The organism is Yersinia vastinensis (genome assembly GCF_044905075.1).
Classification (GTDB): domain Bacteria; phylum Pseudomonadota; class Gammaproteobacteria; order Enterobacterales; family Enterobacteriaceae; genus Yersinia; species Yersinia vastinensis.
Map to the genome: position 1 here is coordinate 1209087 of NZ_CP173260.1, position 230686 is coordinate 1439772.

Consider the following 230686-nt stretch of genomic DNA (forward strand, 5'->3'; position numbering starts at 1 on the left):
GTGCCAGTGAGGCATTAGTGCGCTCATTGAATCTCCCCGCAGTGCAATTGCTGGAAGCTTATGGCCCGAAGCGCTTTACAGCTAATTTGCGCAATGGTGGCCTGAACTTACGCTTTCCCGCACACAGTGAGCCAAGTTTGGCGGTGATCCTTGGCGGGACAGGTTCACGGTTGGATCAGCTGGTTGCGGCTTATAGTGCTTTTGCTCGCGGTGGTATGGCTGCCGCATTACGTTTTGAGCCGCAACAACAGGTACAGGAACGCCGGTTATTCTCACCAGGAGCGGCATGGATTACTCGGCGCATTATGGCGGGAGAGGCGCGACCGTTGCCGGATGATATTTTGCCTGCAACAGTGCCGTTGGCATGGAAAACCGGTACCAGCTATGGCTATCGTGATGCATGGGCGATAGGTATTAATGCTCGTTATACCATTGGAGTTTGGGTCGGGCGGCCTGATGGCACACCGGTTGCAGGTCAATTTGGCTACGCCACCGCGATACCCATTCTCAATCAAGTCAATAACGTATTGATGACGCGCTTACAGCAAAATGGCCGTCGGTTACCTGTCGATCCTCGTCCCGAGTCCGTCAGCCGAGATGAGATTTGTTGGCCGGGGGGGCAGCCCTTGGCCGCCGGAGACAGTAACTGCCGACAACGGCGGCAAAGCTGGGTGCTTGATGGCACGCTCCCGCCAACACTCACGGCTCTAGGGCAGGAAAATATGCAGGGTAGTCAGCTTAGTATTTGGCTAAATTCACAGGGGCAGCGAGTTGCCGCTGATTGCCAAGGCGCTACGGCGGTATTATTAACCCTGTGGCCACTGCCACTTGAGCCGTGGCTACCTCTAACTGAACGCCGCCGCCAGCGACTGCCTGCGGCTAGTCTTGAATGCCCACCACAAGGTGATATCAATGTGGCCCCGCTACTGATTTTGGGTATACGTGATGGTGCAGTAGTGAAACGGTTGCCGGGTCAGCATCGTCTTGACCTTCGATTGGAAGTACAAGGTGGCCGTGGGCAACATTGGTGGTTCCTTAATGGAGAGCAAGTTGCTACCACTGAAAATAACCAATCATGGGTTCAAACATTATCTCTACCCGGTAGCTATCAGCTCAATGTATTAGATGAAAGTGGGCAAGTCAGTAATTTGGTATTTCGGTTGGACTAACAGCGGATTTACATAAACTAATTACAAGTAACCTTTCATTCATTATATTTCTTCTTAATATAATATTTTCATAATAAAAAATATATTAATAATTAACCTGTATTTACGGTAAGGTGTATTTTATACATTTCTACATTATTAATTTTATTGAGAAATAACATAAAATATGGAGGGGGCATGATAAAGCATGAATATTTATTCTTGTTGATGTTGTTTTTTTCTATATTAAGCTCTGACGTATATGCCAATGAACCCAAAGTCTGTTTTTACCTTGATGAAGACTATCAAGGAGAGTCACTTTGTACCACAGAAGGTAATGCTATAGATGTTCTTCCCACGAAATGGAATGATAACATTTCATCTATTAAAATACCCAAGGGTATGGTTGTTTCAGTATTCAAAGATGATAATTTCTCAGGTCAAACAATTACTTTTAAAGATAATGTTGATTCATTATCCTTAGTGCGATGGGTAAACTTAGATGATGAAATTAGTTCTTTTAAAGTCAGAAGTGCAGCGTGTTTTTATGAACTAGACAAGTTTGCTGGTAATTCATTTTGTTTATCTGGTAATGAAACTATCGATCTGTATACCAATGATCAGGAGCGTCATGTTGTAAATCCATTTAATGACCGCGTTCATTCGATAAAATTACCACAGGATACTCAAGTCACTATCTATAAAGACGATGGTTACCGCGGGCAGTATTTTGTTTTAATGAAGGATGTTTTATTTGATGATTTAGACGAAATAAACATGAGTGCTGGTATCACCAGTATCAAGGTTTCTCAGCAGGAGTACTTTGTTTGCGATCAATACTGTGTTGTCAAGGGAGTAGTCTCTATTCCACTTGGGCGGGCTTTTGGAACCTATTGGTTAGATGATAGAATTAAATATAAAGATGCCTTGATTAGTTTTAGTTTTAGTGGCGAAGATGATTATTCTATTGAAATTTTTGAGGAAAGAATCATTAAAGTTGCCGGAAGATTAATATTATTTCTTCATAAATACCATCCAGAAAATAGTTTTGTTTTTGAATTAGATGAAAAAACAGATACATTATCATTCTTGTTACGATTTAACGGGGATTATTATGAAGTACAGTTCGTTGAATCCATAGGGACTAAAGTGGTATCTATTTCACCTCTGGTTGGGTCTTTATTTAGTCTTGGTTCTGTGGATTTTATTTTTAGAGTCAATAATATTAATAAAATAAAACCACTTATCATTAATAAAATTGTTCTTAATATAATGAAGAACTTCACTAGAACGGAGCGGAGTATTGCTGGAATAACGTCTTGCTGGCTAGTGCCTATTATAAGCATTTATAACTACATTGTTCAGGGGCGATGTAATCAGGTAGATAAATTTATCCAGAATGTACATGATTTCTTTGCGGGCAATGAGAATAAAATATTACAAATTGCTGGTACAGCAAAACCCTATCCCAAAATAAATGCTAACGATCCCAATGATTTTGAAGGGCCATCTGCAGAATTCTCTTCTAAAGTTGAAGCCACATTAACGCATATTAATACAGATATGATGGGGGCTGCTTTAATCGTGCCAGCAACAGCATTGTCCTGTAATATCTCTATGAAAGAGGAGTTACTGCCTAATTTACGCTATCGTCGTGATTTAAGCCCCGCCTGTGTTGAATGGACGCTAAATATTCTGAGTGATTTCACCTTGTTATTTGGTAGTAGTCTTGCCTCTTGGAATGCTGCAAATTTTGGTCGTGTTATTGAGCGTATTATGAAAGAGGGAGATATAGGCCATGCATTGCCAAATAACGAAGTGGAAAGACGCTTAATTGAAAATGTTCAGACGCATTTGGCTGCACATGATAGTGATTTGATTGGCATAAAAACGGCCTTTAATTTTTCGCAACTGAGTTATGCTGATTATTTACAGCACCATGATCCAGAAGTTGAAGTACATCCGCCAGTGACTGCTCAGGGCCTGCCCTTAGGACGTTATGAGTTGGCACTGCAAAATTTCCAATTTATTGAAACGGTACCGCGGATACGCCGTGCAGGGGAGTGGGTAGATGATCCTCTGTTGCATTTTGAAACAGAAGTCATTAGCGGGTTAGTCAATGATACGTTGGCAGCCAGACAAAATGTGATGCCAGTGATTAATGAATGGCGACAAATATACTATCAGACGAAAGTACGGCCATTAACAGCATCAGTGGCGTCTACATCGGGGCGACATAGTGATAATCAAGACGTTATCGCTGATGTTATCGCGATTGATGATGCTGCAATTGAGAATGCACACTCGGCTGGTGGTGATACTGTTCAACCTTGGTTGGCGACCAATGATACCGCGATTGAAGCTGCTCGTCTGGTGAGTGATGTTGCTCAAAGTTGGCTAAGAAGCTGTCACGATAACTATATATTTGTTGTTGTCCGTTTGGCGGGAAGAATAATCAGTATCACCATGGCCATGGATATCAGTGAATCAAATTCGGGCATTGCCGGCTCATTAACTCATCCTGATTACGTGCTACACCCAAATGCTGAGGGGACGATAAGAGGGGCGGGAACAGCAGCAATCAGGGCTTTGGCTGATTATCTGAGTAAAAAAGGCAAACGCTCTTTGGTATCAGATGTCATTAGCAAGCCATCGGCGATAGTGAAAAAGAAAGTGGGTTTCAGGTTTATTGGCGAGCTTTGAGCTGATATCTCTTTAATTTGTTGTTTTTTTCGGTGCAGCCATCTGATTTTTATGTGAAATGTGATTTGTGCATAAAAATAAGCAATTAAGATAAATGTTTTTTAATAAAATGTTGTAATTCCCGTATGCAAGCGCCAAACACACACATATAATCGGCGGCCACTGTACAGGTCGGCATGATTTTGTAATAAAGGAACCGTCCGCCAGCCAAACGTAAGTCCTCATTTATGATACTTATCGGGGTGGGTTCCAAGTCCGGTCAATATTAGAAATCCAATAGAGGTTATCATGGCTTTAGAACGTACTTTCTCCATTATCAAACCAAACGCCGTTGCCAATAATAAAATTGGTGCTATTTATGCGCGTTTTGAAAGTGCTGGCTTCAAAATTATTGCTGCCAAAATGCTGCACCTGAGCAAAGAACAAGCTGAAGGTTTTTACGCTGAACATAAAGGCCGCCCATTCTTCGATGGCCTGGTTGAGTTTATGACTTCTGGCCCCATTATGGTTCAAGTTCTGGAAGGTGAAAATGCGGTTCAACGCCATCGCGATATCATGGGGGCTACTAACCCAGATAATGCTCTGGCAGGGACTTTGCGTGCTGATTTTGCTGATAGCTTCACCGCTAATGCGGTACACGGTTCTGATGCTGTCGAATCCGCTCAGCGTGAAATTGCTTATTTCTTCGCCGCAGATGAAATTTTTCCACGCAGCTAATTAATTGATTCTAGATGGGAATGGCTGCGATTTAATCAACTGAAACAATAAAGTTGACTGGGCGCCTTTCCAATCATGGAATACATGCTTTAAAATTCGTACAATGCCGCGCCCCGGTGGAGACATCTCTCCCGGGGCGTTCTATTATTTATTCATCGCCGTTTCGAAAGCCGTACCCGGTTTAAAGCGCAGCGCCGTAAAGTGTAACAACGAGGCCACGACAACTCATGTCCGAACAATTATTAACTGCATCAATGCCGATTGATGCTGCCCCTCAGTCTGACAATGCGGTTAACACCGCCGCCCCCGTCACCAGCAAAATCAATCTGCTGGACTTAAATCGTCAGCAAATGCGCGAATTTTTTGCCGAGATGGGCGAAAAGCCTTTCCGTGCAGATCAGGTCATGAAGTGGATGTATCACTACTGCTTTGATGATTTCGAGCAAATGACCGATATCAATAAAGGGTTACGTGCCAAGTTACAGCGTGTTGCTGAAATCCGTGCACCCGAAGTCGCAGAAGAACAGCGCTCAACCGATGGCACCATTAAATGGGCCATTAAAGTTGGCGATCAGCAAGTCGAAACGGTGTATATCCCTGAAGGCGACCGTGCCACATTGTGTGTATCTTCTCAGGTAGGTTGTGCATTGGAATGTAAATTCTGTTCCACGGCCCAGCAAGGTTTCAACCGCAACCTGCGTGTTTCTGAAATTATCGGTCAAGTATGGCGCGCCGCGAAGATTATCGGTTCATTAAAATCAACCGGTACGCGCCCCATTACCAATGTGGTGATGATGGGCATGGGTGAGCCGTTGCTGAACCTGAATAACGTGGTCCCTGCGATGGATATCATGATGGACGACTTTGGTTTTGGTTTATCCAAACGCCGCGTGACATTGTCCACCTCAGGTGTGGTCCCGGCTCTGGATAAATTGGGCGATATGATTGATGTTGCTCTGGCCATTTCACTGCATGCACCTACGGATGATATCCGTGATGAAATTGTGCCAATTAACCGGAAATACAATATTGAAACCTTCCTCGCGGCGGTTCGTCGCTATTTAGCGAAATCTAATGCCAATGGTGGGCGGGTTACGGTTGAATACGTTATGCTGGATCACATCAATGACAGCACCGAGCAAGCTCATCAACTGGCTGAATGCCTGAAAGACACTCCATGCAAGATTAACTTGATTCCATGGAACCCGTTCCCAGGAGCACCGTATGGCCGTAGCTCAAATAGCCGAGTAGATCGTTTCTCTAAAGTATTGATGGAATATGGGTTTACGACCATCGTTCGTAAAACTCGCGGTGATGATATTGATGCGGCATGTGGACAATTGGCCGGTGAAGTTATTGACCGAACTAAACGGACGTTGAAAAAGAAAATGGCGGGTGAACCTATCGCTATTAAAACAGTCTGATTTTTGATGCCAGCTATCTGTGTATAACTATTTGTTATTAAACTTATAATTTGTTAGATAATCGATGCTAAAAAGGTTATTCAAAAGTCAGTAATGGGAATAACATGAGTACCTGATATCGGTACTTATCTTCACACATAAGGACAATTGAGAAAGCATGAAGCTGACAAAACTGTGGAGAGTTTGCCTAATCACAACGGTATTGGCTGGTTGTTCCGGTTCACCTCCGGAAAACGTGAGTCAACCTGCCGCAGGGCAAACACGGTTACAACTGGGTTTAGAATATCTGGCGCAAGGTGATTTGAATGCTGCGCGGCAGAATCTTGAGAAGGCTGTAGCGGCGGATCCACAGGATTATCGCGCTCAATTGGGCATGGCTTTTTATGAGCAACGCATTGGTGAAAATGATGCGGCAGAGCAGCGTTATCAACAAGCGATGAAACTGGCACCGGGAAATGGCACTGTACTGAATAATTACGGTGCGTTTCTGTGTAGTTTAGGGCAGTATGTACCGGCTCAACAACAGTTTAGCGCAGCGGTGCTGTCGCCTGATTACGGTCAGGTTGCAGATAGTCTGGAAAACGCGGGATATTGCTTTTTGCGGGCGAATCAAAATGATCAGGCTCGAGTTCTCTTGAGTCGGGCATTGAAGTATGATCCGGACAAAGGTGAGCCACTGCTTGCAGAAGCTCAACGGCATTTTGGAGAAGGGAATCGCGCTCAGGCGCAACTATTACTGGATGTTTATCAACATGTACTTCCAGCCAGTGCTGAAAGTTTATGGCTACAAATTCGTTTCGCCGCGCTAGCAGGCCGTCAAGATAGTGTACAACGCTATGGCAAGCAGCTTGCGCGAAGTTTTCCACAATCCAAACAGTACCAGCATTTTCTAGCTAATGAATACTGAAGCCTCCCAAGATCAAACTGTTCCAGAGACGACAGGTGTGCGCCTGCGTCAAGCCCGTGAAGCACTCGGGTTAACTCAGCAGATGGTTGCAGAACGTCTGTGTCTGAAAGTATCCACAATCCGTGATATTGAGGAGGATAAAGCACAAGCTAATCTCGCCTCAACATTCCACCGTGGTTACATTCGTTCTTACGCTAAACTAGTTCATCTTCCTGAAGATGAACTGTTGCCCATGCTGGCAAAGCAGGCTCCAATCAGAGCGGCTAAGGTCGCCCCAATGCAAAGTTTCTCATTGGGTAAAAAGCATAAAAAACGTGATGGCTGGTTGATGAGTTTCACCTGGCTTATTGTGTTGGTTGTGCTCGGTCTGACAGGGGCATGGTGGTGGCAAAATCATCAGGCGCAGCAAGCGGAGATAGCCACTATGGCTGATCAATCTTCTGCCCAACTGTCGCAAAATGGTGGCCAATCTGTGCCGCTAGCTGATGATAATAGTGACTCGGCGGCATCCTCGACGGATGTCCCGGTTGTGAATAACCCGCCTTCTACTCCAACAGCAAACGGTACTGCACCTGTGACGAACAGTGCGGCACCTGTGGATGCGGCGAATAACCCAACCGACACAACTGCCTCTCAAGGAACAACTCCAGCGGAGTCTGTGGTTGTTTCTCCAAGCCAGGCACCTTTGCCTGAGGTATCCACCGCGCAACCACCTTTACCAACGGCAGATGCGGGGGTGAACGGTGCTGCATCATCTGTGGGTTCATTAGTCATGAACTTTACAGCGGATTGTTGGTTACAGGTTGTTGATGCGAGCGGAAAGACATTATTTAGCGGTATTCAAAAAGGGGGCGCGACCCTCAATCTATCCGGTAAATCACCCTATAAGCTGACTATTGGTGCACCAAGTGCATTAACGATCACTTATCAAGGGAATCCCGTAGATCTGAGTAAGTTTATTAAGGCTAATCGCGTAGCCCGCCTGACTGTCGGTGTAGAGTAATATTGTGTTTTTGATAAACAACATTGTGGTGCTGACAAACTGCTATTGCAGCTTTGATAGACTGCGGGTTGCGAAAACTACACGACTGTAAAGGAGAGTGTGGAATGCATAACGAATCCCCAATTATCCGACGTAAATCTACCCGGATTTACGTCGGTAAAGTGCCTATTGGCGATGGTGCGCCGATTGCTGTGCAATCGATGACCAATACCAAAACCACTGATGTTGATGCGACTGTTGCCCAGATTAAGGCATTGGAACGTGTTGGCGCGGATATTGTGCGAGTCTCAGTACCGACCATGGATGCGGCTGAGGCATTTAAGTTGATCAAACAGCAGTCGAATGTTCCGCTGGTTGCCGATATTCACTTTGACTACCGTATTGCTCTGAAAGTAGCGGAATACGGTGTCGATTGTTTGCGAATTAACCCCGGCAATATTGGTAACGAATCTCGTATTCGTGAGGTCGTTGCCAGTGCTCGTGATCACAACATCCCCATCCGTATTGGTATCAATGGCGGGTCGCTAGAAAAAGATATTCAGGAAAAGTATGGCGAACCTACGCCGGAAGCCCTGCTTGAATCCGCGATGCGTCATGTCGACATCCTCGACCGCCTCAATTTTGATCAGTTTAAAGTCAGCGTAAAAGCTTCCGATGTTTTTCTGGCGGTAAATTCCTACCGTTTGTTAGCCAAGCAAATTAATAACCCATTGCATTTAGGGATAACTGAAGCGGGCGGCGCACGCAGTGGCTCAGTTAAATCTGCTATTGGTTTGGGGCTGTTATTATCCGAAGGGATTGGCGACACTTTGCGCATTTCGCTGGCGGCGGATCCGGTTGAAGAAGTTAAAGTCGGTTTTGATATTCTTAAATCGCTACGGATTCGTTCCCGTGGCATTAATTTTATCGCCTGCCCAACCTGTTCTCGCCAAGAATTTGATGTGATTGGCACCGTAAATGCGCTGGAACAGCGGCTAGAAGATCTGATTACTCCGATGGATGTCTCGATCATTGGTTGTGTAGTTAACGGGCCGGGTGAAGCACTGGTTTCAACCATTGGTGTGACTGGCGCACGTCATCAGAGTGGTTTCTACGAAGACGGTGTCCGTCAAAAAGAACGCTTTGATAACAAAGCGATGATTGATCAGTTAGAAGCTAAAATTCGTGCTAAAGCATCCATGCTTGATGCAAATAATCGGATTACTATCAATCAATTAGATGACAAGTAAGCATTGCTGATGCAGTGTTATCGGTAGGAATGAAAAAAGCGGGCGTGGCCCGCTTTATATTGCGCCAGTAAGAGGTTACAAATTGTCGCCATTGAATATGTAGACAGCAAGCCTCTATAATCGGCTTTATTTTTTGCACTATGCCCGACGTCATTGATATTGTTGCTTACAGTGCTGCAATATCCGGTCAATCGGGTATAAAACTACAGAGAACAGACGTGGCAAAGAACATTCAAGCCATTCGTGGTATGAACGATTACCTGCCAGCCGAAACGGCAGTATGGCAGCGTATAGAAAGCATTTTAAAGCAAGTGCTGGCAGGCTACGGTTACAGCGAAATCCGCATGCCGATTGTAGAGCAGACCCCGTTATTCAAGCGCGCCATCGGTGAAGTTACCGACGTGGTTGAGAAAGAGATGTATACCTTTGACGATCGCAATGGCGAAAGTCTAACACTGCGTCCAGAGGGGACCGCAGGGTGCGTACGCGCCGGTATTGAACATGGTCTGCTGTACAATCAGGAACAACGTCTGTGGTACGTTGGCCCGATGTTCCGCTATGAGCGTCCACAGAAAGGCCGCTATCGCCAGTTTCATCAGTTGGGTGCGGAAGTTTTCGGGCTGCAAGGGCCTGATATTGATGCCGAGTTGATTCTATTGAGTGCCCGTTGGTGGCGTGCTTTAGGGATCTCTGAGCATGTGCAACTTGAACTGAACTCTATTGGATCATTGGACGCGCGGGCAGATTACCGTGAGGCGTTGGTGACCTTTCTTGAGCAACATGTTGACGTGCTGGATGAAGATTGTAAGCGCCGCATGTACAGCAACCCATTGCGCGTGCTGGACTCCAAAAATCCTGATGTTCAGTTGCTGCTTAATGATGCGCCTAAGTTATCTGATTATCTGGATGAAGAGTCCAAACAGCATTTTGCAGGTTTGTGTGAACTTTTGGACAAGGCCGGTATCCCATATACCGTCAACGAACGTTTAGTTCGTGGACTAGATTATTACAATCGCACAGTATTTGAGTGGGTTACTAGCAGCTTAGGCGCACAAGGCACTGTCTGTGCGGGTGGGCGCTATGATGGTCTGGTTGAGCAACTGGGCGGTCGGGCAACACCAGCAGTAGGCTTCGCTATGGGGCTTGAACGACTGGTTCTGCTGGTGCAAGCGGTCAATCCTGACTTCCAAGTGCCTGCAACGGTTGATGTATATGTCATCTCGTCTGGTCAAAATACTCAAAGTGCGGCAATGTTACTGGCTGAACATTTGCGTGATGCCATGCCAACGCTGAAGTTGATGACTAATTACGGCGGCGGTAATGTCAAAAAGCAATTTACCCGCGCTGATAAGTGGGGTGCACGCGTCGCTTTAATGCTTGGCGAAAGTGAAGTGGCTGCACAGAAAGTGGTCGTAAAAGATTTGCGGAATGGTGAACAAGAAACGCTGGCGCAAGCTGATGTTGCTGCGCGTCTGGCTTTGATGTTGGGTTAAGGAGAGAGACACCGTGGAAGTCTATACCACTGAAAATGACCAGGTTGATGCAGTGCGCCGTTTCTTTAGTGAGAATGGTAAAGCGCTGGCCGTGGGTGTGGTGCTCGGGATTGGTGCATTAGTGGGTTGGCGTTACTGGCAAAGTCATCAAAATACTGCCATGACGGAAGCCTCCTCTGCCTATCAGCAAGCCAGCGATGCTTTGTCAGCCAATAGCGCTGATGGTGTTGCTCTCGCTGAAAAATTTGTTCAGGGCAATAAAAATAACTACGGCGTGCTTGCCGGGTTAGAGCTGGCACATCATTTTGTTGAACAAAATGAGTTCGATAAAGCCGCACAGCAACTGATTCAAGCATTAGGTCAGACACAAGATGAAAACTTACTGTCATTGATCAATCTCCGTCTTGCTCGTTTGCAACTGCAATTGAAAAAGCCAGACGAAGCATTGAAAACGCTGGATGCAGTGAAAGGTGATGGTTGGACAGCAATGGCTCAAGATGTTCGTGGCGATGCATTATTAAGCAAAGGTGACACCGCAGGTGCACGGGCAGCTTACAGTAAAGGCGTCGAATCAAATGCTTCTCAGGCGCTGCAAGCCTTGTTGCGCATGAAATTGAATAATTTGTCCAGCTAAGGGGTATTCCCATGCAATTGCGTAAAACACTCTTAGTAGGACTGGTATCTGTTGCCCTATTGAGCGGTTGTTCACTGTTCAACAGTGAAGAAGATGTGGTTACCATGTCGCCACTGCCAAAAGTTGAAAACCAATTCACACCAACCAAAGTGTGGAGCACTTCTGTTGGTGGTGGAGTGGGTGACTATTACTCTCATCTGCGCCCAGCTTGGCAGGGAACATCTGTCTTTGCCGCTGACCGTAAAGGTCTGGTAAAGGCCATGGAAGCCGATACGGGTAAGCAAATTTGGCAAACCGATCTGTCTGAGAAAACTAACTTCCTCTCCAGTAACCGCTCGGCAATGTTATCCGGTGGCGTAACAGCCTCAGGTGCGCATGTCTATGTAGGTAGTGAGAAAGCGGTTGTTTATGCATTGAACTCAGACGATGGTCAAGTGGCATGGCAAACCGTGGTTGCAGGCGAAGCATTATCACGCCCAGTGGTCAGCGATGGTGTGGTGCTGGTCCATACCTCAAATGGCATGCTGCAAGCGCTGAATGAATCTGACGGCGCCATCAAGTGGACGTTAAATCTGGATACTCCAGCATTATCCTTACGTGGTGAATCCGCACCTGCGGTTGCATTCGGTGCTGCGATTGTCGGTGGCGATAATGGCCGTGTCAGTGCTGTGATGATGGAGCAAGGTCAGTTAATCTGGCAGCAACGTATTTCTCAGGTGACCGGGACAACTGAAATTGACCGCCTAAATGACGTCGATACGACGCCTGTTGTGGTTGATGGTGTTGTTTATGCATTGGCATACAACGGTAACCTGACGGCATTGGATCTGCGCTCTGGTCAGATTCTGTGGAAACGCGAGATGGGGTCAGTTAATGACATCATCGTCGACGGTGGCCGCATTTATTTGGTCGATCAGAATGACCGCATTGTCGCCTTGAAAACTGATGGCGGTATAACCCTTTGGAGTCAAAGCGATTTATTACATCGCAACTTGACTGCGCCAGTGATGTATAATGGTTATTTGGTTGTCGGTGACGCCGAAGGTTATCTGCACTGGGTGAATACCGATGATGGCCGTTTTGTTGCTCAACAGAGCGTTGATAGCTCCGGCTTCCTGAGTGCACCAGTCGTTGCAAGCGATAAATTACTGGTTCAGGCGAGAGGCGGCACGGTATACGCGTTCACCCGTTAATCCTGACTTAGGGCCTCGTTAGGGCCAATAATACGTCAAAACGTAAAGTCACGGATGAAGGAATTTAAGCGGCTCCTGAGATTCAGGGGCCGTTTGTCTTCTAAAAACTGCGCTGTTGAAGTGTTGGTACAGCGCTGTAATGATTTGAAAATTAAGTAATGAGGCTTCAACAATGATACCTGTCATCGCGCTGGTCGGGCGCCCGAATGTGGGTAAATCCACACTATTTAACCGCTTAACGCATACCCGAGATGCGTTAGTCGCGGATTTTCCCGGGCTAACGCGTGACCGTAAATATGGTCGTGCCGAGGTCGAGGGTCATGAGTTTATCGTTATCGATACCGGTGGTATTGATGGCACAGAGGACGGTGTCGAAACCAAAATGGCGGGTCAATCGTTATTAGCGATTGAAGAAGCCGATATTGTTCTGTTTATGGTGGACGCACGTGCTGGATTGATGCCTGCGGATCAGGGTATTGCCCAACATCTGCGTAGTCGTGAGAAAGCGACTTTTCTGGTGGCCAACAAAACTGATGGGATTGACCCAGATACTGCCACAGCCGATTTTTATTCATTAGGTTTGGGTGAAGTTCATGCAATTGCGGCCTCCCATGGTCGTGGTGTGACTCAACTGATTGAAGATGTTATGGCGCCTTATATGGACGCCGAAGAGCCAGAAGCTGAGTTAACTGAAGAAGAAGCCAATGCCGCCTATTGGGCTGCACAGGAAGAGACAGAAGACACCATTCCTGAAGATGAAGAGGATGACTTTGATCCGCTGAGTCTGCCAATTAAGCTGGCAATCGTCGGGCGTCCTAACGTAGGTAAGTCCACACTAACTAACCGTATCCTCGGTGAAGATCGTGTGGTGGTTTATGATATGCCGGGCACCACGCGTGACAGCATTTATATTCCGATGACTCGCGATGAACGTGAATATATTCTGATTGATACAGCGGGTGTGCGTAAGCGCGGCAAGATTACTGAGGCGGTTGAAAAATTCTCGGTCATTAAAACCTTGCAGGCAATTGAAGATTCCAACGTGGTGCTGTTGGTAATTGATGCCCGTGATGGTATTTCAGACCAAGATTTGTCTCTGTTAGGCTTTATTCTCAATAGTGGGCGCTCACTTGTTATTGCGGTCAATAAATGGGATGGCATGACAGAAGAAGCCCGCACACAGGTTAAAGATATGCTTGACCTGCGCCTTGGCTTTGTTGATTTTGCCCGCATTCACTTCATTTCTGCCTTGCACGGTAGTGGTGTCGGCAACCTGTTTGAATCTATACAGGAAGCCTATGACTGTTCTACCCGGCGTGTGGGGACTTCCTTACTGACCCGCATTATGCAAATGGCAGAAGAAGATCATCAGCCTCCATTGGTGCGTGGCCGTCGTGTGAAATTGAAATATGCGCATGCCGGTGGTTATAACCCACCTATCGTGGTTATCCATGGCAATCAGGTGACTGATTTATCAGATTCTTATAAACGTTATCTGATGAATTACTTCCGCCGTTCACTGAAAGTGATGGGGACGCCAATCCGTATTCAGTTTAAAGAGGGTGAGAACCCGTTTGCAGGTAAGCGCAATACCTTGACGCCAAACCAGATGCGTAAGCGTAAACGTTTGATGTCGCATCTGAAAAAAGCGAAGTAATAACAGCAAAGCGCGGGTATTCCGCGCTTTTTGCATTTTTGGCTAATCTACATTCTGAACCACTTAGCGGTAAACAAAAGGAGTTGAACGTCAGCCATGTCTTGGGAAACCTGGAGTTTTGCGTTTAGTGTCACCGTCCCCAGCTTATTGATGATGTTGCTCGGTGTGCTATTACGGCGCTTTGGTCTGATGGATGACCGTTTCTGCGATGGTGCAACCAAGTTAGTTTTCAATTTGGCGCTTCCCTGTCTGCTGTTCTTCAGCGTTGCCACCAATCACGTCAATCTGATGGATAACTTGCCTTTGGCTATCTATGGCGCGGTTGGCACCTTAGTGACCTTTTTATTGCTTGAGGTTGCAGCTAAGTGGTTAGTCAAAGACCCGAGAGAACGCGGCGTGTTTGTGCAGGGCGGTTTTAGGGCCAATACAGCGATTATGGGGTTAGCGTTCGCTATGACCGCCTATGGTGATGAAGGCGTGGCGCTGGGGTCAATGTATCTGACAGTGACTGTACTATTATTCAATATGTTGTCAGTTATAACGCTGACCCGCAGCTTGCAAACTGGGCAGGGTGGGAAAATCAGTAAATTGGCACTGTTGCGCAGTATTGTCACTAACCCACTGATTATTGGTTTACTGTGTGGTGTGGTTTATGCTCGAACCTATTTACCTATTCCTCAAGTGATTGCACAAACTGGCAGTTATATCTCAGCCTTGGCACTTCCACTGGCATTGCTCTGTACCGGAGCAAGCCTTGATTGGCATGCCATGTTCCGCTCCTCCAATGTAGCGGCGTTATCCTCAACAGCAAAACTATTTGTGGTGCCTATCTTAATGACGCTGGGTGGTTTACTGATGGGGTTCCGTGGTGCAACCTTAGGGATTATTTTCCTCTTTTCTGCGACGCCAACCGCCGCAGGTAGCTATGTCATGACTCGGGCGATGGGAGGGAATGCGGTATTGGCTGCGAACATTATCGCTCTCACTACTGTGGGGTCATTTTTCACTACAGCACTGGGGATTTATTTCTTACGTTCATTGGGCGTGATGTAAATTTTGACAAACACCTAGGAGAGAAATTATGGAAGCGTTATGTCCAGTTTGCCAACAGGTTATGGTGCAAGTGAGTGATCACTTTCATTGTTCTAACTGTCATGGCAACTATCAGCAGCAGGCGGATTGCCCTGATTGTGGCAAACCGCTGCAAGTGTTGAAAGCTTGTGGTGCGGTTGATTATTTTTGTCAGCAGGGTCATGGGCTGATTTCGAAAAGCCGCGTCCACTTTAGCTATCTGCCGACGGTGTGATAGCCGGCAGGGCTTTTATTGAATGACAACGCCGGGCGGTTTGGCGTTATTTTGCTGCTTTACGCTGACGTGTTTTTTTTGCCACATTGATGTGAGTGATTTCACTTTCCACCCAACCATCTTGCAATCGGGTCGTTAACTTATCGCCAGCCTGCACTTGCTTGGTGGTTTTGAGTAATGAGCCCTCAGGGGTTTGCGTGACACTGTAGCCACGGGCCAGTGTCGCCAATGGGCTGACCGTCTCCAATTGCGAACAGGCGATGCCAAAGCGTTGGCGATAGCCATTGAGTTGGCGTTCTAATGCCTGACGTAAACGATATTCCTGCTGCTGTACACGTTGGTTATAACGGTGAATTTGGTTTTGCGGCTGAACCTGAACCAAACGTTGCCCAAGGCGTTCAGTGCGTCGACTTAACTGGCGAATCTGCGCTTGTGCACTCTCTTCCAACCGGCGTTGCAACTTCAACAAAAGCGTCTGTTGGCGAGCAAGGCGCAGGTGCGGGTGCTGCTGTTGGAGCCGGTGCTCAAGGCGAGTGAATTGTTGGCTGCGTTGCGCCAGATAGTAATCCATCGCCATTTCCATTCGCTGTTGCTGCCCCTGTATTTGCCTAACTAACTCGATTTGGTTGCGGCTGATTAGTTCTGCGGCAGCTGAAGGCGTTGGGGCGCGTAGGTCAGCGACAAAATCAGCAATAGTGACATCGGTTTCATGGCCGACGGCACTGACAATAGGAATGCGGCTGTTAAAGATGGCACGAGCCACTCGTTCGTCGTTAAAACTCCATAAGTCTTCCAGTGAACCGCCACCACGCCCGACGATTAACACATCGCATTCACCACGCAAGTTAGCTAATTGAATCGCACGGACAATTTGCACAGGAGCATCGACGCCTTGCACGGGGGTCGGGTAAATAATGACTGGCAGTGAAGGATCACGGCGTTGTAAAACCTGTAAAACATCGTGCAGTGCGGCACCGCTGGATGAAGTAATAACCCCGACTTGTTTAGCCGGATTAGGCAGTGATTGCTTGTGGCTCTGGTCAAAAAGCCCCTCAGCGGCGAGTTGCTGTTTAAGTTGCTCAAACTGTTGTTGCAGTAATCCGTCACCGGCGGGTTGCATGCTTTCTGCAATTAATTGGTAATCGCCGCGCGGTTCATACAGCGTAATTGAGGCCCTGACCAACACTTGCTGGCCATTTTGCGGACGAAAAGTTGTCCGGCGATTACTGTTGCGGAACATCGCGCAACGCACCTGCGCCCGGTCATCTTTCAAGGTGAAATACCAGTGACCAGACGAAGGCTGCGAGAAGTTGGAAATCTCGGCAGTGAGCCAAATCAGGCCCATTTCCATTTCCAGCAGTTGTCGCACCGTCTGATTCAGGCGGCTGACAGTAAAAATTGATGGCGCAGAAGATTGTGACATGTGACCTGGATCAAGTTTTTAAACAAGCACTTAATTGATCGATATTACCTGCCTCAAACTGCTTGGCAAGAAAAATAATGAGAAAGTGCTGGAGGCAACCGATTACGCTCTGTATAATGCCACGGCAATATTTTATCTTTTTACATTCACCTTGGTGAGATATTGCCCATGCTACGTATCGCGAAAGAAGCTCTAACATTTGACGACGTTCTCCTGGTTCCAGCCCACTCCACAGTCTTGCCTAATACGGCAGAACTTGGTACTCAACTGACTGCAACTATCCGCCTGAATATCCCTATGCTGTCCGCAGCAATGGATACCGTAACCGAGTCTCGTCTGGCCATTGCGCTGGCACAAGAGGGCGGTTTAGGGTTCATCCACAAAAATATGTCCATTGAGCGCCAGGCTGAAGAAGTCAGTCGGGTGAAAAAACATGAAAGTGGCGTTGTTACCGAGCCACAAACAGTGACACCAACCACCACTCTCCGCCAAGTTAAAGAACTGACCGCCCGTAATGGTTTTGCCGGTTATCCGGTCGTGACCGAAGATTACGAACTGGTTGGGATCATTACTGGCCGTGATGTTCGCTTTGTTACTGATCTGGACCAACCCGTGACGGCGGTTATGACACCGAAAGAGCGTTTGGTTACGGTTAAAGAAGGCGAAGCTCGCGAAGTTGTTCTGCAAAAAATGCATGAAAAACGTGTCGAAAAAGCGTTGGTTGTGGACGATAGCTTCCATCTGCGCGGCATGATCACTGTAAAAGACTTCCAAAAAGCAGAGCGCAAACCTAATGCTTGTAAAGACGAGCATGGCCGTCTGCGTGTCGGTGCTGCGGTTGGTGCCGGTGCGGGTAATGAAGAGCGTATCGATGCTCTGGTTGCTGCTGGCGTCGATGTTTTGTTGATTGACTCATCTCATGGTCACTCTGAAGGCGTTCTGCAACGTATCCGCGAAACTCGTGCTAAATATCCTAACCTGCAAATTGTTGGCGGTAATGTCGCGACTGGGGCTGGGGCTAAAGCCTTGGCTGATGCGGGTGTTAGCGCAGTTAAAGTGGGTATCGGCCCTGGTTCAATCTGTACGACTCGTATCGTGACCGGTGTTGGTGTTCCACAGATAACGGCTATTGCTGATGCGGTTGAAGCATTGGAAGGTACTGGGATCCCGGTGATTGCCGATGGCGGTATTCGTTTCTCTGGCGATATTGCTAAAGCCATTGCAGCAGGCGCGTCCTGTGTGATGGTCGGCTCCATGCTGGCAGGTACTGAAGAATCTCCAGGTGAAATCGAACTCTATCAGGGGCGTTCATTCAAATCTTATCGCGGTATGGGTTCTTTGGGTGCTATGTCCAAAGGATCTTCAGACCGCTATTTCCAGACCGATAATGCGGCCGACAAATTGGTGCCAGAGGGTATCGAAGGGCGCGTGGCATATAAAGGTTTGTTGAAAGAGATTGTGCATCAGCAAATGGGAGGCCTGCGTTCATGTATGGGTTTGACCGGCTGTGGCACCATCAATGAATTACGCACCAAAGCTGAGTTTGTTCGCATCAGTGGTGCAGGTATTCAAGAAAGCCATGTGCATGATGTGACGATTACTAAAGAGTCACCAAACTATCGCATGGGCTAATTTCAGGGGCGTAAACCGGCGAATATGGACATCGCCCGCAGCTCGTATTGCTTATTGACTGGGTGTCAATTGCGCATACTGTGCTGCGGGCGCTAACCAAGTTCTTGGTTATGCCACGGAAATGCTTTCAATTATTTTATTAAAAACTTGTGGAACATGCCGCACATGACAAAAAATATTCATAAACATCGCATCCTTATTCTTGATTTCGGTTCGCAATACACCCAGTTAATCGCGCGCCGTGTTCGTGAAATCGGTGTCTATTGTGAGCTATGGGCGTGGGACGTGACCGAAGCCCAGATCCGTGAGTTTAATCCAAGCGGTATCATTCTTTCTGGTGGCCCTGAAAGCACCACGGAGCATGATAGTCCGCGCGCGCCAGATTATGTTTTCACTGCGGGTGTGCCGGTATTAGGTGTGTGCTACGGCATGCAGACCATGGCAACCCAGTTAGGCGGCAAAGTTGAAGGCTCTAATCAGCGCGAGTTCGGTTATGCACAGGTTGAAATTAAAACTGAATGTGCACTGATTCGTGATATCAAAGATGCTATCAATCCAGCCGGCGAAGCGGTGCTGGATGTTTGGATGAGCCATGGTGACAAAGTCACGGCAATCCCATCTGATTTTGTGACGGTTGCCAGCACAGATACCTGCCCGTTTGCCATTATGGCCAACGAAGAAAAACATTTTTACGGTGTACAGTTCCATCCTGAAGTGACCCATACCAAGCAAGGCCAACGCTTGTTAGAACGTTTTGTTCTGGATATCTGCGCCTGTGAAGCATTGTGGACCCCGGCTACTATCATTGAAGATGCTGTTGTTCGCCTGCGTGAGCAAATCGGTGAAGACCATGTCATCCTAGGGCTATCAGGTGGTGTTGACTCATCCGTCACTGCAATGCTGCTGCATCGTGCTATTGGTAAACGCCTGACTTGCGTGTTTGTTGATAACGGCTTACTTCGCCTGAACGAAGCGGAACAAGTCTTGGAGATGTTTGGCGATAAATTCGGTCTGAACATTGTCCATGTTGCAGCAGAAGACCGTTTCCTCGCGGCACTGGCGGGTGTTGATGAGCCAGAAGCAAAACGTAAAATCATCGGTCGCGTATTTGTTGAATTGTTCGATGAAGAAGCCTGTAAACAAGAGCAAGTGAAGTGGCTGGCACAGGGTACTATCTATCCAGACGTGATTGAGTCTGCTGCATCTGCTACCGGTAAAGCTCATGTGATTAAATCTCACCACAATGTGGGTGGTTTACCAAAAGAGATGAAACTTGGGTTGGTAGAGCCGCTGAAAGAGTTGTTTAAAGACGAAGTCCGTAAAATTGGTCTGGAATTGGGCCTGCCATACGACATGCTGTACCGTCATCCATTCCCGGGGCCGGGCCTTGGTGTACGTGTGTTGGGCGAAGTGAAGAAAGAGTATTGCGATTTGCTGCGCCGCGCGGATGCCATCTTTATTGAAGAGCTACATAAAGCGGACTTGTACAATAAAGTTAGCCAAGCCTTTACGGTCTTCCTGCCGGTTCGTTCAGTTGGTGTGATGGGCGATGGTCGTAAATACGATTGGGTTGTGTCACTGCGCGCCGTTGAAACTATCGATTTCATGACCGCACATTGGGCGCATCTGCCATACGACTTCCTTGGTCGCGTTTCAAATCGCATCATTAATGAAGTGAATGGTATTTCCCGTGTAGTTTACGATATCAGTGGTAAGCCACCAGCAACGATCGAGTGGGAATAAATATCGTTTTTTCTCGATAGCATAGTTTTATGTAATTGAATGGAAGCCTCTGATATTTCAGAGGCTTTTTGTTTTATGTTTTTGTCAGTATAAAAACTATTTTTTGTTTTTATATTTTATTGTCAATAAAAAATGAGTTAATTCTCTGTGGATTATTCTATTCACTTAAGTCTCTCTATGAGAGGATGAAAAAGTAAGTCACTACACACTGGGTCATGCAAAAAAAAGCATGTTTATTTTTGCTTGTGTTTAAAGGTGAAATATGGATATTAATCAATCAGGTAAGATATTATATGTATTAGTTTTCATCTCACTCAATGCAATGTCCGATCATTTTAATGATGACAATGTCTGTTTTTATTCTGCTGATAATTATGTTGAAAGAAGTGATTCTAAAAGGTTTTGTGTGCCATATTATACGGAGGATGAATGGCTATTTAGTCAGTGGAATAATAATATATCCTCTATTAAAATTCCCTTAAATATTCAGGTCGATATATTCAGTGATTTTTCATTTACCGGAAATGCAAAATCACTCTATCAAGATACTAATGCTGATGATTTGAGAAAGTATGGATTAATGTCAGATATCAGCTCTTATCGTGTATTGCCAAAAACATTATATCCAGCCAGTAAACGAATCGTATTTAATTACCATTCAGATTTATTTCCAGAAAAATATTTTGGCTATAATTACTATATTAGCCATGGGCACAGCATTATCCTAACTCGAAAACATCATCCTACAGATGCTGACGGGCAAAGTTCATCTATATTTTACAGCCATGCTGGGCAAATTATGACAGCATTCACCGGGCAAGGGTTTGACCGTAATCTCTATTGCTTGCATACGACAGATCGACGAAAGAATAAGTTAAGTGCTGAGGTTACCTTTTCTTATTGTGACTTTTCTAATCTAGGTCAACGTTGGCTCCCCAAAAAAATAGAAGGGAAAAATGTATTAGTCAATCAGGGAACGGGTACTCCTCTGTTATTGGATGAAAAAGGATTTTATGTTGATTTAAATGCCAGGGAGAGTTTAGTCAATCATCTCTCAGGCCGAAGAGTGAGGAGTTACTATCCTGAAGATGAAATGGATATAGATACAATATGGTTTGATGATCAATACATTGAAAAATTAAAATCATCTGCAGTTAGGCCATTTCTACAATATAAAGAAACGTTTGAAATGCTAAATGACGTAGGGCATCGTGATGCTGTTTTCCATCATTTAGATGAGCTTGATGATATTAATATCTATTGGGGTTCAGATGAGAAAAAACGGTGGGATGTTTACTATAATGCTGAAACGCAATATTTGATTGCTTATAATAAATCAAATGAAGAAGGAATGTTAACCGAGGCATCCTGCCTTTCGTTAGTCAATAATAAGAGTGAAGGTGGCTCACCCGTTTCCTTCACCTATAATCGCAGTAGTTATAGTGATGACTCAATTTCATTTCGCTGTGATAATGGCACCGCTTATAATATGTATACGCACCGATGGTATTTTATGCCAGATCAAGGTTATCGTTACTTAGTTAATGGTCATGAAAATAAAGTTTTGCACTTTTATATTAATGATAAACCGCAAAGAGTGACTTTTCGTGGTGCTTTAACCGGCCCTAAATTAGGGGAGCGTATTGGTCTGGCTGTCGATTTTAATGAACGAAAACCTCAAGATGCAATATTTATTGGTAATGAATCACTGATGCATGTACTCGATGTGGAAAAGGGAGTCTGTGAAATGAGTGCCAGAGCACAAAATAATGGCACTCTTTGCGGTGGGCTAAATACATCTTGGTCCTCAACGGATTATAACGTACTGAAGGCGAGTCTTTGCCGTTTCTATATACCTTGGGTGTTATCACAAATAATGAATGCGTCACTTAATCATGGTGCTGTGGCTACTGCTCTGCGACAGCAAGCAACAACATTAGCGCGTCTTTTTGCACAAAATAGTGGCTCGTTGGCTGACAATGCCGCATTACAACAAGTTAAAACACTATTAGTCGCGTTTTTGCGTAATGAAGACTCAACTAAAAACCCCAAAATTTGGGATCAAGTTGCCTATGTCCTTAACCGTGTTGATGTATTAATCGAGTGGGGGAAAAATTAGTCGGTATAGTTACGAAATGTGACTCACATCACATTTAACTTTACCCTCTCATTGAGGGCGGTATAATCTTGACGAATCTTTACAACTAAACTAAATGTTTAACATCTTCATTTTATAATTCACATCGCCAACAAGGCGAGGAATCCATTCATTATTAGTCAAGATTGCCACTGCTGCTGCGTAAACCGCACGGTAGTTTAGCTCGCAGTAACCCGCATCTGTTAACGCCATGTCTCTTAACAGCATGTCCATAAATGTAACGGATGAATACTGCGCGCGTGCTCTTTTGTGGAGAAAAAACATGTCGGTCACTCTCTCTCCGATACCTCAGGTGCGCGGTATTTCACGCCGTCGTTTGCTGGGGTATGTCGGTGTCGGGCTGGTTAGTAGCCTGATGAATCCTCTCTCTCTGGATGCTTTCGCCGCATCTACCCAAAGTTCACCGCAGAATTTGGAACGATTCATGTTGGTGTCCCGGGCACTGACCGGAAAACGCCAGCTTAATGCACAGGTAGGCCAGCGTATTTATCAGGTCTTGCTGGGTAAAATCGGTGGTTTTGACCAGAAACTGGCTTTATTGCAACCCTTGCCTGCCGGTGAACCCGATCAGTGGTCGTCACTACAACAGCAAATTGCTCGTCAGATTTTACAAGGTTGGTATGTCGGCGTGATTGGTGAAGGGACTGACGCTGCTGTTATCAGCTATGAAAATGCGTTGATGTTCGATGCGGTATCCGATGTGTTGGTTATTCGCTCTTATTGCCCGAATAAACCTGGATACTGGGCTGCAAAGCCTGATGTCGCCTTATAATTTTGGAGAATACATTTATGGCTGACACACTTAAGGCGGACATCGTCGTTATTGGCTCGGGCGTTGCGGGTGGATTAGTGGCTCATCAATTAGCCATGGCCGGAAAATCTGTCTTGGTTTTGGAGGCGGGTCCACGTCTTTCACGTTGGGAAATAGTGGAGAATTTCCGCAATCAGCCTGATAAGTCAGACAATATGGCACCTTACCCTTCAACACCTTATGCTCCCCATCCGGAATCTAATCCTAATAATAACTATCTGATTCAAAAGGGTGAACATCCTTACGATGTACAGTATATCCGGGCTGTTGGCGGTACTACCTGGCATTGGGCTGCATCAGCTTGGCGTTTCCTACCGAATGATTTCAAGCTAAAAACAGTTTATGGCGTAGGGCGCGATTGGCCGATTGAGTATGCGGCATTGGAAAAGTGGTATTTCCGCGCAGAACAGGAATTAGGCGTGTGGGGGCCGAGCGATGAAGATTTAGGTTCACCCCGCAGTGAGCCTTATCCGATGGCCCCGCTGCCGCTATCTTGGAATGAACAGCGCATCAAAACAGTATTAAATAGCCACAATTTTAATGGTAGCCCTTTTCATGTGGTAACAGAGCCTGTTGCCCGAAATAGTCGCCCTTACGATGGCCGTCCTACCTGCTGCGGCAACAATAACTGCATGCCAATTTGCCCGATTGGTGCCATGTATAACGGCATCACCCATGTTGAAAAAGCAGAACGTGCTGGAGCTATCGTACGCCCACAAGCGGTGGTCTATAAGTTGGAAGTGAACGACCAGCAGCAGATTACCGCCGCACTGTTTAAAGATGCGCAAGGCAATGAACATCGTGCTGAAGGTAAGTATTTTGTGTTGGCGGCCAATGGTATCGAAATTCCAAAGCTGATGTTGATGTCAACCAGTGATAAAAATCCACTTGGTATCGGGAACAGTTCAGATATGGTTGGGCGCAACCTGATGGACCATCCGGGGACTGGCGTTACCTTTATGGCTAATGAACCCCTCTGGCCGGGGCGCGGGCCGCAAGAGATGACCTCGTTAATTGGATTCCGTGATGGGGCTTTCCGCGCTGAGTATGCAGCGAAAAAGATCCATTTATCTAACTTGTCACGCACGGACCAAGTCACTATTGAGCAGCTTAAACAAGGTGATTTGCAACTGGGGCCGCAGCTTGACGCCAAAATTCGTGATCGGGCAGCGCGCTTTGTGCAATTCGATAGTTTCCACGAAATTCTGCCTCACGTGGAAAATCGCATTATTCCCAGCACGACAGAAAAAGATGCCATCGGTATCCCAAAACCCGAGTTTTACTATGCGATGGATGATTATGTTCGCAAAAGTGCGGTGCACACCCAACAAGTCTATGCTGAGGCGGCGAAGTTAATGGGGGGCACTGAAGTTCAGTTCCATAATAATTTTGCCAATAACAACCATATTACCGGCACCACTATTATGGGCAATGATCCGAAAGACTCTGTGGTGGACAGTGATTGCCGTACCCATGACCATAAAAATTTGTTTATCGCCAGTAGCAGTGTGATGCCAACGGTGGGGTCAGTGAATTGTACTCTGACCATTGCCGCGCTCTCTCTGCGTATCGCTGAAACATTAAAGGCCGAGGTGTAAGATGACAAAACAAAACCTGGGTCACTCAGTGAAACCCCTGCTGGTTGCATTAGGATTCGCCATCAGCGGGTATGCCAGTGCTGACGCTAATTTAATTGCGCGCGGTGAATATCTCACCAAAGCCGCTGACTGCGTGGCCTGTCATACCACCAAAGACGGCAAACCTTTTGCCGGTGGCTTGGCGTTTAAAACCCCGATGGGCACGTTATATTCGCCGAACATTACGCCCGACAAAGAAACGGGAATTGGTGGTTGGACGGATGAGGAGTTTTTGCGTGCATTACATGAAGGGAAAGGCAAAAACGGCGAAAATCTCTACCCGGCATTCCCTTACACCTCCTATACTTTGCTGAAAGATGATGACGTCAAGGCCATTAAAGCCTATCTATTCAGCCTGCCTGCAGTGCATCAACCAAACCGTGAGAATGATATGCCGTTCCCCTTTAATCAGCGCTGGGGATTGTGGTTTTGGAATCTGGTGAACTTCGACGGACAGCGTTTTGAACCAGATAGCAGTAAAGATGCGCAGTGGAATCAAGGCGCTTATTTTGTCGAGGCGTTAGGGCACTGTGGTGAATGTCACACGCCACGCAATATCACGATGGGAATGAAAGACAGTAAAGCTTATGCAGGCACAGAGGTCGATGGCTGGACGGCATTCAATATTACCTCAGACCCCCATGCCGGGATTGGCGGCTGGAGTCAGGAGCAGATTGTGCAATACCTGCGTAACGGCCATGTTGATGGCAAAGCCCAGGCTGCCGGGCCAATGGCCGAAGTGATTGAAAACAGTACCCGACATCTGACTGACAGTGATCTGAATGCTATGGCGGTTTACTTGCGAACACTGAAACCACTCAACCCGGACGATGAAACCAAGAGTCGCTCGGATTGGGGGCAAGCAGCGACTAGCGTCAATACATTACGCGGCATGCCTTTCATGGCAGATAACACCACTGACGGTGCGCGCCTGTATCTGGGGAACTGTGCTTCTTGTCATGGGTTTACAGGGGGCGGAGTGAAAGATGGTTACTATCCATCTTTAATGAAGAATTCTGTGGTGGGGGCATCAGCGCCGAATAACCTGATTAATGTGATTCTCCACGGCGTGTCGCGTAAAACTAATGAGGGCGAGGTATTTATGCCGGGTTTTGCAAACACATTGACGGATGAACAGGTGGTGAGTTTGAGTAATTATTTGCTGCAACAGTTTGGGCAACCGGCACTGAATATCAAAGCTGATGATGTCAAAACATTGCGCGGAGAGTAATTTCGCTCATTATTTATAAAAATATAAGGGAGCTGAGGCTCCCTTTTGAGTTTTCGTTAATTGCTCTTTTCAAGTTCGTTCGCCAGTTTATGAGCATTTATCTGCAAGTTTGGTGTTACATTATTCATACTATCAAAAAAATTAGGGAATTCCTCGCTAATTTTCACTGCCTGTTCATTATTGCAATGTAAGCTGTTGGATACGCAGTTTCGTAATTGCATAATCAGGTTTGACTTGTTTTCTTCGTTTAATATTATGTCGTTTAGTGTATGTGCTTTTTTATTTATTCTGTCAGAGCTAAGTTTTTCTTCATTTAAATTAAAACGCACCCCTCCGCCACAGGATATATAATTTATTTCATTTTCAACTCGAGTGTCATAGGTGAAAAGTCTCTTAATTGATGGGATGGTGTCAAAGGAAATATCAGGGTCAAAAATAAATACCACCTTATTTACTTGACTATTATCTGTATCTAACTGACTGAATTTAAATGATGTTACATTTTTATTCATAAGGTCGGAAATTTGTGGGCTTCCCATGTTTGCCTTGACGTAATATTGTTCCTCGCCACTTTCTAATTTAACCGAGTTAAGCTGGATTACTTTTCTATCACCTAACTTCCCAACGGTGTCTTCTGGTTCGAATTGGGGAGTCGCGGCGTGACTGATTGAATTTATAATATGTTCTATTGCATGTTTTCTGCTTTCTAATATTTCACTGTGGTTGTTTTTTTCTGATGATACACTATTTTATTGATAGGTATGCGTTGTTGTAAGGTTCGGTGCATTTGACATAGGGCCCATAAATAGTCCTTTTAAAATTAACTGAATTGAAAATCTATTGTATTGAATAAATTCAAATTTACTATTCAGGTTTTTATCTGGTTTTCATCCTATACAGATATAAAGTTATTTAATCTTTTCATTATGCCAATGCATTAAAATGTAATCGCCGTCATTGCTTTTACCGGTCGCAATGGCGATCCAACCTTGTTTTTGATAAAATGCTAACGCATGCTGGTTTTTTGCCAAACATTTTAATGAACCATGGCTGTTAAATAGGTTTTGCGCTGCTTGTAATAACGCTTTGCCCACCCCGCGATGCTGTATTCTGGGATCAACAAACAAATTATGCAGAAAGCTTTCTTCCATGAAGATGGAAGCAAAACCGACGTGTTTATCACCCTCGATAGCCACCAGAACAGTTTCGCCCATCGTGGAGCGGTCAAAATCTTCTAGATGAAAACGCTCTTCGTCCAGCCAAGTGAATGCCGCGCGGCGTGATGCTAAATACAAGCTGCGCAGAAACGGGCGGTCACTCTTGTCATACTCACGAATGTTGATACTCATCCTGTGGTAATACCTCCAAGATAGGGCGTATTTATCGGATTTATCATTACGCTAGCCAATACATGATTGATCTTCTATCACCTGCTAGTGATAATAACAATTCTGACTCGGGGTGCCTGTCACAAACAGTGATAAGGCTGAGATATTACCCGTATTACCTGATCTGGATTATGCCAGCGTAGGGAAGTCTCGGTATCGCAGTGTACCGCCTTCTTGACCGCCGGTTAGGAGGAATATGTTCGTTCAACCTGCCGTTTTTTCTTCAGTTATCCCCTTTCGTACCTCATCCTTCGCTCGACACCCGAGTGTGAGGGCGTATTTATGAAACGCATTAATGCACTCACGATTGCAGGGACAGACCCAAGTGGTGGTGCTGGAATTCAAGCTGACCTGAAAACATTTTCTGCATTACAGGCCTATGGCACCAGCGTTATCACCGCATTGGTGGCGCAAAATACCCGTGGCGTGCAGTCGGTCTATTCTATCGAACCTGCTTTTGTGGCGGCTCAATTAGATTCCGTTTTAAGCGATGTACGCATTGATAGCGCCAAAATAGGTATGCTGGCAAATGCAGATATTGTCGATATTGTTGCCACTCAACTGCGCCGTTATCCCATCCCATTTGTGGTATTAGACACTGTGATGGTCGCCAAAAGTGGTGACCCACTACTGGCACCAGAGGCTGTCGATGCGGTACGCCGATTACTGTTGCCTCAGGTTGCCTTGATTACACCTAATTTGCCGGAAGCAGCAGCATTACTTGATTCTCAACCAGCGAGAGATGAGCAAGAAATGTGTGAACAAGGGCGGGCGCTGCTGGCATTAGGCTGCCAAGGTGTATTGATGAAAGGGGGCCACTTAAATGGTAAAGACAGCCCAGACTGGCTGTTTACCCCAGACAGCGAACAGCGCTTTGTCACTCGTCGGGTTGACACCCGACATACCCACGGGACGGGGTGTACGTTATCTGCAGCACTGGCAGCATTGCGCCCCCGGTACACCAATTGGGCAGATACGACGAATGCCGCCAAGCAATATTTACAAGGGGCTTTGGAGCAGGCCGATAGCCTTGAAGTGGGTGAGGGGATTGGGCCGGTGCACCATTTTCATCAATGGTGGTAATATCCTTCATCCTTGACATTGCCGCGGTGTTAGCGGCGTTCATGCGCCCGAATCACTTACTCAAGTAAGCTCATCGGGACTTATTCACTTGCTGCCTTGCCGCAATGCCAATGATTTTGGATATATCCTTCATCCTTGACATTGCCGCGGTGTTAGCGGCGTTCATGTGCCAATGATTTGATATTGTGTTGAACATAATTAAGTCAGGCTGCTGATTGATAAAGTCAATTTTTAGGGAGAGCACAGTGATTGGAGTCGTAGTGGCGTAAGCCACCGGAGTGCCCCACGCTGTGCTAGGCCCGAGTATCTCGGCCTTATTACAAACTTTATTATTAAACACATTAAATGCTGTATTTAATTGATATCCGCTATCTGTGCCAGCAAATAACGCTGTGTCATTGCAAACATCGCCATGGCGCGCTGTAGATGATGTGCATCAAAACGATTCAGAAGGTAGCTATCGGCCCCTTTACGCGGGCGAATACGCAGTGACAGTTTTGGCTCGCCAGCTTCGTCCTTTATGAGGTCAAACTGATAGCTGCCAATCTCTTTTTCATTTTCTCGCCAGGAAATTTGTACTGCAGGTAATGGATTTTCTGTTGTTGGCTGCCTAATGGCAAAGAAATATTCCCCAGCCCAGAAACCCGTATAATCGCCATCAGCTTGCAAATGTTTGGTCTTGAAAATAGGGGCCGCCGCCAGTTGGCTGATTGCATCTGCGGTGATGTCTTGATGTGCTTGCTGCCACAGCGGAGTATCATGTTCTAACTGCCAGCAAGCAGCACCCAGATAATCATTCAATTCGCGCCAGTCATCATCCAACTGTTGGCGTAATTCTTCATCAAGAATATTGCGGTACTGCTGCATCCCACTGGGTTGGTCACCCAGTGTTTCATAAGTGATTAACTCCATCGTGCGCGGCTTACGGCGAAAACTCATCCACAGCACCATTTTAGGAATACGAAATTCAATCGACTGGATACTGAGCCGATAGCTGTCCCCTTTATTCACCACAAAGCCATTTGCGGTGCCACGTTTGTTCTGATAATTCCGTACCACAACCACGCTGTTTAGCCCCATCCAACCAGTGACATAGTGTTCACTGTCTGAGTTGGCGACATCCAGATCTATCACCATTTGGATGATTTTATCGCTCTCAAGCTTATCCAGTGGATGGGCATCCCCGGCAGAGTAATACAGTTTCTCGGGAGCTTCGGGTAACTCAAGGGTCAACATGCTATGGCCTTCTTCGAAAGTTTATGGACGAGAGGGTGATCGACTCATCATTATCTGGTTTATAGCTTACATCAACCTGTCATACAGATTGTGGTATACCGAGAATTAGGATGAAAAATCGTGCTATGGATCAACTTTTTCTACAGTTAGTGGTCCTAGACATGCAAACTAACATCACGCCTGCAAATTCATTGCACAGAGGCTAGTTCAAGGCCCGGCGAGTAGATCAATCAAATAATAAGGATTTTCGATAATGAAAGGTCACAAAGCCCTCCATTGTCTTGTTGCAGCAGCAATACTCAGCGCAAGCTCCTGGGCTATTGCGCAGCCAGCGACCTCTGTGGCGTCAGCGCAAACTGCATCTGCCAAGCCGCTTCCGACCACCGCCGATCTTTTGCAACAGCCGGTTTATAAAAACAGTTGGCAAAAAATGGTGAAGAGCCAGAAAAACTTGCCAGCGTGGGCGCGCAAAGGGGTTGGGACATCCGCACCGTATGAGGTCATTACATGGGAAGGGAAGGTGTACAAAGTGGGGCGAATCTGCAAACCTCATGATTGCAGCAATCAATTTATGTGGGTTGCATTCAGTCAGGATAAGAAACAAGTTTGGCAGGCGTGGGGGATGCGGGTTTCGGTAGATGATAAGCCACAAGCACTCGATAACCCAAGCCAGTTTGCGACATACCAATGGTTGGGCCGCCCTGATGAGCGCGTGCAAGCCATGCTGAAAAATCAGTTACAACAAGATCCAAACTGGCACTAATTTATCGCGCGGAGCATGATAATTTTCCTCAATTACCATGCTCCAGTGATCTGGGCGTGTCAGAGTCAGCCCACTCCGGCCTGATGCAGATCATGCAGATTAATCGCGCCAACCAACTTCCCATCCAGATTGACTACCGGTGCAGCACTGATATGGTGCTGATGCAGCGCTTCCAGCGCTTCGCCGGCACGCCATTGTTCTGGTAATCGGTAGCCTGGGCGAGTCATTGCGCCCGCGAGAGGTTGCTGCAGTGTTCCGCCCTTAACCAGCCAGCGGCGTAAGTCACCATCGGTAAAGACACCGACCACTCGCTGTTGTGGATCACAAACGGCCACCAGACCCAACCCGGTACGGCTCAACTCCAGCATGGCTTCCATGACAGTGTCGGATTCATTGACTACTGGCAGGCGATCACCGGTTCTCATTAAATGATGAACGCGATTAAGCAGCCGCGCGCCCAAACTGCCACCGGGGTGCGAACGGGCAAAGTCTTCTGCATTGAAACCGCGATGGCGCATTAATGCCATTGCCAATGCATCACCCATCATCAGAGTGTTCACTGCGCTGGATGTTGGTGCTAACCCCATTGGGCAGGCTTCGTGCTCAACACTGATATCCAGCACACAGGCGGCGCCCTGCGCTAATGGCGACTCTTTCCCCCCAGTAATCGCAATGACCGGAATATGGCTATCGGCTAACAAAGGTAGGATCAAGTCTAACTCTTTGGCTCGACCTGAATAGGAGATAAAAATTAGCACGTCCTGTGGGCCAATCATGCCCAGATCCCCGTGTAATGCTTCCGCGGGATGAACAAAGAAGGCGGGGGTGCCGGTACTGGCCAGTGAAGCGGCGATTTTTTTACCGATATGACCGGATTTGCCAATACCGGAAACGACGGCCTTACCGGTACAAGCCAGCAATAATTCACAGGCGCGGACAAAATTATCATCTAACCGCGATAACAAACGTTGAGCTTCAGTCAGCTCAATCTCCAGTGTTTCACGGGCATAGGTAATCAGTGGATTAGTCATCTTTATCAACCAGAATGATGTTAATGCCCATTTTCAATAGTGCCTGAAAATATTCGTCGCTAATGCCTTTATCAGTAATTAGGGTATCGACGGCACTGAGTGGACAAACGACATTGGGGCTTTTACGGCCAAATTTGGAAGAGTCAACCAACAGGATAATGTGGCTGGCGGCGTGACACATTGCGGTGCTGACATGATAAACTTCGTTGAACGTGGTGACACCGGCATTAAGATCAACACCATCTGCACCAATAAATAGCTTATCAAAACTAAACTTATCAAAAGCGGACTCTGCCAGACTACCGTGAAAAGATGCGGAGCCTTTACGGTAAGTGCCGCCTGGCATCAAGATGGTTTGGTCGTTATCCAGTTCAACCAACTCATTGACGATGTGCAGACTATTGGTCATCACCGTAATGTTGTTGAATTTTGTCAGGTGCGGCACCATTTGCAGTACTGTACTGCCCGCATCAAAAACCAAACTATCACCGTCTTTAATCAATTTGCTGGCGGCTTTGGCAATCTGTTTTTTCTTTTCGGTATTAATATGTGTTTTACGATCAATAGGTTGTTCAACATCGTCGCGATTTAATACCACTCCTCCGTAGGTTCGAATAACCGCCCCTTCATTTTCAAGGCTAGTTAAATCTTTACGGATAGTGGTGCCCGTCGTTGAAAAGTTGGCGGCGAGTTGATCTACGGCCGTTTTACCGTGCTGCTGGAGGTATTCCAGGATAGCGACTTGTCGCTGCTTTGGTTTCATAACGATTCCTGCTCAAGTATTTCCATTGCCTCTTTTTCAGGCATAACTTTCACATGAAAAAGAATAACTTTCATTGTGAAAATATCATGATTTCGGTTTAATCGCTAATGATAGTGCAGTTTGACATGCGGTATCCGTAGGGAAGATCACATCCGGGATTAAATCCTGCTGATGGAGTCCATGAAGGTGCGGTAATGTGCGCGGGCGGGCAAAAACACTGATTCCGCGCATGATCATGCTGTCGCTGACGCGCATATTTTCATCAAAAGCCAGTGCCATCACCACTCTGGGTTTAAATCGACCACCAGAACGGCCCACACCGACTGATTTACTGTGCTGACATAATCGGTCAAAAGCGCGGTTAAACCGATTGATTTGCCACCAGCCGAGCAAGATTTGCAGTACCCAGGCAATAATAACAACGGTAATTAGTGCAGATGTTGGTGTCATATTTTGCCTCTTTACTCTGCGCTCTGGGTGCTACAGCGGTGTTCGCTGCTGCGCTGTAACACCAAGAACTTTGAGTCAATAACGTTATACGGGCTTTAAAACATAACCTGCCCGCCGGTGATATTGATTGATTGGCCGGTGCAGTAGGCCGCTTTATCACTGGCATAGAACAGCAGAGTGTTTAATACATCTTGGTAATCGCAGCCACGTTTTAGTGGCACTTTATCGGTATAGTATTTTTCAACTTCTTCCGGTTTGATGCCCAATTTCGCTGCATACTGCGGCAAAAGTGACTGGAACATCGGCGATTTTAACAGATTGCCTAACATCAGTGAATGCACGGTGATACCGTAATCTGCCAAATCCAGTGCCAATGACTGCGTCAGACCAACACCACCAAATTTTGCGGCACTGTAACCTGAGTTGTGCTTGCTGCCCACTTTACCTGATTTGGAGTTGATTTGGATGATGCGGCCGGGAATACCATCACGAATCATCAAACGGGAGAACTCACGGGCACATAAGAAATAGCCCACCAGATTCACTTGCAATGAACGGTCGAAATCATCCAGAGGGAAGTCAGTAATGGGAGCGGCTTTGGCAATACCGGCACTGTAAACCAGTAAATTTGTCTGGTGGAAACTCTGATCGACAGCTTCAGCCAGCATTTTCACACTGTTTTCGTTGGTTGCATCAACCTGAAAACCTTGCGCGCTGCCAGCACCATACTCGGCATTAATCTGATCGGCGACCAACCGTGCGTTATCTGAATTTAAATCAGCAACGGCCACTTTATAACCTGACTCGGCCAGACCATGGCACAAGAATGCGCCCAGAGTTTGTCCACCGCCGATAACAACTGCTACTTGTGCTTGTGACATATACACCTCCAATACCCTCTGTGCTTGATGTTGCCGCGGTGTTAGTGCCGAATCACCGGTGCGAGTCAGTGATTCGGCGCCATTTCGAGTGTTACGACTTCTTCAATGACATTGGGTATAAATGAATAAATAAATTAGCGAATAAATTTCAATGAGCTGCCGACAGGAATATCACTGGGTGTCGGGCCGATAACATGTATAGAGCCGGGGAATTCAGGTTGCTCATCGCCGTTAAAACGGATTGTCACGTGGCCTAGCTCGCGTAGATTCTGGGTAGCAACTTCACCTACCGCAGTGATGACATAGCGCTTTTGTGCCAGTTCCATGATGTTGCCCGCCTGTAACTCCCCATCGGTGGTGCTGTGCTGGTGGATAAAACAGAACTCTTCAATATCTTTAGGCGCTCCTTCACGGAAGGTGATGAGCATGTCATCCAACAGCGCCTCGCGGGCGCTGTCGCCGATATTGATAATGGTTGTCTGATAAATAGTATTCATACGTACATCCTTAACCGTTGAATGTATTACAGAAATTTTTGTTATGGTGTTCTACGTCTTACTGATAAATAAAGGCTGATGCGGCCCAGGCAATCAATACTGTCGGTGCACCCGTCAGGAACCGGCCAACCAGTACTGATGGAACCCCTACGCGGACGGTATCTTGCTTCGCTTCTGCCAGAGACAGACCGACTGGGATAAAGTCACATGCCGCTTGAGCATTAATCGCAAATAACGCTGGCAGGGCTAATTGTGGTGGAATATTCCCCAAACCAATTTGTACCCCAACCAATACGCCGATAACTTGTGCAATAACAGCTCCTGGGCCTAAGAATGGTGACAGCAGTGGGAAGGAGCAAATCAGTGCCAAGAGCACTAATCCTATTGGGCTGCTGGCCAGCGGTGTTAAGCCATGGGCAATAAAGTCGCCCAAGCCGGATGCCATGATGATGCCGATTAATGCTGAGACGAAAGCCATAAATGGCAGGATGGTTTTCAGTACGGTATCAATAGTGTCACGGCCTGACTGGAAGAAGACGGCAACGACAGAACCCATGCCCATCCCCACTTTTGCCAGCAAACCATCACTTTGTTCGGTGATTTTCTTGCTGGTATCGTAATCTCGGCCGCCCTTGGCGGTATGGGTTTCAGCGGCTTTGGGTTCAGTGGCTTTTTGTTCAACTTCAACAGGTTCTACTTTCGAAACGGTTGCTGTGGCACTGTCAGTTCCACTGATTTTTTGAATATTCTTTTCACGGACGCCAGAAACATAAATATCTTCCAGTATGTACTGTGCCATCGGACCGGACTGCCCGGTTGAATGGATATTCACTGTTGGAATGCGGCGCTTTGGATAAAGGCCGCAGCGCAAAGTGCCACCACAATCAATGATGGCGACTGCAATTTCTTCTGCTGGTGGTTCGCCTTCTTTAAATCCATCGACGGCTTCCCAGCCTGTCAGTTCACTAATACGGTCAATAATGGCCGGGCGAGTCCCCGCAGTGATGTAGACAATTTTTTTACCGGGGACGATGGGCAATACTAATGGGCCACCCCAACCGCCTTCGCCTTTTTCAATCCGGATAAATTCACTCATGATCTGCTCCACACAGTCTGCCGTTAACAGGCATTAAAAGTTAACTGACACATTAAAGTTGTACAGTACGATCCAGACGGATACCCATCTTGCGTTCGAAGATGGAAGTCGTCAGGTCAGTAATCCAGCCGCGGAAGAAGTTGGTGACCAACCCGACCAAGAAGTAGCTCACCGCCAGCGGGCCTAATGGCAGGCCCAGTGTGGTTAAGCCACTGGCTATACCGAGATAGACGAACAATTCGCCAGGGTTAATGTGTGGAAACAAACCATTCATTGAATGGCAGCTATAAGAGGCTGCCGCGTAATAACTTGGCTTGTATTTTTCTGGCATAAAACGCCCAAGACTTAATGTCATCGGGTTACAGAATACAAAAGTACCGATCAGTGGCAGTAACAGATAACGGGAAACTGGGTTGCCCGCGCAACGTTGTGCTAATCGTTCAATTCTGTCCTGGCCGACGAACTTGATCAGGGCATTCATGATGACTAACAAACTAATTAATAAAGGTAAAATCCCGGTGACCATTCCAACAAAAACTTCTCCCCCTTTTTGGAAGAGTCCGATAAACCATTCGGCTCCATGGGTTATAAGTTCAATCATTCTTCTTCTCCTGTAATCGAGGTTATGGCTGTTTTTATGAATCTTTTTTATAAACTTTTGTTATAAAAAGAATTTTAAGACACCGCATGATAATGCGGTTTCAAAATGCTGAAGTATCAGAATGAACTTCATCATCTTGTCTGTCGCCATGTGCACTACCATAATCATTTTTTAGATCTATTTATCGCATATAGATCACACTTTGAAAGATAAACCTTTCAAAGTGAATATTAAAAATGAAAGAAAATTGAATTGAAATGAAAGGTTTTCATGTAAAAAAGCATATAAGACTAAGCAAAAGCTAGGCTTGAGTTGAGGGGGTTATGTCCAAGGAATTAATAAAATTGAGTGTTATCATGGGTTAACCAAGGGTAACCCATCAAATAGTCACTAGCCCAGTAGTTCACAATTAGGGGGAAGGCGGCACTGAATAGCGTTGGGGATAATCGCAATACGGAAATGTTTGCCAGAGAGAGGTTCGCCATCGAGATTGAAGGTGATTTCATGTGGCGCGGTGATTTCGAGCCAAGGTAACGTGGTTTCAATGACATTTTTGTTTTTCTCACCGCTGAACACGCTGGCGAGAAATGCGGGTAATAGTTCTTCGGCGATCAATAAACGTAATTGCAGCAGCCCATCATTAATCAGCGCATCAGGGCAGAGAGGTTGCCCACCGCCAGCTTGCCTACCATTACCAATCCCTATCACTAATGCATCCCCAGACCACTCGAAGTCAGGGCCACGGATTTCACAGCTATCGGCTTTGATTGCATCCATACGCATTAACCCATGAATAAAGTAAGACGCGCCGCCGAGAACAGCTTTGAGTTTGTCCGGTGTTTCGGTGGTAATTCGGGTACCAAAGCCACCCGTAGCCATATTGATAAAGTAGTGTTCGTTATTCACTTGCGCTAAATCGATATCAACACTCCGCCCTTTGACGGCTAATTGCATTGCATTGTCTATTTGCAGTGGAATATTGCAGCTCGTGGCAAAATCATTGGCGGTGCCCAGTGGCACGATGCCCAAGCTGGGACGGTGAGCGTCGGGGATGGCCATCAGTGCGGTGGCGACCTCATTTATGGTGCCATCTCCACCACCGGCAATGACTGTATCAACATTGAGCTTGGCGGCCTCGTTAACATAACGCTTTGCGTCTCCCTGTTCCCAAGTAACACGAACATGCAGGGTAATACCTTCCTCACGCAAGTTTTTGACGGCATTGCGAACATCAATATTACCCGATTCTTTACCGTTGAGGATGAGAAGGGCATGTGGTACTGGCGTCATAACTTGCTCCAGATCATTTCTGCAATAAGGATAACAATACCTTATACCTGTTTAATTTACCTATCAGATTATTCAAAGAATAATGGCAAATATAACGAATAGTTAGGCTTAATAAAGATAGGCTTAATTTTTCATGGCGACGTTTATTTTGCGGGAATAATTATAATTCTGCGTGGGATAATTCAAATTTTCAGGTTTTTCTTATTATTAGTCACTGCCTTAATAAGAATCATTAATAATAAAGTTTTAATTTAAATCCATTACAATCAATGGGTTAAGATGATAAAAGAAAAGGCCAGCCCAAGGGAGATTGGGCTAGCCAAGGAGGTGGTTCCTAGTCTTGCTTTAAAACTTTTTTAGTTCTTGATTGTACTCGAACTATGCTACCCCAGTGTAATTATAATTGATGTGATCCATTTCTAATATTTGCTAAAAATGCCACCTTTGCGATGGCATTATTTTTTATTGCTTTCCGTTACGCTTTTTCATGGGGATTACGGCTATTTGTCCCGTTCAGATTACGTATCAGTAAGCCATATTCTACATTAATGTCCTCTGGGATCGGTAAATACATGATATGACCATTTCCCGGAGCAATATCGGCGGGTTGGCCTTTTTTATCCAGCATGCTTTCAAGTGTGAACTGAATATTACCGCCCGGTGTCATCAGCTCAACACTATCACCGACTGAGAATTTATTTTTGACTAACACTTCAGCCAAGCCATCACGGCGCACGCCAGTGAACTCGCCGACGAACTGCTGGCGCTCGGATACTGAATAGCCATATTCATAAGTTTGTTGTTCTTCATGTACATGACGGCGCAGGAAACCCTCGGTATAGCCACGGTGAGCCAGACCTTCCAGTGTGGTCAACAGGGTCGGGTCGAAAGGTTTACCGGCAACGGCATCATCGATGGCGCGGCGATACACTTGTGCTGTACGGGCGCAATAATAAAATGATTTAGTCCGCCCCTCAATTTTCAGTGAATGCACACCCAGCTGAGTTAGGCGTTCCACATGCTGAATAGCACGCAGATCTTTGGAGTTCATGATGTAAGTACCATGCTCATCCTCGGATGCCGTCATATATTCACCGGGGCGCTGGGCTTCTTCAATCATAAACACCTTGTCAGTAGGGGCGCCGATGCCTAATGTCGGCTCAACATTTTTTACTGCGATGGGCTGGTGGATATGTACGATATTGCCAATATCATCTTCTTTCCCTTCCTGGACATTGTATTCCCAGCGGCAGGCATTGGTGCACGTTCCCTGATTCGGGTCACGCTTATTGATATAGCCGGAGAGTAGGCAACGGCCAGAGTAGGCCATACACAGTGCGCCGTGGACAAAAATTTCCAATTCCATGTCGGGAACTTGTGCGCGGATTTCAGCAATCTCTTCCAGTGATAGCTCACGGGAAAGGATTACGCGCGTCAATCCCATCTGCTGCCAGAATTTGACGGTGGCCCAGTTAACAGCATTGGCTTGCACAGACAGGTGAATATCCATCTGTGGAAAAGCCTCGCGCACCATCATGATTAAGCCGGGATCAGACATAATTAGTGCATCCGGCCCCATATCAATCACCGGTTTTAAATCGCGCAGGAACGTTTTCAGTTTAGAGTTATGGGGGGCGATATTCACTACCACATAAAAGCGTTTGCCAAGTGCATGCGCTTCCTGAATACCTAATGCCAGGTTTTCGTGATTGAATTCATTATTTCGCACTCGCAGGCTATAACGTGGCTGACCGGCATAAACCGCATCCGCGCCATAAGCAAAGGCGTAACGCATATTTTTCAGCGTACCGGCAGGCGACAATAATTCTGGTGTAAAAGGCATATTTACTGGTGTAGATGAAGACATAAATAATAGCTCTCAGTCTGAGTTCAAGTCAGAACCACGCCTGAAGGCGTGGCTTAACCCAACGTTATTGGTGCTACCAGTAGGTTGTCAGTAAACGCATCCCGATAAGTAGGCTTTAGGCCAGTGATTCGGGGGCGGGAGTTTCAAACAACCGTGCAACTTCAAGAACGAAGGGGATAAAAGCTGGGGATTGTAACCTTGAGCTTCAGGAAAATCAGCCATCGCACAATCTTTGTAAGGTTTAAATGATCTGGATCAATTTAAGCTATTTTGGGTCGTTTTTTCCCAAAAAAATCACATATCAACCGAGCCAAATATGACTCATGGAATGACAATGGTTGTGTCGACGATACCCATTTTTAATCACGGTGCCTGACATGATGCCGCCGAGCTGACTTTTGCGACTTTACCAGATCACATTTCAATGGGTGAGTTACTGCGTCAATTGAGAAAAGAGATGCTGAATATGTTTTAGGATGAGTTCTCATCGATGGTTAAGATTAGCCGGAGAACACAATCTGATATTAAGGCGGACAAAGAGAGCTAGACATTCTCTGTTCTCAGGTGGGCCTTTCGGCCATTTGATTTGATAATTGGATTGTTACTACGAAACCAACAGATATTAAAAAATACTGGGGAAAGAGTTTTAAACATGCTGATGTGTCTGAGTCCGGAGTCAATGCGCGGTCACATGCCCCGCGCATCTACTCTTAGGTAAAAATAGCTCTATCAAATCATTAAAAATTACAGCGTCAGATCTTTAATTGTCGTGGTCGGGCCATTTTTCATTACAGAAGCTATGCCATTTTTGGCAGCGGTTTCGGAACTGTAAGATTCGCTAACACCAATAACCTGATGGTTTTTTGCTTTTAATACGAAATAAGGCTCATTTTTCGTATTGTGCTTCAGCTCATATTGGCTTTCTTGCGGAGAGTTACTTTGCACGGATGATATGCCATTTTCCGCCGAAGCTTTGCTGGCATACATCTCACTGGAGAGAATAATTTCACCATTGCTGGCTTTCAGATTGAAATGGTACTGCCCATTCTTTGCCTTTTTAATCTCATAGTGACCCATGGCCATAGTGATGCTCCTGTTGGTTGTGGTACCTCTAATGAGTGTAGTCAACGGCCCATACTCCACCAACATAATGCAAATTTAGCCGAGATGAAATTACAGTAAACGGCAGATCTCTGCTTCCCAACGATACCCCATGCCATAAACTGCGCGAATAAATGGCTTTTCACCATCAAGAGCTTCTAACTTTCGCCGCAAATTTTTGATATGGCTGTCAATGGTGCGGTCAGTGACCACACGATAGTCGTCATACAGATTATTTAATAATTGTTCACGGCTAAATACGTGACCCGGTTGAGTTGCCAATATTTTCAGTAACCGAAATTCCGCCGGGGTCAGCTCCAGTAGATGCCCCTGATAACTGGCTTGAAAGCGGGATTCGTCGATAATCAGTGCCGCGGCAGCACTGGGCTGCTCTCGCTGCTGTTGGCAGCGGCGCAAGATAGTTTTCACCCGAGCGACCACTTCTCGTGGACTATAGGGTTTACAAATATAGTCGTCGGCACCAATCTCCAGCCCTAGCAACCGATCAATTTCTTCCGTTTTGGCTGTGACCATCATGATGGGGACATCCGAGAATCGGCGAATTTCACGACAAATGCTGATGCCATCGCTACCGGGTAACATTAAATCCAGCAAAATGATGGAGGGCGGTGCTTGGCGTACTGCTCCGGCAACCTCGGCCCCATTGGTCAGCCACTGAGTGCGGTAACCCGCAGCTTGCAGATAGTCGACCAGCAACTGGCCAAGTTTGGGTTCATCTTCAACAATCAATACGTAACCAGACTGGCTGGTAGACTGAAGTGGCTCGTGCATTGCAATGAATTACCCTATGGACGTGAGTAGTGGAAATACTACCGTAATCCGCAAGCCACCCAAAGGTGAATGTTCAGCGCTAATCGTTCCGCCATGAGCCTCGACAATATTGTGACAAATAGCCAGACCTAGCCCAGAACCGCCGCTGGCACGGTTGCGTGAACTTTCGGTGCGATAAAAACGCTCAAAAATGCGCTGTAATTGTTCGTCGCTAAGGCCGGGTTTACTGTCCTGCCAAACCAGTGTGACGGTTTTTTCCTGCAATTGAGCGATTATCTCTAATTGCCCACCTTCGTTGGTATAGCGCAAACTGTTTTCTAGCAAATTGTGAAACAGTTGATTTAGCCGGTCGGGATCACCAAATATAACCGCATGTTCAGGCAGATGAGCGGTGATGACCATATTTTTACTTTGAAAACGGCCACGAAAACTGGCAATAGCAATTTGTAATAGCCGCACGGCATCTAATTGGGTTTTTCGGTAAGCCAAAGCACCGCGATCAGACAGTGATAACTGATGCAAATCATTGACCAGTTTGGTCAAAATACCGACCTCCGCTTGTAGCGACATTAACGATTCCGGTGTTGGCTGGCGCACACCATCCTGCAATGCCTCCAGTTCACCACGTAACACCGCCAGCGGGGTGCGTAATTCATGGGAAACATCCGCCATAAAATCACGCCGCATTTGTTCATTTTTCTCCAGTGAACGGGCAAGCTGGTTAAAATCTTGCGCTAAATGACCCAACTCATCACGGCTGCTGACAGCCACACGGGTACTAAAATCGCCGGCCGCCAGCCGATGGGTGCCCTCGACCAAGCGCTTGACCGGGGCCAACATTCCACGGGATAAAATCCAAGTTACGGCCGCGGCCAGTAGGGTCGACAACCCAACAATAATCCAACTGGTTCGACGCTGTTGTTGGTCAAAGTTAATATCGGCGTTGCGGGTCAGTTTGGCAGGTGGGGTCGACATCACCCAGCCCACAATCTGTTTATTGACCGTTATTGCTCGGCGACTGACTTCTTTAGGGAGTTGACCTGTGTGCCCGACCAGCAGATTTTTATGGTTATCAACGACCCAAAATTGGGAGCGCCAGCCGCGTGGCGGCATGTTGCGGCTGCTATCACCGCCTTGGTCAAAGGAACGCATAATCTGATATACAACCTGATCATTATTGCGCAAAAAATCCCAGTTTCCGTAGCGCTGGTATTGCACCTCAAGTGCATCTCCCAGCATATTTATCCGTTGCTCATTACTTTGCTTAATATAATCGATAAAACCGCGCTCGAAGCTGGCTCTAATGCCCCAATGCATGGTGATCAGTACCAACATACAAGTGGCAAATATAGCCATAAACAGTTTTCCGGTGATGCCGATTCTCATGCTTTCCACCTGTTTTATCGGTTGGCCGGCTGGCGGGACAGGTTGCGGTTCGTGCCAGTATCTGGTGGCACTCGGTTAAATATCAGTGCTGGCAAAGCAATAATGATTGCCATACACAAGTAGCTGTAGAGGAACGCACTGTGTGTTGCCGGGGTATTGGTGACGACCTGATTGTGTGCAAAGATCCCGAGTAATATCCCGGCGGTGCTAACCCCTAAACTCATAGACAACTGCATCACCATGGATAACAGGCTATTACCGCTACTGGCGAGGCGGTTTGGTAAATCTTTTAAGGTTAAAGTATTCATCGTGGAGAAGCGCAGCGCATTGAGCATTCCCTGGAAAAATAGCACCACCGGTAACAATAACGTCCACCCCATGAGTGCCACCATCGGTAAACTTAAGCTGACGACCGCGAGCAGCAATGTGGCACTGACCAGTACTTGCCGGTAACCAAAGCGGTTAACCACCCGTACAATAATCCGCTTCATGCCCATACTGCCAATAATCATCGGGATCATCATCAATCCGGCGTGAAAGGGGGTATATCCTAGCCCGATTTGCAGAAAAACGGGCGTCATGAACGGCAACATGCCACTGCCGATGCGGGCGGTCATACTGGCGGTCAAGCCCAGAGCATAAGATTTATTCTTGAATAATCGTAGAGAAAACAGGGCAGAATTATTGCCGCGCGCATGCCACCAGTAGCCCGCCAGGGCCACTATCCCACACAACACTAAACCCAGAATTGCCAGTGGTGGTAAGCCCAATCCTTTATGACCATCCAACGCCAGTGTTAGGGTTGCCATACCGATCGCCAGCATAATAAAGCCGCTAATATCGAAGCGTCGGGTACGCATGGTGTAATTGGGCATCAGCAGCAACGTGGCCAGAGCACCGATGATACCTACAGGTAGATTAATCAGGAAAATCCAATGCCAACTGGCGTATTGCACTAAGAATCCCCCCAGTGCCGGGCCGACTAATGGCCCAATTTGGCCGGGTAATGTGACGAAAGCCATTGCTGACATATATTGCTCACGCGGGACGATTTTCATGACCGTCAGGCGGCCAACGGGCACCATCATCGCCCCCCCTATCCCTTGAATTACGCGGGAGGAGATCAACTCATTCAGAGTTTCTGCTTGGGCACACATCAACGAACCGAGGGTAAACAGAATGATGGCCGAAAAGAAAACCCACTTCACGCCGACGCGATCAGCCAACCACCCACTGGCTGGCAGCATCACCGCCACCGTCAATACATAAGAGACAATCACTGATTGCATATGCAGCGGATTTTCACCCAGACTGGCAGCCATTGAGGGCAGGGCGGTGTTGACGATGGTGGTATCCAGCGTTTGCATGAAGAAACCGAAGGCAACTATCCACAATTGCCACCGTATATTCGTCATCTTTCAACCCGCCGATGCATTGGCTGCACTCTTTGGCCACCTTCCTGCACGTTGAAATCTATTGGGTATAGCCTATTCATTATTCCAACCTCATTAACGGCTTCTGACTAAAGCGGCTGCGGAGTCGGTCAAAATAGAGATAGACCACTGGCGTGGTGTACAAGGTCAGTAATTGGCTCATGACCAGCCCACCGACAATCGTTATCCCAAGCGGTTGGCGTAATTCCGCGCCATCGCCACTGCCTAATACCAATGGTAACGCGCCAAACAAGGCGGCTAACGTGGTCATCATAATCGGTCTGAAACGCAATAAACTGGCCTGGAAAATAGCCTCGCGGGCGCTGAGATTGCCATTGCGTTGCGCATCAAGGGCAAAGTCCACCATCATGATGGCGTTCTTTTTCACAATACCAATCAATAACATAATGCCGATAAGTGCGATTAAGCTAAACGGCGCATTGAACAGCTCCAGCGCCAGCAACGCCCCGACTCCTGCAGAGGGCAATGTTGAGAGAATCGTCAGCGGGTGAACGTAGCTCTCATACAAAATCCCCAGCACGATATACACCGTGGCGATCGCTGCCATAATCAGCCATAACTGAGATCTCAAGGTTTCTTGGAATACCTGCGCAGTCCCGCTAAAGGTGCCACGAACACTGGCTGGAACACCCAGTTCGGTCATCGCCCGCTCGACAGCCGCAGTCGCTTCAGACAGGCTGCCACCTTCAGGTAAGTTAAATGAGATGGTCGAAGAGGCGGATAAACCTTGATGGTTTACCGACAATGGGGCGTTGGCAGGCCGCCATTTGGCAAAATAGGACAGCGGAATTGATTGGCCGCTGTTATTAATTACAAACATTTTGTCCAGTGAACTGACATCCTGTGTGTATTGCGGAGCGACTTCCATCACCACCTTATATTGGTTTAACGGCTGATAAATGGTGGAGATTTGCCGCTGACCAAAGGCGTTATTGAGTAGGGCATTGGCATCGGAAACATCAATGCCCAGCCGTGCCATAGTTTCTCGATCATAAGTCAGTGCCACTTCCGAGCCTTTATCTTGCTGATCGGAGTTAACATCTGCCAGTTCGGGTAATTTGGCCAATGCCGCCCGAACTTTCGGCTCCCATTCCCGTAATGCGGCTAGATCGTCTGCCAGTAACGTAAATTGATAGCTGGCATTAGCTTGACGGCCACCGACCCGAATATCTTGTACCGGTGCCAGAAAGAGGCTTGCCCCCGGTTCTTTCGACAATTTGCCACGTAAGCGGGTGATAATCTGCTGTGCGCTTTCATGACGTTCACTCAATGGTTTAAGGGAAATAAACATCGAGCCGCTATTGGTGCGAGACCCTCCCGTAAAACCGGTGACATTGTCGACTGCCGGATCATCACTGACAATCTTCATAAAATCTTTCAGTTTTTGCTGCATTGCTTGGAAAGAGATACTTTGGTCAGCTTGGATAAAACCCATCATGCGGCCGGTATCTTGCTCGGGGAAAAAGGTTTTCGGAATACTGATGTACAGCCAGACATTCAGAGCAATAGTAGAGAGCAGCACAACCATTACCCAGCGTGTATGACCCAACACCCAATTGAGGGAGCGACCATAACCTTGCTGAATACTCAGCAGCACCTTACCAAAACCGCGAATACGCTGCTGCTGGCCCGCGGGCTGGGCGCGTAGCAAGTGGGCGCACATCATGGGGGTGAGCGTTAGGGAAATCACCAGTGAAATGCCAATGGCCACCGAGAGTGTGACGGCAAATTCGCGGAATAAGCGGCCCGGCAACCCTTCCATCAAGAGCAGCGGAATAAAGACCGCCACGAGTGAAATACTCATGGAGAGCACGGTAAAACCGACTTCACGTACCCCCTTTAGTGCGGCAACCATCGGTTTAACCCCCGCCTCCAGATGGCGAGAAATATTTTCCAGTACCACGATGGCATCGTCGACGACGAAACCCGTGGCAATGGTCAGCGCCATTAGCGATAGGTTATTGAGACTAAAACCGCACAGATACATGGCGGTGAACGTCCCAATGAGTGAAACCGGCACGGCGACAGCAGGGATCAGTGTGGCTCGGCCTGATCTTAGGAACAGGAACACGACCAGAATCACCAATGCTACGGCGATCACCAGTGATTGCTCTACTTCATCTAGCGATGCTCGAATTGTTGGGGATCGATCTTGGGCGATGCTCAATTGAATCGAGGCGGGGATCGAGGCTCGCAACGCAGGAAGTTCTGCCCGAATACGATCGACGGTCGCAATGATGTTCGCTCCCGGCTCACGACTGATCACTAACAGTACAGCGGGCTTTCCATCCGACATCCCGGCATTGCGCACATCTTGTACCGAGTCGACAACATTCGCGACATCCTGCAACCGAACCGCCGCGCCATTGTTGTAGTTAATCACCAGTGGGCGGTAGCCCTCGGCTGTTTTGATCTCATCATTGGCTTGAACTTGCCAATGCTGTTGGTTGTCGTCGATGGAGCCTTGCGGACGACGAACGTTGGCGGAACTGATTGCCTGACGGACGGCATCCAGAGATACCCCTTGATTGAACAGCGCACTGGGATTGAGTTCAACACGCACCGCAGGTAAAGAACTCCCGCCGACGCTAACATCACTGACCCCCTCGGTCTGGGCGATTTTTTGCGCCAGTTTGGTGGAGGCAAAGTCATACAATTGCCCTTGAGTGAAAGTATCTGAGGTCAGCGTCATTATCATGATTGGCGCATCAGAGGGGTTCATCTTGCGATAAGTCGGGCGGTTTGGCATCCCTGATGGCAGCAAACTTTGGGCAGCATTCAGTGCCGCCTGCACATCACGCGCAGCGCCGTTAATATCGCGATTAAGGTCAAATTGTAAAATGATCCGCGTGCTGCCCAGTGAACTGGTCGAGGTCATTTCATTGACCCCAGCAATTCTTCCCAATGCACGTTCCAGCGGCGTGGCAATGGAGGACGCCATGGTTTCTGGGTCTGCGCCGGGCATCGAGGCACTCACCATTATCACCGGATAATCCACCTGCGGCAGCGGCGATACCGGCAACAAACTAAAACCGATAATCCCGCTGAGGGTGATGGCCAGTGTGAGCAAAATGGTCGCTACCGGGCGCTGGATGAATAGGGCAAAGAATTTCACTGTGGATCCCGTCCATGAGGTAACTCAGATTGCGGGCAGGATAAATCAATGTCCTCATTATGTAGGCCACCTTTACCATGGGTGTTGCGCGCCATCCTATCGAACAGCAGATAAATGACCGGCGTGGTAAACAAAGTCAGTACCTGGCTGACTATCAACCCGCCGACCATACACACCCCCAGCGGTTGGCGGAGTTCAGCCCCAGCACCGGTACTGAGCATCAAGGGCAAGGCACCAAACAGGGCGGCTAATGTGGTCATCAGAATTGGGCGGAAACGCAGCAAACAGGCTTGATAAATAGCATCATAGGCAGACATGCCCTGATCTCGCTCGGCAGCCAGCGCAAAGTCGATCATCATGATGGCATTCTTCTTCACGATACCGATCAGCAAAATAATCCCAATGATGGCAATCACGTCCAGTTCATTGCCGGTGAGCATCAGCGCCAACAATGCCCCGACACCTGCCGTCGGCAGAGTCGACAAAATAGTGACCGGATGAATGAAGCTCTCATACAGCACGCCGAGCACGATATACATTGCCACAATAGCGGCGATAATTAGCCACAATGTTCCGCCCAACGCTGCCTGAAACGCCAGCGTGGAGCCTTGGAAGCGAGTCATAATATCTGCGGGTAACTGGATAGCTTTTTCAGCTTGCGTCACTGCTTCAACAGCCTCACCCAGAGAATATCCCTGCGCCACATTAAACGAGATAGTGGCTGACGGGAACTGATTCAAATGGTTGATAGATAGTGGCCCGAAGCGTTCTTCAATGGTCGCAATACTGCTCAGTGGCACCCCTTTGCCATCACTACCAGTGAGGCGGATATCATTGAATGCAGCCAGACCCGGCGTGGCTTGCACATCATGCTCCAGCACCACCCGATACTGATTGGCTTGGGTATAAATGGTAGAAATCAAGCGTTGACCAAACGCGTTATACAGCGCGCTGTCGATGGCGGCCATAGTGATCCCCAAACGGCTGGCACTGTCGCGATCGACATTCACAAACGCCACTAACCCTTGATCCTGCCAATCACTAGTGACTTCTTGGAAAGGTGCTTGCTGCTGTAACTCATTGACCAATTTAGGCACCCAGGTACTTAACTCTTCCAGGGATGTGGCCTGTAGCGTGAACTGATATTGCGTTCTGCTCAGCTGGGTATCAATGGTCAAATCTTGCACTGGTTGTAAATAAAGTTTAACGCCCGGTACGCCAGCGACACTCTCTTGTAAGCGGGTGATGACCTCTGGAATGCGGTCATCACGGCTTTTGAGGGGTTTAAGGTTAATTTGCAACCGACCATTGTTGAGTGTGGCGTTGGTCCCATCAACCCCGACAAATGAGGTCAGGCTTTCAACCGCCGGATCTTTTAGAATAATCGCGGCCACTTGCTGCTGACGCTCTGCCATATTGCTGAACGAAACAGACTGCGGCGCTTCCAGTACACCTTGAATTAATCCGTTGTCCTGTAATGGGAAAAAGCCTTTGGGGATCAGCAAGTAAAGGAGCACCGTCAGCACCAGCGTACTGAGTGCCACGCTCAAGGTGATCCATTGATGGTTAAGGACTTTTTTTAGCGCCACGGCATAGTGGGCGATGACCCAATCAAAGAATTTTTCACTAGCGCGGGACAGGCGATTTTGTTTACGCAATGACTCATAACTCAGCATTCGTGCGCACATCATCGGTGTTAACGTCAAAGAGACAACGGCTGAAATCAGAATGGCTATCGCCAGTGTGACGGCAAATTCGCGGAACAAACGACCCACGATATCGCCCATAAACAGCAGCGGAATCAATACTGCAATCAATGAGAAGGTCAGTGAAATAATGGTAAAACCAATCTCACCGGCCCCTTTTAGTGCTGCATCCAGTGGCTTTTCGCCTTTCTCGATATAGCGGGAGATATTTTCAATCACCACAATAGCATCGTCGACCACAAAACCGGTGGCGATGGTCAGAGCCATGAGCGTCAAGTTGTTGACCGAAAACCCCAGAAAATACATGGCAGCGAACGTGCCAATTAATGACAGCGGTACGGCAATACTGGGGATAATCGTAGCGGCGGCATTGCGCAGAAACAGATAGATAACCATGACCACCAGTGCTATCGCCAGCAACAACTCAAACTGTACATCACTGACAGACGCGCGGATGGTGGTTGTACGGTCAGTCAGAACTTTGACATCAACGGATTTGGGCAGACTTTTGATAAGATCTGGCAGCATCTCGCGGATACTGTCGGCAGTCTCAATGACGTTTACCCCAGGCTGACGCTGGATATTCAGCACGATGGCCTGCTGGGTGTTGGCCCACGCCGCCAGCTTATTATTCTCCGCACCTTGCTCAATGGTAGCGACATCCTGCAAACGGATTGGTGCGCCATTTTGATAGGCGATAATCAGGTCACGGTAATCCTCGGCGGATTTCATCTGATCATTAGCAGACAGTGTTACTGAACGAGTTGGTCCATCCAGACTCCCTTTCGCTGAATTGACGTTGGCATTGCTAATGGCGGTACGAATGGTTTCACTGTCCAGCCCCAATGCAGCCACTGCTGGCGCATTGAGTTTTACTCGAACAGCAGGGCGCTGACCGCCAGAAATCGTGACCAGACCGACCCCAGTGACTTGCGAGATCTTCTGCGCAATACGAGTTTCAACCATGTCTTCCACTTGTGTCATTGGGATAGCCGTGGAGGTGACCGCCAATGTCAGAATCGGTGGATCAGCAGGGTTTACTTTGCTGTAAATTGGTGGATAAGGCAGGTCATTGGGTAATAGATTTGTGGCGGAGTTAATCGCCGCCTGTACCTCTTGCTCCGCCACATCCAGTGGCAGAGTTAATTGAAATTGTAGGGTAATGACTGATGCACCGCCTGAGCTTTGCGATGCCATCTGTTTGAGGCCAGACATCTGGCCAAACTGGCGTTCCAATGGCGCAGTAATGGAGGATGTCACGACATCCGGGCTAGCTCCGGGGTAGAGTGTCACGACCTGAATCGTCGGGTAATCCACTTCGGGCAGGGCCGATACCGGCAACGCACGGTAACCGATAATTCCTGCCAGCAGAATGGCAACCATAAATAACGTTGTGGCAACCGGGCGTAAGATAAACAGCCGTGATGGCCCGCCACCGGGTGTTGGAAGCATCACTTGCATTAGGATTTCTCCGCAGCAGGTTGAGCGCTAGTCGCTGCATCCGTTGCCGGTTTTCTGCCGCCCCGTGTGTGTGCCGCTTTCTCTGTGGTGCTCGATTTTCCTGCCGCATCGGTTTGAGTGGCATCTGCGGAACGTGGAGTGACCACCTCAACTTGCAAACCTTCGGTCAGGCGATCAATCCCATCGGTAACCACACGCTGACCAGCATCCAGCCCGGCGCTTATCACCACTTGTTGACTGTCTTGGATCCCGGTAGTCACCAGATGCTTGCTGACTTTATTTTCGTCATTTAATACCCAGACAAAGCTTCCTTCGTTGCCCATTTGTACTGCAGCGGTAGGAACTACCACGGCATTTTGCAGTAAATCTACTTTGATTCGGGCATTAACAAACTGATTGGGGAACAGCACGTCATCTTCATTGGCAAAGCGAGCTTTCAGTTTAATGGTACCGGTAGCAGTATCTATTTGGTTATCAATACTGAGCAAGTGGCCTTGGGCTAGCATCTGCTTATTGGTGCGATCCCAAGCTTCAACCGGCACCGTCGTTTTGTTTTTTTCTGCATTTTTCTGTGCTTGCATGATTGCCGGGATGTCACTTTCGGGCAAGGTAAAGACCACATCAACCGGGTGTGTTTGAGTAATCACGACAATCGGCGTGGCAGTACCACTGGTAATATAATTACCCACATCCACTTGTTTTAGCCCGACTTTCCCGGAGATAGGTGCAGTAATGCGGCTATACGTCAATTGCAGCTTAGCGCTGTCAATCGCCCCCTGATCCGCTTTCACACTTCCTTCGCTCTGGCGCACCAATGAGGCTTGGGTATCCAGATCTTGTTGTGAAATAAGGCCTGTTTTGGCCAGTTTCTGATAGCGGGCCAAGTCACGTCGTGCATTGTCCAGCGTCGCTTGATCTTTGGCGAGCTGCCCTTGAGCTTGGGTTAATTGCACTTCATACGGGCGCGGGTCAATTTCCACCAGTAAGTCACCGGCATTGACTTGTTGCCCTTCGGTAAAGTGGATAGCCATCAACTGACCATCAACTCGGCTGGTCACTGTCACCGTATTAGCGGCAATCACAGTCCCTAAACCTGTGAGGTAGCGGGGTACGGCTTGCTCGGTTGCTGTTGCTGCTTGCACTGGAGACATTGGCATATTGCGGCGGCCACCGGCGCGTGCAGGGCTGCTGCTGCCAGCCGCTTGTCGTGCTCCCGGGGCTTGGGTTTCAGGTGTGGTACTGAAGTGACGCCAGACAAACACCGCAACAATAATCACCACCACTATTCCCAACAACGTCAGTAACCGGGAAGTGCGTTTGGATTGAGCTTTCATTATGTTGAAGTGTCCCTTTTGATGTTCTGATTATCTGCACATAGAGGTGCAATAAGTGAGTTTTTGGATATGTTACTAGTTTAGCGGTAATGCGCTGGAACAAAATGGAGGAAATATGAAAATATTGTCAGGGTTTGTGGGGGGAAAGTTTTTAATTTTAGGGGATTAGAGGGGGAAGGGCGCTGGTTTGGGTGTTGATCTTAAGCACAATCAGGAATATTGCCGACAAGGATGGAGGCGAAAAGCACGCTCGGGCAAGGATGCCCGTTGCGCTGGCTCGTGAAGCCCGAAAGACGCAGTAGGTTTACCCGTAGGGCAATATTTCGCACAAGACGCGGGAGTTGGGCCGCCGCCTTGCGGCCTAACTCAGTTGAGGCGACGGAGAACAGGAGATCATTGAATGAAGATCAACCGAAACCCGATCCGATACTCAACATCCGAACCGGATCACCTGAACCAATATCAACTTCTAGCGAAAAAGCGTCTGTGCCCAGCGCGCCAACCCTGCCGTCACGGAACCAAAATCATTTCCCCCCACTAATGGGATACCCGGCAGTTGTTGTTGCAAAGCTGCCCGCAGTAATGGGGAACGTGCGCTACCGCCGGTCAGATAAATCACATCGGGCTTGATATGGCTGGTTGCCAATGCCTGACTGACTTGCTCTTGAATGCGTTGCAAGGGCTGAGAGATAGCCTCGGCCAGTTGTTGTTGACTGACTGTCTGACCCAATTCTGGCTGGACGAAATCCAGTGCAGCGGCGACGTGCTCTTGTTCAGACAACGCAATTTTGCTCTCTTCTGCGGCACGAACCAAGCGATAACTCAGGCGTTGCTGATACACTTTTAGCAAGCGTTCAACTTGATGTGGATTTGCAGCATCACGAATCAAATCACGCAGGAAACGGCCATTGACGGTGCTGTAGAAGTCGCTTTGTGCCGGGACATCGTTAGTGGCAACAGCATTCCAGTAAGGCAGTGATGGCAGGGCAATCCCTTTTTCAGTCTCGCCGCCCATGCCAAACAGTGGCATCAGTTGTTTAAAAGCCAACATGATATCCAGATCGTTCCCGCCAACGCGACAACCGCTGTGGCCTAATAGACTTTGTTGACGGTCTGCCAGTCCCTGCCATTTAGGCCCCATCAAGAGCACTGAACAGTCTGTTGTCCCGCCGCCGATATCCACCACTAGCACGGTTTTCTCTTCAGTTAAGGTCGCCTCAAAATCCAACCCCGCCGCGACAGGCTCGAACTGAAAAGCAATATCACGAAAACCGGCACGTTGTGCGGCCCGTAATAAAATCCCTTCGGCTTGCTGGTTTGCTTCTTCACCACCGGAACCTTGAAAGTTAACCGGGCGACCAATAACAGTCTGGCTGATGTCTGATGCCAACACGGTTTCTGCCTGACGTTTAATATGAAACATCATGGCGCAGACCAAATCTTCAAATAGTGCCAATTGTTGAGGCTTCAAACCATTGGCACCCAAGAAAGATTTAGGCGACTTAACAAAGTAAACGTCTTCGGGGTCTTCGATATATTGGGCCAGCGCGGATAGACCGAACGTCAGGCTATCGGCAGCAACAGGAATATCTTCTTCGCGATTAAACGCCATGGCCCGGCGTAAGAGTTGCTGGTTTTCGTCACTGCCTGTTGGCACTTGCCAGTGACGATGCAGGCACTCACTTACTGCTTCTCGGGTAGGCGCGCACAACATGGATGGCAAATAGACGTCATTATTTTCCAGCGTCAGCAATTCGGGAGCACCTTCCCGCATCACGGCAACCGAGCAGTTGGCTGTGCCGTAGTCAAATCCGATGAACATAATTGCCCCCCAGGCCAAATAAAAGGGGCCGACTTTACCCTAGAGTGAGCAGCGGAGCAATCGTCTCGGATTACTTGATAGCGAAATAGCCATTATTCAGCACATCGGATAACGGTTGTGTGCGGCCAATGGTTTCGCCGTCAGCTAAATCGACCCCAATTGTGATCAATTTATTGAGAGTGGGGGCTAAATCTGCAGGGCCTGCTAGTGTGGCGATATTGGCCCGTTGTGCTGTACCGTTGATAATGGACACCAGAACTTCGTCCATTTGATTGATATGGATATGGGCAATTAATTCACTGTTAAATTTGAGATAATCAATATGGTGTTCCGCCAATAACTCAAAATCATTCAGATTATGACCAAACTCTTTAATGATTAGCTTGCAACCTAATTGCTGTAATTTGGCAAGAAAATTCCCAATTGCAAATGGATATTGCAGCAAGGTGGACTCATCAACCATCCAGTGCAAACTTTGTGCGGGTAGCACCGTGTTCTGTACTAAGGTCAGGAGTGATTGGCGGAAGTCTTCTTTGAGCAACGCCACCTCCGATAGCGGAATTGCCAGCGCCAACCCTTTGTGACTAATGGCCTCGGCGTGTTCCACTAACAATTTCTCGCACACCCAGCCGTCGACGTTCCCCTGCAAGTGATACAGCAGCGCAGCTTCTTCAAATGCCGATTGACTGACAATCATGCTTTGTGGTTGATAAACTTCGTAACTGACTTGATAAAAACACACTGAGAGTGGTGTTTTGGGGGGGGCGGCAGGAGTCACCTGTAGCCGCAGTTGGTCATGATTGAGAATACTTTCAACATCGTCTCTACTGAGCAGCTCGTGCTGGCGAGCCAGTAGCTGCTTTTGCCGTGGCTGATAGAGATAAACCTGCCCACGACCACTGTGCTTGGCGGTATAACAGGCAATATCAGCCTGCGCCATGATTTCACTGCGCTGGCTGTTGTTGCTGCTAATTTGAGTCACGCCAGCACTGGCACCAATGCGATACAGCTTCTCTTCCCAGTAAAAATGATAGCCGTTGATCAACGTGACCAGATTTTGGGTAATGGCTTTGGCGTGAGGCAGGGTGCAATTAAGCATCAGTAAGCCAAATTCATCGCCACCAAGGCGCGCAACGCAATCACTGTTGCGCAAATGCTGACGCATCAACTGGCTGAGTTCTTTGAGTAGCGCGTCACCTGCCGGGTGCCCTGCTGTATCATTGACGGCTTTAAAATAGTCCAAATCCAGGAAGGCCAATGCGTGTTGCTGGTTTTGGTCGATGCTTTGTTGGATTGCCATCTTCAATTTATTTTCAAAATTGGCACGATTGGGCAGGCCGGTCAGATTATCGTGTGACGCGCTATGGCTGAGTTTGCGCATCATGGCACGAGATTCCCCAACATCTTGGAAAACTAAAACGGCCCCTACGGCGGCTCCTTCCAGTGTTTTTAACGGCGCGACCGACTCTTGGATGTCATAGTACTGCCCATCACGGTGATGCAGTACCATTGACTCATTCAGTGAAGAGTAGGGGCGGTGGGTAAGGCAATGCTCTATCGGGTTATCAATTTCCGGGCCATCGACTCCATTAGTGAGCTTGACGATTTGGTTGATGGGCTGGCCTAGCGCGATGGTATTTGCCCAGCCGGTCATTTTCTCGGCCACCGGGTTCATAAAGGTAATTCTCATTTCCTGATCAGTACAGACCACGGCCTCGCCGATGGAATCGAGTGTAATATGTAGGCGCTCTTTCTCTTCGTGCAGGGCTTCTGTCAGATTCCTGATTTCGGTCATATCCAGCGTGGTGCCAATCAGGCGCAGAATATTGCCATTTTTATCGCACACCATATTGGCCTGATTGCGCAGGTGGACTATTTCACCGTTCGGCAGCAGTAATCTAAATTCCAAACGGTAGGGCTTGCGCTGTTTAAGTGCGGCACTGTATTCATTGATGACATAGTCGATATCTTCAGGGTGAATATATTGTTTCCAGACATCATCAGTAACTGGGGTATTTAGCGGGACATGGTAGAGTTCATACATCCGCTTATCCCAACTGATCACTTGTGTTCTGAGATCCAATTCCCAGATACCAATTCCACCCGCCTCATTGGCCAGAGTGATGCGCTCCATCAAGCGCCGATTAATAATTTCGGTCTTTTTCAGATCATTAATATCTTCGACTTGCGAGATGTAATAGAGCGGTTGTTGTTCATGATCCCGTACCACACTGACCACGAGCAATGTCCAAACAATCTCGCCATCGCTGCGGACGTAGCGTTTCTCCATCGAATAGCTGGGGATGCGACCATAATACAAATCATCAAGTAATTTCAGGTCGGCGGAAAGATCATCGGGGTGGGTAATTTGCTGGAAGGTCAGGGTGAGCAAGGTATCCTGATTGTAGCCGAGCAACTTACACAGAGCCTGATTAACCTGCATCCATTTACCTTCCGGTGAAACCAGCGCCATGCCAATGGCGGAGTACTCCATGGCATTACGAAAACGGTTTTCACTCTCAACAATATGCTCTTTTTCCATCCGAAATGAGTGCATCACCATTGCCATTGCGTGAGGCGGGATCAATACCATCAACAGTGGAATAAAGGAAAATGCCTGAACCGACATTTTGGGGTCGGGCGGGAGTGTAAATAGGTTGAAATTGATCATTAGCGCAATGAGCAATGTGGACAGAAAACAAAGGATAAATGTCTCAAATCGCGGTAATCGGATGGAAACCCATATCAACGCCATGATGACGAAAGTGAAAGGAAAAGGAAAATAAATCAATCCGATATAGCAAGCCGCTAGCGACAATATCATCATCCACATCATATCGAACAGGGCTTTGGTTTTAGTGGCAATATTGAAGTAACCACGGCGGTAAAGTAGCCCGACTGGCCCTAAAGCCAGCATGCCGATGGCCTCTGACATAAACCATACCGTCAAGACGTGCATAAAATACCCGTTTTGGGGCGACAAGTACCATGCTGCGGCCAATCCACTCAATAGAGGGACAATAACCACAGTACAAATTGAGAACTTGAGCCAACTAAACAGATTATTAAGCGGATCTTTGGGTTGCAGGAATTTGCGCAGCAACCAAGCCCCAGTTGCCGACTCTGCAAGATTGATGATGGTTAATGGCAACGGGAACCAACTGATACCATATAAAATAAAATTGGCAGCGACGATACATATCCCTGCCGTCAATAACTGCAACGACCAATAGCGTGTCGGATGGTGGAATAAAGCCACCATCAATACTGCGGTAGGGAACCACAGTGGAGCCAAATTTTCAGACTGCTCAGAGAGTTGGATACAAAAAAGTGCGAGCAAAAACACCACTATACTGATGATAGTAATGTGTATAAGAGTATTATTATCAGGTGCCGGTTTTTCAGCTGCGCTGAGATCCATATACCGCCTTATTTTGCCCGAGAATAGGAAAAACCCTCGTATAACAATACGTCATATTTAAAATACGGTCATATTCAGCAGTTTAGTATAGATGAATACGAACAAGTGATATTCACATCACTCAATGCTCAATTAATTATTTGATTATCATCACCACTAAACTAAGAATATGGTGGCGAGCCCCAGAAAGATGAAAAAGCCGCCAGTATCGGTGATAGCTGTGATCATGACACTGGAGCCGATGGCCGGATCACGACCTAAACGAGCCATGGTCATCGGGATAATCACACCCATCAAGGCGGCCATTAATAAGTTTAAGATCATCGCCAACGTCATTACGCCGCCCATAGCGGGATCGTTATAGAGGAAGTAGGTCACAACGCCCATAATCCCTCCCCAGACTAAACCATTAATCAGTGCGACACCCAATTCTCTCAGCATTAGGAAAGTGACGTTACCTTGCTGAATATGGTGTAGAGCCAAAGCACGAACAATCATGGTAATGGTTTGATTCCCCGTATTTCCGCCAATACCGGCGACAATGGGCATCAATGCTGCCAGTGCAACTAACTGTGAGATGGTATCTTCAAATAAGCCGATAACCCTTGAAGCAACAAAGGCGGTACAGAGATTGATAGCCAGCCATGACCAGCGAGTCCGAACCGCGCGGCCGACGGGGGAGAACACATCTTCCTCTGGGCTTAAGCCCCCCATTCGTCTTAACGTGGTATCACTCTCTTCATTGACCACGTCAACGATCTCTTCGATGGTCAAGCGGCCCATCAGTTTACCTTTGGCATCAATGACCGCGGCACTGATTAAGTCATAACGTTCAAAGGCACCCGCGGCGTCTTCCGCTTTCTGCTCTGGCTGGAACGTAGTCGGATTGCTCTCCATCACCTGAAAAACTTTGGTATCAGGTGCATTGAGGAGAATCGCTGTCAGGGGAAGTTCACCGAGCAGGGTATTTTTGCGATCAATGACGAAGAGTTTATCTGTGGCATCAGGAATATTCTTTCGATAGCGCAAATAGCGCTGCACTGTTGCCAACGTAACGTCAGCACGCACAGTCACCAGCTCGAAATCCATCATCTGACCGACGGTATCGCGAGCATATTGAATCACTTCACGTACGCGGGCGCGCTGGGCCGGATCCAATGACGTGAGCAACCGACCCATCAAGTTTCGCGGCAGATATTCAGCCAGATAAGCCTGTTCGTCGACATGCAAGGTACGCATTGCCTTTAACAGGTCTTTATCGCTCATCTCTTTGATCAGGGTATCCCACACAGTTTCAGAGACTTCAACCAGTGTGTGGCCGCGTTTCTCGTTTTTGACTAACCGCCATAATGCCAAACGTTCGTCATTGGGTAATGCTTCGAGTAAGTCAGCAAGGTCAGCTGCGTGCAGGTCATCAAGCAGGCTTTTTATTTCAGCTGTTTTTTCAATTAGTTGCTCATCACTGAGTGTGTTTTTGTCATCCTGACGGCCAAGAATACTGTCAACCAAGTCTTTATTATTCAATAACAGGGAAAGAATTCGATTGCGTACTTCAGCCAGTTTTTTAGCATTATTTTTAGCTTTATTTTTTACAACACCAGAAAGGGGCGTTGGGATGATAGGCACTGGCATAGTGTGTCCTTGATTCTAAATATATCCTTCAACTTTCAAGTTGTAGGAGCATTGGCTACTTTCGTTTATCGAGTCTTTCTCGAAGGCGAGCCTGTGTCTTGAAACCTATGGATATGAATCTATGGGCTAAGATCAGTCTCATGAGGCCCCGGCAGCTCGCCGTCCACAGTTTGCTCAAGTTCTTGTGATTGCCTACGTTCTTGATGGTGAGAAATAGAGGCGATCCCCGCATACAATAAGCGGCCAAATAAAATGAGAAAACTCACCAGCAAGATGATTTTTGTGAGTTGTGTTGAGGGTCTTCTTTTCATCTCTTGCCCTTCGCATTTGGCGATTCAGCTGTGTTAGCTGCTTTCATTCACCCGAATTACTGACTTGAGTCAGCTCATCGGGATTCATTCGTTTGCTGCCTTGCTGCATCACCAATGACTTTGGGCAAGCCCTTCGTATTTGACGATTCAGCTATGTTAGCTGCTTTCATTCACCCGAATCACTGACTTGAGTCAGTGATTCGGGATTGACTCTTATGATGCTTTCGGAGCTTCGGCTTCAGTCTCTTGCGGTGCTTCTTCAATAATCAGTTTCCAACCAACCACATCGTCCCAGTAAGCTTGCTCGCGTTCAAAATCTAGCTGTACCAGATTATTTTGCGCCAGATAACCGGCTGGGAAACGTAATGTCCAGTGACTGTCATCGGTAATCAGTTGCAGACTTTCCGGCGTGGTGGTCGACTGACGTTGATTATTCAGCAATGTACTCAAACGTAATAACTGAATTAACGGCAAATAGTGTTTTTTCTTGAATAAATTCAAGCGGGGTAGCTCATCGAGCTTAATACCTTTACGGTGCATACGTACCAAAGTTGCCAGCAATAATTGCTGTTCCTGATTGAAGCCAGGTAAGTTGGTGTTTTGCAGAATATAAGCCGAATGGCGGTGCATTCCGCTGTGATTAATGCTCAGACCAACTTCGTGCAACAGTGCCGCCCATCTCAGTAAAGCCTCGAGCTGTGGCAAGGCCAGCTTGGTATTCTGCGCCAACCACTGACCATAAAGTTGTTCGGTGGTTTCTAGCACTCGACGGGCTTGTTCCCTATCAATGTTGTAGTGCTCGGCCAGACTTTGTGCCGTGCGTTGACGGATATCCTGATGGCGGAAACGGCCTTCCATTTCATACAGCACCCCCTCACGCAGTGCACCATCGGATAAGCGTAGCTCTTTGACGGCTAAAGCATCGAACACACCACACAAGATAGCCAGCCCCGGCACGAATACCGACTGGCGATCTTCAGATAACCCCGGCAAACTCAGCGCGGAGAAATGCTTAAATTGCAATACTTGCTCAACTAGCATTTCGAGGCGTTCAGGCGTGATCAAACCGTCTTTCTCGCCCATCTCTACCAGTACTTCGTAAGTCGCTTTAATGGTGCCAGATGCTCCTAGCGCATATTGCCAGCCTTGAATCCGGTACTGCCAGGCCAAGTTTTCCAGCTTCTGTGCAGCGGCCAAACGCGCACGTTTGAAATTCGCCTTACTTATTTCGCCGTGTGGGAAAAACTGTTGAGCAAAACTGACGCACCCCATACGACGGCTTTCGACCAGCAGTGGCTCAAAATCTTCGCCAATAACCAATTCGGTGGAACCACCACCAATATCAATGACCAGTTTGCGACCTTTCTCTGGCTGGGTATGTTCAACGCCCATAAAAATCAGACGCGCTTCTTCATGACCAGAAATGATTTCAATCGGATAAGGGATGACCTCAGCTGCGCGCTTGAGGAAAGTCTCAGCATTCGCGGCTTGACGCAATGAGTGGGTACCGACAATGCAGACGTTGTCTGGTGAGAAACCCTGCAAACGCTCTGCAAATAGCGCCAAACAAGCCAGCCCTCGTTCGATGGCCTCTTCACTGAGCATATTATTGCTATCTAGACCATCAGCCAGATGCACCCGCTGCTTCAGGCGGCCTAAAACCTGCAAGGCACCGTTGACAACGCGGGCAATCACCATATGGAAGCTGTTAGATCCCAAATCGATAGCGGCAATTTCTTGCGGTTTTGTGGTAGTCGAATTATTGGTTAGCGGCATAGTTTTAGCCTTACTGCTCTGGTTGTTCCAGCGCTTTTAAATAATCATAGATGGCAATCTGTGCACGTACTTTGCGCCTGTTTCCACGCGGTACATAACGATTACTCAGTTCTTTATCAATATAACGGGCTTTTACCGTGTCGTTGAATAGCAGCTCTAAAATATCCAGTACCCGCTGTTTTAATCTCGGGTCCAGCAATGAAACTGCGACTTCGATACGATAATCAATGTTACGTGTCATCCAGTCAGCGGAAGAGAGATAGACCAGTTTGTCGCCTTTATTCTCAAAGACGTAAACCCGGTCATGCTCTAAGAAACGATCAACAATACTGGTGACCTGAATATTATCGCTGATCCCCGGCATATTTGGGATTAATGAACACATCCCACGGACTAAAAGGCGTATTTTCACCCCCGCACTGGAGGCGCTATATAACCTATCTACCAGGCCTTTATCCACTAAATTATTTATCTTCAGGGTAATCCCGGCACTTTCCCCCGCTTGAGCATGAATAATTTCCTGATCAATCAATTGATACAGCATTAAGCGCGAATTCTGCGGGGACACCATCAGATTATCGAACTTGACCGGGCGGTATGGATTTTCAATAAAGTTAAATACCCGACGCACTTCATTGGTAATACGGGCATCTGCTGTTAATAAAGAATAGTCGGTATAAATACGCGCCGTTTTTTCGTTAAAATTGCCGGTGCCGATATGGGCATAGCGCACGATCTCTTCGCCTTCAAGACGGGAGATAAGGAATAACTTGGCGTGAATCTTCAAACCCGGCGCGGAGAAAATAACGTGTACACCGGCAGCCGTTAGACTTTTGGCCCAATGAATATTGGCTTCTTCATCAAACCGCGCCTGTAATTCCACGACCACCGTCACTTTCTTACCATTATGGGCGGCATGGATCATCGATTCGATAATACGAGAATCTTTCGCGACGCGATAAATATTGATTTTAATCGCCAATACGCTTGGGTCGAATGATGCCTGGCGTAGCAATTCTAAAACGTGCTCGAAGGTGTGATAGGGGTAATACAGCAATACATCCTGTTCACGAATGGCATCAAAACCGTTGCGGAATTTATCAAACCAAATATGGCGCAGGCGCGGCATTGGCCGGTTAACCAAATTGCTTTTGCCTACATTGGGGAAGTTAATAAAATCTTTGAAATTATGATAACGACCACCGGCGATGACGGAATCATCGTTCGAGATCCCCAATTTATCGCGCAGTAACTCCACCATTTCATCGGGCATATCCCGCTGATAAACAAAGCGCACCGGCTCGGCAGTGAGACGTTGTTTCAGGCTCGATGACATCAATTCCAACAGGCTGGATTCCATTTCTGTGACCAAATCATATTCGGCATCACGGGTCATCTTCATGGAGTAGGCATTGAGCGCATCATAATCAAAGAAGCCTTTAAAAATCTCGTCAAGGCAATACCTTAAAATATTATCTAACAATATCATTGGCTTGCGTCGGCGAGGGGCTTCTGGTGGTAAATTAACAAAGCGCGGGACTTTATCTGACGGGATTTCCAACAGGGCATAAGCAATGTCCTGACCTCGGATAATCTCTACCGCCAAATAGGTGTAATCATCTTTGAGAAATTGCACCAAATTGGTGTCGTGGTTAATCAGGATCGGCGTGATGTGTTGGCGCAGATGCTGTTTAAAATATTGTTTTAGCCAGACTTGCTGATTTTCGGAAATTTGCCGCTCATTAATCAAGAATATTTGATTACGCGCCATCTCCAGCAATAAGTCGTTATATAGCCCGTCAAATTCTTGATCAGCTTTAACCACTTTGCTTTGAATTTTTTTCAGCAAATGGCGAGACGTTACAGCAGAGCCTTGCTCTTCACTAATCAGAATGCGCCGTTTCAGATCAGCGAAACGGACTTTATAAAACTCATCAAGATTATTGGAGTAAATACCAAGGAACCGCATCCGCTCAATGAGTGGATTGCTCTTATCCGCCGCTTCCTGCAATACCCGCTCATTAAAAGATAACCAACTGAGTTCTTTTTCGGTGTAGAGCTTTTCCTGACCCATTGCAACTCCAGTAAGATTATTGTGGGAGTATTTAGTGTCCATAATCATTATTGCGAAAGATTGACAAGAAAGTCCAACAGATATCATGAGTTAACTTGATTGACCGCCGTCATAAACATTGTCATGCAAACGCCACAAAACTGACATAAGATACTCGGTCATCTTAGGGTATAGATGATTGATTGGATTAATAACAAGATAGACGGGATATGGCGTAAGGGCATGGGGCAATCGAAGATTATGCAGCAAGCGGGCGTAGTAACACAATCAGGGAGAGATAAACGCCGGGCTGTCATTGAACGTCTTGTGCGTATGGTCGTCACGGGTAGTGGCCTGCTGGTTTTACTCACCCTAATGCTAATTTTCGTTTATTTATTGTACGCGGTGCTGCCCCTGTTTAAATCGGCCTCCATCGCGTGGCAAGAACCCTTTGCCGTGAATCGCAGTGCGCCCACGCTTGTGCTGGGGGTTGATGCTTCGGGGCAGATAGGATATCGCATTGATCAACAAGGCAAAGGTTATTTTATTCGACTCAAGGCCATGGGGGAATATCCCGCTGGGAGTTTAATTAGTGAACAGGTGCTATCACCACCGCCGGTCTCGATCAGCCGTGCTGCGGGTGGGCAACCGCTGTATGGTGTAGGGCTAAGTAATGGCCGTTTTCTGCTGCTACAACCCGATTTTTCTACCACACCGCCGCGCTGGCAATTTCCGCTTGGTGAATCACCGCGTTTTATGGATTTAACAGGCCAGCGCCTGAGTCAATTGGTTCTGGCAGAGCCGCAACCACAACAATTTTCTATTGCTGCCGTGACCGAGGATGGCCGAGTGATGGCCGGGAGGTTTAACGCGCAGGGGCAGCAGGTCACTGAACTGGCGAACGCGCCCAAGACCATCAACCAGTTATTGTTGACGCCAGATGGGCGTTTACTTTATCTCTTGTCCGAGCATCAGCTGTATATCTACCAATTCGGCACGGAGCCGACATTGCGCGAAATAGTGCCTTTGCTTGATGACCCATCGCCATTAAAAGGTGCATTAAACCTCTCTTTACTGGTGGGGGGGAAATCACTGTTGGTACAATCGCCTGATGGGGTATTAAGCCAATGGCAAGATGTGCCAAAAGCGCCAGATAATCAATACCATCTGACACGCATTGGTAGCTTTACTCCCTCAGGTAAGGGCTTACTCACGACTGAAAATACGCGTCGGGTATTTGCTTCACTGTCTCCACAAGGTGAGTTATCACTCTTCTCCAGTATTCAGTCAGCGCCGCTATTGCAACATCAACTGGCACAAGGCATCACCCATGCCGCGTTCTCGCCTTGGGGGGATAATCTGCTGGTTGAGAACGCCGCAGGTTGGTCAGCTTACTCTGTTGAGAATCGCTACCCTGACATTAGCTGGCGTAGCTTATGGCAACGGGTATGGTACGAAGATTATCCTGAACCCGCTTATGTTTGGCAGTCGAGTTCAGCACAAGAGAGTTATCAAGCCAAATTCAGCCTAATACCCATTATCTTCGGCACCTTAAAGGCGGCAGGTTACGCCATGTTATTCGCCGTTCCGCTGGCATTAGCAGGGGCGATTTATACCGCCTATTTTATGTCGGCAGGCCTACGCCGAGTCGTGAAACCGACTATTGAGATGATGGGCGCATTCCCCACGGTGGTTATCGGTCTGGTCGCTGGCATTTGGTTAGCACCGGTAATTGAACATTATCTGACCGGGGTTTTATTGCTACCGCCCTTATTGGCTCTGACTATTTTATTGTGTGGTTGGGGTAGCGCTTGGTTGTCAGCAAAAACACAGCGGCCATTACCTGCGGGTTGGGATGTGATGATATTGCTGCCCGTTATTGTGTTGACGGGTTGGCTGGCATTGTGGTTGGGACCAAAACTGGCCGTAGGGGTATTGGGCGTGCCGTTACATGAATGGTTGGGCGATAACTATTCTCAGCGCAACGCGCTAGTGGTTGGTATCGCCATGGGATTTGCCCTAATCCCCGTCATTTTCTCGCTGGCCGAAGATGCTTTATTCAGTGTGCCACCGTCATTGAGCCAAGGTTCGCTGGCGTTGGGAGCCACACCGTGGCAGACGTTAATTCATGTGGTATTGCCCTCGGCTTATGCGGGTATTTTTTCTGCATTAATGATTGGTTTTGCCCGTGCGGTAGGCGAGACCATGATTGTACTGATGGCGACTGGCAACACCCCTATTATTGATGGCAGCATTTTTCAGGGGTTACGAGCGATGGCGGCCAATATTGCCATTGAAATGCCGGAAGCTGTGGTCGGGAGTGGTCACTATCGGGTGCTATTCCTGACGGCCTTGGTTCTGTTTTGTTTCACGTTCTTAGTCAACACACTTGCCGAGTCAATTCGTCTGCGGTTGCGTGAACGCTATCAGACGGAGCAGGTTGCGTGATGACAAAGAGTGTAACGGCGGGGTTGACCAAAAAATGGTTTGCATCTGGGTCACCGTGGATTTGGCTAACGGCGGGGGCAGTCAGCATCAGTTTGTTGGCCCTGTTAGGTATCGTCTTATTGTTAGCCGGCCAAGGAATGCGCTATTTCTGGCCCAGCCCGGTTTATCTGTTTGAACTCAAGCAAACGGCAGCAGGCCCCGTCAACGTGATTGGTGAGATTTACCAACAACAATCACTGTCGCGCCAGCAATTAGCGCAATCGGGAGTTGTTTTACCGCCAGAGGCGGGAGATACCGTAACCCGTTATCTGATTAAAACGGGTAACCGTGAGGTGCAAGGGCAAGATTTCCATCGTCTTTTGGACAGCGATATTCAGCAGCGCAGCCAACCTAAAGATTTGCTGGTATTAGACCGCCAGCACAATGGCACTGCTTACGGTTTTCTGGCAGGAATGCTTGATAACGGCCAGCCGGTGGTGGGGAATGACTTGGCTCAGGAACTGCAAAAACGGATTCCGGTGGTCCAAGCCTTGGTTCAGCAGTCTAAAGATATTCAGTTTCGCCAAATGAATATGCTTAATCAGCAATTTGAGGCACTTCGGCTGGAGAAAAAACGCCTGCAAATGACCGGTGATTTTGACAGCAAATCACAAGACCGTTTTGAGGCGGAGTGGGGGGAGTTGCAGCGTAGTTATCAGGCGATGATGGAGAAATTGCGTGGTCTGCAAATGGACCAAGACCGCTATACCCTGCTGTTGCGAGATATGAATGGGCAAATTCATCCACTGTCACTGAGCCAGATCAATCGGGCTTGGTATCCCAATGATATGAGCTTTTCGCAGAAGTTGAGCCATTGGGCGGCACAAACACATAAGTTTCTGACTGACAACCCCCGTAATACCAACACGGAAGGGGGTGTATTCCCCGCTATTTTTGGCACCGTATTAATGGTGATATTGATGTCTATCGTGGTCATGCCATTGGGGGTGATCGCAGCGGTGTATTTACATGAGTATGCAGGTAAAAACTGGCTCACTCGGATGATCCGTATTTCTGTGGTGAATCTGGCTGGGGTACCTTCCATTGTTTATGGTGTATTTGGCCTCGGTTTCTTTGTCTATTTGATTGGCGGCTCGCTGGATAAACTGTTTTACCCCGAAGCGCTCCCCAACCCGACATTCGGCACGCCGGGCGTGCTATGGGCGGCATTAACGCTGGCCTTATTGACATTGCCGGTGGTGATTGTGGCCACGGAAGAGGGGCTATCACGTATTCCTGCCAGCTTGCGGCAAGGTTCGTTAGCTCTCGGTGCCAGTAAGGCCGAGACCTTGTGGCATATTGTATTACCAATGGCCGCTCCTGCGATGATTACCGGGCTAATTCTTGCGGTAGCGCGTGCCGCAGGGGAGACGGCTCCGTTGATGCTGGTTGGTGTTGTCAAATCTGCACCACTCCTGCCGGTTGATGGGGTTTTTCCGTTCCTCCATTTAGAACGCAAATTTATGCATTTAAGCTTCCAGATTTACGATATGGCTTTCCAAAGCCCCAATGTGGAAGCGGCACGGCCATTAGTTTTCGCCACTGCACTGTTGTTGGTTATTATTGTTGTTGGACTTAATTTGGCCGCTATCGGAATTCGTCATCATCTACGTGAAAAATACCGAGGTTTGATGCTGTGATTGAATTGTTTAACCCGCAGGATAACATATGGGACTTCTGATGCCTGATTCGCTGCCGTTATTTGATGTGCAGCAATTGACCCACGAGCAAACTGCACTGGCGGTAGAGAAGCTCAATTTATTTTATGGCGATAAACAGGTGCTGCACGATATTTCATTTAATGTGCCCAAACATCGTGTTACTGCGCTTATTGGCCCTTCCGGCTGTGGCAAGTCAACATTATTGCGCTGTTTCAATCGCATGAATGATTTGTTGGATAACTGTCATCTTGACGGTGAAATTCGCCTTGGCGACGAAATTATCACAGATAAAACTACCGATGTTGCCGCATTGCGCCGGCGGGTAGGGATGGTGTTTCAGCGACCTAACCCATTCCCCAAATCAATTTATGAAAACGTGGTATACGGCCTGCGCTTACAAGGAATGCGTGATAGGCGGGTGCTGGATGATGCTGTCGAGCGCTCTCTGCGCGCAGCGGCCTTGTGGCACGAGGTCAAAGACCGACTGCGCGAAAATGCGTTTCGTCTCTCTAGTGGGCAGCAGCAGCGTTTAGTGATAGCCAGAGCTATTGCGATTGAGCCAGAAGTATTGTTATTGGATGAGCCAACATCGGCGCTAGACCCTATCTCAACCCTAACTATTGAAGAGTTAATCACCACATTAAAGCAGCAATATACCGTGGTATTAGTCACTCATAATATGCAGCAGGCAGCCCGAGTTTCAGACTACACCGCCTTTATTCATCAAGGGACGCTGGTGGAATACAATGATACCGATGCTTTGTTTACTTCACCGCATCAGCGGCGGACGGAGGATTATATTACCGGGCGTTATGGCTAGCACCCTTCATCTTTCAAGCCGCAGGGGTGTTGGCTGCTTCTGGTCATTGGATAGCAATAAGCATTTCTCAGGTTTTCACTTTATTTATCTCGCGTGATTTAAGTTTACACTTTCATGTGTCGCTGCTTATCTAAGTGACTATTGAATGGAAGCGTTAAGTGAAAGAATTACTGATAACTCAGCCTGATTTTATGGAGACATTTCGCTGTGCGGGAACAGCATGTCGGGAGCACTGTTGTAAAAATCAGCATGTCATGCTTGATAGAAACCGTTATCAGAAATATATCAAAAGCCCTTATTCCGATATTAAACGTATTGCCGTTACCGAGATTTCTGTCACTCAAGCCAGCCTTGCGAGTTGGGCCAATATTATCCCTGATAACCAAGGGAATTGTCCCTTCCTTGATGAACAACAGTTATGTCAGATTTATAAACATGCAGGTATGAACGCATTAAGTCATCGTTGCGCCACTTACCCCCAAGTTGACCATATTTATAAAAATCAAAAAATTAAAAGTATGTTACTTTCCTGCCCGGAGGTTACCCGGCAGGTTTTATTTTCATCTAATGCATTAACATTACGTTTTTCTACTATCAACCAATATGACTATTACAAAGCACCTGAGATTGTGACTGAGGAGCGGTTGGTCAATCGTGCCTGTGCCACAATAACAGTGACCATTCCACGGGCCTCTATTGAAGAAAACCTGTGGGCGATAAACCAATTTTTGCACAGTTATCAAGTCAGCTATGATGTGAACAAAAATAAAATAGCCGAGATAGACAATCTGCGCATTGAATTAACGGCAAAAATAGAGGCAGGGGAGGCTGCTGATGCATTAATGGTTGTAGATGACGCACCGCTAATTCGTCGTGAACTCTTAGATTGCTTACGAGACTTTATGACTCAACTGCCTAATATTCGTGGAAGAAAAACACTGTCTATTTATACGGATACATTGCTGGAAAACTTCGCCGATAGACATCGTGATGTTGATAATAATGAACAGAAATTAAGTAACTTATGGCCGCAGCATGTATGGCCTTTTTTCATACAACACAATTTAGTCTTTCGTCATTATTTTCTCTATCGTATTCACCATGATCAATTAGCTATGGGGGAAAAGCCAGCAGCCACAGTATTTAATCTACAGATTATTGATTATTTTTATTTAAAATTATTAATCTGTGCTCACCTCGCTAAAAATGAACAAATTAGTGACGATGATGTGGTTGATATTATCTATTCGTATCATGCTTGTCGTGAGTCCACTGACAGCGTCAGTCAGCAGTTTATGCAACAACTGACCGATTTTGCGGTAAGAGATGATTTTTCCATATTATCTTTACTCGTGTGAAAGAACATTTTCTCATGCGATTTAAGTTGGCCTGTGATTGTGTCGCTAGTTATCTATAAATGAGCAGTGATAAACAGGACTCTATTTCGTGAAAGAATTACAAATTATTCAACCGGACTTTGTCAAAAACTTCAATTGTGTCGGTTCAGATTGCCGTGATCATTGTTGCAACGGCTGGGATATTGGTATCGATAAAAATACTTATCGTAAATATAAAAGTAGCCAAAACAAAACCATTCGGAATATTGCAATAAAGAATATTTTAGTCACTCGTACTAGCTCAGATAACTGGGCTAAAATTCGCCTTAAAGAAGATGGCAATTGTCCTTATCTTGATGAAGCTCGCTTGTGTGAAGTTCATAAGCGATTGGGGGGGGAGGCATTGAGCCATACATGTTCAACTTACCCACGAAGTCATCATCAATATCAATCCGAGAAATTTAATACGTTGACGTTGTCCTGCCCAGAGGTGACCCGATTAGTCCTGTTTAATCCTGATGCATTTCACTTTAACCATGAAGTGATAAACCAGAAAAATTATTTTAACGAGAGGAATATTAGCCCTGAAGGGCAGATGATTAATTTTTATTGCAATCAACTTATCCTTGTCCCTAATGAGAACTTTGAAGAGAATATTTATGGGGCGAATATTTTTATTCACTGTTGCCAAGATATTGATAAAAATTTAGAAGATAAAATACCGACAATCACAGGGCTATATGAGGCAATTTATACCAAGTTGGTATCGGGCGAGATAGGCAATGAAATGGTTAATATTCCATTCAATACAAATGCACGCTGGCATTTTTTGATGATGTTTCAACGGCGGACGGTGAGCGCTTTACAGGTTAGAGGTCAAAAAATGTTTTTTAATTATATGGCCTTCTTAATTCATCACTTAATGAATGATGTGGATATTAATCAGCTAGAAGCACGCATGGCGTTGCTGAGCTCCACATGGAATAACAAAGTGATGCCTTTACTTAATCAACATCCACATATTTTACGTAATTTATTTCAGTATAACTTCTACCATAATCAGTTTGCATTGAGTGAAACCGAAGCGTTAAATAAAGATTTTTACGCCTATACTATTGATTACTTCATTATTAAATCGGTTATTAGCGCTTTTGTGATACATAATGACTCTTTAAGTGAGGACGATATTATCAATATTGTTTATTCATATAATATCTTTAGATTACATAATAAAGGTGCCCAAAACTTTTTGTTATCAAACATAGATGCAGTTAATGAGAATGATAATATCACCTTGCTTAACTTATTGAATTGATTGTATTCATATGTATTGGGGCCATGTGGCCCCAATCGACTAAGCACTCTTTATCGATGGCGTTTTATATTTAGCCAAGTATTGGGGCTGGAAAATGCACATACGAATGGCTGTGCGGTATTCACCATTGATAAAGAACTCTTGTTTCAGCTCACCTTCCAGTTCAAAGCCTAATTTGCTATAGATATGGATGGCTTTTTTATTCTCTTTATCGACGATCAGATAAAGTTTATACAAGTTCAGTACAGAAAAACCGTATTCCATCGCAAGTCTGGCAGCCGAACCAGCATAACCTTTGCCTTGATGGGCTGGGTCGATAATAATTTGAAACTCAGCGCGCCGGTGAATATGGTTAATTTCGACCAATTCAACCAAACCGACTTTGACTCCCTGACCTTCAATAATAAAGCGGCGTTCACTCTGATCATGAATATGTTTGTCGTACAGATCAGACAGTTCGACAAAGGCTTCGTAAGGTTCTTCAAACCAGTAGCGCATAACACTGGCATTATTATCTAACTGATGAACAAACGGCAGATCATCCCGTTCCAGTGGACGTAACCGGACGCTGCTGGTGGTAGACATACTTATTCCTCATAGGGCGACAGCGATTGCTGCCTCTGAAAATTATACTCTTATACCCTTCGTACTTGAAGTTACAGGTGTGTTGGTTGCGGTCAGTTATCCGAATCACTTGGCTTCGTAAGCTCATTGGGATGCGTTCCCTTACCGACTTCCTGCAATTTTAATGACTTTGGGTATCATAAAAGAATAAGCAAAAAGGCGCAGACCTTATCACGGGTTGCGCCTTTATTATGTGCTTTATTGGTGACTATTCAGCCGCGTAACCTTGTATAGGTAAGCGCTCACCATCCAACCAGGCCGCATTATCACGCATCAACAGACGGCCATCGGTGAACCAACTAACTACCAGTGGATAAATATTGTGTTCTTGAGTTTGCACTCTCTCGACCACATCCTCTTCACTATCATCACTGAAAATCGGGACTTTGGCTTGCAGGATAACGGGGCCGCCATCCAGCTCTTCAGTAACAAAATGTACCGAAGTGCCATGTTCCTGATCACCATTTTCCAGAGCCTGCCGATGGGTGTGCAAACCGGGATACTTCGGCAATAAGGAAGGGTGGATATTCAACATCCGGCCAGCATAATGCTGCACAAATTCCGGGCTGAGAATACGCATGTAACCCGCCAACACCAGTAAATCAGGCTGATATTGATCAATAGCCTGCGCCAATGCTAAATCAAAACTAGCACGGTCAGAGAATGCTTGAGCATCCAGCGCGTGAGCCGGAATCTCAGCTTGTGCCGCACGTTCCAAACCATAAGCCTGCGGATTATTGCTGAACACTGCACTGATTGTGCCTGCAATACGCCCTTGCTGCTGGGCGTCTATCAGTGCTTGCAAGTTGCTGCCCTGGCCGGAGACCAAAACTACGATTTTTTTCATATACCCTTCGTACTTGAAGCTGCAGGGGTGTTAGCTGCGCTCACTCACCCGAATCACTTGCCTAAGTAAGCTCATCGGGATTCATTCACTTGCTGCCTACCTGCCACTTCAATAACTTTGGGTATACCCTTCGACTTGAAGCTGCAGGGTGTTAGCTGCGCTCACTCACCCGAATCACTTACCTAAGTAAGCTCATCGGGATTCATTTACTTGCTGCCTACCTGCCACTTCAATAACTTTGGGTATACCCTTCGACTTGAAGCTGCAGGGGCTAATGCCGTAAATAATATTATTGGTTAATAATAACCTGCTCTGCGCCTTCATTCGCAGTAGCAATTACGCCAATTTTCCAGGCTTTCTCACCCGATGCCGTCAGTAACTCAACTGCACGGTCAGCCAGTTCCGCCGGAAGGGCAACAACCATCCCGACACCGCAGTTAAATGTCCGATACATTTCGTGGCGGCTAACATTGCCGGCTTGCTGTAACCAGCTAAATACCGCAGGCCACTGCCAGCTTGTTTCGTCGATGACAGCTTGAGTCCCTTGTGGCAACACGCGCGGGATATTTTCCCAGAAACCGCCACCGGTCAGGTGAGCAATAGCGTGGATCTCCAGTTGCTCAATCAGACTAAGGATTGATTTGACGTAAATTTTGGTCGGCTCCAGCAGATGGTCAGCCAAAGATTTACCTTCTAATTGGGTCTGTTCCGGGTTGGTATGACTCACTTCCAGAATTTTACGTACCAGTGAATACCCATTGGAATGTGGGCCGCTGGCACCTAAAGCAACCAGAACATCACCGGGGGCAACTTTGCTGCCATCGATAATTTCAGATTTTTCGACCACGCCGACACAGAAGCCAGCGACGTCATAATCTTCACCGTGGTACATGCCCGGCATTTCGGCAGTTTCGCCACCAACCAGTGCACAACCTGATTGTTTACACCCTTCGGCAATCCCGGTAATGACACTGGCGGCAGTGTCTACATCCAGTTTGCCTGTAGCAAAATAGTCAAGGAAAAACAGCGGTTCTGCGCCTTGAACAACCAGGTCATTGACGCACATAGCGACTAAATCGATACCGATGGTATCGTGGCGTTTCAGGTCCATTGCTAGACGTAGCTTGGTGCCTACGCCATCGGTGCCTGAAACTAAAATAGGTTCACGGTATTTTTGCGGCAAAGCGCACAGGGCACCGAACCCGCCCAGTCCACCCATGACTTCAGGGCGACGGGTCTGTTTAACCACACCTTTTATGCGATCAACAAGGTCATTGCCGGCATCAATATCTACACCTGCGTCTTTATAGCTGAGAGAGGTTTTGTTGGTCACTGCGAGGTCCCCACGGCGGTTGGCTGTTTGAGCTTAGGAAGAAAACGCGACAATTCTAACAGCGCAGGCAAACGTTTGCGAGTAGCTTGTGATATCACTCTGATTTTTAGCTTTCTTGACTTAATAATGATTTTCTATTGATCTGAATCAGGCTATTCATTGTGGCGTTCAAAAAAAAAGGCGGTATAATCTCGCGATTTTTTTGGCCGTCAGCCGCCTAACCAGGAGAAAAATAATGAAGATCGTTGAGGTGAAACACCCGCTAGTAAAACATAAACTTGGTTTGATGCGTGAGAATGACATCAGTACGAAGCGCTTTCGCGAGTTAGCGTCTGAAGTGGGAAGTTTGCTGACTTACGTGGCAACCTCTGATCTGGAAACTGAAAAAGTGACCATCGAAGGTTGGAACGGGCCGGTTGAGGTAGATCAGATTAAAGGTAAGAAAATTACGGTGGTGCCTATCCTACGTGCCGGTTTGGGCATGATGGAAGGGGTATTGGAAAACGTACCGAGCGCCCGTATCAGTGTGGTGGGTGTTTATCGTGATGAAGTAACCCTAAAACCAGTGCCATATTTCCAAAAGCTGGTTTCCAATATCAATGAGCGCATGGCATTAGTTGTCGACCCGATGTTGGCAACCGGTGGTTCAATGATTGCAACCATTGATCTGCTGAAAAAAGCCGGCTGCCAGAGTATTAAAGTCTTGGTATTGGTTGCCGCGCCTGAAGGTATCAAAGCGTTGGAGGAAGCACATCCAGACGTTGAGCTATACACCGCTTCAATCGATCAGGGCTTGAACGAACACGGTTACATTATCCCAGGGTTGGGTGATGCCGGTGATAAGATTTTCGGAACAAAATAATAAGTGATGGCCGACTTGATAGTCGGCTTTTTTTTGGTCTGCCGTCCAGAATTAAATAACCTTGCCAGAGGATAAGAGAAAATGAGCCGTCGCACCATTGGGGTCAGTGAACGTCCGCCATTATTGCAAACGATTCCCTTGAGTTTTCAACACCTGTTCGCCATGTTTGGTGCCACCGTTTTAGTGCCGATTTTATTTAAGATTAACCCGGCAACGGTATTACTGTTTAACGGCATCGGTACATTGCTGTATTTGTTTATTTGTAAGGGAAAAATCCCGGCTTATCTGGGGTCTAGTTTTGCTTTTATTTCTCCGGTTTTGCTGTTACTCCCGCTGGGGTATGAAGTCGCATTGGGTGGTTTTATCATGTGCGGCGTGCTGTTTTGTCTGGTAGCGCTGATTGTAAAAAGAGCGGGCACTGGCTGGTTAAATGTTCTCTTCCCGCCCGCGGCGATGGGGGCGATTGTTGCTGTTATTGGCCTTGAGCTCGCCGGCGTTGCTGCCGGAATGGCGGGGTTACTGCCAGCTCAAGGAGTGACGGTCGATTCAACCACCATCATCATCTCAATGGTGACATTGGGTGTGACTATTCTTGGGTCGGTGCTGTTCCGTGGCTTCTTTGCCATTATCCCTATCCTAATTGGTGTGTTGGTTGGTTATGCCTTGTCATTCGTGATGGGCGTGGTGGATTTAACACCTATCCGTGATGCTCACTGGTTTGCCTTACCGACGTTCTATACACCTCGCTTTGAGTGGTTCGCAATTTTGACTATCTTGCCAGCGGCATTGGTTGTCATTGCCGAGCACATTGGGCATTTGGTAGTGACGGCGAATATTGTGAAGAAAGATTTGATTCGTGACCCAGGTCTGCATCGCTCTATGTTTGCTAATGGTATTTCGACAGTCATTTCCGGTTTCTTTGGCTCAACACCGAATACCACTTATGGCGAGAATATTGGCGTTATGGCGATTACCCGTGTTTACAGTACTTGGGTTATCGGCGGAGCTGCCGTTTTGGCCATTATGCTCTCTTGTGTCGGTAAACTTGCAGCGGCTATTCAGGCGGTCCCAGTACCTGTCATGGGCGGTGTCTCATTATTGCTGTACGGAGTGATTGCCGCTTCTGGGATCCGTGTATTGATCGAGTCAAAAGTTGATTATAACAAAGCACAAAACTTGATCTTAACCTCAGTTATCCTGATTATCGGTGTCAGTGGCGCGAAAGTGAACATCGGTGCAACTGAATTGAAAGGTATGGCACTGGCAACGGTTGTAGGTATTGGCCTGAGTTTGCTGTTCAAAGTGATCAGTATGGTTCGTACCGAAGAAGAGATTATTGACGCGCCGGAAGAAGAATCGGTGCTTAAGTAAAAGTGATATCTGGCCGAGCGGTTATTGTCGGTTCGGCCAGTTTTTCGCCTCAGTTCAGGTTTTTATGCTGTTGGAATTTTTTGTGGTAAGCTTGCCATGTTTTCCCGCCCGTTTTGTTGGTTGAGGTGCTTCTGAATACGCCGGCACAGCTTTCACTGCCACTCTATCTTCCCGATGATGAAACTTTTGCCAGTTTTTATCCGGGGGAGAACCCGTCTCTATTAGCGGCGATCCAGTCTGCTGTTCACCAGTCTCATGGTAGTTATATCTATTTCTGGTCACGCGAAGGCGGTGGCCGCAGCCATCTGTTACATGCCGCTTGCGCTGAGTTATCACAAAAAGGCGAGGCTGTCGGTTATGTTCCACTAGATAAACGGGCCTATTTTGTGCCGGAAGTCCTTGATGGCATGGAGCAGTTAGCTCTGGTTTGTATTGATAATATTGAGTGCATTGCGGGTGATGAACAGTGGGAAATGGCGATATTTAATCTCTATAACCGCATTGTGGAAACCGGCCGTACTCGCTTATTCATTACCGGTGATCGCCCGCCGCGCCAATTAAATCTTGGTTTGCCAGATTTGGCTTCTCGCCTTGATTGGGGCCAGATTTATAAATTGCAGCCGCTGTCAGATGATGAAAAATTGCAGGCTTTGCAACTGCGCGCCAAATTACGTGGTTTTGAATTACCAGAAGATGTGGGCCGTTTTCTGCTCAAACGCCTAGATCGAGAAATGCGCACCCTTTTTATGACGCTAGATCAACTTGATCGCGCTTCTATCACCGCCCAACGTAAGCTGACTATTCCTTTTGTGAAAGAGATTTTGGGGTTGTAACCCTCTGCATCCTTGGGGCGCTGCAATGTTAACTACATTCAGTTACTCAGCCCCTCCATGGGCTTCGCCTCTTCGAGGCCATCTAAATCACGATAAAATCTCAAGCACCTGTTCTGGTGGGCGGCCAATGCGTGCTTGGCCCTGATAGACCACAATGGGGCGTTCGATAAGCTTAGGATTATCACTCATCGCTTGTAGCAACTGCGCCTGCGTTAGCGCTTTATCGGCCAGATTTAATGTTTTGTAGAGTTCTTCTTTGGTGCGCATCAATTGACGAGCATCACTAAAATCTAGCTGTTGCAGTAATTCTTTCAGTGTAGCCACCGAGGGGGGAGTATCTAAATACAAAACCACCTGTGGCTTAATATCATGTTGTTCCAGGAGAGCGAGGGTCTCTCGGCTTTTGGAACAACGCGGATTGTGATAAATCGTGACGTCTTTCATTGTAACTTTCCTTAAGACTTCTGGTACTTGCGGAAGCGCTCATTCAATTGGCGCAGCTGGTCGATGCGGGCATCATAACGAGCCTGTTCCAAACTCCCTAATTTCACGCGTGCACTGGCATCACTGAGTAGCCCGATGGCTTGTGTCAGCTTGCCACTGAGCGCCAAACTTTCCGCTCGAGCGGCTAATTCTTGGTCGCGTAAACCTTGCGCCGCCGCCGCTTGTGCCAGTAAATCCCAACCATTAGGGTCATTTGGATTGGCAAAAGTATAGCGGTTCAATAATTTAACGGCGGCAGCGGGTTGCCCACCTTGGACATACGCATTAGCCAAGTTGAGCTGTAACACCGGTTGTTCAACTTTTTGAGCCGCAATGGCTTTTTGTAGCCGCTCAATAGCCGGTGCTGGTTTGTTCTGGCCTAAATCGATATCTGTCATCAAATCAAGGAACCAAATATTGCCAGGCTGTTGGGTTAATAGGGGCTGTAGTTGGTTACGGGCTTCATCATACTTTTTGGCTTGATACCACAATATGGCTTGGCCATATTTAGCGGCCAGTTGCTCACGTGTAGTGCCTTTACTCAAGGTGTCTAGCAGGTCTGGCGTCAGACTATTTTCAGTTGAACCATACATCCCCAGAATACGCACTTTGGCAAATAAATAGTCTTGCGATGAGGCAATCGGGTGCGGTTTCATCTGATTGGCACGGTTGCGAGCATCGGATAATCGGCTGTCAGGTAGGGGGTGAGTCAGCAACATTTCGGGTGGTTTTGACGCATATCGTGACTGATCGGCTAATTTTTGCAGGAAATTAGGCATGGCTTGTGGATCAAATCCTGATCGTTGCAGCACTTGGATACCAATGCGATCAGCTTCTTGCTCATTGCCTTGTGTAAAACTGATAATACCTTGCTGGGCGCCTGCCAGCGTGCCGCTTAAGCCCGCCATACCCGCTTGAGGGCTGGCCATCGTCAATAGAATAGACCCTAATACGCCAACCCATGTCAGCGGGGCCATACGTTGCTGTTCTTCCATGGCCCGCGCCAGATGGCGCTGTGTGACATGGGATATTTCATGGGCTAAGACAGAAGCAAGCTCACTTTCGTTGTCGGTATAACGGAACAAGGCTGAGTGGAGCACCACATTGCCGCCAAAGAAAGCAAAGGCGTTTATCTGATCGTTATTAACCAGGTAGAAATGAAAGGGGGTACGTACAGAGTAGGCATTGGCGACGAGGCGATTGCCTAACGTATTTACGTATTGAGTTAAGAGCGGGTCATAAATCAGCGGGGTGCTAGCGCGCATTTGGCGGACATAGAAATCCCCCATGGCTTTTTCCTGATCAATGCTCAAGGTCGCGCCTGCCGAGGTACCGATATCAGGTAGCAAGTCTTGACTCTCAGCTTTCACAGGCATGGAGCCTGTGAGCAGTAAACTACTCAGGAGTGTGGCGATCACTGTTTTGCTTAACCGACCCGTTTTACTTAACTGGCCTGTTTGACGTAACCGACTTGTTTTACGTAACCAATATGTCATAAACGAGGTTGCCCCTACTAATGTAATGACAATTAGACTCCGAGATGTGTAAGAGTTCTTCTTCCTTGGTCTGCTCTCCAGTACAATCATCACGAAAGCGAGTTAGATCACAAAAAAAGGCTCAAATAGGTCAAAGGTTAAGCTCTTCATCCGTTGCTGAGACTTGCAACTATCTTAGTCAGCCTATCGTTATAAAGGAACAGTTATATAAAGGAATGGTGGCTAAGGCAATGGCGATAAAAGAATGGCTGTCGCGCAAAAATGGCCTTCGGGTTCAGCCTCTGTTTATCGGGGCGATTAAAGGAATTCGCCAACTTGCGGGTTTCTCATGGTACTTAAGGAGCAATTTCGGATGCTAGAGCTGTTGTTACAATGGTATCGTCGGCGTTTTACTGACCCGCAGGTTATCGCCTTACTGGTTATTCTGTTGGCCGGATTCTGCATTATCTACTTCTTCAGCGGTATCTTGGCGCCTCTGCTGGCCGCGATTGTGCTGGCGTATTTATTGGAGTGGCCAACGGCTCGGTTACAACGTATCGGTTGTTCGCGCCCGTGGGCGGCCAGTATCGTCTTGGTTGTTTTCGGTGGCATTATGCTGCTGGCGGTATTTGTAGTGGCGCCGACTGTCTGGCAGCAGGGCAATCTTCTGATATCCGACATGCCAAAAATGCTGAATAAATTCAATGCCTTTGCTCAGACATTGCCTTCTCGATATCCCGCATTGGTGGATGCTGGCATTGTTGACATGATGGCAGAAAACCTGCGCAACAAGTTGTCTGGCATGGGCGAGTCGGTGGTTAAAATCTCTCTGGCTTCACTTATCGGCTTACTGACGTTGGCAATCTATTTGATTTTAGTGCCATTGATGCTGTTTTTTCTGCTTAAAGATAAAGAGCAGATGCTGAATGCCGTGCGGCGTATCTTGCCACGTAACCGTGGTTTAGCCGGGCAAGTGTGGTTGGAAATGAACCAGCAGATTACCAACTATATTCGCGGAAAAGTGCTGGAAATGGTGGTGGTCGGTATTGCCACATATTTAGTGTTCTTCGTGATGGGCATGAATTATGCGTTGTTGCTGGCGGTATTGGTCGGTTTTTCTGTTCTGATTCCCTACATTGGTGCAGTGATTGTGACGATCCCAGTCGTACTAGTCGCGTTATTTCAATGGGGTATTGGTGCTGATTTCTGGACTCTGTTTATCGCCTATTTGGTCGTTCAAGGGCTGGATGGCAACTTACTGGTGCCTGTTCTGTTCTCTGAAGCCGTAAACCTGCATCCGTTGGTCATTATTCTGTCAGTTATCATCTTTGGCGGCATGTGGGGTTTTTGGGGCGTATTCTTTGCTATCCCGTTGGCGACATTGATTAAAGCGGTTATTCATGCGTGGCCGGAGGAGTTTATCCCTGACGCAGATTGACTATCCCCTGCGCCCTTGATGCTGCAGCGGTGTTAGCTGCGCTCACTCCCCCGAATCACTGACCGGTGTCAGCTCATCGGGATGAGTTTGTTGGCTGCCTTGCTGCAACAGCAATGGCTTTGGGGATATATTGCCCTTGATGCTGCAGCGGTGTTAGCTGCGCTCACTCCCCCGAATCACTGACCGGTGTCAATAAAAAGAGCGCTTAAGCGCTCTTTTTTGCAATGAAGGATAATGACGCGTACATCATAACTTAGGCACTTTGGCGCAAGTAATCCATAACGATATCGTGGTGGTTAGTGGTTTTGAAGTTATCAAACACATGCTCCACCTTACCATCAGCATCAATTAAGAAACTGATACGATGGATGCCATCGTAGGTTTTCCCCATAAAACTTTTCTCACCCCAAACGCCAAATTGCTCGGAAACCTGATGGTCTTCATCAGACAACAGAGTGAAATTTAGCAGTTCTTTTTCGGCGAAACGCGACAGTTTTTCAGGCTTATCGGTGCTAATACCCAGCACCTCGACACCCGCTTTCTTCAATTCATCCATATTATCGCGCAGACCACAGGCTTGGACAGTACAGCCTGGTGTCATGGCTTTAGGATAAAAATAGACTAAGACACGTTGTCCCTGGAAGTCGGCCAAACTAATCTGCTCGCCATCTTGGTCGGGCAAACTAAACTTCGGCGCAATATCACCGGCTTTCAATGGGCTCATTACTAACTCTCCATTCGTGAGTCATGCTGTGGATAGTTCACAACGCTAATACTGCCTTGCGCGTTGAGTTCTGTACATAGCTGATAAAAGGCTTGTTCTATTAATGAACTGTTTTGGCTGGCGGGACTGTGTGCACTGATCTGGATATGCAACCGAGGAGGAATGTCACCTTCAGCCGGTTGAGTCTTAGAAACCAACTCCGCAATATTCATATTGTGACAATGGAACAGGTTGGTAAACCGTTCAATAATATGAGGGGAGTCATTCACTTCCACTTTGACCCATACTGTGGCAGGCATTGCTTTCTGATTTTGAGCATTGGTCCGCTTCATGACAATCAGTAAATCAAGCTCTGCCCCTTTTTGCGGCAAGGTTGATTCCAATAAGGTAATTGCGTTCCAACTGCCTGATAGCAGCATAATAAATGTGAACTCTTCACCAAACATGGCCAGCCGGCTATCTTCAATATTGCAACCGCAGCTACTGACATGGCGGGTGATGGTATTCACGATTCCAGGGCGGTCAGCACCGAGTGCGGTAATGACCAGATAATGTTCGTCAAGCTGCGGCAAAATCGCTCTTCCTGTCATGCTCTTTGGGGTTACCATGGTAAACATAAAAAAAACCTGCTGCCAAGCGCTTACAACACAGTTGTTTGCTTGCTTTTGGATAGAGGTCAAAAGTACCATGAGGGACTTGTTTAAGTAGGGGGTGGGCAATGTTTACGGGAAGTCCGATGTTTACAGGAAGCATAGTTGCACTGGTAACGCCGATGGACGACAAAGGTGCTGTCGATCGTGCGAGCCTGAAGAAACTTATTGATTATCATGTAGCCAGTGGAACTGCGGCGATTGTTTCCGTGGGAACGACGGGCGAATCAGCAACACTGAACCATGACGAGCACGTTGATGTGGTCATGCAGACGCTCGAACTGGCCGATGGCCGGATTCCTGTGATTGCCGGAACCGGGGCTAATGCTACCTCCGAAGCCATTTCGCTCACACAGCGCTTTAATAATACCGGTGTAGTGGGTTGCCTGACGGTGACGCCATATTATAACCGTCCTATGCAGGAAGGGTTATATCAGCATTTTAAAGCGATCGCAGAAAGTACCGATTTGCCACAAATTCTCTATAATGTGCCATCGCGTACAGGTTGCGATATGCTACCGCCAACGATTGCCCGCTTAGCCAAGATTAAAAATATTGTTGCCGTTAAAGAGGCAACAGGGAACTTAAGTCGTGTAAGTCAGATCCAAGTGCTGGTTGATGATGAAAATTTCATCCTGCTCAGTGGTGACGATGCGAGCGGGCTGGACTTTATGCAACTGGGCGGCAAAGGTGTTATTTCGGTGACAGCAAACATTGCTGCACGTGAAATGGTTGAACTTTGTGCACTGGCTGCGCAAGGTAACTTTGCCCAAGCACGCCGTTTGAATCAGCGCTTGATGCCGTTGCATCAGCATTTATTTGTAGAAGCAAACCCAATTCCGGTGAAATGGGCCGCGAAGAGACTGGGGCTCATGGCAAATGATACATTGCGTCTGCCAATGACTCCGTTGACCTCTCCGGCGGAACGGATTGTGGAAGACGCGCTGAAAAGCGCAGGTTTGCTGTAACTCTTAGGGAAATTTGATGGCAATATCATTGCAAAAGTCGACGGTGGTAACGGTTGTGGGTGTCTCGCTGGCAATGTTGCTGGCAGGTTGTACCACAGACCAACGCTACAAACGCCAGGTTGGCGGTGACGAGTCTTATCTTGAAGCTCCGGGGTTAAAACCTCTGAACTCACCGGCGGGGATGATTCTGCCTGTGCAAAATGGCGAGTATGATGTCCGTTCCGTCAACTCTCAAGGCGCTGTGGGCAAACAGTTGGATATTCGTCCTCCTGTACAGCCACTGGCATTGTTAAGCGGTTCTCGCGCTGAAAATGCCAACGATACCAGCAAGCTATTGTTAGAAAATAGCCCGCAGAATCGTAATCTGTGGACGCAGGTTACGCGCGTTCTTCAGGACAAAAACTGGGCGATCGCCAGCCGTCAGGATGCCAACCAAACGCTGACAACTGATTGGATCAAATGGAACCGTGCAGATGAAGACGTTCAGTTTGAAGGCCGTTATCAGATAAGCGTACAAGAACAAGGTTATCAGTTGGCATTGGTGGTGAAATCCCTTGGTTTACAGCAAGGCGGGCAACCTGTTACCGGCTATACCGAAATTCAACGCTACAATGGTGCAATGTTGAATGCCATCGTAGAGGGCTTGGATAAGGTTCGTTCTGATAGCGAAAGCAACCAAGCGGCTCGTCGAGTCGGCGCGTTAGATGTTCAAAGTGGCAGCGATGATACCGGTTTACCGCAACTGATTGTTCGCGCACCTTATGCTGTGCTGTGGGAACGTCTGCCAGCCGCACTTGAAAAAGTCGGTATGAAAGTGACAGATCGCAGCCGTCCACTGGGTACGATTAACGTTACCGTTAAATCGATGAGCAGCAGCAGTTGGGATGCGCTAGGTGCTAAAGATCCAGAATTGCCAGAGGGTGATTATAAGTTGCAAGTCGGTGACCTTGATAACCGCAGTAGCTTACAGTTCATCGGCCCTAAAGGGCAGACACTCACCCAGTCGCAGAATGATGCACTGGTAGCTGTGTTCCAGGCGGCACTTAGCCAGACAAGTGCAACAAGTACCAAATAAAACCAAAGGGGCTTCGGCCCCTTTAATCCCGTCGTACTTCAAGCTGCATGTGCGTTGGCTGCGTTCAATCACCCGAATCACTTGACTTTGTAAGCTCATCGGGGTTTTCTCTCTTGCTGCCTTCCTGCAACTCGAATTATTTAGGGCTTATTCATTTTATGGCAAGTTACACTTTCACATTACTGGAGTAATAAGATGCAAAAGCTAGCTGAGTTGTATCGTGGCAAGGCGAAGACCGTCTATACCACCGAAAATCCTGACCTATTGGTATTGGAGTTCCGTAACGATACGTCAGCACTGGATGGTCAGCGCATTGAGCAGTTTGATCGTAAAGGCATGGTGAATAACAAATTTAACCATTTCATTATGGCTAAATTGGAAGAAGCCGGGATTCCTACCCAAATGGAAGGTTTGCTGTCAGATACAGAAGTGCTGGTGAAAAAACTGGAAATGATCCCGGTTGAGTGTGTGATTCGCAACCGCGCTGCTGGCTCTTTGGTTAAACGCCTGGGTATTGAAGAAGGCTTGCCGCTGAATCCTCCGCTGTTTGATCTGTTTTTGAAAAACGATGCCATGCATGACCCGATGGTCAATGAGTCTTACTGCAAAACCTTCGGTTGGGCGACAGAAGCACAATTGGCACGGATGAAAGAACTGAGCTATTTGGCCAATGACGTACTGAGCAAAATCTTCGATGATGCGGATTTAATCTTGGTGGACTTTAAATTGGAATTTGGTTTGTTCAAGGGTGAAGTCGTTTTAGGTGATGAATTCTCACCAGATGGTAGCCGTTTGTGGGATAAGAATACCCTGAACAAGATGGACAAAGACCGTTATCGTCAAAGTTTGGGTGGTTTGATTGAAGCCTACGAGGAAGTTGCACACCGTATCGGCGTAAAATTAGACTAACCGCGCAATCGATTACGTTTTCATGTTTAAGGGAGGTAATCTCTATCTCCCTTCAAAAATGCCAAATCTCCCCCCTGAATACTGATCATTTTCTCTTTTAATGGTATTAGCTCCATAGATTTCCTACGATAATGTGTAAGGAATATCATTGGGAGTACAGCTATGCGTTGGCAAGGTCGTCGTGAAAGTGACAATGTGGAAGACAGACGGGGTAATTCATCAGGCGGCGGCGGGGGTTTTCGCCCCCCCATTGGTGGCAAAGGCGGTCTGGTTATTCTAATTGTGGTGCTGGTTGCGGGTTACTATGGCGTTGATCTGACACCGTTATTAAATGGCAGTGACCCAATGTCACAAAGCCAAACACAGCAAAGTCCACCACGTTCTGTCAGTGCGAAAGATGACCAATATGCCAAATTTACCTCGGTGGTGCTGGCGGATACTGAAGACACCTGGAAACCTATTTTCCAAAAGATGGGGCGCGCATATCAGGAGCCGAAATTGGTGATGTACCGTGGCGCCACTCGCACCGGTTGTGGTACAGGCCAGTCGGTTATGGGGCCATTTTATTGCCCGGCGGACAGCACGGTGTATATCGATCTCTCTTTTTATGAAGATATGAAAAATAAACTGGGAGCAGACGGTGACTTCGCTCAGGCTTATGTCATTGCGCATGAAGTTGGGCATCATGTGCAGCATTTGATGGGGATTGATACTAAAGTGCGCCAACAGCAGCAAGGTGCATCTCAGGCTGAAGCTAACCGCTTGTCGGTTAAAATGGAGTTGCAGGCGGACTGTTTTGCTGGTGTGTGGGGGAAAGCCATGGAAGCGCAAAATGTGCTGGAAGTGGGGGACTTACAAGAAGCCCTGAATGCTGCTCAGGCCATTGGTGATGATCGATTACAGCAACAAAGTACCGGGCGTGTTGTACCAGACAGCTTCACTCATGGTACTTCAGCACAGCGTTATGCTTGGTTTAAACGTGGTTTTGACAGTGGTGATCCTAACAGCTGCAACACCTTTGCCAGCCGTGAATAGCGCTAGAACCTCAACCCAGCAGAGACTATCATAAGACCACTTTTTGCCGGCGCATTCGCCGCCGGCATTTTATTGTAAGGCAGGGATAACCATGGCCGCTCTCGACCCAACTTTACTCATCCTGTTAGTGCTGGCAGCCCTTGGCATCATCAGCCATAACATGACTGTTACACTAGCCATTCTGGCACTCATTGCTGTTCGTATTACCCCGCTGAATCAGTTTTTCCCGTGGATAGAAAAGTATGGCTTAACCATCGGTATCTTGATATTGACCATTGGCGTGATGACGCCGATTGCCAGTGGAAAAATCAGTGCTAGCGAAGTATTGCACTCCTTTATTCAATGGAAGTCGATCTTAGCGATCGTCGTCGGTGTGGCAGTTTCTTGGCTTGGTGGGCGCGGTGTCTCGTTAATGACGCATCAGCCGTCAGTGGTAGCGGGCTTATTAGTCGGAACGGTTTTGGGGGTGGCGCTATTCCGCGGTGTGCCAGTCGGGCCGTTGATTGCCGCTGGGCTGCTGTCGTTGGTGATCGGAAAATCCTAGCGTGAACCATGAAAGTATTCCCTATCAGTCGATTGCCGCCCTCCAATCATTGATGGCGCAGCAGGGGATCCGGCGTTTATTGGTGCTCAGTGGCCATGCAGACTGGTCACGACAGCAGGCTCTGGTGCTGCGTGAGTTGTCAGGGGATTGGTTATGGATGGGGGAGGCCCTCCCTGACAGTGTTAATGGCATCCGCCCGACGGCGGCGAAAACATTGCTGGGTCAGGAGTGGTTGCATGCCGTATTTGATGCCACTGATGGCTTGAATACTGAAGCGCTGGCGGTGTTGGCTGGCACATTACAGGCGGGTAGTTGGCTGGTGCTGCTAGTACCCGAGTGGAGTCATTGGCCGCATCTGCCCGACAGTGACAGCTTGCGCTGGAGCGAGCAGGGCATACCTATTGCCACACCGAATTTTATCCATCATGTACAACACCAAATTTTGGCTGATCCTGATGTGATTTTATGGCAACAGGGGCAGCCATTATCCTTGCCTGCGGGACAATCTCATCCAGCCTGGCAACCGCCCGATGGCTCACCAACCGCGGAACAGCACGACATTCTTGAGCGCTTAATGCAGGCAAAAAGTGGCGTCTGGGTGCTGACGGCGGCCCGAGGCCGAGGGAAGTCGACACTCGCCGGAATGCTGGTGGCACAATGGCCGGGCACCTGCTGGGTCACCGGGCCGGGTAAAGCAGCGACTCAAGTATTAAGCCAGCGCGCGGGGAGCCGAACACACTTTTGGGCACCGGACGCGCTATTGGATCATTGCCAGAAAAATGATGTCAGTGAAGTTGATTGGTTATTGATTGATGAAGCCGCCGCTATCCCGACCGCCCTCTTATCGGCGCTTTTGGCTTACTTCCCACGGGCATTGTTAACCACCACAGTGCAAGGGTATGAGGGGACTGGGCGCGGCTTCTTGTTGAAATTTTGCGCCACGTTGAGTGATTGGCACCACTTAACACTGACGGATCCGATTCGTTGGGCGCGGCACGATCCGCTGGAGCACATAGTGGATGACATCATGCTATTTAATGATGAACTGCCTACGGCCAACTCTCTTGATGCACCGATTGACATCCTCCCCTGTGAGAAGCGCGTTTGGCAGGACAATCCTGAATTATTGCGCCACTTCTATGGCCTACTTTCCAGTGCACATTACCGCACCACCCCTCTTGATCTTCGACGTTTGATGGATGCGCCGGGAATGCATTTCTCAGCGGCGAAAGCGGCAGATTCCGTGATTGGTGCCTTGTGGCTGGTGGATGAGGGGGGATTGAAAAGTGAGCTAGCACAGGATGTGTGGGCTGGCAGGCGGCGACCTAAGGGCAGTTTGGTCGCCCAATCACTGGCCGCTCATAGTGGGCAATGGCAGGCCCCCATGTTGTTATCGCGACGTATTAGCCGGGTGGCGGTAGCGCCATTGTGGCGGCATCAAGGGATTGCCCGGCAGATGATCACTGCACAACTGGCGCGTGCGCAACAGGACACACTTGATTTTCTTTCGGTCAGCTTTGGCTATACCACAGAGTTAGAGGCATTCTGGCGCGCCTGCGGTTTTTATCTGGTGCGTATTGGTAGCCACCGAGAAGCCAGTAGTGGCTGTTATGCTGCGATGGCGATATTGCCATTGAGTCGCGCAGGGCAATCTCTCTGTGACTCAGCACGACAACAATTAGTGCGTGATTGGTATTGGTTACAGCCATGGATTGATCTGGAAACGCCATTATCACTGTCACTGCCAAAATCTGTTGATACTTCCCTAAACGATGACGACTGGCGAGAACTTGCCGGATTTGCTTTTGCTTTCCGTTCATTGGAAGCCACTCTACCTGCTTTGCAGCGATTGTTATTGCAGACAGAGTTACCTCTTGTGGCATTACGGCAATATTTGCAACAGAGGAGGCCGTCAGCAGAAATTGTTAAACATTTAGGGATTTCAGGTCGCAAGGCATTGATGGCTCAGTGGCGGCAAGAGGCCGCGCAGGGGATGGCGGCAGTTGATGTTATTAAGGTGGGGTTAATGAGGGAGTGGGTTAGCTCGTTATGTCGGTGATTTGGTTGAGGTATAGGAGGGCAGGTCGTTGCTCATCTTATGTCAACCTAACCGGATCATCTGAACCGATATCAACCGAAACCAATACCATGCTCATCAACACCATGCTCATCAAAACTGATCATCAATAATTCCCACCAACTTCATCAATAAAACCTAATATCCCTACCAAACCAACAGCGTATAGTCACTTTATTGACACTTAACCATAAAAGGCCCAGTAATGAGTCAGAAGAATATCGTGGTGCAGCAACCGACAAAACCAGAACAATTAATTTTATTGTTTCATGGGGTTGGCGATAGCGCGGCTGGAATGGCTCCGGTAGGGAGTCACTTTGCACAAGCTTTTCCTCAGGCGCTGGTGGTTAGTATTGATGGGCCTTTTGCCAGTGGCATGGGCAGTGGTCGGCAGTGGTTTTCAGTACAAGGAATCACTGAAGAAGGCCGTCAAGGGCGTGTTGATGAAGTGATGCCGCAATTCATTGCCACTGTGCATCATTGGCAGCAGCAAAGTGGCCTGAGTGCACAGCAAACGACGTTAGTGGGCTTCTCGCAAGGGACAATCATGTCCTTGGAGGGGGTGAAAGCACAGCCTCAATTAGCAGGGCAAGTTATCGGATTTAGCGGCCGTTTCGCCACTCTGCCGCAACGGCCAATCACGGATGTGGCGATTCATCTGATTCACGGAGAGCTGGATGGGGTCATCCGGGTTGAGCATGCCAAAGCCGCAGTCAGCAGTTTAATGGCATTAGGCAATCAGGCAACGCTGGATTTAGATGCCAATACTGGGCATGGCATTAATCAACCGATGTTGGAACGCGCTATTGCCCGACTGCATCAGGATATTGCAGAGAAGTAATGAGTGTTAGCGAAGGGTGGCCCCTTCGCTTTACGTCGCCTACTTACTTTTTCTTGTCTTTATCCGGCCAATCGTCGTCGTCGTCCCACTGTGCATTATTATCACGGTGTGGGGGTAACTCCGGCTTATTGCTTAAAAACTTCTTATGGTCAAGTCGGCGTAACTCTTTGATGCCGTTTAAAATAATGCCCACCAGAAGGATAAGGACTATCCACCAGTAATCTGCTAGCCAATGCATGGTTTATTTCCTATAAAGCGTGAAAATATCATAGGTAAATGGCGGGTAAGCCACTCACTGCCTGCCACATCCTGTGACTGCCAGGCTTCCAGCAGAATTGCTGGGGTCAATAAATGTTCTGCTGTTTTTGCCAGAGGGCGATAACTCAGATGCCAAGGTTCTGCCGCGACACCGCCGGTGTCTTCATTGAAGGGCCGGTAAAAACCAAACTCATCCATATGGGTATCAAGCCATTGGGTTAGCGGGTAAAAATAGCCACCTGACAAATATTCCCACGGCTCCAGTTGGAGTTTTGCCTCCGCAGGTAACAGTGATGGGTCATAAATATCCAAATCACTGCCCCAATGGTGGCGGCTGGCTCCCGGTAGTGCTGACCAGCGCAAAATGGCTTCACAACGCGCCGCAGCGTCAAGTTGAGAAACGTCTATTGGTTGGCTGTCTTTATCTAATACTGGTCGCTCGCCGCGAAATTTACCATTCCAGATAGCTAATTGGCGGTCAAAATCACGAAAAGTGCTGGCAGGTTGCAAATTAAAACCCGCCACTTTTGCTGCCTGTTGCATGGACAGAAAAGCGGCCACCGCTTCAGGCTGCATCCGGTGGTTACCCGTCAATACCACCAAATGGTCTGTTGAGCGCCCGGTTAGCATCTGCGGGGTTATCATGCGATAAGTTGCTCCATGATTCTCTGATACATCCTGCTGAGTAGCTGTAAATCAGCGGCGTGGACGCATTCATTCACTTTATGGATGGTGGCATTGACCGGGCCAAGTTCAACCACTTGTGCTCCCATTAAGGCGATAAAACGACCATCTGAAGTGCCACCGGTGGTTAATAACTGCGGTGTTATTTCAGCGTAATGCTCAACGGCGTTAACTACGGCATCCACCAATGCGCCGCGTGCAGTCAGGAACGGTTGGCCGGACAGCACCCACTCCAAAGTATAATTGAGTTGATGACGTTCCAATAATGCTTCAACCCGCTGCTTGATCATGCTGTCGGTCAACTCAGTGCTGAAGCGGAAGTTGAACTGAACATAGAACTCGCCGGGAATCACGTTATTGCTACCAGTACCGGCATGCAGGTTTGCGATTTGCATGCTGGTTGCAGGGAAGAACTCGTTGCCTTCATCCCATTGGGTTGCCACCAGCTCATTGAGGGCTGGCATCGCACGGTGAACCGGGTTATCTGCCAGATGAGGATAGGCCACATGTCCTTGAATACCGTGGATATGCAAGTTAGCGGTAATTGAACCACGACGGCCATTTTTGACGACATCACCGACACGCTCAGTACTTGATGGTTCGCCAACCAGACAATAATCCAGCCGCTCATTACGTGCCATCAGGGCGTTAACGACTTTCACGGTTCCGTTAATCGCTCTGGCTTCTTCGTCGGAGGTAATCATAAATGCCAATCGGCCTTTATGGTCGGGGTGTGCGGCAACAAAACGTTCAGCAGCAACGACCATAGCAGCCAGTGAACCTTTCATGTCGGCAGCCCCTCGACCGTAGAGCATACCGTCGCGAATGGTGGGTTCAAAAGGGGGAGTGGTCCACTGTTTTTCATCACCGGTAGGTACTACGTCAGTATGACCAGCAAACGCCAGTGTTTCCCCTTCGCCGCGCCATGCCCAGAAATTGAGGGTGTCGCCAAAATTCATGGGTTCGACGGTAAAGCCGATAGCTTCCAGGCGCTGAATCATGATCTCTTGGCAGCCCGCATCGTCAGGGCTAAGTGACGGGCGTTTAATCAGTTGTTGGGCCAGTTCGATTACCGGACAGAACATGTTATTGCACCTCAATAGCGGTTTGGTTATGTATAAAGTCTTGGTAACTTTCAATATTGAAGCCGAGTAGCATCTCGCCATTCGTGGCTTCTAACAGCGGGCGTTTGATTATCGCGGGCTGCTCTAACATCAGGACTTTGGCAGCTTGTGCATCGGTAATTGCATCACGCTGATCTTGCGGCAATTTCCGCCAAGTGGTGCCGCGAGTATTGAGCAGTGGTTCCCAACCCAGCTTATCGATAAAACGTTGTAGGTGCGCGTCACTCAATCCATCTGCACGGTAATCGTGAAACTGATAGGCGATACCTTGTTCTTCCAGCCAGCGGCGGGCCTTTTTTATGGTGTCACAATTTTTAATGCCATAAAGGCGCAATGATGGGGTTGCTGGATTATCTGACATGGAAAAATAGTCTCTCGGCTAGAATGGCAAATCAGGCCAGCCACTGATAAGGCTGGCCGAGCTATTTGCCCATAATGCGGGAAAATGGGGTTTGAATCCAGACAGCTATGAGCAGATGAGCCGCTAAACGTACATCTGCCGTCTGAAGGATTAGCTTATACGGTCAAGGTCAGCAGCGTATTGGCGAATCGCTTTTTGGTAGAGGCTGATTTCTTGATGATTTGAGGTGTCAGCCAGCAATATCAATAATGCAGCGACTGCCTCTTTGGTTTCACCTAGATTGTATAAGGTCATCGCCCGAAATAAGGTTATCTCTTTCGCCTGTGGGAAATGAGCTAATGCCGCGTCAAATGTGTCTAATGACGCCTGATATAACCCCAGAGATCGGTAAGTACTGCCCAGCCCTAGATAGGCTTCCTGTAGCTCAATACCCGCCAAATGGTGCTCAATAGCAGCACGATAGAAAGGGATAGCTTGCAGTTCCAACCCTTGCACATCATAAAGAGAGGCAATTTTATACAGCAGACTGGGGTTGTCAGGTGAGCTGCGCAGTAAATTTTGCGCCATGGCCACCGCATCATCATAACGGCCCAGTTCTTTTAGCGAATCAATGGAGTGTTTCATGGTTTTGCTCTGCATTTTGCCAACAACGGATTATGTCAGAAATGGCGTTTACCCTCGTATATCTCAGCACGCTACTCCGTAAGTCGGTCAATTTCAATATATCAGCGATAGATCTCATTTTCGCGATGGCATAAGCCTGCCTTCCGTTTTGACTGTTCAAAAAATAGGCGTATAATTGATCGCGATAATTAGAGAGGATGTTATGGTTGAATTTGAGTTAAGCACGTGGAAAGAGTTTATCGATGCTATGCTGCGTAAGGCATAAGCGAATAAACCAGCAGTAAGAATAATTATCTTTTTGTTGTTTTATCGATATACCAGGGGCGAGTTATCGCTCGCAGAAAGGCAGAGACCAATTAAGGTGTCTGCCTTTTTTATGCCCTTCATTCTTGGAGCCGCAAGGGATAAGTTACCGCTCCAATACCGTTGTAAGCTGCTTATTTTTGCTCTTTAGCGCGTGGTGGTCGGCCAGGGAAGCGGCGGCGCACCAAGACAAAGAACAAAGGCACAAAGAAAATGGCCAATACCGTCGCGGAAATCATGCCACCCATCACACCTGTACCGACGGCATGCTGGCTGCCAGAACCCGCTCCTTGGCTGATGGCCATTGGCAATACACCAAAGATAAATGCCAGTGACGTCATCAGAATGGGCCTTAAGCGCTGACGAGAGGCTTCCAGTGTCGCCTCCACCAGATCTTTGCCCCTATTATTTAACTCACTGGCAAACTCGACAATCAAGATGGCGTTTTTGGCCGATAGCCCGATGATAGTCAACAACCCCACTTGGAAATAAACGTCATTTTCCAGGCCGCGCATCCAGGTTGCGGCAACCGCCCCAATGACCCCAAGGGGGACAACCAGCATCACAGAGAAGGGGATTGACCAACTCTCATACAATGCTGCCAGACATAAGAACACCACCAACAGCGAAATTGCGTATAGGGCAGGAGCCTGTGAACCGGATAGCCGCTCTTGATAAGACATTCCTGTCCACTCCAGCCCGAAGCCATTTGGCAACTGTTTGACCAAATTTTCCATCACATTCATGGCAGTACCGGTACTGACTCCCGGAGCAGCCTCGCCAACGATTTCCAGCGCGGAATAGCCGTTATAGCGCTCCAGCCGTGGTGAGCCATATTCCCAACGCGTGGTCGAAAATGCAGAGAAAGGCACCATGCCGCCGCTTTTATTGCGCACAAACCATTTATTGACGTCTTCCGGCAACATGCGGGCGGTGGCTTCTGATTGAACATAAACTTTCTTCACTCGGCCACGATCTACAAAGTCATTGACGTAAGTTGAACCCCACGCGGTTTTGAGCGTGTTATTAATATCATCCAATGACACCCCTAGCGCCTGTGCTTTGCGTTGATCAATATCGATCTGCAATTGTGGGCTATCATCCAACCCATTATGTCGTACTCGGGTGAGCGCTGGGTCTTTGGATGCCATTTGCAATAATTGGTCGCGGGCTGCCATTAATTTATCGTGGCCTAAACCGCCGTGATCTTGTAATTCCATATCAAAACCGGATGAGCCACCCAAACCTGAAATGGCGGGCGGGCTACTGACGGACACTCGCGCCTCGGCTATTTTATTAAAGACCTTGGTGGCGCGTTCAATAATCGCAAAAGAGGAGTCGTCGCTGTCTGTGCGTTGATCCCAATCCGCCAGCCGAATGAACAAGCGCGCTACGTTTTGTCCATTACCACCGGGGCCGGAACCTACCGTTGAAAATACCGACAGAACATTATTTTTTTCTTCTGTCAGAAAGTAGTTCTCCACCTTCTCGACCACTTTCAGCGTCTGTTGCTGCGTTGATCCGACAGGAAGTTGCACTTGTGCCATAAAGACGCCTCGGTCTTCTAAGGGCAAGAAAGAGGTCGGCAGCTTGATGAACAGCAGCGCCAATCCACCCAAGAGCAATAAATACAGCAGCATATAGCGTAAACTGTGGTGTAAAACACGAGCAACCCCCCGCTCGTAGCGGTGGGCACTGCGGTCAAACATGCGGTTAAACCAGCCAAAGAAACCGCGCTTGGCGTGATGATGCCCCGGTTTGATGGGCTTTAGCATGGTAGCGCACAGTGCAGGGGTGAGAATCAGCGCGACTAATACGGAGAGCACCATGGCTGACACAATAGTGATAGAGAACTGGCGATAAATAGCCCCGGTCGTTCCTCCGAAGAAAGCCATGGGGATGAATACGGCTGACAGTACTAGTGCAATACCCACCAGAGCACCTTGAATTTGCCCCATAGATTTACGGGTAGCCTCGCGCGGATCAAGCCCTTCCTCACTCATCACGCGCTCAACGTTTTCCACCACCACGATAGCATCGTCAACTAATAGGCCGATGGCCAACACGATGGCGAACATGGTGAGTGTATTGATACTAAAACCGAATGCCGACAGTATTGCGAAAGTCCCTAATAGCACGACCGGGACGGCAATCGTCGGGATCAACGTGGCACGGAAGTTTTGTAAAAACAGATACATCACCAGGAAAACCAATAGGATGGCTTCCAGCAGTGTTTTGACCACGTCCTTGATGGAGGCTTTAACAAAAGGGGTGGTTTCATAAGCAATTTTGGCTTCAAGGCCATGCGGAAAGAAAGGGGTTAACTCGGCAATACGCGCTTTAACCAATTCATCAGTTTGTAGCTCATTGGCGCCTGATGCCAGTTTGATGCTCATACCGGATGCCGCTTGCCCATTAAAACGGCTCAGATAGTCATACTTCTCTGCCCCCATCTCAATTTTGGCGACATCTCCCAAAGTGACCAGCGACCCATCCTGATTGACACGCAGCGTGATTTCCCGGAATTGCTCTGGTGTTTGTAATTGTGCTTGAGCATTAATGGTGGCATTCAGTGCCTGGTTATCTACAGAGGGGGTTCCGCCTAATTGCCCCACCGCTATCTGGCTATTCTGTGATTGGATCGCGGTGACAACATCCTGCGTAGTCAGTTGGTAATTATTGAGTTTATTGGGGTCCAGCCAGATACGCATGGCATATTGCGAACCAAAAGCATCAATGCTACCCACCCCCTCAATACGGCTAAGAGGGTCTTGTAAATTACTGGCGACATAGTCGGCAATATCTTGTTTATCCATGCTGCCGTCGGTGGAAACAAATGCCACCATCATCAACGTGTTATCGCCCGATTTAGAGACTGAAACGCCTTGCTGCTGCACATCTTGGGGGAGCTTTTTAATAGCAGATTGCAATTGATTCTGAACCTGCTGCATCGCTTCATTAGGGTTAGTACCGGCCTGAAAAGTCAGGGTGATGGATGCACTGCCAGAGTTACTGCTTTGTGATGACATATACAGCAGATTATCCAAGCCCGTCATACTTTGTTCGATGACCTGTGTGACGGTGTTTTCCAGTGTTTGTGCTGAGGCTCCGGGGTATGAGGCACTGATGCGCACATTGGGTGGCGCCAGATTTGGATATTGCTCAACAGGCAAGGTTGAGATTGCTAATGCGCCAGTAAGACACAAAATTATCGCCAAGACCCAAGCAAAAATCGGGCGGTCGATGAAAAAGTTTGCCATGCAGTGCCAGCCTCTATAAAGAAAGATCAAAATTAGATACAGCAGAATCCACTGTGCACTTTACGCGGGAATGCGGCATAAAACGTGAAGAAAATAAGGAGAACCTGTAAAAAACATCGATATAACCGAGTTAATTCACATCAATAGAGAAAAGAGTGGTAAAGCGGTATTTTGGCAGGCATCAAATACCCTTTTCGGACTTGAGCTTGTTGGGGGCTAACTGCAACTTCAATGGCTTTAGGTATAGACTAATGAGTAGTGATTCAACTGAGGAAAGTGTTATGGAACTCAATCCGGTATTTGCCCGCCGTCTCTATCTTTGTTGGTTAATCAGCCGTGGTGATGATTCGCTCAATGTGCCGCGTTTGATGGAATTGACCGGCTGGCCGCGGCGAACAATTCAAGATGTGTTGAAAGCGCTACCGGGTTTGGGAGTCACACTGACATTTGTGCAGCAAGGGGCGCGCAATAATGCCGGTTTTTACCAGTTGGAGGGCTGGGGGCCATTAAATAAAAGATGGGTATACGATAACCATAATCTTATTTTAGCGGCTATTGAACAACCAAATAGTTCGCCAGCCATTAAATAACAGTACGGGTTTTAATATTTTTTATTTTCCAAAAACATGATAGTTGCTGCTACACGTGAACGCACATTCAGCTTACGTAATAAATTACGGATGTGCACTTTTACGGTTTCTTCCGAAATGTGTAACTCAAAGGCGACTTGTTTATTGGACATCCCACGCGCGACTTCTTGCAGTACATCTAATTCGCGTTCGGTTAATTCAGCAAATGGGTTTACCTGTTCGTGACGAGAAGATAAATACTGCGCGACCTCTTCACTGAATACTTTTTCACCTTTTGCAGCATGGCGGATATTTTCCAGCAATATTTCCGGTTCGCTGTCTTTGAGCAGATATCCGTCGGCGCCTGCGTCTATCATGGCGTACACATCACTGCGCGCATCAGAAACGGTTAGAACAATGATTCGCGCATCAATATCTTTGTCACGCAAAGCTTTCAAGGTGTCCAGCCCGGTCATGCCTTTCATATTCAAATCGAGCAGAATGACATCTGGCTGACATTCCGCCGCTTTGGTAATGGCATCGCTACCACAGTTGGCTTCAGCAACAACGTCAAAGTTGCTATCCAGCTCAAGTAACTGCCTAATACCACGGCGCATTAGGGGATGATCGTCAACGATCATGATAGTGTGACTTTTGGTCATGATAAGTAATGTCCCTGTAACCGATAGCATTAAATGTCTGGCTGTTGAACGTGGATTATTTAGGGCCGTTAATTTGGCAGACCATTTTATCCATCATAGTTAGTTAAACCACGATCAAAGTGTACCGTAGTCTCACTGATTTCTTGCTGTAATTCTCTTGCGTAGTATAAAAGGGTTCCCGACAGATCTCTATTTATACCCGCGAAAAGGAAGTGTGGTTGTGTTAAATTCAGGGCGAAGTCATTCCACCGCACCACTTTATCTGAGGAAATAATTATCAAATGACGGTTTTCTTTTGATAGCGATTCTCATTAAGCAAATCGTTATATAAAAAATGTAATAACGCAAATAGATTTAACAGTGAGAAAACTCGCTAATAACCACTAAATTAATTGATCTTGCTCAATATCTCCCCCCGATTAACCCTAAAGAGTAATTATTTTATTACTCATTATTCTGTATCTAATACACAAACACTGGGGAAATTCTCCTATTATATAAACAATAATCATTACCATTAGTCCGATATAAATATTTGGACTTAAGTGAACAGTCTTCATAGCTACTCGCGGGCGCGCCAGCAGATGTTAAGGATATCAGCATGACTGATTTATCACGGCGTAAATTGCTGACTGGTTTTTGGCAAGCGGGTAAACAGCAACCCACAGCGACCCGCCCCCCTTGGTCGGTCTTAGAAGCTGATTTTATAGCCGGTTGTACTCGTTGCCATGACTGTGTTGCTGCCTGTGAAACCGGCGTATTGGTGGCAGGTAGTGGTGGATTCCCCGAAATAGATTTCCAACGTGCTGAGTGCACTTTTTGCCAAGCCTGTGTGCAGGTCTGTAAAGCGGGTGTTTTTACCTCGACGGATCTGGCTGCTTGGTCACTTAAAATTAACATCTCGGACCGCTGTTTACCTTTTCACAATATTGAATGTCGCAGTTGTCAGGACAGTTGTGAAACTAGGGCGATTAGATTTCGTCCACGTCTGAATGGTATTGCTCAGCCCGAATTAGACCTTCCTGCCTGTACCGGCTGCGGTGCCTGTGTACCCAGTTGTCCCGTTCAGGCAGTAACCCTCACCCGGAGTGAAGATGGACGATAAAGAGTGGCATGTCTGTGGATTGGTAGTGCAGGCCAAACCTGCGCGCATTGCGCAGCTAACCGACAGCTTGCTAGCGATTCCGGGAACAGAAATACCGACCAGTGATGCCGCTTTGGGTAAGTTGGTGGTGGTTATGCAGGCGGCGCGCTCAGACGTGCTCCTGAATTATATTGAGTCAGCACGTAATCTGGATGGTGTGCTGGCTGTATCGCTGGTGTATCACCAGCAGGATCAGCAAGGTGAGGAAATGCCATGAAACTCAGTCGCCGGGATTTTATGAAGGCCAATGCCGCAGTTGCTGCGGCAGCCGCAGCCGGATTGACCATACCCACTGTCGCCAAGGCTGCCGTGGGCGAGACAACAAATGCAATAAAATGGGATAAAGCACCTTGCCGATTCTGTGGTACTGGCTGTGGTGTCCTCGTCGGGACGCAAAATGGCCGTATCGTGGCATCACAAGGTGACCCGGATTCACCGGTCAACCGTGGGTTGAACTGCGTAAAAGGCTATTTCCTGCCTAAAATCATGTACGGCAAAGACCGCCTGACACAACCTCTGCTGCGAATGAAAGACGGTCAATATGATAAAGAAGGTGATTTTACTCCAATAAGTTGGGAGAAAGCCTTTGATATCATGGAGCTGAAATTCAAAAATGCCCTGAAAGAAAAAGGCCCGACCGCCGTGGGGATGTTCGGCTCAGGTCAGTGGACGGTGTGGGAAGGGTATGCCGCATCAAAACTACTCAAAGCAGGCTTCCGTTCGAATAACCTCGATCCGAATGCACGTCATTGCATGGCGTCTTCGGTTGTGGGCTTTATGCGTACCTTTGGTATGGATGAACCAATGGGGTGTTACGATGATATTGAAGAAGCAGATGCCTTTGTGCTCTGGGGCTCCAATATGGCGGAGATGCACCCTATCTTGTGGTCACGTATGACGAGCCGTCGTCTGACCAATGACAATGTCAGAATTGCCGTGCTCTCCACGTTTGAACACCGCAGCTTTGAGTTGGCAGATAACCCGATTGTCTTTACCCCTCAGACTGATCTGGTCATCATGAATTACATTGCCAACTACATTATTCAAAATAATGCGGTTGATCAGGGCTTCCTTGACCGCCATGTGAATTTCCGCCGTGGCGCAACCGATATTGGCTATGGTCTACGGCCAACTCATCCACTGGAAAAAGCAGCCAAAAACCCCGGTAGTGATGCCTCTGAGCCAATGAGTTTTGATGATTTCAAAACTTTTGTTGCCGAGTACACGCTGGAAAAAACCGCCAAAATGAGCGGGGTGCCGGAAGACCAGCTGGAGTCATTGGCACAGCTGTACGCTGATCCAAACGTTAAATTGGTTTCCTACTGGACCATGGGCTTCAACCAGCATACCCGTGGAGTTTGGGCCAATAACATGTGCTACAACCTGCACCTGTTAACGGGCAAAATTTCTAAGCCCGGCTCTGGGCCTTTCTCTTTGACCGGTCAACCTTCCGCTTGTGGGACTGCACGTGAAGTGGGGACTTTCTCTCATCGTCTGCCAGCAGACATGGTGGTCACCAACGAAAAACATCGCCAGATAGCCGAAACCAAGTGGCAACTGCCCGCAGGTACAATCCCAGAGAAAGTCGGTTTACATGCTGTGGCACAAGACCGGGCGCTGAAAGATGGCACACTTAACGCTTATTGGGTGATGTGTAATAACAACATGCAGGCCGGGCCAAATATCAATGAAGAGCGTATGCCGGGCTGGCGTGACCCGCGTAACTTTATTGTGGTTTCCGATCCCTACCCAACAGTCAGCGCGCTGGCCGCTGACCTTATCTTGCCAACCGCAATGTGGGTCGAGAAAGAGGGGGCTTATGGTAATGCTGAACGTCGCACTCAATTCTGGCGTCAGCAAGTTCCTGCACCAGGTGAAGCTAAATCTGACTTATGGCAGATGGTGGAGTTCGCCAAACGCTTCAAAGTTGAAGAGGTATGGCCTGCCGAGTTGGTAGATAAAAAACCAGAGTACCGCGGTAAAACGCTGTATGACGTGCTGTTTGCCAATAACGTGGTGAACAAATATCCACTCAGTGAAATCCCAGCAGATCAATTGAACGATGAAGCTCGTGATTTTGGTTTCTACATTCAAAAAGGTCTGTTTGAAGAGTATGCCGATTTTGGCCGCGGTCATGGCCATGATCTGGCACCTTTCGATGTTTATCATCAAGAGCGCGGCCTACGCTGGCCAGTCGTCAATGGTAAAGAGACGCTCTGGCGCTACCGCGAAGGTTTTGATCCCTTCGTGCCGAAAGGTGAAGACGTGCGCTTTTATGGCAAACCGGATGGCAAAGCGGTGATTTTTGCGTTGCCATACGAACCTGCCGCTGAAAGCCCGGATGAGGAGTATGACCTGTGGCTCTCTACTGGGCGTGTGCTGGAGCATTGGCATACCGGCTCAATGACGCGCCGAGTTCCTGAGCTACATCGTGCTTTCCCGGAAGCGGTGTTATTCATTCATCCACTGGATGCCAAAGCCCGCGATTTACGACGTGGTGACAAAGTGAAGGTGATTTCACGCCGTGGTGAAGTTATCTCGCTGGTGGAAACTCGGGGCCGTAACCGTCCGCCGCAAGGTCTGGTGTATATGCCATTCTTCGATGCGGCCCAGTTGGTCAATAACCTGACGCTGGATGCCACCGATCCTTTATCCAAAGAAACTGACTTCAAGAAATGTGCAGTGAAATTGGCTCGGGTAGTCGCGTAATTCGGGAGCCTGCCCTACGGGGCGGGCTTTGCCAGTCTCTATAGAAATTATCCAGGGATGCTCAGGAAAAGACGGTGTCTTTCAGGAGAAAATAATGAATAACCAGATTTTTAAATCATTAAACCGCCGATTTTTATCCATCATATCGCTACTGGCGGTATTGGTGATGGCCGGTGTGGTTAATGCGGCCAGCAATGTCGAGATGGATTTAAGTCAATCACCAGAAGTCTCTGCTACAGCGGAAGGCAAGGTGAAAATGCCAAAACAGCAACAACGGATGGCTCTCAACTATGTTAACCAACCACCGCTTATTCCACACAGCGTAGATGGCTATCAGATCAGCAAAAATACCAATCGCTGCCTGCAATGCCATGGTGTTGAACATTACCGTACCACCGGTGCGCCGCGCGTCAGTCCGACTCACTTTATTGACCGCGACGGCAAAGTATCGAGTGAAGTGTCTCCGCGCCGCTATTTCTGCTTGCAATGCCATGTGCCACAAACCGACGCGGCACCCATTGTCGGGAACAGCTTCCAGCCAGCTCCTGGCTTTGGTCAATAAGCGAGATAGCTATTGTGAGAATAAAACATGAACGAGACTAAAAAACCCGGTGTTATTCGACGGATATGGCAGTGGTGGCGTCGGCCTAGTCGACTGGCGCTCGGGACTTTACTGCTCATTGGCTTTGTCAGTGGCATCATTTTCTGGGGCGGTTTTAATACCGGCATGGAGATGGCCAATACCGAAAAATTCTGTATTAGCTGCCATGAAATGAAAGACAATGTTTATCAGGAATATATGGGCACCATCCACTACAGCAACCGCAGTGGCGTGAAAGCAACTTGCCCTGATTGCCATGTTCCCCATGAGTGGGGGCCGAAAATGGTGCGTAAAATCAAAGCCAGTAAAGAGTTATATGCCAAAACCTTTGGGCTGATTGATACGCCGCAGAAATTTGAGGCCCATCGCCTAACAATGGCTGAAAATGAGTGGGCGCGGATGAAAGCCAACGGTTCGCAAGAATGCCGCAACTGCCATAATTTCGACAACATGGACTTCACCGCCCAAAAAACCGTCGCAGCCAAAATGCACAACACCGCCATTGCCGAAGGCAAAACCTGTATTGATTGCCATAAAGGTATTGCGCATAAGTTGCCGGATATGAAGGATGTTCCAACCGGTTTCTAAAATCCTTCGTCCTTGGCGCCGCAGCGGTGTTAGCTGCGCTCGCTCACCCGAATCACTGACTTGAGTCAGCTCATCGGGATGAGTTTGCTGGCTGCCTTGCTGCAACACCCATGACGTTGGATTTATCCTTAGTTCTTGGCGCCGCAGCGGTGTTAGCTGCGCTCGCTCACCCGAATCACTGACTTGAGTCAGCTCATTGGGATGAGCTTGCTTGCTGCCTTGCTGCAACACCCATGACGTTGGATTTATCCTTAGTTCTTGGTGCCGCAGCGGTGTTAGCTGCGCTCGCTCACCTGAATCAAACGCCCTGTCGACACGATGTTGGCAGGGCGTTTTTTATTGCAATATTGGATTGTTCTTCTCATAATTAGACCTGTTAACAGGTCTTTTTAGGTAATTTATGCCAAGCATAATTTTGACGGACATTAGCGCAAGTGTCAGTGAATTGAAAAAGAACCCAATGGCAACCGTCAATGCGGGGGCCGGATTTCCTGTTGCGATTCTCAACCGCAATCAGCCCGCCTTCTATTGCGTACCCGCAAAGCTTTATGAGCAAATAATGGATGCTCTTGATGATCATGAGCTAGCTAAACTGGCTAATAATCGCCGTCACCAAAAATTATTTGATGCCATTCGCTAATTATTATTAGCCAGATAAAGAAGGCCCTATGTCAGTCAAAATCGAAAATATTCACAGCCAATTGTTATCTAAAAACTGGTTTAAGTTATACAAATATACCTTTGATTTAAAATCGGATAATGGCACCTCGGTACAACAAATTCGCGAAGTATATGACCGAGGTAACGGTGCGACTATTCTGCTGTATAACCGCGACAAAGGTACGGTGGTGCTCACCCGGCAATTCCGCATGCCAACCTATGTGAATGGGAATCCTGACGGGATGTTACTGGAGGCTTGTGCCGGTTTGCTGGATAACGATTCGCCAGAAGAGTGTATTCGCCGTGAAGCTGTAGAAGAGACGGGATATCAGGTTGATAAGGTACAGAAGCTGTTCGAAGCTTATATGTCTCCGGGCGGAGTGACTGAAATTATCCATTTCTTTGCTGCGGAATATCATCCAGAGCAAAAAGTCACCGATGATGTTGGTGTGGAAGATGAAGTGATTGAGGTGGTTGAACTGCCTTTTGCTGACGCCATTGCGATGATTACGGATGGCCGAATTAAAGATGGCAAAACTATTATGCTTTTACAGTACGCTCAAATTCATCATTGGTTTAACTAGCTTTTTTCCGAAGTCTATTGCCGCTATTTGAGCGGCATTTCATTCCCTGTTGTTGTCCATTTTCCCTTTTTGATAATTAAATCCCCCTATTGCTGCAAAAATGTTATGCAGAGTATGCCCTGCTTCATAGATTGTGATAAATCACTCACTATACTGGTCGTTCCACCTCAAAGCATAAAATCAAAGGGAACCTACGATGGACGAACAATTAAAACAGAGCGCGCTTGATTTTCACCAATATCCAACCCCCGGAAAAATTCAGGTATCGCCAACTAAACCGCTAGCGACCCAACGGGATTTGGCGCTGGCATATTCTCCGGGTGTTGCTGCCCCTTGTCTGGAAATTGCTGCTGATCCTTTGGCAGCTTATAAATACACGGCGCGTGGTAATCTGGTGGCGGTTATTTCAAATGGCACCGCAGTGCTGGGGCTGGGGAATATTGGCGCGTTGGCAGGTAAACCGGTCATGGAGGGGAAGGGGGTTCTGTTTAAGAAATTCTCCGGCATTGATGTATTCGATATTGAAGTCGATGAGCACAACCCAGACAAACTGATTGATATTATCGCCTCGTTAGAACCGACATTTGGCGGCATTAATCTGGAAGATATTAAAGCGCCGGAATGTTTCTATATTGAACAGAAATTGCGTGAACGTATGAAGATCCCGGTATTCCACGACGATCAACATGGCACGGCGATTATCTGTACTGCTGCGGTGCTCAATGGCCTGCGAGTGGTGAAGAAAAATATCAGTGATGTGAAGCTGGTCGTTTCCGGGGCTGGCGCGGCATCTATTGCTTGTTTGAATCTGTTGGTTGCGCTGGGGTTAAAGCACGAAAATATTACTGTCTGTGATTCTAAAGGCGTGATTTATCAAGACCGTGAAGCCAATATGGAACAAACCAAGGCGGCTTACGCGATTAAAGATAATGGTCAGCGCACCTTGGGTGACGCTATTCCCGGTGCCGATATCTTCCTGGGGTGCTCCGGCCCGGGTGTATTAACGCCAGATATGGTGAAAACCATGGCAGCTAGCCCGCTGATTTTGGCGCTGGCAAACCCGGAACCTGAAATCCTGCCGCCATTGGCAAAGGCCGTCCGTCCAGATGCGATTATCTGCACTGGCCGCTCGGATTATCCGAATCAGGTCAACAACGTGCTGTGCTTCCCGTTTATTTTCCGTGGCGCATTAGACGTGGGGGCCACCACTATTAATGAAGAGATGAAACTGGCTTGCGTACATGCCATAGCTGACTTGGCTTTGGCAGAACAGAGCGATGTCGTGGCATCAGCTTATGGTGAGCAAGACCTGTCCTTCGGTCCAGAATATATTATTCCTAAGCCGTTCGACCCGCGCTTGATTGTAAAAATTGCTCCGGCAGTAGCAAAAGCGGCGATGGATTCAGGGGTGGCCACACGTCCGATTACCGACTTTAGTGCTTACATCGAGAAACTGACAGAGTTCGTCTATAAAACCAATCTGTTTATGAAACCCATTTTCTCTCAGGCGAAGAAAGAGATGAAACGGGTGGTATTGGCGGAAGGGGAGGAGGAGCGGGTATTACATGCGACTCAAGAGCTGGTCTCTCAGGGGCTGGCTTATCCTATTTTGATTGGTCGCCCTAGCGTGATTGAGACGCGGCTGAAGAAACTCGGCCTGCACATTACTGCCGGGAAAGACTTTGAAGTGGTGAATAATGAGTCTGACCCGCGCTTTAATGAGTATTGGCACGAATATTATCAAATCATGAAACGCCGAGGAGTTTCACAAGAACAGGCCCGCCGCGCGGTGATTGGCAACCCAACCCTGATAGGTTCTATCATGGTGCATCGCGGGGAAGCCGATGCGATGATTTGTGGGACTATCGGTAGCTATCATGAACATTATGATGTGGTTGAAAAAGTGTTCGGTTTCCGTGAAGGAGCGCATGTGGCGGGGGCGATGAATGCGCTGCTGCTACCAAGCGGCAATACCTTTATCGCAGACACCTATGTCAATGATGATCCAACGCCAGAGCAATTGGCTGAAATTACCTTAATGGCTGCTGAAACCGTACGCCGCTTCGGGATCGAGCCAAAAGTCGCATTATTATCACATTCAAGTTTTGGCTCCTCGGATTGTCCAGCCGCACGTAAAATGCGCCGAACATTGGAATTGGTCAATCAGATGGCACCGGAGCTAGAAATTGACGGTGAAATGCATGGTGATGCAGCACTTGTTCCCAGTATTCGCCATGACTTGATGCCAGACAGCCCACTGAAAGGAGCTGCGAATATCCTGATTATGCCGAATATGGAAGCGGCGAGAATCAGTTATAACCTGCTGCGCGTAACCTCTTCCGAGGGGGTAACTGTCGGGCCGGTACTGATGGGGGTGGCGAAACCAGTCCACATTCTGACGCAGATTGCTTCAGTGCGCCGCATCGTGAATATGGTGGCGTTAGCGGTGGTGGAGGCACAAACCCAACCTTTATAACGATTTGTTTTTAGGTGTTGCCAATCAAACCCGCCTTGTGCGGGTTTTTTACTTTTGAGAGAAAATTTAGCTGCGGGCTTTGCTGGCTTGCTGTAACCATTTATCCAATTCATTGGCAAATTGCTGGCGATCGCGCTGATTTAAGGTATTAGGGCCACCGGTTTGAATGCCGCTGGCGCGCATGGTATCCATAAAATCACGCATATTGAGGCGCTCACGAATTGTATCTGGGGTATAGCGCTCGCCACGGGGATTAAGAGCGATGCCACCTTTCTCAATCACTTCTGCCGCCAGTGGAATATCAGCGGTGATAACTAAATCATTTTTCTCTACCCGCTGGACAATTTCGTTATCGGCAACATCAAACCCGGAAGCTACCTGTAACGTACGGATAAATTTTGAAGGGGGCGTTTTTAATGGCTGGTTAGCCACTAATGTGACCATCATACCGGTACGATCTGCGGCACGAAATAGCACCTCTTTAATCACATTCGGACAGGCGTCCGCATCAACCCAAATTTGCATCAGTGTTGCTCTCCTGCGGTTAACCAATCTTTTACAGGCAGAAAATCACGGTACAGTGCCGCTTCTGCGCTATCGGGAGCTGGTTGATAATTATATTCCCAACGTACCAATGGCGGCAGTGACATCAAAATAGACTCAGTACGCCCGCCGGTTTGTAAGCCAAATAAGGTGCCACGGTCCCAAACCAGATTGAACTCCACATAACGACCACGGCGATAAAGTTGGAACTGGCGCTCGCGCTCACCCCAACTCAACATTTTGCGTCGCGCTACAATCGGCAAGTAGGCATCAAGGAACCCCTCACCCACGGCTCGCGCAAAATTAAAGCAGGTATCAAAATCGGGGCTATTTAAATCATCAAAGAACAGCCCACCAATGCCACGAGCTTCATGACGATGTTTGATATAAAAATAGTCATCACACCATTTTTTATAGCGCGGATAAATTTGTTCACCAAAGGGCTGGCACAATTGCCAGGCCGTTTGATGCCAGTGAATAGCATCTTCTTCAAACCCATAGAACGGGGTTAAATCAAAGCCGCCACCAAACCACCACACTGGATCTTCGCCGGGCTTTTCAGCAATGAAGAAACGCACATTGGCGTGACTGGTAGGCAGATAGGGGTTGAGTGGATGAATAACCAGCGATACACCAAGCGCCTGAAAACTACGACCGGCCAATTCGGGGCGATGTGCTGTGGCAGATGCCGGTAGCGTGGCGCCAGAAACATGTGAAAAATTGACGCCAGCTTGCTCGAATACGGCCCCATTGATCAATACCCGACTGCGGCCGCCCCCGCCCTCTTCACGGGTCCAGTTCTCTTCTGTGAACTCAGCGCTGCCATCAGCCTCGCTCAGTGCGGCACAGATTTTATCCTGCAGATCCAGCAGGTAGGTTTTGATTTGGGCGATATCGGGTAAATTCATCAGAAGGGTTCTAGTGGCCTGGAAATTTTCAGGGGCCAAGTATACCCCGATTTATCCTCATTGTTGTACTCTCCGTGTGGATTAACGCCGAACATGACAAGATTTATCTGGTTCTATTACGTGCTGTACCTGCAACAAATATCACTTTATTATTGCGTGATATAATATTGCGTAATAATCAAAATATCTATTTGACTCAAGGGTGCGTATATCCATGGAAATCCGCGTATTTCAACAAGGCGATTTTGAAGAAGTAATTCTGCTGTGGGAGCATTGCGACTTACTGCGGCCATGGAATGATCCGGAAATGGATATTGAGCGTAAGCTCAATCATGATCCCGAATTATTTTTAGTGGCGGAAGTCAGTGGCGCGATTGTCGGCTCTATTATGGGCGGTTATGACGGTCATCGTGGGTCTGCTTATTATCTTGGTGTCCACCCTGATTTCCGTGGTCGTGGCTTTGCCAATGCGCTGATCAGTCGGTTAGAAAAGAAACTTATCGCCCGTGGCTGCCCGAAGCTGAATATCATGGTGCGCGAAGATAATGACGCAGTGATTGGCATGTATGAAAAGCTCGATTACGAGACACAAGATACCATTATGCTGGGCAAACGGCTGATTGTGGATCAAGAGTATTGATTGTATTACAGAAAATAAACTTTCCCTCGTTCTTGGAGGGAAAGTGGGTATTTGATGTTACTGTACTGCTGGCATTGCTATATTCTGCATAGGCTGAAAGTCGAAATAGTTTGGTATACGTTGTATTCCTAACTCTTGGCCGAGGTCTTTGAATCCTGCCATATATTCTATCATTGTGTCTGGTGAATATTTTTCATTATTAATAAACGCAGTCATTCTTGCTTCTTCAATATCACTTTCTGCTTTTTCTATTTCCTCTAGAGTATAGTCGCTAACTTTATCTCTAAGTTTTTCGACTTTAGTTATATCAACAATGTCGGAAATATTCTGATCAGAATGGGTACGTGATTTTCCTAATGGTTGAGAAATTAAAAGATCCTTTGCATTATATGTAGTATCGCCAATTTTTATTTTTTCAATAACAGCACCATGATTGATGTCTAAATTAATTAACTGAGACGTATAGTGAGAGAATGCGTTTTTTTCCGCAGTAAACTCATTTACAGCTTGTTGATCATTATTTTCTTTAGCGACTCTAATCTTTTCGTTTAATGCACTGATAACGTCATTGGTTGATCTAGAAAGTAAACTTGCTGGTACTAACCCTCTCTGATAAAAGCCATGCATTTTATTAAAATCCCACGACTTATGCTCATAGTTAATATTTATATCTAGTGCATTCTCATAGTGACTATTCACTCTATTTCCACGAGTCGTTAAATTAAACTCAGCATAAGCTTTATCTATATTCTGCTTACGGCCGGCATAGCCTATATCATCAAAAGTGACGACATTTTTAGATGCTTTATCACGGATGAAGATACGACCATCTTTAGCTGAGTACTCTAAATCTTCTTTTTTTGCATCTATAAAGGTAAGCGTATCAGTACCACCGGGATCTCTAATAACATAGTGACTTTCTCTTAAGTTTACTTTGAAATTTGTATCTCCATAATTACCTTTTATGATTTTCGCCGCTGCCGGATTTTCCTTTTCGACCTGATGATTATTTTCCATTTTTATTTTTCCTTATTCATTATATATAATTTTTTTGTTTTATGTATTGTCGGGTGTAAATTCCAGACCAACTGGACTGTAATAAATTTTTACTGTGGTTGAAATAAACAATTCATAAACATAGTGTGGTAGTTGTATAATTTAATATATTTGTTTTTTATGGTGTTTTGTGTGAAATATTCAGCAGGATAGAGATGGAGAGGCAGTGGGAAATAGGAGTGCAAGAGTAAGATAAATAACGGGTGCTGAATGTCTACAGCACCCGGGAGTCACGGCTTAATTATTTAATCTTGATGATGTTTTTTACATCAACTTCAACAGAATTCCAGTCTTTATCGACTTTCCCTTCGATTTGTACTTTATCTTGTGGAGTGATGGTTTGACCTTTCCAGCGTTTGTTATCAATATCCACCGTGATAGTGCCGGTGCTGTCGCGGAAAGTATATGTATCGTGACCCAGGCGCTCAATGATATTCCCTTGCAGGGTGACGCGGGCGTCATCACGCATGGTTTTTACTTTATCTACCGTTGTATTGCTGGCACTCGGGCCAGAAAAACCACCTTGAGTGGCTGGTTGAGTTTGCGTTGTTGCTGGGCCATCAAAGCCACCTTGCGCGGTAGCTGTTGCACTTTGAGCGACAAATGGGGTGCTGCATAACATAACCAAGGCGGCAGCTAAGGTAAGTTTCTTCATTTTATTGCTCCTTCAATGAATGAATAGTGACATCTGAAATTAAAAGCCTTATTAACCTCGTGTTACCCAATACTAGACCAATATGGCGGTGGAACTTGCTTAATCACCAGATTATCGACAGCAAAGTATCCTGATTCGATGAATATAAATGGGGATAAAACCTATGTTATCAACCCTATCAACGGTTTTTTCTCTAGTTTTCCTGAGTTGATTTAGTTTGTTTATTGTGGCTCTAATGATCAAAGCCTGATGGGATATGGCACTTTTTCAGCTACGTGGACTCCAATCACTGGTTATCTTTTTTTCAACTGCCCCTCTTTTGCTTCTGCCCCTTATCTGCAGAAAGGCTTATTGGATGCAGTGGTTTTTTTAAGGAGCTTTAGATGAATCTTCGCCCACGATTTTCTGGGGTGCGGTTGTTATTACTGGGTGCCCCTTTGTTGTTAGCCGGGTGCTCGAGTATGTCCGGTTTCTCCTGGTCAAGTTTGTCGCCACTTAATTGGTTCAGCGGCAGTAGCAGCATGCAGGTTACTGATAAGGGTGTCGGTGGGATAACAGCCAGCACACCCTTGAGTGAAAATGAGATAAAAGAAGGTCTGAAAGGGGATTATCGGCTACGCAGTGGTATGGCAACTGACGATGGTAAATTGATTTCTTTCTATCAGGCTATGAAAGAAGACCAAATTAAGTTGGTTATCTCTGGCCAGCCGAAAGGTACGGTAGAGCGAATCGACGTGATGGATAAAAATATTCCGAGTCAATGGGGTGTGACGATAGGTACGCCATTTAGTAAATTATATAAAAAAGCTTTTGGCGTTTGTCGTCATGGCTCGGGTGATGATGCCGCACAAATCGAATGCGCTGCACCAGACAGTTCGCATGTGAGCTATTTATTTGATGGCGACTGGCATGGCCCGGAGGGGTTAATGCCTTCTGATGACTCGCTGCAAAGCTGGAAGGTGAGTAAAATTATTTGGCGCGCTAAAAGCGAATAAATATTATTCCCCTCCGATTAGCTACTCATTAAGGCGCGAGTTATTTTAAGCGCCTTAATAATATTATTATATTTCTCAATAGCCTATTCCCTCGCTCAATTTTATTTTGCGCTGACGCAAGGTTATTTTAATCGCTTCAGCTATGATACCCAGCATAACCAATACTCATTTTTAGTGGGGAAAAAATATGACCGAAGTTCAGAGTGGCATATTGCTGGAGCACTGCCGTTTTGCCATTTTCATGGAAGCCAAAGTGCAAGGTGAGTTTGATGCCATTCGTCAGGGATGCAAAAAATTCTGTCAGGCATTAGAAGAATTAAAAAATAAATTTCCTAATGAGCATTTAGGCGCAGTTATCGCTTTTGGTTCCGATGTGTGGCATGACCTGTCGAATGGGCAGGGCGCGAAAGAATTGAAACCTTTTGTTCCATTGGGCAAAGCTCCCATGATCGCTCCAGCGACGCAACGCGACTTATTAATTCATATTCAGTCACTGCGTCAGGATATTAACTTTACCCTTGCGCAAGCTGCTGTAGCGGCTTTCGGTGATGCTATTGCGGTTGAAGAAGAGACCCATGGCTTCCGTTGGGTTGAAGAGCGTGATTTTACCGGTTTTATTGATGGTACAGAAAATCCGCAAGGCGACAGTCGCCCGGAAGTGGCGGTGATCGCAGAGGGTGAAGAGGATGCCGGAGGGAGCTATATATTAGTTCAGCGCTATGAACATGACCTGAAAAAATGGAAACGCATCCCTGAGCACAAGCAAGAGCAAATTGTTGGGCGCACAAAATCTGATAGTGAGGAATTACCTTCGGACCAACGTCCGGATACCTCCCACGTGAGTCGGGTTGATCTTAAAGAAGATGGCAAAGGGTTGAAAATTCTGCGTCAAAGCTTGCCGTATGGGACTGCTAGCGGGAAACACGGTTTGTATTTCATTGCTTATTGCGCTCGCCTTCATAATATTGAACAGCAATTATTGAGCATGTTCGGTTCACTTGATGGCAAGCATGATTTGTTACTGGGCTTTAGTAAGCCTGTGACCGGTAGTTATTATTTTGCGCCGTCACTGACTAAGCTATTGTCCCTATAATAAAAGGCCGGATATCCGGCCTTTCTGTTTTTTGTGTCATCGCGTTAATTTATTTTAAGCCGGATAGATGGCATCACGCATTCTGTTTACCACCGTTTGCTTTTGTTCTTTGGTCAGCGCACGCAGTGGTAAACGCGGGTTACCGGCATCAATACCGTGTAATTGCATCGCTGCCTTACCGGCTGCCACCCCGCCAAACTCAACCAGTACACGGATAAGCGCGATAACCTGATCCATACTGCGCTGAACGGCGGCTTGATTACCTGCGTTGAAGTCCGCAATAATTTTTTGGAACAGTGGGGCAGCATAATTATATGTGCTACCGACTGCCCCAATGGCACCGACTGCCAACCCGCCCGGTAAATGTTCATCCACCCCGAATGGGATATCAAATTTACCACCACTGACCCGCAGGCAGCGTTGGAATTCATACAAATCCGCATTATTGAACTTAATTCCTGACAGATTTGGGATCTTCGATTCTGCTTTAATCAGGAATTGTTCCATATCCAAATTCACACCAGACATCCCGGAATGATAGTAATAGAAACCTTTCGATGGAGCCGCAGCCGCGATAGCCTGACAATAGGCAATTAAATCATCCAGATTACCCGGCTTAAAGAAGCAAGGGCCGATGGCTGAGGTGGCGAAAATATCCAGTGTTTCAGCATGACGCGACAGGTCAACGGCATCTTTGATGCTCAGTGCACCAGTATGTAAGGTAATGCTCAATTTACCTTGGGCTGCTTTTACCCAGCGTTCTGCAATTTTTTTGCGTTCTTCAACCGAGCAATGAATACCCTCGCCGGTGGTACCGCAAACATAGACGCCTTCTACGCCGTCATTGACCAGATGCTCTGCAATTTGGTCGATGACGGGATAATTAACTTCACCCAATTCATCAAAGGGAGTGTGCGGAGCAGCAATCAAACCAGTTAACTTTTTCATACGCGTCCTTAATCAATCAGAGAGATGACCCTGGTGGTCACAATAGTTTGAGTACGATAGCAATCAGTATTCGGTCAGTTTTGCGGTTTCCGGTTCTTCAGTCATCTGTTCTGACGTTGTTTGTTCTGCAATAGCATCACAGAACCAACCGCAAATGTGTTCAATTCGGGTAATGGCGGATCCGACAGTCACCGCATAAGCGCCCGCAGAGATAGCCGCTGCGGCCAATGCTGGTGAATTATAACGGCCCTCGGCAATCACTCGGCAGCCCGCTTGGGATAATTGTTTAACCAGCGCCAGATCCGGCTCAGTGGGCACTGTGATTTGGGTATAGCCCGACAGGGTCGTGCCAATAAAATCGATGCCAAGCCGATATGCGGCCAGACCATCTTCAATGTTGGAGGCATCAGCCATCGTCAGGCAGCCTGTGGCTCGAACCCGCTGATATAAGGCTTCAACTGAAACCGGACGAGGGCGGCAAGTGGCATCAAAAGCAATAATATTGGCACCGGCGGCACTGAGCGCGTCTACATCTTCTAGCCAAGGTGTAATTCTGACTTCAGAATCAGGCAGGTCGCGTTTAATGATGCCGATGATTGGCGCATCGGTCACCCGACGCACTGCTTCGATATTGCGAATCCCTTCAACACGCAGGCCAACCGCGCCGCCATCGAGTGCTGCCTTTGCCATTGCTGCCACGATTTCAGGTGTATCCATAGCACTGCCAGGGACGGGCTGACAAGAGGCGATAAGTCCATTCTGGAGCTTGTGGCGGAGATTACTTGTGTTACTCATCGTTTTATCACTCGCAGTCAGGTTGCTCACGGTTTTTAGCTCCGATCTTTAATTTTAAATGAAGTTTTACTCCATTATGTTAGATCTTTTATTTGTACGGCGCAATGCTAAGAACGCCAAAATGTGAGTTATCCCCTTCGGTTTGAGGCGGTAGGAGGGGGCCAGTTAAATTTATTTGGGAGTTTTACTCCAATACAAAAATAACAATGGAGTTTAAGGCGAAAAGTTGCCATAGTCATTTCGTCATCATCATTACATTTATTACAGGTGCAAGAGGGTCACGCCAGATGGGAAAAGTGTTGGCATTGGATATCGGTGGAACAAAAATTGCGGCCGCGGTGGTTACTGAAAGCGGCATGTTGATTGGCCGTCAGCAAATGGCAACACCGCGCGGTGGAGCTGAACAATTGGCAGTAGCACTGGAAACCTTGATAGCACCTTATCGACATCTGGTTGATTTTATTGCTGTTGCATCAACGGGCATTATCAATGATGGGCGGCTGACGGCCCTGAATCCGGCGAATTTAGGCGGGTTGGCTGATTTCCCATTACAAGACTGCATCCAGTCAATTGCACAATTGCCTTGTGTGTTGCTCAACGATGGGCAGGCCGCTGCTTGGGCTGAATATCAGGCGCTCAGCGATGATTACGACAATATGATGTTTGTGACCGTATCTACCGGCGTGGGCGGCGGCATTGTTTTGAATAAAAAGTTGCTGGTGGGTCACCATGGGTTGGCTGGGCACATTGGCCACACACTGTCTGACCCCCACGGTTTACTGTGTGGTTGTGGCCGTCGGGGGTGTGTCGAAAGTGTGTCTTCCGGCACGGCGATTGCCGCAGAAACCTTAGGTTGGAAGCAGCCCGTTGCCGCCGCCAGAGTGTTTGAAATGGCACAGCTTGGCAATATTCAGGCAGAAAATATTATTAATCGCTCCGCGACGGCGATTGCTCAGATGCTGGCAGACATGAAAATGGCGTTAGATCTGGAAGTGGTGATTCTGGGGGGCAGTGTTGGTTTGGCTGTGGGGTATCTAGAGCGAGTCATTGGCGCACAGAAAATTCTGCCAGAAATTTATCGCGTGCCAATGCAGTCAGCCCATCATCGTCAAGATAGCGGGTTATTAGGTGCGGCATTGTGGGCCAGACATACCTTGGGTCATTGACGTGGCAGCCAACGCTGCCGCCAATAACTGGGTGCTCTATCATTATAAGTAAAATAAGAGGATCGCTATGATCAACGGATCATTAACACAAACAGCATTTTTTAGTGCATTACCTGAACGTCTTCAATGGGTTTTAGCTTATTTGGCCGAGCAACCCCTGTCGGCGTTAAGTTGTGGGCGTCATGAAATCGACGGCGAGCTGCTATTCATGAATGTGATGGAGTTCGATACTCAGCCGGCTGAAAATAAGAAAGCAGAGATGCACCGCACCTATGCTGATGTTCAGTTATTGATAAGTGGCATTGAAGGGATTGAATATTCAACACTGACGCCGACCGAGCATGTTGAACCTTATCACGCCGATGATGACTACCAACTGATTGCTGATATTCCAGATAAAAGTCAGTTACGTATGCTGCCGGGAATGTTTGCGGTATTTTTACCGGGTGAACCGCATAAGCCAGGGTGCTTGATTACTGGCTCCGGTTCTATCAAGAAGGTGGTAGTAAAAGTCCACAAAAGTTTGCTATAGCGCCGGCTAGGTTTATGATTTTGATATAATAATAACGCACGTTATCTTTGACATCTTCCCCGGCCCCCCGGGGTTTTTTTATTGATCTCACCCCGCATCACACTGCCATTTTTCTTCACGAACTGGGCCAATTATGTAATGATGCGCCCCAGAACCACTGTCCTCAATCCATCCATTCTCTTTCACTTGAGGTGTCCGCGTGAAAACTGGTGCTCCCCGTTTTAAGCCAGGTAAAATCCTTGATGCCTTGGGTGCAATGCAAAATAGCCTGACCCGTTCAGCACAGCGCATTGCTGCTTATATTTTGGCGGAACCGGCCAATGTTACCCAGCTTTCTATTGCCGACCTTTCCTCGCTGACACAAGCCGGAGAAGCCACGATTATTCGTTTCTGCCGGACACTGGGCTATAAAGGCTTTCAGGACTTCAAGATGGATTTAGCCATTGAAGTTGCTACCCGGCATAACAGCGAAAACAGTCTGTTAGATGCGGATGTGCAAGAGGGCGATGATACGCTGGCAATTGGCAGTAAATTGCAATCGGCAATTAATAATGTGCTGTCAGAGACGCTCAATTTGCTTTCTATCGAGAGTGTCGAGCAGGTGGTCAAGTTACTGCGCCCAGCCGATCGTATCTGTATTTTTGGTGTCGGTTCATCAGGTATCACCGCAGAAGATGCTAAAGGCAAATTGATGCGTATTGGATTGCGAGTTGATGCCGCAACAAATAACCATTTTATGTATATGCAGGCTTCATTGATGCGTCCCGGTGATGTCGCAATTGGTATCAGTCATTCAGGTACTTCGGCTGAAACGGTACATGCATTAAAATTGGCCAAGCAGGCAGGGGCGACCACGGTCGCATTGACGCACAATATGGGTTCCACCATAACTGAACTGGCGGATTATGTGTTGATTAACGGCAACCGTCAGGGCCAGTTGCAGGGGGATTCCATTGGTACCAAGATCGCACAATTGTTTGTTTTGGATCTGATCTACGCCTTGTTGGTGAAAGCGGATCCGGCGCAGGCTGAGAGCATTAAGCGTAAAACAACGCAAGCGGTTAGCCAAAATGGATGACCGGTAATACATTTCCTGCTGCAATACCTAGCCACGGTGGCGGAGATATTCCGCCCGCAGTGGTAAATACCTCTTCATCCTGTTGTCAGTCTCATTCTCCTCAGCATTTCGCCATCTTTGTCACGTTTTAGACACATTGTGATTGAAATAGCGGGCTGATCTTATACACTCAAATGGAGTTTTACTCCTTTGTTATATTTAGTTTGGAGTAAAACCACATAAATATAAATGTGGCGAGAACCGTCTGGCAGTGACAGATTAAATGTTGTTAAACAATCAGTTGCTAGGGTTAACCCTGCCGCGAGGAAAACAGTTTCCGCCAGTGAACTTAGCTGGTGGTGGAGAGAGAGCGACGATATGAGCACTTCAGTACAATCTCGTGGAGACAAACCATTGCGTTGGTATAAGCAACTGACGCCTGCGCAATGGAAGGCATTTATTGCCGCCTGGATCGGTTATGCCCTGGACGGTTTTGATTTTGTTCTTATTACTCTGGTTCTGACAGATATTAAACAAGAGTTCGGTCTGACGCTGATTGAAGCGACCAGCCTGATTTCAGCGGCCTTCATTTCACGCTGGTTTGGTGGGTTGGTGCTTGGGGCCATGGGTGACCGTTATGGCCGTAAGTTGGCGATGATCACCAGTATTGTGCTGTTTTCCTTCGGTACGTTGGCCTGCGGTTTAGCTCCGGGTTACACCACTCTGTTCATCGCCCGTCTGATTATTGGTATCGGGATGGCCGGGGAGTATGGCTCCAGTTCCACCTACGTGATGGAAAGCTGGCCTAAAAATATGCGCAACAAAGCCAGCGGTTTTTTGATTTCTGGTTTTTCTATCGGCGCGGTATTAGCGGCTCAGGCTTATAGCTACGTGGTTCCAGCATTTGGCTGGCGTATGTTGTTCTACATTGGATTACTGCCAATTATCTTTGCATTGTGGTTACGTAAAAATCTGCCAGAAGCCGAGGATTGGGAAAAAGCCCAAAGTAAACAACAGCAATCGAAGCAGACGAAAGACCGCAATATGGTGGATATTCTGTATCGCAGCCATTTGAGCTACCTGAATATTGCCCTGACAATCTTTGCCGCCGCCGCACTCTATGCCTGTTTCACTGGCATGGTATCGACACCGCTGGTGGTGATTCTCGGCATTGTTTGTGCCGCGATATTTATCTACTTTATGATTCAAACCAGTGGTGAGCGCTGGCCAACCGGTGTGATGCTGATGGTGGTGGTATTTTGCGCCTTCCTCTATTCATGGCCGATTCAGGCATTATTGCCAACTTACCTGAAAATGGATTTGGGCTATGACCCACACACTGTGGGCAATGTGTTGTTCTTCAGTGGTTTTGGGGCGGCAGTAGGCTGCTGTGTGGGGGGCTTCCTAGGCGATTGGCTAGGCACTCGTAAGGCTTATGTGACCAGTTTGCTGATTTCACAATTGCTGATAATCCCACTGTTTGCGATTCAGGGCAGCAGCATCTTGTTCTTGGGGGGATTATTGTTCCTGCAACAGATGCTGGGGCAGGGGATTGCGGGGTTGTTGCCAAAACTGCTTGGGGGCTACTTTGATACTGAACAACGTGCTGCGGGCCTGGGCTTTACCTATAACGTCGGTGCATTGGGCGGAGCATTAGCACCGATTATGGGGGCATCGATTGCTCAACACCTCAGTCTCGGAACCGCACTGGGTTCACTCTCATTCAGTCTGACATTTGTGGTTATTCTGCTGATTGGTTTTGACATGCCATCCCGTGTGCAGCGCTGGATTCGTCCGTCGGGCTTACGGATGGTAGATGCTATCGACGGCAAGCCATTCAGTGGTGCTATTGGTCCAAATACCGCCGCGGTTGTCGTGCAGAAATAAAATAATTCATTTTTATGCCCAGTGCAGGTTGGCTGGGCTTTTTCATGGGCGAAGGCCAGCAAATTAGAGAGGCTGGCGACCAGCGTTGTGACTGGCTTAGAGCATTTGATACTTGAACATCACTAAACGGTATATAAAACCGTTATAGGTATGCGCCTAGTTATAAATACACTGAAGATATTAAAGCTCATCATTCGTAATCAATGATAAATGCTTGGTGAATGAACTCAGTGAATAAGGTGCAGAATGAAACAGAACTCAGTGAAGAAAAGTCCACGTAACGGATTAACTCGTGCCGCCTTATTAAGCGCGTTAATTTTCACCAGTGCAACCGCCTGCGCCACTGAGTTGCTTAACAGCTCTTATGATGTCTCCCGCGAATTATTCACCGCATTGAATCCGGGTTTCCAGCAGCAATGGGAACAACAAAATCCCGGTGACAAACTGACCATTAAACAGTCTCATGCTGGTTCTTCTAAGCAGGCGCTAGCTATCTTACAAGGTCTGAAAGCCGATGTAGTGACTTACAACCAAGTGACGGATGTGCAAATTCTGCATGATCGTGGCAATTTGATTCCGGCCGATTGGCAAGCCCGCCTGCCGAATAATAGCTCGCCATTCTATTCCACGATGGCTTTTCTGGTGCGTAAAGACAATCCCAAGAATATTCATAACTGGGATGATTTAGTGCGTGAAGACGTCAAATTGGTTTTCCCAAATCCTAAAACCTCAGGTAATGGCCGTTATACCTATCTGGCAGCTTGGGGGGCGACTCAGCAAGCCAATGGCAAGGATGAGGCCAAAACCCGCGATTGGATGCAACGTTTCCTGAAAAATGTAGTGGTCTTTGATACCGGCGGTCGTGGGGCAACGACCACGTTTGTTGAGCGTGGCTTAGGTGACGTGCTGATCAGTTTCGAGTCTGAAGTGAATAACATCCGTAAAGAATATGGTAGCGACAAATATGAAGTGATTGTCCCACCGGTCGATATTCTGGCGGAATTTCCTGTCGCGTGGGTAGATAAGAATGTAGAGAAGAATGGCACGGAAAAAGCAGCCAAAGCTTACCTAACTTACCTTTATAGCCCCGCGGCACAGCAGGTTATCACCAGTTTTAATTACCGCGTTTATGACAAAGCGGCAATGGAAGCGGCGAAATCCCAATTCCCAGAAACCAAATTATTCCGTGTTGAAGAGCAATTTGGTAGCTGGCCACAAGTGATGAGCACCCATTTCGTCACCGGCGGTGAGTTGGATAAGTTGTTAGCGAAAGGGCATCAGTAATGTTGTCGGCATCCAGTAAACGGGTTCTGCCCGGATTTACCCTCAGTCTCGGGAGCAGCCTGCTTTACACTTGCCTGATCTTGTTATTACCCCTCAGCGCATTAGTCATGCAGGTCGCCCAAATGAGTTGGGCGCAATACTGGGAAGTTATTACCAACCCTCAGGTTGTGGCGGCTTATAAAGTGACCTTGCTGGCGGCAGGTGTGGCGAGTGTCTTTAATGCGGTATTTGGCATGTTGATGGCTTGGATCCTGACTCGCTACCAATTCCCTGGTCGCAGTGTGTTGGATGGTTTGATGGATTTGCCGTTCGCTCTGCCTACTGCAGTGGCGGGGCTGACATTGGCAACCCTGTTTTCTACCACCGGCTGGTATGGGGCTTGGTTAAACGAGTTTGGTATCAAAGTTTCCTTTACCTGGCTTGGGATTGCCGTCGCCATGGCCTTTACCAGCTTGCCATTTGTGGTGCGCACGGTACAGCCAGTGTTAGAAGAATTGGGGCCGGAATATGAAGAAGCTGCAGAGACTTTGGGCGCTAGCCGCTGGCAGAGTTTCCGTCTGGTTGTGATGCCAGAACTGGCTCCGGCACTGTTAGCTGGAACCGCGTTATCTTTTACCCGCAGTCTGGGGGAGTTTGGCGCCGTTATCTTTATTGCTGGCAACATCGCGTGGAAGACGGAAGTCACCTCGCTGATGATTTTCATCCGTTTACAAGAATTTGATTACCCGGCAGCCAGTGCCATCGCTTCCGTCATTCTGGCGGTTTCACTGGTGCTGCTGTTTGGTATTAACACGTTACAAAGCCGTTTTGGTCGGCGGATAGGTGGGCACTGATGGCGGATATCACGGAGTTTAATGGTGTGGCCCGCCCGCCGATTAACTGGGGCAAATGGACACTCATTGCGATTGGTGCGTTGTTCTCGTTTTTGCTGTTAGTGATCCCGATGGTGTGGATCTTTATCACTGCATTCTCGAAAGGGTATGAGGTGGTGGTTCAGAATTTAACTGACCCCGATATGCTGCATGCCATCTGGTTGACGGTGTTGGTGGCGCTGATTACCGTGCCGGTCAATCTGGTGTTTGGGGTGGTACTGGCTTGGTTGGTGACCCGATTTGTCTTCCCCGGTCGCCAGTTATTAATGACGTTAATTGATATCCCGTTTGCGGTTTCACCCGTGGTGGCCGGTTTGATGTATCTGCTGTTTTACGGTTCAAACGGCATCGTCGGAGGTTGGCTGGATTCTCACGATATCCAATTAATGTTCTCGTGGCCCGGCATGGTGCTGGTCACTATTTTTGTGACCTGCCCATTTGTGGTACGTGAACTGGTGCCTGTGATGATGAGTCAGGGTAGCCAAGAGGATGAAGCGGCGGTATTGCTCGGAGCTTCAGGCTGGCAGATGTTTCGCCGCGTGACGTTACCCAATATTCGCTGGGCACTTCTATACGGTGTCGTGCTGACCAATGCCCGTGCTATCGGTGAGTTTGGTGCAGTATCGGTGGTTTCGGGTTCTATTCGTGGCGAGACATACACCTTGCCACTGCAAGTTGAGTTGTTGCATCAGGATTACAATACTGCCGGGGCATTCACTGCCGCGGCGTTATTGACGCTGATGGCAATCGTGACCCTTTTTCTGAAAAGTGGCCTGCAATGGCGTTTAGCGCGCCAAGTTGTTCGTCTTGAACAGGAGCAAAAGCATGAGCATTGAGATTGATAATATCAGCAAGTATTTTGGTCGCACCAAAGTGCTGAACGACATCTCTCTGGATATTCCTTCTGGTCAGATGGTGGCTTTGCTTGGTCCTTCCGGTTCGGGGAAAACCACGCTATTGCGCATTATTGCCGGGCTAGAGAATCAAAATGCCGGGCGTTTAAGCTTCCACGGCACTGACGTCAGCCGGCTGCATGCCCGTGATCGGCGCGTGGGTTTCGTTTTCCAGCATTATGCGCTGTTCCGCCATATGACCGTGTTCGATAACATCGCCTTTGGCTTAACCGTGTTACCGCGCCGCGAGCGTCCCAATGCTGCGGCTATTAAGCAGAAAGTGGAACAATTGTTGGAGATGGTGCAATTAGGTCATCTTGCAAATCGTTATCCTTCTCAACTTTCTGGTGGTCAGAAACAGCGCGTAGCTTTGGCACGCGCATTGGCCGTTGAACCGCAAATCTTGCTGCTGGATGAGCCTTTCGGTGCGCTGGATGCACAGGTGCGTAAAGAGCTGCGCCGCTGGTTACGCCAATTGCATGAAGAATTGAAATTCACCAGCGTTTTTGTGACCCACGATCAGGAAGAGGCGATGGAAGTGGCTGACCGTGTGGTGGTGATGAGTCAGGGCAATATCGAACAGGTCGGAACGCCAGATGAAGTGTGGCGTGACCCCGCGACCCGCTTTGTGCTGGAATTCCTCGGTGAGGTTAACCGCCTGAGCGGTGAAATTCGCGGTTCACAACTGTTTATTGGTGCCCACCATTGGCCGTTGGATCTTGCACCAATGCACCAAGGCAGTGTCGATTTATTCCTGCGTCCATGGGAGATGGAAGTCAGCACACAATCAAGTGATCGCTGCCCACTGCCGGTGCAGGTGCTTGAAGTTAGCCCGCGTGGTCACTTCTGGCAATTGACTGTACAACCAATTGGTTGGCATCAGGACCCTATCAGTGTCGTCCTGCCAGAGGGCAATATTGATGCTCCTGTACGCGGCAATCGCTATTACGTCGGTGGATTAAATGCTCGCTTATATTCAGGCGATCAATTATTACAACCCATTGCTTTAGCCCAAAGCGCCTGATAAGTTTTTCTTCTTTTTTGTAGACACAGAATCATACCCAAAGTCATTGGAGTGGCCGCCAGGCAGCTAATGAGCGAATCCTGAATCACTTATTTAAATAAGTGATTCAGGTTCGTGAGAGCAGCGAACACCGCTGCGACTTCAAGGAGGAGGGGTATTTAATAGGTAATCAACGTGACAACCCTTGAACAATGCATCGGCAATACCCCCCTCGTAAAACTGCAACGCTTGAACCAAGGGCTGAATGCCCAGATTTGGGTCAAATTGGAAGGTAACAATCCGGCAGGCTCGGTGAAAGACCGTGCTGCTTTTGCCATGATTCAACAGGCCGAACTGCGTGGCGAGATTGCACCGGGTGATGTGTTGATTGAGGCGACCAGTGGGAATACCGGTATTGCGCTGGCGATGATTGCCGCGATGAAAGGATATCGGCTGAAATTGCTGATGCCGGAAAATATGAGTCTGGAGCGTCAAACGGCCATGCGTGCCTACGGTGCGGAGTTAATTTTAGTCAGCCGCGAGCAAGGTATGGAAGGTGCGCGGGATCTGGCATTAATGATGCAAGCCGATGGGCAAGGCAAGGTGTTGGATCAGTTTAATAATACAGATAATCCGTATGCACATTTTACTGGCACTGGGCCGGAAATTTGGCAGCAAACTGCAGGAAAAGTAAGCCATTTTGTCTCCAGTATGGGCACCACCGGCACGATTACCGGCGTTAGCCAATATCTGAAAAGTCAAAATCCACAGGTCACTATTATTGGTCTGCAACCGGCTGAAGGTAGCAGTATTCCAGGGATTCGCCGCTGGTCACCAGAATATATGCCGGGAATTTTTCGCCCTGAGTGGGTGGATCAGGTGTTAGATATCAGCCAGAATGACGCCGAACAGACCATGCGCCGCCTAGCCACGGAGGAGGGGATCTTTTGTGGTGTCAGTTCTGGGGGGGCGGTGGCTGGAGCACTACGTATCGCCGCCGAAAACCCAGATGCGGTTATCGTAGCAATAATTTGTGATCGCGGAGATCGCTATTTATCGACTGGGGTTTTTGGATAGAAACACGGCCGCCAGTGGTGGGCCGCCGTCTAGCGGCCCGACTCTTTTGACGCCGTGTAGCGGCGAAGCGAGCAAATTGAATATTAGCTAATCGAATAACTGATTCTACTCCCGCTCTAATGCCCTGATCGGATCCATTTCTGCTGCCCGCTTGGCAGGGAAAAAACCAAAAATCACACCAATCAAACTGGAACAAACAAACGCGGTAATAATGGATGTCGCGGAGTAAATCATCGAGAAGTTAGTGCTGAATTGGCTAAATAACAGGCCGATCCCCAGAGATAACACCACACCAAGGCTACCGCCTAACAGACACACCAGCACGGCTTCAATTAAAAATTGCTGCATAATATCGCTGGCTCGCGCGCCGACCGCCATTCGAACACCAATCTCTTTGGTGCGCTCGGTGACGGAAACCAGCATGATATTCATCACTCCAATACCACCGACCACCAATGAGATAACCGCGATCATCGATACCAACAATGTCATGGTTGATGTCGTTTTCTCAATAGTTTGACGAATACTGTCGGTGTTCATAACGAAAAAATCCTGTGTTCCATGGCGCTGAGTCAGTAGCTTGGTCACACCCTGCTCGGCATTGGCCAGATCGATATCATCGTTCACTCGCACAGTGATACTTTTCAAATAAGATTGCCCAAGCATGCGCTTCATTGCGGTGGTGTATGGGATCCACACATTGAGATTTTCATCGCTGCCAAAGCCACTCTGTTTTTTGGCCGCGACACCAATCACCCGACAAGGCAGAGAGCCAAGTAAGATAACTTTGCCAATAGGGTTTTCACCATTGGGAAATAGCTTGTCGCGGGTGTTCTCATCGATAACGACCTCTTGCATCAAGTTATTGACGCTGGTGCGGTTAAAGGCCATGCCTTGGGCGATGTTATAACCCCGCACGACAAAATATTGTTCACCGACACCATTCACCGTGCCACTGACCGATTTATTGCCGTAACGCAAAGTGGTACTGGTAGACACCGTCGGCGTCACGCTGTGAATGTAACCCTGCTGTGCCAGCGCGTCAGCATCGGTGGCACGCAGAGTGTGAATTGCCGCAGAGCGCATATCACCAAAATCCTTACCGGGGAAAATCTCCAATGTACTGGTACCCATTGCGTTGATATTTGCCAGAACTTGTTGTTGCGACCCTTTACCCAGAGCCACGACAGAAACCACGGAGGCAATACCAATAATAATCCCCAACATGGTCAGCAGAGTCCGTAGACGCTGCGCTGACATTGCCAGCACCGCCATCTTGAACGCCTCTTGTAGCCGGTCGCGTTGGGCTTTCCATGGCGTGAGTGGTGTTTTACTCGTTGTATCAGGTGGTTGCTCAACATCACCGCTGTTCTGTGGTCGCTCTGAGGACTCGGCATGCAGCATTTGCCGGTCAGCGATAATCTCGCCATCTCTGAGTTCAATAATTCGCTGAGCATGTTCTGCAATTGACATATCATGCGTGACAATGACCACCGTATGCCCTTGCCGGTGTAACTCTTTGAGAATGTTTAAGACTTCAACCCCACTGTGCGTATCGAGTGCGCCGGTGGGTTCATCGGCCAGAATAACTTCCCCGCCATTCATCAGTGCTCTGGCAATACTGACCCGTTGCTGCTGACCGCCAGAAAGCTGACTTGGGCGATAATCCATTCGTTCAGCCAACCCAAGGCGCGACAGTAGGCTGGCTGCTCGGCGGCGGCGCTCTTCACGTTCGACACCGGCATATACTGCTGGAATTTCAACATTCTCCTGCGCATTTAAATCATTGAGCAAATGGTAGCGCTGAAAAATAAAACCAAAATGCTCGCGACGTAATTCAGCTAATGCATCTGGGTCCAAATGCAAAGGAATGCGCCCGGCCACCAGATATTCGCCTGAACTCGGCTTATCCAGACAACCAAGAATATTCATCAATGTGGATTTGCCGGAGCCTGATGCCCCGACAATCGCTACCATTTCACCGTGGTGAATGGTCAGATTGATATTTTTCAGTACCTGAACTCTGGTTTCACCCGTGGTTTTTTCCCCGGTAATAAACCAACGGCTGACGTTATCGAGTTGCAGTAAAATCTTGCCTTGATTGCGATTTGGCATCTGTTACATCCCCATCGGTGGCCCCATACGCTGGGCCTTACTGTTGGAGGTGTTGGCACTTGCCTGACTGACAATCACTTGTTCCCCAGCTTGCAGGCCGGAGAGTATCTGAGCATCAACATTGTTGTTTAGCCCAACCGTCACCTCACGGACACTGATCTTGCCCCCATCATCCACCACTTGTACCCGGTAGTGCCCATTGTCGTTTTCCAGCGCTGTTGCGGGGATAACAATGGCGTTCTCGGCTTTTTGTAGCACGATATATACCTGCGCGGTCATTGAAATACGTAATGCACCATTCGGATTGGCGACATCAAACAAACCGTTATAGTAAATAGCGGTGGTAGTCGAAGAACTGGAACTGCTACTTGATGATGAGGTGGTGGTGGTTTCATCATTAATTGAGTCCGGTGCCGGTTCGATGGCTCGCAATGTCGCGCTGAATCGCTCTTCCGGCTCCCCTAAAATGGTGAAGTAAACCGGCATGCCTGCTTTAACTTTGACCACGTCCGCTTCGGAAATTTGTGCCTCGACAGTCATGGTATCGAGTTGTGCCACTTTGATAATGGTTGGGGCGCTTTGCACCGCATTGACGGTTTGCCCCTCTTCGACAGGAATGGCGACCACAGTCCCGGCAATGGGGGCGCTGATTTTGGTATAGCCTAGATTGAGCTTGGCGGTACTGACGGCGATTTCGGCCTGCGCAATTTGTGCGTCCAGCGCATTAATTTCAGCTTGGGTGCTGTCTAATGTTGCTTTCGCGCTGTCAAAATCAGCACGAACACCGAGGCCTTTCGCCAGAATTTGCTGTTGCCGCTGGTAGGTCAGTTGATTATTTTTCTGTGCAGCCACTTTTGCTGCGCGTTGCGCCAGCACATTTTTCAGAGCCTCTTGTGCATCCTTCAGGGCATTTTGCTGAGTAAGGTCATCAATTTCAGCAACTAACTGGCCTTTTTCTACCTGTTGTCCTAGGGTGACATGAAGAGCTTTAATTTGCCCTGATACCTGAGCACCCACCGTGACTTGTTTTCTTGCCTTAATCGTTCCATCAGCCAGTACAGTTTGTTCCAGTGTGCGGATTTCTGCGGGTGCGGTAATAAACCGGGGTTTATCTGCGGGTGACATCATTATAAACAGCAGTACACCACCGGCAATCAGTAGCACGGTAGCCAGCCAGATAAGGCGTCGTTTCGACCCTGTAACCTGTTGCATAATCAATCAAAGATCCTTGAACCACGATGAAGAGAATGGTGAAGCTAAATGCAGGGGGATAATTTACCGCTAAGACCCAAAAAGTGTGAGTTAAGTGAAACTCAAGAATATGTAAGGATTGAGTAAAACCGGCTGCGCGCGAGTCAAATAGGCATGAAAATAGCCGAAATCAGGCAGGAGAGTTAAAACATGAAAATTTTGTTAGTCGATGATGATGTTGAACTGGGCACTATGTTGAGGGAATACCTAAGTGGCGAGGGGTTTAACGCCGAATTGGTATTAACCGGCAAAGCGGGCATTGAAGGCGCCTTGTCCGGGGAGTATACCGCCTTGATCCTCGACATTATGTTGCCTGATATGAGTGGTATTGATGTTTTGCGACAAGTGCGCAAAAAAAGCCGTTTGCCAATTATTATGCTGACGGCCAAAGGTGACAATATTGACCGGGTTATTGGCCTTGAAATGGGGGCGGATGACTATATGCCAAAGCCGTGCTACCCACGTGAATTAGTAGCACGCCTGCGCGCGGTATTACGCCGCTTTGATGAGCATCCAGATTTGTCATCAACCGATGACAGTGTCATTACTCAGGGTGACTTAACGCTCAATCCATCAACCCGAAGCAGTGAATGGCAGGGTAAGCCATTTGACCTAACTGCCTCAGAGTTTAATTTGCTGGAATTGCTGTTGCGCTCACCCGATCGTGTCGTCACCAAAGATGAGTTATCAGATAAAGGGCTAGGGCGACCACGTGAAGCCTATGATCGCAGTGTCGATGTGCACATTAGCAATATTAGACAGAAACTCGCGGCGTTACCGGGGAATACGTTAAACATTGAAACGGTACGTAGTATTGGCTATCGCATCAGATAATCGCGATTGGTGGAGCAGATAGGCTATGCGCGGAAGGTTATTTTGGAAAATCCTATTAGGATTTTGGCTTACCTTTATTTTAATGACTCAGATGCTCTGGGTGGTGTTCTCCTTTTACGGTAATCGCCACGAACCTCCTGAACGCGAGATGGTTCGTCAGATTGCTAAATTACAAGTCGCATCAGCGGCCTCGATACTTCAGTCTGGTGGCCTTCCTGCATTAAATACCATGATTGCAAACTGGCCTGAGGCCGATAAAAACCACTTTTCGGTGTTGCCGGCCACCGAGATACCACCTGTTGCAGAAAAACCCTTGAATAACGCGCGACCGCCTGAAGGTCGGGAGCCTGAATTTTACAGCAGAGAAGTCACGGAATGGGTCAAAGGCCCTGATGGTCAGAATTATCGTATCAGTTACGATATCGATGGTTTGCGTGAGGTCAATCGGCAGGAGGGGGAAAGTCGCCGCGAAATTCTGAACATTCCGATCCCCATGATCTGGATGGGGGTGCTGGGGGGGCTGTTCTTTAGCGCATTGTTGGCTTGGAATCTAACACGGCCAATGCGCCAGCTTCGGGCCGGTTTTGAGCGAGTGGCACAGGGCGATTTATCAGTGCGGCTGTTGCCTGTTATGCGACGCCGTCATGATGAGCTTACTGAAGTGGCGCGAGATTTTGACTCAATGGCTGAACGTCTGGAGGCATTAGTCAGTGCTCGTGAACAATTGCTGCATGATGTTTCCCATGAACTACGTTCGCCATTGGCGCGATTGCAATTAGCCATTGGATTGGCACGCCAAAATCCCGTTAATGTTGAGAACTCATTGCAGCGTATTGAGCATGAGTCGGAACGGCTGGATAAGATGATTGGTGAGTTATTAGCGCTTTCTCGTGCTGAAAACCATGATATTTCTGATGATGACGAGTATTTCGATTTGCACGAGTTAGTGAAAGTCGTGGTTAACGATGCTCGCTACGAAGCACAAGTGCCGGGAGTCGAAATCCTACTACAGGTCACACCACAAATAGGCTATACCGTTAAAGGGAATGCCGAGCTAATGCGGCGGGCGATTGATAATATTGTTCGCAATGCGCTGCGTTTTTCTGCCCATGGTCAACAAGTCATAGTGGCACTGACGCAAAGTGATAAGAGTTATCAGATTCAGGTTTCTGACCAAGGACCGGGTGTTGAAGAGAGCAAACTTTCCAGTATTTTTGACCCATTCGTGCGCGTCAAGTCGGCAATGTCTGGTAAAGGTTATGGGCTGGGGCTGGCAATTACACGGAAAGTGATTTTGGCACATGGTGGGCAGGTTGACGCAAGAAATGGCGAGCAGGGGGGGTTGGTGATTACACTGCGAGTGCCACGATGGATAACGACAGATTAACCTCCATATTCATCGTCAACAAAAACGGCGCCCTTAGGCGCCGTTTTTCATTCGCATAAAATTACTTTTTGATACGAATAATCGGTGTCTCACCCACGGTGACACTACCAGACAACTTAATCAGCTCTTTAATCTCGTCCATGTTAGAGATAACAACCGGAGTCAGTGTAGACTTGGCTTTCTCTTCCAGCAGGGCCAGATTGAACTCAATAACCACATCACCTTTCTTGACGCGCTGGCCTTCTTCAGCGATACGCTTAAAGCCTTCGCCTTTCAGTTCAACAGTATCAATACCGAAGTGGACGAACAGCTCAATGCCGCTGTCTGATTCGATAGAAAAAGCATGGTTAGTCTCGAAAATTTTACCAATGGTGCCGTCAACAGGAGCAACCATTTTGTTGCCTGAAGGCTTGATGGCAATCCCATCACCAACGATTTTCTCTGCAAATACAACATCAGGAACATCTTCGATGTTAACGATCTCGCCAGACAGCGGAGCAACAATTTCAATCGTGCCACTGTCTTTTTTATCATCTGAAACCAATGATTTCAGTTTATCGAACAAACCCATGATCTTCTCCTAAGTATTTATATTGGGCAGCGTTCCAGTATCGTGGAATTAGCAGAGCGTTTTTTCTTCGATGAATGTGGTAACCAAATCCATCAATTCCTTCGCTGTTGGTTGAGCTAATGCCTGCTCCGCCAACACCTTCACATCTTCGAAATTCGTATTACGGATAATTTTCTTGATGCGTGGGATCGAAATTGCACTCATGCTGAACTCATCCAGCCCCATGCCCAATAGCAACAGTGTAGCACGTTCATCGCCAGCAAGTTCACCGCACATACCGGTCCACTTACCTTCAGCGTGAGATGCATCAATAACCTGTTTGATCAGGCCCAATACCGATGGCGACATTGGATTATAGAGATGAGAAATCAGCTCATTGCCACGATCTACTGCCAGAGTATACTGAGTTAGATCGTTTGTCCCAATACTAAAGAAGTCAACTTCTTTAGCCAGATGGCGAGCGATGACCGCCGCCGCTGGTGTTTCCACCATAACACCGACCTCGATAGTTTCATCAAAGGCCTTGTTTTCTTCACGTAACTGGCTCTTCAGCAGTTCAAGTTCTGCTTTCAGTTCGCGCACTTCTTCAACCGAAATGATCATCGGGAACATGATACGCAATTTACCAAACGCAGATGCGCGTAAGATTGCGCGCAATTGTGCGTGCAGAATTTCTTTGCGATCCATAGCAATACGGATTGCGCGCCAACCCAAGAATGGGTTTTCTTCTTTCGGCAAGTTCATGTACGGCAGATCTTTATCGCCGCCGATATCCATAGTGCGGACGATAACTGCCTGAGAGCCCATGGCTTCCGCAACGGCTTTATAAGCCTGGAACTGCTCTTCTTCAGTCGGCAGTGAGTCGCGGTCCATGAACAGGAATTCTGTACGGTATAGACCCACGCCTTCAGCGCCATTACGCTCTGCACCGGCGATATCACGCACAGTACCGATGTTGGCAACGACTTCAACCTGATGGCCATCAAGGGTGATAGCGGGCAGGTCTTTCAGTTTGGCCAGATCATTTTTCTCAGTGATGTACTGAGTATTTACCGCTTTCAACTGCTCAATCACATCTGCAGTTGGATTTAAATAAACTTTGTTGTTTACCGCGTCCAGGATCAAATAGTCGCCATTCTTGACTTGTTTGGTCACATCAGTTGTTCCGACAATCGCCGGCAACTCCAAGGAACGCGCCATAATGGAGGTGTGGGAAGTTCGGCCACCCAAATCGGTGATGAACCCTAATACTTTATCCAGATTAAGCTGTGCGGTTTCTGACGGCGTCAGATCGGTGGCAACCAGAATCACTTCATCCTGAATTGCGCTTAAATCGACAATGGTCAGACCGAGAATATTCTTCAGCAAGCGTTTACCGATATCACGTACGTCAGCTGCACGTTCTTTCAGGTATTCGTCATCCAGCTCTTCCAAGGCTTTTGCTTGCCCTTCAATGACTGAATAAGCGGCTGCATCAGCAGTGGCATGCTCATCTTTGATGAGGGCTATGATTTCCTGCTCAAGCTCTTCGTCTTCCAACAGCATGATATGCCCTTCGAAGATGGCAGCTTTCTCTTCGCCTAGGCTTATGCCAGCTTTGGTCTTAATCGCTTCCAACTGTTCAGCCGCTTTGGCACGCCCAGTTTTGAAACGCTCGACTTCCTGCTCCACTTGGTCAGCAGAGATCTTTTTCCGGTTGATGACAATCTCATCTTCTTTCAGCAAAAGTGCTTTACCAAAAGCAATACCCGGTGATACTAAAATGCCTGAAATCATAACCCTACCTTACTCTTGACTGGTGTTAACTCAAAAAGCGCGCGTGATTACTCAAGCTCTGCCATCAGTTTTACCAGATGCTCAACAGCTTTCTTCTCATCTTCGCCTTCAGCAGAGATCGTAACAACAGTACCTTGGGTCAGGCCCAGAGTTTGTAGTTTGAACAGGCTCTTGGCGCTGGCGCTTTTACCGTTAGAGGTCACGGTAATTTCAGACGCAAAGCCTTTTGCTTCTTTTACGAACTGGGCAGCAGGGCGGGTATGCAGACCGTTTGGTGCAGTAATAGTAACTTCTTGCTGGAACATTGTATTTCCCCAACTTATTGGATTTATGTTGTGGAGCTAAAGTTTAGTGTAAAAACTAAACTTTAGCCTGTATTGGTGCGCGTATTACGACATCTTTCAACTCGCGCATGACTTTGCCTCAACGGCAGGTTAGTCACAAAGACAATTTCCGATATAACCTGAGTTCAGGCCAAAAATCGAAACTGCTACTTCTAAGAATAATGCTCTCTTTGCGTTATGTCTTCAATCAGCATTCGGTGATGACATTTTTTGTTGTGTTGCATAATTGATAAATCGATTCAGCCAGAGAGGCGCTCAATACGTGATTAATTTCGCGTATCAAAATAATTGACCGGTTAAATACTAAACCCAGAGGGTAAAATCAATCTTTATGTAGTGAAAACTTTGAAGTGTGCCACAAAAAAAGCACCCGAGTGGGTGCTTTTTTAGCATTTAGTGCGGCAGCAAGATTACTGTTGCAGCTCTTGCTCAGTGAACAAGTCTGCAAACAATGCCGTACTTAAGTAACGCTCACCCGAGGAGGGAAGAATAACCACAATTGTTTTGTCAGTAAAGCCTTCTTCTTCAGAAAGCTTAACCGCAGCAGCCACTGCTGCACCAGAAGAAATACCGGCCAAAATACCTTCTTCGTCCATCAAACGGCGAGCCATAGAGATGGCTTCGTCATTGGTCACTAAAGCAACACGGTCAATCAGGCTCAGGTCAAGGTTACCCGGAATGAAACCTGCCCCAATACCCTGAATTTTATGTGGGCCTGGTTTGATTTCCTGGCCCGCCAATGCCTGGGTGATTACAGGAGAATCTGTTGGCTCAACCGCAACGGCGGTAATGGCCTTGCCTTTGGTCTTTTTGAGGTAGCGGCTGACACCCGTTAGTGTACCGCCAGTCCCAACGCCTGCAACAAAGACATCCACTTCACCGTCTGTATCTTCCCAGATTTCCGGGCCAGTCGTTTTCTCGTGAATTTCTGGGTTTGCCGGGTTACTGAACTGCTGCAAAATGATATAGCGGTCTGGGTCAGTGGCCTGAATTTCTTCGGCTTTGGCAATCGCCCCTTTCATCCCTTTAGCGCCTTCAGTCAGCACCAGATTTGCTCCCAGCGCTTTCAGTAATTTACGCCGCTCAATGCTCATGGTTTCAGGCATGGTTAGGGTTAATTTATACCCACGTGCTGCGGCGACAAAAGCCAGTGCAACACCGGTATTGCCACTGGTCGGTTCCACCAGTTCTTTACCTTCGGTCAGGATGCCTTTGTTTTCGGCATCCCAAATCATATTGGCACCGATACGACATTTAACGCTGAAACTTGGATTGCGTGATTCAACCTTCGCCAAAATGCGTCCGTTGCCGATACGGTTCAGACGAACCAGCGGCGTATGGCCGATTGTTAAAGAGTTGTCTTCATATATCTTGCTCATAGCCCGTCCTTTAACTCTATGAAAATGTAGGAAACGTTCAAAGCATACGCTAACAGTATGGCTATGGAAGTAAGTAATTGGTATATCGATATGTTATTAAGAAATAAGTTTTAATCCCAATAACAAGGGCGTGACTCGCACGCCCATGGAACATTAACGTGATGGTTGAATAAACTGCTCACGATAGCGATCAACCCACATTGCCGTGGCACCGCAGACGGCAACCGGCATAATCACCAGATTCAGGAATGGGATCATAGTGAATAAGCTCACCAGTGCACCAAATTGCAAGTTATCGACTTTATCTTGGCGTAATGCACTGCGCATGTGCTGAAAACTCACTTTATGGTTATCGAAAGGATAATCACAATATTGAATTGATAACATCCAAGCGCTGAACAGGAACCACAGTACCGGGGCCAGTGTTTGCCCCACACCAGGGACGAGGTAAAGCAAGAGCAATACCACAGCACGTGGCAAGTAATAGGCTAATTTACGCCATTCACGCGCCATAATGCGCGGCAAATCTTTCACAATCCCCATGATACCCGTATCGGGTAGGGGCTTGCCGGTAAGGCTGGCTTCCAATTGTTCAGCTAATAAACCGTTAAAGGGGGCTGCGATAAAATTGGCGAGGGTGCTGAAGAGATAACTGAATACCAGTAGCACCGAAATAACCATCACTGGCCATAATAAATAGCTCAGCCACTGCAACCAATCCGGGACATAACTCATCAAATGAGGAACCCAGTCACCTATCCGGTTGAATAACCACCAAAAAGCGCCTCCCATCAGCAGAATATTCACCAATAAAGGTAAAATCACGAATCGCCGGATACCTGGGCGGGAAATTAACTGCCATCCTTGAGCAAAATAATGGATACCACTGACCTTTTTTACCGCTTTTTGCGTATACGCCATGCCGTTGAGTTCTCTGTTAGCTTATTGACCTACGTATCATATCGGTATGATTTCCCACTGCATAGTCACATATTGTTCAAAAAATAAGCGAAACATCTAGCATAATCATCTTTCTTCGAAGAAAATTGAGCACGGACTTGCACTTGTGTTCGTTGGGAAATAGAGTTAAAGGGTGAATGTTTGCCGCGGTGGCAATGTATTGGAACAACAGAGATAGTAATGATGCAGGATTTGCGTCTGATATTAATCGTTGTTGGCGCGATCGCCATAATAGCGTTGTTATTGCATGGTTTATGGACCAGCCGTAAAGAACGCTCATCACTTTTTCGCGATCGCCCAGTTAAACGTCCGAAACAAGAACGTGTTGAAACCCCGATCGAGAATCTCGATGAAGGGGTTGGAGAAGTGCGCGTCCGCACAGCTCACCCACAGGAGAAGCCTTCATTTAATCATATTGATGATGACGATGAAGACATGCCGGTCATTCAGCATATTGAAACCCAACCGGTGCAGGTTAAGGCGGAACCACGTCAAAAACCTTTTGCTTCTGTGCAGACAGATTATGACGACCCATTATTGGGTGGACTCTCTGCTGAGCAACCACCGCATGAATCCCAGCGTGACCCTTTGTTTGGCTCGGTTGAGGAGTCTTATTCGCAACCGCGACACGCAGAACCGCAGCATGCGGCGGAACCCGTATCTCAAGTGGCACCACAGCATGTGGAGTCACAACCAGAGCCGGTAGCTCCTGCTCCAGAGGTTAAACCACAAAAACTGAAAGAGACTGTTTTGGTGCTGCATGTTGCCGCTCATCATGGTGGTGCTCTCGGTGGCGAGTTGCTGCTACAGAGTGTTCTTCAGTCTGGTTTCCAGTTCGGTGAGATGGGCATTTTCCATCGCCACCTTAGCCCTGCAGGCAGTGGCCCAGTGCTGTTCAGTCTGGCGAATATGGTAAAACCAGGTTCTTTTGACCCTGATACCATGTCTGATTTCTCAACGCCGGGTGTGTCAATGTTTATGATGGTGCCGTCTTATGGTGATGCTAATCAGAACTTCAAGCTAATGCTACAATCAGCCCAGCGTATTGCAGATGATGTTGGCGGTGTGGTGCTGGATGATGAACGCCGCATGATGACCCCGCAAAAATTGGAAACGTATAAGGCCCGCATTCGTGAAGTGTTGGATGCGAACGCAAGCGCCTGATAACGTAACCTCGCAATGAATCGAATTAACCCGAACCCCCGCATGCCGGGGGTTTTTTATCTTTGATGGTGAGCCATGGAATCGATAATTCAGCAAATTAATCAACTAAGAACTTCATTGCGCCATCACGAACATCAATATCATGTTTTGGATGCGCCTGAGATCCCTGATGCTGAATACGACCGCTTAATGCAGCAATTACGCGATCTGGAAGCACAACATCCTGAACTTATTACCAACGATTCACCGACGCAACGAGTTGGCGCAGCCCCTCTTGATGCCTTTGAGCAGGTTAAGCACGAAGTTCCGATGTTATCTCTTGATAACGTCTTCGACGAAGAAAGCTATTTGGCTTTTGATAAAAGGGTGCATGATCGGCTGAAAACGGCAGAACCGCTGACATTTTGTTGTGAACTAAAACTCGATGGCTTGGCGGTCAGTTTATTGTATGAAGAGGGCGAGCTGGTGAGAGCGGCCACCCGTGGCGATGGCACCACTGGTGAGAATATTACCGCGAATGTGCGCACCATCCGAGCGATTCCACTGCGCCTACGTGGCGATAATATTCCACGCCGAGTTGAGGTCCGTGGCGAGGTTTTCATGCCGCAGGCTGGGTTTGAACAACTGAACGAAGAGGCGCGGCGCAAAGGGGGCAAAATTTTTGCCAACCCGCGTAATGCGGCTGCGGGCTCTTTGCGCCAGCTTGATCCACGAATCACGGCCAAACGTCCATTAACTTTCTTCTGTTACGGTGTGGGGTTATTGGATGGCGGTGAGCTGCCGCGCAGTCATATTCAACGGCTGATGCAATTTAAAGCCTGGGGGTTGCCGGTCAGTGATCGGGTTAAATTGTGTACGGGTAGTGACCAGGTGATTGCTTTTTATCGTCAGATTGAACAAGACCGTGCTGATTTGGGTTTTGACATCGATGGCGTGGTTATCAAGGTTGACTCCCTCGATCTGCAAGAGCAATTAGGCTTCGTGGCGCGAGCACCTCGCTGGGCAACTGCATTTAAATTCCCAGCACAAGAGCAGATAACCCAAGTTCGTGAAGTGGAGTTTCAGGTGGGCCGTACTGGGGCTATCACTCCGGTTGCACGTCTAGAACCGGTACAAGTTGCGGGGGTGATTGTCAGTAATGCGACGCTGCATAATGCCGATGAAATTGAGCGACTGGGTCTGCGCATCGGCGATACTGTGATTGTCCGCCGTGCTGGTGATGTGATTCCACAAGTGGTGGGTGTGGTGATGGAGCAGCGCCCACAGGATGCCAAAGAGATCACTTTCCCTGACCATTGCCCAGTATGTGGCTCTGATATTGAGCGAGTTGAGGGAGAAGCCGTTGCCCGCTGTACTGGCGGTTTATTCTGTGCTGCGCAGCGTAAAGAAGCGCTGAAACACTTCGTTTCACGTCGGGCGTTAGATGTGGAGGGAATGGGCGACAAGATTATCGAACAATTGGTGGAAAAACAGTATGTCGAAAACCCGGCTGACCTATTTACATTAACTGCTGGCAAATTAACGGGTCTTGACCGTATGGGACCAAAGTCTGCGCAAAATCTGATTGCGGCGCTAGAGAAGGCGAAACAGACCACATTTGCACGCTTCCTCTATGCTTTGGGTATTCGTGAAGTCGGAGAAGCAACTGCGGCCAATTTAGCCGCTCATTTCCGTTATTTGGATAATCTTCGCGCGGCAGATATCGATGCTTTAAAAAGTGTACCTGATGTCGGTGAAGTCGTGGCAAAGCACGTTATCAACTTCCTGAGTGAAGAGCACAATCAAAAAGTGATCGAAGCGCTCGAAAAAGTCATTAGCTGGCCCGAGCCACAACAAATTATTGCTGAAGAGATCGACAGTCCGTTTGCGGGAAAAACCGTGGTGTTGACGGGGTCACTCACGATCCTTTCGCGTGACGAAGCTAAAGATCGCCTGACGGCACTGGGGGCTAAAGTCAGTGGCAGTGTTTCTAAAAAAACCGATCTGGTGATAGCCGGTGAAGCAGCAGGTTCAAAATTAGCGAAAGCACAAGAACTTGGAATTACAGTCATCGATGAAGCGGAAATGATCCGTTTATTAGGTGAATAGAGGGCGCGTGGAACATGGAAAAAGAGAATCTGGTTGAGATAGCCAATACTCGGATGCCCTTCGGAAAATATCAAGGGCGGGTATTAATCGACCTGCCTGAAGAGTACCTGCTTTGGTTTGCCCGCAAAGGCGAGTTTCCACAAGGAAAGTTGGGGATGCTCATGGAGATGACGCTGGCAATTAAGATTGAAGGGCTGGATGGTTTGGTTAAACCCCTCAAGCAGGGGTAATTCGGTCGACTAAAATAGGGCGATGGGCGTTACTCCGTTCATCGCCCTAGTTTTGTAGGGTACAAACGCCATTAGATATAAACGTCAATCTGGTTCTGTGCAGAAGGGCGGTTTACTCCATCACCGGTCGGTGCGTTCGCACTCACGGTATTATTATCACCCTCTTTGGTTTTTTCGGCCTCTTTAGCCTCAATACGTGCGATTTGAGCCTGTAGCGCGGCAATTTGACTCTGAATTTGTTGCTGCTGTTTTTGTAGTTCATCAGCAGTTAAACCAGAATCTTTTAAGGTACTTAATTTCTCGGTCAGTTTTTGGATCTCTTGGTTCAGAGATTTAATCTGTGCCGCCGCGCTGCTATCTGAAGAAGAGCTACCGCTGCTGACAGAAACGGATGCTGTAGAGATGGTATTCGACATTATTATTCCTTAGAAAAACGTGGGTGGAATAATAACTATCGGTGAGAGGAAGATTAGCCTTAACGTTTAAGGGGGGTTTTACGCAATCTTATCACTTGCTTATCACTTGGTTACCACTATGCTGTTTTTTTAAGCATAAAACCAGAGGTTAGCGCAGTTAAACAACCAAACGTAATTGCGGCCAATGCTGCAACCAACCTTTGCTATTGACCCTTTGATTGTACGTATCAATTTCACCATTTTTGGGGTTAAGCGTGATAGTTCTGGCAAATAAAGCATCCAGACCGAGTGGAGCAATCAATTCAATATCGCCTTTGCTGTTTAGTTTGGCACCAATGGCGGTTTCGACTTCCACCCAAAAGCTGATGGCATCTTCTGTGCTGGTATAGGGCCAGCGGCCAGTATAGAGGTGCATCCTGGCTTGGTTTTTTACTGACCAGGGGAATGATGTACCCTGAAAAGGCGGCGTTTGAAGCAACTGTTCTTCTAGCTGTAAGTCACGCTGCTCGCTGGCATCTTCTTCATCAAAATAGACTAAATCAATGTCATTGAGTGGCGTGGGTGAAGAGTAGCCATGAAGTTTATCCCACACAAGATTACGGACAAATCCTGCCGCTAGACACCACTGATGTAGTCCTAGTTCATGAGCAATAGACAATGCACGCATCCGATAGGGGTCAGCACGTAGCCATTGGATGATTTGTTGCTGCTGGTCCATTATCTTTTCCCTCTGTAATCAATGCGCCGGAGAGTCAACAGGATAGCAGTAGAAAAGGATAAATTGGAGAGTGAATATGGCATCACTGAAAAGCAAAAAACCGGCCTAAGCCGGTTTTTTAAATGGTGGTGGAGCTAGACGGGATCGAACCGTCGACCTCTTGCATGCCATGCAAGCGCTCTCCCAGCTGAGCTATAGCCCCACAAATGTGGTTGTTCGTACTGATTTATCTCTATGCCATCAAACCCGAAAGTTTGGTGGAGCTAGACGGGATCGAACCGTCGACCTCTTGCATGCCATGCAAGCGCTCTCCCAGCTGAGCTATAGCCCCAATGTGCACATAATAAATTGTGTGAACGGGGCGCATGATATGAAACCACTGAAAAAGTGTCAACGGCTAATTCAATTTCTCGCGTTAAGCGCTGAAAAAGCCGCCAAATCAGTGAGCAAACAGCATGATAAATACTTCAGTTGGTTATGTTCAAACATAAAAAAAGGTGGCTTATTCAAGCCACCTTAAGTATAAAAAATCCAAATTTATTGCTGGGCTTCGCGTTCGCTAATAAAAGCGAGTGCCTTGTCAATGCGCGCCAGAGAGCGAGCTTGACCAATGGCATGGACAGTGACATCCATACCCGGTGATTGGCCTGCGCCAGTGACAGCAACACGCAACGGCATGCCAACTTTGCCCATACCTACACCTAACTCATCAGCGGTGCCCTGAATGGCGTTGTGGACGTTCTCAGTAGTCCATTCAGTGATGGCAGCCAGTTTAGCTTTGACCGCTTCAAGCGGTTGACGCGCAACCGGACGCAGATGTTTTTTCGCTGCGTCTGCATCAAACTCATCAAATTCTTCATAAAAGTAACGGCATGACTCGGCCATTTCTTTCAGTGTCTTGCAGCGCTCGCCCAGTAGTTTAACAATCTCAGCCAGCTCAGGGCCATTGCGAGTATCAATGCCCAACTGTTCAACCTGCCATGACAGATGAACGGCGACATGTTCAGGTGGCAGACTATTGATGTAGTGATGATTCAGCCATTGTAGTTTTTCAGTATTGAACGCACTGGCTGATTTGCTGACAGCATCAAGGGTGAATAGCTCTGTCATTTCGGCGACAGAGAAAATTTCCTGATCACCATGGGACCAACCTAAACGTACCAGATAGTTCAGCAATGCTTCTGGCAGGTAGCCGTCATCGCGGTATTGCATGACGCCGACTGCACCGTGGCGTTTAGACAATTTCTTGCCGTCATCACCGAGAATCATTGAGACGTGTGCATATTCAGGGACTGGTGCACCTAATGCTTTCAGAATATTAATCTGGCGAGGGGTATTATTGATATGATCTTCACCGCGGATAACATGGGTAATTTCCATATCCCAGTCATCAATGACCACACAGAAGTTATAGGTTGGCGATCCATCGGTACGGCGAATAATTAAATCATCCAACTCTTGGTTGCTGAATTCAATTGGCCCACGGATTTTATCATCGAAAATAACGGAGCCTTCCTGCGGGTTACGAAAACGCACCACTGAAGGTTCATCGGCACCATGAGTACATTGGCTATCGCGGCAGCGGCCATCGTAACGCGGTTTTTCGCCATTCGCCATTTGGGTTTCGCGCAGTTCATCCAGACGCTCTTTAGAGCAATAGCATCGATAAGCCGTGCCGTTCTCCAACATTTGGTCAATGACGGCATTGTAGCGGTCAAAGCGTTTGGTTTGGAAATACGGACCTTCATCCCAATCCAAATTCAGCCAGTTCATACCGTCCATAATGGCGTCGATAGCTTCCTGAGTTGAACGCTCGAGATCAGTGTCTTCGATGCGCAAAACAAATTCGCCGCCTAAATGACGGGTGAATAACCAGGAATAAAGCGCGGTACGTGCGCCACCTACGTGAAGATAGCCGGTAGGACTGGGTGCAAAGCGGGTTTTAATTTTCATTGGGATCGATGCCTTATTACGCGACGCCAGCCAGCGGACGCTGGCAGTTGCTCGAAATTCGAAAAAGTAGGCGACATTCTACCACCCTGTGGTAATTCCTCAACGATGTTACCGGCATGCAATTGATGATTACTGGCAGATACGGCTAAAGAAACGTCCGCAGCGGCGATAAATATCGCATCCTGTTTAAATTTGCGGCGAACGATTGTTTTCGTTTTAAAAACCGTTGACTCACTTCGAACTATCCCTATAATGCGACTCCAACAACACGGCGGGGCGATTAGCTCAGTTGGTAGAGCATCTCCTTTACACGGAGGGGGTCATCAGTTCGAATCTGGTATCGCCCACCAAACTCGACGTGTTTTGCAGTAAGAATTACGCAGTAAAATGAGATAGATGAGGGCGATTAGCTCAGTTGGTAGAGCATCTCCTTTACACGGAGGGGGTCATCAGTTCGAATCTGGTATCGCCCACCACTCATCACTCATTGATTTTAAAGCATTAAAAGTAGTAGAAGTGGGCGATTAGCTCAGTTGGTAGAGCATCTCCTTTACACGGAGGGGGTCATCAGTTCGAATCTGGTATCGCCCACCACTTCTCTTACTCTCAGATTATATAATGGGTCGTTAGCTCAGTTGGTAGAGCAGTTGACTTTTAATCAATTGGTCGCAGGTTCGAATCCCGCACGACCCACCATTATATCAAGTACCTCAGCACATCCCCCAAACTCAGAAATCACAGACTACCCAGTTCGTGTGGGTGAGACCCTGCGTTCAGGTTCGAGCCGAGGATGCGAGACAGCAACGCGCCAGCGTTGACCCGAAGGGCGAGTCCGTAGGACGAGTCATCCCGCACGACCCACCATTATATCAAGTACCTCAGCACATCCCCCAAACTCAGAAATCACAGACTACCCAGTTCGTGTGGGTGAGACCCTGCGTTCAGGTTCGAGCCGAGGATGCGAGACAGCAACGCGCCAGCGTTGACCCGAAGGGCGAGTCCGTAGGACGAGTCATCCCGCACGACCCACCATTATATCAAGTACCTCAGCACATCCCCCAAACTCAGAAATCACAGACTACCCAGTTCGTGTGGGTGAGACCCTGCGTTCAGGTTCGAGCCGAGGATGCGAGACAGCAACGCGCCAGCGTTGACCCGAAGGGCGAGTCATCCCATTCGGCTCAAAGTACCTCAACGTAACCAGAAAACGAAAAAACCCAAGCTGACTGAAACTCGGGTTTTTTGTATTTCTAGAGTGATGTCAATATATACTCGCTGTTATTTTACTGGCGCTTCGAGAGTGAAAGCCTCTTGAGCAAGAAGAGTTTCTGTCTCGATATCGTCGGTCTGCACCTCTGTGTAACTTTTGGGCGTACCACGGCAGCCATCTCCATAATGTTCCCCCTCCCAACGCCCAACCAATGCCGCACCAATCGCATTACTCATCACGTTAGTGGCAGAACGACCCATATCTAAGAAAGGATCGACACCCATTAACAGAATCAAGCCCGCTTCTGGAATGTTAAATTGGCTAAGAGTTGCGGCAATAACCACTAATGATGCGCGAGGAACACCCGCCATACCTTTAGACGTCAACATCAGGATTAATAGCATAGTGATTTGTTCACCCATGCTCAGATGTATATTACATGCCTGAGCGATAAAGATGACGGCAAATGAGCAATATGCCATCGAACCGACCAGATTGAAGGAATAACCAATAGGAAGAACAAAACTGGAAATTTTGTTAGATACACCAAATTCCTCCAGTTTCTCCAACGTACCGGGGAAGGCTGCTTCAGAACTTGACGTGGTAAAAGCCAACAGTGCAGGTTCGCTGATACCTTTTATTAACCGCAGGGTACAACGGCCAATTAGCACAATTGAACAGCCAATCAGAATCAACCACAATAGTCCGAGAGTGAAATAGAACTCACCCATAAATATACCGGCACTGACCAATACACCCATACCACGTTCAGAGATCATCGCTGAGATAGCGGCAAATACGGTCAGTGGGGCAAATAGCATGACATAACCGGTCAACTTCAACATCAGATGTGCCAGTGATTCCAGCACCGAAACAATGGGTTGCGCTTTTTCACCAATGGCTGAAAGGCTAATCCCCATAAAAATAGAGAATACAACGATTTGCAGGATTTCATTTCGCGCCATCGCATCAATAATACTGGTGGGAATAGCATGCGATATAAATACTTTTGCGGAGAATGGAACAGGTTCAATACCATCAACCGCGCTTGCGGTAGCCGCCACAAAGTTGATTCCATCACCTGGCCTCAAGATGTTAACGACAACTAAGCCCAGCAGAATTGAAATGAATGCTGCGCAAATAAACAGGAACAATGTTTTTGAGAAAACACGCCCTAATGTTTTGGCGTCACCCATTTTTGCAATCCCAACCACTAAGGTTGAGATAATTAATGGCGCAATAATCATCTTGATCAAACGCAGGAAAATATCGGTAAAAATCGATATTTCAGATGCGTATGATTTGGCAAAGTTAGGGCTGCTAAAGGAATTTATTAAAAACCCAACAATAATACCTATTATCAGACCCAAGATGATCATTGTGGTCAAATTTTTTGATTTCATAATGATTCCATTTATAAGTAGGGTGGTATCGTTTTTATAAAATATTGAATAGTGGCACCGATGTTGTATTTTATTTCTATAAGGAAACGGTGCATCAGGCATCACAATGCACCGGCTATTCGGATGTTTGTGTTTTACTGTTAACGCTAAGAAGACTAAATATCGAACTCGAGTTTTAATAAAGGCGCATGTTGCTGAGCACCATAAACATCCGTATCACCCACGGCACCAGATACAAGGTGGCGTGGCATCACGATTTTGACTGCATTCGCTGGGTCGAACCAAATAATACGAGAGACGAATTTTGGCTCGACATTATATATTTTTGCGATTATCTCCTTTTGAAATTGCCCAGAATCTTTAATGCTGGAATAGATACTTTTATTCTTAAATAAAATATCCAGCACTAATTCATATGGCCCAGCATTTTTTGATCTGACGACATGAGCCAGCTCGATGATTGATATATTCATGCCATCACTCCTTCTGCTGTCACATTCTCCAGCTCGAATTTAAATGCAACCTCCGGTGTATATTCCATTAAGTGGTAAATGGAAAATTCATAAACCAGACCCGCTCGAATATCTGATGGTGAGAATGGGAAAGCCAAATTACCGGCAGTTGCAATCCGCCCGATATAGCCATAGTGAAGTAACGTCGAACGAGCGAGTGAGCAAATGCTATCAGCCATGGCTTGAGAGGGGGCGACGACATCGAGCAAAATACCCAATTCATAAGCGGTGGTATTAGGCTCGGGTTCCATTTTTCCCATCACGCCATTTTTCCCGTACAGGTGGAAATTGAGTTGCACGGTATCAGGCGCGATACTCAGGTTTTTCTCTACGCTTTTGCGGACTTCGCACAAAATATTCTCGATATCCGCGATCATTATGGCATCTCGGGTACCGGCAATACTGATAGTACGATAGCCTACCGGCCGGGCACCTTCTAACTTCACCGTGTAGGGGGTACTTTCATGCACTGATCCGCTGACGCGAACTTGCCCTTTCCCCATATCTTTGAACTGGCAAGCGGACAGATTTAATATCCCTCCGGGGCCGGGTAAGAAGTAAGGATCTGATTTTTCATACAATGTATGTGCGGCCGCGGAGGTTTCAGTAAATTGGCGTTTATCATTGAAGGTTTTCAACGTAAAGCCGGATTCATCCAGAATCCCCATGGCACAGTCAGAACCCGATCCCGGTGTTGCAGCAATCGCGGCGCACTCTAAAATCTTGCCACAATGCAGCGCCAGACCTTCATCGAACCCTTTTATGATAGGTAAGGCGGCAAAGCATGCGGGATCATAAGCCCGGCCACCTAATACCACTTGTGCCCCAGCAAGCAGCGCTTCCTGAAAAGGCTCAACCCCCATTTGTGCCACGATATAAGTTGTTGCATCAATAGCTTCATGGGTGAGTTCAGGGACAAAATCCAGCGACCGAATTTTACCTGCATCAAGAGCGGCATGGACCACTTCTTTACTCACGTCGGCAGGGATCACCGCCAAGGTAAAGTTTAGTGATTCCTCTTGAGCAATTTCTAAAATTATCTGGCGACACCATTCTAAATGTGGCGCGGCACCTGAACCTCCCGCCGTGCCGATAACGACAGGAATTCCGTTATTCACACCTGCAGTTATCATATAACGGAGATCCCGTTTTACCCCGGCACGATCAGTAAACGGCTTACCAGAACCCAAATAGTGAGGGCCAGGATCGGAGGAACCCGCGTCTACCGCGATTAAATCGGGAGACTCCTCCATCGCTTTCATAAAACTCTCTTCTGGAAATCCATATCCCAAAATGGCTGTAGGCGAGAGGATCTTAAAGGTTTTAGACATATTAATTTGCCTTTGCTTTCAGTTGCGCGATGGTACGTGTCATCTCGTTAAACACAATGTTCATGCCTTCATCGAAGCCCATTCCCGGCTTAATTAGCATGCGCATTGGGCGAGAGGCGATAGCAACATGCACGCAGGTGCGGGCGCTGATATCGGTTTCGTTACATGTCCCGCCCTGATAGGCCTCCATTCCTTTTTTATTGCAATAGAGCACAGCGTCAACGATGTTGTGGATACTGCCCAGATCCGGGGTTTTGATCTGCACCATGTGACAACTCCCGGCATCAGTAAAGTCGATAATATCTTGATAGGTATTACACCATTCGTCGGCTACGATTTTGACGGAAGACCCCAGTTTTTCTAGGTTACGGGTAATTTCAGTCAATAATCGGATTTGGTCCGGCTTATTGCCGGCATCAACCGGCCCTTCGATATACAGATCCAGCTCACCAGCTTGTTCTTGTAAACTGGCGATATATTCCGCACACCGCATTGGATCCATATCGAAAATCAAACCAATCGTGCCGTAAACATCAATATGTAAGTTAGGTTTATAATCGGAATTAGTCCGCAAATCAGTAACGCGTTTTGCCAACCAACTGACGTAATCGCGCAGTTTTTCCCCATTGCGGCCCAGTTTTTCATCAACATTGTTGATAAGGCCATGCGGCAGAACATCCACGCCTTTAAGAATCATTTTATCGACAGCGATATAACGGTCATCACCGCTTTGCCCAAACAGCGGAATTGGTTGCGCCACAAGTGGCAGGTGCCATTCGTCACATATGACTTCGGCTTTTAAGCGGCCCGTTGCCAATGCAGTTGCATCCAACAATGCTTGGGAAAGCCCATAACGAATAGCGGTGTGCAGTGGTTTACCCTCAATGGTTACTTCATCAAAGAAGCGGGCATTTAGGCGAAACTCACTGATATCACGCCCTTCTAGCAGGGGCTTGATATGTTTTTCCAAGAAAGGAACGAAATTAGCGGCGATAAATAAAGGATCACGGCCACCGGCACCTGAGTACTGTACTGCCGCGCAGTCACCTACGGCAACGGCGCCGTTTTCTAACATTAATTGGATGTTGACGCATTCGCCAGCTTGACGAATAGAGGTAAAACCATCAGTGACAGGTGTGCCTTGATAGATAAAACCATCCAGCTTGGCGCCGTTTTTTATTGCCTGTTGGTCATCGAAATAGAAAGATGAATTACCGGCAGTGAACAATACATGTTTGATTTTCATTATGGTCTTCCAATTAATTTGCTGTGGGATACGGCGTTAATATCGTCAATGATCATTTGGAATGAGGGGGTTCGTCCCTCTTCTTTAGCGCGCTCTGCGACAAAATCATGGTGCAGTGCGAGAACATCTTTCGGCAAAGGAACGGAACCGGGATCAAACACTCGGATGGCACCGTGGTTATCACGAATTGGCATCATTTTGCCGGAGTTACAGGTGGCTGGCGCAAAAGGTACGTCAAGAACGCCAGCTTCAAATGCACGGACAGTGCCGATGGCAATATCGCCTTGCCCCAGTTCCAATACTTTGTCCATAACTGCGCGAACTTCGCGTTTGATCAATGCAATTTCGCGGTCAACTTCAACGCAAGGTGGGAATTTTTGGTCACGAACCATGTTGAGCATTTGGTTCGATGCCCTGAGTCCTTGACCATTCGCTTCGGCCGTTGGGATGCCATAAGCTTCATGTGGGCTTTTAGTAATGACCTTAGTCGCGCCGGCCATGCCCGCGACGGCGGCCCCCCATGAGATAACCGCAAATGCACGGGATTCATCTTCTGGGAACCCCCCCATCCATTGATGGAATACGGTACTTAGCTCATAGTTTTCGTAGCCATTAGCATGAAAGTATTCATCAGCGAGTTCACGTAAAGAACGGATGGCGGCAATGTCTTGCACCACATTACCGACCTGACCGTAGCCGACAGTGACTGACTTCACTCCTTGTTCCAGTGCCAACAAACCCTCAATAATAGCGACGGCATGTGACACAAACGGTGGAATCAAAGTGCCAGTCAACGGGCCAAATGGCTCGCGATTGATGCGAATACCATGTTCTTCATAGACACCAATCAAACGGTCGCAGTACTGCCAATCCCGGATGGATTTTTCTAGCGTCACGCGTTTTGCATAAGGAATGTTGTACGAGATTCCGCCACCTTCGTAACTGGTGAATCCACTCGCCATGGCTATCTCGGCTAGCAGACGCGCATCGGGTGTTCCGTGGCGAATTTGCAGTGGTTTAGATAAGGTTTCCGTGATGCGGCGACAGGCTTTTACCCCGTGATTGACCACCGGTAACCCATTGAGCTTTGATGTACCGGCTTCAACGGATTTTTGGATACCCACAGCGGCTTCTTCGTAACGATTAAGACGGGTATAAGCATCAATAGTGGTCGGCAACAGATCGCAGTCTTTTTGCAGCGTTCTTAGCAGTTCAATATGTTCTTCAATTAATGCGACCCCAGCACGAGGCTGGCTCAACGTGATCCCGTCGCGATCAGCGTCAAACAGCGCTCTGGCGAAGTTTTTTGCTTCAGGGATGGTCTGCTGATACTTCACGCCATCCTCAAAATTTTCAACATCTTTGCCGGTGTGCCAAGTCTTTAACACTTGAAAGCGTTCGGACATAAAATCGTCTAAAGATATTTTTTTGTTTCGAAGTTCCATCATGACTCCAATTTTCACTTGTTCAAAATTCGAACGCCAGTCTGGGCGGCAGCTTTAGGAAAGCGACGAGCGACATTAGCGAGCAGGGGAAGTAAACCTTGCGTATCTCTGTAATACTCAAACTGGTTGGGGAGCAGCACTTGCTTGCCTTTATCATCAAAATCGCGATATTTCAGCCAGTTATGGATATCAAATGAATCTGCTCTGGAGAGCCACCCTCCGGTGCCAATGACTTTTTGTACGAGACTTAAATCACGGCCAAGTTGCAGGTCAATATTGCCCGCACAGGTGCAGACCTGCGTTTTAGTACCCGCATGGCGCTCAGAGGCATATCCGACACAAATCCCGGCAAGCAACTGGTCAAATACGCACTCTTCATCGGAACTTGGCACGTAACCTGGATGGGTCGTGATGTATTTTAAATAGTGATGAAAAGCATCAATTTTGGTTTGTTGATGGGCGAAATAATGGTCGATCATGGATGCGCCGGTTTCACCGGCATTGATGGCTGAAACACGCATCCCTAAATCACCCTCGACGGTGCGCTTAATCAGTGGTTCTGGCAGACCGTGCATGACCGTGTCAGGCAGTAAGTGGTTATTGTAGGAGGAGTAGATATCTGTAGTCGCTCCCCCCATGTCGATCAGCATGAAGGTTTCCCAATCGGGCACGTGTTGGCGAATTTGCTGAACTAATTCAAAGACGGAATAGGGGGTGGGTAATGGTTCTTCGCCGGTTTGATCGACGATAATATCTAACCCTTTCCCTTTCACAATTTTATGCAAGAAAATGTCACAAATGGCCTTGCGTGCACCATACGGATTAGGGCTATCAAGATTGGGCAAGACGTTGTCAACAATGGTTAAGTCTTTACTGCCGAGAATGTCCTGCACCTCATCATCCAGATCACGGTTTCCGGCATAAATAATGGCGCATTCAAGATCCGATTGAGCCAAGAGTTTGGCATTTAATAAGCCGTGGCTGCAGTCTCCACCATCAGTGCCGCCGGTAAATAACAAAATGTCCGGTGGTGATTTCTCTAAAGCCCGTACATCTGACTTATTTAGGTTATAGGCAAAATGCTGCGATACTTTGGCACCTGCGGAATGTGCCGTCACTTTAGCCGATTCCAACGTAATATTGGGCACTAATCCAATAGCCGCAACAGACAGCCCCCCCTTAGCAGAGGAGGAGTAATCAATCTTTACCTTCCCAGAGGCCAATAATGGGCGTGCATCGCTAACACCCAGAATCTTATTTAATACAGAAAAGAACCCCTCAGCTAAGTGGTGGGGGGTTGTAGGGGACAAGGCATAGTTTTTCACAACAATATTGTCATTATCACCTACTTCAAATACCGCCCCTTTCGTCCAGGTGGAGCCAATATCGATAGAAACGCTGATCATTGCATGCCCTCGGCTGTTTCCTCTGCCTGCATGACATGGTCAATATCACTTTTCATCAGGGAGCAGACTAATTCCAAGTCTGTGTCTGGCGCGAAAACACGATTAAAGCCCATCTCTTTAAATTTGATTTCGATTTCTGAAAAATCATGTTTGCCGATCACCAAATTTCCACCGACATAAAGCAATATTTCACCAATCCCGCGCTCAATGCAGTTCTCGCGCATACCGATACAATCTACCTCGCCATGTCCATAAATAGAGGAAATGACAATGGCCTGAGCACCGGTTTCAATAGCTGCATCAATATATTCATCTTGGCTCACCATTACGCCGAGATTAATTACGTTGAAATTGTGCATTGTAAATACGCGGTCTAGCACCTTATTACCAACAGCATGGCAATCAGCACCAATGACGCCAATAACAATTGTTGGATTTTGCATGTTAAGCCCTCTATGTAGATTACGGTCTCTATATTTTTGTTTGGTGAGCAGAAAGTAAAACCTAGCATTTCACTCTCCACGCGAAATTAAATAATATTATTTTTTGTAATGACGTATTTCATTCCCCTGGTCTATAAATGCGATGGAGACTTGCTGGGGTTTTATTGTTGTTTAATGTGCTTCTCCATTAAATTAAATACAATTGATTTATTGTCAGGACATCTTGAAAAAAGTGTAAAACAAAAATATTTATTAGTTTTTACATGCTTTTGTTGATTAAATTCATTGTAAATCAATTCGTTAAAATAAAATATATCACTTTGTTAATAAGGGTGGATAAATGTTATTTTTGACAATGTGAATATTTATAGATGAATTGTGATCTGTGCCAAATTATTTATCTTCTCAAGTTGTGATAGTGATCATATTTTAATGGTGGTTCTTTTGAATATAAAAAATATATATTCATGCTCAAATTGATAATATGCCATCCGAAAGATAGATACCCTTCTTACATTAATTAACGGACTCCACCTGCTACCATTTTGACCAAATGCATACGAGGATAATTTTTAATTATTTGCTTTCGGTGCAACATTCTGAGCAGGCGCTCGACGTCATGTTGACAATGATTAAGCAGTAGCCCAATGACGCTGCCACTGTGAGCCACATTTAAACCATAAATGCCACTGTGTTCGACGATATCCAGCAATTGATAGAACTGGGGTTTAGGCAGTAGTGACTCACTGGCGATGGCACTCAAGGTTGTTGCTTCTCCAAGTGTGTAACAACATCGCCTTTCATTTGCTAACCGGAACTGTTGCATCGCTTTTACCAAATAGGGAGCCTGTTTCAGCAGCAATGAATGGCGCTTTCGTTGATGAAATTCCTCTGTTAGCACTGTTTGTGAACTTTCGAGCAATACAATATCGATGTCAGGCAGCCAAGGAAATGAGAGCTGGGTTTGTGCTGTTTGGTGATCAAAAAGAGTGAGATCCTTAAATATAGTGCTGTCGGTCGGTTCAAGCGCCACACAGAGTTGGGCTAGTGACTCATCACTTAATGGTTGGCCCAACAAACGGCTGGTGGCCATTGCTGTCGCTGCAATATCTGCGGTGCTGCTCGCTAATCCTTTGGCGACCGGAATAGTTGATTCGAACTCGATACAGATATTCTCAGCAAGGAGAGGAGATTGGTCAAAGTGCGCCAAGACTTGTTTCACCATTTGGCGCATACGAGGCCGCTCGCGTGGACCTGGCTTTCCTTGTGTCACAGATACATTGCTGTACCAATTTATCGGGCAGGAAATCAGTTTTTCGCCACCCAAGATCCACCCCTGGAGTAATTCACCGCAGGAGGCCGGGCAGTGTGCTTCAGCCATGAAAAGTATCCTTACAATGATAATCCCTACAACGATAACCCTTTTGCGGACAATGCATTATATGACTTGCAAGAGTGGCTCATGGTTGATGTCGATTGAATGAGAAGTAAAAGCCAGCACATCGCTAAGATTGACCACATCACCGATGACTAACAATGCTGGCGCATGGACCTTTTTACGAGCAATCTCATCTTTTAGCGTGTTCAGTGTTCCTTTAGCTATTTCTTGTTGCTGGTGGCTGGCATACATCACTGCAGCAGCAGGGGTCTCCGGCGATTTGCCTCCTTTGATTAATCGCTGGCAAATTTCCTCTTGTCGGCTCATTCCCATCAGCACAATCAGTGTGCCGTCTAATTGGGCTAATGCATTCCAATTCTGTGGTTCATTTCCCTGACTCATATGCCCGGTGACAACATGAAAACTGGAAGCATAGTGGCGATGGGTTACCGGAATCCCCGCATAGGCTAATCCACCAATTGAGGAACTGATGCCTGGCACTATTTCAAAAGGGATATTACGGTGTGAAAGACTTTCGGCCTCTTCTCCACCACGGCCAAATACATAGGGGTCACCGCCTTTAAGGCGCACGACATTTTTACCAGCTAATGCGTGATCGATCAGTATTTGGTTGATATGTTCCTGTGGAATCGGATGGTGATTTGAGGCTTTTCCTACATTAATAATTTGGCAATTAGGTGGTGCTTGAGCAATTAGCTCAAGATTAACTAAACGGTCATGGACAAGAACTTGGGCTTCACGGATAGCCAGTAACCCTTTCACGGTGATTAATGATGCATCTCCCGGGCCTGCCCCGACTAATAATACTTTTCCTAGACTCATTAGAACGACCTTTATAGCAGCGAAGGCATAAGATTTTTTAAAATCGCAAGAGTTTATTATCTAAAAATTAATGTATAGCTTGAGCGCAGCATCATTATCCATAAAAGAAGAATGAGATACATGACCTTGCTCCCATTATTTAATCACTTTTAGGAATGAACTCTTCATAATATATGATATTAATTTTTAAATTTAAGTCTGTTATTTTATTTTTTTTTGCATTGTTATTAATTATGTTTTCATTCATTATTTTGTTTTTTAACTTTAATATTACATTTGTTATTGATAATTATGAGGGCAATCACAAAAATGGCTGATCGCTATGTTTATATATATAATTTTGTGTATGTTAAAAAACAAATAAAATCCGTCTTACATTTCTAATGTAAATGTCTCGGTATGGCATAGCAGGCTATCTAATCAATGATTTCATGAAATAATGGGTGAGTCACAATGCGGTGCAAAATTCCTAAAACAGACTTATTAGTGACATTTGAAGCAGTTGCTCAATATGAAAGTTATACTCGAGCAGCCGAAAAATTGGCGTTAACACAAAGTGCCGTTTTCCGCCAAATTACAGCACTGGAAGATTTACTTAACGTTTCACTATTCCACCATGTTCGTAAGCGGATATTTCTGAATGATGCAGGGCGTTATTATCTTGGCTTAGTTAGAGATACCTTAGAGCAATTGGAAAGGGATACGCAAAGTATTATGTCTTATCAATCGACTCAACAGATTTTAGAATTAGCAGTAACACCCACGTTTAGCACGCATTGGTTGATCCCTAATCTTAGTGATTTTCATGAGAATCATCCGGAGATTGTTCTGAATTTAATTGCTCTCACGACACCTGCAGATTTTTTGAATCTGAAATATGATGCTGCGATTATGCGTGAAGATTTCAGCAGCCCTTGGGCAGAAAATGAGCATCTATTTGAAGAAGAACTGATTCCGGTATGTAGCCGCATGCTGTGGCGCGATGATAAAAAGGTTATGCGTGCGGAACAATTGATGGACGAATTTACACTACTGCACCAAACGACTCGTTTAGACTCTTGGTATGATTGGTTTGCACTCTCTGGAGTGAACAATCCCAAAGTGCGAATGGGGCCGCGATTTGATCTTTTATCAATGCTAATTTCAGCCGTTCGCTCTAATTTGGGCGTGGCGTTATTACCTCGCTTTGCCATTCATAAGGATTTAGAAAATGGTGATATGGTTATTCCTTGTGATTTGCCGATGAGTACTGGAAATCATTTTGTACTGACTTATAAAGATGGCAAAAGAGGGTTAAGAAGTTTGCAAAAATTCAGCCGTTGGGTACATGCGAAATCGAAAGAAGAAGAGCTAAAAAGAACATGGGTTAGCTGATAATTTATTAAACGGACATTTATAAAAATCATTGTGGTCAATATGCTTTAATTGTGTATATAAATATCATTTCGTCACCGACTTGTTCACTAGAAAACATTATGTATTGCAGATAGAACAATTGCTTTTTATCTTATCCCGCCAATAATGGAGGTGTAATGCATATGGCAATTCAAGATGTTATTTCTCAAACCCTTTTCAATATAAATAACAAGTATGTTCTGCCTGCTGTTTATATTTGGTTAATAGAGTGAAAATAATGCATAAAAATGGTTTTTCCTATCAAGAACTATTTCCTCTTACTGAGGATAAAACAGAGTATTACTTACTAACAGATAAGTATGTTTCGACTATTAAAATTGCGGGAATAGAAATATTAAGAGTGAAACCAGAGGCTCTGACATTAGTCTCTCAACAAGCTTTCCATGATGCCTCATTTTTTCTACGCCCAGCACATCAACAGCAAGTTGCTGCTATTTTGCACGATCCTCAAGCTAGCGAAAATGATAAATATGTCGCACTTCAACTACTGAGAAACTCAGAAATTTCAGCTAAGGGCATTTTACCAAACTGTCAGGATACGGGGACATCTACCATTATTGCCCAAAAAGGCCAGAGAGTGTGGACCGATATTGATGATGCACAAGCACTGTCTCGCGGTATTTATAACACCTTTCGTGATGATAATTTGCGCCATTCACAAAATGCCGCATTGGATATGTATACCGAAATCAATACTGGAACAAACCTTCCTGCGCAAATTGATATTTTCTCGACTACCGGGGCGGAATATTCTTTCCTGTTTGTTAATAAAGGGGGCGGTTCAGCAAATAAAGCAGCACTGTATCAAGAGACTAAAGCATTGCTGGAGCCGAAAAAACTGACTGCTTTTTTAATTGAAAAAATGAGAGAGTTAGGAACGGCGGCATGCCCTCCTTATCATATAGCATTTGTCGTCGGCGGTACCTCTGCTGAATTAACTTTGAAAACGGCAAAATTAGCCTCAACTAAATATTATGACAACTTGCCCACGGAAGGTAATGAATACGGGCGAGCTTTTCGTGATATCGAACTTGAGCAAGAATTGCTTCAAGCTTCTCAGGCATTTGGTCTGGGTGCTCAATTTGGTGGCAAGTATTTTGCCCATGATGTCCGCGTTATTCGTTTGCCACGCCATGGTGGTTCCTGCCCGATAGGTATGGCGATTTCATGTTCATCTGATCGAAACATTAAAGCCAAAATAAACAAAGAGGGAATATGGCTTGAGAAGTTAGAGCGGCATCCTGAGCAATATATCCCCGAAGACTTACGGGAAAGTAACGAAGGGACGGTGGTGAATATCGATCTAAACCAACCGATGGATCAAATTCGTCGACAACTTTCAGGCTATCCCGTCTCTACGCGTGTCTCGCTGAATGGTTCATTAATTGTGGCCCGAGATATTGTCCATGCCAAACTGAAAGAGCGTCTGGAACAAGGAGAGGAATTACCGCAATACATGAAAGATCACCCTGTCTATTATGCGGGGCCCGCTAAAAAGCCAGACGAATTTATTTCAGGTTCCATGGGGCCAACAACAGGAGGGCGAATGGATTTGTATGTCGACCTTTTTCAATCCCATGGTGGCAGTTTAGTGATGTTGGCTAAAGGTAATCGCAGCCATGAAGTCACGCAAGCCTGCCAAAAGCATGGTGGCTTCTATTTAGGCAGCATTGGTGGTTCTGCGGCTATTTTGGCGCAGGAATATATCAAAAGCCTGGAATGTATCGAGTTTCCCGAACTGGGCATGGAAGCAGTATGGAAAATGGAAGTCGAAAATTTCCCCGCCTTTATTTTGCTTGATGATAAAGGTAACTCATTCTTTGACCTAATTCAGATGAAAGTATGCGCAGGTTGTCAGCACTAGCTTTTGCGCGGAGGGTATCTCAATGAGCGAAGAACGGTATCAGCAGCGGCAGCAACATATTAAGGAACAGGTTGAAACGCGTGTTGCTGAAGCGACTAAAACGGGCGGTATCATCATTGTATTTACCGGTAATGGTAAAGGAAAAAGTACAGCAGCTTTTGGTACGGCGGCACGAGCTGTTGGTCATGATAAGCAAGTTGGCGTCGTTCAGTTTATTAAAGGCACATGGGAAAGTGGTGAATATAATCTGTTGAGTCGCAACGGGGTTGAGTTTCATATTATGAAAACCGGTTTTACTTGGGAGACACAAGACAAGGTGGCAGATACCCTCGCAGCACAAAGGGTATGGGAACAAGGCCGTCGAATGTTATCCGACCCGTCATACCATCTCGTGATTCTAGATGAGTTAACTTACATGATCACTTACGGTTACTTGGCACTAGACGAAATAATAACCACGTTAAAAGAACGACCTAAGAATCAAAGCGTCATCATCACCGGGCGAGCATGTCATCGCGATCTCATTGCCCTCGCAGATACCGTCAGCGAATTACGGCCTGTTAAGCATGCTTTTGATTGTGGGGTTAAGGCGCAGAAGGGTATTGATTGGTGATTCCCCTTCGTCCTTGGCACTGCAGCGGTGTTAGCTGTGCTCACGCGCCCGAATCACTGACTTGAGTTAGCTCATCGGGACTTGCTCGCTTGCTGCAACGCCAATGACTTTGGGGAATCGTTTGGTCTTGGCGCTGCAGCGGTGTTAGCTGTGCTCACGCGCCCGAATCACTGACTTGAGTCAGCTCATCGGGACTTGCTCGCTTGCTGCCTTGCTGCAACGCCAATGACTTTGGGGAATCGTTTGGTCTTGGCGCTGCAGCGGTGTTAGCTGTGCTCACGCGCCCGAATCACTGACTTGAGTCAGCTCATCGGGACTTGCTCGCTTGCTGCCTTGCTGCAACGCCAATGACTTTGGGGAATCGTTTGGTCTTGGCGCTGCAGCGGTGTTAGCTGTGCTCACGCGCCCGAATCACTGACTTGAGTCAGCTCATCGGGACTTGCTCGCTTGCTGCCTTGCTGCAACGCCAATGACTTTGGGGAATCGTTTGGTCTTGGCGCTGCAGCGGTGTTAGCTGTGCTCACGCGCCCGAATCACTGACTTGAGTCAGCTCATCGGGACTTGCTCGCTTGCTGCCTTGCTGCAACGCCAATGACTTTGGGGAATCGTTTGGTCTTGAATTGCAGCTGTAAAAAAAGGCGCCGTAGCGCCTTTTTATTCACTGCTTTCTGATACGACTTATTAGAGTACCAGACCCGCGATAGAGGCGGACAATACGCTCACCAATGTGGAGCCGTACAGCAGTTTTAAACCAAAACGAGAAACCACATTCCCCTGATGCTCATTCAGACCTTTAATCGCCCCGGCTACGATACCGATAGAAGAGAAGTTCGCGAATGAAACCAAGAACACGGACAGAATACCGACACTACGTGGTGACAGTTCTGATGCGACTTTCTGCAAGTCCATCATTGCCACAAATTCGTTAGAAACCAGTTTGGTCGCCATGATACTACCCACTTGCAAGGCCTCATGCGCCGGAACGCCCATAATCCATGCGAACGGGAAGAACACATAACCCAAGATTCCTTGGAAGCTAATACCGAACAGCAGGCTGAACAAGGCATTTACAGCAGCAATCAATGCGATAAAACCAATCAGCATTGCAGCAACAATAATGGCGACTTTGAAACCCGCCAGGATGTATTCCCCCAGCATTTCAAAGAAGCTTTGGCCTTCATGCAAGTTACTGAGTTGTAACTCTTCTTCTTCTTCAGCTTTATACGGGTTGATTAATGACAACACGATAAAGGTACTGAACATGTTAAGCACCAGTGCCGCGACCACGAATTTCGCGTCCAGCATTGACATATAAGCCCCCACAATCGACATAGAAACTGTCGACATTGCAGTTGCTGCCATGGTGTACATACGTTTTTCGGACATTTTGCCCAAAATGTCTTTATAAGCGATAAAGTTTTCAGACTGGCCCAGAATCAGTGAACTCACTGCGTTGAATGATTCCAGTTTGCCCATGCCGTTAATTTTGGACAATAAAGTACCAATGATACGGATAACGATCGGCAGTACTTTGATGTATTGCAAAATACCGATTAAGGCAGAAATGAAGACGATAGGGCACAGCACTCTCAGGAAGAAGAACGCCAGACCTTTATCCCCCATATTGCCAAAGACAAAGTCAGTACCGGTAGCAGCGAATCCGAGTAATTTGTCGAATAAGCCGGCGAATCCTTTCACAAAACCTAATCCAGCTTCCGAATGGAGGAAGAAGTACGCCAATAACACTTCAATAACCAGCAATTGAATAACAAACCGAATGCGGATGCTCTTGCGATCTTTACAGGCAGCCAGAGCTAATATGGCCACCACGATCAAGGCCAACGCAAACTGCAGAATATGGGACATATGTGCTCCAAATTTGAGGCAGGCTAGATTTTCGTGGACATTTTATGTAACGGCTACATTAAAAACGAGACGTAGGCTGCAAATATAGAAATTCACTTTCATAAATGCAAACAAATTAGTGGGGTAGATCACAAAAAATAGGATGTTAATAATATGCTAAAGAGGTAGTTTTAATCCATGAGCTTGGATAATTGTAGCTCCCAGTCTTGGAAGCTGCGATGTCAGATTTGGCACGGTTTTCAGAAACAATGCGCAAAAGATTATTGCACGGCAAATTATGCGGTATTGGCTATCAGAGAGATAAGTTTTGTCGTTCTAAATGCGCTTGATAATTATTATCATTTATCTATTATTGGTGATCAGAGAGTAGCCGTAAATTCCCCAAGGGTAATACTGAATGTTGAATAGCCGTGCTGTCGATACATCCCGCCGTACATCAAGGAGGATTAAGCTCTCCCTGATGGGGCCTGCTTTTATCGCGGCCATTGGTTATATTGACCCCGGTAACTTTGCCACCAATATTCAAGCGGGCGCTTCATTTGGCTACACCCTTTTATGGGTAGTTGTTTGGGCCAACATCATGGCCATGCTTATCCAATTACTTTCTGCCAAACTCGGTATTGCAACGGGTAAAAATCTGGCTGAACACATTCGAGATCGTTTCCCCCGTCCCGTAGTTTGGGCGTACTGGGTGCAAGCCGAGATAATCGCAATAGCAACGGATTTGGCTGAGTTTATCGGTGCGGCGATCGGCTTTAAATTGCTCTTAGGTGTCACTCTTTTGGAAGGGGCGGTACTGACGGGCATCGCAACATTCCTCATTCTCATGCTGCAAAACCGTGGGCAAAAACCGCTCGAACTGGTCATCGGTGGGTTGTTGCTGTTTGTTGCTGCCGCCTACATTGTTGAGCTTATTTTCTCGCGCCCTGAGATTGCAGCGCTAGGGCGAGGGATGTTAGTCCCAGATTTACCTAACCGTGATGCGGTGTTTTTAGCCGCCGGGGTATTGGGTGCCACCATTATGCCGCACGTTATCTATCTGCATTCTTCATTGACGCAAACGGCAGGGGAGAGCTCTAAAGCGGATCGTTATGCGTCGACGAAATTGGATGTCGCGATTGCGATGACCATCGCCGGTTTCGTCAATCTGGCGATGATGGCAACAGCCGCAGCAGCTTTTCATTTCAATGGTTACGGCAGTATTGCCGAGATTGAACAAGCCTATTTAACATTGCAACCACTGCTGGGGAATGCTGCCGCCACTATTTTTGGCTTAAGTTTAGTGGCCGCCGGGCTTTCATCAACAGTGGTCGGGACGTTAGCTGGGCAAGTGGTTATGCAGGGCTTTGTGCGGTTTTACATTCCCATTTGGGTTCGTCGTCTGGTGACTATGCTGCCCTCTTTTATTGTTATTTTAGCGGGGTTAGATGCTACCCGGATACTGGTTATGAGTCAGGTATTGCTCAGTTTTGGTATCGCACTGGCATTGGTGCCACTGCTGGTTTTCACCGGCAATAAAGAATTGATGGGAGATATGGTTAACTCAAAATTGATTCAGAATTTGGGGAAACTGATTGTGCTGGTCGTGGTTGGATTAAATGCATACTTGCTTGTGGGTTTGCTTTAGTCAACGACAGACAATGATGCCATAAGGCGGGTGGGGCAAACTCCCGCCTGACAACAAACGTGACTTAGTCGTGATGATGACCATGCCCTTTTCCATGACCGCGATGTTGCTTTTTGGCGTGCTTGTCATATTTCCAGTAGCGGCCTTCATGGTAGTAATAATTCTTTTTCCACCAACCTCTATTTTGCCAGCGGTGACCATCCCAGTAATGGCCGTGGCGGTTTCGTTCACCTAAATCTCGGCCTTGATGGTTGTGCCACCACTGCCGGTCGCGCCAATCATAACCATCCCAATAATTACCACTGCGGTCTTGTTCGCCAATTTGCAAAGACACACTGGGTAGCAATTCAATACTCTCGGCATTTGCCATTGGAATGAGAGGGAACCAAGCTAATATAGTTATCAATAGCAAGGGCTTGATTCTTCTCGGTCTCACGACACTCAGTTTCAACAGCGTCGATTTAAACAGGGCCGCTTTTATCATCATTCATCCTTATTTGGCCTTATGGCTATGACACCATCTTAAACAGTGCGGTCCCCGCTGGGATTCGGATAAAACTGTAAAATAAAGATTTAGGAATTATCTGTGAGGATGATGAAAGGACGTTAACAGGGGCACTTAGCCCCTGTTTGATGATAGGAGAGGAAACGTTTACACCAAAATGTCTTCGATAATTTTTATCTCAGCTTCACTGAATTCAGTATTTGCCAGCATGCCGACGGCATCATCGATTTGACTCGTTTTACTGGCTCCAATCAGAGCCGAGGTTACCCGCCCACCTCGTAAGACCCAAGCTAAAGACATCTGCGACAACTTCTGCCCACGATCTAATGCCAACTCATTCAATTGACGCACTTTCGTCAGTTTTTCCGCTGTAAGTTGTTCAGGATTGAGGAATTTACTGTCACTGGCGGCTCGTGAGTCTAATGGGATGCCAGTCAAATAGCGATCAGTTAATAACCCGCCAGCCAGTGGAGAAAAGGCAATGGAACCCACCCCATATTCCTCCAGCGTATTTTGCAGATCTGCTTCAATCCAGCGCTCAAACATTGAGTATTTGGGTTGATGAATCAGACATGGAGTCCCCAGTTGCGCCAAAATTTCGCAAGCCTGACGCATAAGTGTCGCCGGGTAGTTAGACAAGCCGATATACAGTGCCTTACCTTGCCGTACGAGCAGGTCTAGCGCTGCCATCGTTTCTTCCAATGGCGTATTGGGATCTGGGCGGTGGTGATAGAAAATATCAACATAATCCAACCCCATACGTTGCAAGCTTTGATTGATACTGGCCACCAAATATTTTTTAGAACCCCAATCACCATAAGGGCCGGGCCACATGGTGTAGCCTGCCTTGGAGGAGATAATCAGCTCATCGCGATAAGGGCGCAGGTCTTGTTGCAAAATACGACCAAAATTCAGTTCAGCCGATCCGGGGGGAGGGCCGTAGTTATTGGCTAAATCAAAGTGGGTAATACCGTGATCAAAAGCTCGGAGAACCAAATGACGGCTATTTTCATACAGCGTGCTATCACCAAAGTTATGCCATAGTCCAAGTGAAATAGCCGGGAGCAATAGCCCATGACGACCACAACGATGGTACTCCATTTCCTGATAGCGGGAGGAGGCTGCTTGATAGACCATGATGACCCTTATTGATGAGAATAAACGACACTTGAGTGTATGCGTGTTCACCCGCTGCGTAAGCTAGTGAGATCACGTTATCTCTTGTTGACGTGATGATGCTTATGACTGAAGTCGGGATGTCAGCAAAAGATGACAGTACGCGCTAATTAATAATTCAAAAATATTAGATATATTTATGTTTTGCTTAATACTTATCTCACGATAATCAGCATTAAGGTTGATATGGTTATGGTCAGCAGCTACAAAGTGGCGGATTACTTACTGGATCGCTTGGCGCAATTAGGTGTCCGACATCTCTTTGGTGTTCCTGGTGATTTCAATCTTCATTTTCTTGATCATGTGATAAATCATCCCGTTATCCACTGGATGGGATGCGCTAATGAGCTTAATGCGGCGTATGCCGCAGATGGGTATGCCCGTGTCATGCCTGCTGCGGCATTGTTAACCACTGTAGGGGTCGGAGAGTTAAGCGCTATTAATGGAATAGCAGGTAGTTATGCTGAATATCTTCCTGTTATTCATATTGTTGGCACTCCTGCACTAGATGCACAAAAGGCGGGAGAATTGCTGCATCACTCATTAGGTGACGGTGACTTTGGTCATTTTGCCCGTATGGCAAAAGAGGTTACCTGCGCGCAGGCCAACTTGACTGCCAAGAATGCGGTAGCCGAAATAGATCGCTTGCTTGTGGCAGCATTGTGCCAGCGACGCCCTGTTTATCTCCAACTGCCCGCCGATGTTGCACAAGCTGATGTGGCAACATCTTTGGGTGAGTTGTCTCTGCCGCAACCTCTCTTATCGCCGACATCGTTGCAGGCATTTACTGATGCCGCTCGCGAAAAATTGCAGTCGGCGCAACGGATAGCCCTATTAGCTGATTTTCTGGCCGATCGTTTTGGTGCCCGACAACCGTTACGTCACTGGCTGGCGGAGGTGGATCTGCCACATGCAACGTTATTGATGGGAAAAGGGCTATTGGATGAGACGCACCCGATGTTTATCGGCACTTATGCTGGTGCGGCCAGTGAGGCCAACGTCAAAGCATATATCGAAGAGGCTGATGTGCTGATCGCCGTCGGAGTGTGGTTTGTCGATACCACTACTGCCGGATTCAGCCAGCATATTACCCAGGATAATTGTATTGATATCCAACCAGAACAGGTGCGTATTGGGCAAAAAGTGTTCAACCAAATCCCCATGGTGGTCGCTGTGGAGGTATTGCATCAATTGTGCAAATCACTGCAAGATGAGTGGCAACCCTCCATGATCGCTCATCCAGTGTTGGAGGCACCACAATATAACATTCTGGATCAAAAGGCATTTTGGTATCACATCCAACATTTTCTGCGCCCGAACGATATTGTGGTGACGGATCAGGGCACCTCTTGCTTTGGTGCGGCGACACTGACGTTACCTTCAGAATGTATCCTTTTCACTCAGTCATTATGGGGATCAATTGGTTTTAGTTTACCCGCAGCTTATGGCGCACAAGTGGCGCAACCTCAGCGGCGAATGATATTGCTGCTGGGGGATGGGGCGGCACAATTAACCATTCAAGAGCTAGGATCGATGCTGCGCAGTGGCTTAAATCCCATTATTTTTCTCTTGAATAACCAAGGGTATACCGTAGAACGGATGATTAACGGGCCACAGCAACGCTATAACGATGTGGCCGAATGGAACTGGTCACAGCTACCACAAGCCTTAGCTAAGGGTAAAGAATCCTTTACGGCGACGGTAACTCAGGTTGATCAATTGCAGCAGGTGCTGGCAGACATCGAGAATATTGAGCAGTTGGCTTTTATCGAAGTGGTATTACCACAAATGGATGCCCCAGAGTTACTTATCAATATCGCTAAATCTCTTCAGGCCCGAAATACAGTGCTTTAACGGTTTATTTATCTGTATTGGTATTGCCAGTCAATTGATCCAATAACCAATAGCCTGCCGGGCCAGGTGGGCTTTTTTTCGACCAAACCGCATCAATTGAGATCATCTTTGGCCAGCCGGCGGTGGGCAAGGCCACCAGTTTTCTATGACTATATTGCTCAACTAGCCAGCGCGGTAAAATGGCCCAGCCAAAACCTTGTTCAGCCATTTCCAGTAACATTAAATAACTAGGCGCTGACCACATTAGCCCCTGTGACTGATTACGCTCCGTGCGGTTGTATGTATTGAGGCGAAGCTGGCGAGTGGTTGCCAGTTGCTCAGGACGAACGTGGGAAAACTGCGCTAACGGATGGTCAGCTTGGACAAATATCGCCATTTCAGTTTGTGCGGCTAAACGGCTGGCTGCAATGTCCGGCGGATAGTGCGACTGAACCTCCACCACACCAATATGCGCACGGCGCAGTTGTAGCAAATCTATGACATCGTCATCTTCGGCAATCAAACACTCAAATTCAATATCGGGGTAGCGCTGCTCAAAGCGGCGCAACAGGCTTTCATGATGTGTGGGTTGATAAGTGTCAGAGAGGACAAACGTCAGCCGTGTTTCAACCTGACCGGCCAACCTAATGGATAAATTATCCAGCCGTTCACTGGCGGCCAGAATCTCCTGCACATGAGACAGCACACGGCGCCCATGGTCAGTTAACACTGGCTGACGCGCTTGCCTGTCAAACAACGTCAAGCCCAAATCAGCCTCCAAATTGGCAATAGCAGTGCTGATGGTTGACTGGCTTTTACGAAGTTTACGGGCTGCGGCTGAGAAGGAGCCAAGTGCTGCGGCTTCAACAAACGCAATTAATGCCTCAGGAGAATAGTGCATAAACTATCTATTTTATCGATGGGTTCTATTTTTAATCTATCTTAAAAAACGATGATAATCACCATCAACAAGATATTATCGGTTAATTATGTAGGTGTTTTATGCAAGTCCATCACAGATCTTTTTTTGAACGAGTTATTCATGCCGTAGGTTTTGAAGTGATTGCGGTGGCTATTTCTGCCCCTGTTGCAGCGTGGCTGTTGGATCGTCCTATTTTACAAATGGGGGCATTGGCCGTCATTCTCTCTTCAGTGGCGATGCTGTGGAATATTATTTACAACAGCCTGTTTGACTACTTCTGGCCAGTGAGCCGGGTGGCAAAAACGGCATTGGTGCGGGTGCTGCATGCTTTGGGCTTTGAAGGTGGGTTTATCCTGATTGGCTTGCCTATCGCTGCTTTCGTATTAGGGGTTTCATTGTTACAGGCATTTATACTGGAGATTGGTTTCTTCCTGTTCTTTCTGCCATACACCGTCTGTTACAACTGGGCCTATGATAGCTTACGGATGCGGATTATTCGTTCCCGCCGGTCAAGTACATTGACCCCAGCGTCTGATAAAGGGCGTAGCTCGAACTAATTTCCTCAAAACGATATCCCCTTTTTCGTGTTCAGTCGCGGCAATTTGCTGCTGCTGAAACGTTTTTTTGTGATCTTTATCGCAAAGCGAAAGGGTTTACAGCAATGAGATTGTTGTTTCTCCAACCTGATTTTACAGTGAGCGTAGTTGAAGTTAAGAATCCCTGTAATGGAGAAGTTTCTGATGACGAGCTATGCCCTGGTGGGTGACGTTGGCGGCACTAATGCCCGTTTGGCGCTCTGCGCTGTGACGACGGGCGAACTATCACAAGCACAAACATATTCAGGTCTGGAATACGACAGTCTGGAAGATGTGATTAAGCAATATTTGTCAGAACATCAGGTTACTGTCACTGATGCCTGTATTGCCATTGCCTGCCCGATTACCGGGGATTGGGTGGCGATGACCAACCATACTTGGGCATTTTCTATTGCGGCAATGCAGAAAAGTTTGGGGCTGAATCATTTAGAAGTTATCAATGATTTTACGGCGGTATCAATGGCGATTCCGGTGCTTTCAGAACAGGATATTCTGCAATTTGGTGGCACATCACCACAGCCAGGTAAGCCTGTTGCCGTCTATGGTGCGGGGACAGGGTTGGGAGTGGCGCATTTAGTCAATGTGGACAAACGTTGGATAAGCTTGCCGGGTGAGGGTGGGCATGTGGATTTTGCCCCCAACAGTGATGAAGAAGACCAAATTCTGGCGGTGTTGCGCCATGAACTGGGCCATGTTTCCGCTGAACGGGTTTTGTCCGGACCGGGGTTGGTCAATTTATATCGGGCGATTGTGATTTCTGATGGGCGCCTACCAGAGAATCTTGCCCCTAAAGATGTGACCGAGCGTGCCTTAGCTGATAGCTGCACCGACTGCCGCCGCGCACTATCACTGTTCTGTGTGATCATGGGGCGCTTTGGCGGTAATCTGGCACTGAATCTCAGTACCTTTGGTGGCGTCTATATTGCTGGTGGTATCGTGCCGCGCTTTATGGAGTTCTTTAAAGCCTCTGGCTTCCGTGGTGCTTTTGAAGATAAAGGGCGTTTCAAAGATTTCTTGCAGGATATTCCCGTTTACATGATTACGCATCAGCAGCCCGGCTTGCTGGGGGCCGGAGCGTACCTACGTCAAAAATTAGGGCATGAACTCTAATCGTTGGAACGTAAGGTTTAATAGGGAGTGATTATCACTCCTTAAGTCCCCTCATTTGTAATGACGTCAAGGATAGGTTTTTAGACTACTTGATAAAAAAAGCAGAACCTTGGTTCTGCTTTTTTGTGTCTAAATTAGCTGTCATGCATGGCTGCTGGCAGTCACTCTTGCTGGGGCAGTTGATACATTTTCTGCCTCGGCAGTGGCACCTTTAGGTGGCTTGATTATCAGTGTTAACAGCAAAGAGATCACCGACAATACTGCAATCACGATAAAGGTTGCGTGATATCCGCCCAGACGGGCTGCGATAAATGATCCCGCCAGCGCTCCCAAACCAAACCCTTGATAAATAACACCATAGTTTTTGCTGTGGTTTTTCAGACCAAAGAAGTCACCAACAATGGCGGGGAACACGGTGATATTGCCGCCGAAACAGAAAGCAATGGCTCCAACACACAAGAAGAATAACGCGTGAGTGAGTGGAACAAAACTCAGTACAGATACGGCCAGAGTCGTCACCAATAAGGTAAAACTGATCACTCGTAGGCGGCCTACTTTATCTGATAATGCCCCTAAAATAATGCGCCCGGCGGTGTTAAATATGGCGATAGCAGACACCGTATTAGCCGCCATCGCCATGTCCATCCCCGCCAGTTGTACGCCTAAATCTTTCACAATACCAATCAGATATAAGCCACTCATACATGCTGTGAAGAAGATGATAAACAGGAAGTAAGACTCTTTCACTGCCAGCATCTCTTTGACACTGAAATCACGGCCAGCGGATGCAGATTGCAAGCTGTTGGCAGCTTGGGGTGCGACTACCTTCTCGCGTAGTAGGAATGACCCTGCCCCGACCAGCACCATGACAATAATACCCCAGTAAAAGAAAGCCAGCGATACTCCTTGATTGGCAATCAAGCTAGCATTCACATACTTGAACAACAGGCTACCAGTACCAAATGCGCCAACAGAAATTCCTGAAATCAGCCCCTTACGTTCTGGGAACCATTTAATCAGATTTGACAAAGTGGTGATGTAGGCAGTGCCATCGGCAAAGCCGACCACAATACCAGCTAGTAGATAAATCATACCCAGAGAGGTTGCAAAGGAGCTGGCAATCAGGCCAAGGCCGAGAATAATACCGGAAATCAATGTCAGTTTACGGATACCGATGCGCTCTTGTAGACGGCCAGCAAACAGAGTGGCAATCGCTAAAGAGAAGCTGGTGATGGAAAACGTGGTGGCAACGGCCCCCAGTGACCAACTGAATTTCTCCCCAAGAGGTTGATTAAATAAGCTCCAAGTATAAATAGTGCCTAAACCCATCTGAACAATGATAGTACCAACAACAATTAGCCAACGATTTACCGGTTTACTGCTCATGCCGGACTCCTTAAACATCAATGCATATGGCCCGAATAGGGCTATTGCGACTGTAACAGTGGATGCAATAGCGTCGGTTTGCCAGAAAATTACGCGCTGAGGAGCACCGAAAATCTTGTATTGAGGTGTTATCAGCCCGCCGAATGAAACCAGTATACGGGCGGGCTAACGGCTATAGATCGAAAGGGGAATGAGCTGCATTCAGGGAGGAATGAAATGCATTTAAAGGCGCATCAGTTGCCTGAACTCTTTTATCTTGCTGCGGCTGACGGGGACTTCAAAATCTAAATCACTCAGTCGTAGGATATAGGTATTGTTAAACCAAGGGACAATTTCGCGGATTTTAGCTAAATTCACACAATAAGAGCGGTGGCAGCGGAAAAAGTACTCTTCCGGCAGGCGGCTACAAAATTCAGTGATATTCATCGGCATAATAAATTCTTCGCGTCGAGTATAGACCAGCGTGACCTTCTCTTGTGCCGCTGCATAGTAAATATCATTGATATCCGTGACGATGATGCGCTCATCTTTCATCAAATTGATAGTATGGGCGGCTGAACGATGACTGGGGCTACTGGCCTGCTCTTTATTATTTTGATTATCGCGTTTGTGCAGAGCTTCCAGTTTTTGCAACATCGTCACAATTCGCGACTCGTGATATGGCTTTAAAATATAATCAAAGGCTTCAATTTCAAAGGCTTCAACGGCATGCTCTTTGTAAGCCGTGATAAAAATAATATAAGGCTTCTGAGTAAACTTGCTGATGTTCTGCGCCAGTAAAACGCCATCGAGTGATGGAATATTAATATCGAGAAAAATAGCATCAACTTGATGATTTTGTAGATATTTAAGTACATCAAGCCCATCTTCAAAGGTGGCTTCAATGGTTATGCCGCTGTGCTGGCGGATCAGGTAACTTAGCTCTTCCTGAGCCAGAAATTCATCCTCAACAATGATTGCTTTCACAGGTTAAACTCCGGCTGAAATACTGGGTTCTGCATGGACCTTGCCACCATTCTTACTGATATAAAAAGAGATCTCGGTGCCGGGCTCTAGCCGACGTATCTGTAAACCCTCGCCATAAAGTAATTTCACCCGATGATGCACATTCAGTAAACCGATTTTATTGCCTGGCATTTCGTTATTTGCCACACGCTCAATGGTTTCCTGATTAATTCCGTTACCTGTATCTTTCACTGAAATTTTTATCTGGTCACCACAGTCTTTAACCGCAATAACCACCACACCTTTACCACGACAGGGCTGAATTCCATGCACGATGGCATTTTCTACAAGTGGTTGAATCAGCAGACTTGGAATTTTGAGTGAAATATCGTCATCAATATCATAAATCACGGTCAATTTACTGCCAAAGCGTGCCTGCTCAATGGCGATATAATCCTGAATTTGATGCAATTCTTTGCGAATATCAATTTGCTCATCATTTAGCTCAAGGTTGTAGCGCAAATAACGAGACAAATTGATGATCAACTGGCGTGCGGTATCTGGATTAATGCGAATCGACGAGGAAATTGCATTCAGCGCATTAAATAAAAAGTGCGGGTTAATTTTACTTTGCAGTGCGCGCATTTCCGCTTTATTGGCCATTTCACGTAGCTGTTCAATGCGAGAAACCTCAATTTGCGTTGAGATTATCTGTGATAAACCTACCGCCATTACTTTTAGTGAATATGTAATTTTATGAGCGTGGCAATAATAGATTTTCAGTGAACCAGTGACTTCGCCTTTTTCCCATAGTGGGATGATGATAAGCGAATGAATTTGTGGCGTGCGGTGGACTTCATCATTATTGCGAATAGTAATTTTACCGCGTTGGATACTTTCTTTGGTGATATCACTGATAATTTCATGACCGATATTGTAGGTTTCTGCCCCCACGCCGACATAAGCTAGGATAGTCTGGGTATCCGTGATGGCGACCGCATCTGCTTTGATATCGTTGCGAATAATTTCACACACACTGCGCAAGGATTCGCCGTTAATATTGCGAAAATAAGGCAGGGTTTTGTTAGCAATATCCAAGGCTAATTTTGCTTGTCGGGCGGCAATGACCTCTTTTTCATCCTCGACGCTTTGTACTAGCAACACAATCAAGCCGATACAAACCGCCCCTAAAATCATCGGAATCGCGATTTTAGATACAATATCAATACCCAAAGCTGTCGGTTTAGCCCAGATAACCACCAAGAGCATGGTCAGTGATTCACAAATCATACCGGCCAGAATACCAATACTCCATTGCCGCTCTTTCTTGACTTTTAGATTGATATAGCCCGACATCAAACCAGCAATAATACTGGTAATTAAACAGGGAACAGAGGTAATGCCATCAATATCAATTAAATATCGGTGAGAACCTGCAATTAGCCCGGTAATAATTCCAACCCACGGACCAAAGAGAATACCGCCTGACATGACGGCAATCACCCGCACATTAACCAGAGACCCTTCAACATTGATGCCGGAATAGGTGCCAAAAATAGCAAACAACGAGAAAATAGCCGTGACCGCTGCTAGCTCCAATGGCGTATGTTTTTCTTTTTGCAATAACTGGCGAAATAGGCGAGTGCGGGTCAGGAAGAACAGGCAAATTAACATCAATGCGGCGCGATCAAACACCGCCAGTAGCATTTCAAATATCTGGTGCACACTATTTTCTCTTGGCAACAACCGGTGTCTCAGGTGAGAAATAATCGGGTCGTAGGGCGAACAAGCGGCTAATTATAGGGAGAATAGCGGCTGACTACCATTTTATCTTCAGAGATGAGAAAAATGCTGCCGGAGTTGATTTTCCGACAGCAGATTCGCTGGGGAGCCTACTCTGTCATTCCTAATTGTTGTTTACCAATGGCGGTCAAATTTGTAGCAGTGGCTCTGCCTGTGAAATCGACTTCAAAGTCATCCGCCGCAAAATCGGGTGGCGAGCGGCCATCAATAAAACTGGCTAATTGGCGTGGCAGATAGGCGGCATTCTTTTCGCACCAAGGAGCCGCAGCGATATACATAACATTGCTGTCAAACTCCCCGTTATGTTCGTTTTCTACAGAATGAATTACGTCGCAATGCCAGAATACCGTATCACCAGCCTCTAGATCTGGAATAGGGGAAATGGCTTCCATTAAAAGAGGATGCCACTGCTCGGAGGTGGATAATGCTCGTCCTGGCGCAGCACCACACAAATCATCATCTGCCACATCGTCTTGCAATGCCCGCAGCAACATATAGGCCATCGCATTTGCTATCGGAATCACATTTAAGGTCCCGGCGTGGGTACGTTGCGGTGTGAGCGCCGTCCAGCCCTGAAAAGTACGGAACATTGAACACACGGCGGGTGACGGGAATTCACGCACTTGTGGGCGACCTTCAGCGGCAAAGGGATCGTATTTTTGCCATTCACCGGAAAATACATGACGATAAACATGGCGGAAATTTTCGTCCAACCAGCGTTCGATTGAGCCGCCGTCAACATGAGGTGACAAGCCCAATGATGACGATTTTGGTGGGCGACGACGTGTACGGTCGGCATAGGTCACCACACGGTTGGCATCAAAGTGTTGCTTACCGTTGCTCTCGGTTTGCCACAAATTATTTAAGAATATTTGCACCGCATTCATGCGCTGATCCTGACGGGCTTCAATCTGTGGTGTTGACCAGTAAATACCGTAAATTTGTGGCTTGCTGGCAGCTAATGTGCCGAAGTAGTTATCTTCCGCCGCATTTTTCAGACGTTCTACAAAATTATTACGTTCCAGGTAGTGGCCGATTTCACGGTTCCATGCCGCCGCTTTTTCCCTAGGGAATACACCGAGGATGGCACAGCATCCCCGCTGTTTTATTTGTGCTTTTTGTTCGTCAGTGATTCTGCCATTGATAATATCATCAGCATGAATACGCGGAACCGGGCTTTCACCCTGTGCCAAACTGCGGCGGATTTCAGTGACTTGCTGGCGAATATTTTCTTCTACAGCTTGGAAGACTGACTGATAATCAGGTAGTGCCTGACGTAATTGCTGTTTCACCGCTTTGATTGCTGCGGGAATATCGTCTATTTGTAATGAAGCCATAATGCTGATTCTCCGATAGCTGTAGGTTGAGGCTGCGGTAATGGTTTGCATTTTGCTGACCATTTGTTTGTTTTTTGTTATCTTCAGGTAAACATTATTTGAGCAAAATAGAGAAGAATAAAGGGATGAGGTTTCAGCAAAATTTCCTCTTTAGTTTCTTAACGTCTTTTCGTCACTAACTTGTTAAAATAAAAGGAAAAATGGTGCCAGTCATTCCTATGTTTAGTCGCAATCCTATCTCGCTAAAAACACCCAGACTTACCCTCGACAGCCTGGTAGAACAGGACTGGCCGCTGTTTTTGCGTTTATATCAAGACCCCGAGGTCCAGCGTTATATGTCTGACCCGATGGATATCACTGAGATCCGCGCACGATTTGAATCTCGCCTGATGCCTTGGACGAAGACTGCCTGCCACTGGTTATGTCTGGTTATCCGTGAGAAAGAGGGCAGGGAGGCTATGGGGTTGACGGGTTTTTTAGCGGAATGGTCACCTCTACAACAAGCCGAGGTAGGTTATGCCATGTTGCCGTCTTATCAAGGCAAAGGGTTTGCTAAAGAATCCCTGATGGCGGTACTGGCATTTGGTTTTCAGCAATGCCAGTTTCATAAAATGAAAGCCACGGTGACTGTGGGGAATCACCCCTCGCGTGCGGTGCTTGAACGCTGTGGCTTTCAGGTGGAAGGCACCTTGCGGGATAACTACCGGCTTGGTGGGCAGTGGTGTGATGACTGGGTATTGGGGTTGCTGGCCCGTGAGTTTGCTCCACAGCCCTGACGTCCGATGAGCAAGATATTTGTTATCAGCCACTCGACAGGTATTCAGCGCTGGGATATGTTCATAAACAGACCATTTGATGGTCAGCGTCGCTCGGACGGTCCGGGCGCTAACGTATCCTCGAGGAAATTATGTCTGAACAACCTTCTAAGCGTCGTTTTACCCGTATTGATCGCCTTCCCCCTTATGTCTTCAATATTACCGCTGAACTGAAAATGGCCGCGCGTCGTCGTGGAGAAGATATTATCGATTTTAGTATGGGTAACCCGGACGGCCCGACGCCACCGCATATTGTGGAAAAAATGTGCAGCGTCGCGCAGCGTGAAGATACTCACGGTTATTCAACTTCCCGTGGTATCCCCCGTTTGCGTAGGGCAATTTCTCGCTGGTATGCCGATCGCTATCAGGTAGATATTGACCCCGAAAGTGAAGCCATTGTTACCATTGGCTCGAAAGAAGGGCTGGCCCATTTGATGCTGGCGACGTTGGATCACGGTGATACCGTGTTGGTGCCAAATCCCAGCTATCCCATTCATATTTATGGGGCGGTCATTGCTGGAGCGCAAGTGCGCTCGGTGCCACTGACGGAGGGCATTGATTTCTTTGGGGAGTTGGAACGCGCCATTCGAGAAACCATTCCTAAACCTAAAATGATGATCCTCGGTTTTCCTTCTAACCCAACAGCACAATGCGTGGAGCTGGACTTTTTCGAACGCGTCGTGGCGTTGGCGAAGCAATATGATGTGCTGGTGGTGCATGATTTAGCTTATGCCGACATTGTCTATGATGGCTGGAAAGCCCCATCAATCATGCAAGTCCCCGGTGCGAAAGATATTGCGGTTGAGTTCTTTACCTTATCGAAAAGTTACAATATGGCAGGCTGGCGTATTGGTTTTATGGTCGGCAATCCAGAATTGGTCAATGCCTTGGCGCGAATTAAGAGCTATCACGATTACGGTACATTTACTCCATTGCAGGTTGCCGCTATTGCCGCATTGGAGGGGGATCAGCAGTGCGTGCGTGATATTGCTGAGCAGTATCGGCAGCGCCGTAATGCCTTGGTCCGTGGGCTACATGAGGCGGGTTGGATGGTCGAAAACCCGAAAGCATCAATGTATGTCTGGGCCAAAATTCCAGAACCTTATGCACATCTAGGCTCACTAGAGTTTGCTAAGCGCTTATTATCAGAGGCGAAAGTTTGCGTCTCACCTGGGATTGGTTTTGGTGATTATGGCGATACTCATGTCCGTTTCGCTTTGATTGAGAATCAGGACAGGATCCGTCAGGCAGTTCGTGGGATTAAAAGTATGTTTCGTGCTGATGGTTTATTGAAACCTAAATCCAGCTCGGGAGACGCGGTTTAATCGATTAGCTATATAGCGGAGCGCGCAGCCATGAGAAATCGTTATTCATTACCGCAGATAACACTGCATTGGTTGACGTTAGTGATGATCATTTTGACGTACTCAGCCATGCTGCTCAGTGATGCTGTACCTGATGAAGATCGGACATTGGTAAAAAATCTGCATTTTAATTTTGGTATTTCTGTCTGGCTGCTCATGCTCGCGCGACTCTGGCTACGCCATCGAAATGTGACCCCAGCCATCACACCTAAATTACCTGACTGGCAACTTTTGGGCGCACATATGCTGCACTGGGGCCTGTATCTGATGTTTTTATCGTTACCGGTATTGGGTGTTTTAGCGCAGGCTTATGGCGGGAAAACTTGGTTCTTACTGGGTTGGCAAGTCCCGCAATGGGTGACGCCAAATGACGATGCGCGTGCTTGGCTAAAACAGACCCATGAGTTAATCGCCAATTTGGGGTATTTCGTGATTGGGGTTCATGCGCTGGCAGCACTTTACCATCACTATATTCGCCGTGATGATACGTTGCGCAGAATGATGCCGGGGAAATGATATTCAGCTAAAAATGATAAAGGGCGCAAATGCGCCCTTTATGCTATGTCTGGTCATTGATGGTTTAAGTGAATGTTATTCGACCATCATCATGAAAGTGCCAACCCAAACCACTAACATGATTGAGATACCCATAAAGAAATATTTCATTGAACAACTCCTCCTTGGAGCCATCTCGCCAGCCTGAGTCACTCAGTGACTGTCTGCGAGTCGATGGCGCTAATGTAATCCCAACAGAGAGCGGTTTTCAATACTGTAATTTTATGCATTAGATCACACTTCTACATTTAAATAGCAGTAGATGTTGGTCAATGTATTGAAGTGTGAGGCTATTAACGTTTTTTTAAATTATCGCTTAATAACAATTTGTTACTCTCTTGACTTAAATTTAAGCGATGACGTTGGTGGCAATGTGCTTAATCGATTTTTCTTACCATGATATCTGCCTCAAAGCCCAGTAAATAAAGGGCTTGCTCCAGCACTTCAACTTTGGACGCGTAATCCACATCAAGCAGACGATCCATTTGTGGCAAACTCAAACCGAGCTTACGTGCCATCTCGGCTTTACGCGTGTTTGTGGCGAGAATAGCATTATGTAATTCTGCTTTTAAACGCACCAGAATGGAGACATGAACCGCAATATCACCTGCTTGTAATGGCGATGGCGCAGGAATTGGGCGGCGTTCTTCCATCTCAACGGCGATCCCATTTTTAATCCCTTCTTGTGCTTCTAATTCAATATCGTCCAGAGAGTAGGTCACTGATTCCAATTCAGGAAAGTCACGATACTGAATATGGTATTCGCCGCTGACTTCATCAAAAGTATAACTGGCAGGGTAATGGAACAAAGTGGTGACTCCTGTAGGAACAAAGAACTTAAGTTAGCAGGCATTGTACTGGTATCAGCGAGGTGGAGTTACCTATTTAGTCGATTCATTTAGGGAGAGGATTAGCAGAGTGATGGTGATATTACTGACATTTCCAGCGCCATTGCCGGGCATCTGGCAACGCATTCGCCACAACCATCACATTGTTGGTCAATTAATGTTGGGGGCTGGCGGGGGTGCCATAGCAGTGCTTGTTTATCACAAAAATCAGTGCAGCTATTGCAATAAATATACGTATTTTGACACGGGTTTGTGAGGATGGGATGAGGCAGCGTCGGGGGCGTAGTCTGCACGGCGCCTCCCGCCGCACCTTTTAATAAGCCACGAAATAGCCCGCGGCGGCTGATGACCCGACTTTCCAAATAGGCTTTGTAATAACGCTCATCTCTAGCCATTTATTTTTTATCCTCCCTTTTTCTGGATCACCGATATAACTCATGTGGTTCTGGAAATAAGCCCAACTCGGCTTGCAGCGTTTTCAGATAACACTCGGTAATTTCTGCCAATAGCGGATAAACCGGATACTCAAGCTGTGCATTTTTAACTAACTCAAGATAACGATATGCCCAAGGTAATAAATGCTCGGTGAGCAGCACTATTGCCGCTTCATCTTGTTGATGATTAGGTAATTGTTGATGTTCAAGTAAATGCACCAAGGCCAAGAGCATTAAGCCAAATTGATCTTCGGGTTCATGGATAGTGCTTTGACTTACCAGCCCTTGCCGGGAGAGAAATTCACGATATTGCAGTGTACTGCCTCCCATCAGAATATTTTCTTTATCCAGATAAACGGATCCCCAAGGGGGAGCGGGCATTTCGCCTTGCCCCTCAAATAGCACCGAGAAATCATATTCCAGTTGCTCTGGGGTAATATTCGGTATCTGCTGACAATAACCGGTAATTTTTGCAGCGTTTGTCCATGGAAAAATATCCGCCATGTGTGGCAACAATGGCCACAAACGCTGCACCGTCGCGGACTGTGGTGGGTAGTAAAAACACGCGCCCAGAATGCGTGGCAAGGTAGTGTCTAATAACGTCAACATGTTCTCTCTTTCGGCCCGGTTATTTAAGTTTTGATTAGCCGCCGCAAGTGGCGGCTAATTGGGTTTTAAAATCAACAGGTTAAATTACATTGGTACTTGCCAGAGATTATAAAAAGCGATGCGCCCTGCCAATTCACCGATCACCAGCGCTGATGCGCTGACTGCCAATGTGGCCCGAGGAATCCTGTCTTTCAATAATGCGGCAGCGGCGACAAAGATGCCCAACGTTAGTAGCAGAATTTGAATGCCCCAAAACAGCGCCTGCTGGCTGCTGAGTTCGGCTGAACTTTGCCCAAGAAAGCTTAAATAACCGGGTTTATTTACCAATGTTACAATAGCACCGATTAATACCGCCACAGCACCGAGTTGACGTGCGCCGGTGAGAATAGCGAAAGCGCCCCCCCCCACTAATACCGTCATCCACAACTGTAAAGAGGTGTACGACGTATCCCAGTTAGGTACGGTAGTCAGTTGATAAACTTGGGTAATTGACCAAGCGAAAGCCAGCCCAAAGATGACTGTCGCGACATTGCATAGTGTCGCCAGCCCTGTTTTTTTTACGATAACAGAGAAGAAGACCGTGCCGCAGGCCATGGCAACAAACAGACTACTGAGCAGAATTTCATTGCTCATGGGGGAGCGCCCCACGCCGAGCAACATATTCATGGCACGAAGCGGTTGTCCTACATGCAACGCACCGATGACCAAGCCGACCAGCATCAGAATCAGACCAATAATATTGGCTTGTTTGAGTTGCGGCTCGGTGGTCATGCCGAGTTTGTGACTCAACAGTGCTAAAGCAAACAACCCGACGGCTGTTTGCCCTAGCACGGTGAAAAATACCAAAGGTAATTCGTGCATTTTATACCTCCGCTGGATTTTGAATACTGCCTGATGTATCACCTGATGGTTTGGCATCACGATGGGCTTTTATCACCAGATTCGGGTGGGTGAGATGGGCAAGCGGCAAAGGTGCAATGGCATTTTCTTCGCCGTATTTATCTCTTAAGACGGTAATTTCATCGAAATCCAATGCGCGCTGTGGGCAAGACTCGACACAAACCGGTTTCTTCCCTTCTGCGATTCGCTGATAGCAGCCATCGCACTTGGTCATTAACTTCTTCTTGGCATCAAATTGCGGTGCGCCGTATGGGCAACGCATCTCGCAATAGCGGCAGCCAACGCAGAGATCCTGATTGACCACCACCAAACCGTCCTCTTCACGTTTGTGCATCGCGCCGGTAGGGCAGCCAGTGACACACGTCGGGGACGAACAATGGTTACACGCAATGGACAGATAGTAATTAAAGACATTCTGTACCCAGATATTGCCCTGTTGAGTCCAGCTACCACCGCCATACTCATACACTCGACGCAGTTTCGGCCCCAGTTCCAAGTTTTTCTCATCCTTGCAACTGATCTGACAGGTTTTACACCCCGTGCACTTAGTGGAGTCGACAAAAAATCCATATTGCTTCATTTTTCAACTCCTTATGCGCGTTTAACTTCAACGAGGTTAGTGTGTTGTGGATTGCCTTTCGCCAGTGGCGACGGGCGGAGTGTCGTCAAGGTATTGATACAGCCACCCACGTCAATGCCCTCTTTGTTGAGGTTGCGCCATGCTCCTTGCGGCACAGTGATCACGCCCGGTAACACGCGCTCGGTAATTTTGACGGCAATAAGGATTCGGCCTCGATCGTTAAAAATCTCAACCATATCGCCTTGTTGCAGACCACGAGCTTTTGCATCAATCGGGTTCATCCAGAACTGGTGTGGTACTGCCTCACGCAGCATTGCCACGTTGTAATAGGACGAGTGAGTGTGGCCTTTGATATGAAAACCGGTCATTTGAAGCGGATAGGTTTTCATGGTGTCGATATCACTAACCCCTTCAAATGTTGGGCAGTATTCAGCGACTGCTGTAATACGGTCACCCGGTGCCAGTTGCCACTCTTTTCCTAATGTCGCCAGTGCTTCTGAATAGATCTCAATTTTACCTGAGGGGGTTTTCAACGGGTTATTTAGCGGATCGTCGCGGAAACTTTTTAATGCGATATATTGGCTACTGTCGGCATAAATACGGTCAATAATGCCTTTATCATCGGTTTGCTCGAACGTCGGTAGCGCCGGGTTTTTCTCACGCATTTTGTTATAGCTAATTTCGATCCACTCTTGCTGGGTATGGCCTTCGGTAAAGGCGTCTCCAATCCCGCATTTAGTGGCAATCTCGGCCAAAACGTCATAAGAAGGGCGGCATTCCCACATCGGCTCGATAGCATTTTGTAGCCGTGTCACGTAGTGATAAGCCCCACTGGCATAAGAGTTATCAATCAAGTCATTTGATTCAACCGATGTGACGTCAGGTAAGAGTAAATCAGCGTATTTAGCGGAGTTTGTCATGTGGTTTTCCCACACTAAAATAAATTCGCATAGTGATTCATCTTGTAAAATTTGGTGAGTTTTATTTAAATCAGAATGTTGATTACCAATGACGTTGCTGGCGTAGTTCCACATAAACTTAATATTGGTATCAAGTTTATCTTTATTCTTCACATGGGCATTTTTAGCCGTCATCTCAGTACCGCGGAAGATAGCGTCAGTCCACATAAAGCAGGGGATGGCTGTTTTTACCGGATTAGGAATACTGAATCCCGGCACCGGGTATTTTACGTTTCCGCCCCAAGCGCCAGTATTGGTTCCTGCTCGACCGATATTTCCAGTCATTAGTGGCAACATCATAATTGAGCGTGCAGTCTGCTCACCATTGGCACTACGCTGAATACCCCAGCCTTGTGAAATCCAGGCTGCTCGAGCATTACCTAATTCGCGGGCGAGTTGGATAATACGCACGGGATCAATGCCGGTTATTTCGCTGGCCCATTCTGGCGTTTTTTCTACCCCATCAGCACCATGACCTAAAATGTAGTCTTTATAAGAACCATTGGCAGGAGCTGATGCGGGAAGTGTGGCAGCATCCCAACCGACACAATATTGTGCTAGAAAATCCTCATCGGTCAGGTTTTCTTTAATTAATACATAACCTAATGCAGCAACCAAGGCGGCATCAGTTCCGGGGAATATAGGGATCCACTCGGCATTGAAAGTGGTCACACTGTCGGTCATGCGTGGGTCGATAATAATGACCTTGGCTTTGCTTTTCCCTAGCGCGTGGACTGTTTCAATATATTGTCCACCACCTGACATTCGTGTTTCTGCCAAGTTATGGCCGAACATTACCACTAAATCTGAGTTTTTAATTTCATCCAGTAGCGTTTCCTCAGCACCGCCATAAATATACGGCATTACTGTATTGATTTGCGCTGTGGAGTAGGTGCCGTGTTGGTCTAAAAAACCGCCCAGTAAACTTAGCATTCTTTTACAGGCGTTGCGGCCTTGCAAATTAGCACCGGTAGAGCCAGAACCATATTGATAATAAATAGCTTCATTACCATGCTGTGCAATAGTTTTTTTCAGATTATCAGCCACAATAGTAGTGGCTTCATCCCAACTAATGCGTTTGAATTTACCTTCCCCACGTTTACCCACTCGTAACATGGGATATTTCACCCGGTCTGGGTTATATGTTTTCCATCTTACTGAGCGCCCCCGTAAACATGGGCGAATTTGATGCTCGCCAAATGTGGAATCATCATAAATAGCTTCATTAGCAATTTTAATAATTTCACCATTCTTGACATGCACTTTTAGCGGGCAGCGGCTACCACAGTTAACCAAGCATGCACTATATTTAATGGTTTCCTTTTCTGTTGATGTTGTCGCCTGTTCTGGCGCGGCTTGCACTGAGAAAGGAAGGGTGATTGAACCGGCGATTGCCGCAGCCCCGGTCACTGCGGCAGATGTTTGAATAAATTCACGGCGGCTTAGTGAGCCGGTGATAGGTCTTTTATTGTTATTCATCGACATTACCTTTGCGGAGGACATTTTTTTGAAAAAATAAAAAATTTTGGCGAAAATAAAATACAGAGTCGGACGATAGAATCTCACCTTATGAAATGTTTTGTTACTTGCATATGATATAAATCAATTAAGGCGGTATAACGAAAATATAGCGGTGATTTATGTACGTATGGCGCAAATCATTAATGACTTACTGCGAGATATTAACTATTCCCTATACATAAATTTAATATATTTATTGTTAGATAAGAGTAATAAAGAATCACTCTCAAATGAAAGGGTTGTATTATTGTTAATATAGCGTCTGTGTTTTTATTTAATTTAACTTAATTTTTTGAGAAAACTCTTAATATATTTGTTTTTTTATCTAGCAATTTTTCTTGTTGATATAAAATGAGTAGTTAGCTGTCTGAGTACCGTATTAATAATGGAGAAATGAGGCAAGAGGAGATCTCCATCACGATTTCTATCTCTCGTTGCTTGCGATACAGCATTAACATGCTAATTTATCCGTAGTTGGATTGTTACCGTCAATGGCGGGCAAAACCTGATTGAGTAGCTTGATAAATGCTGCTGAATCGGGTTTTTTTGTTTTCAGGGCTAACACATGCAGATTGCTAAAATACTTAATAATAATGTGGTTATTGTCCTTGATCAGCATGGTCAGGAACAGGTGATTATGGGCCGTGGTCTGGGCTTTCAAAAATCTCCCGGAGAGTCGCTGGATAACACATTGATAGAAAAAGTGTTTGCTTTGAAAGATAACGAAATGGTTTCGCGGTTGAGCGAGTTACTGAGCTGCATTCCATTGGAAGTGATGATTACTTGCGATTGCATTATTACGCTGGCAACTGCCAAGCTGGGTAAGTTGCAAGATAATCTCTATATCTCACTCACTGATCACTGTTTCTACGCAATTGAGCGGCATAAACAGGGCTTGGATATTACTAATGGGTTGCAGTGGGAGATTCGTCGATTGTATCCAAAAGAATTTGCTTTGGGGCGTGAAGCATTGCAAATCATTGAACAACGACTCGGTGTGCAGTTACGTGAAGATGAAGCCGGATTTATTGCACTGCATTTAGTGAATGCACAATTGAACGGTGAAATGCCGGAAGTGATGCAAGTAACGAAAGTTATGCAGGAAATTCTGCATATCGTGAAATACCAATTTAAGTTGGAATATGACGAGGATGGATTGAGTTATCACCGTTTTGTGACCCACCTGAAATTTTTTTCACAACGCATGCTGGGGCGTACAGGAGTCACCAGTGATGATGATTCTTTACATGATGCAGTAAAAGAGAATTATGCCAAAGCATACCGTTGTGCCGTTAAGATCCAACAGCATATGACATTGCAATATCAGCAGGATTTGAGCAAAGAAGAATTGATGTTTTTGACTATCCATATAGAAAGGGTTCGGCGGGAATGTTTTAACTTACCGGATTAATGCGTTAAAGAGAGAATGTTTTCCATAGGTTGCAGTGGGGGGATAACACTCAAATAGCCAAAAGGAAAAGAGGATTGTTACTGCCAACGGCAGGCAAAACCTGAAAGTGCTTGTATCGCCTCATTGCGGTACGAAGTGCATTCAGGTTTTTTTTTGCCCGAACTTAGCTAGCCAAATAAATTATAGCGCCATCGAAGGAAAATATTATGCAATACACAACGGTCGCCAGCGAAATCCTCGCCGGAGTTGGAGGCAAGAGTAATATCAACAGCGTAGTCCATTGCGCTACCCGTTTGCGCTTCAAACTCAAGGACACGTCGCGGGCAGATGCACAAGCGCTGAAAAATAATCCGGGCGTTATTATGGTCGTGGAGAGCGGTGGACAATTTCAGGTGGTTATCGGAAATCATGTCAGTGAGGTCTATCAGGCTTTATTGCAACAAGCCGATTTATCCGACACTGACAACAATAGTGATCAACCAAGCCAGCAAAAAGAGAATTTACTTAGCCATAGTATCGATATTATTTCGGGAATTTTTACTCCATTGCTCGGCATCATGGCCGCGTCGGGTATTCTTAAGGGCTTTTTGGCACTGAGCCTTGTGTGTGGTTGGCTGCAACCCACCAGTGGCAGTTATATGATTTTATTTGCTGCCAGCGACTCACTGTTTTATTTCTTCCCATTGGTATTAGGCTATACCGCGGGGAAAAAATTTGGCGGCAATCCCTTTATCACGATGGCAATAGGTGGGGCCTTGGTACACCCCATGATGATCGCTGCATTTAATGCCGCTGGGCAACCCGATGCTGCCACCATTTATTTCTTTGGCATTCCGGTCACTTTTATTAATTACACTTCATCTGTTATTCCCATCATATTAGCGGCTTGGGTCAGTTGCCGACTGGAAAAAGGATTCAACCGCGTTTTACACAGCAGTATTAAAAACTTCTTTACTCCTTTGCTGTGTCTGGCAATCACCGTCCCTGCGACCTTCTTGCTGATTGGCCCATTGGCGACGTGGCTGAGTCATTTATTAGCGGCGGGTTTCCAAATGATTTACTCCGCCGCACCACCTGTCGCGGGCGGCATACTGGCGGGGCTATGGCAGATTTGTGTCATCTTTGGCCTGCATTGGGGCTTGGTACCACTGATGATTAATAACCTGAGTGTTTTGGGTTATGACACCATGGCACCTCTGCTATTACCCGCGGTGATGGGGCAGGTCGGGGCTACGCTCGGTGTCTTTTTACGGACTCGTGACGCCAAAATGAAAGCCTTATCTGGTTCGGCATTTACCGCTGGGATATTCGGTATCACTGAACCTGCTGTTTATGGTGTGACGTTACCATCGAAAAAACCCTTTGTATTCGGCTGTATTGGTGGGGCAATAGGGGGTGTTATTGTCGGTTATAGCCAGACATATATCTATTCATTTGGCCTGGTCAATATTTTCTCTTTTGCCCAAATAATTCCCTCAGGCGGTATTGATGCCAGTGTCTGGGGCGCGGTTATTGGTACTCTAACCGCATTGGCTTTTGCCGCTGTCAGTACCTTCTTTTTTGGCCTGCCAGCTCCAGCTATCACAGTAGAAACTGATGATTTGTCTCAATCCGCATCCAAAACTGAGAACCACAACGGGTTAGGTGAAGTGGTGTTCAGCCCTATCCGTGGTGAATTATTGGCATTAGCCGATGTCAGCGATACCACTTTCGCGAGTGGTTTATTGGGGGCGGGGATCGCCATTATTCCACAGCATGGACGGGTAGTTTCGCCAGTCAATGGGGTCGTGGCCTCTCTGTTTAAAACCCATCATGCGATAGGTATTGAGTCTGATGCGGGGGCTGAAATTCTCATCCACGTAGGTATCGATACCGTCAAACTCGGTGGACAATATTTTACAGCCCATGTTAAGGCGGGTGATCGCGTTAACGCCGGAGACTTGTTGTTGGAGTTTGACTGTGCGGCCATTACTGCCGCTGGTTATGACCTAACAACACCAATCATTATCAGCAATAGTGAAGATTATCAGGATGTTCTGTGTACCAAAGGGACGTCTATTACTGAGCAAGCACCGTTATTAACCGTGATCCGTTAATTCAGATTCAGGAGAAAACTAATGAAATATGCATTTCCAGATAATTTCCTTTGGGGCGGTGCCATTGCGGCTAATCAGGTCGAAGGCGCATATCTAACAGATGGAAAAGGGCTGTCTACCTCTGATTTACAGCCATACGGTATTTTCGGTGACATTATTCCACGAGTCAGTGGTGACAGTTATGTCAAAGATGTGGCGATCGATTTTTATCATCGCTATCCGCAAGATATCGCGCTATTTGCAGAAATGGGATTTAAATGCCTGCGAATCTCTATTGCCTGGTCACGCATTTTCCCGCAAGGCGATGAGCAGCAACCGAATGAAGCAGGCCTGGCATTTTATGACCGATTATTCGATGAGATGGCGAAATATAATATTACGCCGCTGGTGACATTGTCCCATTATGAAATGCCTTACGGGCTGGTGAAGAATTATGGCGGTTGGGGCAATCGTAAAACGATAGGTTTTTTTGAGCATTATGCTCGCACGGTATTCCAGCGTTATCAGCATAAAGTAAAATTGTGGTTAACATTCAACGAGATCAATATGTCATTGCATGCCCCTTTCACAGGGGTAGGGTTAGAGCAGCCAAGCAGTAAAAGTGAGATCTATCAGGCGATTCACCACCAGTTGGTCGCCAGTGCTAAAGCGGTTGCGGCATTACACCAAATCATTCCTGATGGCCGTATCGGTAATATGTTATTGGGCGGTTTGATGTACCCGTTAACCTGTAAACCTGCCGATGTTCTGGAAACACTACAACAGAACCGTGAATGGTTATTCTTTGGTGATGTACAGGTGCGTGGCTATTATCCATCTTATATGGCGCGCTATTTTAAACAGCACGGGATTAGCATTGAAATAACCGCTGAAGATAAGGTGGCATTAAAAGAAACGGTCGATTTTATTTCTTTCAGCTATTACATGAGTGGCTGCGTGACTGCTGACGAAGAATTAAATCGTAAGGCCAGAGGCAATATTCTTAGCATGGTACAAAATCCGCATCTTGCCAGTTCTGAATGGGGATGGCAGATCGATCCCGATGGGCTGCGCATTTTACTCAATGAGTTGTGGGATCGTTATCAAAAGCCACTGTTTATTGTTGAGAATGGACTGGGGGCGAAAGATAAACCTGATGCCAATGGCAATATTGAAGATGATTACCGTATCGAATATCTCAATGATCATCTGGTTCAGGTGAGCGAGGCCATCGAGGATGGTGTTGAGATCATGGGGTATACCAGTTGGGGGCCGATTGATCTGGTCAGTGCTTCAAAAGCGGAGTTATCCAAGCGTTATGGCTTTATTTATGTCGATCGCGATGACAACGGTAATGGCACATTAGAGCGTCGCCGTAAGAAGAGCTTCTATTGGTATCGCGATGTCATCCAGAGTAATGGAGAAAAACTGAAACGTTAATTCAGTGATATTTAATGTTGTATAGCGCACCTATTTTATATCGGGTGCGCTAATTATTCTAAAAGGGAAAAAAATGAAACCAATTATATATCTGACTCGTCAGATAAATTCTGCTGCATTTTATTTACTGACCTCGACAATTCTATTCTCGTCATCAGCGTTCAGCGATGGTTTAACCGGCAGTGGTGAATATAGCGAACCACCAACACCAGAGTGGCAAGGAATAGCGTTAGGCTTTGAACCGCCGCAAGAGGGGTTATTGGGGGATATGTTAGGTATTCGACCTATTTTATCGGAGCACGGTTTTAATTACTCACTCGGTTATTTGAGTCAATTATCCTATAACGCAGGTGGTGGTTATAATCATGACAAACAAGCTTCTTATATTGATCAATTTTCATTAACCTTTCAACAAAACCTTGAATTATATACAGGCATCCCAGATGCAGTTATTGAAGGGAATATTGCTAATCGGAATCATGATAACAACCTGACACGTGATCGATTACAAGACCCCCGTGTCAACATTACGGATTTATCGCAGGAAAGTTTTGGCGGCCAGTCAATTACTCGTTTGGGATGGCTAACCTTCGCCCGTAGTTTCGCTGATCAAAAATTGCATTGGCGAATTGGTTTAATGAATAAAGTACAGGATTTTGACCAAATCATTCCCTGTGATTTTCAGACATTAGGATTATGTGGTGGTAAATCAGCAAACTCACTGACTTGGTTTAACTGGAATGTTCACTATTGGGGGACCACGCTGCAATATAAACTTACTGATGACCTCACCTTAAAAACTGGGGTCATGGAGCAAAATCCAGAAGCACCAAGCCGTGGCAGAGCGTGGAGTTGGTCAACCAAAGGCAGTAAAGGCCTATTATTGCCATTGGAATTGGAGTTAAAAACTCATGCCGTGGCGGGCCTGCCCGGTATTTATAACTTGGGGCTTTTATACACCAATGCGGAACAACGCGATCTTTATACTGGAGTCTCCGGCGCACCCGGTGCTACTGATCCCGGTGGTTATCGCTACCACAATGATACTTGGTTCTTCTACGGCGGATTTAATCAGCAGGTCACAAAACATCAAGACGATGCCAGCCGCGGCTTAAGTGTGTTCTACAGTATGTCCTTGGCTGATCAGCGGACGAATTACATGCATTATGCCGCCGCTACCGGTATTCGTTATCGTGGCCTATTTGATAGCCGACCACAGGACTGGTTAGGGCTGGGTGTTTCAATGGTGAAACTCAGTGATCATTATAAAGATAATCAACGCTATCATAATCAAATCAATAATATCTCTGACTATGCGAATCCACGTTATTCCCCCGTACCGGGCCATTCCATTACCGCAGAACTTTATTATCGTTTCCGTGTAACGTCATGGTTGGAATTGCAGCCTGATTTACAATACTGGCACTCGCCAGCGGGCGTCAGTCAGACACAAGATGCTTGGGTTACAGGATTAAAAACTGTGATTACATTCTAAATCGCCAAGCTTTGCGGGTAAATCGTGAAAATGTGGTGCTTTAACCGGCGCCACGTAAGCTGCTACTCTATGGTGTACCGAATCATCTTTACCGTATTTATACGCAGGGAATCCGCGCGATGTGGAATATTAAAAACCGCTTTGAGCGCCATAATCTCTTTGGCGAGAAAAATATTCATGCTGTTTTTGAAGTCAGTTTGCTGCTGAAAGCCTTTTTGGCTGTCATGGAGATTCTGTCCGGCATTTTAACCTTTTTTATCACTCCGCAGTTTTTACTTAATTTATTACATCGCATTACACAGGTTGAATTTATTGAAGGTCGTGGTGATGTCGTTGCCAATTATTTGTTGCATGCAGCACAAAGCCTTTCTATTAGCAGCTTGCATTTTGCTGCCTTTTATTTGCTCATTCACGGGGTGGTTAAGCTGTGGGTCATCATTGGCTTGTGGCGTAAAAAACTGGGTTATTATCCGGCGGCCATTGTGATTTTCAGCTTATTTATTGTCTATCAACTATACCGCTATACCTTTACCCATTCAGTACTATTAATCTTGATTACCTTACTGGACTTGGTGGTGATTGTATTGACGATACTGGAATATCGGCAGCTACGTCTTGAGCACAAAGGCCCCCAAATAAGACCTTTGTGATGTTAATTAAATAGTGGGTTAGCGGCGGGTGATGCCTTCATAAATTAAGCGCAATCCAAAGGCCCCGACCGCGATACCGATAATGCCACTGAGTAGGTGCTGAACCTTTCCATAAGCTCGGCGTACTTTGGGGCGCGAGAACGCCATACTGAGTAATGACCGCCACAGAACCGAAGCGAGCACGATGCCAAGCCAGGCAACCACTTTAGCCCATACGGGGGTGGTGGGAGTGAGGGTGACGGAGAAAATACTGATAAAAAATAATACAGTTTGTGGATTAGATAAATCAGTCAGCAGACCGCGGCGGAAGAAAACATACCAAGGGGTCCTTGTTGTAGTGGTGACCGCCTCGATACCCATATGGAGTTCTTGCCGATGCCGCACCATATTGTAGGCATACCAAAGCAGATATAAGCCGCCCCCGATTTTAATGGTCGAGAATAGCATGCCACCTTCTGCAATTAGCGCTGCCATACCAAATAGCCCCAACCCCGAATAAATGGCATCGCCTAACGCCACACCTAACCCCGTCATTAACCCGGCATTTTTACCTGAACTGAGGCTTGTCTGCACCACAACCAGTAGATTGGCTCCAGGGTTAATAAAGGTGAGCACAAATAGCCCGACGGTCACTATGATGACATGTGTTTCATCCATTGGATGCGGCTCCGTAATTCATGATTTCAGCAGCATAATGCAATCTGTGTCGACAAACAGAGCTAATGCCTCAATTTTTATAAAGAACCCGCGGCAACACTGCATTTTCCTGTTTGTGCTAATCTGACAATGCCTTAACATGGCTATCACTTTTTGCATGATTTATGGGTATTTGATGCGTCACTTGGCTGTTATTCTCCCTTTATTCACTTTGCTCTGCGCCTGTAGCAGCAAGCCGACGCCTCCTGCTGCTGCTACACCGTCAGATAACCTGACGCAGAGTGGTTTTTTGCTGGAGCCGCAACATGTAGGCCATCTGGAAAATGGCGATTTTGCTTATAATGCAGACACCGCCCGTTTTGTTGACAAAATGGTGCGCGAACACGGTTTTGAACGCCAGCAATTGCATGATGTATTGGCTCAAACTAAAAAGTTGGACTGGGTTATCCGTTTGATGGATAAGCAAGCACCCACGTCAGGCCGTCCTTCCGGACCAAATGGGGCTTGGAACCGTTATCGCAGCAAATTCATTACCCCGGATAATGTGCAGAATGGCGTCAATTTCTGGAATCAATATGAAGATGCGCTGCAACGCGCCTATGAGATATATGGGGTGCCACCAGAAATTATCGTCGGAATCATCGGGGTTGAGACCCGCTGGGGTAGGGTGATGGGCAAGACCCGCATTATTGATGCGCTGGCGACACTCTCCTTTGCTTATCCGCGCCGTGCCGAATACTTTACTGGTGAGTTGGAAACCTTCCTGCTAATGGCGCGGGCTGAGGGTAATGATCCGCTCAGTTTGCAAGGTTCTTATGCTGGTGCGATGGGTTATGGTCAGTTTATGCCCTCATCGTTTAAGAGCTATGCAGTTGATTTTAATGGTAACGGACACATCAATTTGTGGGACCCGGTAGATGCCATCGGCAGTGTGGCCAATTACTTTAAATCTCATGGTTGGACGAAGGGGGCGACAGTCGCAATACCTGCAAACGGACAAGCGCCCAATCTTGATAATGGCTTTAAAACCAAATATCCCGTCTCAACGCTGGCAGCAGCAGGGTTAAACCCAACAAGTTCACTGGGTGAATATCAAGAGGCCAGTTTATTACGCCTTGATGTCGGTAGTGGTTATCAATATTGGTATGGTTTACCAAACTTCTACACCATTACCCGCTATAACCACAGCACCCACTACGCAATGGCCGTTTGGCAGTTGGGAGAGGCGGTGGGCCGAGCAAGAAATCTATAGGGTATTGGGCCAATCACACTTGGTTCTTTGAACCATATAAAAATGGCCACTCTGAGTGGCCATTTTTGCTGCAACATTCTTCATCACATGAGATGGGAAATATCATCCGGATGAACTGAAGGCGGTGATTTACGCCAACCGCGGGTCAGCCAGAGCAGATAGATAAAGCCTGCGAGCAACCACAGCAAGCCTACCTCAAGCGCGCGTTGTTCAAGATGAACCCACAGCCATACCGACATCACAAAACCCATCATCGGTAGCAGCCCATATTTGAACATTGCACTAGCACCGCGACGTTTCTCATTGATAATAAAATGTTTTACCACACTTAAATTCACAAAAGTGAATGCACCAAGTGCACCAAAACTGATCATCGACACCACCAAGTTCAGGTCAAGGAACAGGGCTAGCAATGAGATAGTCGCCACGAACAAAATTGCCCGCCAAGGTGTGTGGAACTTACGATGCAGATGGAAGAACACTTTACGTGGTAATACGCCTTCGCGCCCCATGGCATAGAAGATGCGTGACACACTGGTTTGCGCGGTCATTGCCGAGGCATAAACACCGGTCAGATAAGTGGCCATAAAGAAGTTATACATCCACTTACCGCCGACGTGCTCGGAGATAATCAGGCTGGCGGTATCTTGATGAGGAATGAGCGATTTCCAGTCGGGGTAAGCCAAATGCGCGGCATAAGAAACGGCGATAAAAATAGCCCCAGCACTTATTACGGTAAACAAAATGGCACGTGGCAGAGTGCGTTTAGCGTCATGAGCTTCTTCTGCCATTGTGGCGATAGCATCAAAGCCGAGGAAGGCCAAACACAGAACGGCGGCACCGGAGAGTAAGCCTGAGAAGTCGCCGGCATCCACCAGCAATGGCTTCATTAATGCCGCCGGGCTTAAATCGGCCTGACTGAAAGAAAGCGCGATAAATAAGACGATAAAGACCATTTGAGCAGCAATCAGTGAGAAATTCACTGAAGTGAGCAAACGCACGCCAAGAATATTTAACAGACTGACACTGACGATAGACGCAATAATAAAGACCGGCGCGGGAATGGCCGGAAACGCCTCGTGCAAGAAAATGCCTAAAACCAAATAATTAAGGATTGGTAGGAACAGATAATCCAAAATTTGAGCCCAACCCACCAGAAAACCGGTTTTCCCACCAAAACTGCGCTGCACATAAGAGTAAGCAGAACCTGATAGCGGCATGGCGCTGGTCATCCGACAATAACTGAGGGCAGTAAACAGAATGGTGGCAACCGTGACCAGATAGGCAATAGGTAAATGCCCCTGACTTAATACGGTCACCTGTCCGTAGGTGGTGAATACGCCTAAAGGCACCATGTAGGCAAGCCCGAAAGCGACGAGCGCCGGGGTTTTAAGCACTCTGCGCAGCTGAATATTTTGTGGCATTACCCTATCATCTCCTGGTGTAAACAAGCACCGTTACGCTGCATTTTTATGCAGCTGTAAAACACAAAGGAGCGGATTTTGCCACAAGGGTAGCGGTAACGCCAATGACTTCCTTCTGGCCTGACTTTGCAACACTGATTTTACTGGCCCACTGAGATAAGTCAGTGAGCCAGAACAGGATTATTTTGCGGTTATTAGCCTTGATAAACCACGTTACCGCCGATCAGTGTGGATTCCACTTGAGTTTGGTAAATCGTTTCTGGCGACTGCTCAAATAGGTTATTTTTCAAAATGATAATATCGGCAAATTTACCCGCTTCCAGAGAACCAATATATTGCTCTTTGGCTATCATATAGGCGGCATCAATAGTGGCCGAACGCAGTGTCTCAATCAAGGTCAAATCCCGGTCATTATCCAGCCGTGGGCCTGCGGGACTTCCGTCCAGACCCCATGCGCGGCGGGTCATACCCACTTGCAAGTTGTACCATTCATCTAAGCGGTCAATGGGCCAGTCACTGCCATAAGCGATTCGCGCCCCTGCATCCAGAAAACGAGCTGCCGGCTCCATATGCTGGAAGCGGGTTTCGCCCAACATTTCACGCTCTTCATCAATGAGAACGCCCGGCAAACCGCCCCATTGGAAAGAAAGCACTGCCGTGGCCCCCAGTTTGGCAAACCGGTCATATTGGTGAGCAGCAACCAGCTCGTTATGCGCTAACCCTGGGCGAATATCTTTACCCGGCATAGCGGCCCGCATCTGTTCTACTGCATCTAATACCATTTCGATAGCCCCATCACCCACCGTGTGAGTATGAGGATGAAGGCCCGCCCGTGCGCACTCCAGAATCACAGCATTGACCACCGGTGCAGTAAAGTAGAGATCACCATAATGATCAGTATCTTGCCAATCGGGTTTGTCTGGTGTGCCTCGGTTGGCACGATAAGGCTCCAGTAGCGCAGCGGTCATCGTTGGGGGTTGTAGCACACCATCGATAAACAGCTTCAGGTGGTCAACGGCAAAACCCGGTGCCGGCGTCCATTCTTCACTGCCCCATTGGCGACCAAATTCCACCACTTCTTGCACCACCCGCGCGGCATCTTCTGGCCCCTGCAAACTGTCGGGTGTCACTTCTTTGGCGCCTAGCACCCGCAGCGTTAACTCATCGCGCTCATACAGACGGCGGAAAGCCAGCAATTGCTCGGCAAATACGCGCGTATCCATCACGGTGGTGACACCCTGAGCATTCAGCACTTGCTGCACATGGGCGGCAATTTGCACATTCTTTTCCGGTGTCGCGGACGGGATGCTGTCGAAAGCACGCATGGCGGGTGCATCTTCCAAAATGCCGGTGAGTTTGCCTTGCGCATCACGGGCAATTTTGCCATCTGGTGGGACGGGCGTGTTTTCATCGATCCCCAGTAATTCAAGGGCGCGACTGTTAGCCGCCAGCGTATGGCAGTCATTAGAGAATAGGGCGATCGGGCGGCGGGTATTGAGCGAGTCCAGTGCGCTGCGGCTCATATCGGCACCAACCGGCGTCATAGCTTGACGTTGCCAAGCGCGGACGGTTAGCCAGTCATTTTCACCCTCAAATGGGTCGTTATCAAGATGCTTCTGGATGATATCCAGAGTCTGCTCAACACTTAGCGCGGCATAATTGAGGTTGCAACCGATCAGTTGTTTCCCGCCCCAAAATGGGTGCATATGGCTGTCGATAAGGCCGGGCATCATAAATTTGCCCTCTAAATCGATAAGACGAGTCTTTGGGGAAGCAAACTGCTGGGTGAGTTCATCACCGCCGGTGGCCAGAATATAGCCCTGACCTATGGCGATAGCGCTGCAAACTTGGTTATTCGCATCTGCCGTGTAAATCGTGCCGTTGTAGTAGATAACATCGGCGACAGTAGAGTGTTGAGTCATAATCGGCTCTCAAAAGAAAATATCCCCGTTACAGCATCGATAAATTGATGGGGATGATAGGTGACAAATTGCCATTATAGCCTGTATCTCCAGCAAAAGCCGTTAGCGTGAGATAGTGGTAAAAATGGGGGTTAGATGGAGGATTTATTGAGTAACTCGGTTTCCATCATCGCAGCGATATGGCGCAGTATCTCGGTTTCCGAGAAGCCGAGTTCGGTAAATTGGGTTAGCCCATCCAGACCACAGACCAGCCCAATCAAGCGCCACGCAATATCACTGGCGTTGATATTTGAGCGGAATTCATTATTGATAATCCCTGCGTGTATCACTTCTACAGTTGCTTGATGCCAGTCCGACATTGAGGCCGCATAAGCCTCTTTAATCAGTTCATCCCGTTCAGCCAATATGGAGGCTTCATTCCACAGCCGGGTTTCCCGCTGACAGATTTCATCTTGCGGATAACCAAGCACCTGTAACATGCGCTCATGAGCAGGTAAGCCTTGGCTGTTTAGCACAAAAGATGCCAGTGAGTGCTTAACTAACAAGAGAAAAGCATCTGCCCGTAGCCGCGAAACAGATGAAAAGTGATGATGAACTTGCCCAACAGCAACGCCTGCTTCACTGGCCACTCGCCGCACGGTAGTCGCAGTCATCCCCTCGGTAATCGCAACCCGCATCGCTGCTTGCAAAATGGTGTCATGCCGCTCTTCACGGTTTAAATAGGCCAAAGCGGCTCCTTTATCTGACTTATTAGCATTTTCGCCATTATGTGGTGAATTGGACGCCAGTTCAACTTTCCGCTACTATTGCCGTGTTGAACATGTGTTCAACATTAATTTATGCCCAATTTGAGCGTGTTTGTATGTCTAAAAAGTGGATGATTTTCTACGTTATTATTCTGATGTATCTCCCTGTTTCTATTGATGCAACGGTACTCCATGTCGCGGCTCCCCGGCTGGGGATTGCTCTGTCTGCCACAGGCAGCGAGTTGTTGTGGATCATCGATATATACTCATTAGTGATGGCGTGCTTATTACTGCCAATGGGCGCACTGGGAGATCGCATTGGTTTTAAACGGCTGGCCTTGTTGGGATCAATACTATTTGGGTTGGCATCACTGGCGGCAGCATTGGCACCTTCGGTGGCGGTATTGATCGCCGCGCGCGCTTTCTTAGCGGTGGGGGCGGCGATGATCCTGCCGGCAACTTTATCGGCAGTGCGCCATATTTTTACGGATGAACGTGAACGCGCCATGGCCTTGGGCATTTGGGTTGCTATCGGCACCGTAGGTGCGGCGATGGGGCCGTTGGTCGGTGGATTATTAATGGAATATTTCTATTGGGGATCGGTATTCCTGATCAATATTCCCATTATTATCGCCGTGGTGATTGCAACGCTGCTGGTCATTCCTGATCAACCGATACGCACTGAACAGACTTGGAAATTAGCTCCAGCATTGGTCTTGATTACGGCCATTTTGCTGCTGGTCTATGCCGCCAAAGCCGGGCTGCGAGGGGGAAGTGACCCTATAACGACCTCGCTGACAGCCATCGTGGGGGGGGGGATGTTATTTGCATTTGTTCGTCACCAATTATCCACATCTGCCCCAATGATTGATTTTCGTTTGATAAGCCAGCGAGTTATTGCAGTCGGTATGGTCATGGCAATGACGGCGATGATCACGCTGGTGGGATTTGAATTACTTCTGACCCAAGAATTACAGTTTGTTCTAGGCAAAAGCCCGCTCGAAGCCGGTATATTTTTGCTGCCATTAATGATTGCCAGTGGCGTGAGTGGGCCGCTTTCTGGCTGGTTGGTGGCCAAGTTAGGGTTACGCACGGTGGCAAGTGCAGGTATTGCATTGAGTTCATTAAGTTTTCTAGGATTAGCTTGGACAGATTTTGCCACGCAGATCTATCAGGCATGGGGCTGGATGATATTGTTGGGCTTCAGCATAGAGGCTTCTTTATTGGCCTCTACTGCGGCAATTATGAGCGCGGCCCCACCTGAAAAAGCAGGCGCGGCAGGGGCGGTCGAAGGCATGGCTTATGAGCTGGGTGCAGGATTGGGAGTGGCTATCTTTGGTTTGATGCTATCGCGGGCTTATACCGCTTCTATTGTGTTACCGGAGGATTTACCCACCAGTTTGACTGAGCAAGCCAGCGCTTCTATTAGCGAAACTATTCAGGTGATTAATCATCTTGGTGGATATGATGCTTTGCTCACCAGTGCCAAACTCGCGTTTTCCGCCTCACACAGTTTGGTATTAGGCACCGCCAGTGCACTATTAATCTTGCTCGCTATTGTTGTTTGGTTCTCAATGCCGAGGAAAAAAGTATCGCAATGGGTAAAAATCAACGGAGATAATGCCAACAATAAGCTGCTTTAGCGTTGGCACTCAACCAACAGAGATATTTTGCACTTAAGCCCTTACTCTTTAGTCATTACTCTGACTAAAGTGTGTGATATACCTATTTAAGGTGGTGGCTTGGTTTTTGATATGTGGATGATGTCAAAACCGTATTCCAATAAAGAGTAAGGCTTTCTCTATGACAGAGCGGCAGTTTGCAGCACAACTTAATATTGACAGCTCGGCCCAGCCTGCCCGGGTCTCGATTATTGGAGATTGGGTGCTGGCGCATTACACAGCGCTGGAACCTAAGGTCACGCAATTACGGTCAAATATGCCTCATGGTGTCGTATTTGATCTCAACCAATTAGGGGCACTGGATACTGCTGGCGCGACGTTGTTAGCGCTGCTGCTTGGTGAGGAACGAGTTAGCCATCTGCGAGAACTCGCTCCAACGTTGCCGCAGGAACGTCGGGTATTATTGGAGACGGTCAGTCAGGTTTTACCGGATATCGCGCCAGAGCCATCAGACAAGAAACCGGCATTTTGGCTTGAGTTAGTGGCGAATACGGGGCGCTCGGTTGACAATTTATGGCAAGATTTCAAGTCGTTGCTGGGGTTTGTCGGCCTGACACTTGAAACGCTGTTGGGCACGCTATTTCGGCCCTCTCGTTGGCGAATAACCTCACTGATTGCCAACATTCAGCAAATTGGCCTCAATGCTGTTCCTATCATTATGTTGCTGACTTTTCTGGTCGGCGCAGTCATTGCTTTCCTCGGTGCCACGGTATTAACCACCTTTGGGGCGGGTATTTTTACTGTCGATTTAGTTGTCTTTTCTTTTCTACGTGAGTTTGCTGTCCTGCTGACGGCCATTTTGATGGCGGGTCGTACCGCCAGTGCTTTTACGGCTGAAATTGGCCTGATGAAAGCCAATGAGGAGATCGACGCCATCCAAACCTTGGGGTTGAATCCGGTTGAGTTACTGGTATTACCGCGGGTATTGGCACTATTGATTTCATTACCGATGCTGACGTTTATTGGCATGGTTTGCGGTATTTTCGGCGGGATGGTGGTATGTGCTTTAACGCTCGATATTTCACCGACCATGTTCTTGTCGATTATGCAAAACAGCAACGGGCTACAGCATTTTCTTGTGGGGATAAGCAAAGCGCCTATCTTTGCTTTCCTGATTGCTATTATTGGCTGTCTTGAAGGGTTCAAAGTGACCGGCAGTGCGGAGTCTGTTGGTGTGCACACCACCACCAGTGTGGTGCATTCAATCTTTGTCGTGATCTTACTTGATGCCGTCGCGGCGCTATTTTTCATGGAAATGGGATGGTAAGCCATATGACGCAAGAGCCAATTATTCAAATTCGTCATCTGGTGAACTGCTTTGGAAAACAATGTGTCCACCAAGATTTGAACCTGGATGTCCAGCGCGGCGAAATTCTGGGGGTTGTGGGCGGTTCGGGTACCGGCAAATCGGTGCTGTTGCGCAGTATTGTCGGGCTGCGCCGTCCAACTGATGGGCAGATTCATGTTTTTGGCCAAGATTTAATGACGTTATCGGGTCAAGCTCGTTCGAGGGTAGAACGGCGATTTGGCGTGTTGTTCCAGCGAGGAGCATTATTCAGTTCTCTGACGGTGACAGAGAACGTAGCTTTGCCATTAATCGAAAATGCCGGCTTGTCGCGGGCTGAGGCCGAGCAGTTGGCACAGGTTAAATTGGCGCTGGCGGGGTTACCGCCGGGGGCGGGTAGCAAATATCCCGCGTCACTGTCCGGTGGCATGGTAAAGCGCGTAGCCCTGGCTCGTGCGTTGGCATTAGACCCGGATATTGTCTTTCTTGATGAGCCGACGGCGGGTCTTGACCCTATTGGTGCAGCCGCTTTTGACAGTTTGATTCGCACCTTGCGTGATGCACTGAATCTGACGGTGTTTTTGGTCACGCACGATCTGGATACGCTCTATACCCTTTGTGATCGTGTCGCGGTGCTTTCGCAGAAGAAAGTGTTGGTGGTTGATACCTTAGATAACGTCGCCGCGACGGATGATGAGTGGATTCAAGCATATTTTCATGGCCCACGTGGCCGGGCTGCTTATCAGGCGGCAACGACGAATATTGAAGAGAGGTTGTAAATGGAAACCCGTGCCCATCATGTTGTCATTGGTTTGTTCACTCTCATTGTGGTCAGTGGCGCACTGCTATTCTGCCTGTGGCTGACCGGCGCTGGCTCTGACCGCCAATTCAAATTGTACGATATCGTTTTCAACGAACCGGTGAGTGGTCTGTCTCAGGGCAGCACTGTGCAGTACAGCGGTATTCGAGTCGGTGAAGTCACTCAGTTGCGCCTAGACCGAGATAACCCTAATCAGGTTTGGGCACGTGTCCGCGTGTCTGCATCCACTCCCATCCGCGAAGACACTCAGGCCCGATTGACGGTTGCGGGCATTACTGGAACGTCAAATATTCAATTCAGTAGTAGCAGTCAGGTCAGCCCCATGCTGGAAAGCAAAGATGGCGAAGTACCTGTTATTATCGCCACTCCGTCGCCGATGAGTCAGTTACTGGCTAACGGTGAGAACTTTATGGGCAATGCTAATGAAGTCTTAGTGCGGCTTAATCAACTGCTGGCACCGGATAACCAACAGCGCCTAATCACCACATTGGATAATCTTTCTCTGGTCACTCAGACGGTGGCTGATCAACGCCAAGACATTCGTACCATGTTGCAACAATTGGCGCTGGCCAGTAAGCAAGCTAATGAGACGTTAACTCAAACTAATCGCCTGCTGCGCAATGCTAATGGACTGATGGATGGTCAGGGAAAACAGTTGGTTAATGATGCTGCGAAGACCATGGCATCGCTGCAAAATACCAGCATCATCCTCAATAAATTGGTCAATGAAAATAAGACATCACTCAATAATGGTATGCAAGGGATGAATGAACTCGGGCCGGCTGTTGATGAGTTACGTCGAACATTAGCGACATTGCGTGCCGCTGTTTCTCGTTTGGAAGAAAACCCTGCGGCTCTGCTGCGTGGCCGTGAAAGAACACAGGAGTTTACGCCTCGATGATATCTCTTAAGGTAATGCATGTTGTTAGCCGTGGTGCAGGGTTATTGACGGCATCAATGCTGGTTATGTTACTGTCAGCCTGTACTATTTTGCCCAGTGCGCCAGTATCACAAGTCTATCTATTGCCCGTACCACCTGCGGCAAATACGTCGCGTGCGCCGACAGTCAACTGGTCATTACGGGTTTCGCAACCCGCGACCAATCAGTTTATTAATAGCTCACGTATTGCTGTTCAGCCAGATGGGCAGGAAATCGCGGTCTATAAAAACTCACGTTGGACTGACCCTGCACCTATTTTGGTACGTAATCGCCTGATTCAAGAGTTCCGCACTGATGGTCGTATTCCCGCCGTCAGCAGTGACGATGACAGCCTTCAGGCTGATGTTGAGTTGAGTGGCGATTTATCGGCGTTTCAAGGGGTATATCAGGCAGGGAGCAGTGAAGTGCTAATCAGCTTCGATGCCCGTCTGGTAAGGATTTCTGACCGTCGAATTATTGCGACCCGCCATTTTGAAATCCGCCAGCCGATTAAAGGCGCACAAATGAATGAAGTTGTTGAGGCTTTTGGTTTGGCTAGCAATCAGTTGGCTGCACAAGTACTGAACTGGACGTTGCAGCAGTCTCCTCAGGCCGCACGGGAATAAGCAATCTAGGGGTAAATGTATGAGCCAATTATTTTCTCCGGCAAAGCTGGGTGAGTTGACGCTGGAAAACCGAATTGTAGTCGCCCCGATGTGCCAGTATTCGGCGCAGTGGGGGTTTCCAACCGACTGGCATATGATTCATTTAGGTAATTTGGGGTTATCTGGTGCCAGCTTGCTAATTCTTGAAGCTACTGCGGTGGAGCCAGAAGGGCGCATCAGTGATAAAGACCTCGGGATTTGGGATGATGAGCATGCGCAGGCGCTTCGTCCAGTGGTCGAGGCTATTCGCCGTTACTCGCCGGTCAAATTGGGTATTCAGTTGGGGCATGCAGGGCGTAAAGCATCTTCTAATCTACCCTGGCTTGGGGGCAATGAACTTCCTACTGCTCAAGGTGGTTGGCAAACTGTTGCGCCATCAGCATTGCCTTTTGGTGATCGTCATATCCCTCAGGCACTCTCTATTGAGCGTATCACGGAGATAAAATCAGCTTTCGTTGCTGCGGCAAAACGCGCAGTTGAGTCAGGATTTGAATTGATTGAAGTCCATGCAGCGCACGGCTATTTATTGCATCAATTCTTATCGCCGTTATCAAATCAGCGCGACGATAATTATGGCGGATCGTTGGAAAATCGTATGCGGCTGGTGCTCGAGATATTCCATGAAATCCGTACAGCCATCGACAAAAAGATTGTCGTAGGAGTGAGGATTTCAGCCACTGACTGGGTTAAGGGGGGTTGGGATACTGAGCAATCTATCGTGCTGGCAAAGCAATTGGAAATGTTAGGCTGTGATTATATTCATGTTTCCAGTGGGGGATTGTCGCCGGATCAGCAAATCCCTGTTAGCCCGAATTATCAAGTGCCATTGGCACAGAAAGTTCGCGAAGCCGTAAAAACCCCAGTAATGGCCGTAGGCTTGATTACTGAACCGGAACAGGCAGAAGCTATCATTGCCACTGGGCAGGCTGATTTTATTGCACTGGCTCGTGGTATTCTCTATGACCCAAGATGGCCATGGCATGCGGCGGCTAAATTAGGCGCTACCATTAAAGTTGCACCTCAATACTTACGTTGCGAACCGCATAACTTGCGTGGGTTATTTAAATAACGCATAAGTGCAGTTGTTGTGATATCAGGCGAGAATACTCAGATATTCTCGCCTTTTTTGTTCTGGAGTCATGGTGACTTCTTTTAACGCTTAAAACCTCAGGAAAAACGTTCTTGGTCGATAAGTTGTTTGCCAAAGGGGAAAATATTCTCTTTATTGTTTTGTGACTAGTATCTCACTGGTGGTTGTTTTTATTGGGTTTTGATTATTTATCTATTTGTATTTTAAGTGTTTTTATTGTATTTTATCTTTTTTAATATCTTTTCTCAAAGAGAACAAAATTCTCCACGTGCCAAAAACAACAGGAAATAATGAAAAGTATTTCTCTCTATAAAACCATAAGATGAAAATAAATAAAATCACTCACTAATAACTTAAAATGCAAAAAATTACGCATCAACAATTACTCGATTGGTTGAGAAAAGAAGTGAAAATCTCATTAGGTTGTACTGAGCCAATTGCTATTGCCTATGCTGCTGCGGTAGCGGCTAAATATCTTAAGGAGCCACTGGTCAAGATTGTCGGGAATATATCGGAGAACCTATATAAAAATGCGATGGGGGTCACTATTCCGGGGACGGCTTATTCAGGTGTTACGCTTTCAGCCGCAATAGGAGCGATTGGTGGTAATGCGGATGCAGGGTTGGAGGTATTAAAAGATATTACTACAGCACAAATAGCTGAAGCTTATCGACTTAATGAATCAGGTCATGTGCGTTTAGAAACACTTGAGGCTGAGGACTTTATTTTTATTGATATTACTGTATATAGCCTTTGCGAACAGTGCCGGGTTGTTATTCAAGGTAGTCATACAAATATCACTGAACTTTATATTAATAATATTAAACAAGACCTCACAAATGATTTAATGACAAATAATATTCAGAGCACTGAGTTACCTCAGTTCTCCCTACTCGATGCGTTTAGATTTATTACTGAAGTTGCCGCAAAAGACATTATGTTTATGCTTAAAAGTGCAGAAGTCAACTCGGCACTTTCTGATGAAGGGCAAAGGAAAAATTATGGCTTGAACGTCAGCGGCGCATTGGTACAAGCCAGAAAAAACGGTTTTATCAGTGCTGATTTATTGAGCCAAATGTTAATCAATACGACTGCAGCCTCAGATGCGCGTATGGGGGGGGCACCTTTACCTGCGATGTCAAATTACGGTTCGGGCAATCAGGGGATTACGGTGACGATGCCGGTGCTGACACTTGCCAAACACCTTAACGTTGACGATGAAATATTGGCTCGGGCGCTGGCATTGGCTCACTTGGCTGCTATTTCAATTCACATGCGTTATACCCGACTATCTGCATTGTGTGCAGCTTCTACGGCTGCCATGGGGGCCGCCGCAGGAATGAGTTGGCTGTTGACCAAGAACTATCAGACAATTTCATATGCTGTCAGCAATATGATAAGTGATATCAGCGGCATTATTTGCGATGGTGCATCAAATAGTTGTGCCATGAAAGTCTCTACTGCAACAGCTTGTGCATTTAAATCAGTATTAATGGCACAGCAAAACACCGTGGTCGGTGAGCGTGATGGTATTGTTTCTTGCGACGTAGAAGGCTCTATTAATAATTTATGTAAATTAGTTTTATCACCAATGAGACAAACGGATAAAGAAATAATCAGTATAATGACGCTTAAATAAAATAAGCAGTACTGTTTAACAGTGAAGCCTAGCATCATTATTTATAATGAGCGGTTGGCTATCGTTAAAATTTAAGGGATAAATAATGAAGAAAACAAAATCAATTGCAACTCTGGTGATCCATGCAGGAGATCAAGTTGATCGTGGTAATAATGCTATTTTCCCACCAATTACTACCGCCAGTTCTTTTATTCAGCCAAATTTAGGTGAGGAAGGTGAGTTTTGTTATTCCCGATGCAGTAATCCAACAAGATACGCCTATGAAACGGCATTGGCTGAATTAGAAGGCGGAATCTATGCAACGGCAACCGCTTCTGGTATGGCTGCAACTGCGCTCATATTGGAACTGCTTCCTAAAGATTCCCATGTATTAGTAATGAAAGGTGTTTACGGCGGTACTTATCGTTTATTTGAGCGGCTGCGCAAACAAACATCAGGTACCACATTTAGCTACGTCGATCTAAATGATCTTGCCGCAGTGGATAACCATATCCAAGAAAATACCCGTTTAATCTGGATTGAAACACCGACGAACCCGCTGTTGGAATTGGTTGATATTGAAGCGGTGTGCCAGGTTGCAAAAGAGCGAGGCATCATGAGCTGTGTGGATAATACTTTTGCCAGCGCTTGGAACCAACGTCCTCTCACCCTCGGTGCGGATATCGTTATGCTTTCTACCAGTAAATATATTGGTGGGCATTCTGATTTAATTGGCGGTGCAGTGATTACGAATGTTCAGGATATCGCACAACAGCTCGATTTTTGCAAAACCACCGTCGGGGCTATTGCCTCTCCGTTTGATGCTTATCTGGCATTACGGGGCATGAAAACATTGGATGTTCGTATGGAGCGTCAATGTAGCAATGCCTTAAAAATGGCTCAGTTTTTAGAGCAACATCCGAAGGTACTTGATGTTCATTATCCTGGGTTGGAATCTCATCCTCAATATCAGTTATGTAAGAAACAAATGCGTTCTGGCGGTGCAGTCGTCAGCATTCGATTAAAAGGTGATATCTCGGCGGTAAAAACCTTTATTGCCAAGTTAAGTTACTTCGTTTTAGCCGAGTCTCTGGGGGGAGTTGAAAGTATGGTCAACCATTCTGCGTCAATGTCCCATGGTTCTATGTCCAAAGAAGAAAAGGAAAATATTGGCATATACGACACAACACTACGCCTTTCAATAGGCATCGAAGATATTAATGATTTAATAGCAGACGCAGAGCAAGCCCTTTCCTTTATACAATAATTAATAGGGTAGTTATATGCATGATTACGGCGTGTGGACAATTATAACTCCATTAGTCACGATTTGTTTGGCCATCTTTACTCGCCAAGTCATACTGTCGTTACTTATGGGGATAGTTGTTGGATTTACGGTCATTAACGACCACAATATTATTCAGGGAATCAGTGGGACGTTAAATGGCATTATTGATACGTTCTCTTCTCCAGGAAATACCCGTACTGTTATTTTTATGGTGATGATTGGCGGAATTATGCGCTTAATTGTCGTGACTGGTGGGGTGAGAAGTTTAGTTCGCGCCTTAACAGAAAAGACCCAATTTGTTACCAATAAAAAAGCAGTGCAATTACTGGCGATGGTGATTACTTCAATCATTTTCATCGAAAGTTCGATTAACCAACTTATTGCTGGGGCATCGACCAAAGATCTGGCAAAAAGATACGGCCTGTCACCGGAAAAAATGTCTTACATTATTCAAACTTCCTGTGTCTCTGTTTGCTCCTCGGCAATGATTAATGGGTGGGGCGCCGCTATGATGGGGGTTATCGGTGTCCAGATAGCGAAAGGCTACATTGATGGCCAACCATTTGAAATTCTTGCCAGATCAATGGTGTGGAATCTTATGGCATGGTTCTCTCTGGCTTCAGTGCTATTTTATATTTTCTCTGGTGCTACTTGGGGGCCGATGAAGAAAGCGGAAGTAAATTTCGTTAGTAAACAGGATGTTCATGTCGCGAAAGAAGAAGATGAAGTCATTGATCATCCGGCATGTAATTCATTGCTTAACTTCCTAATCCCTATCCTATCGACTGTCATTGCTGTTCCGGTTGCACTTTATGTGACTGGTGACGGTGATTTTACGAAGGGCAGCGGTTCTATGTCGGTTTATAGCGCCGTGATGTTCGGGACAACCGTTTCATTTATTTGGTTCTGTGGCCGACGAATTCTGAATATAGAATCCTTCTTTAAAGAGCTGTATGTCGGTTATGCCAGCATGGTTAAGATCAGCTCAATTATGGTATTGGCATTTTTAATGGGTAATGTCTCTGCGGATCTTAATACCGGACAATATATTGCAGCTATCACGTCTGGTGTTATTTCCCCCGGTTTCTCCATTGGTTTTATTTTTATTATCAGTGCCATTATGTCGCTCGCGACGGGGACATCATGGGGAACGTTTGCCATCATGATCCCTATTGGTGTGCAACTGGGTGTTTCGGTTGGTATACCTGTGGAATATATGATTGGTGCAGCAATTGCCGGGTCTATTTTTGGGGACATGACATCGCCCATATCTGGGGATGCTATCGTGGCATCGATGGCAACAGATTGTGACCACATCGAGCATATTCGCACACAAATGCCTTATGCCATTGCCACCGCGAGCATTGTTTTAGCCATCTATCTTTATCTCGGTTTCTCAGTATAACGTAGCGTATTTTGTATTTTTTACCGACAATAATGTACAGGAAATACCGCCTCTAATGCCATTATAGCTTCTTATAATGGCATTATTTTTTGCTGCTGCCATGTATTGGTTTGTTGTGCTTATGTCAGGTTAAGTAAAGTTCAACAATTATATTGACCGAGTAATTATAAACTTTTGCAAAATAACTGACGGCTGTCGGTGAAATATATCTTATATCAAATAAGTGTTGATTTTATGTTTCATAATGTTTGACTATTGCTTTATAAATTGAGCAAAAGGGAATCATTATGCTTTGGAAAAATACCAAGGAGAAGTTTGGTTGCGTCACTATTAGTATCCACTGGCTAGTGGCATTAACAGTATATGCACTGTTTGCTCTGGGCTTATGGATGGTGACATTAGGCTACTACGATGGTTGGTATCATCAGGCACCTGAAATACATAAAAGCGTCGGGTGTATCCTTTTTTCTGTGATGTTATTTCGTGTAATTTGGCGTTTTATTTCACCACCACCAAAGCCACTATCGAGTTATAGCCGTTTAACTCGAGTTAGCGCGATATTGGCGCATGTTATTTTATATATTTTTCTATTTTGCATTATGTTCAGCGGTTATTTAATTTCGACGGCTGATGGGCAACCTATCAATATATTTGGTTGGTTTTCCGTACCGGCAACATTAACCGGATTACCTGAACAAGCGGATATTGCCGGGACAGTGCATCTTTATCTAGCTTGGGCTGTTGTTGTGATTTCACTATTACATGGACTGGCCGCAATTAAACATCACTTTATTGATGGTGATATGACTCTTAAACGGATGCTGGGACGTAGCACCGATTAACCAACTGTATTATGGAGAATTAAGCATGTTTAATAAGACCCTTTTGGGCCTGACTGTAGGCGCACTGATGTTTACCGCAGGTAGCGCCGTAGCCGCTGAATATAAAATCGATAAAGAAGGCCAACACGCCTTTATCGAATTTCGCATTAAACACTTAGGCTATAGCTGGTTATACGGCAGTTTTAACGATTTCGATGGTTCTTTTACTTTCGATGAAAAGGATCCGTCAGCTGATAAAGTCAACGTCGTGATCAACACAAACAGTGTAGATACCAATCATGCCGAGCGTGATAAGCATCTACGCAGTAAAGATTTCCTCAATGTTGGTAAATTCCCACAGGCGACATTTGAGTCAACAGAAGTGAAGAAGAACGCAGACGGTTATACTGTGGTAGGTAATCTGACGTTAAATGGCGTGACTAAGCCTGTGACGTTGGAAAGCAAATTAACCGGTCAGGGTAATGATCCGTGGGGGGGTTACCGTGCTGGTTTTGAAGCTAACGGTAATATTAAGCTGAAGGATTTTAATATCACCACGGACTTGGGGCCAGCGTCACAAGACGTCGAGCTGATTCTGTCAGTTGAAGGTGTGCGCGTTAAATAGTATCACTGTTTACTTGATTAAAAGGAGCCTTTGGCTCCTTTTTTACTGAGCATTTTCCACCGATGACTTATTCTCCATTGAATTGAAAAATGGCCCATTACTGACAGAATCTCTGATAATCAGCTCGGATTGAAATATATTTTCCTTTGATAAATATCCGCCATCTAGCATAGATATAAGTCGATTGATAACTTCATTTATCATACCGCTGACAGGATCTTTTATGCTCGATAGTGGGGGCCGTAGGAAAGGTGCAATAGGAATATTGTCGAAGCCGATGATGGAGATATTTTCAGGAACTTTCATTCCCACTTCATCTAATTTTTTTATTGCACCAATCGCCATATCATCATTACTGGCAATAATTGCACTAAAGGGAACGTTGCTGTCTAACAACAGCTCTACCGCTAATGCTCCACTAGTAGGCGTCCATTTCCCTTGCACAATTAGCTCATCCTGAACCGGCAAAGAAGATGCAGCTAATGCGGCTTTGTACCCCGAAAGGCGTTCTATTGCCGTGGGGGAATCCAGTGAACCTGTAATGAATGCAATATTCTGGTGGCCTCGCTCAATAAGATATTGCGTTGCATGATAACTTGACCCTTGATGATCACAGAAAATACAGTGGCTATGATTTTTTCTGAGCTTTCTGTTCACCACCATAATGGGCTGCTTATATTTATCAATAATAAGGTCCATGGCATCAACAGTTAGAAATCGTGGGTAGATTATGATTGCATCACAACGCAAATCGAGCAGGAATTGGATGGCTTCTTGTTCCTCTGCTGCGCTGTGTTTCCCGTCAACCAGCACTAATTGCCGGCCATGACTTTCTAACTTTTGCGCAGCCTGAGAAAGTATTTCATTAAAGTAGCTCCCCTGATACAGGGTATTCGTCACGACAAAACCGATACATTCAGACTTATTTGTGGCCAGATTTCTGGCCAGTAAATTTGGCCGATATCCTGTCTCTGCTATTGCCTTAAATACCTGCTCTTTAGTCGCTTCGCTGACATAACCTTTGCCCGACAAAACACGCGAAACAGTGGCTTTTGACACCCCAGCTTTCTTTGCCACTTCTTGCATTGTAGACATAGGCCTTCCTGACACATTGAAAATTATTATTATTCTATACCTTTCGTTCTTGAAGTTGCGAGGGTTCGTCAGGTTCTGTAGCGAAACTGATGTCCTTGACACTGAAAAATCACCCTCTAATGACGATCACTATCACAGAATTAAAATTGAATAAATTCACCTATTGAATTTTACCTCATATTTTAAGATTCTCATGTGGAACCGGTTACCTATTGGGTCGAAAATGACAATATGAACAATTTTTCGTTGGTAACCAAATTATAACTATATGAATATTATAGCTAATTATGAATTTATGCTGGCAAGGGGCATTTCTCTTAAGCCGCAAAGAGTTCACTTAGCTCGGCGTGCGTCATTACGGGGAGTTGCCACTCATGTCAAAAAATTTTGCTGCTGTATCTCGACAAATCGTCGATGCCATTGGTGGGGCGAATAATATCGCAGCAGTGACTCACTGTATGACGCGTTTACGTTTTGTACTCAATGACGATAGTGCGGTTGAACTGGCAAAGTTGAAATCCATCACCGGTGTGCTGGGAGTAGTTCGCAATGAAAACCAGTGCCAAGTCATTATCGGGAATAATGTGTCTTCAGCCTATGCGGAAGTGATCAAATTGCTTCCTGAAGGTATATTGCCCACCAATACACAACCCCAGAAAAATAAAATTACGTTAAAGCGAATTGGGGCGGGGATACTTGATGCGCTGATTGGCACGATGTCACCGTTGATCCCAGCCATCATCGGTGGTTCGATGGTGAAACTGCTGGCGATGATTCTGGATATGACTGGCATCTTCGAGAAAGGTTCATCAACACTCATTATCCTCAATGTCATTGGTGACGGGGCTTTCTTCTTCCTACCAGTGATGGTGGCGGCCTCGGCGGCGATAAAATTCAAAACCAACATGTCGTTAGCCATTGCTATTGCGGGTGTGCTGGTTCATCCGGCCTTTATTGATTTAATGGCGAAAGCGGCGCAGGGGCAGCAAGTGGAATTTATGGGGGTTTCTGTCACGGCCGTGAAATACACTTATACCGTGATTCCCGCTCTCTGTATGACTTGGCTGTTGTCTTATATTGAAAGATGGGTCGATCGTATTACACCGGCGGTGACCAAAAACTTCCTGAAACCGATGCTGATTGTGCTGATCTCAGCGCCGATTGCCATCATGTTTATCGGGCCGTTGGGGATCTGGATCGGTAGTGGTATTTCCTCTCTGGTGTACACCGTTCATGACTATCTGGGCTGGCTTTCTGTTGCGATTATGGGCGCACTCTGGCCGTTGTTGGTGATGACAGGCATGCACCGTGTATTTACCCCCACCATCATCCAAACCATTGCCGAGACTGGGAAAGAAGGGATGGTTATGCCGTCAGAAATTGGCGCTAATCTTTCTCTTGGTGGTTCTTCACTGGCGGTGGCTTGGCGAACCAAGAACCCTGAACTGCGCCAAACCGCATTGGCTGCGGCGGCCTCAGCGATTGTTGCTGGTATATCTGAACCGGCACTTTATGGTGTGGCATTGCGCCTCAAGCGGCCATTGATCGCCAGCCTTATCAGTGGCTTTATTTGTGGTGCGGTGGCGGGTATTGGTGGGTTGGCTAGCCACTCAATGGCATCACCTGGGCTATTTACTAGTGTACAATTTTTCGACCCGGCAAACCCAATGAGTATTGTGTGGGTGTTTGGTGTCATGGTTCTGGCGATAGTTATTTCATTTATTACAACATTACTGTTGGGATTTGAAGATATTCCTGTGGAAGACAATGAAGGGGACTCTGCCTCTGTAGCAGACCCTGCTGTTTCGCACAGTGCAGTAAAAATTAACTAAATTAAAGAGGTACTTAATGGCAGCATCAATATTTCCCGACGGTTTTTTATGGGGCGGCGCATTAGCCGCAAACCAGGCCGAAGGCGCTTGCTTTGAAGGGGGGAAAGGGCTGTCAACGGTGGATATGATCCCTCATGGACCACACCGTTTAGCCGTGAAATTAGGGCAAGAAAAGCGTTTTAGCTTAAGAGAGGATGAGTTTTACCCTAGTCATCAAGCGATAGATTTTTACCATCGTTATAAAGACGATATTGCGCTAATGGCTGAAATGGGGTTTACCGTATTTCGCACATCAATCGCCTGGAGTCGAATTTACCCGAATGGCGATGAAACGACCCCCAATGCAGAGGGGGTTGCTTTTTATCGTGACCTCTTTAACGAATGTAAAAAGTACAATATTGAGCCGTTGGTGACGCTGTGCCACTTTGATGTTCCGATGTATCTGGTTGCTGAATATGGTTCGTGGCGTAACCGCAAAATGGTTGAATTCTTTACCCGCTATGCCCGCACTTGTTTTGAAGAGTTTGATGGGTTGGTGAAGTACTGGCTGACATTCAACGAGATTAATATTCTGCTGCATAGCCCATTTTCTGGTGCAGGTTTGGTGTTTGAGCCGCATGAAAATCAGGATCAGGTAAAATATCAGGCAGCGCACCACGAACTGCTCGCCAGTGCGCTGGCAACAAAAATTGCGCACGAGATTAACCCTGAGAATCAGGTTGGTTGCATGTTAGCTGGGGGGAATTTCTATCCACGGACTTGTAAACCGGAAGATGTCTGGGCTGCGCTGCAAAAAGACCGTGAAAATCTGTTTTTTATTGATGTTCAAGCTCGGGGCGCTTATCCAGCTTACACCAAACGACTTTTCCGGGAGAAAGGCATTTCTATTGCCACTGAAGCAGGGGATGACGATATCCTCAAACATACCGTGGATTTTGTCTCTTTTAGCTACTATGCCTCTCGTTGTGCATCTGCGGACATGAATGAACATAACAGCAGTGCTGCCAATATCGTCAAGTCACTGAAAAACCCTCATATTCAGGCCAGTGAGTGGGGCTGGGGAATTGATCCCCTCGGTCTGCGTATCACCATGAATATGATGTATGACCGCTATCAAAAACCACTATTTTTGGTGGAAAATGGCTTGGGCGCGAAAGATGAAATTAACTCACAAGGTGAGATTGACGACGATTATCGTATCAGCTATTTGCGTGAACATATTAAGGCGATGGCCGAGGCCATCGATGATGGTATTCCGGTAATGGGGTATACCTCATGGGGCTGTATTGATTTAGTTTCTGCCTCTACTGGCGAAATGAGTAAGCGCTATGGCTTTATTTATGTGGATCGCGATGATCATGGAAAGGGGTCTTTAGCTCGTAAGAAGAAGAAATCTTTCTATTGGTATAAAAAAGTTATTGCCAGTAACGGTGCCGATTTGAGTTAAATCATTCGCTGGGAATTTTATTTATTGCTTATATTCCCAGCGAGTCACGTTATACAGGTAGGGGCTATTTTAATTTTATACTGACGATTATTCGGTACTGCCGTTACGATCGCGTGGCGACCCTTTCTTCAAGTTGGTCATAAAATCCATAAATGCGGTACGCAGCGGTGCAAACAGTGGGTGCTTGCGATTCTCCATCATAGTTTCTGAAAACAGTTTCAAACCCAATGCAAATGCCGCTGTTTTTTCTTTGCCAAAATCAATATCTTCCCGAGCTTGTAACCGTTCGATGATGCCGAGAATATCATCATGATTCTCGGCTTCAAACGTTACCGGGGCTTTATCAATGGGATGACCTTTGTTGTCGGTCAGCGGCTCAATGGTGATGCGATAACGGTAACCGGGCATTATTTTTTCTCCTGCTCACTCTCGTCGGTGGCTGCTGATTGCGGTGCTAACTCTTTCTCAATAATCTCTACCGCGGTCAACAAGGCGGTATTAATGCGCACGACCTGTTCAGGGGTAACATCTGAACGCACCATATTGCTGCGTAAAATGTGACGTAAACGGTGCATCGCATCAGAAATACCTTCAGCCAAATTCCCTTCAGGGCGGCGTTCTGCTTGTGCTAATCGAGAGAAAATGGTGTTGACCATCTCTTGATTTTGCTGCAATTCAACTTTACCCGCTTCAGTGACCTGATAGCTTTTACGACCATTACCGGTTGCCACGGGGGTAATAAAATCTTGCTCTTCCAGCAGCGTCAGTGTTGGGTAGATAACCCCGGGGCTTGGTACATATAGACCTGATGATGCTTCTTCAATTGCTTTAATCAGCTCATAGCCATGACTAGGTTTTTTATCCAGCAGTGCCAAGAGAACAACCCGCAAATCACCATGTTCAAACAGACGCTGCATTTTATCACCGCGCCCACGTCGACCACCTCTGACTGCTTCTGCCCCTTGTGCCGCCATGTGATGACGACCCCCACGATGCATTCTTTTACCACAGCAACCTTGCCCTTCATGATGTTCATTACTGCAATGGCGGCTTCGTTTCATTGAACCAAACATAGTTAATCTCCTTTAGATATATCGAAACGATTTCGATATGTCTAATCTAGATCGATATATCTAAATTAGCAAGAGGGGGAGGTGAAAAAAGATATATCTAAATGAATGCAGCGCTAGGGACTGTTGCCAAGAAAGAGGTTGAGAGAGAGAAATACGCGGAAGGAAAGTGGGGAGTGAGAAATTCCCTCCCAGTATTAAAACAATGGCTTATCTTAAATAACTGAGTGCCAGCGTCTTTGTCGGGAGGGGAAGTGACCGATTAAATTATCAGCTTTTCTTAACAAACTCAGATTTCAGCTTCATTGGGCCAAATCCATCGATTTTACAATCGATATTGTGATCGCCTTCAACCAGACGAATGCTTTTCACTTTGGTGCCAATTTTCAGCGTTGAGGAGCTGCCTTTGACTTTCAGATCTTTAACCACGGTGACGGCATCGCCATCGGCAAGCAGGTTGCCATTGGCATCACGTACAACTAACCCTTCTTCAGCCGCTGCTGAATCACTGTTTTGCGACCACTCATGACCACATTCTGGACAATTGAGTTTTTCCCCTTCTTGCCATGTATATTCAGAACTGCACTTTGGACAGTTTGGTAAATTCATTATGTTAACCTCTTGAAAATAAGCTAAATAAATTCAAAAAAATGACAAATAAAAGACTACTGTACTAATAAGTGCATATTTTACACTTTTTATCACATTAAATGATAGTCAGATGGCGGATTAGGCGTATAAACGATATGGCTTCTTACTTCTATTTTGTTATTACAAACCAGAAAAATTCTAACTCAATGCTTCTCTGATGATGGTCACTTTGTTGAATAAAACTCAATCCGGCTGACCAAATTCGGCCACAACAAAATCAATAAAGCTGCGTAATTTAGGGGTGGGTCGCCGGTTAGCTGCAAACAAGATATGCATTTGGCGCGAGGGGGCTTGATAGTCAGCCAGCACTTGCACCAATTGCCCAGAGTTAAGGTAGTTTTTCAGTACGACTTCTGCGCCAAGAATAATGCCACCGTTATGTAAAGCTGCGCAGAGTAATGCGGTGGCATCATTCACCTGCAAGCGCCCATTAACTTGAATGACATGAACCTCGCCATCCTTGGTAAAGTGCCAGCCGCGTTCGGGCGGATGAGTCCAGTAGGTATAACCGAGGCATTCATGTGTAGTCAGATCTGCGGGGACTTTGGGGATGCCGTGCTCCAACAAATAGTCTGGCGAGGCGCAGGCAATCAGCCGGTAGGGGGCTAATGAACGAGCAATGAGTGATGAGTCTTTGAGGGCACCAAGACGTATCACCGCCTCATAGCCTTCATCAATGAGGTCAACAAAGCGGTCATTGAGTGTCAAATCAACGTGGACTTCTGGATACTCGTGCAGATAGCGGGTCATCATCGGTGCCAGACTATAGGCTCCGAAAGTCACGGGGGCATTGATGCGAAGGCGACCCCGAGGCGTGGCATTAAGCTCGTGTGCAATCGATTCTGCAGCTTCAGCTTCAGCCAATACCACTTTACAGCGCTCATAAAATAGTGCGCCTATTTCTGTCAGGCTCTGTTTGCGCGTCGTGCGGTTGAGGAGTTGTGTGCCTAAGCGATCTTCCAAAAAGGCGACATGCTTTCCTACCATTTGCGAAGATATATCAAGATGTTCACTTGCTCTGGCAAACGATCCACAGTCTACAACTTTGATAAACACCGCCATGCTTTGTAGCCTATCCATGATTCACAACCTATGGTTTCTAAAATCGCAACTGAATGAGTATTTATCACTGTTTGATTGATAATTATAGTGGTCAGGTACAATTTGATACGGACAACAAGCGAGTGTTGCTATGAAAATCGGAATTATTGGGGCTGGGTTTATTGGACGTGCTGTTGCCGAGTTGGCTGTTCGTCATGGTCATCAAGTCATGATCAGTAACTCCCGAGGGCCAGATACCTTACTTAGTCTTGCCGCAGCAATAGGATGTGAGATTGGCACGGCTGAAGATTCGGCAGCTTTTGGCGAGGTGGTTTTAATTGCTGTTCCACTAAAAAATTATCGTGCAGTGCCTGTCGCGGCGTTAGCGGGCAAAATTGTGCTTGATGCTAATAATTACTACCCTGAGCGGGATGGACAGATGGTTGAATTGGATACGCACCAGACCACAACCAGTGAGCTATTGGCGCGCCATCTGCCGGAGTCAAAAATTGTTAAAACATTCAATTCCATTCGGGTAAAAGAACTCGAGGTTGATGGTCAGTTAGCGGGAACACCGCATCGGCGTGCTCTGCCTATCGCCGGAGATGATACTGAGGCGAAACAACGGGTTACAAAATTACTGGACGAGTTCGGTTTTGATACTTTAGATGCCGGTCCACTGGCCCAAGGCCGATTATTCGAACGTGGTACCGTGCCATATTGTGTTCGCTACACTTTGCCCGAGCTGAAGCAAGCATTGGCTATATAGTGATGAATAGAATTCAGTATGCTATCCGCAATATTCTCATCATATGGATGAGGAACTGCTTAACCTGATTGCGTGGGTAGGAGAAGTGCTAATGGTGTCCCCGACTGACTTCATTAAATTGTCTGAGGGTCGCTAAATTAAAGGGTTTTTGATTGTGGTGTTATATGGATACCCCCAATAACACCCCCAATTCGTTTTTCATGCCGCTTTCCGTGGTTCGATTTCTAGGTTCGATTTCCACGCAAGATAATCAGAATACTTCCAACGTGACATCCGTCCAAGCTTAATTTGCTTTGGGAATGCCCCTCGCTTAATCAGATCATAAAACCATTTGGATGTCATGCCGGTGTCCGCAGTAATAAATTTCATGTCTACTAGCGAGTCAGGTCCAAGTGACTCTTTATTGATTGTCATAGCTGGCCTCTTATCTCTTTATCAATCTCATCACCGGTTCCACTTAAACTGACCATTCAGTACTCCGATGGCGAAAAGAAGCCAAGCCAGCTTGTAGCCAAGTGGCTTTATCTTCTCGTAGTGGCGCAGGATGATAGGGCGGGTGATGGAGTCTTTATTGGTGTTAGCCGGCAGGGCGGCAATGGCGGTTTTAATTTCGTTGTTGCAGTTCTTTGCTGCTGACTGGAGGGCGTTCTGTTTCTCTTCGGGAGTCACAATTCACCCCGCACCGCTAAACGTATAAATCGTTGCTGCTATTGCGTACCCAATTATACAAATCCAGAACAGGGTGCCGCTTGATATCTTTGGTAGTTTCATGCCGCCTCCATTATCTTTCTCACTTTCGCTTTCACTGACTTCACCGTTTTTACCGGAGTGGGCGGGACAACTTGCCGCGGTACCGGTCTCTTTGATTTATCGCCGGTTCGTAGCCGCTGCTTTATTTTCATGTCCCACAAGTAGGCTTCTTTATGGTCACGTCCGTCATCAGGCGCGCGGGACACGGTTAGAATGAGTTCGCTGATATCGTCCATCAAGCCACCTCATTCGCTTGTTGGTTAAGCAGCCCAAACTTGACGATTTCCAGCACGCCAAGGATTTCACTGAAACCTATTTCACCGTCATACTTGTGAATAAGGTCATTAATACGGCCTGTTAATTCAGCAGGCAGCGGGAATTTACGCTCGACTGGGAGCATTTAAATAGGCATAGGGAATCTCCAGATAGTGAAATCCGTTTCTGTGAGTCCGTGGTTTGGTTAAAGCGCGTTAGCGATAGACTTCGCTACACATAAGCACAGCATCAGGCCGCCGCTCATGTATCAGCGTTGATATTTGTTGGCATTCAGATTGAGTAGGGTAGATGTCTTCTGTTACTGGTTGGGCGGTGCAGGTAAGGCATGAGGTGACGAGTAGAACGAAACCAATTAACATTAGCCCTCCACAGGTTTAGCTGCTGTGAACAATGGAATTACGTGAATACAATCATCTTCTGAATCTGCATAATCATTATAATTATTAGCCTCATCCTCCATGACTCCCTTGTCGCCGATGCAACATTCGCTATAATAAGCAATGCCGTTTTTATCAGCCCCTTTTTTAGAATCCCAGCCATGTGACTGAGGGCCGTCATTGTCATCTGACCAGCAGCGATTGTTATCCTCATTGCGACCGTCACCGCGCAACTCACAACGTAATTCCATGAAGATAGTCATCACTCATCCCCTTCAACCGGATAGCCAGCGGCAATAATCCGCTCAACAGCATGGGCGCGAGATAGGACCGTAGACAGGGACAACTTAACAGGCACAAGTAGCCGCGCCTCTGCTGCCTCTGCGCGTTGACCTTCTTTCGACCAGTCACGAAGCGCTGCCGCTGAAACTTGTTCGGCTGCATCACGCTGCTCAAGGTAATACTGTGCTAGCTTCTGTGCCGCTTCCAGCTTGGCTAGCAAGTTAGATATTTGAAGGTCACGCCAAGCCAACTCTACTGCGATTGCTGATTTGCTATGTAGCGCTTCTTTGGTCATAGCATGAACATGCACGCCGTAATGATTGGTACTCATAATCTCTTCAAGTCGATTTTCAGTGTCGTACTGCTTCAAGTCTTCAATATGCTTATCCATCATGCCTCCCTCTCGGATTTAATTTCTGCAATAATTTCAGCATCAAGAAAATCGTCTGGAATGATTACTGCATACTTGCCCGCCGACCACGAAAGAGGCCCACTCTTGCGAATGGCGGCATTGAGAGCGTCGAATGCCTCCTGAAGCTCTGAAGGTAATTCTCCATCGTCTGGCAGGCTGTCGCAGAAGAAATCGCTGCCATCAATTTCACTTGGGTAGTTTGGTTCGCAGATAACAAGCTCTAGTTCATGAGGAAGAACAAGGTGTTCCGTACAGTAATCTCTAAGGTCATCAGCATCGAAGAAGAACCGATCGTCACAATCGATAGTTAATGGCTCGCCTTGCCACGGTTTGCGTGGCATTGCTTGGAACTTTGCCTTCCGCTTTTCTGCGTGGCAAATATCACAATAGCTATTTACCGGATAAATTGGGTGCTCGGGGTTGTTATGGCACTTTCGGTGAGTTGATCCGGCGTACCGAGCCAAATCTTCGTTATTGCCGAAAAATCTACCGTCAGAGGAAGTCCAGCCAGTAACGGTTTTAATGCTTGCCGCTTCCGCCGAATCCATCAGTATTACTTTATCTTTTATGTTACTCATCAGTTGTCACCCCTCAGGCTGGCGGCGAGATTAACTGCTCGGAATAAAATTGATTTTATTATTCTGTAATGCGGAGTTGTTGTCCTGTAGTGACTAGCCAATAGGCCGAGTTCGTCAGAAAACGAATCAACACCCCACGCCTTTATCTCGTTAATCGCTGCGTCCGTGGCTGGAAAACTTAACTCTTCTGCGCAAGGAATAACCTCACCGTATATCCGGCTCATCGCGCAATCCCAGCCATATTGCATAGCGTCGTAGCGGTCGGTGATGCCTTTATCTTCAAGACCACAACCCATTCCCTCGCTGTGATATTGAGGTTCGTTATCAAGGTCGGTTACTGAGTTTATGATTTCCTTCATCACAGCATTCTCAGCAACCAGCGATTGACACTTTTTCTCTAGAACCGCGTAATCACTGAATCTCACAACATCAACGACAAAGCCGTCTTTCGGACTGGCGTCATGAATAAGACTGCTATCGAGTCCGTATACTTTTGCAGACATAGAAAGTCCTCAGCAGATTGACTGCCGGTTAAATTGGGGAGGGGATTAGGCTGCTTTTGGAATGGATAATGAGGTGCGTTTGCACATAACTGATTTCAGCGTCCTGCCAGTTAAGTTAGCTACTTTCTCGTCGGCATCCTTGCCAAGTAACTGCAATTCCGTTTCTGTCCATCGCCGAGCCGGTCGATTTGAAATTAGGGTGACATCCATGTCAGAAGCTTTTGAGTAAACAGACTGAATAGAGCGTTCAAGTTTTTCAGCTATCAGGCTGCCGGGCATATATCCAGCAACCTCCCTCATAAACTGCTCTTCATATCCTTCCCATGGTTCATAGGGTTTTGTCATAACAGTCTCACATTGGAACTTCTTCCATTTCAGCCTTGCGGATACCGTAAATGTCGGTGGCTTTTTCGAGTTGCTCATGGTGATCTGCAAGAACGCGCTGACTGTACTTGAAGAATTTATCCAACTCAGCAACTGATTTTGCATTGCTGGCGGCGGCAGTAAAATCAGAAAGCAGTGTGTCAGGAGAGCGCTCCTCGACCTTCGTAGACTCCAATTCTCCTTCGATAGGTTCCTGTTTTTTCGTATTAATCATCTTGTTCAGGTCAGCATTAGTGCGAGGCGTTACGTCACGCTCAGGTTTCGGCTTACCGTCCAACTCGTCAGTGGAATAGACGCCGAGAATAACCTCTGGGCAGTACAGGCGAGACCAGCGCTTAACTGCGAGATAGGCCAACTGTTGCTTGGGGTCGCTGGCCCATAAAGTGGAATTTCTTACTTGCGCCTGAGACAGTAGCAACTCAAGAACGCGTGGTTCATCCTCGCCTTTCATCGTGGCCCAAACTCTAATGCCCAAGCCTTTCTCATCAGCCAGCGTCCAGTCTGGTGCAATGTATTTGTTGCCTTTTGGGGATGTTTTCTCTGCGAACTTGCCGATCACGTTCTCCCACTGCCCGAACCAGTCATAATGGATCCGGTCTTTGGTGGGAGCCATTGCGTAAATCACCGCGTTAACTAGCTGTGCTTCATATCCAAGTGTTCCACTGACTACGTGAGTTTTCTGAGCAACTACAAACGGGTTCATTCCCCATTGAACGGCCTGCATCGCAACTGCCATGCAGTCAGCTTTATTACCGGCAAGATGCGCTGGGATTGTTGAGCGACCGCTTGCCATTAGAGTTGCAAAGTTTTGGATAGCCATTAAGTTTTGCGGGCTGAAAATAGCCACGTTCGCATTAGTGATGGACGGCTCATTACTTAGTTCGATATTGGCGATGTCAGTCATTGTTCTTTTTCCTTGCCCATGCCGGGCGGTAAATGGTTTCTACACCGCCCCATTCGTTGCTGAGTCGGCATTCGTGATAGGTCTGTAAATTTTTGCGATAAAGTTCGTGCCCGGCTGCAACATCGTCGGCATCAAGCTGGAATACCCGAGTCGGATATCTGCCACAGTCGATTGTTTCGCTAACGGCAAGAAAGATAAAAGTGGGGTATTCGTTGAAGTGATTAAGATAACCATCCCGGTACATGGCATCCTGCACGTGATACCGGAATTCTTCGATGTGGCGAGAGAAGCGATCCATGTCAGCGACTTTTTTCACATCGACGATAATTGGCTGACTTCGAAGAAACTTATCTGGGCGTATTCGGCACAGCTCTTCCGTTTCCTCATCTCGCCAGTAAATAGACGATTCGCAGTATCCTTCTGCTTCTAAAAAGTATCGCGCCGCCGGGTGAGCTAAGGCGCTTCCTCGCATTAATCCCAGCTTCCTGTGCTGTTCAAAATCCATGACAGTCTTCCCTGACTCTTCGCACTCTTTCAGAAAATCCTTTTCTGCTGCCTTGCCGTCAGTGGTTCGGCGATTAAACTCTGGTGCTTTGGTAAAGCGGTTATCAAACTCATCTGGCTCTAACAGTAGGCAGTGCAGGGCGGTGCCCATATCCAGTGCCTTGAGCTTCTCCGTATCTACTGGCGCTGTTTTCTTCCATGTGAGTATTGCGGGGTTAATAGCCACATCATCCAGTTGCGACTTACTGACTCCCGGCCCCGAGTGATAATCCTCGTTTGAAATATCTTGATAGTGGCCAGGCTCCATCATGCTGCCTCGTCGTGTTCAGCTAAGTGGCGCTGTATTTCCATTACACGCTGCCACTTTGCGTTATCAAGCAGAACGTTGTAGAGCGCGGTATCTAGTCCTTCGAAGTCGTACTCATCAACTAAAATACCGAAAGCCTCACGGTCAAAGTCAGGCAGTTGCTCAAAGACTTTAATCAGATTGCTAACCTTGAGTTCTTTCTCTTGCCGAGTGGCTACCTGTCCCGCTTGTTCCAATTCTTGCTCGCTCAATGAGCTGTAAAGCTTCCGTGCTTCATTCATTTCGGTGTATGTCATAGAGGATTACCCTTACTGCGTAGAAACTCGACTATCTTGTCCAGCAGGCTCTTGCGTGGCGGAGGAGTGAAGCTGGCTGAGGTAAGGCGGTAGGTCGGTGAGTGCTGAATTTTGGTCAAATAGTTAGTAGAGCAGCCCACGCAAGGCCACCCTGCACAAATTAGCTGTTGCATGGGTTACTCCGGTTTAATTAGTAGGTGATACGAACTGAGGAAATGAGGTTCTTAGCGATAGCGGCTACACATTTCTGTGCGCAATCTTCTGGCAATCCGTTTGCAATTAAGTCTGCTACGGCTTGGCGGTTTATGGTGCGACGATGCTCAACGTCTTTCGCACGTTTGTCAGCTTCATCAGCAACACGTTTCTCTTCTGCTAGTCGGGCATCTTCTTTCTGCTTGGCTTCGCGTTGGATGCGGTCAGCTGCTTCCTGAGCTTTCCGTTGCTCGGCTGCGATAGCTTCCTGCTTCTCGCGTTCGACACGTTCAGCCAATTCTTTAGCATCACGCTCAGCTTTAGAGGCGGCATCCTTGGCTGCCTGTTCGGCTCGTTCCTGAGCTAGTCTTGCATCACGCTCACGCTGTTCTGCTGCCGCAACTTCCTGTCGGGCTTTTTCTTCTGCATCACGAGTTGCCTTTTCCGCTGCTTCCTTAGCAATGAATTCTTCATGGGCCTTGCGCAGACGTTCAACTTCTTCAGTTTTCTCTTTAGCGTCACGGTCGAAAGCGTCATTCATCAGCAATGCCATTTCGTGAGACACTTCAATTTCTGCCGCTAACTCTTCAGCTTTCTTCTTGGCTTCAGCTTCCTGCTTTAATCGTTCCTGTTCAGCCTCGTATTCAGTGACTGGTTTTCTGATATCAACTGCAATTTTGTCCATCTCATCACGAAACTTTTTGCGGTTGGCATCTATCAGGGCGGGGCGCGCTTTTAGTTCAGCAACCAACTCTTTGGCGCGAACCTCAAATGCTGCTTTTGATTTGCGCACTTGGTCAGCCATCGTGATGTAAACGCCGCGGCCTTTTGTCGTCTTCAGGTCGCCAACTACCGAACCGGCTGTCTTGCGAACGTTATCAATCAGCTCATCAATGAACTTGTCATTCAGTAATGCAACTTCTAAATCTACTTTTTCGGCTGGCAAAGTGACGAGCGCCAGTTCCTTTTTTTCATCACTCATGCTCATTTCCTTGTGTTTGGCCCACAGCAAAACACCGACAGTTGTCAGTTATTCAGTGTTGGGAGTGGAGAGTTAGTGGGGGAGGTTAAGGTATGATTGCAACTATTTCTTCGTTCGTTAACTCATTTCCTGATTGATTATATCTGACGAGTACAGCGCCTTGTTGACCCCATTCCTTACTTAATTTTTTCATTGATGGTCGATTATTGCCTAAGCACTCCAGAACCACGGCGCTATTACTATCAAATTGCGCTCTAGAATCCAAAACCATGTAGTAGTGCTTCATATCTCACCTATTTAGTTGGAGGGGTTATTTACTGCGAGCTGCTAGCATGGCGTCTGCTAACTTATTTGCGCTATTTGCTATTTCTTCCGCGACACCCTCCTTATCAATATTGACACTGTCATAGCGTGAAATTAAAGCTGCCATTGCTTTAGCCGCGAAGTAATCACGCAATGTCATGCCGGGATAGCAATCCCCGCCAATATCATTAAACGGAAATGCTAGGCCGCCAGTTTCTTTATCTGCCATCGTCTTACCCTCTATCAGTGAATTTAGGGAATAAAAAAGGCCGCTTATGCGAGCTATTGAATTCGTTCCGTACGCCCACCGTGGCGTAACACTTCCCCATATTCGCCAATACTTACGTTGGTTTCCCTGTGCTGGCGTAACGCCTGCTTTACCGCTGTTTCAGCGTTACAACGATAAGCGTCAAATTCAGCCTGAAGTGCTTTAAACTTTTGCTTCCATTCGCGATCAATATCATCATATCGATCTGAATCTGGATGGGAGTAGAAAGCCATTCCGTAACATTCATGACCACCGCTGACGGCCTCAGCAAGGCAAGTGAGTTGCTCTGATGTCAGTGTTAAATCACAGCCGTCAGTGGCTTGTGAAATACACTCCTCCCAATAATCCAAGTCAGTCATTTCTCACCCCTTAACAATGTGAACAGCTTCTTTACGGTTGGTGCGGTACCCAGCGCTAAATCAATGGAATGCTGTGACCGCGTACTTTCTGCCGAGCGTTAATCTGTTGGTCAAAGTTACCGCGCACTTTCAGGTTATCCCGCTGGCGTTTCTCGGCTAATTTCTCAGCCATCGCACAATGAAATTCTGCTGCTTTTTCGATTTGCGCTCTGTATTCAAAGCTGATTGGCTTTATGGCGCTTTCTATGCGGCTGTTAGCCTTGCGGTTCAGTCGAAGAGTAGGGCAATTAACTTCGTGTGCCTCTGGTTCTACGATGCCGTGCTGAGCGTTGTATGCTGCTGTCAGAGCTTTGCGCTTATCGTTGCGGCGCTGTCTGGCGTTGTCATAACCTTGATGAGCCATGGTGTTACCTCCGGTTAATAAGCTTTGGTGATGTGGTGAAGGGATTCGAACCCATATAACGTCAGGCCGGACCGCATGAGATAATCTGGGTTATGAACCTTGATTAGTGCTCACCTCCCTCTGCTGAGGGCGCTCTACCGGGTTGAGCTACACCACATCCCAAAACTCATTAGCTTTGGTACTTCGCACTTTTCAGTGCAGTTATCTTAAAGAACACTTCCTGTCGTACTTTTGGCTTCCTGCCGTTTCGATGGACTTAATTTAAGACTTCTTAAGTTTATGTGCAATAGTTATTTTGAAGAAAACTTAAGTTATTTTCTAAGTTATTAAGAAGTATTGAATTTTAGGCAATAAAAAACCCGCAACTAGGCGGGTTGGGTTGATGGACTTAAGTTTATCGGCGTTTTCTATACTTTCTGTGTTCCATCATTGTACCGATAATCCTAATTTGCGATGTATCCGATCTCAGTGTGGGGTAGTCATCATTTAATGGAACTAATTCAAAGACATCCTTTCCATTTATAATCCCACGCGGTCTGTATTTTTTAAATAGTGCTTCATGGTCGCCGTTCTCAGCAGCCACAAAATCCCCAGGAAGTGGATTAACCTCTGGATCAATTATTACCGAATCTCCCTCTGAAAAGTCAGGTTCCATTGACCGGCCTTTAATAATTAAAGCAAAGGCAGAGGAAGACAGGTCAAGATTTGTTTGCAAAAATTCTAAATCCCCATCTAAAGATCGGATTGTGCACTCAGCAGTCCAAGCACCGGCTTGCACATAACTGAGGACAGGAACCATACGTGAATCTAATTTTGCTGGTTCCACATTGGATGCAGAATTTTCACCATACAAAATGAACTCAGGAGCACATTGAAGCTCACGAGAGAGGCTTAACAGGTTATCTCCATTGGGGGCCGTCTTGTCGTCTTCCCATTGCGACACAGCTGCGCCTTTCACACCAATGCGAACTCCGAGAGTTTCCTGAGTGATCCGCAATTCTTTTCTGCGCTTGCGAATGCGCTGACCAACAGTTTCGTTTTTCATGATTAAGCAATCTTAAATTCAATTGACTTAAGAATCCTTTCGGTGAATAATTTAAGAATTCTTAATAGGTGCAATCAATAAAGGACGTGGACATGCTGAAGAAAGAAGTCATTGCCCACTTCGGGAGCCAAAGAGCAGTAGCTCGAGCGTTAGGAATTAGTGACGCTGCCGTATCCCAGTGGAAGCCTGTAATACCTGAAAAAGACGCATACCGTTTAGCTGAAGTAACAAACGGTGCTCTTAAGTTTGAAGTAACAACCTATCGTCAAGCAGCTTAATAACCACCGCTCATTAACTCCTCTGCGCTGAAAAGCGCCCATCAAAACTAAATCCCCAATCTACCGGGGAGGCATCACTACATCAAACAACATGGAAATCATACGAAATGGATAGCGCACGGACACGCACTAAAGCGGAAGAACTGGAGGTTCAAATCATGAATGGAATAAACCACAGAGGCCAACTGGAGGCAGCGAAGCATGTAGGTGTAGACCGCTGCCAGATAAGCCGCTGGATATCAGGCAAAGACAGCATGTTAAGCAAGTTCTGCCGGTTACTGGAGTTTTCGGAGATAGACCGGTCGGGAAACATTCTGTCTATAGCGGGAAGTGAAGCAAGGGAGATAGCAACGACACTTCGATTGATGCGATTGCTGCTTAATCCTCAAAAGCAAAAAGCCCCTGCGGCAACAGAGGCTTCAGAGCAGCAAATAACTATGCATTTTTAACTGGATCAATACACAGGAGTAATTATGAACGAGAAACCTATTTTGTTCAATGCAGAAATGGTTAACGCCATTCTCTCAGGCCGCAAGACGCAGACGCGACGGATCATGAAGGTTCAGCCCGAAAATACACATTTAGGGCTTCGCCGAATTCTTGAGTCAAAGAATAGCAGCGAAAACGGGAAATACTTTTGGTCTCAGTCTGATGCATGCGGAACGAAACCTCGCTCAAACACTTTCTCATGCCCACTCGGGCAGCCCGGCGATCAGCTTTGGGTGCGTGAGACCTGGAACAAGCATGGTGGCTTACTCACGTATCGCGCTGACCATGACTGGATTGAGGAGATGCGCGAGGTAGCTGTCTGCCCCGCTAAGTGGGTGCCATCAATCCACATGCCGCGCTGGGCGTCACGCATCAATCTGCTAATCACCGGCGTTCGTGTTGAGCGGTTGAATGATATCACTGAGCAGGATGCGCTGGCTGAAGGTGTATCAGCTAATGAGCATTCACCAGCTAGGTATGTATTCGGCTCCCTATGGCAGTCTATTTATGGGGCTGATAATCCGAAAAGTTGGCAGGCTAACCCATGGGTATGGGTAATTGAGTTTGAGCGCATGGAGGCCAAATGAATAACTTAGAAAAATGGATGAATGAACCACCAACAGAAAAATTAATGGAATTTCCCGAAACATTCAAAGCAAATGGTTGGGTGTATATCCTCCAGAATGACTCCATGCCGGGAATATTTAAAGTTGGAATGACGACAACTCACCCTATCCAAAGAGCTAATGAATTATCACGAACAACAGGTGTGCCAACAAAATTTTCAGTTGTTGAAAGCTTTATATCTGTTTCACCTGAAAAGCACGAAAAAGAAATTCACAAAATTCTAGCTCGTCACAGAGTCAATGAAGACCGAGAGTTTTTTAAGTGTCCGATTGAAAAAATCATATCTGCTTGTCACTTAGTTATCCCTGACGGGGCAGCTAAAACAGTTAATGATTTAATAGAAAAATACAACCTGATTAGTTTTGAATCGCTCGGAAGAGTTGATGTTGCAGATCATTTTAGTGATTTTGGAATTAACGCATATGGCGGTAGAAATGAGCTTGTAATTCGCTTGGCAATGTTTGGCGCAGAACTTGTAAGGTACTTAACCAAGGATGGTGGCGCTGTAGTTTTCTTTGATAATCAATTTACCCTGCTTAAGCCGGAGGAAGACCATGAACTCTAATCTTCGGCGAGTGGACTTCATTAACAAGAAAGTAATTAGAGATGATTCAGGAGGTCATGTGGCCACCTTGGATGAAGGCTATTTTAGAGTTGCTTCAAGCATAGGAAAGCTTAAGCCAAAACTTAAACTTGCAGGGAGAGAGCATCAGGTATTCGACGCTGTTATTTATTGCACGTTCGGATGGAATAAGTCTGAGGATAAGGTCACCAACACATACATCGCCGATATGACCGAGTTGGACGATTCAGATGTAGCGGATGCACTTAAGATTTTAGCAGAAAGAAGAATCATCAACCTCAGGAAAGTTGGTGGCTTCAAGATTGTTAGCGTCAACGTCAATTTGGAGCAATGGGCGCTCAATAAACAACCAAAAAACACCACAAAAGCACCACCAAAAAAGTTGGGCGAAACCACCCATAATAATGGGCAAAAAAAGGTTTCAAATTGGGCGAAACCACCCGACACCCTAAACAGTCTTACCAAAGACAATATAAATACTAACCCCCTTAATCCCCCAAAGGGGAAAGTTAAAGGGTTCGATCCTCTCGCTGTAGAAATCCCTGAATGGCTTAACAAGCAATCTTGGATTGAATGGGTTAGCTACCGGTCACAATCGAAGAAACCAATCAAGTCGATGCTCACCGTTACCAAAGCGTTCAACCTCCTGAAAGAATGTTTTGACGAGGGGCACGACCCATCAGCCGTAATCGACGCCAGCATAGCCAACAGCTATCAAGGCCTATTCAAACCGAAGTATCCGATCAGCCAGCAGACTCAAGTCGTAAATAACCAGACCCACTGGAACGACAAAGAGGCATGGGAGAATGAGTTCATATGAGCAACTTAACTCGCATTATCGATAATCGTGATGGTTCTGCGCTGGCCCGCATGGTTGGATCTGCGCCAGAAGCCGTGAAGATGGTGAATCCCGAAGCTGAAAAGATGGTGGATGCACTATTCAAAAACTTGAAGCAGGTATTCCCTGCCGCCGTATCAACCACGTTTCGCAATCCCGCTGATGAAGTGGCTGCCAAACGTCAGTGGATCGCCGCCTTTGCTGAAAACGGTATTCGCAGTCGTGAGCAGTTATCCGCTGGTATGCAACATGCCCGAGCTAGTGAATCACCGTTCTGGCCGTCACCCGGTCAATTCATTGCATGGTGCAAGAAAGGTGCGCTGAAGGTGGCTGGACTGCCCGATGCGGATGAGCTTTATGACATGGTGATGGACTATGCCAAGCGTCGTGACATGTTCAGCAGTGCCGAAGCATTCCCATGGCCCAGCAATCCGGCCTACTGGATGGTCACAAAGCTTTATTCACAACAGCGAGTGCAGGGGTTATCTGAGCAGGACTTACGGAAACGTTGCGGCAAAGAGCTGGCTGACATGTCGAAGCGCATCGAAGCTGGCGAGCCAATCCCCGCGCCAGTGGTGCAAATTCCTAAACTTCACATCCCAGTCAGTAGCGAGAAAGGGCTGGATCACATCGCAGAACTGCGCGCCAAGCTGAATATGCCGAGGAAATCATGATGGACTATAAAAAACTCAGCGAACAAAGCGATGAAATTCAAATCGCAATAATCAATGCGGCACGAGATATAACCGTCGCGAAAATTCAGGCAAAGGGAGCTAATTTTGACCAGTACACGCGGAGTGTTAACTGGTTCAAGAACTCACTGAATGAAATTATGTCGGGCCTCGGAGAGCAAGAGAGGGTGAAATCATGATGGACATAACTAAATCGCGGGAAGAGTTTCACAAATGGCTTGAAGAAGTTCATGGGCTATATGGCGAAGATATTGATTGGCAGCCAGAGAGAAACTGCTATCGAATTTTTGGCATCCATTTGGCGTGGTGTGCATGGCAAGCCAGCCGTGAAAGTATTGAGGTGGAGTTGCCAAAACACTGCGAGCGGTACAATTGGTCTGACGGTGTATTCAATTTTAAGGAGGACACAATCGAGGCGTGCCGCACTGCCGGTATTCAAATCAAGGGAGAGAGTGAATGAGTGAACTAAGAAATTGGCTTGAAAGTGGTGATTACTTACCAAATGAGTTTCGGGACTTTCACGACCAAAAGGATTTGTTCAAAGCAATGCACTGGATTATCGAAAATGCTAACGAAAACGGAAATGCACGTGATGGTCATATCTACGTCGTCGATACCTTTCTTTGGTACATGGCAAGCAGGGGATACACCCTACAACGCTCAAGAAAGAAAATTAATTTCAAAGAAATATCAGATGATGTAATCCGATTTAAATCAGAAAGCATGAGAATTTTTGATGAAACATTAAGAACGGAGAAGGAGCCAAAACCATGAAAGCATTAGATAGTTTCACTGTAGAGAGACTGGGCGAAATCAAAAATGCATTTCTTGATTGCAACAAAGAAACCGCGCCAAGCATTGGAGAGATTTTCACTCTAATTGACATCGCGTTAGCTGCAAAGAGGGCTGAGCCTGTAAGCCTTGAATCCGCAATCGAAAAATTCAAGGAGTACAACATTGGCTTTCCAGTTGAAAAGTTAAAAGCCGACTTCGTTATTTCATGGTGCCTGACCAATCTAACCCCACAGTTGAACTCTCCGGAGATACCTGATTATAAATCTGCACTTCTTGGCTTGCTGATGAGCCGTATATCAAAAGACCATTTAGGCTTTTTCACCCTGGCTGGAATAAATAAAACAAATCTAGCACAAGCCGTTGAAGTTTCTGGGGAAACTATAAATTTTGACAACGTGCCACGTGTAGATATTGGTGAATGTTTAATACCTAAAGGTTGGAGAATAACCCCGGAGATACCGGAAGGTTGGAAACTAACCCCTATTAATCCAACAGCGGAAATGATGGCAGCGGCAATGGAATGCGATGATGTAGTTTTCGACTTAGACGACGATACTATTTTCTGCGTTCAATTCGACAATATTTATGCAGCCATGCTAGCCGCCGCGCCGGAGAAGCCACTATGACTAATGACATCACCATTTGGTTAATAGCTGGATTATCTTTTCTTGGATACCTCTACATCCTATTTAAAACAGGCGAATGGCTGGCTAGCATCATCTGGAAACAATGGGATAAAAGCCGAAAAGAAGAGCGAAAGCAAAAGGCCATTAACGAACTGTATGACGCTTTCAATCTGAGTGATTTAACCGATGGCGACACGATGAAGGTAGCAACCAAAGGTGGACTAACCATCATGATGATTCGGAAGTGACCAATGCAAATCGATATGGTCAAGAATGCCGGTGGCGTTTTTGTTCCAGCGTTCGATCATGACTTACCAAGGTTAACCAAGTTCAAAAACGGCGAGATTTACACCGCCGACATTAAGTTAACTCGCAACCCCGCTTTTCACCGAAAGATGTTTGCCTTCTTCAGCTTCTGCTTTGCTCACTGGGCAGCAGAGAATGCCGGTTATGAATTCACAGATGAATATACCCAGAAAGAGGAATTCAGGAAGGACCTGACTATTCTGGCTGGATTTTTTGACGTCGTGACAACCATCAAAGGCGAGACAAAGGTGAGGGCAAAGAGCTTGGCTTACGCGAACATGGAGCCTGACGAGTTCGAACGCTGTTACAACGCAATGATTAACGCCGCAATAAAACACCTGTTCGGGCGCACGACTAACCAGAACATTATCAACCAACTTTATAGCTACTTCTGAGGTGCTAATGACCGGAATAGCAGTGGCGCTTTACATGTTTGTCGCTGGCATTGTCTGCGAATTTACCAGCAATCAATTACTGCGAATGGGAAAGGCTAATGTGTATATCACATCGCTATTGGCCGGGCTTCTTTGGCCTTTGTTTATCGCATGGGCGCTGATATGGAGGATTGAACGTGAATGAGTCGATATGTCAGTTCAACACAAATCGCACTAGATAATCTCAAATTCAAAGTATCCCACCGAACCAAGCCAACCAAACAAGTCCCCGCCAGCGAAATACCCACATATGACGCTATCTATCCGTTATTAGCTAAACGCTGGCTAAGACTCAGGAGTAGAAAGAATGCTTGAACTACAGCGCTCAGTCTGCGCGTTCTGTTTCAAACCAATGACTGACGGCTCTATTTACGCTCATCAGAAATGTATTGATAAGGCGAATGCAGATAAGAATATAAATGAATCGCAAGAAGATAGTGACCTGAAGCGGTTACATAAGGAAATTCTTGAGTTGCTCAGCTATGACCCTGAAACCGGAATACTTAAGTGGCTTAAGTTTAGGGGCGGGCCGACAGCAAAATCTGGCTCAGTTGCGGGTTACAAAAGAAAGGATGGATATAATCAGGTTAGGGTAAAAATGAAAATGTTTAAAACTCATCGGTTAATTTGGTTTTATGTCCATGGAGAGTGGCCATCTGGTGAGATAGACCACATAAACGGAATAAAAGATGACAACAGATTATGCAATTTAAGAGAGGCGACTAGAGGGCAAAATGTAAGAAATATAGGCAGGAGGAAATCAAATACCACTGGATTTATAGGTGTTACTAAAAATACCCGAGGAGGAAAATGGAGCGCTAGGATCTCCTTCAATGGAAACCTCTACAACATTGGTAGTTTTGAAACACCAGAATTGGCGCATGCGGCCTATTGTGAAAAAGCCAAAGAGCTTCACGGAGAGTTTGCAAACACGGATAACTCCCCAGCATATCTAAATGTTGGAGGAAGCTGATGATAAACAAGCTACCGAATCATCGTAACTGCAAAGTATGCAAAACGAGGTTCAAGCCTGACCGCGTAGAAACGTGGTGGTGCTGTCCAGAGCACAAGGAAGAATACTGCATAATTTTATACAGAAAAGACCGTGAGCTAAGGCAGAAGAAGAAATCAGTAGCAGATAAACAGCTAGCCAAGACACAGAAAGATGAATTGAAAGCCAGGAGGGAGAAGTTAAAGACCAAACCTCAACGAATGGCAGAGGCCCAGGCAGCGTTTAACAAGTATGTGAGGATCAAATATTTAGGCACTCCCTGCATAAGTTGCGGCAGGTATCCAGAACAGAAGTACGGCGGGACGATGGAATGTGGTCACTATCGAAGCCGCGGCGCAGCACCCCACCTCCGTTTTAATCTTCACAACACTGGTTCCCAATGCGTTTATTGCAATCGACACCTAAGCGGCAATGTAGCTGGGTTCAGAATAGGGCTTATCGAGCGTGACGGCTTAGATAAGATTCAGGAAGTAGATTCAAACCACGAAACCCGCAAGTTCGACATTCCATATCTAATCCGCATTAAAACCATCTTCACCAAAAAAGCCAAGATGCTTGAGAAAAGGCGATCCCATTTTCAGGAGGTAGCAGCGTGAACGCATATGTGAAAACCATTCCAGAGTTACTTATCGCCGCTTATGGCAACCAATCAGCTGTGGCAGCCCAGCTAAATACTCAGCGCTCAACGGTAAAAAAGTACGCCAATGACGTGAAGGGCGAACGCCACGCAATTGTTAATGGTCGGCTGATGGTTGGGACAACTGGCAGGAAGAGGATTGAGAAATGAGACTGGAATCAATAACGAAACACTTCTTCGCTAAATCCACAATGATTAGTGACTCTCCACGGGCAACGGCTTCTGATTCACTTACCGGCACCGATATCATGGCAGCGTTAGGGTTGGCAGACCTTAAAAGCGGCTTCGGGCTGGAATTGTTTTTGGCAAAACAGGGGATCAGTAATCCGCATCGCGCCGTGGAAAGTCTCACTCAATATGCGCTGAAAGAATCCGTTAAGTACAAAGCAATCTCTAAGCTCGATGAGGATATTAAACAAAGCGTCGTGCAAACACTCGCAAGATATGCGTTTGCTGATTATGCGCGGAGTGCTGCCAGTGTTCGCGAGTGTGAATGCTGTAAGGGGGAAGGGTTCACTGAGTCAGAGGTATTCACAACTAAAACGTCAATGCCACTATTCAACAGGGAGATCGTTAAAGGTTCCATTAGTTTTGGAATTGAGGGATTCCGGCCTTCCGAGTATGAAGTTCATAGGGATCTGCGTGAAAAACTAAAATTGCTATGTAAGCCGTGCGGCGGGAAAGGCGTGGTTTCAAATTCATGCCGGTGTAATGGGAAAGGCACTGTGGTGGACAAAGAGAAATCAGAACAACAGGGGATTCCGGTTTATAAAACCTGTGGGAAATGTTCAGGTCGTGGATATTCGCGGCTTAAGTTTTCTGACGTCTACGAGGCTATTAGAGAACACCTTCCTGAACTGGCATCCAGCACATGCTACGAGAGTTTTAAGCCGCTCTATGAGCTGCTGGTAACGAAATGCCTAATGGAAGAGGGCGTGGCTGATTCAATGCTTGCAAAAGTAACCCGATAGAACACGATGGGAGCATGATTGCCACGGATGGCGACATTATAAAAACAAAGTCTTGCATTTACCGGAAAAATGGACTAGATTCATCTCTAACGGTGGTAATTGCATCCGTTGAGTCGGTAAACAAGACTTTGCGGCGGCACTTGTTAACCATAGATACCGCCGAGTTGGTCACTTCGACTTAGGTCTGGAACTCCAACCGTTCTGGCTGAGAGGTCGGTAAAATTAGAAGCCTCGGTTAATCGCCGGGGCTTTTTGCATTCTACATTCGCATGGGTACTGGATTGGTTAATCCAATCGTTGTGAAACAGTATCCAGCCGAATGTGGAACTCTGAAAAGTTACAGGACGAAACGTGCGAGGCTAATACCCTCAGTTCCACATACCAACCTTTAAGGCTCACTTCGGTGGGCCTTTTTTATTTCCGGAGCCAGAACAATGAAAACTTATATCGCTGGCCCCATGACTGGCTTGCCTGATTTCAATCGGGCGGCATTCAATGCGGCAGCCAAAGAGATATCGGCATCTGGTCACGTCCCGCTGAATCCAGCAATTCTCCCTGACGGATTATCTCAACCTGACTACATGTGCATTTGCATGGCAATGCTGCAACGCGCCGATGCCATTTACATGCTGGGCGGGTGGCAATCAAGTGCAGGTGCTCGGGCTGAGTATGCTTTAGCTGAGAAGCTCGGTATGGAGATTATATTTCAGAACAACACGTTGAAATTTAGAATATTTTTCGGGACATGAGCATTGCTAGAATATTTGTACGAAAAGCCCCATTAAAATAATTTAGCCCGCCGCCAGCGCCAATCACCCTCAAACAAACTCCGTGTCTGAATGGATCACGGCGGCAGGGCTATTCCCTACACAACAGCATACGAACCCGACCAATCGCCGGGATTAATTTCCCCAATGGGGAGGCAGGATATGAAAATGCACAACTCCCCGGATGTATGGACGCTGATAGCTGCGTGGGCTGGAGAACATAAAGGCGAATTACTAAGCGCGTTGATTGCCGCAATTATGGCGATCCTACGTGGCTGGTATGCAGGCGGCGGACGAACTCAACGAATGCTTGATGCTGCTATGTGCTCAATTATCGCTTGGTTCTTGAAAGATATATTAGTGCTACTTAGCATCGACCAAGGCTGGGCAATGGTGTCGAGTGTATTTATCGGCTACCTCGGCACTGACTATATCGGATCGGTTCTTAAGCGCATCGTTGGCAACAAGACAGGGGCTGGCAATGCAAATCAGTGAGAACGGAATTAATAAGCTGAAAGTCGAAGAAGGCGAACGACTGACCGGCTATAAAGACTCTCGCGGCATCCCGACTGTTGGAGTTGGACACACTGGTGTGGTTGATGGTAAGCCGGTTGCTGTTGGCATGGTCATCACCAAGGATAAATCATCCGAGTTGTTACGCTCCGATTTAGCCTGGGTTGAGAAATCTATCGCAACAAACGTGAAAGTTCCCCTTACTCAGAACCAATACGATGCGCTGTGCAGCCTGATATTCAATATCGGGCCAACGGCATTTGCTAATTCTACTGTATTAAAGCGTCTTAACTCAGGCGACTACAAAGGTGCTGCTGACGCATTCCTGATGTGGAAGAAAGCCGGTAATGACCCAGAGATATTACTACCGCGCCGCCAGCGAGAAAGGGCGCTTTTTCTATCATGAGCCGGATAACCGCAATACTCGCTGCTGCACTGATAGCCATCTTCACTGGATTAGCCTGGTTAGCCTTTCACTACCACTCTCAATCAGTAGGGAAAGATAAAACCATCACCACGGTAACCGGTGAAAGGGATGAAGCTAAATTCACGCTAGGAAACTACACCACGTCAATTCGTATATTCAACGATATCGCCAAGGCCAACGAGAATGACAAACAGAAAATTGCTCAAGAGGGTGAGGCTCGCATTGTTTACATTCGAGAAGCGATTAAAGGCGACGATTGTACTAATAAGCTTGTTCCTGCTGCCGCTGCTGACCTCTTGCGCCGG

At 47.0% G+C, this 230686-nt stretch carries 221 protein-coding genes, 7 tRNA genes, 3 other RNA genes and 1 riboswitch (2 of these 232 only partly in view); of the genes, 120 read left to right on the plus strand and 111 right to left on the minus strand.

Features of this window, described 5'->3' with window-relative positions; all coding sequences use genetic code 11:
- The 13 genes from pbpC to ACIOG0_RS05595 all read left to right on the plus strand — a co-directional run.
- A protein-coding gene (gene pbpC / locus ACIOG0_RS05535) for a peptidoglycan glycosyltransferase PbpC (protein WP_164908356.1) crosses the window boundary here: on the plus strand, positions 1–1169 show its 3' portion. 1168 nt of this gene lie to the left of the window's left edge; the window shows 1169 of its 2337 coding nt (coding positions 1169–2337); its start codon lies beyond the left edge, outside the window; it ends in the stop codon at positions 1167–1169.
- Positions 1170–1346: 177 nt separating this feature from the next.
- On the plus strand, positions 1347–3851 hold the full coding sequence (locus ACIOG0_RS05540; protein WP_072086752.1) for a peptidase inhibitor family I36 protein: 2505 nt from the start codon (positions 1347–1349) through the stop codon (positions 3849–3851).
- Positions 3852–4139: 288 nt separating this feature from the next.
- Positions 4140–4568 (plus strand): nucleoside-diphosphate kinase, encoded by a 429-nt coding sequence (ndk, locus tag ACIOG0_RS05545; RefSeq protein ID WP_050101367.1) that lies wholly within the window; start codon positions 4140–4142, stop codon positions 4566–4568.
- A 254-nt stretch (positions 4569–4822) separates the two neighbouring features.
- Complete coding sequence (locus ACIOG0_RS05550) at positions 4823–5992, plus strand: bifunctional tRNA (adenosine(37)-C2)-methyltransferase TrmG/ribosomal RNA large subunit methyltransferase RlmN (RefSeq protein WP_230678355.1); 1170 nt, start codon at positions 4823–4825, stop codon at positions 5990–5992.
- Positions 5993–6149: 157 nt separating this feature from the next.
- Positions 6150–6899, plus strand: coding sequence for a type IV pilus biogenesis/stability protein PilW (gene pilW / locus ACIOG0_RS05555; RefSeq protein ID WP_050101369.1), 750 nt, complete (start codon positions 6150–6152; stop codon positions 6897–6899).
- A complete protein-coding gene (rodZ, locus tag ACIOG0_RS05560; protein WP_050101370.1) occupies positions 6889–7902 on the plus strand; it encodes a cytoskeleton protein RodZ in 1014 nt (337 codons plus the stop codon). Before pilW ends, rodZ begins: the two co-directional genes overlap by 11 nt.
- Before the next feature lie 104 nt (positions 7903–8006).
- Positions 8007–9131 (plus strand): flavodoxin-dependent (E)-4-hydroxy-3-methylbut-2-enyl-diphosphate synthase, encoded by a 1125-nt coding sequence (gene ispG, locus ACIOG0_RS05565; RefSeq protein WP_050101371.1) that lies wholly within the window; start codon positions 8007–8009, stop codon positions 9129–9131.
- Positions 9132–9349: 218 nt separating this feature from the next.
- The gene (hisS, locus tag ACIOG0_RS05570) at positions 9350–10624 is read left to right on the plus strand and encodes a histidine--tRNA ligase (protein ID WP_050101372.1); all 1275 of its coding nucleotides are present in this window, start codon (positions 9350–9352) and stop codon (positions 10622–10624) included.
- 13 nt (positions 10625–10637) lie between these two features.
- On the plus strand, positions 10638–11258 hold the full coding sequence (locus ACIOG0_RS05575) for a YfgM family protein (RefSeq protein WP_128451382.1): 621 nt from the start codon (positions 10638–10640) through the stop codon (positions 11256–11258).
- Between the two features lie 11 nt (positions 11259–11269).
- Positions 11270–12451: an outer membrane protein assembly factor BamB gene (gene bamB / locus ACIOG0_RS05580; RefSeq protein WP_128451383.1), complete on the plus strand. Its 1182-nt coding sequence runs from the start codon at positions 11270–11272 to the stop codon at positions 12449–12451.
- A 172-nt stretch (positions 12452–12623) separates the two neighbouring features.
- Positions 12624–14108 (plus strand): ribosome biogenesis GTPase Der, encoded by a 1485-nt coding sequence (der, locus tag ACIOG0_RS05585; protein ID WP_050101375.1) that lies wholly within the window; start codon positions 12624–12626, stop codon positions 14106–14108.
- Positions 14109–14204: 96 nt separating this feature from the next.
- Positions 14205–15161: an AEC family transporter gene (locus ACIOG0_RS05590; protein ID WP_050101376.1), complete on the plus strand. Its 957-nt coding sequence runs from the start codon at positions 14205–14207 to the stop codon at positions 15159–15161.
- Between the two features lie 28 nt (positions 15162–15189).
- The gene (locus ACIOG0_RS05595; RefSeq protein WP_050101377.1) at positions 15190–15414 is read left to right on the plus strand and encodes a zinc ribbon domain-containing protein; all 225 of its coding nucleotides are present in this window, start codon (positions 15190–15192) and stop codon (positions 15412–15414) included.
- Positions 15415–15460: 46 nt separating this feature from the next.
- Here ACIOG0_RS05595 and xseA read toward each other — a convergent pair whose 3' ends face one another.
- Entirely contained in the window at positions 15461–16837 is a 1377-nt protein-coding gene (gene xseA, locus ACIOG0_RS05600; RefSeq protein ID WP_128451384.1) for an exodeoxyribonuclease VII large subunit, read from the minus strand.
- A 168-nt stretch (positions 16838–17005) separates the two neighbouring features.
- On the opposite strand from xseA, the gene guaB reads away from it, so the two are divergent.
- The 3 genes from guaB (at position 17006) to ACIOG0_RS05615 (ending at position 22331) form a co-directional block, all read left to right on the plus strand.
- A complete protein-coding gene (gene guaB / locus ACIOG0_RS05605) occupies positions 17006–18469 on the plus strand; it encodes an IMP dehydrogenase (RefSeq protein ID WP_050101379.1) in 1464 nt (487 codons plus the stop codon).
- Between the two features lie 165 nt (positions 18470–18634).
- Positions 18635–20212, plus strand: a complete 1578-nt coding sequence (gene guaA / locus ACIOG0_RS05610; protein WP_050101380.1) for a glutamine-hydrolyzing GMP synthase — start codon at positions 18635–18637, stop codon at positions 20210–20212.
- A 262-nt stretch (positions 20213–20474) separates the two neighbouring features.
- Positions 20475–22331 (plus strand): hypothetical protein, encoded by a 1857-nt coding sequence (locus ACIOG0_RS05615; RefSeq protein ID WP_128451385.1) that lies wholly within the window; start codon positions 20475–20477, stop codon positions 22329–22331.
- A 90-nt stretch (positions 22332–22421) separates the two neighbouring features.
- On the opposite strand, the gene ACIOG0_RS05620 is transcribed toward ACIOG0_RS05615, so the two are convergent.
- Entirely contained in the window at positions 22422–22643 is a 222-nt protein-coding gene (locus ACIOG0_RS05620) for a hypothetical protein (RefSeq protein ID WP_164908354.1), read from the minus strand.
- On the opposite strand from ACIOG0_RS05620, the gene ACIOG0_RS05625 reads away from it, so the two are divergent.
- The 3 genes from ACIOG0_RS05625 to ACIOG0_RS05635 are packed head-to-tail and all read left to right on the plus strand — an operon-like array spanning position 22633 to position 26049.
- A complete protein-coding gene (locus ACIOG0_RS05625; RefSeq protein WP_050140674.1) occupies positions 22633–23142 on the plus strand; it encodes a sugar dehydrogenase complex small subunit in 510 nt (169 codons plus the stop codon). The genes ACIOG0_RS05620 and ACIOG0_RS05625 overlap by 11 nt on opposite strands.
- Positions 23143–23159: 17 nt before the next feature.
- The gene (locus ACIOG0_RS05630) at positions 23160–24779 is read left to right on the plus strand and encodes a GMC family oxidoreductase (protein ID WP_128451386.1); all 1620 of its coding nucleotides are present in this window, start codon (positions 23160–23162) and stop codon (positions 24777–24779) included.
- Between the two features lies 1 nt (position 24780).
- Entirely contained in the window at positions 24781–26049 is a 1269-nt protein-coding gene (locus ACIOG0_RS05635; protein ID WP_050140676.1) for a cytochrome c, read from the plus strand.
- A gap of 56 nt (positions 26050–26105) precedes the next feature.
- Here ACIOG0_RS05635 and ACIOG0_RS05640 read toward each other — a convergent pair whose 3' ends face one another.
- Together ACIOG0_RS05640 and ACIOG0_RS05645 are read right to left on the minus strand one after the other, a co-directional pair.
- Positions 26106–26588 carry a hypothetical protein gene (locus ACIOG0_RS05640; protein WP_404704939.1) on the minus strand — a complete coding sequence of 161 codons (483 nt, stop codon included), beginning with the start codon at positions 26586–26588 and terminating at the stop codon, positions 26106–26108.
- 369 nt (positions 26589–26957) lie between these two features.
- Positions 26958–27398 (minus strand): GNAT family N-acetyltransferase, encoded by a 441-nt coding sequence (locus ACIOG0_RS05645; RefSeq protein ID WP_050101387.1) that lies wholly within the window; start codon positions 27396–27398, stop codon positions 26958–26960.
- Between the two features lie 98 nt (positions 27399–27496).
- A riboswitch (TPP riboswitch) is annotated at positions 27497–27600 on the plus strand.
- Positions 27601–27719: 119 nt separating this feature from the next.
- On the opposite strand from ACIOG0_RS05645, the gene thiD reads away from it, so the two are divergent.
- A complete protein-coding gene (gene thiD, locus ACIOG0_RS05650; RefSeq protein WP_050101388.1) occupies positions 27720–28520 on the plus strand; it encodes a bifunctional hydroxymethylpyrimidine kinase/phosphomethylpyrimidine kinase in 801 nt (266 codons plus the stop codon).
- Positions 28521–28874: 354 nt separating this feature from the next.
- Here thiD and ACIOG0_RS05655 read toward each other — a convergent pair whose 3' ends face one another.
- Positions 28875–29756 carry a hypothetical protein gene (locus tag ACIOG0_RS05655; RefSeq protein ID WP_050101390.1) on the minus strand — a complete coding sequence of 294 codons (882 nt, stop codon included), beginning with the start codon at positions 29754–29756 and terminating at the stop codon, positions 28875–28877.
- A gap of 253 nt (positions 29757–30009) precedes the next feature.
- On the opposite strand from ACIOG0_RS05655, the gene ACIOG0_RS05660 reads away from it, so the two are divergent.
- Positions 30010–30519, plus strand: coding sequence for an inhibitor of vertebrate lysozyme family protein (locus ACIOG0_RS05660; protein ID WP_050101391.1), 510 nt, complete (start codon positions 30010–30012; stop codon positions 30517–30519).
- 65 nt (positions 30520–30584) lie between these two features.
- On the opposite strand, the gene gutQ is transcribed toward ACIOG0_RS05660, so the two are convergent.
- From gutQ to ppk1, 22 genes are all read right to left on the minus strand, one after another.
- Positions 30585–31550 (minus strand): arabinose-5-phosphate isomerase GutQ, encoded by a 966-nt coding sequence (gene gutQ, locus ACIOG0_RS05665; protein WP_050101392.1) that lies wholly within the window; start codon positions 31548–31550, stop codon positions 30585–30587.
- A complete protein-coding gene (locus ACIOG0_RS05670; protein WP_050101393.1) occupies positions 31543–32313 on the minus strand; it encodes a DNA-binding transcriptional repressor in 771 nt (256 codons plus the stop codon). The genes gutQ and ACIOG0_RS05670 overlap by 8 nt, the downstream gene beginning before the upstream one ends.
- Positions 32314–32397: 84 nt before the next feature.
- Complete coding sequence (gutM, locus tag ACIOG0_RS05675) at positions 32398–32763, minus strand: transcriptional regulator GutM (RefSeq protein WP_050101394.1); 366 nt, start codon at positions 32761–32763, stop codon at positions 32398–32400.
- A gap of 95 nt (positions 32764–32858) precedes the next feature.
- Positions 32859–33644: a sorbitol-6-phosphate dehydrogenase gene (gene srlD / locus ACIOG0_RS05680; protein ID WP_050140679.1), complete on the minus strand. Its 786-nt coding sequence runs from the start codon at positions 33642–33644 to the stop codon at positions 32859–32861.
- A gap of 134 nt (positions 33645–33778) precedes the next feature.
- Complete coding sequence (gene srlB / locus ACIOG0_RS05685; RefSeq protein WP_050101396.1) at positions 33779–34141, minus strand: PTS glucitol/sorbitol transporter subunit IIA; 363 nt, start codon at positions 34139–34141, stop codon at positions 33779–33781.
- A 58-nt stretch (positions 34142–34199) separates the two neighbouring features.
- Entirely contained in the window at positions 34200–35237 is a 1038-nt protein-coding gene (locus ACIOG0_RS05690) for a PTS glucitol/sorbitol transporter subunit IIB (protein WP_050295793.1), read from the minus strand.
- A 52-nt stretch (positions 35238–35289) separates the two neighbouring features.
- Complete coding sequence (locus tag ACIOG0_RS05695) at positions 35290–35838, minus strand: PTS glucitol/sorbitol transporter subunit IIC (RefSeq protein ID WP_050101398.1); 549 nt, start codon at positions 35836–35838, stop codon at positions 35290–35292.
- 390 nt (positions 35839–36228) lie between these two features.
- On the minus strand, positions 36229–37128 hold the full coding sequence (gene yegS / locus ACIOG0_RS05700) for a lipid kinase YegS (protein ID WP_050101399.1): 900 nt from the start codon (positions 37126–37128) through the stop codon (positions 36229–36231).
- A 475-nt stretch (positions 37129–37603) separates the two neighbouring features.
- Positions 37604–38923: a tRNA 5-hydroxyuridine modification protein YegQ gene (gene yegQ, locus ACIOG0_RS05705; RefSeq protein WP_230678354.1), complete on the minus strand. Its 1320-nt coding sequence runs from the start codon at positions 38921–38923 to the stop codon at positions 37604–37606.
- Between the two features lie 816 nt (positions 38924–39739).
- Positions 39740–40078, minus strand: a complete 339-nt coding sequence (locus ACIOG0_RS05710; protein ID WP_050101400.1) for a YegP family protein — start codon at positions 40076–40078, stop codon at positions 39740–39742.
- 90 nt (positions 40079–40168) lie between these two features.
- The gene (gene baeR, locus ACIOG0_RS05715) at positions 40169–40888 is read right to left on the minus strand and encodes a two-component system response regulator BaeR (RefSeq protein WP_050101401.1); all 720 of its coding nucleotides are present in this window, start codon (positions 40886–40888) and stop codon (positions 40169–40171) included.
- Positions 40889–40897: 9 nt separating this feature from the next.
- The gene (gene baeS, locus ACIOG0_RS05720) at positions 40898–42274 is read right to left on the minus strand and encodes a two-component system sensor histidine kinase BaeS (RefSeq protein WP_050101402.1); all 1377 of its coding nucleotides are present in this window, start codon (positions 42272–42274) and stop codon (positions 40898–40900) included.
- Positions 42275–42288: 14 nt separating this feature from the next.
- On the minus strand, positions 42289–43689 hold the full coding sequence (locus ACIOG0_RS05725) for an MFS transporter (RefSeq protein WP_128451388.1): 1401 nt from the start codon (positions 43687–43689) through the stop codon (positions 42289–42291).
- 79 nt (positions 43690–43768) lie between these two features.
- A complete protein-coding gene (mdtC, locus tag ACIOG0_RS05730; protein ID WP_050101404.1) occupies positions 43769–46843 on the minus strand; it encodes a multidrug efflux RND transporter permease subunit MdtC in 3075 nt (1024 codons plus the stop codon).
- Positions 46840–50010, minus strand: coding sequence for an MdtB/MuxB family multidrug efflux RND transporter permease subunit (locus tag ACIOG0_RS05735; protein WP_128451389.1), 3171 nt, complete (start codon positions 50008–50010; stop codon positions 46840–46842). Before ACIOG0_RS05735 ends, mdtC begins: the two co-directional genes overlap by 4 nt.
- The gene (locus ACIOG0_RS05740) at positions 50010–51344 is read right to left on the minus strand and encodes an MdtA/MuxA family multidrug efflux RND transporter periplasmic adaptor subunit (RefSeq protein WP_050101406.1); all 1335 of its coding nucleotides are present in this window, start codon (positions 51342–51344) and stop codon (positions 50010–50012) included. The genes ACIOG0_RS05735 and ACIOG0_RS05740 overlap by 1 nt, the downstream gene beginning before the upstream one ends.
- Before the next feature lie 469 nt (positions 51345–51813).
- Positions 51814–53166: a molecular chaperone gene (gene yegD, locus ACIOG0_RS05745; protein WP_050295791.1), complete on the minus strand. Its 1353-nt coding sequence runs from the start codon at positions 53164–53166 to the stop codon at positions 51814–51816.
- A 70-nt stretch (positions 53167–53236) separates the two neighbouring features.
- Positions 53237–56587, minus strand: a complete 3351-nt coding sequence (locus tag ACIOG0_RS05750) for a diguanylate cyclase (protein ID WP_050101408.1) — start codon at positions 56585–56587, stop codon at positions 53237–53239.
- Positions 56588–56743: 156 nt separating this feature from the next.
- Positions 56744–58219, minus strand: a complete 1476-nt coding sequence (gene mgtE, locus ACIOG0_RS05755; RefSeq protein ID WP_050101409.1) for a magnesium transporter — start codon at positions 58217–58219, stop codon at positions 56744–56746.
- 119 nt (positions 58220–58338) lie between these two features.
- Entirely contained in the window at positions 58339–58530 is a 192-nt protein-coding gene (locus ACIOG0_RS05760; RefSeq protein WP_050101410.1) for a YfgG family protein, read from the minus strand.
- 213 nt (positions 58531–58743) lie between these two features.
- A complete protein-coding gene (ppx, locus tag ACIOG0_RS05765; protein ID WP_050101411.1) occupies positions 58744–60306 on the minus strand; it encodes an exopolyphosphatase in 1563 nt (520 codons plus the stop codon).
- Positions 60307–60316: 10 nt separating this feature from the next.
- Positions 60317–62380, minus strand: coding sequence for a polyphosphate kinase 1 (gene ppk1 / locus ACIOG0_RS05770; protein ID WP_050101412.1), 2064 nt, complete (start codon positions 62378–62380; stop codon positions 60317–60319).
- Between the two features lie 240 nt (positions 62381–62620).
- Here ppk1 and ACIOG0_RS05775 point away from each other — a divergent pair, with 240 nt between their 5' ends.
- From ACIOG0_RS05775 to fliB (ACIOG0_RS05795), 5 genes are all read left to right on the plus strand, one after another.
- Positions 62621–64807, plus strand: a complete 2187-nt coding sequence (locus ACIOG0_RS05775) for an ABC transporter permease subunit (protein ID WP_164908359.1) — start codon at positions 62621–62623, stop codon at positions 64805–64807.
- Complete coding sequence (gene pstA / locus ACIOG0_RS05780) at positions 64807–66486, plus strand: phosphate ABC transporter permease PstA (protein ID WP_050101413.1); 1680 nt, start codon at positions 64807–64809, stop codon at positions 66484–66486. Before ACIOG0_RS05775 ends, pstA begins: the two co-directional genes overlap by 1 nt.
- A 28-nt stretch (positions 66487–66514) precedes the next feature.
- Positions 66515–67327, plus strand: a complete 813-nt coding sequence (gene pstB / locus ACIOG0_RS05785; RefSeq protein ID WP_050101414.1) for a phosphate ABC transporter ATP-binding protein PstB — start codon at positions 66515–66517, stop codon at positions 67325–67327.
- A gap of 158 nt (positions 67328–67485) precedes the next feature.
- A complete protein-coding gene (gene fliB / locus ACIOG0_RS05790) occupies positions 67486–68685 on the plus strand; it encodes a flagellin lysine-N-methylase (protein WP_404704940.1) in 1200 nt (399 codons plus the stop codon).
- Positions 68686–68773: 88 nt separating this feature from the next.
- Positions 68774–69979 (plus strand): flagellin lysine-N-methylase, encoded by a 1206-nt coding sequence (gene fliB, locus ACIOG0_RS05795; RefSeq protein ID WP_404704941.1) that lies wholly within the window; start codon positions 68774–68776, stop codon positions 69977–69979.
- Positions 69980–70018: 39 nt separating this feature from the next.
- Here the strand turns inward: fliB (ACIOG0_RS05795) and speG are convergent, their stop codons facing one another.
- The 3 genes from speG to purM all read right to left on the minus strand — a co-directional run bounded on the left by speG (position 70019) and on the right by purM (position 72783).
- Positions 70019–70564 (minus strand): spermidine N1-acetyltransferase, encoded by a 546-nt coding sequence (gene speG, locus ACIOG0_RS05800; RefSeq protein WP_004707799.1) that lies wholly within the window; start codon positions 70562–70564, stop codon positions 70019–70021.
- A 247-nt stretch (positions 70565–70811) separates the two neighbouring features.
- A complete protein-coding gene (gene purN, locus ACIOG0_RS05805) occupies positions 70812–71450 on the minus strand; it encodes a phosphoribosylglycinamide formyltransferase (protein WP_050101416.1) in 639 nt (212 codons plus the stop codon).
- A gap of 289 nt (positions 71451–71739) precedes the next feature.
- Entirely contained in the window at positions 71740–72783 is a 1044-nt protein-coding gene (gene purM / locus ACIOG0_RS05810; protein WP_128451392.1) for a phosphoribosylformylglycinamidine cyclo-ligase, read from the minus strand.
- 235 nt (positions 72784–73018) lie between these two features.
- Between purM and upp the strand changes: the two genes are divergently transcribed.
- The 3 genes from upp (at position 73019) to hda (ending at position 75849) form a co-directional block, all read left to right on the plus strand.
- Positions 73019–73645: a uracil phosphoribosyltransferase gene (gene upp, locus ACIOG0_RS05815; protein ID WP_050101418.1), complete on the plus strand. Its 627-nt coding sequence runs from the start codon at positions 73019–73021 to the stop codon at positions 73643–73645.
- 81 nt (positions 73646–73726) lie between these two features.
- The gene (uraA, locus tag ACIOG0_RS05820) at positions 73727–75016 is read left to right on the plus strand and encodes a uracil permease (protein WP_050101419.1); all 1290 of its coding nucleotides are present in this window, start codon (positions 73727–73729) and stop codon (positions 75014–75016) included.
- A 125-nt stretch (positions 75017–75141) separates the two neighbouring features.
- Positions 75142–75849 (plus strand): DnaA inactivator Hda, encoded by a 708-nt coding sequence (gene hda, locus ACIOG0_RS05825; RefSeq protein WP_050101447.1) that lies wholly within the window; start codon positions 75142–75144, stop codon positions 75847–75849.
- Between the two features lie 87 nt (positions 75850–75936).
- Here hda and arsC read toward each other — a convergent pair whose 3' ends face one another.
- Both arsC and ACIOG0_RS05835 read right to left on the minus strand, forming a co-directional pair.
- Complete coding sequence (gene arsC, locus ACIOG0_RS05830; RefSeq protein WP_050101420.1) at positions 75937–76293, minus strand: arsenate reductase (glutaredoxin); 357 nt, start codon at positions 76291–76293, stop codon at positions 75937–75939.
- Positions 76294–76304: 11 nt separating this feature from the next.
- Positions 76305–77828 (minus strand): M48 family metallopeptidase, encoded by a 1524-nt coding sequence (locus tag ACIOG0_RS05835; protein ID WP_050101421.1) that lies wholly within the window; start codon positions 77826–77828, stop codon positions 76305–76307.
- A 352-nt stretch (positions 77829–78180) separates the two neighbouring features.
- On the opposite strand from ACIOG0_RS05835, the gene ACIOG0_RS05840 reads away from it, so the two are divergent.
- On the plus strand, positions 78181–79245 hold the full coding sequence (locus ACIOG0_RS05840) for an AI-2E family transporter (RefSeq protein ID WP_128451393.1): 1065 nt from the start codon (positions 78181–78183) through the stop codon (positions 79243–79245).
- A 253-nt stretch (positions 79246–79498) separates the two neighbouring features.
- Here ACIOG0_RS05840 and bcp read toward each other — a convergent pair whose 3' ends face one another.
- Positions 79499–79969: a thioredoxin-dependent thiol peroxidase gene (bcp, locus tag ACIOG0_RS05845; protein WP_050101423.1), complete on the minus strand. Its 471-nt coding sequence runs from the start codon at positions 79967–79969 to the stop codon at positions 79499–79501.
- Between the two features lie 2 nt (positions 79970–79971).
- A complete protein-coding gene (locus tag ACIOG0_RS05850) occupies positions 79972–80541 on the minus strand; it encodes a glycine cleavage system transcriptional repressor (protein WP_050101448.1) in 570 nt (189 codons plus the stop codon).
- 164 nt (positions 80542–80705) lie between these two features.
- Between ACIOG0_RS05850 and dapA the strand changes: the two genes are divergently transcribed.
- The 7 genes from dapA (at position 80706) to ypfH (ending at position 88068) form a co-directional block, all read left to right on the plus strand.
- Positions 80706–81587: a 4-hydroxy-tetrahydrodipicolinate synthase gene (dapA, locus tag ACIOG0_RS05855; RefSeq protein ID WP_050101424.1), complete on the plus strand. Its 882-nt coding sequence runs from the start codon at positions 80706–80708 to the stop codon at positions 81585–81587.
- Between the two features lie 16 nt (positions 81588–81603).
- Positions 81604–82662, plus strand: coding sequence for an outer membrane protein assembly factor BamC (gene bamC, locus ACIOG0_RS05860; protein ID WP_050140685.1), 1059 nt, complete (start codon positions 81604–81606; stop codon positions 82660–82662).
- 195 nt (positions 82663–82857) lie between these two features.
- Positions 82858–83571 (plus strand): phosphoribosylaminoimidazolesuccinocarboxamide synthase, encoded by a 714-nt coding sequence (gene purC, locus ACIOG0_RS05865; protein ID WP_050101426.1) that lies wholly within the window; start codon positions 82858–82860, stop codon positions 83569–83571.
- Positions 83572–83733: 162 nt separating this feature from the next.
- Complete coding sequence (locus ACIOG0_RS05870; RefSeq protein WP_050101427.1) at positions 83734–84606, plus strand: neutral zinc metallopeptidase; 873 nt, start codon at positions 83734–83736, stop codon at positions 84604–84606.
- 91 nt (positions 84607–84697) lie between these two features.
- Positions 84698–85150 carry a DUF441 domain-containing protein gene (locus ACIOG0_RS05875; protein WP_050101428.1) on the plus strand — a complete coding sequence of 151 codons (453 nt, stop codon included), beginning with the start codon at positions 84698–84700 and terminating at the stop codon, positions 85148–85150.
- A 52-nt stretch (positions 85151–85202) separates the two neighbouring features.
- The gene (locus tag ACIOG0_RS05880; RefSeq protein ID WP_164908361.1) at positions 85203–87209 is read left to right on the plus strand and encodes a tRNA(Met) cytidine acetyltransferase TmcA; all 2007 of its coding nucleotides are present in this window, start codon (positions 85203–85205) and stop codon (positions 87207–87209) included.
- 223 nt (positions 87210–87432) lie between these two features.
- Complete coding sequence (gene ypfH / locus ACIOG0_RS05885; RefSeq protein WP_128451394.1) at positions 87433–88068, plus strand: esterase; 636 nt, start codon at positions 87433–87435, stop codon at positions 88066–88068.
- A 43-nt stretch (positions 88069–88111) separates the two neighbouring features.
- Here the strand turns inward: ypfH and ACIOG0_RS05890 are convergent, their stop codons facing one another.
- The 6 genes from ACIOG0_RS05890 to acrD form a co-directional block, all read right to left on the minus strand.
- Positions 88112–88306 (minus strand): YpfN family protein, encoded by a 195-nt coding sequence (locus ACIOG0_RS05890; protein ID WP_050101430.1) that lies wholly within the window; start codon positions 88304–88306, stop codon positions 88112–88114.
- Complete coding sequence (locus ACIOG0_RS05895; protein ID WP_174846830.1) at positions 88294–88956, minus strand: M15 family metallopeptidase; 663 nt, start codon at positions 88954–88956, stop codon at positions 88294–88296. Before ACIOG0_RS05895 ends, ACIOG0_RS05890 begins: the two co-directional genes overlap by 13 nt.
- Before the next feature lie 11 nt (positions 88957–88967).
- Positions 88968–90095, minus strand: coding sequence for a succinyl-diaminopimelate desuccinylase (gene dapE / locus ACIOG0_RS05900; protein WP_050101432.1), 1128 nt, complete (start codon positions 90093–90095; stop codon positions 88968–88970).
- A gap of 1 nt (position 90096) precedes the next feature.
- Complete coding sequence (locus ACIOG0_RS05905; RefSeq protein WP_050101433.1) at positions 90097–90495, minus strand: ArsC family reductase; 399 nt, start codon at positions 90493–90495, stop codon at positions 90097–90099.
- Between the two features lie 150 nt (positions 90496–90645).
- Complete coding sequence (locus ACIOG0_RS05910) at positions 90646–91119, minus strand: tetratricopeptide repeat protein (protein WP_050101434.1); 474 nt, start codon at positions 91117–91119, stop codon at positions 90646–90648.
- 437 nt (positions 91120–91556) lie between these two features.
- Positions 91557–94682: a multidrug efflux RND transporter permease AcrD gene (acrD, locus tag ACIOG0_RS05915; protein WP_050140689.1), complete on the minus strand. Its 3126-nt coding sequence runs from the start codon at positions 94680–94682 to the stop codon at positions 91557–91559.
- Between the two features lie 281 nt (positions 94683–94963).
- On the opposite strand from acrD, the gene ACIOG0_RS05920 reads away from it, so the two are divergent.
- Positions 94964–95272, plus strand: coding sequence for a helix-turn-helix domain-containing protein (locus ACIOG0_RS05920; protein WP_050101436.1), 309 nt, complete (start codon positions 94964–94966; stop codon positions 95270–95272).
- Between the two features lie 11 nt (positions 95273–95283).
- Here ACIOG0_RS05920 and narL read toward each other — a convergent pair whose 3' ends face one another.
- Positions 95284–95913: a two-component system response regulator NarL gene (gene narL, locus ACIOG0_RS05925; protein WP_050101437.1), complete on the minus strand. Its 630-nt coding sequence runs from the start codon at positions 95911–95913 to the stop codon at positions 95284–95286.
- Between the two features lie 601 nt (positions 95914–96514).
- On the opposite strand from narL, the gene napF reads away from it, so the two are divergent.
- From napF to maeB, 8 genes are all read left to right on the plus strand, one after another.
- A complete protein-coding gene (gene napF, locus ACIOG0_RS05930; RefSeq protein ID WP_050101438.1) occupies positions 96515–97018 on the plus strand; it encodes a ferredoxin-type protein NapF in 504 nt (167 codons plus the stop codon).
- The gene (gene napD, locus ACIOG0_RS05935) at positions 97008–97274 is read left to right on the plus strand and encodes a chaperone NapD (RefSeq protein WP_050101439.1); all 267 of its coding nucleotides are present in this window, start codon (positions 97008–97010) and stop codon (positions 97272–97274) included. The genes napF and napD overlap by 11 nt, the downstream gene beginning before the upstream one ends.
- Complete coding sequence (gene napA / locus ACIOG0_RS05940) at positions 97271–99766, plus strand: nitrate reductase catalytic subunit NapA (protein ID WP_050101440.1); 2496 nt, start codon at positions 97271–97273, stop codon at positions 99764–99766. Before napD ends, napA begins: the two co-directional genes overlap by 4 nt.
- Positions 99767–99860: 94 nt before the next feature.
- The gene (napB, locus tag ACIOG0_RS05945) at positions 99861–100328 is read left to right on the plus strand and encodes a nitrate reductase cytochrome c-type subunit (protein ID WP_050101441.1); all 468 of its coding nucleotides are present in this window, start codon (positions 99861–99863) and stop codon (positions 100326–100328) included.
- Positions 100329–100355: 27 nt separating this feature from the next.
- Positions 100356–100955: a cytochrome c-type protein NapC gene (napC, locus tag ACIOG0_RS05950; RefSeq protein WP_050101442.1), complete on the plus strand. Its 600-nt coding sequence runs from the start codon at positions 100356–100358 to the stop codon at positions 100953–100955.
- 400 nt (positions 100956–101355) lie between these two features.
- On the plus strand, positions 101356–101595 hold the full coding sequence (locus tag ACIOG0_RS05955; RefSeq protein WP_050140691.1) for a type II toxin-antitoxin system Phd/YefM family antitoxin: 240 nt from the start codon (positions 101356–101358) through the stop codon (positions 101593–101595).
- A 28-nt stretch (positions 101596–101623) separates the two neighbouring features.
- Positions 101624–102199, plus strand: coding sequence for a GDP-mannose pyrophosphatase NudK (gene nudK, locus ACIOG0_RS05960; protein WP_050101787.1), 576 nt, complete (start codon positions 101624–101626; stop codon positions 102197–102199).
- A gap of 196 nt (positions 102200–102395) precedes the next feature.
- A complete protein-coding gene (gene maeB, locus ACIOG0_RS05965) occupies positions 102396–104675 on the plus strand; it encodes an NADP-dependent oxaloacetate-decarboxylating malate dehydrogenase (RefSeq protein WP_050101789.1) in 2280 nt (759 codons plus the stop codon).
- A 66-nt stretch (positions 104676–104741) separates the two neighbouring features.
- On the opposite strand, the gene ACIOG0_RS05970 is transcribed toward maeB, so the two are convergent.
- A complete protein-coding gene (locus tag ACIOG0_RS05970; RefSeq protein ID WP_050101791.1) occupies positions 104742–105200 on the minus strand; it encodes a YaiI/YqxD family protein in 459 nt (152 codons plus the stop codon).
- A complete protein-coding gene (gene hemF / locus ACIOG0_RS05975) occupies positions 105200–106126 on the minus strand; it encodes an oxygen-dependent coproporphyrinogen oxidase (RefSeq protein WP_050101793.1) in 927 nt (308 codons plus the stop codon). The genes ACIOG0_RS05970 and hemF overlap by 1 nt, the downstream gene beginning before the upstream one ends.
- Before the next feature lie 214 nt (positions 106127–106340).
- Between hemF and ACIOG0_RS05980 the strand changes: the two genes are divergently transcribed.
- Positions 106341–106766, plus strand: coding sequence for a GNAT family acetyltransferase (locus ACIOG0_RS05980; protein ID WP_050101795.1), 426 nt, complete (start codon positions 106341–106343; stop codon positions 106764–106766).
- 57 nt (positions 106767–106823) lie between these two features.
- Here ACIOG0_RS05980 and ACIOG0_RS05985 read toward each other — a convergent pair whose 3' ends face one another.
- The gene (locus ACIOG0_RS05985; protein ID WP_128451398.1) at positions 106824–107783 is read right to left on the minus strand and encodes a hypothetical protein; all 960 of its coding nucleotides are present in this window, start codon (positions 107781–107783) and stop codon (positions 106824–106826) included.
- Positions 107784–108063: 280 nt separating this feature from the next.
- Positions 108064–108477 (minus strand): YgiW/YdeI family stress tolerance OB fold protein, encoded by a 414-nt coding sequence (locus tag ACIOG0_RS05990; RefSeq protein WP_050101798.1) that lies wholly within the window; start codon positions 108475–108477, stop codon positions 108064–108066.
- 383 nt (positions 108478–108860) lie between these two features.
- Here ACIOG0_RS05990 and ACIOG0_RS05995 point away from each other — a divergent pair, with 383 nt between their 5' ends.
- Positions 108861–109472: an RpoE-regulated lipoprotein gene (locus ACIOG0_RS05995; RefSeq protein ID WP_050101800.1), complete on the plus strand. Its 612-nt coding sequence runs from the start codon at positions 108861–108863 to the stop codon at positions 109470–109472.
- 187 nt (positions 109473–109659) lie between these two features.
- Complete coding sequence (locus tag ACIOG0_RS06000) at positions 109660–110565, plus strand: Dyp-type peroxidase (RefSeq protein ID WP_050101802.1); 906 nt, start codon at positions 109660–109662, stop codon at positions 110563–110565.
- Positions 110566–110619: 54 nt separating this feature from the next.
- Here ACIOG0_RS06000 and ACIOG0_RS06005 read toward each other — a convergent pair whose 3' ends face one another.
- Together ACIOG0_RS06005 and ACIOG0_RS06010 are read right to left on the minus strand one after the other, a co-directional pair.
- Entirely contained in the window at positions 110620–111513 is an 894-nt protein-coding gene (locus ACIOG0_RS06005) for a dihydrodipicolinate synthase family protein (protein WP_050101804.1), read from the minus strand.
- 63 nt (positions 111514–111576) lie between these two features.
- Entirely contained in the window at positions 111577–112308 is a 732-nt protein-coding gene (locus ACIOG0_RS06010) for an N-acetylmannosamine-6-phosphate 2-epimerase (protein ID WP_128451399.1), read from the minus strand.
- A 287-nt stretch (positions 112309–112595) separates the two neighbouring features.
- Here ACIOG0_RS06010 and ACIOG0_RS06015 point away from each other — a divergent pair, with 287 nt between their 5' ends.
- From ACIOG0_RS06015 to cysM, 9 genes are all read left to right on the plus strand, one after another.
- Complete coding sequence (locus tag ACIOG0_RS06015) at positions 112596–113474, plus strand: N-acetylmannosamine kinase (protein ID WP_050101807.1); 879 nt, start codon at positions 112596–112598, stop codon at positions 113472–113474.
- Between the two features lie 67 nt (positions 113475–113541).
- A complete protein-coding gene (nanQ, locus tag ACIOG0_RS06020; protein WP_050140695.1) occupies positions 113542–114006 on the plus strand; it encodes an N-acetylneuraminate anomerase in 465 nt (154 codons plus the stop codon).
- A gap of 199 nt (positions 114007–114205) precedes the next feature.
- The gene (locus tag ACIOG0_RS06025; protein WP_050101810.1) at positions 114206–115084 is read left to right on the plus strand and encodes a MurR/RpiR family transcriptional regulator; all 879 of its coding nucleotides are present in this window, start codon (positions 114206–114208) and stop codon (positions 115082–115084) included.
- 357 nt (positions 115085–115441) lie between these two features.
- Positions 115442–116950, plus strand: coding sequence for an MFS transporter (locus ACIOG0_RS06030; RefSeq protein ID WP_050101811.1), 1509 nt, complete (start codon positions 115442–115444; stop codon positions 116948–116950).
- 246 nt (positions 116951–117196) lie between these two features.
- On the plus strand, positions 117197–118234 hold the full coding sequence (locus ACIOG0_RS06035) for a sulfate ABC transporter substrate-binding protein (protein WP_050101813.1): 1038 nt from the start codon (positions 117197–117199) through the stop codon (positions 118232–118234).
- The gene (gene cysT, locus ACIOG0_RS06040) at positions 118234–119067 is read left to right on the plus strand and encodes a sulfate/thiosulfate ABC transporter permease CysT (RefSeq protein WP_050083455.1); all 834 of its coding nucleotides are present in this window, start codon (positions 118234–118236) and stop codon (positions 119065–119067) included. Before ACIOG0_RS06035 ends, cysT begins: the two co-directional genes overlap by 1 nt.
- The gene (cysW, locus tag ACIOG0_RS06045; protein ID WP_050101815.1) at positions 119067–119942 is read left to right on the plus strand and encodes a sulfate/thiosulfate ABC transporter permease CysW; all 876 of its coding nucleotides are present in this window, start codon (positions 119067–119069) and stop codon (positions 119940–119942) included. Before cysT ends, cysW begins: the two co-directional genes overlap by 1 nt.
- The gene (gene cysA, locus ACIOG0_RS06050) at positions 119932–121023 is read left to right on the plus strand and encodes a sulfate/thiosulfate ABC transporter ATP-binding protein CysA (RefSeq protein WP_050101817.1); all 1092 of its coding nucleotides are present in this window, start codon (positions 119932–119934) and stop codon (positions 121021–121023) included. The genes cysW and cysA overlap by 11 nt, the downstream gene beginning before the upstream one ends.
- Positions 121024–121197: 174 nt before the next feature.
- Positions 121198–122079, plus strand: a complete 882-nt coding sequence (gene cysM, locus ACIOG0_RS06055; protein ID WP_050101819.1) for a cysteine synthase CysM — start codon at positions 121198–121200, stop codon at positions 122077–122079.
- 105 nt (positions 122080–122184) lie between these two features.
- Here the strand turns inward: cysM and ACIOG0_RS06060 are convergent, their stop codons facing one another.
- Both ACIOG0_RS06060 and ACIOG0_RS06065 read right to left on the minus strand, forming a co-directional pair.
- The gene (locus ACIOG0_RS06060) at positions 122185–124194 is read right to left on the minus strand and encodes a MacB family efflux pump subunit (RefSeq protein ID WP_050140697.1); all 2010 of its coding nucleotides are present in this window, start codon (positions 124192–124194) and stop codon (positions 122185–122187) included.
- Between the two features lie 3 nt (positions 124195–124197).
- Positions 124198–125406, minus strand: coding sequence for an efflux RND transporter periplasmic adaptor subunit (locus tag ACIOG0_RS06065; RefSeq protein WP_050101822.1), 1209 nt, complete (start codon positions 125404–125406; stop codon positions 124198–124200).
- A gap of 189 nt (positions 125407–125595) precedes the next feature.
- On the opposite strand from ACIOG0_RS06065, the gene ACIOG0_RS06070 reads away from it, so the two are divergent.
- A complete protein-coding gene (locus ACIOG0_RS06070; protein WP_050101824.1) occupies positions 125596–126279 on the plus strand; it encodes a response regulator transcription factor in 684 nt (227 codons plus the stop codon).
- Between the two features lie 25 nt (positions 126280–126304).
- Positions 126305–127666, plus strand: a complete 1362-nt coding sequence (locus ACIOG0_RS06075) for a HAMP domain-containing sensor histidine kinase (RefSeq protein ID WP_050101825.1) — start codon at positions 126305–126307, stop codon at positions 127664–127666.
- A 61-nt stretch (positions 127667–127727) separates the two neighbouring features.
- On the opposite strand, the gene crr is transcribed toward ACIOG0_RS06075, so the two are convergent.
- From crr to cysZ, 5 genes are all read right to left on the minus strand, one after another.
- Positions 127728–128237 carry a PTS glucose transporter subunit IIA gene (gene crr, locus ACIOG0_RS06080; RefSeq protein ID WP_004392561.1) on the minus strand — a complete coding sequence of 170 codons (510 nt, stop codon included), beginning with the start codon at positions 128235–128237 and terminating at the stop codon, positions 127728–127730.
- 48 nt (positions 128238–128285) lie between these two features.
- Positions 128286–130013 (minus strand): phosphoenolpyruvate-protein phosphotransferase PtsI, encoded by a 1728-nt coding sequence (gene ptsI, locus ACIOG0_RS06085; protein WP_050101827.1) that lies wholly within the window; start codon positions 130011–130013, stop codon positions 128286–128288.
- A gap of 47 nt (positions 130014–130060) precedes the next feature.
- Complete coding sequence (gene ptsH, locus ACIOG0_RS06090; protein WP_004712628.1) at positions 130061–130318, minus strand: phosphocarrier protein Hpr; 258 nt, start codon at positions 130316–130318, stop codon at positions 130061–130063.
- A gap of 449 nt (positions 130319–130767) precedes the next feature.
- Positions 130768–131736 (minus strand): cysteine synthase A, encoded by a 969-nt coding sequence (gene cysK, locus ACIOG0_RS06095; RefSeq protein ID WP_050101829.1) that lies wholly within the window; start codon positions 131734–131736, stop codon positions 130768–130770.
- Positions 131737–131889: 153 nt separating this feature from the next.
- Positions 131890–132657, minus strand: a complete 768-nt coding sequence (gene cysZ, locus ACIOG0_RS06100; RefSeq protein WP_050101831.1) for a sulfate transporter CysZ — start codon at positions 132655–132657, stop codon at positions 131890–131892.
- Positions 132658–132876: 219 nt separating this feature from the next.
- On the opposite strand from cysZ, the gene zipA reads away from it, so the two are divergent.
- The 3 genes from zipA to ACIOG0_RS06115 all read left to right on the plus strand — a co-directional run bounded on the left by zipA (position 132877) and on the right by ACIOG0_RS06115 (position 136178).
- Positions 132877–133860: a cell division protein ZipA gene (gene zipA / locus ACIOG0_RS06105; RefSeq protein ID WP_050101832.1), complete on the plus strand. Its 984-nt coding sequence runs from the start codon at positions 132877–132879 to the stop codon at positions 133858–133860.
- A 75-nt stretch (positions 133861–133935) separates the two neighbouring features.
- Positions 133936–135948, plus strand: a complete 2013-nt coding sequence (ligA, locus tag ACIOG0_RS06110) for an NAD-dependent DNA ligase LigA (RefSeq protein WP_050140700.1) — start codon at positions 133936–133938, stop codon at positions 135946–135948.
- A gap of 14 nt (positions 135949–135962) precedes the next feature.
- Positions 135963–136178 (plus strand): DUF3820 family protein, encoded by a 216-nt coding sequence (locus tag ACIOG0_RS06115; RefSeq protein ID WP_050101836.1) that lies wholly within the window; start codon positions 135963–135965, stop codon positions 136176–136178.
- 71 nt (positions 136179–136249) lie between these two features.
- Here the strand turns inward: ACIOG0_RS06115 and ACIOG0_RS06120 are convergent, their stop codons facing one another.
- The 5 genes from ACIOG0_RS06120 to gltX all read right to left on the minus strand — a co-directional run bounded on the left by ACIOG0_RS06120 (position 136250) and on the right by gltX (position 139265).
- The gene (locus ACIOG0_RS06120; RefSeq protein WP_050140701.1) at positions 136250–136594 is read right to left on the minus strand and encodes a FlxA-like family protein; all 345 of its coding nucleotides are present in this window, start codon (positions 136592–136594) and stop codon (positions 136250–136252) included.
- A gap of 157 nt (positions 136595–136751) precedes the next feature.
- Entirely contained in the window at positions 136752–137312 is a 561-nt protein-coding gene (locus ACIOG0_RS06125) for a nucleotidyltransferase family protein (protein WP_050101839.1), read from the minus strand.
- A gap of 126 nt (positions 137313–137438) precedes the next feature.
- Positions 137439–137514, minus strand: a tRNA-Ala gene (locus ACIOG0_RS06130).
- A 53-nt stretch (positions 137515–137567) separates the two neighbouring features.
- Positions 137568–137643: transfer RNA gene (locus ACIOG0_RS06135), tRNA-Ala, on the minus strand.
- A gap of 206 nt (positions 137644–137849) precedes the next feature.
- Positions 137850–139265: a glutamate--tRNA ligase gene (gltX, locus tag ACIOG0_RS06140; protein WP_050101841.1), complete on the minus strand. Its 1416-nt coding sequence runs from the start codon at positions 139263–139265 to the stop codon at positions 137850–137852.
- A gap of 274 nt (positions 139266–139539) precedes the next feature.
- On the opposite strand from gltX, the gene ACIOG0_RS06145 reads away from it, so the two are divergent.
- The 7 genes from ACIOG0_RS06145 to ACIOG0_RS06175 all read left to right on the plus strand — a co-directional run bounded on the left by ACIOG0_RS06145 (position 139540) and on the right by ACIOG0_RS06175 (position 140452).
- Positions 139540–139615: transfer RNA gene (locus ACIOG0_RS06145), tRNA-Val, on the plus strand.
- A gap of 50 nt (positions 139616–139665) precedes the next feature.
- Positions 139666–139741, plus strand: a tRNA-Val gene (locus tag ACIOG0_RS06150).
- Positions 139742–139783: 42 nt separating this feature from the next.
- Positions 139784–139859, plus strand: a tRNA-Val gene (locus ACIOG0_RS06155).
- A gap of 26 nt (positions 139860–139885) precedes the next feature.
- Positions 139886–139961: transfer RNA gene (locus tag ACIOG0_RS06160), tRNA-Lys, on the plus strand.
- A gap of 43 nt (positions 139962–140004) precedes the next feature.
- A non-coding RNA gene (locus tag ACIOG0_RS06165) (RtT sRNA) lies at positions 140005–140129 on the plus strand.
- Positions 140130–140172: 43 nt separating this feature from the next.
- Positions 140173–140297: non-coding RNA, RtT sRNA (locus tag ACIOG0_RS06170), on the plus strand.
- 43 nt (positions 140298–140340) lie between these two features.
- Positions 140341–140452: non-coding RNA, RtT sRNA (locus tag ACIOG0_RS06175), on the plus strand.
- A gap of 91 nt (positions 140453–140543) precedes the next feature.
- Here ACIOG0_RS06175 and ACIOG0_RS06180 read toward each other — a convergent pair.
- From ACIOG0_RS06180 to cobA, 9 genes are all read right to left on the minus strand, one after another.
- Positions 140544–141878, minus strand: coding sequence for a dicarboxylate/amino acid:cation symporter (locus ACIOG0_RS06180; protein ID WP_050140703.1), 1335 nt, complete (start codon positions 141876–141878; stop codon positions 140544–140546).
- Between the two features lie 155 nt (positions 141879–142033).
- Positions 142034–142351, minus strand: coding sequence for a DUF4387 domain-containing protein (locus ACIOG0_RS06185; RefSeq protein ID WP_050101451.1), 318 nt, complete (start codon positions 142349–142351; stop codon positions 142034–142036).
- A complete protein-coding gene (locus ACIOG0_RS06190) occupies positions 142348–143721 on the minus strand; it encodes an acyclic terpene utilization AtuA family protein (protein WP_050140705.1) in 1374 nt (457 codons plus the stop codon). Before ACIOG0_RS06190 ends, ACIOG0_RS06185 begins: the two co-directional genes overlap by 4 nt.
- 1 nt (position 143722) lies before the next feature.
- Positions 143723–144967 (minus strand): methylaspartate ammonia-lyase, encoded by a 1245-nt coding sequence (locus ACIOG0_RS06195; RefSeq protein ID WP_050101453.1) that lies wholly within the window; start codon positions 144965–144967, stop codon positions 143723–143725.
- Positions 144967–146412 carry a methylaspartate mutase subunit E gene (locus tag ACIOG0_RS06200; protein WP_050101454.1) on the minus strand — a complete coding sequence of 482 codons (1446 nt, stop codon included), beginning with the start codon at positions 146410–146412 and terminating at the stop codon, positions 144967–144969. The genes ACIOG0_RS06195 and ACIOG0_RS06200 overlap by 1 nt, the downstream gene beginning before the upstream one ends.
- A 14-nt stretch (positions 146413–146426) precedes the next feature.
- Positions 146427–147818: a methylaspartate mutase accessory protein GlmL gene (glmL, locus tag ACIOG0_RS06205; RefSeq protein ID WP_050101455.1), complete on the minus strand. Its 1392-nt coding sequence runs from the start codon at positions 147816–147818 to the stop codon at positions 146427–146429.
- Positions 147815–148261, minus strand: coding sequence for a methylaspartate mutase subunit S (gene glmS, locus ACIOG0_RS06210; RefSeq protein ID WP_050101456.1), 447 nt, complete (start codon positions 148259–148261; stop codon positions 147815–147817). Before glmS ends, glmL begins: the two co-directional genes overlap by 4 nt.
- 520 nt (positions 148262–148781) lie before the next feature.
- Positions 148782–149642, minus strand: coding sequence for a GHMP kinase (locus tag ACIOG0_RS06215; protein WP_050101457.1), 861 nt, complete (start codon positions 149640–149642; stop codon positions 148782–148784).
- A gap of 57 nt (positions 149643–149699) precedes the next feature.
- On the minus strand, positions 149700–150482 hold the full coding sequence (gene cobA / locus ACIOG0_RS06220) for a uroporphyrinogen-III C-methyltransferase (RefSeq protein ID WP_128451901.1): 783 nt from the start codon (positions 150480–150482) through the stop codon (positions 149700–149702).
- Positions 150483–150935: 453 nt separating this feature from the next.
- On the opposite strand from cobA, the gene ACIOG0_RS06225 reads away from it, so the two are divergent.
- The 3 genes from ACIOG0_RS06225 to cobO all read left to right on the plus strand — a co-directional run bounded on the left by ACIOG0_RS06225 (position 150936) and on the right by cobO (position 154375).
- Complete coding sequence (locus ACIOG0_RS06225; protein WP_050101459.1) at positions 150936–151856, plus strand: LysR substrate-binding domain-containing protein; 921 nt, start codon at positions 150936–150938, stop codon at positions 151854–151856.
- A gap of 259 nt (positions 151857–152115) precedes the next feature.
- Positions 152116–153762 (plus strand): fumarate hydratase, encoded by a 1647-nt coding sequence (locus tag ACIOG0_RS06230; protein ID WP_050295779.1) that lies wholly within the window; start codon positions 152116–152118, stop codon positions 153760–153762.
- Positions 153763–153784: 22 nt separating this feature from the next.
- Complete coding sequence (gene cobO, locus ACIOG0_RS06235) at positions 153785–154375, plus strand: cob(I)yrinic acid a,c-diamide adenosyltransferase (RefSeq protein WP_050101461.1); 591 nt, start codon at positions 153785–153787, stop codon at positions 154373–154375.
- Between the two features lie 681 nt (positions 154376–155056).
- Here the strand turns inward: cobO and ACIOG0_RS06240 are convergent.
- Positions 155057–156241, minus strand: a complete 1185-nt coding sequence (locus tag ACIOG0_RS06240; RefSeq protein ID WP_050101462.1) for a NupC/NupG family nucleoside CNT transporter — start codon at positions 156239–156241, stop codon at positions 155057–155059.
- A 397-nt stretch (positions 156242–156638) separates the two neighbouring features.
- Here ACIOG0_RS06240 and ACIOG0_RS06245 point away from each other — a divergent pair, with 397 nt between their 5' ends.
- The gene (locus ACIOG0_RS06245) at positions 156639–157868 is read left to right on the plus strand and encodes an Nramp family divalent metal transporter (protein WP_050101463.1); all 1230 of its coding nucleotides are present in this window, start codon (positions 156639–156641) and stop codon (positions 157866–157868) included.
- 64 nt (positions 157869–157932) lie between these two features.
- Here the strand turns inward: ACIOG0_RS06245 and ACIOG0_RS06250 are convergent, their stop codons facing one another.
- The gene (locus ACIOG0_RS06250) at positions 157933–158352 is read right to left on the minus strand and encodes a DUF2502 domain-containing protein (protein ID WP_072086763.1); all 420 of its coding nucleotides are present in this window, start codon (positions 158350–158352) and stop codon (positions 157933–157935) included.
- 168 nt (positions 158353–158520) lie between these two features.
- Positions 158521–159510: an aldo/keto reductase gene (locus ACIOG0_RS06255; protein ID WP_050101464.1), complete on the minus strand. Its 990-nt coding sequence runs from the start codon at positions 159508–159510 to the stop codon at positions 158521–158523.
- A 231-nt stretch (positions 159511–159741) separates the two neighbouring features.
- Here ACIOG0_RS06255 and ACIOG0_RS06260 point away from each other — a divergent pair, with 231 nt between their 5' ends.
- Positions 159742–161403, plus strand: a complete 1662-nt coding sequence (locus ACIOG0_RS06260; RefSeq protein WP_050296390.1) for an alpha-keto acid decarboxylase family protein — start codon at positions 159742–159744, stop codon at positions 161401–161403.
- Between the two features lie 4 nt (positions 161404–161407).
- Here the strand turns inward: ACIOG0_RS06260 and ACIOG0_RS06265 are convergent, their stop codons facing one another.
- Positions 161408–162283, minus strand: coding sequence for a LysR family transcriptional regulator (locus ACIOG0_RS06265; protein WP_050101465.1), 876 nt, complete (start codon positions 162281–162283; stop codon positions 161408–161410).
- Positions 162284–162384: 101 nt separating this feature from the next.
- Between ACIOG0_RS06265 and ACIOG0_RS06270 the strand changes: the two genes are divergently transcribed.
- On the plus strand, positions 162385–162861 hold the full coding sequence (locus ACIOG0_RS06270) for a multidrug/biocide efflux PACE transporter (protein ID WP_128451902.1): 477 nt from the start codon (positions 162385–162387) through the stop codon (positions 162859–162861).
- 183 nt (positions 162862–163044) lie between these two features.
- On the plus strand, positions 163045–164010 hold the full coding sequence (glk, locus tag ACIOG0_RS06275; protein ID WP_050101467.1) for a glucokinase: 966 nt from the start codon (positions 163045–163047) through the stop codon (positions 164008–164010).
- Between the two features lie 141 nt (positions 164011–164151).
- On the opposite strand, the gene ACIOG0_RS06280 is transcribed toward glk, so the two are convergent.
- The 4 genes from ACIOG0_RS06280 to ACIOG0_RS06295 form a co-directional block, all read right to left on the minus strand.
- On the minus strand, positions 164152–165396 hold the full coding sequence (locus tag ACIOG0_RS06280; RefSeq protein ID WP_050140316.1) for an OFA family MFS transporter: 1245 nt from the start codon (positions 165394–165396) through the stop codon (positions 164152–164154).
- Between the two features lie 222 nt (positions 165397–165618).
- On the minus strand, positions 165619–166362 hold the full coding sequence (locus tag ACIOG0_RS06285) for a LytTR family DNA-binding domain-containing protein (RefSeq protein WP_050101469.1): 744 nt from the start codon (positions 166360–166362) through the stop codon (positions 165619–165621).
- A 3-nt stretch (positions 166363–166365) separates the two neighbouring features.
- Positions 166366–168066 carry a sensor histidine kinase gene (locus ACIOG0_RS06290; protein WP_050101470.1) on the minus strand — a complete coding sequence of 567 codons (1701 nt, stop codon included), beginning with the start codon at positions 168064–168066 and terminating at the stop codon, positions 166366–166368.
- Between the two features lie 167 nt (positions 168067–168233).
- Complete coding sequence (locus ACIOG0_RS06295; RefSeq protein WP_050101566.1) at positions 168234–169481, minus strand: DUF1479 domain-containing protein; 1248 nt, start codon at positions 169479–169481, stop codon at positions 168234–168236.
- Positions 169482–169699: 218 nt separating this feature from the next.
- Between ACIOG0_RS06295 and ACIOG0_RS06300 the strand changes: the two genes are divergently transcribed.
- The 3 genes from ACIOG0_RS06300 (at position 169700) to ACIOG0_RS06310 (ending at position 172176) form a co-directional block, all read left to right on the plus strand.
- Entirely contained in the window at positions 169700–170257 is a 558-nt protein-coding gene (locus ACIOG0_RS06300) for a GNAT family N-acetyltransferase (protein ID WP_050101471.1), read from the plus strand.
- Positions 170258–170388: 131 nt separating this feature from the next.
- The gene (alaC, locus tag ACIOG0_RS06305) at positions 170389–171621 is read left to right on the plus strand and encodes an alanine transaminase (protein WP_050101472.1); all 1233 of its coding nucleotides are present in this window, start codon (positions 170389–170391) and stop codon (positions 171619–171621) included.
- Between the two features lie 30 nt (positions 171622–171651).
- Positions 171652–172176: a cytochrome b gene (locus tag ACIOG0_RS06310; protein ID WP_050101473.1), complete on the plus strand. Its 525-nt coding sequence runs from the start codon at positions 171652–171654 to the stop codon at positions 172174–172176.
- Positions 172177–172251: 75 nt separating this feature from the next.
- Here the strand turns inward: ACIOG0_RS06310 and ypdK are convergent, their stop codons facing one another.
- The 7 genes from ypdK to ACIOG0_RS06345 form a co-directional block, all read right to left on the minus strand.
- Positions 172252–172326 carry a membrane protein YpdK gene (gene ypdK / locus ACIOG0_RS06315; protein WP_098057507.1) on the minus strand — a complete coding sequence of 25 codons (75 nt, stop codon included), beginning with the start codon at positions 172324–172326 and terminating at the stop codon, positions 172252–172254.
- Positions 172327–172592: 266 nt separating this feature from the next.
- Positions 172593–173024: a hypothetical protein gene (locus tag ACIOG0_RS06320; RefSeq protein WP_050101474.1), complete on the minus strand. Its 432-nt coding sequence runs from the start codon at positions 173022–173024 to the stop codon at positions 172593–172595.
- A 101-nt stretch (positions 173025–173125) separates the two neighbouring features.
- Positions 173126–173458, minus strand: coding sequence for a 4Fe-4S binding protein (locus ACIOG0_RS06325; protein ID WP_128451903.1), 333 nt, complete (start codon positions 173456–173458; stop codon positions 173126–173128).
- Between the two features lie 27 nt (positions 173459–173485).
- The gene (locus tag ACIOG0_RS06330; RefSeq protein ID WP_128451904.1) at positions 173486–174106 is read right to left on the minus strand and encodes a molecular chaperone; all 621 of its coding nucleotides are present in this window, start codon (positions 174104–174106) and stop codon (positions 173486–173488) included.
- Positions 174107–174190: 84 nt separating this feature from the next.
- The gene (locus ACIOG0_RS06335; RefSeq protein ID WP_050101477.1) at positions 174191–174967 is read right to left on the minus strand and encodes a DmsC/YnfH family molybdoenzyme membrane anchor subunit; all 777 of its coding nucleotides are present in this window, start codon (positions 174965–174967) and stop codon (positions 174191–174193) included.
- Between the two features lies 1 nt (position 174968).
- Positions 174969–175586, minus strand: coding sequence for a DMSO/selenate family reductase complex B subunit (locus ACIOG0_RS06340; protein WP_128451906.1), 618 nt, complete (start codon positions 175584–175586; stop codon positions 174969–174971).
- An 11-nt stretch (positions 175587–175597) separates the two neighbouring features.
- Positions 175598–178024 (minus strand): DmsA/YnfE/YnfF family dimethyl sulfoxide reductase, encoded by a 2427-nt coding sequence (locus ACIOG0_RS06345; RefSeq protein WP_050140319.1) that lies wholly within the window; start codon positions 178022–178024, stop codon positions 175598–175600.
- Positions 178025–178631: 607 nt separating this feature from the next.
- Between ACIOG0_RS06345 and licT the strand changes: the two genes are divergently transcribed.
- The 5 genes from licT to ACIOG0_RS06370 all read left to right on the plus strand — a co-directional run bounded on the left by licT (position 178632) and on the right by ACIOG0_RS06370 (position 185137).
- Complete coding sequence (gene licT, locus ACIOG0_RS06350; RefSeq protein WP_050101479.1) at positions 178632–179477, plus strand: BglG family transcription antiterminator LicT; 846 nt, start codon at positions 178632–178634, stop codon at positions 179475–179477.
- A gap of 206 nt (positions 179478–179683) precedes the next feature.
- On the plus strand, positions 179684–181573 hold the full coding sequence (bglF, locus tag ACIOG0_RS06355; protein ID WP_050101480.1) for a PTS beta-glucoside transporter subunit IIABC: 1890 nt from the start codon (positions 179684–179686) through the stop codon (positions 181571–181573).
- Between the two features lie 21 nt (positions 181574–181594).
- Positions 181595–182992: a glycoside hydrolase family 1 protein gene (locus tag ACIOG0_RS06360; protein WP_050101481.1), complete on the plus strand. Its 1398-nt coding sequence runs from the start codon at positions 181595–181597 to the stop codon at positions 182990–182992.
- A 73-nt stretch (positions 182993–183065) separates the two neighbouring features.
- The gene (locus ACIOG0_RS06365) at positions 183066–184487 is read left to right on the plus strand and encodes a carbohydrate porin (RefSeq protein ID WP_128451889.1); all 1422 of its coding nucleotides are present in this window, start codon (positions 183066–183068) and stop codon (positions 184485–184487) included.
- A 119-nt stretch (positions 184488–184606) separates the two neighbouring features.
- Entirely contained in the window at positions 184607–185137 is a 531-nt protein-coding gene (locus ACIOG0_RS06370) for a DUF2127 domain-containing protein (protein ID WP_050101483.1), read from the plus strand.
- Positions 185138–185155: 18 nt separating this feature from the next.
- Here ACIOG0_RS06370 and ACIOG0_RS06375 read toward each other — a convergent pair whose 3' ends face one another.
- The gene (locus tag ACIOG0_RS06375; RefSeq protein ID WP_050101484.1) at positions 185156–185794 is read right to left on the minus strand and encodes a LysE family transporter; all 639 of its coding nucleotides are present in this window, start codon (positions 185792–185794) and stop codon (positions 185156–185158) included.
- Between the two features lie 175 nt (positions 185795–185969).
- Between ACIOG0_RS06375 and mltB the strand changes: the two genes are divergently transcribed.
- Positions 185970–187046: a lytic murein transglycosylase B gene (gene mltB / locus ACIOG0_RS06380; protein ID WP_050140322.1), complete on the plus strand. Its 1077-nt coding sequence runs from the start codon at positions 185970–185972 to the stop codon at positions 187044–187046.
- Between the two features lie 83 nt (positions 187047–187129).
- Here mltB and ACIOG0_RS06385 read toward each other — a convergent pair whose 3' ends face one another.
- The 3 genes from ACIOG0_RS06385 to ACIOG0_RS06395 form a co-directional block, all read right to left on the minus strand.
- The gene (locus tag ACIOG0_RS06385; protein ID WP_050296384.1) at positions 187130–188470 is read right to left on the minus strand and encodes an APC family permease; all 1341 of its coding nucleotides are present in this window, start codon (positions 188468–188470) and stop codon (positions 187130–187132) included.
- Between the two features lie 194 nt (positions 188471–188664).
- The gene (locus tag ACIOG0_RS06390) at positions 188665–190392 is read right to left on the minus strand and encodes an amidohydrolase (protein WP_128451888.1); all 1728 of its coding nucleotides are present in this window, start codon (positions 190390–190392) and stop codon (positions 188665–188667) included.
- Positions 190393–190523: 131 nt separating this feature from the next.
- Positions 190524–191120, minus strand: a complete 597-nt coding sequence (locus ACIOG0_RS06395) for a TetR family transcriptional regulator (RefSeq protein WP_128451887.1) — start codon at positions 191118–191120, stop codon at positions 190524–190526.
- Positions 191121–191254: 134 nt separating this feature from the next.
- On the opposite strand from ACIOG0_RS06395, the gene ACIOG0_RS06400 reads away from it, so the two are divergent.
- The 11 genes from ACIOG0_RS06400 to ACIOG0_RS06450 all read left to right on the plus strand — a co-directional run bounded on the left by ACIOG0_RS06400 (position 191255) and on the right by ACIOG0_RS06450 (position 203356).
- On the plus strand, positions 191255–192781 hold the full coding sequence (locus tag ACIOG0_RS06400) for an MFS transporter (protein ID WP_072086767.1): 1527 nt from the start codon (positions 191255–191257) through the stop codon (positions 192779–192781).
- A 160-nt stretch (positions 192782–192941) separates the two neighbouring features.
- Positions 192942–194087 carry an ABC transporter permease gene (locus ACIOG0_RS06405; protein ID WP_128451886.1) on the plus strand — a complete coding sequence of 382 codons (1146 nt, stop codon included), beginning with the start codon at positions 192942–192944 and terminating at the stop codon, positions 194085–194087.
- The gene (locus tag ACIOG0_RS06410; protein ID WP_050101491.1) at positions 194081–194884 is read left to right on the plus strand and encodes an ABC transporter ATP-binding protein; all 804 of its coding nucleotides are present in this window, start codon (positions 194081–194083) and stop codon (positions 194882–194884) included. The genes ACIOG0_RS06405 and ACIOG0_RS06410 overlap by 7 nt, the downstream gene beginning before the upstream one ends.
- Positions 194885–195826 (plus strand): MlaD family protein, encoded by a 942-nt coding sequence (locus ACIOG0_RS06415; protein WP_050101493.1) that lies wholly within the window; start codon positions 194885–194887, stop codon positions 195824–195826.
- On the plus strand, positions 195823–196470 hold the full coding sequence (locus tag ACIOG0_RS06420; protein WP_050101495.1) for an ABC-type transport auxiliary lipoprotein family protein: 648 nt from the start codon (positions 195823–195825) through the stop codon (positions 196468–196470). The genes ACIOG0_RS06415 and ACIOG0_RS06420 overlap by 4 nt, the downstream gene beginning before the upstream one ends.
- 19 nt (positions 196471–196489) lie before the next feature.
- Positions 196490–197578, plus strand: a complete 1089-nt coding sequence (locus ACIOG0_RS06425) for an NADH:flavin oxidoreductase/NADH oxidase (RefSeq protein WP_128451885.1) — start codon at positions 196490–196492, stop codon at positions 197576–197578.
- A 379-nt stretch (positions 197579–197957) separates the two neighbouring features.
- A complete protein-coding gene (locus ACIOG0_RS06430; RefSeq protein ID WP_128451884.1) occupies positions 197958–199238 on the plus strand; it encodes a serine dehydratase subunit alpha family protein in 1281 nt (426 codons plus the stop codon).
- A gap of 85 nt (positions 199239–199323) precedes the next feature.
- A complete protein-coding gene (locus ACIOG0_RS06435; protein WP_050101500.1) occupies positions 199324–200484 on the plus strand; it encodes a PLP-dependent aspartate aminotransferase family protein in 1161 nt (386 codons plus the stop codon).
- Positions 200485–200500: 16 nt separating this feature from the next.
- A complete protein-coding gene (locus ACIOG0_RS06440; RefSeq protein ID WP_050140328.1) occupies positions 200501–201910 on the plus strand; it encodes a Na+/H+ antiporter NhaC family protein in 1410 nt (469 codons plus the stop codon).
- A 287-nt stretch (positions 201911–202197) separates the two neighbouring features.
- The gene (locus ACIOG0_RS06445) at positions 202198–202752 is read left to right on the plus strand and encodes a cytochrome b (RefSeq protein ID WP_128451882.1); all 555 of its coding nucleotides are present in this window, start codon (positions 202198–202200) and stop codon (positions 202750–202752) included.
- A 25-nt stretch (positions 202753–202777) separates the two neighbouring features.
- Complete coding sequence (locus ACIOG0_RS06450; RefSeq protein ID WP_050101506.1) at positions 202778–203356, plus strand: YceI family protein; 579 nt, start codon at positions 202778–202780, stop codon at positions 203354–203356.
- A gap of 42 nt (positions 203357–203398) precedes the next feature.
- Here the strand turns inward: ACIOG0_RS06450 and ACIOG0_RS06455 are convergent, their stop codons facing one another.
- Positions 203399–204451 carry a LacI family DNA-binding transcriptional regulator gene (locus ACIOG0_RS06455; protein ID WP_050140331.1) on the minus strand — a complete coding sequence of 351 codons (1053 nt, stop codon included), beginning with the start codon at positions 204449–204451 and terminating at the stop codon, positions 203399–203401.
- 374 nt (positions 204452–204825) lie between these two features.
- Between ACIOG0_RS06455 and ascF the strand changes: the two genes are divergently transcribed.
- Together ascF and ACIOG0_RS06465 are read left to right on the plus strand one after the other, a co-directional pair.
- On the plus strand, positions 204826–206283 hold the full coding sequence (ascF, locus tag ACIOG0_RS06460; protein WP_050101510.1) for a PTS cellobiose/arbutin/salicin transporter subunit IIBC: 1458 nt from the start codon (positions 204826–204828) through the stop codon (positions 206281–206283).
- A gap of 16 nt (positions 206284–206299) precedes the next feature.
- The gene (locus ACIOG0_RS06465) at positions 206300–207730 is read left to right on the plus strand and encodes a 6-phospho-beta-glucosidase (protein ID WP_050140332.1); all 1431 of its coding nucleotides are present in this window, start codon (positions 206300–206302) and stop codon (positions 207728–207730) included.
- Between the two features lie 87 nt (positions 207731–207817).
- Here the strand turns inward: ACIOG0_RS06465 and ACIOG0_RS06470 are convergent, their stop codons facing one another.
- From ACIOG0_RS06470 to ACIOG0_RS06485, 4 genes are all read right to left on the minus strand, one after another.
- Positions 207818–208138 carry a DUF3861 domain-containing protein gene (locus tag ACIOG0_RS06470; protein WP_050101516.1) on the minus strand — a complete coding sequence of 107 codons (321 nt, stop codon included), beginning with the start codon at positions 208136–208138 and terminating at the stop codon, positions 207818–207820.
- A complete protein-coding gene (locus tag ACIOG0_RS06475; protein WP_072086768.1) occupies positions 208138–208803 on the minus strand; it encodes a PadR family transcriptional regulator in 666 nt (221 codons plus the stop codon). The genes ACIOG0_RS06470 and ACIOG0_RS06475 overlap by 1 nt, the downstream gene beginning before the upstream one ends.
- A gap of 267 nt (positions 208804–209070) precedes the next feature.
- Positions 209071–209412, minus strand: a complete 342-nt coding sequence (locus tag ACIOG0_RS06480) for a zinc ribbon domain-containing protein YjdM (protein ID WP_164908411.1) — start codon at positions 209410–209412, stop codon at positions 209071–209073.
- A 222-nt stretch (positions 209413–209634) separates the two neighbouring features.
- The gene (locus ACIOG0_RS06485; RefSeq protein WP_050101520.1) at positions 209635–210531 is read right to left on the minus strand and encodes a LysR family transcriptional regulator; all 897 of its coding nucleotides are present in this window, start codon (positions 210529–210531) and stop codon (positions 209635–209637) included.
- A 112-nt stretch (positions 210532–210643) separates the two neighbouring features.
- Between ACIOG0_RS06485 and ACIOG0_RS06490 the strand changes: the two genes are divergently transcribed.
- Positions 210644–211261 carry an NADPH-dependent F420 reductase gene (locus ACIOG0_RS06490; protein WP_050101522.1) on the plus strand — a complete coding sequence of 206 codons (618 nt, stop codon included), beginning with the start codon at positions 210644–210646 and terminating at the stop codon, positions 211259–211261.
- A 198-nt stretch (positions 211262–211459) separates the two neighbouring features.
- Here ACIOG0_RS06490 and ACIOG0_RS06495 read toward each other — a convergent pair whose 3' ends face one another.
- From ACIOG0_RS06495 to ACIOG0_RS06585, 19 genes are all read right to left on the minus strand, one after another.
- Positions 211460–211675, minus strand: a complete 216-nt coding sequence (locus ACIOG0_RS06495) for an AlpA family transcriptional regulator (RefSeq protein ID WP_128451881.1) — start codon at positions 211673–211675, stop codon at positions 211460–211462.
- A 30-nt stretch (positions 211676–211705) separates the two neighbouring features.
- The gene (locus tag ACIOG0_RS06500; RefSeq protein WP_404704942.1) at positions 211706–211930 is read right to left on the minus strand and encodes a hypothetical protein; all 225 of its coding nucleotides are present in this window, start codon (positions 211928–211930) and stop codon (positions 211706–211708) included.
- 98 nt (positions 211931–212028) lie between these two features.
- A complete protein-coding gene (locus tag ACIOG0_RS06505; protein ID WP_404704943.1) occupies positions 212029–212247 on the minus strand; it encodes a hypothetical protein in 219 nt (72 codons plus the stop codon).
- Complete coding sequence (locus ACIOG0_RS06510; RefSeq protein ID WP_404704944.1) at positions 212247–212411, minus strand: hypothetical protein; 165 nt, start codon at positions 212409–212411, stop codon at positions 212247–212249. Before ACIOG0_RS06510 ends, ACIOG0_RS06505 begins: the two co-directional genes overlap by 1 nt.
- A 234-nt stretch (positions 212412–212645) precedes the next feature.
- Complete coding sequence (locus tag ACIOG0_RS06515; protein WP_404704945.1) at positions 212646–212927, minus strand: hypothetical protein; 282 nt, start codon at positions 212925–212927, stop codon at positions 212646–212648.
- Positions 212927–213337 (minus strand): hypothetical protein, encoded by a 411-nt coding sequence (locus ACIOG0_RS06520; protein WP_050101182.1) that lies wholly within the window; start codon positions 213335–213337, stop codon positions 212927–212929. The genes ACIOG0_RS06515 and ACIOG0_RS06520 overlap by 1 nt, the downstream gene beginning before the upstream one ends.
- Positions 213337–213936 (minus strand): hypothetical protein, encoded by a 600-nt coding sequence (locus ACIOG0_RS06525; RefSeq protein ID WP_050101183.1) that lies wholly within the window; start codon positions 213934–213936, stop codon positions 213337–213339. Before ACIOG0_RS06525 ends, ACIOG0_RS06520 begins: the two co-directional genes overlap by 1 nt.
- On the minus strand, positions 213936–214439 hold the full coding sequence (locus ACIOG0_RS06530) for a hypothetical protein (protein ID WP_050101184.1): 504 nt from the start codon (positions 214437–214439) through the stop codon (positions 213936–213938). The genes ACIOG0_RS06525 and ACIOG0_RS06530 overlap by 1 nt, the downstream gene beginning before the upstream one ends.
- A 45-nt stretch (positions 214440–214484) precedes the next feature.
- Positions 214485–214784 carry a hypothetical protein gene (locus ACIOG0_RS06535; protein ID WP_050101185.1) on the minus strand — a complete coding sequence of 100 codons (300 nt, stop codon included), beginning with the start codon at positions 214782–214784 and terminating at the stop codon, positions 214485–214487.
- Positions 214785–214791: 7 nt separating this feature from the next.
- The gene (locus ACIOG0_RS06540) at positions 214792–215727 is read right to left on the minus strand and encodes a RecT family recombinase (RefSeq protein ID WP_050101186.1); all 936 of its coding nucleotides are present in this window, start codon (positions 215725–215727) and stop codon (positions 214792–214794) included.
- Entirely contained in the window at positions 215720–216538 is an 819-nt protein-coding gene (locus ACIOG0_RS06545) for a PD-(D/E)XK nuclease-like domain-containing protein (RefSeq protein ID WP_050101187.1), read from the minus strand. The genes ACIOG0_RS06540 and ACIOG0_RS06545 overlap by 8 nt, the downstream gene beginning before the upstream one ends.
- Positions 216538–216834 (minus strand): hypothetical protein, encoded by a 297-nt coding sequence (locus ACIOG0_RS06550; RefSeq protein WP_404704946.1) that lies wholly within the window; start codon positions 216832–216834, stop codon positions 216538–216540. Before ACIOG0_RS06550 ends, ACIOG0_RS06545 begins: the two co-directional genes overlap by 1 nt.
- Positions 216831–217007, minus strand: a complete 177-nt coding sequence (locus ACIOG0_RS06555; protein ID WP_176393735.1) for a hypothetical protein — start codon at positions 217005–217007, stop codon at positions 216831–216833. Before ACIOG0_RS06555 ends, ACIOG0_RS06550 begins: the two co-directional genes overlap by 4 nt.
- Before the next feature lie 17 nt (positions 217008–217024).
- Complete coding sequence (locus tag ACIOG0_RS06560) at positions 217025–218008, minus strand: cell envelope biogenesis protein TolA (RefSeq protein ID WP_404704947.1); 984 nt, start codon at positions 218006–218008, stop codon at positions 217025–217027.
- Between the two features lie 310 nt (positions 218009–218318).
- A complete protein-coding gene (locus ACIOG0_RS06565; RefSeq protein WP_404704948.1) occupies positions 218319–218540 on the minus strand; it encodes a hypothetical protein in 222 nt (73 codons plus the stop codon).
- 53 nt (positions 218541–218593) lie between these two features.
- Positions 218594–218938, minus strand: coding sequence for a hypothetical protein (locus ACIOG0_RS06570; protein WP_404704949.1), 345 nt, complete (start codon positions 218936–218938; stop codon positions 218594–218596).
- A gap of 55 nt (positions 218939–218993) precedes the next feature.
- A complete protein-coding gene (locus ACIOG0_RS06575; protein ID WP_404704950.1) occupies positions 218994–219341 on the minus strand; it encodes a hypothetical protein in 348 nt (115 codons plus the stop codon).
- A 30-nt stretch (positions 219342–219371) separates the two neighbouring features.
- Positions 219372–219498 (minus strand) — tRNA-OTHER (locus tag ACIOG0_RS06580).
- Between the two features lie 237 nt (positions 219499–219735).
- Entirely contained in the window at positions 219736–220386 is a 651-nt protein-coding gene (locus ACIOG0_RS06585; RefSeq protein WP_404704951.1) for a LexA family protein, read from the minus strand.
- 92 nt (positions 220387–220478) lie between these two features.
- On the opposite strand from ACIOG0_RS06585, the gene ACIOG0_RS06590 reads away from it, so the two are divergent.
- The 20 genes from ACIOG0_RS06590 to ACIOG0_RS06685 form a co-directional block, all read left to right on the plus strand.
- Positions 220479–220664: a Cro/CI family transcriptional regulator gene (locus ACIOG0_RS06590; protein ID WP_145534901.1), complete on the plus strand. Its 186-nt coding sequence runs from the start codon at positions 220479–220481 to the stop codon at positions 220662–220664.
- Between the two features lie 107 nt (positions 220665–220771).
- Positions 220772–221113 carry a CII family transcriptional regulator gene (locus ACIOG0_RS06595; RefSeq protein WP_404704952.1) on the plus strand — a complete coding sequence of 114 codons (342 nt, stop codon included), beginning with the start codon at positions 220772–220774 and terminating at the stop codon, positions 221111–221113.
- Positions 221114–221137: 24 nt separating this feature from the next.
- The gene (locus ACIOG0_RS06600) at positions 221138–221740 is read left to right on the plus strand and encodes a hypothetical protein (RefSeq protein WP_404704953.1); all 603 of its coding nucleotides are present in this window, start codon (positions 221138–221140) and stop codon (positions 221738–221740) included.
- Positions 221737–222345 carry a GIY-YIG nuclease family protein gene (locus tag ACIOG0_RS06605; RefSeq protein ID WP_050319630.1) on the plus strand — a complete coding sequence of 203 codons (609 nt, stop codon included), beginning with the start codon at positions 221737–221739 and terminating at the stop codon, positions 222343–222345. The genes ACIOG0_RS06600 and ACIOG0_RS06605 overlap by 4 nt, the downstream gene beginning before the upstream one ends.
- On the plus strand, positions 222335–223183 hold the full coding sequence (locus tag ACIOG0_RS06610) for a replication protein (protein WP_050319629.1): 849 nt from the start codon (positions 222335–222337) through the stop codon (positions 223181–223183). Before ACIOG0_RS06605 ends, ACIOG0_RS06610 begins: the two co-directional genes overlap by 11 nt.
- A complete protein-coding gene (locus ACIOG0_RS06615) occupies positions 223180–223875 on the plus strand; it encodes a replication protein P (RefSeq protein ID WP_404704954.1) in 696 nt (231 codons plus the stop codon). Before ACIOG0_RS06610 ends, ACIOG0_RS06615 begins: the two co-directional genes overlap by 4 nt.
- Positions 223875–224072, plus strand: a complete 198-nt coding sequence (locus tag ACIOG0_RS06620; protein ID WP_404704955.1) for a hypothetical protein — start codon at positions 223875–223877, stop codon at positions 224070–224072. The genes ACIOG0_RS06615 and ACIOG0_RS06620 overlap by 1 nt, the downstream gene beginning before the upstream one ends.
- Positions 224069–224353, plus strand: coding sequence for a hypothetical protein (locus tag ACIOG0_RS06625; protein WP_404704956.1), 285 nt, complete (start codon positions 224069–224071; stop codon positions 224351–224353). The genes ACIOG0_RS06620 and ACIOG0_RS06625 overlap by 4 nt, the downstream gene beginning before the upstream one ends.
- Positions 224350–224667 (plus strand): hypothetical protein, encoded by a 318-nt coding sequence (locus ACIOG0_RS06630; protein WP_050101202.1) that lies wholly within the window; start codon positions 224350–224352, stop codon positions 224665–224667. The genes ACIOG0_RS06625 and ACIOG0_RS06630 overlap by 4 nt, the downstream gene beginning before the upstream one ends.
- Positions 224664–225314 carry a hypothetical protein gene (locus ACIOG0_RS06635; protein WP_404704957.1) on the plus strand — a complete coding sequence of 217 codons (651 nt, stop codon included), beginning with the start codon at positions 224664–224666 and terminating at the stop codon, positions 225312–225314. The genes ACIOG0_RS06630 and ACIOG0_RS06635 overlap by 4 nt, the downstream gene beginning before the upstream one ends.
- Positions 225311–225562 carry a DUF4752 family protein gene (locus ACIOG0_RS06640; RefSeq protein WP_050139955.1) on the plus strand — a complete coding sequence of 84 codons (252 nt, stop codon included), beginning with the start codon at positions 225311–225313 and terminating at the stop codon, positions 225560–225562. Before ACIOG0_RS06635 ends, ACIOG0_RS06640 begins: the two co-directional genes overlap by 4 nt.
- A 3-nt stretch (positions 225563–225565) precedes the next feature.
- On the plus strand, positions 225566–226015 hold the full coding sequence (locus ACIOG0_RS06645; RefSeq protein ID WP_404704958.1) for a DUF1367 family protein: 450 nt from the start codon (positions 225566–225568) through the stop codon (positions 226013–226015).
- A gap of 346 nt (positions 226016–226361) precedes the next feature.
- Positions 226362–227027, plus strand: a complete 666-nt coding sequence (locus ACIOG0_RS06650; RefSeq protein ID WP_050296447.1) for an HNH endonuclease — start codon at positions 226362–226364, stop codon at positions 227025–227027.
- Positions 227027–227662, plus strand: a complete 636-nt coding sequence (locus tag ACIOG0_RS06655; protein ID WP_050296448.1) for a recombination protein NinG — start codon at positions 227027–227029, stop codon at positions 227660–227662. Before ACIOG0_RS06650 ends, ACIOG0_RS06655 begins: the two co-directional genes overlap by 1 nt.
- The gene (locus ACIOG0_RS06660) at positions 227659–227853 is read left to right on the plus strand and encodes a protein ninH (RefSeq protein WP_050088899.1); all 195 of its coding nucleotides are present in this window, start codon (positions 227659–227661) and stop codon (positions 227851–227853) included. The genes ACIOG0_RS06655 and ACIOG0_RS06660 overlap by 4 nt, the downstream gene beginning before the upstream one ends.
- A complete protein-coding gene (locus tag ACIOG0_RS06665) occupies positions 227850–228674 on the plus strand; it encodes an antitermination protein (protein ID WP_050928795.1) in 825 nt (274 codons plus the stop codon). The genes ACIOG0_RS06660 and ACIOG0_RS06665 overlap by 4 nt, the downstream gene beginning before the upstream one ends.
- A gap of 434 nt (positions 228675–229108) precedes the next feature.
- A complete protein-coding gene (locus ACIOG0_RS06670) occupies positions 229109–229423 on the plus strand; it encodes a DUF4406 domain-containing protein (RefSeq protein ID WP_087770216.1) in 315 nt (104 codons plus the stop codon).
- Between the two features lie 186 nt (positions 229424–229609).
- The gene (locus ACIOG0_RS06675; protein ID WP_404704959.1) at positions 229610–229936 is read left to right on the plus strand and encodes a phage holin, lambda family; all 327 of its coding nucleotides are present in this window, start codon (positions 229610–229612) and stop codon (positions 229934–229936) included.
- Positions 229923–230360: a lysozyme gene (locus ACIOG0_RS06680; protein ID WP_404704960.1), complete on the plus strand. Its 438-nt coding sequence runs from the start codon at positions 229923–229925 to the stop codon at positions 230358–230360. Before ACIOG0_RS06675 ends, ACIOG0_RS06680 begins: the two co-directional genes overlap by 14 nt.
- On the plus strand, positions 230357–230686 hold the 5' portion of the coding sequence (locus tag ACIOG0_RS06685) for an exotoxin (protein ID WP_404704961.1). Its footprint extends 60 nt past the window's final position; the window shows 330 of its 390 coding nt (coding positions 1–330); it begins with the start codon at positions 230357–230359; its stop codon lies beyond the right edge, outside the window. Before ACIOG0_RS06680 ends, ACIOG0_RS06685 begins: the two co-directional genes overlap by 4 nt.

What these genes read in the sequence shown, in the direction of transcription:
- hemF (WP_050101793.1), bottom strand. Translation starts at nt 106,126, where the DNA reads ATGAATTTACCCGATATCGCCCAAATCAAAACCTACCTGCTGGATCTG.
- ACIOG0_RS06115 (WP_050101836.1), top strand. Translation starts at nt 135,963, where the DNA reads ATGGAAAAAGAGAATCTGGTTGAGATAGCCAATACTCGGATGCCCTTC.
- ACIOG0_RS06225 (WP_050101459.1), top strand. Translation starts at nt 150,936, where the DNA reads ATGCGGTGCAAAATTCCTAAAACAGACTTATTAGTGACATTTGAAGCA.
- ACIOG0_RS05595 (WP_050101377.1), top strand. Translation starts at nt 15,190, where the DNA reads ATGGAAGCGTTATGTCCAGTTTGCCAACAGGTTATGGTGCAAGTGAGT.
- ACIOG0_RS06505 (WP_404704943.1), bottom strand. Translation starts at nt 212,247, where the DNA reads ATGGACGATATCAGCGAACTCATTCTAACCGTGTCCCGCGCGCCTGAT.
- glmS (WP_050101456.1), bottom strand. Translation starts at nt 148,261, where the DNA reads ATGCAAAATCCAACAATTGTTATTGGCGTCATTGGTGCTGATTGCCAT.
- cobO (WP_050101461.1), top strand. Translation starts at nt 153,785, where the DNA reads ATGAGCGAAGAACGGTATCAGCAGCGGCAGCAACATATTAAGGAACAG.
- ACIOG0_RS06340 (WP_128451906.1), bottom strand. Translation starts at nt 175,586, where the DNA reads ATGAAGCAATATGGATTTTTTGTCGACTCCACTAAGTGCACGGGGTGT.
- ACIOG0_RS06535 (WP_050101185.1), bottom strand. Translation starts at nt 214,784, where the DNA reads ATGACAAAACCCTATGAACCATGGGAAGGATATGAAGAGCAGTTTATG.
- ACIOG0_RS06510 (WP_404704944.1), bottom strand. Translation starts at nt 212,411, where the DNA reads ATGCTCCCAGTCGAGCGTAAATTCCCGCTGCCTGCTGAATTAACAGGC.
- gutQ (WP_050101392.1), bottom strand. Translation starts at nt 31,550, where the DNA reads ATGACTAATCCACTGATTACCTATGCCCGTGAAACACTGGAGATTGAG.
- ACIOG0_RS06295 (WP_050101566.1), bottom strand. Translation starts at nt 169,481, where the DNA reads ATGGCTTCATTACAAATAGACGATATTCCCGCAGCAATCAAAGCGGTG.
- ACIOG0_RS05695 (WP_050101398.1), bottom strand. Translation starts at nt 35,838, where the DNA reads ATGATTGAACTTATAACCCATGGAGCCGAATGGTTTATCGGACTCTTC.
- guaB (WP_050101379.1), top strand. Translation starts at nt 17,006, where the DNA reads ATGCTACGTATCGCGAAAGAAGCTCTAACATTTGACGACGTTCTCCTG.
- ACIOG0_RS06030 (WP_050101811.1), top strand. Translation starts at nt 115,442, where the DNA reads ATGAGCACTTCAGTACAATCTCGTGGAGACAAACCATTGCGTTGGTAT.
- ACIOG0_RS06560 (WP_404704947.1), bottom strand. Translation starts at nt 218,008, where the DNA reads ATGAGTGATGAAAAAAAGGAACTGGCGCTCGTCACTTTGCCAGCCGAA.
- ACIOG0_RS05670 (WP_050101393.1), bottom strand. Translation starts at nt 32,313, where the DNA reads ATGAAACCAAAGCAGCGACAAGTCGCTATCCTGGAATACCTCCAGCAG.
- zipA (WP_050101832.1), top strand. Translation starts at nt 132,877, where the DNA reads ATGATGCAGGATTTGCGTCTGATATTAATCGTTGTTGGCGCGATCGCC.
- ACIOG0_RS06445 (WP_128451882.1), top strand. Translation starts at nt 202,198, where the DNA reads ATGCTTTGGAAAAATACCAAGGAGAAGTTTGGTTGCGTCACTATTAGT.
- purC (WP_050101426.1), top strand. Translation starts at nt 82,858, where the DNA reads ATGCAAAAGCTAGCTGAGTTGTATCGTGGCAAGGCGAAGACCGTCTAT.
- ACIOG0_RS06245 (WP_050101463.1), top strand. Translation starts at nt 156,639, where the DNA reads ATGTTGAATAGCCGTGCTGTCGATACATCCCGCCGTACATCAAGGAGG.
- ACIOG0_RS06280 (WP_050140316.1), bottom strand. Translation starts at nt 165,396, where the DNA reads ATGAGCAGTAAACCGGTAAATCGTTGGCTAATTGTTGTTGGTACTATC.
- ppk1 (WP_050101412.1), bottom strand. Translation starts at nt 62,380, where the DNA reads ATGGGTCAGGAAAAGCTCTACACCGAAAAAGAACTCAGTTGGTTATCT.
- ACIOG0_RS06375 (WP_050101484.1), bottom strand. Translation starts at nt 185,794, where the DNA reads ATGGATGAAACACATGTCATCATAGTGACCGTCGGGCTATTTGTGCTC.
- ACIOG0_RS05625 (WP_050140674.1), top strand. Translation starts at nt 22,633, where the DNA reads ATGTCGGTCACTCTCTCTCCGATACCTCAGGTGCGCGGTATTTCACGC.
- licT (WP_050101479.1), top strand. Translation starts at nt 178,632, where the DNA reads ATGCAGATTGCTAAAATACTTAATAATAATGTGGTTATTGTCCTTGAT.
- pstB (WP_050101414.1), top strand. Translation starts at nt 66,515, where the DNA reads ATGGGACTTCTGATGCCTGATTCGCTGCCGTTATTTGATGTGCAGCAA.
- ACIOG0_RS06125 (WP_050101839.1), bottom strand. Translation starts at nt 137,312, where the DNA reads ATGGACCAGCAGCAACAAATCATCCAATGGCTACGTGCTGACCCCTAT.
- thiD (WP_050101388.1), top strand. Translation starts at nt 27,720, where the DNA reads ATGAAACGCATTAATGCACTCACGATTGCAGGGACAGACCCAAGTGGT.
- srlD (WP_050140679.1), bottom strand. Translation starts at nt 33,644, where the DNA reads ATGTCACAAGCACAAGTAGCAGTTGTTATCGGCGGTGGACAAACTCTG.
- ACIOG0_RS05550 (WP_230678355.1), top strand. Translation starts at nt 4,823, where the DNA reads ATGCCGATTGATGCTGCCCCTCAGTCTGACAATGCGGTTAACACCGCC.
- ACIOG0_RS05910 (WP_050101434.1), bottom strand. Translation starts at nt 91,119, where the DNA reads ATGAAACACTCCATTGATTCGCTAAAAGAACTGGGCCGTTATGATGAT.
- dapE (WP_050101432.1), bottom strand. Translation starts at nt 90,095, where the DNA reads ATGTTCTGTCCGGTAATCGAACTGGCCCAACAACTGATTAAACGCCCG.
- ACIOG0_RS05635 (WP_050140676.1), top strand. Translation starts at nt 24,781, where the DNA reads ATGACAAAACAAAACCTGGGTCACTCAGTGAAACCCCTGCTGGTTGCA.
- ACIOG0_RS05775 (WP_164908359.1), top strand. Translation starts at nt 62,621, where the DNA reads ATGCAGCAAGCGGGCGTAGTAACACAATCAGGGAGAGATAAACGCCGG.
- ACIOG0_RS06420 (WP_050101495.1), top strand. Translation starts at nt 195,823, where the DNA reads ATGATATCTCTTAAGGTAATGCATGTTGTTAGCCGTGGTGCAGGGTTA.
- ACIOG0_RS05905 (WP_050101433.1), bottom strand. Translation starts at nt 90,495, where the DNA reads ATGTCAGATAATCCAGCAACCCCATCATTGCGCCTTTATGGCATTAAA.
- cysT (WP_050083455.1), top strand. Translation starts at nt 118,234, where the DNA reads ATGTTGTCGGCATCCAGTAAACGGGTTCTGCCCGGATTTACCCTCAGT.
- ACIOG0_RS06435 (WP_050101500.1), top strand. Translation starts at nt 199,324, where the DNA reads ATGAAGAAAACAAAATCAATTGCAACTCTGGTGATCCATGCAGGAGAT.
- baeR (WP_050101401.1), bottom strand. Translation starts at nt 40,888, where the DNA reads ATGCACGAGCCACTTCAGTCTACCAGCCAGTCTGGTTACGTATTGATT.
- ACIOG0_RS06000 (WP_050101802.1), top strand. Translation starts at nt 109,660, where the DNA reads ATGACCGAAGTTCAGAGTGGCATATTGCTGGAGCACTGCCGTTTTGCC.
- ACIOG0_RS06360 (WP_050101481.1), top strand. Translation starts at nt 181,595, where the DNA reads ATGAAATATGCATTTCCAGATAATTTCCTTTGGGGCGGTGCCATTGCG.
- ACIOG0_RS06330 (WP_128451904.1), bottom strand. Translation starts at nt 174,106, where the DNA reads ATGTTGACGTTATTAGACACTACCTTGCCACGCATTCTGGGCGCGTGT.
- ispG (WP_050101371.1), top strand. Translation starts at nt 8,007, where the DNA reads ATGCATAACGAATCCCCAATTATCCGACGTAAATCTACCCGGATTTAC.
- ACIOG0_RS06185 (WP_050101451.1), bottom strand. Translation starts at nt 142,351, where the DNA reads ATGAATATATCAATCATCGAGCTGGCTCATGTCGTCAGATCAAAAAAT.
- ACIOG0_RS06515 (WP_404704945.1), bottom strand. Translation starts at nt 212,927, where the DNA reads ATGACTATCTTCATGGAATTACGTTGTGAGTTGCGCGGTGACGGTCGC.
- ACIOG0_RS06200 (WP_050101454.1), bottom strand. Translation starts at nt 146,412, where the DNA reads ATGGAACTTCGAAACAAAAAAATATCTTTAGACGATTTTATGTCCGAA.
- bglF (WP_050101480.1), top strand. Translation starts at nt 179,684, where the DNA reads ATGCAATACACAACGGTCGCCAGCGAAATCCTCGCCGGAGTTGGAGGC.
- napD (WP_050101439.1), top strand. Translation starts at nt 97,008, where the DNA reads ATGGACGATAAAGAGTGGCATGTCTGTGGATTGGTAGTGCAGGCCAAA.
- pstA (WP_050101413.1), top strand. Translation starts at nt 64,807, where the DNA reads ATGACAAAGAGTGTAACGGCGGGGTTGACCAAAAAATGGTTTGCATCT.
- ACIOG0_RS06335 (WP_050101477.1), bottom strand. Translation starts at nt 174,967, where the DNA reads ATGCACGAATTACCTTTGGTATTTTTCACCGTGCTAGGGCAAACAGCC.
- der (WP_050101375.1), top strand. Translation starts at nt 12,624, where the DNA reads ATGATACCTGTCATCGCGCTGGTCGGGCGCCCGAATGTGGGTAAATCC.
- ACIOG0_RS06665 (WP_050928795.1), top strand. Translation starts at nt 227,850, where the DNA reads ATGAGACTGGAATCAATAACGAAACACTTCTTCGCTAAATCCACAATG.
- ACIOG0_RS05630 (WP_128451386.1), top strand. Translation starts at nt 23,160, where the DNA reads ATGGCTGACACACTTAAGGCGGACATCGTCGTTATTGGCTCGGGCGTT.
- ACIOG0_RS05760 (WP_050101410.1), bottom strand. Translation starts at nt 58,530, where the DNA reads ATGAAAAGAAGACCCTCAACACAACTCACAAAAATCATCTTGCTGGTG.
- ACIOG0_RS05640 (WP_404704939.1), bottom strand. Translation starts at nt 26,588, where the DNA reads ATGGGAAGCCCACAAATTTCCGACCTTATGAATAAAAATGTAACATCA.
- ACIOG0_RS05710 (WP_050101400.1), bottom strand. Translation starts at nt 40,078, where the DNA reads ATGGCCATGGGTCACTATGAGATTAAAAAGGCAAAGAATGGGCAGTAC.
- ACIOG0_RS06680 (WP_404704960.1), top strand. Translation starts at nt 229,923, where the DNA reads ATGCAAATCAGTGAGAACGGAATTAATAAGCTGAAAGTCGAAGAAGGC.
- ACIOG0_RS05725 (WP_128451388.1), bottom strand. Translation starts at nt 43,689, where the DNA reads ATGACGAATATACGGTGGCAATTGTGGATAGTTGCCTTCGGTTTCTTC.
- ACIOG0_RS05955 (WP_050140691.1), top strand. Translation starts at nt 101,356, where the DNA reads ATGCCAAGCATAATTTTGACGGACATTAGCGCAAGTGTCAGTGAATTG.
- ACIOG0_RS06370 (WP_050101483.1), top strand. Translation starts at nt 184,607, where the DNA reads ATGTGGAATATTAAAAACCGCTTTGAGCGCCATAATCTCTTTGGCGAG.
- ACIOG0_RS06190 (WP_050140705.1), bottom strand. Translation starts at nt 143,721, where the DNA reads ATGTCTAAAACCTTTAAGATCCTCTCGCCTACAGCCATTTTGGGATAT.
- ACIOG0_RS06240 (WP_050101462.1), bottom strand. Translation starts at nt 156,241, where the DNA reads ATGTCCCATATTCTGCAGTTTGCGTTGGCCTTGATCGTGGTGGCCATA.
- upp (WP_050101418.1), top strand. Translation starts at nt 73,019, where the DNA reads ATGAAGATCGTTGAGGTGAAACACCCGCTAGTAAAACATAAACTTGGT.
- ACIOG0_RS06570 (WP_404704949.1), bottom strand. Translation starts at nt 218,938, where the DNA reads ATGACTGACTTGGATTATTGGGAGGAGTGTATTTCACAAGCCACTGAC.
- ACIOG0_RS05985 (WP_128451398.1), bottom strand. Translation starts at nt 107,783, where the DNA reads ATGGAAAATAATCATCAGGTCGAAAAGGAAAATCCGGCAGCGGCGAAA.
- ACIOG0_RS06550 (WP_404704946.1), bottom strand. Translation starts at nt 216,834, where the DNA reads ATGACATACACCGAAATGAATGAAGCACGGAAGCTTTACAGCTCATTG.
- ptsI (WP_050101827.1), bottom strand. Translation starts at nt 130,013, where the DNA reads ATGATTTCAGGCATTTTAGTATCACCGGGTATTGCTTTTGGTAAAGCA.
- glk (WP_050101467.1), top strand. Translation starts at nt 163,045, where the DNA reads ATGACGAGCTATGCCCTGGTGGGTGACGTTGGCGGCACTAATGCCCGT.
- alaC (WP_050101472.1), top strand. Translation starts at nt 170,389, where the DNA reads ATGTCTGAACAACCTTCTAAGCGTCGTTTTACCCGTATTGATCGCCTT.
- ACIOG0_RS06075 (WP_050101825.1), top strand. Translation starts at nt 126,305, where the DNA reads ATGCGCGGAAGGTTATTTTGGAAAATCCTATTAGGATTTTGGCTTACC.
- ACIOG0_RS06565 (WP_404704948.1), bottom strand. Translation starts at nt 218,540, where the DNA reads ATGGCAGATAAAGAAACTGGCGGCCTAGCATTTCCGTTTAATGATATT.
- ACIOG0_RS06410 (WP_050101491.1), top strand. Translation starts at nt 194,081, where the DNA reads ATGGTAAGCCATATGACGCAAGAGCCAATTATTCAAATTCGTCATCTG.
- ACIOG0_RS06470 (WP_050101516.1), bottom strand. Translation starts at nt 208,138, where the DNA reads ATGCCCGGTTACCGTTATCGCATCACCATTGAGCCGCTGACCGACAAC.
- ACIOG0_RS06195 (WP_050101453.1), bottom strand. Translation starts at nt 144,967, where the DNA reads ATGAAAATCAAACATGTATTGTTCACTGCCGGTAATTCATCTTTCTAT.
- ACIOG0_RS06650 (WP_050296447.1), top strand. Translation starts at nt 226,362, where the DNA reads ATGCTTGAACTACAGCGCTCAGTCTGCGCGTTCTGTTTCAAACCAATG.
- ACIOG0_RS06475 (WP_072086768.1), bottom strand. Translation starts at nt 208,803, where the DNA reads ATGTTTGGTTCAATGAAACGAAGCCGCCATTGCAGTAATGAACATCAT.
- ACIOG0_RS06400 (WP_072086767.1), top strand. Translation starts at nt 191,255, where the DNA reads ATGTCTAAAAAGTGGATGATTTTCTACGTTATTATTCTGATGTATCTC.
- bamB (WP_128451383.1), top strand. Translation starts at nt 11,270, where the DNA reads ATGCAATTGCGTAAAACACTCTTAGTAGGACTGGTATCTGTTGCCCTA.
- ACIOG0_RS06585 (WP_404704951.1), bottom strand. Translation starts at nt 220,386, where the DNA reads ATGAAAAACGAAACTGTTGGTCAGCGCATTCGCAAGCGCAGAAAAGAA.
- ACIOG0_RS05980 (WP_050101795.1), top strand. Translation starts at nt 106,341, where the DNA reads ATGGAAATCCGCGTATTTCAACAAGGCGATTTTGAAGAAGTAATTCTG.
- ACIOG0_RS06555 (WP_176393735.1), bottom strand. Translation starts at nt 217,007, where the DNA reads ATGCAACAGCTAATTTGTGCAGGGTGGCCTTGCGTGGGCTGCTCTACT.
- ACIOG0_RS06060 (WP_050140697.1), bottom strand. Translation starts at nt 124,194, where the DNA reads ATGCCAAATCGCAATCAAGGCAAGATTTTACTGCAACTCGATAACGTC.
- ACIOG0_RS06010 (WP_128451399.1), bottom strand. Translation starts at nt 112,308, where the DNA reads ATGAGTAACACAAGTAATCTCCGCCACAAGCTCCAGAATGGACTTATC.
- srlB (WP_050101396.1), bottom strand. Translation starts at nt 34,141, where the DNA reads ATGAATACTATTTATCAGACAACCATTATCAATATCGGCGACAGCGCC.
- ACIOG0_RS06655 (WP_050296448.1), top strand. Translation starts at nt 227,027, where the DNA reads ATGATAAACAAGCTACCGAATCATCGTAACTGCAAAGTATGCAAAACG.
- rodZ (WP_050101370.1), top strand. Translation starts at nt 6,889, where the DNA reads ATGAATACTGAAGCCTCCCAAGATCAAACTGTTCCAGAGACGACAGGT.
- ACIOG0_RS06120 (WP_050140701.1), bottom strand. Translation starts at nt 136,594, where the DNA reads ATGTCGAATACCATCTCTACAGCATCCGTTTCTGTCAGCAGCGGTAGC.
- ACIOG0_RS06385 (WP_050296384.1), bottom strand. Translation starts at nt 188,470, where the DNA reads ATGCCACAAAATATTCAGCTGCGCAGAGTGCTTAAAACCCCGGCGCTC.
- napB (WP_050101441.1), top strand. Translation starts at nt 99,861, where the DNA reads ATGAATAACCAGATTTTTAAATCATTAAACCGCCGATTTTTATCCATC.
- napF (WP_050101438.1), top strand. Translation starts at nt 96,515, where the DNA reads ATGACTGATTTATCACGGCGTAAATTGCTGACTGGTTTTTGGCAAGCG.
- ACIOG0_RS06485 (WP_050101520.1), bottom strand. Translation starts at nt 210,531, where the DNA reads ATGGATAGGCTACAAAGCATGGCGGTGTTTATCAAAGTTGTAGACTGT.
- nudK (WP_050101787.1), top strand. Translation starts at nt 101,624, where the DNA reads ATGTCAGTCAAAATCGAAAATATTCACAGCCAATTGTTATCTAAAAAC.
- ACIOG0_RS06065 (WP_050101822.1), bottom strand. Translation starts at nt 125,406, where the DNA reads ATGCAACAGGTTACAGGGTCGAAACGACGCCTTATCTGGCTGGCTACC.
- ACIOG0_RS06450 (WP_050101506.1), top strand. Translation starts at nt 202,778, where the DNA reads ATGTTTAATAAGACCCTTTTGGGCCTGACTGTAGGCGCACTGATGTTT.
- ACIOG0_RS06465 (WP_050140332.1), top strand. Translation starts at nt 206,300, where the DNA reads ATGGCAGCATCAATATTTCCCGACGGTTTTTTATGGGGCGGCGCATTA.
- ACIOG0_RS05920 (WP_050101436.1), top strand. Translation starts at nt 94,964, where the DNA reads ATGGAACTCAATCCGGTATTTGCCCGCCGTCTCTATCTTTGTTGGTTA.
- ACIOG0_RS05880 (WP_164908361.1), top strand. Translation starts at nt 85,203, where the DNA reads ATGGCGCAGCAGGGGATCCGGCGTTTATTGGTGCTCAGTGGCCATGCA.
- ACIOG0_RS05645 (WP_050101387.1), bottom strand. Translation starts at nt 27,398, where the DNA reads ATGAGTATCAACATTCGTGAGTATGACAAGAGTGACCGCCCGTTTCTG.
- yegS (WP_050101399.1), bottom strand. Translation starts at nt 37,128, where the DNA reads ATGACGCCAGTACCACATGCCCTTCTCATCCTCAACGGTAAAGAATCG.
- ACIOG0_RS06310 (WP_050101473.1), top strand. Translation starts at nt 171,652, where the DNA reads ATGAGAAATCGTTATTCATTACCGCAGATAACACTGCATTGGTTGACG.
- ACIOG0_RS06405 (WP_128451886.1), top strand. Translation starts at nt 192,942, where the DNA reads ATGACAGAGCGGCAGTTTGCAGCACAACTTAATATTGACAGCTCGGCC.
- bamC (WP_050140685.1), top strand. Translation starts at nt 81,604, where the DNA reads ATGGCAATATCATTGCAAAAGTCGACGGTGGTAACGGTTGTGGGTGTC.
- ACIOG0_RS05840 (WP_128451393.1), top strand. Translation starts at nt 78,181, where the DNA reads ATGCTAGAGCTGTTGTTACAATGGTATCGTCGGCGTTTTACTGACCCG.
- arsC (WP_050101420.1), bottom strand. Translation starts at nt 76,293, where the DNA reads ATGAAAGACGTCACGATTTATCACAATCCGCGTTGTTCCAAAAGCCGA.
- ACIOG0_RS05890 (WP_050101430.1), bottom strand. Translation starts at nt 88,306, where the DNA reads ATGCATTGGCTAGCAGATTACTGGTGGATAGTCCTTATCCTTCTGGTG.
- ACIOG0_RS05740 (WP_050101406.1), bottom strand. Translation starts at nt 51,344, where the DNA reads ATGAAAGCTCAATCCAAACGCACTTCCCGGTTACTGACGTTGTTGGGA.
- ACIOG0_RS05870 (WP_050101427.1), top strand. Translation starts at nt 83,734, where the DNA reads ATGCGTTGGCAAGGTCGTCGTGAAAGTGACAATGTGGAAGACAGACGG.
- ACIOG0_RS05590 (WP_050101376.1), top strand. Translation starts at nt 14,205, where the DNA reads ATGTCTTGGGAAACCTGGAGTTTTGCGTTTAGTGTCACCGTCCCCAGC.
- ACIOG0_RS06610 (WP_050319629.1), top strand. Translation starts at nt 222,335, where the DNA reads ATGAACTCTAATCTTCGGCGAGTGGACTTCATTAACAAGAAAGTAATT.
- ACIOG0_RS06630 (WP_050101202.1), top strand. Translation starts at nt 224,350, where the DNA reads ATGAGTGAACTAAGAAATTGGCTTGAAAGTGGTGATTACTTACCAAAT.
- ACIOG0_RS06430 (WP_128451884.1), top strand. Translation starts at nt 197,958, where the DNA reads ATGCAAAAAATTACGCATCAACAATTACTCGATTGGTTGAGAAAAGAA.
- ACIOG0_RS05875 (WP_050101428.1), top strand. Translation starts at nt 84,698, where the DNA reads ATGGCCGCTCTCGACCCAACTTTACTCATCCTGTTAGTGCTGGCAGCC.
- ACIOG0_RS06300 (WP_050101471.1), top strand. Translation starts at nt 169,700, where the DNA reads ATGTTTAGTCGCAATCCTATCTCGCTAAAAACACCCAGACTTACCCTC.
- ACIOG0_RS06620 (WP_404704955.1), top strand. Translation starts at nt 223,875, where the DNA reads ATGGACTATAAAAAACTCAGCGAACAAAGCGATGAAATTCAAATCGCA.
- ACIOG0_RS06575 (WP_404704950.1), bottom strand. Translation starts at nt 219,341, where the DNA reads ATGGCTCATCAAGGTTATGACAACGCCAGACAGCGCCGCAACGATAAG.
- napA (WP_050101440.1), top strand. Translation starts at nt 97,271, where the DNA reads ATGAAACTCAGTCGCCGGGATTTTATGAAGGCCAATGCCGCAGTTGCT.
- ACIOG0_RS06070 (WP_050101824.1), top strand. Translation starts at nt 125,596, where the DNA reads ATGAAAATTTTGTTAGTCGATGATGATGTTGAACTGGGCACTATGTTG.
- ACIOG0_RS06605 (WP_050319630.1), top strand. Translation starts at nt 221,737, where the DNA reads ATGAATAACTTAGAAAAATGGATGAATGAACCACCAACAGAAAAATTA.
- maeB (WP_050101789.1), top strand. Translation starts at nt 102,396, where the DNA reads ATGGACGAACAATTAAAACAGAGCGCGCTTGATTTTCACCAATATCCA.
- ACIOG0_RS05655 (WP_050101390.1), bottom strand. Translation starts at nt 29,756, where the DNA reads ATGTTGACCCTTGAGTTACCCGAAGCTCCCGAGAAACTGTATTACTCT.
- ACIOG0_RS05895 (WP_174846830.1), bottom strand. Translation starts at nt 88,956, where the DNA reads ATGCTAACCGGGCGCTCAACAGACCATTTGGTGGTATTGACGGGTAAC.
- ACIOG0_RS06260 (WP_050296390.1), top strand. Translation starts at nt 159,742, where the DNA reads ATGGTCAGCAGCTACAAAGTGGCGGATTACTTACTGGATCGCTTGGCG.
- cysW (WP_050101815.1), top strand. Translation starts at nt 119,067, where the DNA reads ATGGCGGATATCACGGAGTTTAATGGTGTGGCCCGCCCGCCGATTAAC.
- ACIOG0_RS06600 (WP_404704953.1), top strand. Translation starts at nt 221,138, where the DNA reads ATGAACGAGAAACCTATTTTGTTCAATGCAGAAATGGTTAACGCCATT.
- yegQ (WP_230678354.1), bottom strand. Translation starts at nt 38,923, where the DNA reads ATGCGTTACGCCTTTGCTTATGGCGCGGATGCGGTTTATGCCGGTCAG.
- ACIOG0_RS06345 (WP_050140319.1), bottom strand. Translation starts at nt 178,024, where the DNA reads ATGAATAACAATAAAAGACCTATCACCGGCTCACTAAGCCGCCGTGAA.
- ACIOG0_RS05750 (WP_050101408.1), bottom strand. Translation starts at nt 56,587, where the DNA reads ATGGATCTCAGCGCAGCTGAAAAACCGGCACCTGATAATAATACTCTT.
- cysK (WP_050101829.1), bottom strand. Translation starts at nt 131,736, where the DNA reads ATGAGCAAGATATATGAAGACAACTCTTTAACAATCGGCCATACGCCG.
- ACIOG0_RS05970 (WP_050101791.1), bottom strand. Translation starts at nt 105,200, where the DNA reads ATGCAAATTTGGGTTGATGCGGACGCCTGTCCGAATGTGATTAAAGAG.
- ACIOG0_RS06390 (WP_128451888.1), bottom strand. Translation starts at nt 190,392, where the DNA reads ATGACTCAACACTCTACTGTCGCCGATGTTATCTACTACAACGGCACG.
- mltB (WP_050140322.1), top strand. Translation starts at nt 185,970, where the DNA reads ATGCGTCACTTGGCTGTTATTCTCCCTTTATTCACTTTGCTCTGCGCC.
- ACIOG0_RS05540 (WP_072086752.1), top strand. Translation starts at nt 1,347, where the DNA reads ATGATAAAGCATGAATATTTATTCTTGTTGATGTTGTTTTTTTCTATA.
- ACIOG0_RS05990 (WP_050101798.1), bottom strand. Translation starts at nt 108,477, where the DNA reads ATGAAGAAACTTACCTTAGCTGCCGCCTTGGTTATGTTATGCAGCACC.
- ACIOG0_RS06595 (WP_404704952.1), top strand. Translation starts at nt 220,772, where the DNA reads ATGGATAGCGCACGGACACGCACTAAAGCGGAAGAACTGGAGGTTCAA.
- ACIOG0_RS06415 (WP_050101493.1), top strand. Translation starts at nt 194,885, where the DNA reads ATGGAAACCCGTGCCCATCATGTTGTCATTGGTTTGTTCACTCTCATT.
- ACIOG0_RS06615 (WP_404704954.1), top strand. Translation starts at nt 223,180, where the DNA reads ATGAGCAACTTAACTCGCATTATCGATAATCGTGATGGTTCTGCGCTG.
- ACIOG0_RS06675 (WP_404704959.1), top strand. Translation starts at nt 229,610, where the DNA reads ATGCACAACTCCCCGGATGTATGGACGCTGATAGCTGCGTGGGCTGGA.
- ACIOG0_RS06545 (WP_050101187.1), bottom strand. Translation starts at nt 216,538, where the DNA reads ATGGAGCCTGGCCACTATCAAGATATTTCAAACGAGGATTATCACTCG.
- ACIOG0_RS06495 (WP_128451881.1), bottom strand. Translation starts at nt 211,675, where the DNA reads ATGACAATCAATAAAGAGTCACTTGGACCTGACTCGCTAGTAGACATG.
- speG (WP_004707799.1), bottom strand. Translation starts at nt 70,564, where the DNA reads ATGTCTACCACCAGCAGCGTCCGGTTACGTCCACTGGAACGGGATGAT.
- ACIOG0_RS06590 (WP_145534901.1), top strand. Translation starts at nt 220,479, where the DNA reads ATGCTGAAGAAAGAAGTCATTGCCCACTTCGGGAGCCAAAGAGCAGTA.
- cobA (WP_128451901.1), bottom strand. Translation starts at nt 150,482, where the DNA reads ATGAGTCTAGGAAAAGTATTATTAGTCGGGGCAGGCCCGGGAGATGCA.
- gutM (WP_050101394.1), bottom strand. Translation starts at nt 32,763, where the DNA reads ATGACACCAACATCTGCACTAATTACCGTTGTTATTATTGCCTGGGTA.
- ACIOG0_RS06035 (WP_050101813.1), top strand. Translation starts at nt 117,197, where the DNA reads ATGAAACAGAACTCAGTGAAGAAAAGTCCACGTAACGGATTAACTCGT.
- guaA (WP_050101380.1), top strand. Translation starts at nt 18,635, where the DNA reads ATGACAAAAAATATTCATAAACATCGCATCCTTATTCTTGATTTCGGT.
- ACIOG0_RS05615 (WP_128451385.1), top strand. Translation starts at nt 20,475, where the DNA reads ATGGATATTAATCAATCAGGTAAGATATTATATGTATTAGTTTTCATC.
- nanQ (WP_050140695.1), top strand. Translation starts at nt 113,542, where the DNA reads ATGATCAACGGATCATTAACACAAACAGCATTTTTTAGTGCATTACCT.
- ACIOG0_RS05995 (WP_050101800.1), top strand. Translation starts at nt 108,861, where the DNA reads ATGAATCTTCGCCCACGATTTTCTGGGGTGCGGTTGTTATTACTGGGT.
- ACIOG0_RS06640 (WP_050139955.1), top strand. Translation starts at nt 225,311, where the DNA reads ATGACTAATGACATCACCATTTGGTTAATAGCTGGATTATCTTTTCTT.
- ACIOG0_RS06455 (WP_050140331.1), bottom strand. Translation starts at nt 204,451, where the DNA reads ATGTCTACAATGCAAGAAGTGGCAAAGAAAGCTGGGGTGTCAAAAGCC.
- ppx (WP_050101411.1), bottom strand. Translation starts at nt 60,306, where the DNA reads ATGCCGCTAACCAATAATTCGACTACCACAAAACCGCAAGAAATTGCC.
- ACIOG0_RS06215 (WP_050101457.1), bottom strand. Translation starts at nt 149,642, where the DNA reads ATGGCTGAAGCACACTGCCCGGCCTCCTGCGGTGAATTACTCCAGGGG.
- ACIOG0_RS06635 (WP_404704957.1), top strand. Translation starts at nt 224,664, where the DNA reads ATGAAAGCATTAGATAGTTTCACTGTAGAGAGACTGGGCGAAATCAAA.
- ACIOG0_RS06180 (WP_050140703.1), bottom strand. Translation starts at nt 141,878, where the DNA reads ATGAAATCAAAAAATTTGACCACAATGATCATCTTGGGTCTGATAATA.
- uraA (WP_050101419.1), top strand. Translation starts at nt 73,727, where the DNA reads ATGAGCCGTCGCACCATTGGGGTCAGTGAACGTCCGCCATTATTGCAA.
- ypfH (WP_128451394.1), top strand. Translation starts at nt 87,433, where the DNA reads ATGAGTCAGAAGAATATCGTGGTGCAGCAACCGACAAAACCAGAACAA.
- ACIOG0_RS06670 (WP_087770216.1), top strand. Translation starts at nt 229,109, where the DNA reads ATGAAAACTTATATCGCTGGCCCCATGACTGGCTTGCCTGATTTCAAT.
- xseA (WP_128451384.1), bottom strand. Translation starts at nt 16,837, where the DNA reads ATGTCACAATCTTCTGCGCCATCAATTTTTACTGTCAGCCGCCTGAAT.
- ACIOG0_RS06005 (WP_050101804.1), bottom strand. Translation starts at nt 111,513, where the DNA reads ATGAAAAAGTTAACTGGTTTGATTGCTGCTCCGCACACTCCCTTTGAT.
- ACIOG0_RS06440 (WP_050140328.1), top strand. Translation starts at nt 200,501, where the DNA reads ATGCATGATTACGGCGTGTGGACAATTATAACTCCATTAGTCACGATT.
- purN (WP_050101416.1), bottom strand. Translation starts at nt 71,450, where the DNA reads ATGAAAAAAATCGTAGTTTTGGTCTCCGGCCAGGGCAGCAACTTGCAA.
- ACIOG0_RS06230 (WP_050295779.1), top strand. Translation starts at nt 152,116, where the DNA reads ATGCATAAAAATGGTTTTTCCTATCAAGAACTATTTCCTCTTACTGAG.
- ACIOG0_RS06365 (WP_128451889.1), top strand. Translation starts at nt 183,066, where the DNA reads ATGAAACCAATTATATATCTGACTCGTCAGATAAATTCTGCTGCATTT.
- crr (WP_004392561.1), bottom strand. Translation starts at nt 128,237, where the DNA reads ATGGGTTTGTTCGATAAACTGAAATCATTGGTTTCAGATGATAAAAAA.
- yegD (WP_050295791.1), bottom strand. Translation starts at nt 53,166, where the DNA reads ATGTTCATCGGATTTGACTACGGCACAGCCAACTGCTCGGTTGCCGTG.
- ACIOG0_RS06525 (WP_050101183.1), bottom strand. Translation starts at nt 213,936, where the DNA reads ATGAGTAACATAAAAGATAAAGTAATACTGATGGATTCGGCGGAAGCG.
- pilW (WP_050101369.1), top strand. Translation starts at nt 6,150, where the DNA reads ATGAAGCTGACAAAACTGTGGAGAGTTTGCCTAATCACAACGGTATTG.
- mgtE (WP_050101409.1), bottom strand. Translation starts at nt 58,219, where the DNA reads ATGCCAGTGCCTATCATCCCAACGCCCCTTTCTGGTGTTGTAAAAAAT.
- ACIOG0_RS06425 (WP_128451885.1), top strand. Translation starts at nt 196,490, where the DNA reads ATGAGCCAATTATTTTCTCCGGCAAAGCTGGGTGAGTTGACGCTGGAA.
- ACIOG0_RS06530 (WP_050101184.1), bottom strand. Translation starts at nt 214,439, where the DNA reads ATGTCTGCAAAAGTATACGGACTCGATAGCAGTCTTATTCATGACGCC.
- ligA (WP_050140700.1), top strand. Translation starts at nt 133,936, where the DNA reads ATGGAATCGATAATTCAGCAAATTAATCAACTAAGAACTTCATTGCGC.
- ndk (WP_050101367.1), top strand. Translation starts at nt 4,140, where the DNA reads ATGGCTTTAGAACGTACTTTCTCCATTATCAAACCAAACGCCGTTGCC.
- dapA (WP_050101424.1), top strand. Translation starts at nt 80,706, where the DNA reads ATGTTTACAGGAAGCATAGTTGCACTGGTAACGCCGATGGACGACAAA.
- cysA (WP_050101817.1), top strand. Translation starts at nt 119,932, where the DNA reads ATGAGCATTGAGATTGATAATATCAGCAAGTATTTTGGTCGCACCAAA.
- acrD (WP_050140689.1), bottom strand. Translation starts at nt 94,682, where the DNA reads ATGGCAAACTTTTTCATCGACCGCCCGATTTTTGCTTGGGTCTTGGCG.
- ACIOG0_RS06015 (WP_050101807.1), top strand. Translation starts at nt 112,596, where the DNA reads ATGGGAAAAGTGTTGGCATTGGATATCGGTGGAACAAAAATTGCGGCC.
- napC (WP_050101442.1), top strand. Translation starts at nt 100,356, where the DNA reads ATGAACGAGACTAAAAAACCCGGTGTTATTCGACGGATATGGCAGTGG.
- narL (WP_050101437.1), bottom strand. Translation starts at nt 95,913, where the DNA reads ATGACCAAAAGTCACACTATCATGATCGTTGACGATCATCCCCTAATG.
- ascF (WP_050101510.1), top strand. Translation starts at nt 204,826, where the DNA reads ATGTCAAAAAATTTTGCTGCTGTATCTCGACAAATCGTCGATGCCATT.
- ACIOG0_RS06540 (WP_050101186.1), bottom strand. Translation starts at nt 215,727, where the DNA reads ATGACTGACATCGCCAATATCGAACTAAGTAATGAGCCGTCCATCACT.
- baeS (WP_050101402.1), bottom strand. Translation starts at nt 42,274, where the DNA reads ATGAGAATCGGCATCACCGGAAAACTGTTTATGGCTATATTTGCCACT.
- ACIOG0_RS06490 (WP_050101522.1), top strand. Translation starts at nt 210,644, where the DNA reads ATGAAAATCGGAATTATTGGGGCTGGGTTTATTGGACGTGCTGTTGCC.
- ACIOG0_RS06255 (WP_050101464.1), bottom strand. Translation starts at nt 159,510, where the DNA reads ATGGTCTATCAAGCAGCCTCCTCCCGCTATCAGGAAATGGAGTACCAT.
- ACIOG0_RS05690 (WP_050295793.1), bottom strand. Translation starts at nt 35,237, where the DNA reads ATGAGTGAATTTATCCGGATTGAAAAAGGCGAAGGCGGTTGGGGTGGC.
- ACIOG0_RS06325 (WP_128451903.1), bottom strand. Translation starts at nt 173,458, where the DNA reads ATGGCTAGAGATGAGCGTTATTACAAAGCCTATTTGGAAAGTCGGGTC.
- ACIOG0_RS06645 (WP_404704958.1), top strand. Translation starts at nt 225,566, where the DNA reads ATGCAAATCGATATGGTCAAGAATGCCGGTGGCGTTTTTGTTCCAGCG.
- glmL (WP_050101455.1), bottom strand. Translation starts at nt 147,818, where the DNA reads ATGATCAGCGTTTCTATCGATATTGGCTCCACCTGGACGAAAGGGGCG.
- ACIOG0_RS05660 (WP_050101391.1), top strand. Translation starts at nt 30,010, where the DNA reads ATGAAAGGTCACAAAGCCCTCCATTGTCTTGTTGCAGCAGCAATACTC.
- ptsH (WP_004712628.1), bottom strand. Translation starts at nt 130,318, where the DNA reads ATGTTCCAGCAAGAAGTTACTATTACTGCACCAAACGGTCTGCATACC.
- bcp (WP_050101423.1), bottom strand. Translation starts at nt 79,969, where the DNA reads ATGAGCCCATTGAAAGCCGGTGATATTGCGCCGAAGTTTAGTTTGCCC.
- ACIOG0_RS05735 (WP_128451389.1), bottom strand. Translation starts at nt 50,010, where the DNA reads ATGCAAGTGATGCTTCCAACACCCGGTGGCGGGCCATCACGGCTGTTT.
- ACIOG0_RS06270 (WP_128451902.1), top strand. Translation starts at nt 162,385, where the DNA reads ATGCAAGTCCATCACAGATCTTTTTTTGAACGAGTTATTCATGCCGTA.
- ACIOG0_RS06625 (WP_404704956.1), top strand. Translation starts at nt 224,069, where the DNA reads ATGATGGACATAACTAAATCGCGGGAAGAGTTTCACAAATGGCTTGAA.
- ACIOG0_RS06265 (WP_050101465.1), bottom strand. Translation starts at nt 162,283, where the DNA reads ATGCACTATTCTCCTGAGGCATTAATTGCGTTTGTTGAAGCCGCAGCA.
- ACIOG0_RS06250 (WP_072086763.1), bottom strand. Translation starts at nt 158,352, where the DNA reads ATGATAAAAGCGGCCCTGTTTAAATCGACGCTGTTGAAACTGAGTGTC.
- gltX (WP_050101841.1), bottom strand. Translation starts at nt 139,265, where the DNA reads ATGAAAATTAAAACCCGCTTTGCACCCAGTCCTACCGGCTATCTTCAC.
- cysZ (WP_050101831.1), bottom strand. Translation starts at nt 132,657, where the DNA reads ATGGCGTATACGCAAAAAGCGGTAAAAAAGGTCAGTGGTATCCATTAT.
- ACIOG0_RS05835 (WP_050101421.1), bottom strand. Translation starts at nt 77,828, where the DNA reads ATGACATATTGGTTACGTAAAACAAGTCGGTTACGTCAAACAGGCCAG.
- ACIOG0_RS06520 (WP_050101182.1), bottom strand. Translation starts at nt 213,337, where the DNA reads ATGGATAAGCATATTGAAGACTTGAAGCAGTACGACACTGAAAATCGA.